This window comes from Mycobacterium sp. P2_H7 (assembly GCF_056403275.1).
This window is the reverse complement of sequence record NZ_JBFUFU010000001.1, coordinates 55,691-282,366: the sequence shown is the minus strand read 5'-3', so window position 1 is coordinate 282,366 and position 226,676 is coordinate 55,691. Positions and strand designations below refer to the sequence as shown.

General features: G+C 67.9%; 216 protein-coding genes and 1 tRNA gene (2 of these 217 running past the window's edge). 88 read left to right on the top strand and 129 right to left on the bottom strand.

All coding sequences use genetic code 11. The annotated features are described in order from the left end of the window. Together AC1DY7_RS01390 and AC1DY7_RS01385 are read left to right on the top strand one after the other, a co-directional pair. On the top strand, positions 1–285 hold the final stretch of the coding sequence (locus tag AC1DY7_RS01390) for a hypothetical protein (RefSeq protein ID WP_477491853.1). Its footprint begins 558 nt before the window's first position; the window shows 285 of its 843 coding nt (coding positions 559–843); its start codon lies off the left edge, out of view; its stop codon occupies positions 283–285. A gap of 11 nt (positions 286–296) precedes the next feature. Then, a complete protein-coding gene (locus AC1DY7_RS01385) occupies positions 297–1,016 on the top strand; it encodes a crotonase/enoyl-CoA hydratase family protein (RefSeq protein ID WP_477491852.1) in 720 nt (239 codons plus the stop codon). An 84-nt stretch (positions 1,017–1,100) separates the two neighbouring features. On the opposite strand, the gene AC1DY7_RS01380 is transcribed toward AC1DY7_RS01385, so the two are convergent. Next, complete coding sequence (locus AC1DY7_RS01380) at positions 1,101–1,421, bottom strand: hypothetical protein (protein ID WP_477491851.1); 321 nt, start codon at positions 1,419–1,421, stop codon at positions 1,101–1,103. A gap of 117 nt (positions 1,422–1,538) precedes the next feature. On the opposite strand from AC1DY7_RS01380, the gene recC reads away from it, so the two are divergent. From recC to recD, 3 genes are read left to right on the top strand one after another with little or no spacing between them, the layout of a single operon-like run. After that, a complete protein-coding gene (gene recC, locus AC1DY7_RS01375; RefSeq protein ID WP_477491850.1) occupies positions 1,539–4,706 on the top strand; it encodes an exodeoxyribonuclease V subunit gamma in 3,168 nt (1,055 codons plus the stop codon). Beyond that, entirely contained in the window at positions 4,703–7,945 is a 3,243-nt protein-coding gene (recB, locus tag AC1DY7_RS01370; RefSeq protein ID WP_477491849.1) for an exodeoxyribonuclease V subunit beta, read from the top strand. Before recC ends, recB begins: the two co-directional genes overlap by 4 nt. Continuing rightward, complete coding sequence (gene recD / locus AC1DY7_RS01365) at positions 7,942–9,552, top strand: exodeoxyribonuclease V subunit alpha (protein WP_477491848.1); 1,611 nt, start codon at positions 7,942–7,944, stop codon at positions 9,550–9,552. The genes recB and recD overlap by 4 nt, the downstream gene beginning before the upstream one ends. A 1-nt stretch (position 9,553) precedes the next feature. On the opposite strand, the gene AC1DY7_RS01360 is transcribed toward recD, so the two are convergent. The 6 genes from AC1DY7_RS01360 to AC1DY7_RS01335 form a co-directional block, all read right to left on the bottom strand. Next, positions 9,554–9,703, bottom strand: coding sequence for a hypothetical protein (locus tag AC1DY7_RS01360; RefSeq protein WP_477491847.1), 150 nt, complete (start codon positions 9,701–9,703; stop codon positions 9,554–9,556). A 170-nt stretch (positions 9,704–9,873) separates the two neighbouring features. Next, positions 9,874–11,355, bottom strand: a complete 1,482-nt coding sequence (locus AC1DY7_RS01355; RefSeq protein ID WP_477491846.1) for a glycoside hydrolase family 130 protein — start codon at positions 11,353–11,355, stop codon at positions 9,874–9,876. Then, positions 11,352–12,368, bottom strand: coding sequence for a glycosyltransferase (locus AC1DY7_RS01350; protein WP_477491845.1), 1,017 nt, complete (start codon positions 12,366–12,368; stop codon positions 11,352–11,354). The genes AC1DY7_RS01355 and AC1DY7_RS01350 overlap by 4 nt, the downstream gene beginning before the upstream one ends. Further along, positions 12,356–13,543, bottom strand: a complete 1,188-nt coding sequence (locus AC1DY7_RS01345; protein WP_477491844.1) for a glycosyltransferase — start codon at positions 13,541–13,543, stop codon at positions 12,356–12,358. The genes AC1DY7_RS01350 and AC1DY7_RS01345 overlap by 13 nt, the downstream gene beginning before the upstream one ends. Positions 13,544–13,685: 142 nt before the next feature. Further along, complete coding sequence (locus AC1DY7_RS01340; RefSeq protein ID WP_477491843.1) at positions 13,686–14,450, bottom strand: ANTAR domain-containing protein; 765 nt, start codon at positions 14,448–14,450, stop codon at positions 13,686–13,688. Between the two features lie 12 nt (positions 14,451–14,462). After that, positions 14,463–15,596, bottom strand: a complete 1,134-nt coding sequence (locus AC1DY7_RS01335) for a fatty acid desaturase family protein (RefSeq protein ID WP_477491842.1) — start codon at positions 15,594–15,596, stop codon at positions 14,463–14,465. A 118-nt stretch (positions 15,597–15,714) separates the two neighbouring features. On the opposite strand from AC1DY7_RS01335, the gene AC1DY7_RS01330 reads away from it, so the two are divergent. Together AC1DY7_RS01330 and AC1DY7_RS01325 are read left to right on the top strand one after the other, a co-directional pair. After that, entirely contained in the window at positions 15,715–16,602 is an 888-nt protein-coding gene (locus AC1DY7_RS01330) for an NYN domain-containing protein (RefSeq protein WP_477491841.1), read from the top strand. A 143-nt stretch (positions 16,603–16,745) separates the two neighbouring features. Then, a complete protein-coding gene (locus tag AC1DY7_RS01325) occupies positions 16,746–16,877 on the top strand; it encodes a hypothetical protein (protein WP_477491840.1) in 132 nt (43 codons plus the stop codon). A gap of 3 nt (positions 16,878–16,880) precedes the next feature. Here the strand turns inward: AC1DY7_RS01325 and AC1DY7_RS01320 are convergent, their stop codons facing one another. The 3 genes from AC1DY7_RS01320 to AC1DY7_RS01310 form a co-directional block, all read right to left on the bottom strand. Then, a complete protein-coding gene (locus AC1DY7_RS01320; protein ID WP_477491839.1) occupies positions 16,881–17,087 on the bottom strand; it encodes a hypothetical protein in 207 nt (68 codons plus the stop codon). Between the two features lie 221 nt (positions 17,088–17,308). Then, positions 17,309–19,084: a serine/threonine protein kinase StpK7 gene (gene stpK7 / locus AC1DY7_RS01315; protein WP_477491838.1), complete on the bottom strand. Its 1,776-nt coding sequence runs from the start codon at positions 19,082–19,084 to the stop codon at positions 17,309–17,311. A 100-nt stretch (positions 19,085–19,184) separates the two neighbouring features. Further along, positions 19,185–20,693, bottom strand: coding sequence for a DUF4407 domain-containing protein (locus tag AC1DY7_RS01310; RefSeq protein WP_477491837.1), 1,509 nt, complete (start codon positions 20,691–20,693; stop codon positions 19,185–19,187). Between the two features lie 131 nt (positions 20,694–20,824). Here AC1DY7_RS01310 and AC1DY7_RS01305 point away from each other — a divergent pair, with 131 nt between their 5' ends. Then, positions 20,825–23,188 (top strand): flippase-like domain-containing protein, encoded by a 2,364-nt coding sequence (locus AC1DY7_RS01305; protein WP_477491836.1) that lies wholly within the window; start codon positions 20,825–20,827, stop codon positions 23,186–23,188. A gap of 21 nt (positions 23,189–23,209) precedes the next feature. Next, on the top strand, positions 23,210–23,695 hold the full coding sequence (locus tag AC1DY7_RS01300; RefSeq protein ID WP_477491835.1) for a TspO/MBR family protein: 486 nt from the start codon (positions 23,210–23,212) through the stop codon (positions 23,693–23,695). Positions 23,696–23,732: 37 nt separating this feature from the next. On the opposite strand, the gene AC1DY7_RS01295 is transcribed toward AC1DY7_RS01300, so the two are convergent. Next, on the bottom strand, positions 23,733–25,388 hold the full coding sequence (locus tag AC1DY7_RS01295; RefSeq protein ID WP_477491834.1) for a TROVE domain-containing protein: 1,656 nt from the start codon (positions 25,386–25,388) through the stop codon (positions 23,733–23,735). A 321-nt stretch (positions 25,389–25,709) separates the two neighbouring features. Beyond that, the gene (locus AC1DY7_RS01290) at positions 25,710–27,215 is read right to left on the bottom strand and encodes a DUF7937 domain-containing protein (RefSeq protein ID WP_477491833.1); all 1,506 of its coding nucleotides are present in this window, start codon (positions 27,213–27,215) and stop codon (positions 25,710–25,712) included. Positions 27,216–27,342: 127 nt separating this feature from the next. On the opposite strand from AC1DY7_RS01290, the gene AC1DY7_RS01285 reads away from it, so the two are divergent. The 6 genes from AC1DY7_RS01285 to AC1DY7_RS01260 all read left to right on the top strand — a co-directional run bounded on the left by AC1DY7_RS01285 (position 27,343) and on the right by AC1DY7_RS01260 (position 33,159). After that, positions 27,343–29,109 carry a DUF7159 family protein gene (locus AC1DY7_RS01285; RefSeq protein ID WP_477491832.1) on the top strand — a complete coding sequence of 589 codons (1,767 nt, stop codon included), beginning with the start codon at positions 27,343–27,345 and terminating at the stop codon, positions 29,107–29,109. Between the two features lie 175 nt (positions 29,110–29,284). Then, complete coding sequence (locus tag AC1DY7_RS01280) at positions 29,285–30,052, top strand: cutinase family protein (RefSeq protein ID WP_477491831.1); 768 nt, start codon at positions 29,285–29,287, stop codon at positions 30,050–30,052. A 137-nt stretch (positions 30,053–30,189) separates the two neighbouring features. Beyond that, entirely contained in the window at positions 30,190–31,380 is a 1,191-nt protein-coding gene (gene lhgO / locus AC1DY7_RS01275; protein WP_477491830.1) for an L-2-hydroxyglutarate oxidase, read from the top strand. 349 nt (positions 31,381–31,729) lie between these two features. Continuing rightward, positions 31,730–32,329, top strand: coding sequence for a DUF5994 family protein (locus tag AC1DY7_RS01270; RefSeq protein WP_477491829.1), 600 nt, complete (start codon positions 31,730–31,732; stop codon positions 32,327–32,329). Between the two features lie 130 nt (positions 32,330–32,459). Then, positions 32,460–32,945, top strand: a complete 486-nt coding sequence (locus tag AC1DY7_RS01265; RefSeq protein WP_477491828.1) for a DUF5994 family protein — start codon at positions 32,460–32,462, stop codon at positions 32,943–32,945. Positions 32,946–33,000: 55 nt separating this feature from the next. After that, on the top strand, positions 33,001–33,159 hold the full coding sequence (locus AC1DY7_RS01260) for a DUF6307 family protein (protein WP_477491827.1): 159 nt from the start codon (positions 33,001–33,003) through the stop codon (positions 33,157–33,159). Between the two features lie 42 nt (positions 33,160–33,201). Here the strand turns inward: AC1DY7_RS01260 and AC1DY7_RS01255 are convergent, their stop codons facing one another. Together AC1DY7_RS01255 and AC1DY7_RS01250 are read right to left on the bottom strand one after the other, a co-directional pair. Then, positions 33,202–33,894, bottom strand: a complete 693-nt coding sequence (locus AC1DY7_RS01255; RefSeq protein WP_477491954.1) for a GAF and ANTAR domain-containing protein — start codon at positions 33,892–33,894, stop codon at positions 33,202–33,204. 132 nt (positions 33,895–34,026) lie between these two features. Next, positions 34,027–34,109: transfer RNA gene (locus AC1DY7_RS01250), tRNA-Tyr, on the bottom strand. Between the two features lie 97 nt (positions 34,110–34,206). Here AC1DY7_RS01250 and AC1DY7_RS01245 point away from each other — a divergent pair. Next, positions 34,207–34,698 (top strand): YajQ family cyclic di-GMP-binding protein, encoded by a 492-nt coding sequence (locus tag AC1DY7_RS01245; RefSeq protein WP_477491826.1) that lies wholly within the window; start codon positions 34,207–34,209, stop codon positions 34,696–34,698. Between the two features lie 66 nt (positions 34,699–34,764). Here the strand turns inward: AC1DY7_RS01245 and AC1DY7_RS01240 are convergent, their stop codons facing one another. The 4 genes from AC1DY7_RS01240 to AC1DY7_RS01225 all read right to left on the bottom strand — a co-directional run bounded on the left by AC1DY7_RS01240 (position 34,765) and on the right by AC1DY7_RS01225 (position 38,575). Further along, entirely contained in the window at positions 34,765–35,280 is a 516-nt protein-coding gene (locus AC1DY7_RS01240; protein ID WP_477491825.1) for a hypothetical protein, read from the bottom strand. A 348-nt stretch (positions 35,281–35,628) separates the two neighbouring features. Further along, positions 35,629–36,039 carry a hypothetical protein gene (locus tag AC1DY7_RS01235; protein WP_477491824.1) on the bottom strand — a complete coding sequence of 137 codons (411 nt, stop codon included), beginning with the start codon at positions 36,037–36,039 and terminating at the stop codon, positions 35,629–35,631. Positions 36,040–36,225: 186 nt separating this feature from the next. Continuing rightward, positions 36,226–36,693, bottom strand: a complete 468-nt coding sequence (locus tag AC1DY7_RS01230; protein ID WP_477491823.1) for a hypothetical protein — start codon at positions 36,691–36,693, stop codon at positions 36,226–36,228. Positions 36,694–36,739: 46 nt separating this feature from the next. After that, positions 36,740–38,575, bottom strand: coding sequence for an alpha/beta hydrolase (locus AC1DY7_RS01225; RefSeq protein WP_477491822.1), 1,836 nt, complete (start codon positions 38,573–38,575; stop codon positions 36,740–36,742). A 110-nt stretch (positions 38,576–38,685) separates the two neighbouring features. Between AC1DY7_RS01225 and AC1DY7_RS01220 the strand changes: the two genes are divergently transcribed. Continuing rightward, positions 38,686–39,711 (top strand): NAD(P)H-dependent glycerol-3-phosphate dehydrogenase, encoded by a 1,026-nt coding sequence (locus AC1DY7_RS01220; RefSeq protein ID WP_477491821.1) that lies wholly within the window; start codon positions 38,686–38,688, stop codon positions 39,709–39,711. Positions 39,712–39,761: 50 nt separating this feature from the next. Here AC1DY7_RS01220 and AC1DY7_RS01215 read toward each other — a convergent pair whose 3' ends face one another. The 5 genes from AC1DY7_RS01215 to AC1DY7_RS01195 all read right to left on the bottom strand — a co-directional run bounded on the left by AC1DY7_RS01215 (position 39,762) and on the right by AC1DY7_RS01195 (position 43,491). After that, positions 39,762–39,977 (bottom strand): hypothetical protein, encoded by a 216-nt coding sequence (locus AC1DY7_RS01215; protein WP_477491820.1) that lies wholly within the window; start codon positions 39,975–39,977, stop codon positions 39,762–39,764. 289 nt (positions 39,978–40,266) lie between these two features. Further along, positions 40,267–40,818 carry a hypothetical protein gene (locus tag AC1DY7_RS01210; RefSeq protein ID WP_477491819.1) on the bottom strand — a complete coding sequence of 184 codons (552 nt, stop codon included), beginning with the start codon at positions 40,816–40,818 and terminating at the stop codon, positions 40,267–40,269. Positions 40,819–40,836: 18 nt separating this feature from the next. Then, positions 40,837–41,136 carry a hypothetical protein gene (locus AC1DY7_RS01205; RefSeq protein WP_477491818.1) on the bottom strand — a complete coding sequence of 100 codons (300 nt, stop codon included), beginning with the start codon at positions 41,134–41,136 and terminating at the stop codon, positions 40,837–40,839. A gap of 106 nt (positions 41,137–41,242) precedes the next feature. After that, complete coding sequence (locus tag AC1DY7_RS01200; protein ID WP_477491817.1) at positions 41,243–42,712, bottom strand: sensor histidine kinase; 1,470 nt, start codon at positions 42,710–42,712, stop codon at positions 41,243–41,245. Then, positions 42,709–43,491: a response regulator transcription factor gene (locus AC1DY7_RS01195; protein ID WP_477491816.1), complete on the bottom strand. Its 783-nt coding sequence runs from the start codon at positions 43,489–43,491 to the stop codon at positions 42,709–42,711. The genes AC1DY7_RS01200 and AC1DY7_RS01195 overlap by 4 nt, the downstream gene beginning before the upstream one ends. Positions 43,492–43,838: 347 nt before the next feature. Between AC1DY7_RS01195 and AC1DY7_RS01190 the strand changes: the two genes are divergently transcribed. Next, positions 43,839–45,980, top strand: a complete 2,142-nt coding sequence (locus AC1DY7_RS01190; RefSeq protein WP_477491815.1) for a SulP family inorganic anion transporter — start codon at positions 43,839–43,841, stop codon at positions 45,978–45,980. 60 nt (positions 45,981–46,040) lie between these two features. Here the strand turns inward: AC1DY7_RS01190 and htpX are convergent, their stop codons facing one another. Together htpX and grcC1 are read right to left on the bottom strand one after the other, a co-directional pair. Beyond that, positions 46,041–46,913, bottom strand: coding sequence for a zinc metalloprotease HtpX (gene htpX / locus AC1DY7_RS01185; RefSeq protein WP_477491814.1), 873 nt, complete (start codon positions 46,911–46,913; stop codon positions 46,041–46,043). Between the two features lie 65 nt (positions 46,914–46,978). After that, positions 46,979–47,986, bottom strand: coding sequence for a nonaprenyl/(2E,6E)-farnesyl/geranylgeranyl diphosphat synthase (gene grcC1, locus AC1DY7_RS01180; protein WP_477491813.1), 1,008 nt, complete (start codon positions 47,984–47,986; stop codon positions 46,979–46,981). Between the two features lie 24 nt (positions 47,987–48,010). On the opposite strand from grcC1, the gene menJ reads away from it, so the two are divergent. Continuing rightward, positions 48,011–49,228, top strand: a complete 1,218-nt coding sequence (gene menJ, locus AC1DY7_RS01175) for a menaquinone reductase (protein WP_477491812.1) — start codon at positions 48,011–48,013, stop codon at positions 49,226–49,228. 3 nt (positions 49,229–49,231) lie between these two features. On the opposite strand, the gene ppnP is transcribed toward menJ, so the two are convergent. From ppnP to AC1DY7_RS01160, 3 genes are read right to left on the bottom strand one after another with little or no spacing between them, the layout of a single operon-like run. Continuing rightward, the gene (gene ppnP, locus AC1DY7_RS01170) at positions 49,232–49,516 is read right to left on the bottom strand and encodes a pyrimidine/purine nucleoside phosphorylase (protein WP_477491811.1); all 285 of its coding nucleotides are present in this window, start codon (positions 49,514–49,516) and stop codon (positions 49,232–49,234) included. A 33-nt stretch (positions 49,517–49,549) separates the two neighbouring features. After that, on the bottom strand, positions 49,550–50,485 hold the full coding sequence (locus AC1DY7_RS01165; RefSeq protein ID WP_477491810.1) for a CobW family GTP-binding protein: 936 nt from the start codon (positions 50,483–50,485) through the stop codon (positions 49,550–49,552). Next, on the bottom strand, positions 50,482–51,168 hold the full coding sequence (locus tag AC1DY7_RS01160) for a demethylmenaquinone methyltransferase (RefSeq protein ID WP_477491809.1): 687 nt from the start codon (positions 51,166–51,168) through the stop codon (positions 50,482–50,484). Before AC1DY7_RS01160 ends, AC1DY7_RS01165 begins: the two co-directional genes overlap by 4 nt. A gap of 95 nt (positions 51,169–51,263) precedes the next feature. Here AC1DY7_RS01160 and AC1DY7_RS01155 point away from each other — a divergent pair, with 95 nt between their 5' ends. Further along, on the top strand, positions 51,264–52,088 hold the full coding sequence (locus AC1DY7_RS01155) for an SDR family oxidoreductase (RefSeq protein WP_477491808.1): 825 nt from the start codon (positions 51,264–51,266) through the stop codon (positions 52,086–52,088). Between the two features lie 26 nt (positions 52,089–52,114). Then, the gene (locus AC1DY7_RS01150; protein WP_477491807.1) at positions 52,115–52,939 is read left to right on the top strand and encodes an alpha/beta fold hydrolase; all 825 of its coding nucleotides are present in this window, start codon (positions 52,115–52,117) and stop codon (positions 52,937–52,939) included. Positions 52,940–52,941: 2 nt separating this feature from the next. Here AC1DY7_RS01150 and AC1DY7_RS01145 read toward each other — a convergent pair whose 3' ends face one another. Continuing rightward, positions 52,942–54,069, bottom strand: a complete 1,128-nt coding sequence (locus AC1DY7_RS01145) for a glycosyltransferase family 4 protein (RefSeq protein WP_477491806.1) — start codon at positions 54,067–54,069, stop codon at positions 52,942–52,944. Positions 54,070–54,156: 87 nt separating this feature from the next. On the opposite strand from AC1DY7_RS01145, the gene AC1DY7_RS01140 reads away from it, so the two are divergent. Further along, positions 54,157–54,828 (top strand): DsbA family protein, encoded by a 672-nt coding sequence (locus AC1DY7_RS01140; protein WP_477491805.1) that lies wholly within the window; start codon positions 54,157–54,159, stop codon positions 54,826–54,828. On the opposite strand, the gene AC1DY7_RS01135 is transcribed toward AC1DY7_RS01140, so the two are convergent. From AC1DY7_RS01135 to AC1DY7_RS01115, 5 genes are read right to left on the bottom strand one after another with little or no spacing between them, the layout of a single operon-like run. After that, positions 54,803–55,318 (bottom strand): DUF3592 domain-containing protein, encoded by a 516-nt coding sequence (locus tag AC1DY7_RS01135; protein WP_477491804.1) that lies wholly within the window; start codon positions 55,316–55,318, stop codon positions 54,803–54,805. The two genes, AC1DY7_RS01140 and AC1DY7_RS01135, sit on opposite strands and share 26 nt — an antisense overlap. Next, complete coding sequence (gene menD / locus AC1DY7_RS01130; RefSeq protein WP_477491803.1) at positions 55,318–56,943, bottom strand: 2-succinyl-5-enolpyruvyl-6-hydroxy-3-cyclohexene-1-carboxylic-acid synthase; 1,626 nt, start codon at positions 56,941–56,943, stop codon at positions 55,318–55,320. Before menD ends, AC1DY7_RS01135 begins: the two co-directional genes overlap by 1 nt. Positions 56,944–56,947: 4 nt before the next feature. Next, positions 56,948–57,775, bottom strand: a complete 828-nt coding sequence (locus AC1DY7_RS01125) for an alpha/beta fold hydrolase (protein ID WP_477491802.1) — start codon at positions 57,773–57,775, stop codon at positions 56,948–56,950. A 10-nt stretch (positions 57,776–57,785) separates the two neighbouring features. After that, positions 57,786–58,496: a DJ-1/PfpI family protein gene (locus AC1DY7_RS01120; RefSeq protein WP_477491801.1), complete on the bottom strand. Its 711-nt coding sequence runs from the start codon at positions 58,494–58,496 to the stop codon at positions 57,786–57,788. Positions 58,497–58,506: 10 nt separating this feature from the next. Next, positions 58,507–59,472: a GlxA family transcriptional regulator gene (locus AC1DY7_RS01115; protein WP_477491800.1), complete on the bottom strand. Its 966-nt coding sequence runs from the start codon at positions 59,470–59,472 to the stop codon at positions 58,507–58,509. Between the two features lie 99 nt (positions 59,473–59,571). On the opposite strand from AC1DY7_RS01115, the gene AC1DY7_RS01110 reads away from it, so the two are divergent. Next, positions 59,572–59,916 carry a type II toxin-antitoxin system HicB family antitoxin gene (locus tag AC1DY7_RS01110; RefSeq protein WP_477491953.1) on the top strand — a complete coding sequence of 115 codons (345 nt, stop codon included), beginning with the start codon at positions 59,572–59,574 and terminating at the stop codon, positions 59,914–59,916. A gap of 86 nt (positions 59,917–60,002) precedes the next feature. Here the strand turns inward: AC1DY7_RS01110 and AC1DY7_RS01105 are convergent, their stop codons facing one another. The 6 genes from AC1DY7_RS01105 to AC1DY7_RS01080 all read right to left on the bottom strand — a co-directional run bounded on the left by AC1DY7_RS01105 (position 60,003) and on the right by AC1DY7_RS01080 (position 67,573). Beyond that, the gene (locus tag AC1DY7_RS01105; protein ID WP_477491799.1) at positions 60,003–61,103 is read right to left on the bottom strand and encodes an LLM class flavin-dependent oxidoreductase; all 1,101 of its coding nucleotides are present in this window, start codon (positions 61,101–61,103) and stop codon (positions 60,003–60,005) included. Then, the gene (locus AC1DY7_RS01100; protein ID WP_477491952.1) at positions 61,072–62,058 is read right to left on the bottom strand and encodes an IS481 family transposase; all 987 of its coding nucleotides are present in this window, start codon (positions 62,056–62,058) and stop codon (positions 61,072–61,074) included. The genes AC1DY7_RS01105 and AC1DY7_RS01100 overlap by 32 nt, the downstream gene beginning before the upstream one ends. Positions 62,059–62,247: 189 nt before the next feature. Further along, entirely contained in the window at positions 62,248–63,393 is a 1,146-nt protein-coding gene (locus AC1DY7_RS01095; RefSeq protein WP_477491798.1) for an LLM class flavin-dependent oxidoreductase, read from the bottom strand. Between the two features lie 46 nt (positions 63,394–63,439). Continuing rightward, positions 63,440–64,405 (bottom strand): o-succinylbenzoate synthase, encoded by a 966-nt coding sequence (locus AC1DY7_RS01090; RefSeq protein WP_477491951.1) that lies wholly within the window; start codon positions 64,403–64,405, stop codon positions 63,440–63,442. Then, the gene (locus AC1DY7_RS01085) at positions 64,389–65,948 is read right to left on the bottom strand and encodes a long-chain-fatty-acid--CoA ligase (RefSeq protein WP_477491797.1); all 1,560 of its coding nucleotides are present in this window, start codon (positions 65,946–65,948) and stop codon (positions 64,389–64,391) included. The genes AC1DY7_RS01090 and AC1DY7_RS01085 overlap by 17 nt, the downstream gene beginning before the upstream one ends. A gap of 29 nt (positions 65,949–65,977) precedes the next feature. Continuing rightward, positions 65,978–67,573: an amidohydrolase gene (locus AC1DY7_RS01080; RefSeq protein WP_477491796.1), complete on the bottom strand. Its 1,596-nt coding sequence runs from the start codon at positions 67,571–67,573 to the stop codon at positions 65,978–65,980. 113 nt (positions 67,574–67,686) lie between these two features. On the opposite strand from AC1DY7_RS01080, the gene AC1DY7_RS01075 reads away from it, so the two are divergent. The 5 genes from AC1DY7_RS01075 to AC1DY7_RS01055 all read left to right on the top strand — a co-directional run bounded on the left by AC1DY7_RS01075 (position 67,687) and on the right by AC1DY7_RS01055 (position 73,179). Further along, entirely contained in the window at positions 67,687–68,142 is a 456-nt protein-coding gene (locus AC1DY7_RS01075; RefSeq protein ID WP_477491795.1) for a YciI family protein, read from the top strand. 213 nt (positions 68,143–68,355) lie between these two features. Continuing rightward, positions 68,356–69,957, top strand: coding sequence for a fatty-acid--CoA ligase FadD8 (gene fadD8, locus AC1DY7_RS01070; protein WP_477491794.1), 1,602 nt, complete (start codon positions 68,356–68,358; stop codon positions 69,955–69,957). A gap of 23 nt (positions 69,958–69,980) precedes the next feature. Further along, the gene (locus tag AC1DY7_RS01065) at positions 69,981–71,216 is read left to right on the top strand and encodes an RNA polymerase sigma factor (protein WP_477491793.1); all 1,236 of its coding nucleotides are present in this window, start codon (positions 69,981–69,983) and stop codon (positions 71,214–71,216) included. 29 nt (positions 71,217–71,245) lie between these two features. Further along, entirely contained in the window at positions 71,246–72,484 is a 1,239-nt protein-coding gene (locus AC1DY7_RS01060) for a GNAT family N-acetyltransferase (protein ID WP_477491792.1), read from the top strand. A 14-nt stretch (positions 72,485–72,498) separates the two neighbouring features. Next, on the top strand, positions 72,499–73,179 hold the full coding sequence (locus tag AC1DY7_RS01055; protein ID WP_477491791.1) for an HAD family hydrolase: 681 nt from the start codon (positions 72,499–72,501) through the stop codon (positions 73,177–73,179). On the opposite strand, the gene AC1DY7_RS01050 is transcribed toward AC1DY7_RS01055, so the two are convergent. Further along, entirely contained in the window at positions 73,176–73,646 is a 471-nt protein-coding gene (locus tag AC1DY7_RS01050) for an amidohydrolase family protein (RefSeq protein ID WP_477491790.1), read from the bottom strand. The genes AC1DY7_RS01055 and AC1DY7_RS01050 overlap by 4 nt on opposite strands. Before the next feature lie 28 nt (positions 73,647–73,674). On the opposite strand from AC1DY7_RS01050, the gene AC1DY7_RS01045 reads away from it, so the two are divergent. Continuing rightward, entirely contained in the window at positions 73,675–73,857 is a 183-nt protein-coding gene (locus AC1DY7_RS01045) for a hypothetical protein (RefSeq protein ID WP_477491789.1), read from the top strand. 528 nt (positions 73,858–74,385) lie between these two features. Here AC1DY7_RS01045 and AC1DY7_RS01040 read toward each other — a convergent pair. The 4 genes from AC1DY7_RS01040 to AC1DY7_RS01025 are packed head-to-tail and all read right to left on the bottom strand — an operon-like array spanning position 74,386 to position 77,691. After that, positions 74,386–75,030 carry a GntR family transcriptional regulator gene (locus AC1DY7_RS01040; RefSeq protein WP_477491788.1) on the bottom strand — a complete coding sequence of 215 codons (645 nt, stop codon included), beginning with the start codon at positions 75,028–75,030 and terminating at the stop codon, positions 74,386–74,388. Next, positions 75,027–76,067: an isopenicillin N synthase family dioxygenase gene (locus tag AC1DY7_RS01035; protein WP_477491787.1), complete on the bottom strand. Its 1,041-nt coding sequence runs from the start codon at positions 76,065–76,067 to the stop codon at positions 75,027–75,029. The genes AC1DY7_RS01040 and AC1DY7_RS01035 overlap by 4 nt, the downstream gene beginning before the upstream one ends. 17 nt (positions 76,068–76,084) lie before the next feature. Next, on the bottom strand, positions 76,085–76,945 hold the full coding sequence (locus tag AC1DY7_RS01030) for an ABC transporter permease (RefSeq protein ID WP_477491786.1): 861 nt from the start codon (positions 76,943–76,945) through the stop codon (positions 76,085–76,087). Further along, entirely contained in the window at positions 76,942–77,691 is a 750-nt protein-coding gene (locus AC1DY7_RS01025; RefSeq protein WP_477491785.1) for an ABC transporter ATP-binding protein, read from the bottom strand. Before AC1DY7_RS01025 ends, AC1DY7_RS01030 begins: the two co-directional genes overlap by 4 nt. 279 nt (positions 77,692–77,970) lie before the next feature. Between AC1DY7_RS01025 and AC1DY7_RS01020 the strand changes: the two genes are divergently transcribed. Genes AC1DY7_RS01020 through AC1DY7_RS01010 form a run of 3 tightly spaced genes read left to right on the top strand, consistent with a single transcriptional unit; the run spans position 77,971 to position 80,569 of the window. Further along, positions 77,971–79,146 carry a nitrate ABC transporter substrate-binding protein gene (locus AC1DY7_RS01020; RefSeq protein ID WP_477491784.1) on the top strand — a complete coding sequence of 392 codons (1,176 nt, stop codon included), beginning with the start codon at positions 77,971–77,973 and terminating at the stop codon, positions 79,144–79,146. Next, positions 79,143–80,111 carry an isopenicillin N synthase family dioxygenase gene (locus AC1DY7_RS01015; RefSeq protein ID WP_477491783.1) on the top strand — a complete coding sequence of 323 codons (969 nt, stop codon included), beginning with the start codon at positions 79,143–79,145 and terminating at the stop codon, positions 80,109–80,111. Before AC1DY7_RS01020 ends, AC1DY7_RS01015 begins: the two co-directional genes overlap by 4 nt. Before the next feature lie 14 nt (positions 80,112–80,125). Beyond that, complete coding sequence (locus AC1DY7_RS01010) at positions 80,126–80,569, top strand: nitroreductase family deazaflavin-dependent oxidoreductase (protein ID WP_477491782.1); 444 nt, start codon at positions 80,126–80,128, stop codon at positions 80,567–80,569. Between the two features lie 6 nt (positions 80,570–80,575). Here the strand turns inward: AC1DY7_RS01010 and AC1DY7_RS01005 are convergent, their stop codons facing one another. Then, the gene (locus AC1DY7_RS01005) at positions 80,576–80,851 is read right to left on the bottom strand and encodes a hypothetical protein (RefSeq protein ID WP_477491781.1); all 276 of its coding nucleotides are present in this window, start codon (positions 80,849–80,851) and stop codon (positions 80,576–80,578) included. 95 nt (positions 80,852–80,946) lie between these two features. On the opposite strand from AC1DY7_RS01005, the gene AC1DY7_RS01000 reads away from it, so the two are divergent. From AC1DY7_RS01000 to AC1DY7_RS00970, 7 genes are read left to right on the top strand one after another with little or no spacing between them, the layout of a single operon-like run. Next, positions 80,947–81,849 (top strand): 1,4-dihydroxy-2-naphthoyl-CoA synthase, encoded by a 903-nt coding sequence (locus AC1DY7_RS01000; protein ID WP_477491780.1) that lies wholly within the window; start codon positions 80,947–80,949, stop codon positions 81,847–81,849. Positions 81,850–81,858: 9 nt separating this feature from the next. Continuing rightward, complete coding sequence (locus AC1DY7_RS00995; protein WP_477491779.1) at positions 81,859–82,728, top strand: SDR family oxidoreductase; 870 nt, start codon at positions 81,859–81,861, stop codon at positions 82,726–82,728. A gap of 30 nt (positions 82,729–82,758) precedes the next feature. Continuing rightward, entirely contained in the window at positions 82,759–83,706 is a 948-nt protein-coding gene (locus AC1DY7_RS00990; RefSeq protein ID WP_477491778.1) for an ATP-binding cassette domain-containing protein, read from the top strand. Next, the gene (locus tag AC1DY7_RS00985) at positions 83,703–84,440 is read left to right on the top strand and encodes an ABC transporter permease (protein WP_477491777.1); all 738 of its coding nucleotides are present in this window, start codon (positions 83,703–83,705) and stop codon (positions 84,438–84,440) included. Before AC1DY7_RS00990 ends, AC1DY7_RS00985 begins: the two co-directional genes overlap by 4 nt. A 29-nt stretch (positions 84,441–84,469) precedes the next feature. Beyond that, the gene (locus AC1DY7_RS00980; RefSeq protein ID WP_477491776.1) at positions 84,470–85,228 is read left to right on the top strand and encodes an ABC transporter permease; all 759 of its coding nucleotides are present in this window, start codon (positions 84,470–84,472) and stop codon (positions 85,226–85,228) included. Positions 85,229–85,256: 28 nt separating this feature from the next. Continuing rightward, positions 85,257–85,628 carry a VOC family protein gene (locus AC1DY7_RS00975; protein ID WP_477491775.1) on the top strand — a complete coding sequence of 124 codons (372 nt, stop codon included), beginning with the start codon at positions 85,257–85,259 and terminating at the stop codon, positions 85,626–85,628. 10 nt (positions 85,629–85,638) lie between these two features. Next, positions 85,639–85,959, top strand: a complete 321-nt coding sequence (locus AC1DY7_RS00970; RefSeq protein WP_477491774.1) for an EthD family reductase — start codon at positions 85,639–85,641, stop codon at positions 85,957–85,959. 52 nt (positions 85,960–86,011) lie between these two features. Here the strand turns inward: AC1DY7_RS00970 and AC1DY7_RS00965 are convergent, their stop codons facing one another. Genes AC1DY7_RS00965 through AC1DY7_RS00955 form a run of 3 tightly spaced genes read right to left on the bottom strand, consistent with a single transcriptional unit; the run spans position 86,012 to position 87,905 of the window. Beyond that, positions 86,012–86,320 carry a DUF3349 domain-containing protein gene (locus AC1DY7_RS00965; protein WP_477491773.1) on the bottom strand — a complete coding sequence of 103 codons (309 nt, stop codon included), beginning with the start codon at positions 86,318–86,320 and terminating at the stop codon, positions 86,012–86,014. 10 nt (positions 86,321–86,330) lie between these two features. After that, the gene (locus AC1DY7_RS00960) at positions 86,331–86,615 is read right to left on the bottom strand and encodes a hypothetical protein (protein WP_477491772.1); all 285 of its coding nucleotides are present in this window, start codon (positions 86,613–86,615) and stop codon (positions 86,331–86,333) included. A 39-nt stretch (positions 86,616–86,654) separates the two neighbouring features. Then, positions 86,655–87,905, bottom strand: coding sequence for an inorganic phosphate transporter (locus AC1DY7_RS00955; RefSeq protein WP_477491771.1), 1,251 nt, complete (start codon positions 87,903–87,905; stop codon positions 86,655–86,657). 234 nt (positions 87,906–88,139) lie between these two features. Here AC1DY7_RS00955 and AC1DY7_RS00950 point away from each other — a divergent pair, with 234 nt between their 5' ends. Genes AC1DY7_RS00950 through AC1DY7_RS00940 form a run of 3 tightly spaced genes read left to right on the top strand, consistent with a single transcriptional unit; the run spans position 88,140 to position 90,215 of the window. After that, positions 88,140–88,445 (top strand): DUF3349 domain-containing protein, encoded by a 306-nt coding sequence (locus AC1DY7_RS00950; RefSeq protein WP_477491770.1) that lies wholly within the window; start codon positions 88,140–88,142, stop codon positions 88,443–88,445. 50 nt (positions 88,446–88,495) lie between these two features. Next, a complete protein-coding gene (menE, locus tag AC1DY7_RS00945) occupies positions 88,496–89,593 on the top strand; it encodes an o-succinylbenzoate--CoA ligase (protein ID WP_477491950.1) in 1,098 nt (365 codons plus the stop codon). Between the two features lie 7 nt (positions 89,594–89,600). Further along, positions 89,601–90,215, top strand: a complete 615-nt coding sequence (locus tag AC1DY7_RS00940; protein ID WP_477491769.1) for a pyridoxamine 5'-phosphate oxidase family protein — start codon at positions 89,601–89,603, stop codon at positions 90,213–90,215. Here AC1DY7_RS00940 and AC1DY7_RS00935 read toward each other — a convergent pair. From AC1DY7_RS00935 to AC1DY7_RS00915, 5 genes are read right to left on the bottom strand one after another with little or no spacing between them, the layout of a single operon-like run. Further along, on the bottom strand, positions 90,209–90,997 hold the full coding sequence (locus AC1DY7_RS00935) for a GNAT family N-acetyltransferase (protein WP_477491768.1): 789 nt from the start codon (positions 90,995–90,997) through the stop codon (positions 90,209–90,211). The two genes, AC1DY7_RS00940 and AC1DY7_RS00935, sit on opposite strands and share 7 nt — an antisense overlap. Before the next feature lie 29 nt (positions 90,998–91,026). Then, on the bottom strand, positions 91,027–91,362 hold the full coding sequence (locus tag AC1DY7_RS00930; RefSeq protein ID WP_477491767.1) for a branched-chain amino acid transporter permease: 336 nt from the start codon (positions 91,360–91,362) through the stop codon (positions 91,027–91,029). Continuing rightward, on the bottom strand, positions 91,355–92,047 hold the full coding sequence (locus AC1DY7_RS00925; protein WP_477491766.1) for an AzlC family ABC transporter permease: 693 nt from the start codon (positions 92,045–92,047) through the stop codon (positions 91,355–91,357). The genes AC1DY7_RS00930 and AC1DY7_RS00925 overlap by 8 nt, the downstream gene beginning before the upstream one ends. A 35-nt stretch (positions 92,048–92,082) precedes the next feature. Next, entirely contained in the window at positions 92,083–92,292 is a 210-nt protein-coding gene (locus tag AC1DY7_RS00920) for a hypothetical protein (RefSeq protein WP_477491765.1), read from the bottom strand. A gap of 50 nt (positions 92,293–92,342) precedes the next feature. Next, the gene (locus AC1DY7_RS00915; protein WP_477491764.1) at positions 92,343–92,897 is read right to left on the bottom strand and encodes a Dps family protein; all 555 of its coding nucleotides are present in this window, start codon (positions 92,895–92,897) and stop codon (positions 92,343–92,345) included. 120 nt (positions 92,898–93,017) lie between these two features. On the opposite strand from AC1DY7_RS00915, the gene AC1DY7_RS00910 reads away from it, so the two are divergent. From AC1DY7_RS00910 to AC1DY7_RS00900, 3 genes are read left to right on the top strand one after another with little or no spacing between them, the layout of a single operon-like run. Then, positions 93,018–93,236 carry a hypothetical protein gene (locus AC1DY7_RS00910; RefSeq protein ID WP_477491763.1) on the top strand — a complete coding sequence of 73 codons (219 nt, stop codon included), beginning with the start codon at positions 93,018–93,020 and terminating at the stop codon, positions 93,234–93,236. A 27-nt stretch (positions 93,237–93,263) separates the two neighbouring features. After that, entirely contained in the window at positions 93,264–93,398 is a 135-nt protein-coding gene (locus AC1DY7_RS00905) for a hypothetical protein (protein WP_477491762.1), read from the top strand. 44 nt (positions 93,399–93,442) lie between these two features. Continuing rightward, on the top strand, positions 93,443–93,856 hold the full coding sequence (locus AC1DY7_RS00900; protein ID WP_477491761.1) for a nitroreductase/quinone reductase family protein: 414 nt from the start codon (positions 93,443–93,445) through the stop codon (positions 93,854–93,856). On the opposite strand, the gene AC1DY7_RS00895 is transcribed toward AC1DY7_RS00900, so the two are convergent. The 4 genes from AC1DY7_RS00895 to AC1DY7_RS00880 all read right to left on the bottom strand — a co-directional run bounded on the left by AC1DY7_RS00895 (position 93,843) and on the right by AC1DY7_RS00880 (position 97,586). Then, on the bottom strand, positions 93,843–95,291 hold the full coding sequence (locus AC1DY7_RS00895; protein ID WP_477491760.1) for an alpha/beta hydrolase: 1,449 nt from the start codon (positions 95,289–95,291) through the stop codon (positions 93,843–93,845). The genes AC1DY7_RS00900 and AC1DY7_RS00895 overlap by 14 nt on opposite strands. Positions 95,292–95,401: 110 nt before the next feature. Next, entirely contained in the window at positions 95,402–96,517 is a 1,116-nt protein-coding gene (locus AC1DY7_RS00890) for a nitronate monooxygenase (RefSeq protein ID WP_477491759.1), read from the bottom strand. A 43-nt stretch (positions 96,518–96,560) separates the two neighbouring features. Further along, positions 96,561–97,337: an S-methyl-5'-thioadenosine phosphorylase gene (locus AC1DY7_RS00885; RefSeq protein ID WP_477491758.1), complete on the bottom strand. Its 777-nt coding sequence runs from the start codon at positions 97,335–97,337 to the stop codon at positions 96,561–96,563. Positions 97,338–97,352: 15 nt separating this feature from the next. Then, the gene (locus tag AC1DY7_RS00880) at positions 97,353–97,586 is read right to left on the bottom strand and encodes a hypothetical protein (protein WP_477491757.1); all 234 of its coding nucleotides are present in this window, start codon (positions 97,584–97,586) and stop codon (positions 97,353–97,355) included. 83 nt (positions 97,587–97,669) lie between these two features. Here AC1DY7_RS00880 and AC1DY7_RS00875 point away from each other — a divergent pair, with 83 nt between their 5' ends. Continuing rightward, positions 97,670–98,539: a 1,4-dihydroxy-2-naphthoate polyprenyltransferase gene (locus tag AC1DY7_RS00875; protein WP_477491756.1), complete on the top strand. Its 870-nt coding sequence runs from the start codon at positions 97,670–97,672 to the stop codon at positions 98,537–98,539. Positions 98,540–98,568: 29 nt separating this feature from the next. Here AC1DY7_RS00875 and AC1DY7_RS00870 read toward each other — a convergent pair whose 3' ends face one another. After that, the gene (locus AC1DY7_RS00870; RefSeq protein ID WP_477491949.1) at positions 98,569–98,856 is read right to left on the bottom strand and encodes a DUF4229 domain-containing protein; all 288 of its coding nucleotides are present in this window, start codon (positions 98,854–98,856) and stop codon (positions 98,569–98,571) included. Positions 98,857–98,932: 76 nt separating this feature from the next. On the opposite strand from AC1DY7_RS00870, the gene AC1DY7_RS00865 reads away from it, so the two are divergent. Further along, a complete protein-coding gene (locus AC1DY7_RS00865) occupies positions 98,933–99,094 on the top strand; it encodes a hypothetical protein (RefSeq protein WP_477491755.1) in 162 nt (53 codons plus the stop codon). On the opposite strand, the gene AC1DY7_RS00860 is transcribed toward AC1DY7_RS00865, so the two are convergent. Genes AC1DY7_RS00860 through hemL form a run of 7 tightly spaced genes read right to left on the bottom strand, consistent with a single transcriptional unit; the run spans position 99,091 to position 105,986 of the window. Next, on the bottom strand, positions 99,091–100,185 hold the full coding sequence (locus tag AC1DY7_RS00860) for a MinD/ParA family ATP-binding protein (RefSeq protein ID WP_477491754.1): 1,095 nt from the start codon (positions 100,183–100,185) through the stop codon (positions 99,091–99,093). The genes AC1DY7_RS00865 and AC1DY7_RS00860 overlap by 4 nt on opposite strands. Positions 100,186–100,187: 2 nt before the next feature. Then, positions 100,188–101,177 carry a c-type cytochrome biogenesis protein CcsB gene (ccsB, locus tag AC1DY7_RS00855; RefSeq protein ID WP_477491753.1) on the bottom strand — a complete coding sequence of 330 codons (990 nt, stop codon included), beginning with the start codon at positions 101,175–101,177 and terminating at the stop codon, positions 100,188–100,190. A gap of 7 nt (positions 101,178–101,184) precedes the next feature. Next, positions 101,185–102,747, bottom strand: a complete 1,563-nt coding sequence (resB, locus tag AC1DY7_RS00850) for a cytochrome c biogenesis protein ResB (protein WP_477491752.1) — start codon at positions 102,745–102,747, stop codon at positions 101,185–101,187. Then, entirely contained in the window at positions 102,744–103,502 is a 759-nt protein-coding gene (locus AC1DY7_RS00845) for a cytochrome c biogenesis CcdA family protein (protein ID WP_477491751.1), read from the bottom strand. Before AC1DY7_RS00845 ends, resB begins: the two co-directional genes overlap by 4 nt. After that, positions 103,499–104,080 carry a TlpA disulfide reductase family protein gene (locus AC1DY7_RS00840; RefSeq protein WP_477491750.1) on the bottom strand — a complete coding sequence of 194 codons (582 nt, stop codon included), beginning with the start codon at positions 104,078–104,080 and terminating at the stop codon, positions 103,499–103,501. The genes AC1DY7_RS00845 and AC1DY7_RS00840 overlap by 4 nt, the downstream gene beginning before the upstream one ends. Further along, on the bottom strand, positions 104,080–104,691 hold the full coding sequence (locus AC1DY7_RS00835) for a histidine phosphatase family protein (protein WP_477491749.1): 612 nt from the start codon (positions 104,689–104,691) through the stop codon (positions 104,080–104,082). Before AC1DY7_RS00835 ends, AC1DY7_RS00840 begins: the two co-directional genes overlap by 1 nt. Then, positions 104,688–105,986, bottom strand: coding sequence for a glutamate-1-semialdehyde 2,1-aminomutase (hemL, locus tag AC1DY7_RS00830; RefSeq protein ID WP_477491748.1), 1,299 nt, complete (start codon positions 105,984–105,986; stop codon positions 104,688–104,690). The genes AC1DY7_RS00835 and hemL overlap by 4 nt, the downstream gene beginning before the upstream one ends. A gap of 142 nt (positions 105,987–106,128) precedes the next feature. Here hemL and AC1DY7_RS00825 point away from each other — a divergent pair, with 142 nt between their 5' ends. Beyond that, the gene (locus AC1DY7_RS00825; protein WP_477491747.1) at positions 106,129–107,019 is read left to right on the top strand and encodes a hypothetical protein; all 891 of its coding nucleotides are present in this window, start codon (positions 106,129–106,131) and stop codon (positions 107,017–107,019) included. Next, positions 107,016–114,602, top strand: coding sequence for an amino acid adenylation domain-containing protein (locus AC1DY7_RS00820; protein WP_477491746.1), 7,587 nt, complete (start codon positions 107,016–107,018; stop codon positions 114,600–114,602). Before AC1DY7_RS00825 ends, AC1DY7_RS00820 begins: the two co-directional genes overlap by 4 nt. Here the strand turns inward: AC1DY7_RS00820 and AC1DY7_RS00815 are convergent. Further along, positions 114,587–115,444, bottom strand: a complete 858-nt coding sequence (locus AC1DY7_RS00815; protein ID WP_477491745.1) for an NmrA/HSCARG family protein — start codon at positions 115,442–115,444, stop codon at positions 114,587–114,589. The two genes, AC1DY7_RS00820 and AC1DY7_RS00815, sit on opposite strands and share 16 nt — an antisense overlap. Before the next feature lie 72 nt (positions 115,445–115,516). On the opposite strand from AC1DY7_RS00815, the gene AC1DY7_RS00810 reads away from it, so the two are divergent. Beyond that, entirely contained in the window at positions 115,517–115,903 is a 387-nt protein-coding gene (locus tag AC1DY7_RS00810; protein WP_477491744.1) for a nitroreductase family deazaflavin-dependent oxidoreductase, read from the top strand. Next, entirely contained in the window at positions 115,900–116,286 is a 387-nt protein-coding gene (locus tag AC1DY7_RS00805; RefSeq protein ID WP_477491743.1) for a nitroreductase family deazaflavin-dependent oxidoreductase, read from the top strand. The genes AC1DY7_RS00810 and AC1DY7_RS00805 overlap by 4 nt, the downstream gene beginning before the upstream one ends. On the opposite strand, the gene AC1DY7_RS00800 is transcribed toward AC1DY7_RS00805, so the two are convergent. The 14 genes from AC1DY7_RS00800 to AC1DY7_RS00735 form a co-directional block, all read right to left on the bottom strand. After that, positions 116,270–116,746, bottom strand: a complete 477-nt coding sequence (locus AC1DY7_RS00800; RefSeq protein ID WP_477491742.1) for a pyridoxamine 5'-phosphate oxidase family protein — start codon at positions 116,744–116,746, stop codon at positions 116,270–116,272. The genes AC1DY7_RS00805 and AC1DY7_RS00800 overlap by 17 nt on opposite strands. 10 nt (positions 116,747–116,756) lie before the next feature. Next, positions 116,757–116,966, bottom strand: coding sequence for a hypothetical protein (locus AC1DY7_RS00795; RefSeq protein ID WP_477491741.1), 210 nt, complete (start codon positions 116,964–116,966; stop codon positions 116,757–116,759). Between the two features lie 42 nt (positions 116,967–117,008). After that, positions 117,009–117,599: a TetR/AcrR family transcriptional regulator gene (locus AC1DY7_RS00790; RefSeq protein ID WP_477491740.1), complete on the bottom strand. Its 591-nt coding sequence runs from the start codon at positions 117,597–117,599 to the stop codon at positions 117,009–117,011. Then, positions 117,586–118,440 carry an oxygenase MpaB family protein gene (locus AC1DY7_RS00785; protein ID WP_477491739.1) on the bottom strand — a complete coding sequence of 285 codons (855 nt, stop codon included), beginning with the start codon at positions 118,438–118,440 and terminating at the stop codon, positions 117,586–117,588. The genes AC1DY7_RS00790 and AC1DY7_RS00785 overlap by 14 nt, the downstream gene beginning before the upstream one ends. Positions 118,441–118,505: 65 nt before the next feature. Then, the gene (locus AC1DY7_RS00780; RefSeq protein WP_477491738.1) at positions 118,506–118,778 is read right to left on the bottom strand and encodes a hypothetical protein; all 273 of its coding nucleotides are present in this window, start codon (positions 118,776–118,778) and stop codon (positions 118,506–118,508) included. A gap of 22 nt (positions 118,779–118,800) precedes the next feature. Further along, complete coding sequence (locus AC1DY7_RS00775) at positions 118,801–119,034, bottom strand: hypothetical protein (protein WP_477491737.1); 234 nt, start codon at positions 119,032–119,034, stop codon at positions 118,801–118,803. Beyond that, positions 119,031–119,507 carry a DUF3093 domain-containing protein gene (locus AC1DY7_RS00770; protein WP_477491736.1) on the bottom strand — a complete coding sequence of 159 codons (477 nt, stop codon included), beginning with the start codon at positions 119,505–119,507 and terminating at the stop codon, positions 119,031–119,033. Before AC1DY7_RS00770 ends, AC1DY7_RS00775 begins: the two co-directional genes overlap by 4 nt. Beyond that, positions 119,504–119,935 (bottom strand): hypothetical protein, encoded by a 432-nt coding sequence (locus AC1DY7_RS00765; RefSeq protein ID WP_477491735.1) that lies wholly within the window; start codon positions 119,933–119,935, stop codon positions 119,504–119,506. Before AC1DY7_RS00765 ends, AC1DY7_RS00770 begins: the two co-directional genes overlap by 4 nt. 12 nt (positions 119,936–119,947) lie before the next feature. After that, complete coding sequence (locus AC1DY7_RS00760) at positions 119,948–120,376, bottom strand: hypothetical protein (protein WP_477491734.1); 429 nt, start codon at positions 120,374–120,376, stop codon at positions 119,948–119,950. After that, a complete protein-coding gene (gene hemB, locus AC1DY7_RS00755) occupies positions 120,373–121,353 on the bottom strand; it encodes a porphobilinogen synthase (protein ID WP_477491733.1) in 981 nt (326 codons plus the stop codon). Before hemB ends, AC1DY7_RS00760 begins: the two co-directional genes overlap by 4 nt. A gap of 14 nt (positions 121,354–121,367) precedes the next feature. Further along, a complete protein-coding gene (locus AC1DY7_RS00750) occupies positions 121,368–123,038 on the bottom strand; it encodes a bifunctional uroporphyrinogen-III C-methyltransferase/uroporphyrinogen-III synthase (RefSeq protein WP_477491732.1) in 1,671 nt (556 codons plus the stop codon). Further along, the gene (gene hemC, locus AC1DY7_RS00745; protein ID WP_477491731.1) at positions 123,035–123,970 is read right to left on the bottom strand and encodes a hydroxymethylbilane synthase; all 936 of its coding nucleotides are present in this window, start codon (positions 123,968–123,970) and stop codon (positions 123,035–123,037) included. The genes AC1DY7_RS00750 and hemC overlap by 4 nt, the downstream gene beginning before the upstream one ends. After that, positions 123,967–125,313, bottom strand: a complete 1,347-nt coding sequence (locus tag AC1DY7_RS00740) for a glutamyl-tRNA reductase (protein WP_477491730.1) — start codon at positions 125,311–125,313, stop codon at positions 123,967–123,969. The genes hemC and AC1DY7_RS00740 overlap by 4 nt, the downstream gene beginning before the upstream one ends. A 141-nt stretch (positions 125,314–125,454) precedes the next feature. Then, on the bottom strand, positions 125,455–125,742 hold the full coding sequence (locus tag AC1DY7_RS00735) for a glutaredoxin family protein (RefSeq protein ID WP_477491729.1): 288 nt from the start codon (positions 125,740–125,742) through the stop codon (positions 125,455–125,457). Positions 125,743–125,822: 80 nt separating this feature from the next. Between AC1DY7_RS00735 and AC1DY7_RS00730 the strand changes: the two genes are divergently transcribed. Together AC1DY7_RS00730 and AC1DY7_RS00725 are read left to right on the top strand one after the other, a co-directional pair. Beyond that, on the top strand, positions 125,823–126,644 hold the full coding sequence (locus tag AC1DY7_RS00730; RefSeq protein ID WP_477491948.1) for an HAD family hydrolase: 822 nt from the start codon (positions 125,823–125,825) through the stop codon (positions 126,642–126,644). Positions 126,645–126,658: 14 nt separating this feature from the next. Then, a complete protein-coding gene (locus AC1DY7_RS00725) occupies positions 126,659–127,186 on the top strand; it encodes an FAS1-like dehydratase domain-containing protein (RefSeq protein ID WP_477491728.1) in 528 nt (175 codons plus the stop codon). Between the two features lie 10 nt (positions 127,187–127,196). On the opposite strand, the gene AC1DY7_RS00720 is transcribed toward AC1DY7_RS00725, so the two are convergent. From AC1DY7_RS00720 to AC1DY7_RS00680, 9 genes are all read right to left on the bottom strand, one after another. Beyond that, positions 127,197–128,261, bottom strand: coding sequence for a lysophospholipid acyltransferase family protein (locus tag AC1DY7_RS00720; protein ID WP_477491727.1), 1,065 nt, complete (start codon positions 128,259–128,261; stop codon positions 127,197–127,199). A 48-nt stretch (positions 128,262–128,309) separates the two neighbouring features. Then, positions 128,310–129,398, bottom strand: a complete 1,089-nt coding sequence (locus tag AC1DY7_RS00715) for an SDR family oxidoreductase (RefSeq protein ID WP_477491726.1) — start codon at positions 129,396–129,398, stop codon at positions 128,310–128,312. Positions 129,399–129,425: 27 nt separating this feature from the next. Continuing rightward, positions 129,426–129,527: a 30S ribosomal protein bS22 gene (locus AC1DY7_RS00710; protein WP_003402602.1), complete on the bottom strand. Its 102-nt coding sequence runs from the start codon at positions 129,525–129,527 to the stop codon at positions 129,426–129,428. A 102-nt stretch (positions 129,528–129,629) separates the two neighbouring features. Continuing rightward, positions 129,630–129,860, bottom strand: a complete 231-nt coding sequence (locus AC1DY7_RS00705; protein ID WP_167156567.1) for a cell division/environmental response transcriptional regulator — start codon at positions 129,858–129,860, stop codon at positions 129,630–129,632. Positions 129,861–130,001: 141 nt separating this feature from the next. Then, on the bottom strand, positions 130,002–130,850 hold the full coding sequence (proC, locus tag AC1DY7_RS00700; protein ID WP_477491725.1) for a pyrroline-5-carboxylate reductase: 849 nt from the start codon (positions 130,848–130,850) through the stop codon (positions 130,002–130,004). Between the two features lie 84 nt (positions 130,851–130,934). Next, entirely contained in the window at positions 130,935–131,744 is an 810-nt protein-coding gene (locus AC1DY7_RS00695) for a thioesterase family protein (RefSeq protein WP_477491724.1), read from the bottom strand. Then, a complete protein-coding gene (locus tag AC1DY7_RS00690; protein WP_477491723.1) occupies positions 131,741–132,586 on the bottom strand; it encodes a sugar phosphate isomerase/epimerase family protein in 846 nt (281 codons plus the stop codon). The genes AC1DY7_RS00695 and AC1DY7_RS00690 overlap by 4 nt, the downstream gene beginning before the upstream one ends. Positions 132,587–132,590: 4 nt before the next feature. After that, positions 132,591–133,688: an FUSC family protein gene (locus tag AC1DY7_RS00685; RefSeq protein WP_477491722.1), complete on the bottom strand. Its 1,098-nt coding sequence runs from the start codon at positions 133,686–133,688 to the stop codon at positions 132,591–132,593. Then, positions 133,685–134,695, bottom strand: a complete 1,011-nt coding sequence (locus AC1DY7_RS00680; protein ID WP_477491721.1) for a Ppx/GppA family phosphatase — start codon at positions 134,693–134,695, stop codon at positions 133,685–133,687. Before AC1DY7_RS00680 ends, AC1DY7_RS00685 begins: the two co-directional genes overlap by 4 nt. A 34-nt stretch (positions 134,696–134,729) precedes the next feature. On the opposite strand from AC1DY7_RS00680, the gene AC1DY7_RS00675 reads away from it, so the two are divergent. Both AC1DY7_RS00675 and AC1DY7_RS00670 read left to right on the top strand, forming a co-directional pair. Further along, positions 134,730–135,518: a DUF3109 family protein gene (locus AC1DY7_RS00675; RefSeq protein ID WP_477491720.1), complete on the top strand. Its 789-nt coding sequence runs from the start codon at positions 134,730–134,732 to the stop codon at positions 135,516–135,518. 354 nt (positions 135,519–135,872) lie between these two features. Then, entirely contained in the window at positions 135,873–137,444 is a 1,572-nt protein-coding gene (locus AC1DY7_RS00670) for a sugar transferase (protein ID WP_477491719.1), read from the top strand. Here AC1DY7_RS00670 and AC1DY7_RS00665 read toward each other — a convergent pair. Then, on the bottom strand, positions 137,441–138,391 hold the full coding sequence (locus AC1DY7_RS00665) for an amino acid--[acyl-carrier-protein] ligase (protein WP_477491718.1): 951 nt from the start codon (positions 138,389–138,391) through the stop codon (positions 137,441–137,443). The genes AC1DY7_RS00670 and AC1DY7_RS00665 overlap by 4 nt on opposite strands. Positions 138,392–138,762: 371 nt before the next feature. Here AC1DY7_RS00665 and AC1DY7_RS00660 point away from each other — a divergent pair, with 371 nt between their 5' ends. Genes AC1DY7_RS00660 through AC1DY7_RS00630 form a run of 7 tightly spaced genes read left to right on the top strand, consistent with a single transcriptional unit; the run spans position 138,763 to position 146,687 of the window. After that, positions 138,763–139,008: an acyl carrier protein gene (locus AC1DY7_RS00660; protein ID WP_477491717.1), complete on the top strand. Its 246-nt coding sequence runs from the start codon at positions 138,763–138,765 to the stop codon at positions 139,006–139,008. 13 nt (positions 139,009–139,021) lie between these two features. Beyond that, a complete protein-coding gene (locus tag AC1DY7_RS00655; RefSeq protein ID WP_477491716.1) occupies positions 139,022–140,761 on the top strand; it encodes an alpha/beta hydrolase family protein in 1,740 nt (579 codons plus the stop codon). Further along, positions 140,758–142,116 carry a lipopolysaccharide biosynthesis protein gene (locus AC1DY7_RS00650; protein WP_477491715.1) on the top strand — a complete coding sequence of 453 codons (1,359 nt, stop codon included), beginning with the start codon at positions 140,758–140,760 and terminating at the stop codon, positions 142,114–142,116. The genes AC1DY7_RS00655 and AC1DY7_RS00650 overlap by 4 nt, the downstream gene beginning before the upstream one ends. Positions 142,117–142,120: 4 nt before the next feature. Beyond that, the gene (locus AC1DY7_RS00645; RefSeq protein WP_477491714.1) at positions 142,121–143,473 is read left to right on the top strand and encodes an O-antigen polymerase; all 1,353 of its coding nucleotides are present in this window, start codon (positions 142,121–142,123) and stop codon (positions 143,471–143,473) included. Continuing rightward, on the top strand, positions 143,466–144,560 hold the full coding sequence (locus tag AC1DY7_RS00640; RefSeq protein WP_477491713.1) for a right-handed parallel beta-helix repeat-containing protein: 1,095 nt from the start codon (positions 143,466–143,468) through the stop codon (positions 144,558–144,560). The genes AC1DY7_RS00645 and AC1DY7_RS00640 overlap by 8 nt, the downstream gene beginning before the upstream one ends. 1 nt (position 144,561) lies before the next feature. Further along, entirely contained in the window at positions 144,562–145,647 is a 1,086-nt protein-coding gene (locus tag AC1DY7_RS00635; protein WP_477491712.1) for a glycosyltransferase family 4 protein, read from the top strand. Then, positions 145,644–146,687, top strand: coding sequence for a glycosyltransferase family 4 protein (locus tag AC1DY7_RS00630; protein ID WP_477491711.1), 1,044 nt, complete (start codon positions 145,644–145,646; stop codon positions 146,685–146,687). The genes AC1DY7_RS00635 and AC1DY7_RS00630 overlap by 4 nt, the downstream gene beginning before the upstream one ends. A 4-nt stretch (positions 146,688–146,691) precedes the next feature. Here the strand turns inward: AC1DY7_RS00630 and AC1DY7_RS00625 are convergent, their stop codons facing one another. The 7 genes from AC1DY7_RS00625 to AC1DY7_RS00595 form a co-directional block, all read right to left on the bottom strand. Then, positions 146,692–147,951: a hypothetical protein gene (locus tag AC1DY7_RS00625; RefSeq protein WP_477491710.1), complete on the bottom strand. Its 1,260-nt coding sequence runs from the start codon at positions 147,949–147,951 to the stop codon at positions 146,692–146,694. Between the two features lie 226 nt (positions 147,952–148,177). Further along, positions 148,178–148,864: a two-component sensory transduction protein RegX gene (regX, locus tag AC1DY7_RS00620; RefSeq protein WP_477491709.1), complete on the bottom strand. Its 687-nt coding sequence runs from the start codon at positions 148,862–148,864 to the stop codon at positions 148,178–148,180. Further along, the gene (locus AC1DY7_RS00615) at positions 148,864–150,060 is read right to left on the bottom strand and encodes a sensor histidine kinase (protein WP_477491708.1); all 1,197 of its coding nucleotides are present in this window, start codon (positions 150,058–150,060) and stop codon (positions 148,864–148,866) included. The genes regX and AC1DY7_RS00615 overlap by 1 nt, the downstream gene beginning before the upstream one ends. 123 nt (positions 150,061–150,183) lie before the next feature. After that, positions 150,184–150,927, bottom strand: coding sequence for a phosphoglyceromutase (locus tag AC1DY7_RS00610; protein WP_477491707.1), 744 nt, complete (start codon positions 150,925–150,927; stop codon positions 150,184–150,186). A gap of 53 nt (positions 150,928–150,980) precedes the next feature. After that, on the bottom strand, positions 150,981–151,484 hold the full coding sequence (locus AC1DY7_RS00605) for a type III secretion system chaperone family protein (RefSeq protein ID WP_477491706.1): 504 nt from the start codon (positions 151,482–151,484) through the stop codon (positions 150,981–150,983). Next, complete coding sequence (gene mshA / locus AC1DY7_RS00600; protein WP_477491705.1) at positions 151,481–152,812, bottom strand: D-inositol-3-phosphate glycosyltransferase; 1,332 nt, start codon at positions 152,810–152,812, stop codon at positions 151,481–151,483. The genes AC1DY7_RS00605 and mshA overlap by 4 nt, the downstream gene beginning before the upstream one ends. A 27-nt stretch (positions 152,813–152,839) precedes the next feature. Further along, positions 152,840–154,084, bottom strand: a complete 1,245-nt coding sequence (locus AC1DY7_RS00595; RefSeq protein ID WP_477491947.1) for an ROK family protein — start codon at positions 154,082–154,084, stop codon at positions 152,840–152,842. Between the two features lie 253 nt (positions 154,085–154,337). Here AC1DY7_RS00595 and AC1DY7_RS00590 point away from each other — a divergent pair, with 253 nt between their 5' ends. Continuing rightward, on the top strand, positions 154,338–155,087 hold the full coding sequence (locus tag AC1DY7_RS00590) for an SDR family oxidoreductase (RefSeq protein ID WP_477491704.1): 750 nt from the start codon (positions 154,338–154,340) through the stop codon (positions 155,085–155,087). Here the strand turns inward: AC1DY7_RS00590 and AC1DY7_RS00585 are convergent. Then, positions 155,071–156,426 (bottom strand): L,D-transpeptidase, encoded by a 1,356-nt coding sequence (locus AC1DY7_RS00585; RefSeq protein ID WP_477491703.1) that lies wholly within the window; start codon positions 156,424–156,426, stop codon positions 155,071–155,073. The genes AC1DY7_RS00590 and AC1DY7_RS00585 overlap by 17 nt on opposite strands. Positions 156,427–156,432: 6 nt before the next feature. Next, positions 156,433–157,488: a UDP-N-acetylmuramate dehydrogenase gene (locus AC1DY7_RS00580; RefSeq protein ID WP_477491702.1), complete on the bottom strand. Its 1,056-nt coding sequence runs from the start codon at positions 157,486–157,488 to the stop codon at positions 156,433–156,435. 25 nt (positions 157,489–157,513) lie between these two features. On the opposite strand from AC1DY7_RS00580, the gene AC1DY7_RS00575 reads away from it, so the two are divergent. From AC1DY7_RS00575 to AC1DY7_RS00560, 4 genes are read left to right on the top strand one after another with little or no spacing between them, the layout of a single operon-like run. Beyond that, complete coding sequence (locus AC1DY7_RS00575; protein WP_477491701.1) at positions 157,514–158,020, top strand: DUF2505 domain-containing protein; 507 nt, start codon at positions 157,514–157,516, stop codon at positions 158,018–158,020. Continuing rightward, complete coding sequence (locus tag AC1DY7_RS00570; protein ID WP_477491946.1) at positions 158,017–158,796, top strand: class I SAM-dependent methyltransferase; 780 nt, start codon at positions 158,017–158,019, stop codon at positions 158,794–158,796. The genes AC1DY7_RS00575 and AC1DY7_RS00570 overlap by 4 nt, the downstream gene beginning before the upstream one ends. A gap of 9 nt (positions 158,797–158,805) precedes the next feature. Next, positions 158,806–159,612, top strand: a complete 807-nt coding sequence (locus AC1DY7_RS00565; protein WP_477491700.1) for a carbon-nitrogen hydrolase family protein — start codon at positions 158,806–158,808, stop codon at positions 159,610–159,612. Further along, entirely contained in the window at positions 159,609–160,478 is an 870-nt protein-coding gene (locus AC1DY7_RS00560; protein WP_477491699.1) for an LmeA family phospholipid-binding protein, read from the top strand. Before AC1DY7_RS00565 ends, AC1DY7_RS00560 begins: the two co-directional genes overlap by 4 nt. 3 nt (positions 160,479–160,481) lie before the next feature. Here the strand turns inward: AC1DY7_RS00560 and deoC are convergent, their stop codons facing one another. From deoC to AC1DY7_RS00530, 6 genes are all read right to left on the bottom strand, one after another. After that, positions 160,482–161,150 (bottom strand): deoxyribose-phosphate aldolase, encoded by a 669-nt coding sequence (gene deoC / locus AC1DY7_RS00555; protein WP_477491698.1) that lies wholly within the window; start codon positions 161,148–161,150, stop codon positions 160,482–160,484. Further along, complete coding sequence (locus tag AC1DY7_RS00550; RefSeq protein ID WP_477491697.1) at positions 161,150–161,545, bottom strand: DUF2599 domain-containing protein; 396 nt, start codon at positions 161,543–161,545, stop codon at positions 161,150–161,152. Before AC1DY7_RS00550 ends, deoC begins: the two co-directional genes overlap by 1 nt. Positions 161,546–161,549: 4 nt before the next feature. Then, complete coding sequence (locus tag AC1DY7_RS00545) at positions 161,550–161,831, bottom strand: DUF2516 family protein (protein WP_477491945.1); 282 nt, start codon at positions 161,829–161,831, stop codon at positions 161,550–161,552. A 41-nt stretch (positions 161,832–161,872) separates the two neighbouring features. Beyond that, positions 161,873–162,517: a heparin-binding hemagglutinin gene (locus tag AC1DY7_RS00540; protein WP_477491696.1), complete on the bottom strand. Its 645-nt coding sequence runs from the start codon at positions 162,515–162,517 to the stop codon at positions 161,873–161,875. A gap of 17 nt (positions 162,518–162,534) precedes the next feature. After that, positions 162,535–163,113 (bottom strand): helix-turn-helix domain-containing protein, encoded by a 579-nt coding sequence (locus AC1DY7_RS00535; protein WP_477491695.1) that lies wholly within the window; start codon positions 163,111–163,113, stop codon positions 162,535–162,537. Positions 163,114–163,197: 84 nt separating this feature from the next. Continuing rightward, complete coding sequence (locus tag AC1DY7_RS00530) at positions 163,198–164,517, bottom strand: DUF445 domain-containing protein (protein ID WP_477491694.1); 1,320 nt, start codon at positions 164,515–164,517, stop codon at positions 163,198–163,200. Between the two features lie 106 nt (positions 164,518–164,623). On the opposite strand from AC1DY7_RS00530, the gene AC1DY7_RS00525 reads away from it, so the two are divergent. Further along, positions 164,624–165,316, top strand: coding sequence for a TetR/AcrR family transcriptional regulator (locus tag AC1DY7_RS00525; RefSeq protein WP_477491693.1), 693 nt, complete (start codon positions 164,624–164,626; stop codon positions 165,314–165,316). 17 nt (positions 165,317–165,333) lie between these two features. Further along, on the top strand, positions 165,334–166,200 hold the full coding sequence (locus AC1DY7_RS00520; RefSeq protein WP_477491692.1) for a polyphosphate kinase 2 family protein: 867 nt from the start codon (positions 165,334–165,336) through the stop codon (positions 166,198–166,200). A gap of 99 nt (positions 166,201–166,299) precedes the next feature. Here the strand turns inward: AC1DY7_RS00520 and AC1DY7_RS00515 are convergent, their stop codons facing one another. The 4 genes from AC1DY7_RS00515 to AC1DY7_RS00500 form a co-directional block, all read right to left on the bottom strand. Next, the gene (locus AC1DY7_RS00515; protein ID WP_477491691.1) at positions 166,300–167,172 is read right to left on the bottom strand and encodes a cyclopropane mycolic acid synthase family methyltransferase; all 873 of its coding nucleotides are present in this window, start codon (positions 167,170–167,172) and stop codon (positions 166,300–166,302) included. Between the two features lie 118 nt (positions 167,173–167,290). Continuing rightward, positions 167,291–168,145 (bottom strand): 3-hydroxybutyryl-CoA dehydrogenase, encoded by an 855-nt coding sequence (locus AC1DY7_RS00510; RefSeq protein WP_477491690.1) that lies wholly within the window; start codon positions 168,143–168,145, stop codon positions 167,291–167,293. A gap of 151 nt (positions 168,146–168,296) precedes the next feature. Continuing rightward, positions 168,297–169,583, bottom strand: a complete 1,287-nt coding sequence (gene aceA / locus AC1DY7_RS00505) for an isocitrate lyase (protein WP_477491689.1) — start codon at positions 169,581–169,583, stop codon at positions 168,297–168,299. A 274-nt stretch (positions 169,584–169,857) separates the two neighbouring features. Beyond that, complete coding sequence (locus tag AC1DY7_RS00500; protein WP_477491688.1) at positions 169,858–170,655, bottom strand: acyl-ACP thioesterase domain-containing protein; 798 nt, start codon at positions 170,653–170,655, stop codon at positions 169,858–169,860. A 64-nt stretch (positions 170,656–170,719) separates the two neighbouring features. Between AC1DY7_RS00500 and ramB the strand changes: the two genes are divergently transcribed. After that, positions 170,720–172,165 carry an acetate metabolism transcriptional regulator RamB gene (gene ramB, locus AC1DY7_RS00495; RefSeq protein WP_477491687.1) on the top strand — a complete coding sequence of 482 codons (1,446 nt, stop codon included), beginning with the start codon at positions 170,720–170,722 and terminating at the stop codon, positions 172,163–172,165. Then, a complete protein-coding gene (locus tag AC1DY7_RS00490; RefSeq protein WP_477491686.1) occupies positions 172,162–172,704 on the top strand; it encodes a carboxymuconolactone decarboxylase family protein in 543 nt (180 codons plus the stop codon). The genes ramB and AC1DY7_RS00490 overlap by 4 nt, the downstream gene beginning before the upstream one ends. Here the strand turns inward: AC1DY7_RS00490 and AC1DY7_RS00485 are convergent, their stop codons facing one another. Together AC1DY7_RS00485 and lpdA are read right to left on the bottom strand one after the other, a co-directional pair. Then, the gene (locus AC1DY7_RS00485; protein WP_477491685.1) at positions 172,705–172,974 is read right to left on the bottom strand and encodes a hypothetical protein; all 270 of its coding nucleotides are present in this window, start codon (positions 172,972–172,974) and stop codon (positions 172,705–172,707) included. 6 nt (positions 172,975–172,980) lie between these two features. Next, the gene (gene lpdA, locus AC1DY7_RS00480) at positions 172,981–174,375 is read right to left on the bottom strand and encodes a dihydrolipoyl dehydrogenase (protein WP_477491684.1); all 1,395 of its coding nucleotides are present in this window, start codon (positions 174,373–174,375) and stop codon (positions 172,981–172,983) included. 194 nt (positions 174,376–174,569) lie between these two features. Between lpdA and AC1DY7_RS00475 the strand changes: the two genes are divergently transcribed. Continuing rightward, positions 174,570–175,433 carry a cyclopropane mycolic acid synthase family methyltransferase gene (locus AC1DY7_RS00475; RefSeq protein ID WP_477491683.1) on the top strand — a complete coding sequence of 288 codons (864 nt, stop codon included), beginning with the start codon at positions 174,570–174,572 and terminating at the stop codon, positions 175,431–175,433. Here AC1DY7_RS00475 and AC1DY7_RS00470 read toward each other — a convergent pair. Continuing rightward, positions 175,417–175,887: a DUF779 domain-containing protein gene (locus AC1DY7_RS00470; RefSeq protein WP_477491682.1), complete on the bottom strand. Its 471-nt coding sequence runs from the start codon at positions 175,885–175,887 to the stop codon at positions 175,417–175,419. The genes AC1DY7_RS00475 and AC1DY7_RS00470 overlap by 17 nt on opposite strands. 33 nt (positions 175,888–175,920) lie before the next feature. Between AC1DY7_RS00470 and AC1DY7_RS00465 the strand changes: the two genes are divergently transcribed. Beyond that, entirely contained in the window at positions 175,921–177,930 is a 2,010-nt protein-coding gene (locus AC1DY7_RS00465) for a prolyl oligopeptidase family serine peptidase (RefSeq protein ID WP_477491681.1), read from the top strand. On the opposite strand, the gene AC1DY7_RS00460 is transcribed toward AC1DY7_RS00465, so the two are convergent. From AC1DY7_RS00460 to AC1DY7_RS00450, 3 genes are all read right to left on the bottom strand, one after another. Further along, complete coding sequence (locus AC1DY7_RS00460; RefSeq protein ID WP_477491680.1) at positions 177,923–185,875, bottom strand: Ig-like domain-containing protein; 7,953 nt, start codon at positions 185,873–185,875, stop codon at positions 177,923–177,925. The genes AC1DY7_RS00465 and AC1DY7_RS00460 overlap by 8 nt on opposite strands. A gap of 249 nt (positions 185,876–186,124) precedes the next feature. Further along, positions 186,125–193,405, bottom strand: coding sequence for an Ig-like domain-containing protein (locus tag AC1DY7_RS00455; RefSeq protein WP_477491944.1), 7,281 nt, complete (start codon positions 193,403–193,405; stop codon positions 186,125–186,127). Positions 193,406–193,792: 387 nt separating this feature from the next. Continuing rightward, entirely contained in the window at positions 193,793–198,343 is a 4,551-nt protein-coding gene (locus AC1DY7_RS00450; RefSeq protein ID WP_477491679.1) for a beta strand repeat-containing protein, read from the bottom strand. 167 nt (positions 198,344–198,510) lie between these two features. Between AC1DY7_RS00450 and AC1DY7_RS00445 the strand changes: the two genes are divergently transcribed. Both AC1DY7_RS00445 and AC1DY7_RS00440 read left to right on the top strand, forming a co-directional pair. Then, entirely contained in the window at positions 198,511–198,750 is a 240-nt protein-coding gene (locus AC1DY7_RS00445) for a hypothetical protein (protein WP_477491678.1), read from the top strand. After that, the gene (locus AC1DY7_RS00440; protein ID WP_477491677.1) at positions 198,740–199,639 is read left to right on the top strand and encodes a crotonase/enoyl-CoA hydratase family protein; all 900 of its coding nucleotides are present in this window, start codon (positions 198,740–198,742) and stop codon (positions 199,637–199,639) included. Before AC1DY7_RS00445 ends, AC1DY7_RS00440 begins: the two co-directional genes overlap by 11 nt. Here AC1DY7_RS00440 and AC1DY7_RS00435 read toward each other — a convergent pair. The 7 genes from AC1DY7_RS00435 to AC1DY7_RS00405 all read right to left on the bottom strand — a co-directional run bounded on the left by AC1DY7_RS00435 (position 199,619) and on the right by AC1DY7_RS00405 (position 206,476). Beyond that, positions 199,619–200,470 carry a hypothetical protein gene (locus AC1DY7_RS00435; protein WP_477491676.1) on the bottom strand — a complete coding sequence of 284 codons (852 nt, stop codon included), beginning with the start codon at positions 200,468–200,470 and terminating at the stop codon, positions 199,619–199,621. The two genes, AC1DY7_RS00440 and AC1DY7_RS00435, sit on opposite strands and share 21 nt — an antisense overlap. A 32-nt stretch (positions 200,471–200,502) precedes the next feature. Beyond that, complete coding sequence (gene ppk2 / locus AC1DY7_RS00430) at positions 200,503–201,360, bottom strand: polyphosphate kinase 2 (RefSeq protein WP_477491675.1); 858 nt, start codon at positions 201,358–201,360, stop codon at positions 200,503–200,505. Positions 201,361–201,420: 60 nt separating this feature from the next. Further along, positions 201,421–202,932 carry an aldehyde dehydrogenase family protein gene (locus tag AC1DY7_RS00425; RefSeq protein ID WP_477491674.1) on the bottom strand — a complete coding sequence of 504 codons (1,512 nt, stop codon included), beginning with the start codon at positions 202,930–202,932 and terminating at the stop codon, positions 201,421–201,423. Between the two features lie 53 nt (positions 202,933–202,985). After that, entirely contained in the window at positions 202,986–203,510 is a 525-nt protein-coding gene (locus tag AC1DY7_RS00420) for a mycothiol transferase (protein WP_477491673.1), read from the bottom strand. 46 nt (positions 203,511–203,556) lie between these two features. Beyond that, the gene (locus AC1DY7_RS00415) at positions 203,557–204,957 is read right to left on the bottom strand and encodes a hypothetical protein (protein WP_477491672.1); all 1,401 of its coding nucleotides are present in this window, start codon (positions 204,955–204,957) and stop codon (positions 203,557–203,559) included. A 135-nt stretch (positions 204,958–205,092) separates the two neighbouring features. After that, complete coding sequence (locus AC1DY7_RS00410) at positions 205,093–206,049, bottom strand: SDR family NAD(P)-dependent oxidoreductase (RefSeq protein WP_477491671.1); 957 nt, start codon at positions 206,047–206,049, stop codon at positions 205,093–205,095. 37 nt (positions 206,050–206,086) lie between these two features. Continuing rightward, a complete protein-coding gene (locus AC1DY7_RS00405) occupies positions 206,087–206,476 on the bottom strand; it encodes a VOC family protein (protein WP_477491670.1) in 390 nt (129 codons plus the stop codon). Between the two features lie 22 nt (positions 206,477–206,498). On the opposite strand from AC1DY7_RS00405, the gene AC1DY7_RS00400 reads away from it, so the two are divergent. Both AC1DY7_RS00400 and AC1DY7_RS00395 read left to right on the top strand, forming a co-directional pair. Then, on the top strand, positions 206,499–208,232 hold the full coding sequence (locus AC1DY7_RS00400; protein ID WP_477491669.1) for an N-acyl-D-amino-acid deacylase family protein: 1,734 nt from the start codon (positions 206,499–206,501) through the stop codon (positions 208,230–208,232). Next, positions 208,229–208,786: a carboxymuconolactone decarboxylase family protein gene (locus AC1DY7_RS00395; protein WP_477491668.1), complete on the top strand. Its 558-nt coding sequence runs from the start codon at positions 208,229–208,231 to the stop codon at positions 208,784–208,786. The genes AC1DY7_RS00400 and AC1DY7_RS00395 overlap by 4 nt, the downstream gene beginning before the upstream one ends. On the opposite strand, the gene AC1DY7_RS00390 is transcribed toward AC1DY7_RS00395, so the two are convergent. Next, positions 208,775–209,581 carry an SDR family NAD(P)-dependent oxidoreductase gene (locus AC1DY7_RS00390; protein ID WP_477491667.1) on the bottom strand — a complete coding sequence of 269 codons (807 nt, stop codon included), beginning with the start codon at positions 209,579–209,581 and terminating at the stop codon, positions 208,775–208,777. The two genes, AC1DY7_RS00395 and AC1DY7_RS00390, sit on opposite strands and share 12 nt — an antisense overlap. Before the next feature lie 16 nt (positions 209,582–209,597). Beyond that, entirely contained in the window at positions 209,598–210,224 is a 627-nt protein-coding gene (locus AC1DY7_RS00385; protein WP_477491666.1) for a TetR/AcrR family transcriptional regulator, read from the bottom strand. A 55-nt stretch (positions 210,225–210,279) separates the two neighbouring features. Here AC1DY7_RS00385 and AC1DY7_RS00380 point away from each other — a divergent pair, with 55 nt between their 5' ends. From AC1DY7_RS00380 to AC1DY7_RS00370, 3 genes are all read left to right on the top strand, one after another. Continuing rightward, complete coding sequence (locus AC1DY7_RS00380; RefSeq protein WP_477491665.1) at positions 210,280–211,353, top strand: oxygenase MpaB family protein; 1,074 nt, start codon at positions 210,280–210,282, stop codon at positions 211,351–211,353. Between the two features lie 77 nt (positions 211,354–211,430). Further along, the gene (locus AC1DY7_RS00375; protein ID WP_477491664.1) at positions 211,431–212,750 is read left to right on the top strand and encodes an MFS transporter; all 1,320 of its coding nucleotides are present in this window, start codon (positions 211,431–211,433) and stop codon (positions 212,748–212,750) included. A gap of 62 nt (positions 212,751–212,812) precedes the next feature. Further along, complete coding sequence (locus AC1DY7_RS00370; RefSeq protein WP_477491663.1) at positions 212,813–213,622, top strand: endonuclease domain-containing protein; 810 nt, start codon at positions 212,813–212,815, stop codon at positions 213,620–213,622. A 99-nt stretch (positions 213,623–213,721) separates the two neighbouring features. On the opposite strand, the gene groL is transcribed toward AC1DY7_RS00370, so the two are convergent. Then, a complete protein-coding gene (gene groL / locus AC1DY7_RS00365) occupies positions 213,722–215,347 on the bottom strand; it encodes a chaperonin GroEL (RefSeq protein WP_477491662.1) in 1,626 nt (541 codons plus the stop codon). Between the two features lie 179 nt (positions 215,348–215,526). Beyond that, positions 215,527–216,069 (bottom strand): TetR/AcrR family transcriptional regulator, encoded by a 543-nt coding sequence (locus AC1DY7_RS00360; protein WP_477491661.1) that lies wholly within the window; start codon positions 216,067–216,069, stop codon positions 215,527–215,529. A gap of 98 nt (positions 216,070–216,167) precedes the next feature. Here AC1DY7_RS00360 and AC1DY7_RS00355 point away from each other — a divergent pair, with 98 nt between their 5' ends. Then, the gene (locus AC1DY7_RS00355; RefSeq protein ID WP_477491660.1) at positions 216,168–217,097 is read left to right on the top strand and encodes an SDR family NAD(P)-dependent oxidoreductase; all 930 of its coding nucleotides are present in this window, start codon (positions 216,168–216,170) and stop codon (positions 217,095–217,097) included. Here the strand turns inward: AC1DY7_RS00355 and AC1DY7_RS00350 are convergent. After that, positions 217,071–217,826, bottom strand: coding sequence for a polysaccharide deacetylase family protein (locus AC1DY7_RS00350; RefSeq protein WP_477491659.1), 756 nt, complete (start codon positions 217,824–217,826; stop codon positions 217,071–217,073). The genes AC1DY7_RS00355 and AC1DY7_RS00350 overlap by 27 nt on opposite strands. Positions 217,827–217,916: 90 nt before the next feature. On the opposite strand from AC1DY7_RS00350, the gene AC1DY7_RS00345 reads away from it, so the two are divergent. Together AC1DY7_RS00345 and AC1DY7_RS00340 are read left to right on the top strand one after the other, a co-directional pair. After that, positions 217,917–218,411: a cupin domain-containing protein gene (locus tag AC1DY7_RS00345; RefSeq protein ID WP_477491658.1), complete on the top strand. Its 495-nt coding sequence runs from the start codon at positions 217,917–217,919 to the stop codon at positions 218,409–218,411. Between the two features lie 88 nt (positions 218,412–218,499). Continuing rightward, positions 218,500–220,206: a DEAD/DEAH box helicase gene (locus AC1DY7_RS00340; RefSeq protein ID WP_477491657.1), complete on the top strand. Its 1,707-nt coding sequence runs from the start codon at positions 218,500–218,502 to the stop codon at positions 220,204–220,206. Here AC1DY7_RS00340 and AC1DY7_RS00335 read toward each other — a convergent pair. Continuing rightward, positions 220,203–221,018: an HAD-IIA family hydrolase gene (locus tag AC1DY7_RS00335; RefSeq protein ID WP_477491656.1), complete on the bottom strand. Its 816-nt coding sequence runs from the start codon at positions 221,016–221,018 to the stop codon at positions 220,203–220,205. The two genes, AC1DY7_RS00340 and AC1DY7_RS00335, sit on opposite strands and share 4 nt — an antisense overlap. A gap of 62 nt (positions 221,019–221,080) precedes the next feature. Here AC1DY7_RS00335 and AC1DY7_RS00330 point away from each other — a divergent pair, with 62 nt between their 5' ends. The 5 genes in view from AC1DY7_RS00330 to AC1DY7_RS00310 are tightly spaced (at most 24 nt apart) and all read left to right on the top strand, a layout consistent with a single transcriptional unit that may run on beyond the window. Then, entirely contained in the window at positions 221,081–221,992 is a 912-nt protein-coding gene (locus AC1DY7_RS00330; protein ID WP_477491655.1) for an SDR family NAD(P)-dependent oxidoreductase, read from the top strand. Next, positions 221,992–223,194 carry a molybdopterin molybdotransferase MoeA gene (moeA, locus tag AC1DY7_RS00325; protein ID WP_477491654.1) on the top strand — a complete coding sequence of 401 codons (1,203 nt, stop codon included), beginning with the start codon at positions 221,992–221,994 and terminating at the stop codon, positions 223,192–223,194. The genes AC1DY7_RS00330 and moeA overlap by 1 nt, the downstream gene beginning before the upstream one ends. Positions 223,195–223,218: 24 nt before the next feature. Continuing rightward, entirely contained in the window at positions 223,219–223,929 is a 711-nt protein-coding gene (locus tag AC1DY7_RS00320; protein WP_477491653.1) for a phosphatidylserine decarboxylase, read from the top strand. Next, complete coding sequence (locus tag AC1DY7_RS00315) at positions 223,929–224,792, top strand: CDP-alcohol phosphatidyltransferase family protein (protein WP_477491652.1); 864 nt, start codon at positions 223,929–223,931, stop codon at positions 224,790–224,792. Before AC1DY7_RS00320 ends, AC1DY7_RS00315 begins: the two co-directional genes overlap by 1 nt. Next, on the top strand, positions 224,789–226,676 hold the 5' portion of the coding sequence (locus AC1DY7_RS00310) for an AAA family ATPase (RefSeq protein WP_477491651.1). It continues 269 nt past the right edge of the window; the window shows 1,888 of its 2,157 coding nt (coding positions 1–1,888); it begins with the start codon at positions 224,789–224,791; its stop codon lies off the right edge, out of view. The genes AC1DY7_RS00315 and AC1DY7_RS00310 overlap by 4 nt, the downstream gene beginning before the upstream one ends.

Below are 226,676 nucleotides of genomic sequence, written 5' to 3'. Positions count from 1 at the left end.
GACCTGATGCTCACCCACGATCTGGCCAAGCGGGAGAAACAGAAGTTGGAGTTGCTGCGCAGCATGCTCACCTACTTCCACTACGCATCCAAGGAAACCCGGCCCGACGTGTTCCGCGCCGAGATCGACCGGATGAACCGTGCGGTGCGCGAGACGCAGGACCGCTGGCGCACGCGCCAGGTCGATGAGACGACCGAGCTGGACTTCCCGTGGATCGAGGAGAAGCGGCCGGCGGGCAGGCATCATTCGAGCCCCGCCATAAAAATTCGTAACCACGCTCCGTAACATCCGCAGCTATGACGAGCCCGGTGAGCTACTCGGTGAACGAATCCGTCGCGACGATCACGCTCGACGACGGCAAGGTCAATGCCCTGTCCCCCGCCATGCTGGCGGACATCAACGGGGCACTGGACCAGGCGGACGCCGACATCACTGCCGGCACCGTGAAAGCCGTGGTGCTGGCGGGTAATTCGCGGGTGCTCAGCGGCGGGTTCGAACTGAGCGTGTTCAGCTCGGGCGACGCCGCAGCCGGTCTGGGCATGCTGACCGCCGGGTTCGAACTGTCGGTGCGCGTGTTGAGTTTCCCGGCGCCGGTCGTGATCGCGGCCACCGGTCATGCCATCGCGATGGGATCGTTCCTGCTCCTCAGCGGCGACCACCGGGTGGGTTCGGACAAGACTCGCTGCCAGGCCAACGAGGTCGCCATCGGGATGACCCTGCCGATCGCCGCTATCGAGATCATGCGGATGCGGCTGACCCGGGCGGCGTTTTCCCGGGCCGTCTCCGTGGCGGCGACGTTCACCGGCGAGGCCGCGATCACGGGCGGCTGGCTGGACGAGACCGTCGAACGCGACGACGTGCTGGCCCGCGCCCAGGCGGTGGCGGCCGAATACGCCGGGACCCTGCACCTGAAGGCGCACCTGGCCAGCAAGCTCAAGGCGCGCGCGTCGGCCATCGACGCCATCCGTGCCGGAATCGACGGCCTGGCCGAAGAGTTCGCCCTCACCACGACGTAGGTCCGCGCACCAGGTTCGCCCACTGGGTCTGGCCGCCGGCCAGGCATCGGGCACAGACCGAAGTGCCCACCTCCGAGCGACTTTTCAGCGACTCGGTGGGCGCGCCCTTGCCAACGCATCGGCGCGCGCCCGCAGATTCCGTACGCGCAGCTCTATTCGATACTCGGTGGCCCGCGGCATCTCCCCTGAGCTGTAGCGGCCGCGGCCCCGCGGCCACACCCTGCCGTGGCCGATCTCCCAACGCAGCGCGTCGGACACCGTCTTCGACGGCCTGCCTCCGACGTCGAACCCGCAGACCGTCAACCGGTCGATCAGTTCGGCCACCGTCGCAGGCCCCTCGTGGGCGAGCAGCCAGGTCAACAGGTATCGCAACTCCACACCTCGGACCCGTAAACGAGCGGACATGCCACCACGCTCACACAGGGGTCTGACAACCCCCTTCCTGTCGCTGAAAAGTCGCTCGGAGGCGGGCACTCGCATACCTGCTCCGGCCCGCGCCGACGAGTGGCTATGGTGACTTCGATGGCCCTGCACCTGCACCGCGCCGAGCGCACGGATCTGCTCGCCGATGGTCTGGGCGCGCTGCTGGCCGAACCGCTGCCCGACCCGTTCGCCCGGGAACTGGTGCTGGTCCCCGCCAAAGGCGTCGAACGCTGGCTCAGTCAGCGGCTTTCGGACCGGCTCGGCGTCTGCGCGGGGGTCGAATTCGCCAGTCCACGTTCCCTGATCGCCGAACTCACCGGCACCACCCGGGACGACCCCTGGTCACCCGACGCCCTGGTGTGGCCGCTGCTGGCCACCATCGACGAGAATCTCGACCAGCCCTGGTGCGCCACCCTGGCCGCCCACCTGGGCCACACCGAAACCGGAGACGAGCGGGAACTGCGGCAGGGCCGCCGTTACGCGGTGGCCCGCAGGCTGGCCGGGCTCTTCGCGTCCTACGCGCGCCAACGCCCCGAACTGCTCGTCGACTGGGCGGCCGTCGATGCGGACCTGGCGTGGCAACAACCGCTGTGGCAGGCCCTGGTCGCCAGGATGGACACCGATCCGCCACACGTCCGGCACGCGAAAACCCTTGCGCGTCTGCGGGATGCACCGTCGGCCGGACTACCGCAGCGGCTGTCGCTGTTCGGGCACACCCGGCTGCCGATCACCGAGATCGAACTGCTCGACGCCCTGTCCACCCACCATGATCTGCACCTGTGGCTCCCCCACCCCAGCGACCACATGTGGCACGCGCTCGCCGATCACCGGGAGCGGATCCCGCGCCGCGCCGACACCGGCCACCGCGCCGTCGGGCATCCCCTGCTGGCTACCCTGGGCCGGGATCTCCGTGAACTCCAGCGGGCGCTGCCCACCGGTGCGACCGATGAATACCTGCCCGCCGCAACATATCCGGACACCTTGCTGGGCTGGCTGCAATCCGACATCGCCGCCGACCGGCTCCGCCCGGCCGGCCGCCGACACCAGCTCACCGACCGCTCCGTGCAGATGCACGCGTGCCACGGCCCGGCCCGCCAGGTGGACGTGCTGCGTGAGGTCCTGCTGGGCCTGCTCGCCGACGACGCCACCCTGGAACCCCGCGACATCCTGGTGATGTGCCCCGACATCGAGACCTTCGCGCCGCTGATCTCGGCCGGCTTCGGGCTGGGCGAGGTGGTGCACGGTGCTCATCCGGCGCATCGGCTGCGCGTGCGGTTGGCCGACCGCGCTCTGGTGCAGACCAATCCGCTGCTGGCGGTGGTGGCACAACTGCTGGCCTTGGCCGGCGGACGCGCCACCGCGAGCGACGTACTGAACCTGGCCGCGTCCGCACCGGTACGCGCCCGGTTCTCCTTCACCGACGACGACCTCGACGCCGTGACCTCCTGGGTCAGGGAAGCCAACATCCGCTGGGGCTTCGACAAGCAGCATCGCGCCCCGTACGGAGTCGACTTCTTGCACAACACCTGGCGTTTCGGCGTGGACCGCGTACTGGCGGGCGTTGCGCTGTCCGACGATTCGCGCACCTGGCTGGACACCACGCTGCCGCTCGACGATGTGAGCAGCAACCGTGTCGAACTGGCAGGCCGGTTCGCGGAATTCGTCGATCAACTGCACCGGACCATCGTCGCCCTCGGCGGCACCCGCCCGCTGGGTGAATGGCTGCAGGCGTTGACCACCGGTCTCGATGCGCTGGCCCACGACGACGAGGATTGGCCGCGAGCCCAGGTGCAGCAGGAGTTCGCCGCCATCCTCGATGGTCCGGCCACGACGCCGATATTGTTGCGGCTCAGTGATATTCGTGCGTTACTGGATCGGCGACTGGCGGGCCGGCCCACCCGCGCCAACTTCCGTTCGGGCACGCTGACGGTGTGCACCATGGTTCCGATGCGGTCGGTGCCGCACCGGGTGGTGTGTCTGGTGGGCCTCGACGACGGGGTCTTCCCCCGTCTCAGCGCCGTCGACGGCGACGACATCCTGGCCCGCGACCCGATGACGGGTGAGCGCGATATCCGCTCCGAGGACCGCCAACTACTCCTGGACGCCATCGGCGCGGCCACCGAGACGCTCGTCATCACCTACACCGGCGCCAACGAGTACACCGGGCAGAGCCGCCCGCCCGCGGTGCCGATCGCCGAACTGCTCGACACCCTGCACCTCACCAGCGCAGGCCCGGTCTCGGTGGTGACCAGACATCCGTTGCAGCCCTTCGATATCCGCAATGTCGAGCCGGACCCGACCGGACGCCCGTTCACCTTCGACCCGACGGCACTGACGGCGGCCCGGGCCATCTCCGGTCACCGCGAACCGCGGCCGGTCTTCGTCTCGGGCCCGCTTCCCGCACCGGCGGTCACCGACGTCGAACTGGCCGAGTTGGTGCGGTTCTTCAACGATCCGGTGAAGGGCTACTTCCGCGCCCTGGACTTCACGCTGCCATGGGATGTCGACGGGGTCTCCGACGAGATGCCGGTGGACATCGATGCGCTGCAGGAGTGGACCGTCGGGGATCGGATGCTGGCCGACATCCTCGCCGGCCTGACACCGCAGGATGCCCAACAGGCCGAATGGCGCCGCGGCACGCTGCCCCCGGGCCGGCTGGGCTGGCGACGGGCCATCGAGATCCGGGACCAGGCCGCGCTCCTGGCGGCCGAGGCACTACGCCACCGCGACGTCGAGGGCGCGGCATTCGACGTGGACATCGAACTGGAGCCGGGCCGGCATCTGACGGGAACGGTGACGCCGGTGTTCGGGAACCGGCTCTCGGCGGTGACGTACTCGAAACTCGACGGCAAACACCTGCTCAAGGCGTGGATCCCCTTGCTGGCGTTGAGCGCTCATGACCCCACCCGGTCGTGGGCGGCGACGTGCATCGGACGGCCCCGGCGCGGTAGCACCCCCCGGGTGCAGACATTGGCGGCCCCGGCGTCGGCGCTGCCGGTACTGCGCGAACTCGCCTCGCTCTACGACGAAGGCCGCCGCGTCCCGTTGCCCCTTCCGGTGAAGACCTCCTATGCCTGGGCTGCAGCGCGCGAAGCCGGCGACGACCCCGAACAGGCGGCCAACTATCGCTGGCGCAACGAATCCGAGGACAAGGCCATCGAACGGGTGTGGGGCCGCGGAGCCCGGCTCAGCGACCTGGCCGGCATCGACGACTTCGCCCAACGGCTGTGGGTACCGCTGCTGCGGGCCGAAAGTGGCATGCAGTGAAGACATTCGACCTCCTCGGTCCGCTGCCCGCACCGCTGTCGACGACGGTGCTGGAGGCCAGTGCCGGCACCGGCAAGACGTTCGCGCTGGCCGGTCTGGTCACCCGGATGGTGGCCGAAGGCGTGGCCAAGCTCGACCAGATGTTGCTGATCACCTTCAGCCGGTCGGCCAGCCAGGAACTGCGCGAACGGGTGCGCGCCCAGATCGTCAGCGCGCTGGCCGCCATCGACGACCCGGCACGGGCGGCCAACGAACTGGAGCGGCACGTGTGTGCCACCGACACCCAGGCCCGCCGGCTGCGCCTGCACGACGCCCTGGCCGGATTCGATTCCGCGACCATCGCCACCACCCATCAGTTCTGTCACATCGTGCTCAAATCCCTTGGCGTTGCGGGTGACAGCGACAGCGGCGTGACGCTGGTAGAGAGCCTCGACGCGGTGGTGGGCGAGATCGTCGACGACCTGTACCTGGCCCATTTCGGGATGCAGCGCGACGACCCGATCCTCGGGTACCGCGCGGCCCTGAAACTGGCCCGCGAGGTGGTCAACCACCCGGCTACCGAGCTGCGCCCGGTCGACCCGGAGCCCGACTCCTACGCGGCGGTGTGCCTGGCGTTCGCCCGGGACGTGCTCGCCGAACTGGAAATTCGCAAACGGCGCAGCGGGATCCTGGGTTATGACGATCTGCTGACCCGGCTGGCGGCCGCGCTCGAGCATCCCGATTCCGCCGCGCGGATCCGGATGCCGCAACGCTGGCCGATCGTCATGGTCGACGAATTCCAGGACACCGACCCGGTGCAATGGCAGGTGATCGAGCGGGCGTTCACCGGCCGGTCGACGCTGGTGCTGATCGGTGATCCCAAGCAGGCGATCTACGCATTCCGTGGCGGCGACATCGACACGTACTTGCGCGCGGCCGACACCGCCGGGGACAAGCAGACGCTGGGCACCAATTGGCGCAGCGATGCCGCACTCGTCGACCGGCTGCAGGTGGTGCTGGGCGGCGCTCAACTCGGTGGTCCCGGCATCGTCGTGCACGAGGTGACGGCGCATCACCAGGGACACCGGTTGGCCGGTGCGCCCCACAATGATCCGTTCCGGCTGCGGGTCGTCACCCGCGGCAACTCCCACACACGCACCATGCAGATCGACCGCTTGCGCACCCACATCGGCAAGGACCTGGCGGCCGATATCGGCGCCCTGTTGGCCGGCGGCGCCACGTTCGACGGCGACCCCGTCGAGGCCCGGCACGTCGCGGTGATCGTCGAGACGCACAAGGACGCCAGGGCCTGCTTCGACGCCCTGTCCGATGCAGGGATCCCCGCGGTGTACACCGGGGACACCAACGTGCTGGGTTCGGAGGCCGCCGCGGACTGGCTGTGCCTGCTGGAGGCCTTCGACCAGCCGCACCGCCCCGGCCTGGTGCGGGCCGCGGCGGCCACCGCATTCTTCGGGGAGACGGCGGAAACCCTTGCCGCAGGCGCTGACCGGCTGACCGATCGGGTGGCCGAGACGCTGCGGACGTGGGCCGGGCATGCGCGCGAGCGCGGGGTGGCGGCGGTGTTCGAGGCGGCGCAGCTGGACGGGATGGGCCGGCGGGTGCTGTCCCGCCAGGGTGGCGAACGGTTGATGACCGACCTGTCGCACATGACCCAGCTGCTGCAGGACACCGCGCACAACGAGGGATTCGGGTTGCCCGCGCTGCGGGATTGGTTGCGCACGCAGAGTGCCGACGGCGGTGCGGCGGCCGAACGGAATCGGCGGCTCGACAGTGATGCCGCGGCAGTGCAGATCATGACGGTGTGGGTGTCCAAGGGTCTGCAATACCCCATCGTGTACCTGCCGTTCGCCTTCAATCGGTACACACCCGACCCCGACCCTGTGCTCTACCACGAGGATTCGGCCCGCTGTCTGTACGTCGGCGGAGCCGTGCCCGCGGTGCTGCGGGCGGGCAAGGCCGAGGCTGCAGCCAATGACAGCCGGCTGACCTACGTGGCGCTGACGCGGGCACAGTCGCAGGTGGTGGCGTGGTGGGCGCCGTCGTATTACGAGCCCAACGGTGGCCTCTCGCGGCTGTTACGCGGGCGGGCGCCGGGGACGGCCGAGGTACCGGAAGTCTGTGCGCCGGCGAAGATCTCCGACGCCGATGCGCTGGCCCGGCTGCGGGCGTGGGCGGATGCGGGCGGGCCGGTGCTGGAGGAATCGGTGATCGTGCCGTTCACCGCGGCCCGGGCGGCCGCGCCCACCGCCGATCTGTCGGTGCGCCGGTTCCAGCGGTCCATCGACACGGCGTGGCGGCGCACGTCGTATTCCGGGTTGTTGCGGGCCGCCGAGGAAGGCGAGACCGCAGGTGTGTCCAGCGAGCCCGAGGTGGCCGAGCTGGACGACGAGATCGCCGACATCGCACTGGTATCCCCCGCGTCGGGTGCCGACACACCGTCGCCGATGGCCGACCTTCCCACGGGAGCCGCCTTCGGCTCGCTGGTGCACGCGGTGCTGGAGACGGCGGACCCGTCGGCCGCAGACCTCGCAGCGGAGCTGCGGAACCAGGTGCAGGCGCACGCGGCCCGCTGGCCCGTCGAGGTGCCCGCGGCCGACCTGGCCGCCGCCCTGGTCCCGATGCACGACACCCCGTTGGGACCGCTGGCCCCCGGAATCACGCTGCGACAGATCGGACCGGCGGATCGACTGTGCGAGTTGGATTTCGAGTTCCCACTGGCCGGCGATGACCGGACCCTGGCCGGCCTCGGAGCCCTGGTGGGCCGCCATCTGCCTGCCGATGACCCACTGGCCTGCTACGCCGAACGGTTGTCGACGGGCGCCTTGGGCCGGCAGTCGTTGCGCGGCTATCTGTCCGGCTCGATCGACGTGGTGCTGCGGGTGCCGGACGGTTCGGTCGCCCGATACGTGGTGGTCGACTACAAGACCAACTGGCTGGGCACCTCGGATGCACCGCTGACCGCGGCCGACTACGGCCGGGACCGCATGGTCGAGGCGATGCTGCATTCCGACTACCCCTTGCAGGCACTGCTCTACAGCGTCGTCCTGCACCGGTATCTGACCTGGCGACTTCCCGGGTATGCGCCCGAGGCCCATCTGGGTGGGGTGATGTATCTGTTCGTACGCGGCATGTGCGGCCCCGAAACCCCTGTGGTGGATGGTCATCCGGCCGGCGTGTTCAGCTGGGCGCCGCCTGCGGCACTGGTGACGGAGCTGTCGGCGTTCCTGGAGGGTGCATGATCACCGATTTCGAGCCCGCCGATACCCATGTGGCACAACGGTTGACGGCGCTGACGGGTGAGACCGACGAGTCCGTGGTTCTGGCCGTCGCGCTGGCTGTGCGCGCGTTGCGCGGCGGATCCGTGTGCGTGGACCTGCGGGCCGCGGCCGCGGAGTTGGACCGGGACGCCGATGCGTGGCTGGCCGCGGTGCGGGCCAGCCCGTTGGCGGGCACTCCGCCGGTGCTGCATCTGCTCGGCGATCTGCTCTACCTGGACCGGTACTGGCGGGAGGAGCAGCAGGTGTGCGACGACGCGCTGGCACTGCTGGCGGCCGTCCCGCCCGGTCCGTCGCCGGATGTGGCTCGGCTGTTCCCCGACGGCTTCGGCGAGCAACGCGCCGCCGCCGAACTTGCTCTGTTCCAAGGACTTACCGTCTTGACCGGCGGCCCGGGAACCGGCAAGACCACCACCGTGGCGCGGCTGCTGGCGCTGCTCGTCGAGCAGTCGGCCCTGGCAGGCACACCGCCGCCGCGGATCGCGCTGGCCGCACCGACAGGCAAGGCGGCCGCGCGGCTACAGGAGGCGGTCGCCGCCGAGGCGGCCCGGCTCGACCCCGCCGACCGTGCCGGCCTGATGGGGTTGCCGGCCACCACGCTGCACCGCTTGCTCGGCCCGCGACCGGACACGTCGTCGAGGTTCCGGCACCATCGCGGCAACCGGCTGCCGCACGATGTCATCGTGGTCGACGAGGCCTCGATGGTGTCGCTGACGATGATGGCCCGACTGCTCGAAGCCGTCCGCCCACAGACCCGGCTGCTGCTGGTCGGCGATCCCGATCAGCTGGCGTCGGTGGAAGCCGGCGCGGTGCTGGCCGATCTGGTGGACGGACTGGGCGCAGATCGTGTTGCCGCGCTGCGTACCTCGCACCGATTCGGTGAGTCGATCGGTGCGCTGGCCACCTCGATCCGCGACGGTGACGCCGACGGCGCTCTGGAAATCCTCGCCGCCGGTGGACCTCACATCACTTGGATTCCCACCAGCGAATCCCTGCGCGACATCCTGCTGCCGCACGCGCTGCGGCTGCGGGCGGCCGCGCTGCTCGGCGACGTCGGCACCGCCACCGCCGCCCTGAGCGAGCACCGGTTGCTGTGCGCACACCGGCACGGTCCGTTCGGCGTGACGCACTGGAACCGCCAGGTGCAGCGGTGGCTCACCGAGGCGACCGGCGAACCGATGTGGTCCACCTGGTATCCGGGCAGGCCGGTGCTGGTGACCGCCAACGACTATGGCCTCAAGCTGTACAACGGGGACACCGGGATCACCGTGACGACGCCGGACGGGCTGCGGGTGGCGTTCGGTGCCGCGTCGTTGTCGACCAGCCGGCTCGCCGAGGTCGACACCATGCATGCGATGACGATCCACAAGTCACAGGGCAGCCAGGCCGATGAGGTCACCGTGTTGCTGCCGTCGGAGGATTCGAGACTGCTGACGCGGGAGTTGTTCTACACCGCGGTGACGCGCGCCAAGAAGGCGGTGCGCGTGGTGGGCTCCGCAGCCGAGGTTCGCGCCGCTATCGACCGTCAGGCCGTGCGCGCGACAGGACTCGGCCTGCGGCTGCGCCGATAGGTCAGACGGTCCGTGCGGCGAATGCTGCGCTGGAGATGATGCCGATCGCCAGTGCCAGCGTGCCGTAACCGAGCACGGCCGCCGCGACCACTGCGGCGATCGAGCCGAGGCCCAGAACCACCAGCAGACCTGCTAACAATGCTCCGGTCATGTCCACCCTTTCGTATGACTGCCGTCACAATGTAGCGCATGTGGTGGGCTGAATCACACCAATGCCGGGACACGATTCGGTGGCGAACTACTTACGCGCATTTGCCCAGGTCAACGGGCTAAATTTGCTTGCCTTTCGGCCTATTTTGCCTTGCCGATCGGCCGACTAAGTTACGTGGCGTGCAATAACGCAAGGAGCGGCCCGAGAGGGGCGGTGGCGAAGCCGATGGCACAGTCGCCGACGCCATAGGGGATCAGCAGGTTCTCGGCATGCACCATGGCGCCACACGAATACACCACGTTGGGCACGTACCCGTCCCGCTCGTCGCGGGTGGGGTACAGCAGCGGATCGGACAACCGGCCGATCATGCGGGTCGGGTCATCGAGGTCGAGCAGGATGGCCCCGATCGCGTAGGTACGCATGGGGCCTACTCCGTGGGTGAGCACGAGCCACCCGGCATCGGTTTCGATCGGCGCGCCGCAATTGCCCAACTGCAACACCTCCCACGGCAGGGCAGGACGCTGACAGGGAGTCGTTCCCGCCCACACCGATGGATGGTCGGTGAACGCGACGGTGTTCGATTCCCGGTCCGAGCGCGACATCGCGGCGTAGCGCCCGTGCACGCGGCGGGGAAACAGCGCCAGGCCTTTGTTCGCCGCCGCGCGGCCGACCATCGGGACCGAGGTGAAGTACCGAAAGTCGTTGGTGGTCAACAACTGCTGGCTGATCTGCGATCCGCTGTAAGCCGTGTAGGTGGCGTAGTAGGTCACGCTCCCGTCGTCCTCGACAAAGCGCACGAAGCGCGCGTCCTCGACCCCCGCCGCCTCGGCTTCGTTGGCAGGCCACAGAATTCGCTCGGAAAGCGCTGTTTCCCGGGGAAATTCGACGCCATGGCTCCGAGAGGCGATCGATGTGATCACGGCGATGGTCTCGGCAGCATGTACGCGGGTGCGCCGGTTCTGGCGCAACTGTTCCAGCCGCTCGTCGAGATCGACCCGGGTGAACCGGGCACCCAGGCTGTCGAGCACGTAGCCGGCGTCCTCCCCCGCCCGACCCAGCCGTGCCAACTCGCTGCGCAACACCGCGGCATCGAGCAACGTCGGCACCAGGGTCCCCACGGCCGCGAATGGCACTGCCGGGTCGATGTCGACACGGCCTCGGTCATCGACGATGCCCGTCCGGAAACCGATCGAAGACAGATGCCCTTCGCCGATACCGCGCACGCTCATGACAAAACGCAGGCTGCCCGCCGGTACACCGGACTGATCGGGGTGAGCGACCATACTCGGGTTGCACAACGCGGCGCCTTCGACCGCGTACTCACTGGTGAAAGTGGCGCCCAGCAACAGTGTTCGCGCGTCCGACAGTTCGACCCCCGGCTTCAGACGGTCGGCGAGTTCCCGCGCATGCCGCCGGAATACGCCGACGAGATCGCGATGACGATCGTCGAACCTGTCGACGACATCGCTCAACGCCACGCGGACGGCATCCTCGTCCAGTGCCAGGATGCGGTCCAGCACCGCTCCGGCGCGCGACTCCTGGGCTTCGAAACCTTCTTGGCCCGGCACGAACAACCGGGTGATGACGCGCGACCGGTCGGCCTCCAGCCGTACCGGGGCACGCTTGACCAACCCCTGCACCACCGATGTCACAACGAGGCACCGGTGAAACGACGGGCCTGCTGGATGGTCGACAACACGGCCAGCGTCGACTCCGCGCCCTGATTGAGGTTCACCGCGTCGGCGTGCAACCCGTCGTACCCGCCACCTGTTTCGGGATCCCACATCGGCAGATTCGCGTCGTTGTCACCCTCGAACCACGCCACCGCAGCCCGCACGGTGTCGGGCCAGAGGGGGCGCGCGTCCATCGTCGCGGCCCGGGCGCAAGCGTCGGCGAGCGCGGAGATCTCGATCGGCTGCTGGTCGAACGCCGGGCGGGGTTCGCCGGCCGACCAGCCCGTCGTGGGAGTCGGCGAAAGATGGTCCCCATTCGTCTCGCGCTCGATCAGCCAACCCAGCAGCTCGATCCCACGCTCACCCAGTTGCGGGTCGTCGGTGGCGACTGCCGCCGCGATCATCGCCTCGGCAATCACGGCATTGGCATAGGTGAGGCGCGGTTCCGGCCAAGGCCATCCGACGTCACCATGCGGCGCGCTCAGGCCTGCGACATAGTCGGCGACGAGCTTGCGAGCCGCCACATTTCCCGGCTCGACGCTGAGCAGTTCGGCCGCACCGACAGTGGCGAACGCCATGGCCCGCGGCCACCTGGAACGACCATGCGCGGCGCGCTCGAACTGGACCACCGCCAGCTTGCGGATCAATCCGATGTCGCTGTGGGCGGCCGCGGTCCCCAGCCCCCACAGACACCGGCCCCAGCAGTCTTCGAAGGTATAGCTGTCGGTCCACCGGCCGGTGTGGTCCATCCTGTTCCGGCACCCGCCGGAGTAGGCCTGCGCCTCGTTCAGGAACCGCACCGCGACCCGCGCCAATCCATGGACGGCGTCACTGGCGCCGGATTCTCTGCTGACGACAACCAGCACCCTGGCCATGTCGTCGGTGCAGTAGCCGTGCTCGCGCCGGGGGATGGTGCCACAGGCGTGCTCGAACGTGCCGTGATGGTCCGACAATGCCAACAGATGATCGAACCTCGGTGCTAGCTCAGCCATGTCCGCCTGGACCGTGTCGCCATGAGCCGTTGCGCCAGTGCCTGGTAGCGACTGGCGATGACCGGCCAGGCCATCGCGGGTGCGATCCGGCGCGCCTCTGCCGCCATCGCACCGGCCAGCCGGGGCTTGGTCAGGACCGAGTGGATCGCGGTGGTCATCGCCTCCTGGTCGTCATGTGGCACAACGATGCCGGCTCCGCCGGCCAGCAGTTCGACGGCGTGCGGGAAGGCGGTGGCGATCACCGGACGGCCGGCGGCTATCGCGTCGACCAAGACACCGGAGGTGACCTGCTCGGTGGAGTCGTAGGGCAACACCACGACGGAAGCAGATTGCACGAGGGATGACAGCGACTGCACATCCCGGTAGCCGGCGTCGAAGTGCACATGGGCGGCCACACCGGTGCGCCGCGCCTGCTCGATGCGAGCGTCACGGTAGGTTTCCCCCTCGGCCGCAAGCACTTTCGGATGCGTGCGTCCGGCAACCAGATAACGCGGATTGCCACTGAGAGTGTGCAGCGTCCCCATCGAATCGATGACCCGCTCGATGCCTTTACCCGGTCCGAGCAAGCCCCAGGTCAACAACGTGGGGCGCCCGCTGCGATTGGTGTGGGTAGCAGGGGACACCGTTGCGCCGTGCGGAATGGTGGTCACTTTTCGGCGTTCCACACCCAATCCGGCGCACAGGCGAGTTCCCGCCGACTCGGACATCACCACGACGTGATCGGCCAGCGCTGTCACGGCCAGCAATACCGAAAGCTGGTGCGGGGTAGGGTCCTTCGGCACGGTGTGGACCACGACGATCGAAGGTACCTCCAATGCGCCAAGGATATCCACCACCTCATCGCCGTCGGTTCCGCCGTAGATACCGAATTCGTGCTGGATGACGGCGACATCGCTCGCGCCCAGCAGGTCCGAGCAGGCGGCAACCGATGCCGGCGACCCATTGATCAACTCGCCGACGACACGGGCGCTGCGGGTGGGTGCACCGTCGGCGATTCGCACCACGTTGACCTCGGCGCCGAAGCTGGACAGTCCGTCCGCGAGCGCCGCACTGAAGTTCGCCAGACCACATGGCGTGGGCGGATAGGTACTGAGAATTCCGAAGGTGGGGTGATCCGCCCGGCGACGGTCCAGTAGGGGCGTGTGTGAGAACTGATACGTGGACGAGGAATTCAAGGTGATCCAGACAGCAGGACGACACCGATATGTCCGGCACGAGCGATCGCTCTGTGAAGTCAACGGCGGACAGCTGACCCATCCCGGACCGGCTGGGGTCCCAACTCCTCGAACTCTACACTGCTGGACCCATCTCGGCTGGTCAGCTCCCGCGAGTACGAGCCCGCCGCACTGCTTCGTCGACGATCTGCTCGGCCATCTCGGTCAGCTTGCGTTGCTCCGTCTGACTCATCACCCGCAATTGGGCAAAGGCCTCCCCGGCGCTGCGTCCGGTGCGCGACCGGATGATGCCGATCGCCTGATCGATCACGGGTCGAGTTTCGAGCGCCGCCTGCAATTGAGCCGTCAGGGTGAGCGCGTCGGCCAGGATGCGGGCATTGTGCACGGCGACGGCAGCCGGCGTGGCGAAGAGTTCGCCGAAGTCCGCCGCGTGGTCATCGAAGGCGTCCTTGCTGCTGGCGTACACGCTGATTGCGCCGACAACCTGGTCCGCGAGCAACAACGGCACCGCCAAGGCGCTGTGCACTCCCATTCGGCCCACCCGCGGCCCGAATCGGGGCCACAACTTGTTGCCGCCCAACGACCCGGAACGCACCGTGCGTCGCTGTGCGACCGCGGTGATGCCGGGTCCCTCTTGCAGGGTCGAGTACTGGATGGCGTCGATCTCGGCGACGAAGGGCGCGCTGGCTGCCAACGCCAGCACGAGGTCGCCGTCGAGCTCGGGCCGAAGCAGGGTGACGCCGGCACCGTCGGCCCCCGGAATGGCACGCACGGCCGACGCGGCCACCTCGGCAAGCACCTGCGACAAGTTCAGGCTGCCGGCCACCAGTCCCGCGAGACTGCTCAGCCCGGCCTGCAGGTCGGCCACCGCAGCGGTGCCGTCGTCGTCTACGAGAAACTCAGCCATCGCCGGACTCGGCTACACCGGCGCCCCGGACGACGGCGTCGACCGGTTCGCCCGCAGCTCGCGCCACGCCGCCGCCCATCCGCCGTCGGGCAGGGCCAGCCGGAAGTTGGATCGCAGGGTCTGCAGATACTGCCGAGGCAACGAGCCCGTGGTGTAGGCGATGTCGTATTTGGCGCACAGTTCACGGACGCGCACGCTGATCTCGGGGTACCGGTTGCTCGGAAGGTCGGGGAAAAGGTGGTGCTCGATCTGGTAGCAGAGATTGCCGCTCGAAAGCCCAAGCAGCCGACCGGATTTGAAGTTGGCCGCGCCCAGCATCTGGCGCAGGTACCACTCCGCCCTGGTCTCTTCCTCCAGGATCTCCGGGGTGAACTGCTGGACGCCGTCCGGGAAGTGGCCACAGAAGATCACCACGTAGGCCCAGTAGTTGCGCAGCAGATTGGCGGTGGCGTTCGCGCCGAGCGTACGGCGCCACTTCCGCATGCTCAGAGCGGGAACCAGGACGTAGTCCTTGGCCACCTGACGCCAGATCTTGGCCATCATCGCATCCGTGACTGCCTGCTTACCTTCCTCCGTGGTGGCCCGCTCCCGGCCGGAATGCAGGCCGTGCCGCGCGATCCCCCACTCGAAAATGGTAGCCAGCAACAAGTTTCGCAACGGCTGCAGCAGGTGCTCGGGACGCCAGGGCTGATCTTCGGTCACCCGGAGCACCCCGAAGCCGAGGTCGTCGTCCACGCCGAGCACATTGCTGAACACGTGGTGGCGGTAGTTGTGCGAGTAGTTCCACTGCGCCGACGGACCCACCATGTCCCATTCCCAGGTGGTCGAGTGGATCTCCGGATCATTCATCCAGTCCCACTGGCCATGGCAGACGTTGTGCGCGATCTCCATGTTCTCGACGGATTTCGCGTAGGCCAGCGACGCGGTACCGACCAGCCAGCCGGTCCTGCTGCGGCTTCCCGCGATCAGCAGCCGTGCCGCCAGATCCAGGGTGCGCTGGAACACGATCACCCGGCGGATGTACGCGGCGTCGCGCGCACCGCGCGACTCCTCGACGTCGCTGCGGATGAGATCCAGCTCCGCACCGAATGCCTCGACGTCGGCCTTGCTCAACTTCGCGTAGGCCGCGATGTCCGTAATTGCCACCTGTGTATCCGCCCGTCTGCGCGGCGGCGGGTAGCGGGCCGCTCAAATGCGTCACCCCAGCTTAGGCGCCGGAAGCGATCGGCGCCAAGGCGGGACATCGATGGGCCAGACTGGACCGATGACGGACACCGCAGCCACCCGCGTGGCGGTCTACCTCGACTTCGACAACATCGTCATCTCCCGATACGACCAGGTCAATGGGCGCAATTCGTTCCAGCGCGACAAAGCCAAGGGGTTGGAGGCCGACCACCTGGAGCGCGCCACCGTCGACGTCGGCGCCGTCCTGGACTTCGCCTCGTCGTTCGGCACGCTGGTACTCACCAGGGCTTACGCCGACTGGTCGGCCGACGTCAACGCGGGATACCGCCAGCAATTGGTGGGCCGGGCCGTCGACCTGGTGCAACTGTTTCCCGCGGCGGCCTACGGCAAGAACGGCGCCGACATCCGGCTCGCCGTCGATGCCGTCGAGGACATGTTCCGGCTGCCCGACCTGACCCATGTGGTGATCGTCGCCGGTGACTCCGACTACATCCCGCTGGCTCAACGCTGCAAACGGCTCGGCCGCTATGTGGTGGGCATCGGTGTGGCCGGCTCGTCCAGTCGCGCGCTGGCCGCGGCCTGTGATGAGTTCGTCGTCTACGACGCCTTGCCCGGCGTGCCGGTGTTCGAACCCGGGCCCGCGCCGGAGCCCACCAAACCGGCTCGGCGCACCAAGAAGGCAGCATCCGAGGACAAGGCCGAGCCCGAAGAACCTGCCGCGCCCGACCCGCAGGCAGCGGCCACCGCCCTGCTGACCCGGGCCCTGCAGATCGGCCTGGAGAAGGACGACGTCGACTGGTTGCACAACTCCGCGGTGAAGGCGCAGATGAAGCGGATGGACCCGTCGTTCAGCGAGAGATCTCTGGGATTCCGGTCCTTCAGCGACTTCCTGCGGTCGCGGTCGGACACCGTCGAGCTGGACGAGAGTTCGACCACGCGCCTGGTGCGGCTGCGCGACGCCGCGTAGCCCGCGCCCCGGCATATCAGCCGTCCGAGCGAAATTCACTGATTTTCAAGGAATTTCACACTACAGCCCGGGCCGCCGGGATCGGGACCACGTGTAGGGTCAGACGGCAGGGACCACTGCGGCCCCAGATCAAGGGGGCCGACATGGCCGACAAATCACCACGCCAGAGCATGACCAAGAAATCCGGCCAGTCGATCAAAGAGAAGCGCGCGGCCAAGCGGGCTGATGGGGATGGCTCCGCGCCCATCGAGGTTCCGCGCCCCAAGAAGCGGTAACGCCTAGCGGTTCTTCTGGTGGTGATGGTGCACCGCGGTGCCCGGCTGCGGCGCGTTGTCCTGATGTGCGAACGCGGTGTGGCTGACCTGCGGGCCGTTGTTCGCGAGCGTGGTGCTCGCATCGGCGTTGCCTGCGACACCGAGGGCGATCATGGTGGGGGCTGCGGCCAGGATGATTCCGGCGGCGATCCGTCGGGCGATGGTGGTCATATCATTCTCCTTGTGCGGCTTGGCTTTTCGTTATCCTCGTCCGGTGTGTTCCGGCGTTGATACAAGAATGCCGCGCCCGCGCCCCGCAGTATGTCGGGTGACCGGCCCATCCGCCGGGGGAATCCGGCCTCCCCCGATCGGGGGACAACACGCGTCCGCGAACGTTGGTTACCGCTCGAAAAATGTGTCAGCTTTGGCTCGGTAATTCACGTTCGCGGGAACTAGTGCGACGCCCCATTGAGGACAGGTTCGGGCACCATGCCCTTCTCCACACCCCACATGGTGGCGATGGTCTTGTACTCGCCGGTGGAGATCAGGTGCGTCAACGCCTGCATCAGTGACTGCGACAGGCCCGAACCCTTGGCCACCGGCCATCCGTAGGGCGCCGCGTCGAACACCTCGCCCGCGGGAATCAGCGACCCACCGCTGAGCTTGATGGCGAACCCGGTCACCGGCGAATCCGCGGATATGGCCGCGACGTCACCGGCGATGAGGGCCGCCGTCGCATCGTCCTGCCGGTTGTAGACGACCTTCTCGATGGGTGCCAGACCTGCCGCGAGGCACTCGTCGCTCTTGGCGGGAATCTCCACCGTCTCCTGCAGGACGCTGTCGGACACCCCCACCCTCAGGCCACACGCCGCGTCGGGACGGACCGTCTGCCCGGCGCGTTGCGCCCACAACGTGCCGGCCTCGAAGTAGGTGACGAAATCCACCGACTTCTCGCGTTCCAACGTGTCGGTGACCGAGGACATCCCGACGTTGTAGGTGCCGCTCTGCACCGACGGGATGATCTGGTCGAATTCGGTTTCCCGGTACTCCGGGGTCAGGCCCAGGGTGCGCGCGACGGCGTTCATCAGGTCGACGTCGAAGCCGACGATCTCGCCCGCGGAGTTCTTGAACTCGTTGGGCGCGTAGGGGACGTTCACCCCGATCACCAACCTTCCGGTGTCCCGGATGTCCGCCGGCACCGTGGCCGCGATCGCCGGGACAGACCCGGGCAAGCCGACGACGGCGGCCTCGTGCGGGTCCCACCATTTCCACGCCGCCACCGCACTGGCTCCGACCAGGACGAGCACCCCGGCCACGACCAGCGCCCGCTGCGGCATCCGCCGGGCCCCGCCGGTGGACGCGCGCCGCGCGGAGTGCCGCCCGGAACCTGCACCCGCACCGGCGGCCCGAACGGGCGTACTCACCGCCGCTCGGGCAGCCGCGGCCAACTCGGCGCCGGTCTGATAGCGCTTGCCCGGCTTCTTCGCCATCCCTCGGGCGATCACCTCGTCGAAGGGCGCCAACCGGGGGTTGAGTGCCGACGGTTTCGGTGGCGGGGTCACCATGTGCCCGGCGATCTGCTGTTCGAGGCTCTCGGCCGGGTACGGCCGCGTGCCGGTGAGACATTCGTAGAGCACGCACGTCAGGGCATAGATGTCGGCACGCGGATCGGCCTGGCCGCCGTCGAAGCGTTCGGGGGCCATGTAGGCCAGCGTGCCCAGCGTGCTGCCCGCCGTCGTCATCCCGACCTCGCCTGCCACCCGCGCCAGCCCGAAGTCGATCAGGTACGCAAAGTCCTGCTTGGTGATCAAGATGTTGGACGGTTTGACGTCGCGGTGAATGAGGTCCTGCCGGTGCGCGGCGTCCAGGGCGGAGGCCACCTGTTCGACGACCTTGACCGCGAACTCGGGCTCCAACGGCTTGTCGGCGTCGGCCAGGAGCGCGCCGAGGGTCTGCCCCTCGATCAGTCGCATGTCCAGGTAGAGCCGGCCGTCGATCTCGCCGAAGCCGTGGATCGGCACCACGTGCGGGTCGTTGACACCCGCCGCCGCCTGCGATTCCTGCCGGAAGCGGGCCTGGAACATGGCGTCCAGCGCGAGGTTGGGCGGCAACACCTTGAGGGCGACGACGCGCTTGGTCCGGGTGTCGTAGGCCTGGTAGACCTCGCCCATCCCACCCCGGCCGATCAGCTCCTGCAGCTGATAGTGCCCGAAAGGTGTCGCGTCCACCGTGTTCCCTCTCGGCGCCGGCCTCTGTATCGCGTGCGTCGCAGTGTCGATCGAAGCTACATCACGGTGACAAAATTGTCGTCACATGCGCAGACAGGCGCTAACGCGACGGCGGTAGCTGACGACGCCCCGGCAATTCGGGGAAACCGTCGGCGCCCGACAACTCCGGGCCCCGTTGCGCGTTGACGCGGCCGACCCGGGGCACGTCCATCCACTCCGGTTCGGCGGGCGCGGCAGGTTGGGCCGGTCCGTCGGTCTCGACCGTCACCTTATGCGTGCGCCGCAGCGTGAAGTGGATTTCCTCGGTCTCCTCGAACACCTGCCGTAGCGGCTTGGTGGCGTTGTCGATGGCACCGGCGACGATCGGCGGCACGAACGGCCTGATCCAGCGCACCGCGGCCTTGGTCACCTCGGGAATGACGGGGATGGACGGCAGCCCGCCGGAGCGCTGGGGCTCGGCGACGGCCGGCAGGTTCGCGGATGCCGGCTCGTCCACGGCGCGGATGCTCGCGGCTTCGGCCTCCGCGGCGATCGGCAGGTACAGGTCGGCCGGCGCCTCGATCTCGCGGTACACCGGCTCCGGGCGCACCACCCGCACCGGTTCCCGAGCCTGCAGCGCCTGCTCGACGCGGCGACGCTGCTGCTGACGATCGATCTCGTGCTGCGCGGCGATGGCCAGCCGGGCGCTCTCCACCTCCTGCTCGGCCCACAGTTCGTCGATCGTCGCCCGCACCTCGGCGCGCTTGACCGCGATCGCGGTGTCGGCGTCGAGCTCGGCGCGGTGCTGTTCTGCCACGGCTTCCTCTCCACGTTCGGTCGCGGTGGTGCCCCGCCACCGCCGCAGGATCAACGGCAACAGAGTCAACAGCACGAACAGCAGGTCCACCAGAATCCGCAGCACCAGTGGTCCCGGATGGGCCAATGTGTACGCGTTCATCGCCGCCCAGCGGGCACCGATACCGCTGACCTCGCCACCGCGGCGGGCGTCCTGCACCGCCTGTTCCCGGTTGGCGACGGCGGCGTCCAGGCCGGCCGCGCGCCCGGTCCGGTCGGCGACAGCCGCGTCGACCTGGCGTTGCGCGTCGGCGAGGAAGTCGTTCGCGGTCCGGGTCTCGGGTCCGGCACCGGGCACGCCCGTGATCCGGACCTGCGGGCACTGCGGGGACGGATTGAACTCGCAGCGGGCCACCACAAGGGCCTCGTCCCGACGTGTGTTGGCCGCGTCGACGGCGCCGTCGAGATCGGCGCGGGCCTGCCGGGCCTGGTCCAGCTCGGTCGAGGCGGCCAGGACCGCGGGCGCCGAATCGGCCTGCGCCGCGAGTGCCCGGTCGACCGGCCCGCCGAACACAACGACCGCGGCCAGTTCACCGACGAGGACGCCGAGGACCGCGGCGACCGCCACCCGGCCCGCCGTCGCCGAGCGTCCCCCGGCACACGCCCAACTCACCGCGCCGAACAGGACACCGAACACGGCGCCGGCGGCCACCGAGGCCACGATCGGCCACTGCGTCGCGCCCGTCAGTGCCAGTGTGGCCACCAGCGCCGCGAGCACGGTGACAGGCAACAGCACCGCCATCGACAGCGGTTCCGGTAGTCGCATCGCACGCATGAAGGCTCCAAACTCGATCGCCCGGGTATATGTGTGCCGAACGGAATCCCTCACGCCGGCCGCGAATACTCTGCATTCTCCCACAGCGCCGGTACCCGTGCTTCGCGCGACGAGCGGTTACGTTTGTCCCCGTGCGCGTCGACGGCCGGGACATCAGCGTCACCGGGAGCTTGCTGCAACCGTTGCCCCGCCGCACCAACGACATCCTGCGGGTGCTGCTCGCCGCGCTGTTGTTGGCCGCCGTCATCACCAGTTCCCTGATCACCCGCAACGACTGGGTGGCGCTGGAACGGTCCGTCTCGGAGATCATCGGGGTCCTCACCCCGACCCAGTCCAATCTGGTCTACCTCGCCTACGGCGTCGCGATCCTGGCGCTGCCCTTCGTCATCCTGGTCAGCCTGGTGCTCTCACGGCAGTGGAAACTGCTCGGCGCGTACGGCGCGGCCGGCATCCTGGCCGTACTTTCACTGTCCATCTCCGGCAACGGCATCGCCGCCCCGCAATGGCATTTCGACCTGTCCGACCGCCTCGACACCCAGCTGTCCCAGTTCCTCGACGACCCGCGCTGGATTGCGCTGCTGGCTGCGGTGCTGACGGTGTCGGGACCGTGGGTGTCCCGGCGGCTGCGGCGGTGGTGGTGGACCCTGCTGCTGGCGTTCGTCCCCATCCATCTGGTGGTCAGCGCGGTGGTACCGGCCCGCACCCTGCTCGGACTCGCGGTCGGCTGGTTCGTCGGCGCCCTGGTGGTCTGGGTGGTGGGCACCCCAGCCCTCGAAGTTCCGCTCGACGGCGCGATCCGGGCCCTGGACCGCCGCGGATTCGTCGCCACCACCTTGGCCGTCATCCGCCCACCCGGCCCCGGGCCGCTGGTGCTGGCGGCCACCAGCGCCGACGCCACCGCGGTGGTCGAACTGTACGGACCAAATCAGCGCAGCGGCGGCGCCATGCGTCAGCTGTGGGGCAAGTTCCGGCTGCGCGATGACGAGACCGGACCCCTGCAGACCTCGATGCGCCGGGCCGTCGAGCACCGGGCGCTGATGACCATCGCCATCGGCGACCTGGAACTGGCGAACACGTCTACGGTGGCCATGGCCGCGCTGGATCGTGGGTGGACGCTGTACGGGCGCAAACCGGCACGGGGCGTAGCGCTGACGGCCAACGTCGCGTCCGCCGGCGAGGTGTGGTCGGCGCTACGCGCACTGCATGAGCACGGCATCGCCCATGGCGATCTGCGCGCCAGAGAGATCACCGTCGATGACCACACCGTGCGGTTCGGCGGCTTCGCCTTTGCCGAGTACGGCGCCACCGAGCAGCAGCTGCAGGGCGATATCGCACAGCTGCTGGTGACCACCGCGTCGCTCTACGACGCACCGACGGCCGTCGCTGCGGCCATCGACGCCTTCGGCCGGGACACCGTGCTGACCGCATCCCGACGGCTCACCAAATCCGCGGTGCCGAAACGGATCCGGGAGAACATCCCGGAGGCCCCGGCCGTCATCAAGGCGGCGCGCGAAGAAGTCCAGACCCAGACCGGCGCCGGCCAGATCCGGACCGAGACCATCACCCGCTTCACCCGGGTCCAGGTGATCCAACTCGTGCTGCTGGTGGCCCTGGTCTACGTCGCGTACCCGTTCATCAGCACGGTGCCGACCTTCTTCTCCGAGCTGCGCTCGGCGAACTGGTGGTGGGCGCTGCTGGGACTCACGGTCTCCGCGTTGACCTATGTGGGCGCCGCGGCCGCCCTGTGGGCCTGCGCCGACGGACTGGTCAGCTTCCGCAATCTGTCGATCATGCAGGTGGCCAACACCTTTGCGGCCACCACCACCCCGGCCGGTGTCGGCGGCCTGGCACTGTCTGCACGCTTCCTGCAGAAGGCCGGCCTCGCCCCACTGCGGGCCACCGCCGCGGTCGCCCTGCAGCAGACCGTTCAGGTGATCGTGCACGTGCTGCTACTGATCATGTTCACCACCATCGCGGGCGCTTCGGCGAATCTGTCGCACTTCGTGCCGAGCGCGACGGTGCTCTATCTGGCCGCCGGTGTGGCGCTCGGACTGGTCGGGATCTTCTTGGCCGTGCCCAACTTGCGTCGCTGGCTGGCGTCGTCGCTGCGGCCGAAACTCAAAGAGGTCGCCGGAGATCTGGTCGAGCTGTCCCGGGAGCCCAAGCGTCTCGGGCTGATCGTGCTGGGCGCCGCGGGCACCACCCTGGGTGCCGCGCTGGCGCTGTGGGCCAGTGTCGAAGCGTTCGGCGGGGACACCTCGTTCATCACCGTCACGGTGGTGACAATGGTCGGCGGGACCCTCGCCTCGGCGGCGCCGACCCCCGGCGGCGTCGGTGCGGTCGAGGCGGCATTGATCGGTGGCCTGGCGGCCTTCGGTGTCCCGACGGCGATCGCGGTGCCGTCGGTGCTGCTGTATCGCGTCCTGACCTGTTGGCTGCCGGTGTTCATCGGCTGGCCGGTGATGCGATGGCTGACGCGCAGGGACATGATCTAGCGGTTCCGTATGTTGGTAAGTATGGCAATTCGCACCCTGCTCCCCGCCACCGCGGCAGTCGCGGTCACCGCCGTGGTCGGCGGCCTGGCCAGCCGCCCCGCCCAGTCGTCCTGGTACGAGAAACTGCGCAAGCCGCCGTATCAGCCTCCGCGCCAGGCCTTTCCGATTGTCTGGCCGGCGCTCTACGCGGATATCGCCGTCACGTCGGCAGCCACGCTGGACGAGTTGGAGGCCCGCGGCGAGACCGGGCAGCGCAACGCCTATGTGGCCGCGCTGGCGACCAACCTGACGCTCAACGCCGCCTGGTCGTGGATCTTCTTCAGCAGACGAAAGCTGGGCACGGCGGCCATTGCCGCCGCGGCACTGACGGTCAGTAGTGCGGACCTGACCCGCCGTTCAGTGCGGGTGAAGGGCGCCAAGGCGGCGCCCCTGGGCCTGTACCCGGCGTGGTGCGCCTTCGCGACGGCGTTGTCGACGCACATCTGGGCGCTGAACCGGCGCAACTAGCAGTCAGGCCCACTCCTGCGAGTGGGCCTGACCGTTTCTAGATGTCGCCGCGCGAGAAATCGGCGAGCAGCGTCGGCACCGTGGAATCGAACCCGGAGATGTCGAGCTGCTTCGGGTCGGCCGGATCCGCGATCGAGTTACGGGTCGCGGTCATCGCCACCACCACCAGACGGGCGTCGATCCCCATCCGCTGTCGGTACTGCTGCAGCGCCTGGTGCGGATGAACATCGCCGTACCACGTCTCGTTGTCGGTGTAGATGTGGAACGTATCCACCTTCACCCGATGCTTGCGGGCCCAGATCATCGGCAGCGCACAGTCCGTGCGACCCATCTCCAAGCGGGCGGTGTACCGGCACACATCGTCCAGACGACGACGCGGTCCGATGTCCAGACCCCGCACTGCGGTGTCCTCGAATCCGCCCCTGCCGGCGGTGAAGCCGACGATCCGGTGAGCCGGCTCCGTCGCCGCCGTCACCAACGCCAGCGCCACCGCCGCCTCCCGGCACGTCACCGGCAGACCGGACACCCGCGAGGCCATCGACCCCGAGATGTCCAGTGCCAGCAGCGTCCGCTTGCCCGACGGCCGCACCGCGCCGTACGCCGCGTAGAACGCGGCGTCCAGCGCATCGGCGATCCGGGGCACCGGCCGCCACTCACCTTGGCCGCGCACACCCTGCCCGGACGCGTAGGTGCGCTGTGCCACGAGGACATTGATCGGATGTACCCGCGCCTTGGCCAGCCGTGCCGCATCGGCGAGCTGTGCCGCGACCACCGCACCGGTGTCACCGGCGAGCAGCCCCAGCTGGGTCAGCCGCGGCAGCTGGCGCATCAACGCCGTCTGCGGCATCCCGCGGGCGATCAGCGCCTCCCACACCGCCGGCTGCGCCAGCGCCGCGTCGGGCAACATCTCCCATGACAGGCCATGGCCACGGCCGATGATCTGCACCCACTGGGCCGCGGTGGTCGCGGCCTGGGCGTCCTCGAAGTCGGCGATGACCGCCAGCTCGTCGGGCACCACCTGGACGCGCACCGCCGGCCGGGCCGCCGAGGAACGCTGCTCGGTATCACCCAGGCCCTTGCCCACCGCCCAGTTCAGGGCGATGCGCCGGACCGGGTCGACGACCCCGGACGGGCTGGCCAGCCGCAGCAGATCGCGGTGGCTCCAGCCACCTCGCTGCCGGTACTTCACCAGCTGGTAGGCCAGTCGGTCCACGGGCGGCTCGGTGTACCACTGCGCGACGGCGCGCTTCAGCGTCGGACCCCACCCGCGGAACTGCTCGACGTAGCCGGCGAACAGGAACAGCTGGGTTCCGGTGCGCGCCACCCGCGGCAGCGCCGCCATCGCCGCGCGGCGGCCGTCGACATCGTCGGCCGCGGCCGCAATGGCCAGCGCGAACAGCGCCGGGTTCGGCTTCGGTGCGCGACCGGCCTCCGACACCTCGACGATGCGGTGCACCAACCCGACCGCATCGACGGCAGCGAGGCGCAGCACCACCTCGGCGGTCTCCCGGGTCAGGGTGCTGTCGGTCGTGTAGAACGTGCCGCCGTCCGTCCCGAGTGTGAGGAATCGGTGCAGCCGCGCCCAGTCGTCAACCGCGTAGGTGTAACCACCTGCGGCATTGAGGATTTGGCGCGGCGTCGCGGCCTGGGCTTGCGGGGTCTTCCGCAAGCTGAAAGTGCTGAGAATGTCCATGGGGCTACTCCTCTCGGTTGTCGATATCGGTGGTGTGCGCGCTGCGGGCGTGTGGGTACCGACCGGAGTCAGGACTCGAACCTGTTTATGCCGAATAACCGATCGATGTCTGGCTCGCAGCAATGCACTTGCGCGCCAAGCGATGTGAGCGTGTGAGGTATCGACCGGGTCAGCGCTCTTCCACTGAGCTACAGTCGGCGCGCCGACAGGCGGGAGTCGAACCCGCGACCTCTCCATCCTGATTGGTAACCGATCGATGTCCGGCTCACATCACCGGGCCCGCAGAACGATACGGGCACCTCAGCGGCCCGCGCCATCGAATTATTGCAGCGTCGACGGCCTGCGCTGGATCCGCAGCGCCTGCGTCGGTGTATCCAGCACTGCCGTCGGCGGCGCTTCCAGCACCGTCGTCGGATCCTCCCGGCGCCGAACGATTCTGGGCACCGTCGCCTGCTGTTCGCGCCGAATGACGGTCGCAGGCGCGGGATCCGGTGCCACCACCGGCGCAGGGGTGCGCCGAACCAGGTAACCCGCCAGCGGTCCGGTGAACATCATGACCGCCAGGACGACCAGGCTCAGCACGCTGATGGTGACGTCGAACGTGCTGGTGATCTGCTGGGCCAGATTGTTGCCGTAGATCGCGTCGGGCGCGGCCGTGGCGTAGCGCGGCGCGAGCGCCACCCCGATCGCCACATCCGCGACGGCGAAGACGAACAGCACCCCACTGAACGCGGCGGCGATCACCCCGTTGGCCAGGTTGCGGTGCAGCCACAGCGCGATGACGGCGGTGACGAGGCTGAAGGCTGTCATCGCGACGCTGTCGTAGAGCGCGCGCGGCAGGTCCAGCGACAGCGCCACCGCGAAGTCGACGACCCGCAACGCGGCCGACGCGAACGCCCAGAAAGCGATGAGCGTCAGGCATTTCTGCGCGGCGCCCCGGTAGGCGCCGATCGTCGGCGGCTTGATCTGCAAGACGGCGTACAGCGTCGTCGGCGCGACGATTGCCGCCACTGCCGCCCACGCCAGATACCCCTCGTAGCCGATCGCGGCGGTCGAGGTGTTCTGCGCGATGCCGTGGAACGCGTCGATATCGCGCCCGACGCCGAAGACCCAGACGAACGTGGCGGCCACCGCACCCGCGCCGCCGATGGCCGTCGTGGCCAACCGCGCGGCCGCGGATTTCTCCGTCAACCATCGCGAAGCCAGGATCAGTGCGATCAAGGCCTCGGCGCCGTAGAGCAAGGTGGTGACCACGACACCCACGTCTTGGCCACCGAACGCGCCCTCGGTGACGAACAGGTACCGCAGTCGCCAGTACAGGTTGAACGCCACCGACAGCGTCGCCAGGGCGATCGACAGAAATCCGATGACGGGCGCCACCGCATACCAGCGCCGAAAACCGTTGTCCTCGATGGTCACCGAGGTGATCGGGGGCTGCGCGGCCAGCAGTGCACCGGCCACGCCGAGCAGCATTCCGGGCCCGACACCCGGCGCCACGGCGCCGGTGCCGCCGTGCTGGACCGTCTGCACCAGGTGGTAGCCGACGAACGCGATGACGATGAGTAAGTAGCCGCTGGAGAGCACGAGCCGGATCCGCGCGGCACGCCGGATGTCGGTGAGTCCGCGGACATGCGGGAGGGTGGCAGCGCCGACCGCCAGCAGGGTCGCCGCGGTCAGTACCGCGAATACCCACCCGTCGCTGCCCGGGACGCCGAGCCCGAAGCGCAGGTTCCACGGGAGCAGCAGGGCGAGGATCAGCAGCACCACTGCGAGTCCGTCGCGCACCCGGTTGGCGCGGATGGGGACGTAGCCGACGCGGTCGCTCACAGGTCCGATCCTTGCATGGGTGTGACGCCCACGGTATCGACTTCTGCTCCGTGTCCCGGGCTGTGCGGTAGCTTGGAACGGTCGAAGCGTCGGGGGTGACAAAGTACGCGAGGCAAGGAGTGGATCCGTGGACGTAGTCCTCGGGGTGGCGGTCACCGGTCGAGTGGCGCGGCTGGCGATGATCGATTCGCCGGGCACCCAGGTTTTCGACCAGTATGCGTTCGACCTGCCTGATGACGCCCTGACCGAACTCGCCGAGACCATCATCGGCACCTACCGCGAGGTCACCGACTCGGGTAACCGGCTTGCCGCGACCCGGCTGTGCCTGCCCGACGCCGCCGAGGCCGAGACCCTGCGCCAGACCGTGCAGAGGGCTGGCGTACTCAACGTCGAGGTGGTGACCGAGGCAGAGGCCGCCGCCGCGCTGGCCCGCAGCCAGGGCGCCGACGCATCGCTTCTGTTGGCCGACGACGACACGGTGTCGCTGACGGTGGTCGGCGAGAATCCGTCGCTGGCCTCGACGCTGGCAGCGGTCCCCATCGGCGCCGCGGGGGCGGCCGTCGCATGCGCCGCAGTCTTGCAGCAGGCGCCGGCTCAGGTCCGGGTGATGTTGACCGGGCAGCGCCTCGACCTGGATTCCATTGCCGCAGAGCTCCGTTCGACGACACCCGTCGAGGTGCCCGCCGATGCCGGCTACGCGATCGCCCGCGGCGCCGCGCAAACCGCGGACCCGTCCGGTGCCGTACCCGCAGGCGCTGCAACACAACTCGCACCCGCGGTGGATCCCACCCAGGCGGCACCGGTCGTGGACGCCACCCAGGCCGCGCCGGTCGTTGATGCGACCCGCGCGGCACCCGTCAACTCGGCGAACACCGAAATGGCGCCGCAGTTGGCGTATTCGCAGGCGTCAGACGAAACCTGGCCGGAGTATGACGAGATACCGGAGGAAGCGCTCGCCGAGTTCGTGCCCGAGCAGGAGGACGAAGCGGAGTACACGGAAGCCATCCCGGCACCGCCCCCGCGGCTGATCCTGATGGGTAGCGCGGTGGGTTTTCTGGTGGTCAGCCTCGCCACGCTGGCCGTCACGGTCGCGGTGAACATCCGGCCGGCGGCCGTCGTGAGCGCGCAGCCGCCACCGGCGCAGTCCGACACCGTGCCGGGGCGCTACCTCCCGCCGGTGCCCCACGAGCCGGATCCGGTCGCGTTGCCGGTCGCGGTCCTCACTCCCCCGCCGGCAGCACCCGCCGCCCCGATGCGATCCCGGAGTGTCAGCCCGCCCGCCCAGGCCCCGGTCCAGCCGGCCCCTGCGCCCATCGCCGTGCCGCCTGCGCCGCCGGTCGGTGTGCCGGCCGTCCCGATCCCCATTCCTCCGATCGTCGTGTTCCCGCCGTTCAACCCGTGGAATCCGCCGACGGTCACCACGACCGTCACCACCACGCCCACCACGACACCCACCACGACGACGACACCTACGACGACGTCGACGACACCCACCACTACGTCGACAACGACCTCGACGACGGCAACCACCTCGACACCCACGACGACGTCCAGCGCCGCGCCGCCGACGTCATCCGAAACGCCGATCGAGCCGGTGACACCGGTTCAGCCCGTCACGCCGGTCCAACCCGTCACCCCGGTGCAGCCCGTCACACCCGTGCAACCGGTGACGCCCGTCGCGCCGGCCGAGCCCGCCTACACGGCACCCGCCCAGGCCCCCGAACCCGCGCCGGCACCCGTCACGACCGTTGAGGCGCCACCCGTCACCAAAGCGCCGTCCGGCGGCGGCGAGTCCTCGAGTGGCTCTGAAAGGTCCAGCGGTTCCAGCGGAAGGTCCAGTGGCAGCGGGCATTCCGGGCAGGCGCCGGTCACCACGGTGTCCGAGAGCCCGTAGCGGGCCGCAGCAAACGCTTGCCGGGCCGCTTACCATCCCGGCGGCCGACCTTTTCGCGGGTGAGATAGATCACTTGACATCGGCGGAATCGCAGCTCAGGGGTCTCGACTTATACCAGGCAGTTGCCACCTCTACACAGAAGCGATGGCAAAGAAGATCTGGAACGGGGACCACCATGACCACTTCTCTGCCGGCCCGCATAGCGAAATCGACGTTGTTCACCGTCCTGGCTTCTGCCGCGATCACGGTGGGCCTGTTCGCCGGTCCCGCCGCGACCGCCAGCGCCGCCGACGACTCCTGCGCGGCCGTCGAGGTGGTGTTCGCCCGCGGCACCTTCGAGGGAGCCGGCGTCGGCGCCACCGGGCAGGCGTTCGTCGATGCCCTGAACGCTCGACTGCCCGGAAAGACGGTCGACGTGTACGGCGTCAACTACCCGGCCTCGCTGGACTTCGGACAGGCGATCGACGGAGTGGCCGACGCCGCCAATCGGATTCAGGCCATCGCCAACCAGTGCCCGTCGACCAAGATCGTGCTGGGCGGATACTCCCAGGGCGCCGCGGTGGCCGGCTACACCACCAGCGCCACGGTGCCTGCCGGGGTCGCCCTGCCCGCCGGCCTGAACGGTCCCCTGCCCGCCTCGGTCGCGTCGCACGTCGCCGCCGTCGCATTGTTCGGCACCCCGGACAACTGGTTCCTCAGCCTGGCCGACCGCAGCGCGCCCCCGATCGTCATCGGCGACCAGTACGCAGGCAAGACCGTGCAGCTGTGCGCCACGGGTGACCCGATCTGCTTCCCCGGCGGCCTGGACCGCTCGGCCCACAGCTCGTACAAGTCCAACGGGATGGCCGACCAGGCAGCCGATTTCGTGGTGGGCCGGCTGGGGATCCCCGCCCTGGCCGCCACCGTGGTGCAGGCCGCGGCTGAGGTGCAGCCCGGCAACTGATCACCACCGCCGACAATCGGGTCCCCTGATGAGGGGGCCCGATTGTCGTTTCCGGCGACCTCGGTGGTTCTGACTTAGAATTCGGCTCTGCTGTCCGCATGCGGAACCCTAGGGCTCCGCGGGAGGGGTCGTTGCGCATGAGCAGTCGAGTCATCGTCGCCGGGGGCGGCATCATCGGGCTGTCGACGGCATATGAACTGGCCCGCCGCGGGCGTGACGTCGTGGTGCTGGAAAAGGAATCGGGCGTCGCGAATCACCAGACCGGCAACAACTCCGGAGTCATCCATTCGGGCCTCTACTACGCGCCCGGCAGCCTCAAGGCACAGCTCGGCACCGCCGGGGCCAAGTCGATGAAGGAATTCGCCGAGGCCCACGGCATCACCGTGGACATCTGCGGCAAATTGGTGGTCGCCACCACCGATGCCCAGCTGCCCGCCCTGCACGAGTTGCACCGCCGCGGTCAACTCAACGGGGTGCCGTGCCGATTGGTCTCACCGGCCGAGGCGCGCGAATACGAGCCGCACGTCACTGCGGTCGGGGCACTGCGGGTGGAGTCGACGGGCATCGTCGACTATCGCGGGGTTTGCTCGACTCTGCTGCGCCTCATCGAACAGGCCGGCGGACAGGTGCTGCTCGGCCAGGAAGTCGTCGGCATCCGCGACCAGGGCGCCAAGGTGCAGGTGACCACCGGCACCTCGGAGTTCACCGGCGACCTGTTCGCCAACTGCGCCGGCCTGCAGAGCGACCGCATCGCCAAGCTGGCCGGACTGGACCCGCAGGTGCGGATCATCCCCTTCCGTGGCGAGTACTACCAATTGACTTCTGCCGCTGATCATTTGGTCCGTGGCTTGATCTATCCGGTTCCCGACCCGACGCTGCCGTTCCTCGGGGTGCATTTCACCCGGATGTACGACGGGACCGTTCATGCCGGCCCCAACGCGGTGCTCGCACTGGCTCGCGAGGGGTATACGTGGGGGCAGGTGAACGGACGCGACGTCCGGGATTCGGTCACCTGGCCCGGGCTCTGGAGGCTCGGAAGACGGTTCTGGCGCACCGGAATAGACGAGGTGCTCCGGTCGGTGTCCAGCCGGCGATTTTTGGCCAGCCTCAACGAGCTGATCCCCGACCTCACCTCCGACGACATCACCCCTACCCACGCGGGAGTCCGGGCCCAGGCCATGCGTCGCGACGGCACCCTGGTCGAAGACTTCTATTTCGAACGCGCGGCCCGACAGGTCCACGTGCTCAACGCTCCGTCGCCCGCGGCCACCGCGGCGCTGGAGATCGGCAAGCGCATCGCCGATGAGTTGGTTGAGATTCCCGTGTGACGACAAGGCTGCGATCCACCGCATGAGATCGCGCCGACTTCGACTGCCCTGCAATACATTTGAATGTCGTCGGCCAGACTGAAGCCGGCTACGGGCGTTCCTCCGAGTCGCCGATTCCGCACCGGGCCGTGACAACATGCTGAAAGTTGGCCGCACTCTTACGTACAGAAGGCGTGTCGGCTGACCACCTGCGTTCACAGATGAACAGCAGGACACATGTTGCTATTGCTACCGTTGCGAGTAGTCTTTGACTATCAGCGATACTTCGCACACATAGCTTTTCAGCCCTTGTGTCATCGCAGATCTGGAATTATCTGGCTTATTCCGAGCCAACGACAGGAGCGTCCTCGTGACGCAGCAGGATGTCCTTCTCGACGTGCGCACGTCGCCGACGGCAGGCCCATCACGGCTCCAACTCAAGCCGAAGTCTCCTACATCTGGTTACGTCGGCGGTGCTTGGTGGCCGCGCGGCACCGACCTGGCGGCCGAACTGCCAGATTTGTTGACGGAGCTTGCAATTCAGTTGGGTCCCGTCAACCGAGTCCTCTACCGTCTCGGTGAATGGACGGTCGACGACAGGAAAGTGGTGATCAACGATCACGTCGTCCGTCTCGACGGATACCGATTGCAGCCGCCGGCAACGATCGAAGTGCAAGGGGCCGACCTCGGACGGATCGTCCTTCTGGTCATCCCGCCCTCGACGGACCCCGACGATGCACACCGCATCATGGAGACCGCCTCCACTCCGGGAAACAGCGACACCGTTTCCCCGCGCCTCCTGACAACCGGCGTCCAATCCCGATTGGCGTGCACGAGCATGGGCAGCGTCCTGCGCTATACCCGGGCGGCGGGGACGGAGTGGCCCGCACACAGCCGGTACCCCGAGGTACGGTCCATTCGCGCCGTGCGCCCCTCGTCCCCTCAGGTGCGAGAACTCGCATGCGTATGAGCCACAGCCCCTTGTTCTCCCATCCGATCTCGCCGGTTTCGCCGTGTCAGACCGATTGCTATGACGTGGCGCCGATCGTGTTCTCGGACAGATCCGGGGCTGCTGTCGACGGTCGCGGGGCGAGTTCTCGATGAACCGGATCTTGCACCGATCCGCGCGGTCGGCGCGGGTGTCGCTGGCGACCGAACTCGGAACCGGAGTCGACGGGGCGTGGTGGCCATGCGGTGCTTCCGTAGCTGCCGAACTGCCGGAGCTGGTCGCTGCCCTGCAGCCGCAATTGGGCGTCATCGATGACATCTGCGTCAACTGGTCGGTCGCGGAAGGCCCGTCAGAGCTTCGGGTGACCGCTGTGCCGGTAACCGCGGTCACGGATGCGGGCCGCCCTCCGATGATGCGCATCTGCGGAAAACGCGCCAGCGCCATGCTGCTGGTGGTGCCGAGCACAACGTCTCTGGGTCTGGCCACTCTCGTGCTCAGGCGCGCCGCCGGGCTCGACACCCGCAGTTTTGAATCACTCACAGAATTGGGGCAGTGCGCTCACCGGGCCATCTCGGCAGCCCACGAGGAGAGTTATCAGTGGGCGCCACCACGGCGCCGACAGCGCCAGGCTGTATGACCGCCGGCCTACCCATCGCAACTCCGACAGCTCGATTTCAACCAAAGGAAAACGCATGACTTCACCCACCGCATTTCGCTCGCCCTACGAGAAGCGTGTCGACCTCGTCAAACAAACGCTGATGTCGGCGTCCTCGCTTGACGACGATCTCGCCGCCAAGCTCGCAGTACGAGTGCTGCACACACTCGATTCCATGCCGGAGAAGAGTCGGTAAGACGCGTCCGCCGGCACAGCTCGATCTCGCCGTTGTGTGGCGTTACTCCCCCCGTGTGTCGATCACGCGCTGCGCAACGTCGATGAGCTTGGTATTGGTGTCCTGCGACAGTCGGCGAAGCATCGCGAACGCGCGGACATCGTCGATCTTGAAGCGCTCCATGATGACGCCCTTGGCCTGGCCGATGCGGTCGCGCGTCGACAGCGCAGACTGCAGCTGATCGCCTTCGCGGCTCGCCAAGATCGCTGCCGCAGCATGCGCAGCAAGGACGCTGCCCACCGTTTCTGCTTCGCTGTCCCACAGGTTGGGCTCGCGACCGAACAAGTTGAGCGCCCCCGCAGTACGGTCGGCGGTGTAGAGCTTGAAAGACAACGCACTGAGCAGCCCCAATTCGGCGACCTGTGGCGCGTACCGCGGGAAGCGCGGCTCATCGCGGAAATCGTCTGTGCGAACGATGATTTCGTCGAGTGCGGCATGCAGGCAAGGCCCTTCCCCGGTGGCCAGTTGCAGATCGTCGAGTTTGAACATGAGGTCCGAGGTGGGTGCAAGAGTTTTGTGACTTCCGCCCGGGCCGATGAGCAGCACGCCGGCGATGTCGACACCGGGAATCAGTTCCTTCGCGGCGGCGGTGACATCGACGAGTACATCATCGACCGAGCGCAGCGTTATGTTCCTCGCCAACTCCGCCATGCGAAGGGCGAGTTCGTGGTTCTGCGACGTCATCAGGCTCATCATGCCCCAGCCACAGGCGGCACCCATCGACATCACCACACCAATCGCGCGGAGTTCGGCGCCTTGGCGACAATCCGGGGCAGTTCGGCCCCACAAATGCCTCAGGCCCCCTCCGAAGAGGGGGCCTTTCCAGCGTGGCAGGTACAGGATTCGAACCTGTGTAGGCGTTAGCCGACGGATTTACAGTCCGCTCCCATTGGCCGCTCGGGCAACCTGCCGGGTGTCGCACCGCCGGAGTCCGGTTTGGTGCGAGGAGAAGACTACAACGAGGATGTACCTAAGACGAAAACGGCCTATCCGGAGAGGGAGGATCCAATGGCGGATTCCAGCTTTGACATCGTGAGCAAGTTCGATCGCCAAGAGGTGGACAACGCGCTCAACCAGGCAGCCAAGGAACTGGCGACCCGTTTCGACTTCCGGGGCACCGACACCACCATCGAGTGGAAAGGTGACGAAGCCATCGAGATCGTCAGCTCCACCGAGGACCGAGTCAAGGCCGCCATCGACGTGTTCATCGAGAAGCTCGTTCGCCGTGACATCTCGATGAAGGCGTTCGAGGCAGGCGAGCCGCAGGCCTCCGGCAAGACCTACAAGGTGACCGGCACGCTCAAACAGGGCATCGACAGCGAGCAGGCCAAGAAGATCACCAAGCTCATCCGCGACGAGGGCCCCAAGGGCGTCAAGGCGCAGATTCAGGGCGAAGAGGTCCGGGTCAGCTCCAAGAAGCGCGACGACCTCCAGGCCGTCATCTCGCTGCTCAAGGGCGCCGATCTGGACGTGGCGCTGCAGTTCGTCAACTACCGCTGAGTTCCACATACGCAAAGAGCCCGGAGACCATGGTCTCCGGGCTCTTTCCGTTGGTATGAAAGCCAATCAGTCGTTGGGGTTCGGGTCCGTCCCACCGTGCGTGATGGCGTCGGCGAACTGCTTGGGCGCGCGCAGCAGACCGCCGGCGAGCTCGGCGGGAGCCTGGCCGAGGCGGACTGCGGTGACGACCGGTGCGGTAGCGATTACCTGCGCGCCAGTCATCGCCTGACTCGGTAGTGCGGGAATGCCACACGGATCGGTCTGGTTGCCGTCACCATCCGGCGGGCAACCCACGTTGGCCAGGTTCGCGATGGACGGGAGGCCACAAGTGCTGTTGTATTGCTTGCCGCCGACCGGCTTCGGCTGCGCGCATCCCACTCCGGCGAGATTGCCCGGGGCCACCGCAAGGCCGCCTGCTATGTCCTGCGGTGCTTGCACCACCTGTTCGGCAATGGTGCATGGGATCGAGGTGAATCCCGGAGCACAGCTCGCCTGCGCGGGTGCTGCGGCCGTCAAGCCACCAAGGCCGGCGATACCGACGGCGCCGAGTACGGCGGCGACGAAGATGAGAATTCTCTTCACTGCTACTCCTATGTGAGGAAAGACACGCGCAAACGAATTGCGATCAGATTAGCTCAAGATTGCCCGTTTGGCTCCGCCATTGGGGTCGCTGCAGCAACGTCTCACACGGCGCCAGAAATGCGCTGAACAGTCGTTATGCCGCTGATCTGACGTAACTGCAAGTTTGCGCAGCCAGTGGCCTCAAAGAATTTTCGTTATCAAATAAATGATCTTGAAATTGATTGAAAATGCAATCAAATGCGATCGCAAGCATTTGCGAAATCAAATAAAACGGGCCGACCCGCGAACGCACCGGCAACGCAAAGTGCCCGGAGGCACCACCGCCTCCGGGCTCCTTACGGTCAGGTACTACTCCGACTCGGGGTCCGTACCGCCGTGGGTGATGGCGCGGACGAACTGGCCGGGCGCGGCCGCGAGGCCACCGGCCAGCTGACCCGGCGCGGACGCAAGGCCGCCCGCGATCTGACCCGGCGCGTTCGCAAAGGCGTTGGCCACGGTCTGCGGCCCGTTGACGATCGTTTGGGCGCCGGCCGCGGCCTGCGCCGGCAGGGTCACCACGCCATAGGCGAGCTGGAGGGGCGCCGCGGCGAGACCACCCGCGAGTTGCCCGGGCGCCTCGGCCACGTTGGTCACGATCGTGCAGGGGATCGACGTGAACGACGGGGCGCAGGCGGCCTGCGCGGGCGCCGCGGAGGCGAAGGCAAAACCGCCGAGGCTGGCAGCGCCGATCATGCCGGCGACGATGAGGGTGCTCTTCACTGACTTCTCCCAGGGAATCGAAATATAGTTGCAGACGCAAAATTTGACTAGGCACAGAGTAACGCGCCCGGAAGGAATTTGTCGGTCAGTCAATTGACAGAGGTTGTACGCCGTTCGACTGACAGTGAGGGGACGCCGAAACCGCGCCGGCCGCCGGCCGCACGCGTGGTTCAGATCAGTCCCGGGTCAGTTGTCTTTCAGCAGGTCTTCGGTGATGGGGTGGCCGATCGTCGCCCCGTCGTTCCGATGATCGGTGGCATCCCGGCATTCGCCGAACACGGTGTAGGAGATCCGGCCGTCCACATGAGCCCGCCCCATCACCACCATCACGCCGTCCTTGTTGATGACGGTTCCGTAGGGCTTCTTGCCCGGCGGCGGCCCGTCGGTCCACCCCGCGGCCACCATCGCCGCCGCAACCTGGCGCGCGTAGACGTCCGCCACCACGCCCGCGGGCAGCACCGAGCTCATCTCCACCTTGCCGCGATACGGCGGCTCCCCCTGGTCATTGCACGACTCGAACGAGAAGCCACCCGAAACACCTTGCAGGCCAGCCACTTTGCGCAGTTGCCTGCCCACGTCGACAACCTGCTCGGTCGCCTGGCCTGCAGTCAGCGGGTTGGCCGGCTGATCGGGATCGAGGTGTCCGGAATTCATCCCACACCCTCCTAACGTCAACATGGCAGCGACGGTCGCCGCGACCCTATTTGTATTCATGGTCTGTCGTCACCGAACTTCCTGACCGGTCTGCTTCGGGGTCGATGAACGCCGGTGAGCCGGGGATGTCGGAATCGATGTGCGGCAACGGCACGTCGATCCCGAACGGCAGATCGACGTGGTCGGGGGTGGTGATGTGCGGCTGGCGCCGCCCCTCGGCCAGCAGGCCGTCCCCCTCCAGTCGGTCTGCGTTCCCGCTGGCGATATCGGTCATCGCGCGCAACGATTCACTCCCCATGTCGTAGTAATGCGAATGGTCGTGGGTGCTCACGCCACCATGCCCCGCCACCTCCGCGTCGAACCGCACCGAGCCGAATGCATCCCCGGCCGGGTCCGTCCCCAGACCGGCCTGCAGCCCCGCCGGGTACCCCACCTGCTGATTGAGCACGTTGGCCGGTATCGCGCCGGGGGTGCCGACCCAGCTGACCGGGTCGGTGGACGCCGAACCGACGTAGACCTGCCCCCCGTCCAGGTGGAAGTCCGCCGCGCTCTTGGCCAGATCGGTTCCGGGACAACCGATCAGCACGGCATCGTTGGCCCGCATGCCGCTGCCCGCGAAGGCGTCGGCCACTGTGGTGGAGCCGTACGAGTGACCGATCACCGTCACACGAGAGGACCCGTCGTGGGTGGCCGACAGACCGTTGACGTCGGCAGCCAGCAGGCTCCCGCCTTGGCGCGCGAGATCTGGGTTGGCGATCCGGAGGTCGCTGAAGCCGTCCGGCGCGTCGTAGCCCATCCACATGATGACCGCGGTCGGGTCATCGGGATCGGCGAGCGCGGACTGGTCGTAGAGGTTGATGGCGTCGTTGTGGCCGTCGGCCAGCCACCCGTCACGCACGCTGCTGCCGGTGCCGGGCACGATGACGGCGGTGTTGCGGGCCTTGTCAGGGTTTCCGATCGCGATGGCGGCGCGGCCCTGCCCGCCGTCGGCGAGTGGCTGGTAGCCCCACAGCATCACCGGCCGCGGGTTCGCGGGGTCCGAACCGCGCTGGTGCGCCAGCCCTTCGCTGGTGCGGCGGGCGTTGTAGAAGCGGGTGGCGTCATCCTGCGTCAGCCCGAATTTGGCCGGGTCCTTGATGACCTCGTCCTCGGACACGCCGTGCTGGCCGGCCACCTCCCGCACCCGGTTCAGGTCGCCGTTCATCACGGCATGATTCACCTTGTCGCGAATCTCGGCGGGGATGCCGTTGAGGTTGCCCAGCTCCGCGGGATGCTCGGCGACGTAGCGGTCCCGTTGTTCCTGCGGCAGCGCATCCCACCACTTCTTGACGTCTTCCGGCGTGGAGCCGGCCGCCGGAATCTGCGGCAGCGCCGGCGCACCGGGCGGCGGCTGCGGGGACGCCGGCCCGGTAACAGCGGCGCGGACGGCCTGCGCGGTGTCGCGGTCGATCTCGTCGTAGAGCGCCAGCAGTTTCTTGATGATCGCGCTCCACGCCAGCGCCAGCCCGGTGAACACCGGCGGCAGGAACGGCGGCGCCGTGCACGTTCCGTCGTCGGCGACCTGCCACCCCAGCGCACGCAGTCCCGCCACGAGCGACAACAGACCGGTGCGCGTCGCTGATAGTTGGGCGCCACCGCGCTGCATGGCCGCCTGGCAGGCGAGCAACCCCCCGCGCAGGCGTTGCATCTTCGCGATGTGGGATTCGGCCCGGGCGATGGCGGCGTCCGCGGCCGTACCCGACCACGACCCGCGCAGTGCGGCGATGACCTGCCGCTCGCCGGCGATGGCGGAATCGAGTTGGGCGATCTTGGCGCCGAGCTGGGAAGCGGCGGCCAACAAGGTCTCCGGATGCGACGCCGCAACCTGCGAGATCGAAGCCAATGAAACCCCACCCCCAACCGACCCCTTCGATCGTCGCACAGCGCGGGAGGGTTTCCGCGCAACAAACGAATCGGCCACGAACGCGGGGACGGCAAAACTAATCTGGCCGAATGGCAGCTGCGCAACGCGAACCGAACGTCGTCGTCCTGGGTGGTGGATCGTGGGGCACCACCGTGGCGTCGATCTGCGCCCGGCGCGGACCGACCCTGCAGTGGGTGCGATCCGAGGAGACCGCCAAGGACATCAACGAGAATCACCGCAACTCCCGGTATCTCGGCGACGAGGTGGCGCTGCCCGACGGACTGCGGGCCACCACCGACTTCTCCGAGGCCGCCAACTGCGCCGACGTGATCGTCATGGGCGTGCCCTCGCACGGCTTCCGCGGCGTGCTGCAGGAGCTGGCGAAGGAGCTGCGCCCGTGGGTCCCCGTCGTGTCGTTGGTGAAGGGCCTGGAACAGGGCACCAACATGCGGATGAGCCAGATCGTCGACGAGGTGCTGCCCGGGCACCCGGCCGGCATCTTGGCCGGACCCAACATCGCACGCGAGGTCGCCGAAGGCTATGCCGCCGCAGCCGTCCTGGCGATGCCGGACCAGCACCTCGCCGCTAACCTGGGACAGTTGTTCCGCACCAGGCGATTTCGTACATACACCACCGATGACGTGGTGGGTGTCGAGATGGCCGGCGCGCTGAAGAACGTCTACGCGATCGCGGTGGGCATGGGCTATTCACTGGGCATCGGTGAGAACACCCGGGCCATGGTGATGGCTCGTGCGGTGGCCGAGATGTCCAAGCTGGGCGTGGCCATGGGCGGTCATCGTGACACCTTCGCCGGCTTGGCCGGAATGGGCGACCTGATCGTCACGTGTACCTCGCAGCGCAGCCGCAACCGGCACGTCGGCGAACAGCTCGGGCAGGGCAAGACGGTCGAGGAGATCATCGCCTCGATGAACCAGGTGGCCGAAGGCGTGAAGGCCGCCTCGGTGATCATGGAATTCGCCAAGGAGTGCGGGATCACCATGCCGATCGCGCGGGAGGTCGACGGGGTGATCAACCACGGCGCCACGGTCAAGGACGCCTACAACGGATTGATGGTCGAGAAGCCCGGCCACGAGGTGCACGGCTCCGGCTTCTGAAATGCATTGACTCCCTCCCCCTTTCGGGGAGGGAGTCGCGCAATGCAGGTCTAGCGGCCTTCGAGGGCGGCGATGCGGGCCGGGCCGTGGTGGCCGTGCCAGCCGGGCTGGGCGGACGGCGCCGGGTGCGCCTTGACCTCGGGGCTGTAGGAGTAGCCCGGGCCGACGGGGGTCTGAGTGGCCGCGGCGGCGGTGCCGGCCAGGCCGAGTGCTCCGGCGCCGATGATGCCGGCGGTGCAGATTCCGAGTGCGAGGTTCTTCATCATTTCTGGTAATCCTTTGTGTGAGTGGCTTTCTCCGTTGAGATAAGAATGCCCGGATTCACGCGGGCGATCTGTCGGGTGACCGGTGGATGCACCGGGTGAAGTCGTTGTCCCCTGATCAGGGGAAGCGGAGGAAGCCGCGCGAGTGTGCACGCAGAGTGCGATGGGGCGCGAAACGACGATCTGAGAGCACGCTCGGCGCCCCGACTCGTTGACTTGTCGGCTATGGCGCAGAAGTGCGGGTAACTACCGCCCTGACGGACGAGTCAACGCGCGAGCGCGCAAGGGGCGATCAGTTGAAGAACGGGTTCCGATCGGAGCCCTCGGGCCGGTCCACCAGAGGGTTCGTCTGGTTCAGGATGAAGCTGCCCGTCGGGCTGAGCACGAACCCGGACTGGTCGAACGAGTTCTGGCAGGTGGTCATCACGCCGTCGGTGCCGCAGGTGATGTTCTTGTAGCTGATCTTCTGATTCGGCAGCAGCGGGTTGATGCGCCCGACGAGCGACGCGTAGATCGGCGCGCCGCTCTGCGCAAACGCGGGCGGTCCGACCTGTCCGCCGGTGACGACGTTCGCAGCTTGCGGCGGGGCCGGGATCTGACCACCGCAGCCGTAGTCACCGGTGGTGCGCATCATGATGCAGCTGAGTCCGCCCGGGACGACGAAGGCGTACGCCGAGCCGTCCATCACCGTGAACTCCGAGGGCTTCGCCATCGCGAAGCCACCGATGTTGGGTGGTGGAGGCGGCGCGGGGGCGGGCGCCGGGTCGGCTGTGGCCATGCCGGGCAGCCCGAACGCCGCGGCGCTCGCGGCGCTCACCACTGCGATCAGCATCTTGCTCAACATGGCCACACCCTAACCTGGTCACCTCGCGCAGGCCAGATCGACGTAAACAGTCGTGTACCGCACGACCTCCTGCGTATTGCCGCGCGGGAACGCCTTCAGTTCGGTGATATCCCGGCCGGGACGCACCCCGCTGACGCTGCACTGATCGAGCGTGCCGGCCCCCACCTTGGTGGTGATGACCTTGTAGCCCTCGGACTCCAACTGGTTGATGGTCTGCTGCGCGGTCGACGGGCCGGTCGGCGCGGCGCCGGCCGGAGCGGCCAGGGCCAGTCCGGCGGCGGCCAGTCCGACGGGGATGAGTGCGAGCGATCTGAACATGCGATTCACCTTTCGGGTATTTCTGAATACCCTTCCAGGATATTGGCTTTCGGCGCGAAAACCACCAATGCATATCAAATGCAAACAATGGCAATTCAGGGCAAATTCATACCAATTGCGCAGCGTGCACCAGCGGCAAGACGACCGTGAAAGTCGTTCTTTCAGAAGAGGACTGGACGGTCACCGAGCCCTTGTGCGCCTCGACGATGGACGCAACAATGGCCAGCCCCAAACCGGTGCTGCCCAAATCCCGAGACCGGGACTTGTCGGCCCGGACAAATCTCCCGAACAGGTTCGGCACCAATTCCGCATCAATTCCCGGACCGTCGTCGGTGACCGTCAGGAGAGCCTTATCACCGTCGGTGTCCAGCCCGATCGCCACGGTCACGCCGGGCGGCGTGTGCATCCGGGCGTTCGTCAGCAGATTGCCGAGCACCTGGTGCAGCCGCGCGCGGTCGCCGCGCACCCAGACCTGTTCCTCGGGCAGCCGCGACACCCAGTGATGTTCGGGTGCCGACACCGCGATGTCATTGACCGCGTCGACCACCAGATCGGCCAGATCGACGTCGTCGGTTTCCAGGTCCTGGCCTTCGCCGAGCCGGGTCAGCAGCAGCAGATCGCCCACCAGCCCGGTCATCCGCCGGGCCTCGGCCTCGATGCGGGCCAGGGCGTACTCCGTGGTCGGCGGCAGGTCGGCGCTGTCCTGGCGGGTCAGCTCCGCATATCCCTGAATCGCGGCCAGCGGCGTGCGCAGCTCATGGCTGGCGTCCATCAGGAACTGCCGGGTCCGCCGATCGGAAGCGGCCAGTTCGGCCAGCGCGCTGTCCACGTTCGCCAGCAGCTGGTTCAGCGCCTCCCCCACCACACCGACCTCGCTGTCCGGGTCGGTGTAGCGCTCCTGCACGCGGGCGTGGATGCGCGGATCGTCGGCATCCAGGCGCAGGGTGGCCACCTTGGCCGCAGTGGACGCGACCCGGCGCAGCGGCCGCAGCGCATACCGCACCACGATGACCGTGCCCAGCGCCGTCACCACCAATGCGACGACGATGATCGCGGCGAGGGTCATCGTCTTGCGGGCGATCACGTGGTTCGCGCTGTCCAGCGACACCCCGCACAGCAAAACGTCACCGTCCGTGGACATTTCGCTGGCCAAGCGATACGCCCCCAGCTCCGGCAGCTTCACCGTCCGGGGGCCGGCCGCCGACCAGTCCAGCCCGTCGAGCGCGTCCACGACGGCACGCGGCGCCGCGCGTGGTTCCCCGTCGGAGAACACCGCCGACTGCACCACCTCCCCGTCGTGCAGTACCGCAATGAGGTTGCCGGGGGCCTGTCCCACGAACGCCGACAGCTCGTCGCCGTCGATCACATGCTCGGCGTCATCCTGCTTGAGCTGGAATTTGTGGAAGGAATGGCTGAACGCCGCCAACGACCGGGACAGTTCGGTGTCGCCCATGGTGCCGACGTAGGTGCGCAGGCTGTACACCGACAGCACGCCGACCGCGAGCAGCACGACGGTCACGATCGCTGTCACGCCGAGCACCAACTGCCGGCGCAGCGACCGCGGCCACCAGATCACGCCGGCTCGTTGGACGGTCGCAGCATGTAGCCCACGCCGCGCACGGTCTGGATCATCGGCGCCTGGTCGGCATCGACCTTCTTGCGCAGATACGAGATGTACAGATCAACGATGCTGGATTTGCCGCCGAACCCGTAGTTCCACACCCGGTCCAGGATCTCGGCCCGGCTGATCGCCCGGCCCGGATTGCGCATCAGGTACCGCAGCAGTTCGAACTCCGTGCCGGTCAGCGCGAGCGGCGCGCCCGCCCGGGTGACGTCGCGGCTGGCGCCGTCGAGGGTGAGATCGCCGACGGTCAGCACCTCGTCGGCGGGCGGCGTGGTGTGGCTGGACCGGCGCAGCAGCCCGCGCAGGCGGGCCACCAGCTCCTCGAGGCTGAACGGCTTGGTCATGTAGTCATCGGCACCGGCGGTCAGCCCGGACACCCGGTCCAGCACGGAGTCCCTGGCGGTGAGGAACAGGGTCGGGGTGTACCCCTGCGCTTCCCGGACCCGCGCCAGTATCTGCATGCCGTCGATGTCGGGCAGCATGATGTCGAGCACCACCACGTCGGGCTCGGTCTCGTCGAATTTGGCGACGCCGTCGTGACCGCTGTGGGCGACGTCGACCACCCAGCCCTCGTAGTGCAAAGCCATCTTGACCAGGTTGGTCAGGGCAGGCTCGTCGTCCACCAGCAACACCCGGATGGGCGATCCGTCGGCGCGGTGGATCTTGGGCAGTTGACCGAGAATCGCCTGGCGAGGTTGGTGGGTCCGAGGAGGTAGCGACATCGTGGCCATACAACCATTCTGCGGATTTCGCAGCGTACTGTCACGAAGTTCATAGCGAGTTCTTAGACGGTACAACGATATGACCCAGGTCACCTTTCCTGTTGTCAAGTGACGCGTAACGAAACAATCTGCGGTACATCACTTTTCACAGCACAATGAAAGACAGCACACAGCAGAACATTTGGGTTCGGTATGCAAGACCGGATCTTCCTTGACCGTCCGTCGAACCGATAAATACGCTGGCTCATAGCAATTGCCCCGCAGAATCTCGTAACTGCCTGCACTGCACAGTATTTCGATTCCAACGACGACAATGACGTCGTTTGCACCCTCAATCCCGTGATGGGAGTTTTCACATGCGGCAAACAATTCTGCGGTACGACTTACCGGCTTCGCTGGTGGTGTTCCTGGTCGCGCTGCCCCTGTCCCTCGGCATCGCCGTCGCCTCCGGGGCACCCGTGCTGGCCGGCCTCATCGCGGCCGCCGTCGGCGGCATCATCGCCGGCGCGATCGGCGGCTCACCGCTGCAGGTGAGCGGACCGGCCGCCGGCCTGACCGTCATCGTGGCAGGCCTGGTGGCCGAGTTCGGCTGGAAGGTCACCTGCGCCATCACCGTGTGCGCCGGCATCCTGCAGGTGCTGTTCGGGCTCAGCCGGATCGCCAGGGCTGCCCTGGCCATCTCACCGGTGGTTGTGCACGCGATGCTCGCCGGCATCGGCATCACCATCGCCCTGCAGCAGGTGCACGTCCTGCTCGGCGGCAGCTCGCACAGCTCGGCGTGGGCCAACGTCACCGAACTGCCCGGCCAGCTGGTCGCCGCGCACGGGCCCGGCCTGTTCCTCGGCGCACTGGTCATCGCCATCTTGGTGGGTTGGCGCTGGGTGCCGGCCCGGCTGCGCAAGGTGCCAGGACCGCTGGTCGCCATCGTCGGCGTCACCGCGTTGAGCGTCGTGGCGGCCTTCGACGTGCCCCGCGTCCAGCTCGACGGCTCACTGCTGGATGCGTTCGCCCTGCCGGGCCTGCCCGAGGGCAACTGGGGAGCCTTCGCCACCGGCGTGCTCACCGTCGCCCTGATCGCCAGCGTGGAGAGCCTGCTGTCGGCGGTGTCGGTGGACCGGATGCACACCGGGCCGCGCACCGACTTCGACCGCGAGCTGATCGGGCAGGGCGCTGCGAACATCGCCTCCGGCGCCGTCGGCGGCCTCCCGGTCACGGGCGTCATCGTGCGCAGCTCCACCAACGTCACCGCGGGCGCGAAGACCAGGGCCTYGGCCATCCTGCACGGCGTCTGGATCCTCGTGTTCGCGGTGCCGTTCGCCGGGCTGGCCCAGCTGATCCCGTCGGCGGCGCTGGCCGGTCTGCTCATCGTCATCGGTATTCAGCTGGTCAAGGTCGCGCACATCCAAACCGCGCGTCTCACCGGCGATCTCGCGGTCTACGTCGTCACGGTCCTGTGCGTCGTGTTCCTCAACCTGCTGGAGGGTGTGCTCATCGGACTCGCCCTGGCCGTCGCGCTGACGGTGTGGCGCGTGGTGCGCGTCAAGATTCAGGCCGAGGAGGTCGCGGAGAACCAGTGGCGGGTCGACATCGAGGGGTCCTGCACCTTCCTCTCACTCCCGCGGCTCACCAGCGCGCTGGCCACGGTGCCGGCCGGCGCCGACGTGACGGTCGAGTTGTCGGTCGACTTCCTGGACCACGCCGCACATGAGGCCATCGAGGAATGGCGCCGCCAGCACGAGACGACCGGCGGAACGGTGCATCTGCACGACCTCGGCGCCGTCGAGATGGGCAGCGCCGTGGACGGTCCGCCCGAGCGTGGGTTCACCCCGTTCGACAAGCGGTCCGGCGTGGCGCCGTGGAGTTCGTGGCAGCAGAAGCACGTGCCGTCCATGCTGCACGGCCTGGCGAACTACCACCGCAGGACCGCGCCGGCACTGCGCCCGCACCTCAAGGAGCTGGCGGACGTGCAGCAGCCCGAGACGCTGTTCCTCACCTGCGCCGACTCCCGGGTGGTGCCCAACGTGATCACCAGCAGCGGCCCCGGCGATCTGTTCACCGTCCGCAATGTCGGAAACATGATCCCCGCCGGCCAGCAGGACGCCTCGGTCGAAGCGGCCATCGCCTTCGCGGTGGATCAGCTGGGCGTGTCCTCGATCGTGGTGTGCGGGCACTCCAGCTGCGGCGCGATGAAGGCGCTGCTGCACGGAGCTCCGGACGACAAGCACCTGAAATCATGGCTGGCGCACGGCAACCCGACGTTGGAGGCGTTCCGGCGCGGAAACCACCCGGTGGCACGGTCTGCGGCGGCGGCCGGGTTCGGGGAAGCGGATCAGCTGTCGATGGTGAACATCGCCGTGCAGGTGCAGACCCTGGCCCAGCATCCGTTGCTCACGGCGCATCCGGAGATCGAGGTGATCGGGTTGTTCTACGACATCGCCAGCGCCGACGTCCTGCGGGTCACCCCGACCATCGTCGAGACCCTCGTCGACGCGGCCTGACCCCACTGTGATTTGTGCACGTTTCGTAACGCCTGGCGTTACGAAACGTGCACAAGTCGCTCAGAGGCGGCGGCCGGCCATGTCCTCGAGGCGACGGATGCGATCCTCCATCGGCGGATGGGTGGAGAACAGCTTGCCGATCTTCTCCCCCGCCCGGAACGGGTTGGCGATCATCAGATGCGCCTGGTCGGCCAGCTGCGGCTCGGGCGGCAGCGGCGCGGCCTGCACACCGTAGGAGATCTTGCGCAACGCGCTCGCCAGGCCCAGCGGGTCACCGGTCAATTCGGCGCCGGACTGGTCGGCCTGGTACTCACGGGACCGGGACACGGCCATCTTCACCACCGTCGCGGCGATCGGACCCAGCAGCGAAACCAACAGCATCGCAAAGGGATTGGTGCCGCCCTCGCGGTTCCCGCCGAACATGCCCGCGAACATCGCGATGTTGGCAAGTGCGGTGATCACCGAGGCCAGCGCACCCGCGACGCACGAGATCAGGATGTCGCGGTTGTACACATGCGACAGCTCGTGGCCCAGCACGGCGCGCAGTTCGCGCTCGTCGAGGATGCGCAGGATGCCGGTGGTGCAACAGACCGCGGCGTTGCGCGGATTGCGGCCGGTGGCGAACGCATTGGGTGCGTCGGTGTCACTGATGTAGAGCCGGGGCATGGGCTGGCGCGCAGTGGTCGCGAGTTCGCGGACGATGCGGTACATCGCCGGCGCCTGCATCTCGGTGACCGGCTGCGCGTGCATGGCCCGCAGCGCCATCTTGTCGCTGTTGAAGTAGACATAGGCGTTCATGCCCACCGCGAACAGCACCGACAGCCACAGAATGGACGGGTTGCGGAACAGCGCTCCGATGAACACGATCAGCGCGGACATGCCGACCAACAGCATGAACGTCTTCAACCGATTGGCATGTGGATGCCAGGTCATCTGCTTCCCTTCCTACGAAAGTCCCCGCTCATGTAACGCCGAGCCACCCCCGCAGGTTCCTGCACCTAGCCGTGCCGGTTGGCGGTGTAGTCCGCCAGCGTTGCCAGTGCGGCCCGCCCGGGGCAGTCGGGCAACAGATCCAACTCGGCACGGGCCTGGCGGGCGTAATCGGCCACCGCCTCCTTGGCCCGTGTCATACCCGGGGACCGGCGCAACAAATCCAGCGCCTCCGCGACCTTGTCGTCGTCCTCGACCGGACCGGCCAACAGCTCCCGAAGCCGGTCGGCGTCGGCACCCTGTTCACGCAGGGCGTACAGCACCGGCAGGGTGTGCACCCCCTCGCGCAGGTCGGTGCCCGGCAGCTTGCCCGACTCGTCGGGGTCGCTGTCGATGTCGATGATGTCGTCGGAGATCTGGAAGGCGGTGCCGACGATGCCGCCCAGCCGGGCCAGCCGCTCGATCTGCTCCTCGTCGGCGCCGGAGAACGTGGCACCGAACCGGCCGGACGCCACGATCAGGCAGGCCGTCTTCTCGTAGACCACCTTCAGGTAGTGCTCCACCTCGTCGGCACCGGTCACCGCGCCGCGGGTCTCGCGCATCTGCCCGGTGACCAGTTGGGCGAAGGTGTCGGCGATCACCCGCACCGCCTCCGGGCCCAGCCGGGACACCAACCGCGAAGCGGTCGCGAACAAGTAGTCACCGGCCAGGATGGCGATGTTGTTGCCCCAGCGGGCGTTGGCGCTGTCGGCCCCGCGGCGCACCTGGGCCTCGTCCATGACGTCGTCGTGATACAGCGTCGCCAGGTGCACCAGCTCGATCACCGCGCCGGCGATGGCGACGTCGGGGTGATCGGGCTGCGGCCCCAGCGACGCCGCCAGCACGGTGAACAGCGGCCGGAAGCGCTTGCCACCGGCCTGGAACAGGTGCTGCACGGCCTCGGCCATCAGCTCATCGGCTTTGCCCAGCTCGGTGGACATCAGATCTTCGACGCGCGCGACCCCCTCGCGCACCCGTGCGGCAAACTCCGGGTCCCCGAAGTCCACCCCCGCCACCACACTCGCCGGTGTCCTCATTCGTCCAACATACTGTGAGGCGTTATGAGGCGAGCAGATGTGGTTGTCGTCGGGGCCGGACCCGCCGGTTCGTCGGCTGCTGCGTGGGCGGCTCGCGCCGGGCGTGACGTGCTGGTGATCGACTCGGCGCAGTTCCCCCGCGACAAGGCGTGCGGTGACGGGCTGACCCCGCGCGCGGTCGCCGAGCTGGAACGCCTCGGTCTGGGAACGTGGTTGGACGGGCGGATCCGGCACCACGGTCTGCGGATGTCCGGGTTCGGCGCAGACGTCGAGATCCGCTGGCCGGGGCCGTCGTTCCCGTCGACCAGCAGCGCCGTGCCGCGCACCGAACTCGACGACCGGATCCGGATGGTCGCCGCCGACGACGGCGCGAAGATGCTCCTCGGGGCCAAAGCGGTGGGTGTGAAACATGATGCGCGAGGCGCGGTGTCGACGCTGACCCTCGACGATGGCACCGAGATCGGCGTGGGCACACTGATCGTCGCCGACGGTGCCCGCTCGACGCTGGGCCGGGCCCTGGGCCGCACCTGGCATCAGGAGACCGTGTACGCGGTGGCGATCCGGGGGTACATCGCCAGCCCGCGCGCCGCCGAACCGTGGCTGACCTCACACCTCGAATTACGTTCCCCCGAAGGCGAAATCTTGCCCGGCTACGGCTGGATCTTCCCGCTCGGCAACGGGGAGGTGAACATCGGGGTGGGCGCGCTGGCCACCGCGAAGCGGCCCGCCGACGTCCGGCTGCCGCGGCTGATGTCCTACTACGCCGGGCTGCGCCGCGAGGAATGGGATTTCACCGGCGAACCCCGGGCCGGCCTGTCGGCTCTGCTCCCGATGGGCGGCGCGGTCAGCGGGGTGGCCGGGCCGAACTGGATGTTGATCGGCGACGCGGCGGCCTGCGTCAACCCACTCAACGGGGAGGGCATCGACTACGGGTTGGAGACCGGGCGGCTGGCCGTCGAACTCCTGGACTCCGGCGATCTCACCGAAGCGTGGCCCGCGGTGCTGACCGAGCATTACGCCCGCGGATTCTCGGCAGCCCGCCGGCTGGCGCTGCTGCTCACCTACCCGCGGTTCCTGCCGACGACGGGGCCGGTGGCGATGCGGTCGGACTTCCTGATGAAGGTCGCGGTGCGGATGATGGGCAATCTGGTCACCGACGAGGACGAAGACCTGGTCGCCCGGGTGTGGCGGACGGCAGGCCGGGCATCACGCCGCCTCGACCAGCGCAAGCCGTTTCGCTGAGCGTCAGCGGTACTCGCACAGGTAGGCCGTCTCGACCTCGGTACGCACCCCGAATTTGCTGTCCGCGGGCACGGTGAACTGCGTTCCGACAGTAAAGGTTTCCCAGTCGTCACGGCCGGGCAGCTTGACCGTCAGCGCCCCCGAGACGACGTGCATGATCTCCAGCGTCGAGGTCCCGAACTCGTATTCGCCAACAGCCATGACGCCGACGGTCGCGGGTCCCGCCGACGTCGCGAACGCGATCGAGGCGACATCACCGTCGAAATACTCATTGACCTTGAACAACACTGCTCCTCGAACTCGGGTGAGCGGTCAGCATACCTAGACCACGTACTTGAGCACTCCGAGGATGGCCGCCTCATCCGCGGGCTCGGTGGTGCAATCCTGCAGCGCCGCGTGCAGGGCGGCGGTGTCCACGTCGGTGCCGATGAACACCAACTCGGTGCCGGCGCGCCGCTGCTTCTCGAACCGCACCGAGCCGCCCACCAGTTGCAGCAGATAACGGTGTTTCGGCCCGAAGTCCACGAAACCCTTTGCCCGGTAAAGGCCTTGGGGCCGGTCACGCAGCAGGGCCATGAACGGGCGCGGGTTCAGGGGCGTGTCGGCGCGGAACTCGATGCTCTGGTACGTCGGGTGGGCGTGGTGGTGATCGTCGTGCGCCAGCTCGTCGAACGACATCTGCGCGCGTAGCGGGCGCGGCGCCGGGTCGATGAGCAGCTGCGGATCGACCCGGGCGAATTCGGTGGGCACCAAAGGCACTCCTGGGTTCAGCGCGCGCACGGCGTCGCAGATCGCATCGAGATCTGTTGCCGCAGAAGCCTTGTTCAGCACCACCAGATCGGCCACCCGCACTCCGTGGCCCAGTTCGGCCGGTGCCGTGGCGTCGACCACCAGGACCAGGCCGGCGTAGTGAAAGCGCTTGTCGTCCACCGCCATGATGGTGCGCGCCAACGCGGGTGGCTCCGCGACGCCGCTGGCCTCCACCACGATGAGGTCCAGCCGCGGCTTGACGGCGGCCAGCTTGCCGAGCATCTCGGCGACCTCACCGTCCTCGGTGACGCAGCAGATGCAGCCGTTGGACAGCGCTGCCATCGCGTCGACCTGACCGGCGACCAGCATCGCATCGATGTTGACTGCCCCGAAATCGTTGACCAGCGCGCCTATTCGGGTGCCGGAGCTGTTGCGCAGCAGGTGGTTGAGCAGCGTGGTCTTACCGGCGCCGAGGTGCCCGGCGACCGCCAGAACGGGAACACTCAAGGCTTGACTGCGGCATGCAGCGCCACGATGCCACCCGTGAGGTTGCGCCAGCGCACCGAACCCCAGCCCGCGTCGGCGATCCGGGCGGCCAGCTCGGCCTGGTCCGGCCACGCGCGGATCGACTCCGCAAGGTAGACATAGGCATCCGGATTGCTGGACACGGCCGACGCCATGGCCGGCAACGCCTTCATCAGGTATTCCTTGTACACGGTCGCGAACGGCCCGTTGGTCGGTGTGGAGAACTCACACACCACCAGCCGCCCGCCCGGACGGGTCACCCGGGCCATCTCGCGCAGGCCTTCGGCGTGGTCGACCACGTTGCGGAGCCCGAAGCTAATGGTCACCGCGTCGAACACCCCGTCGGCGAACGGCAGCTTGGTCGCATCCGCTCCCACCTTGGGCACCGCCCGCGTCGCGCCGGCACGCAGCATGCCCACCGAGAAGTCGGCCGCCACACACCAGGCTCCGGAGGCCGAGAGTTCGACCGTCGAGACCGCCGTCCCGGCCGCCAGATCGAGCACCTTGTCCCCTGGGCCGATCTGCAGCGCGGCGCGCGTCTGACGGCGCCAGAACCGGTCCTGGCCCAGCGACATCACCGTATTGGTGATGTCGTAGCGCCGGGCCACGGCGTCGAACATCGACGCCACCTCATGGGGGTCTTTCTCCAACGTCGCGCGGCTCACCGGACTAAAACTACCTGTGAGTCTCGTACTTCCGGGAATGACCAGGGCGTGGTGCTGTTGCTACCGCACAGGTGCCGACAGGAAAGAGGCAGGACATGGCGGAGAAGGTGTGGTTCATCACGGGGGCATCGCGGGGCTTCGGCCGGGAATGGGCCATCGCGGCGCTGGAGCGTGGCGACAAGGTGGCCGCCACGGCACGCGACACCACCACACTGGACGACCTGGCGCAGAAGTATGGCGACGCGCTGCTGCCGCTGCGCCTGGACGTCAACGATCGCGACGCCGACTTCGCGGCCGTCGCACGGGCCCATGACCATTTCGGCCGGCTCGACATCGTCGTGAACAACGCCGGCTACGGCCAGTTCGGGTTCATCGAGGAGCTCTCCGAAGCCGAGGCCCGGGATCAGATCGAGACGAACGTGTTCGGCGCACTGTGGGTCACCCAGGCCGCGCTGCCGTATCTGCGCGCGCAGCGCAGCGGACACTTCCTGCAGGTGTCCTCGATCGGTGGCATCACCGCGTTCCAGAACGTCGGTATCTACCACGCGTCCAAGTGGGCGCTCGAGGGCTTCTCGCAGTCCCTGGCCCAGGAGGTCGCGTCGTTCGGCATCCACGTCACGCTGATCGAGCCGGGCGGGTTCTCCACCGACTGGGCCGGCTCGTCTGCCAAGCGTGCGACGCCGCTGCCCGACTACGCCGACGCGCACGCCGAGGCCGACCGGGCCCGCAGCCAACGGACCGCCAAGTCCGGCGACCCGCAGGCATCAGCCGCGGCGGTGCTCAAGATCGTCGACGCCGAGCAGCCTCCGCTGCGGGTGTTCTTCGGCGAGCTGCCGCTGCAGCTGGCCAAAGCCGACTACGAGAGCCGGCTGGCCACATGGGAAGCGTGGCAACCGGTTTCGGTCGAAGCGCAGGGCTGACCAACCGATCCGCGTACGGTTGTCCCATGCCCACCATCACCACCGCCGACGGCGTCGAGATCTTCTACAAGGACTGGGGGTCGGGGCAGCCCATCGTGTTCAGTCATGGCTGGCCACTGTCCGCGGACGACTGGGATACCCAGATGCTGTTCTTCCTGCAGCACGGCTACCGCGTCATCGCCCATGACCGGCGCGGGCACGGCCGCTCGGCGCAGGTGGGCGACGGCCACGACATGGACCACTACGCCGACGACCTGGCCGCGGTGGTCAACCATCTGGACCTGCGTGACGCCGTGCACGTCGGTCATTCCACCGGCGGTGGCGAGGTGGCGCGCTACCTGGCCCGGCACGGTCAGGACCGGGCCGCCAAGGCCGTGCTGATCAGTTCGGTGCCGCCGCTGATGGTGCAGACCGAAGCCAATCCGGGCGGGCTGCCCAAGGCGGTGTTCGACGACCTGCAGGCGCAGTTGGCCGCGAACCGCTCCGAGTTCTACCGGGCGCTGCCGTCGGGCCCGTTCTACGGCTTCAACCGCGACGGTGTCGAGCCGTCGGAAGCTGTCATCGAAAACTGGTGGCGCCAGGGCATGATGGGCGGCGCCAAAGCACATTACGACGGCATCGTGGCGTTCTCGCAGACCGATTTCACCGAGGACCTCAAGAAGATCACCTTGCCGGCCTTGGTGATGCACGGCGACGACGACCAGATCGTGCCCTACGAGGACGCCGGTGTGCTGTCGGCCAAGCTGCTGCCCAACGCCACCTTGAAGATCTATCCGGGCTTCCCGCACGGGATGCCGACCACACAGGCCGCCGTGATCAACGCGGACCTGCTGGAGTTCATCCGGTCCTGAGGTCAGGCGGCCTTACGGCGGTGCAGGCCGATGACGGCCTCGTAGTGGCCCAGCAGTTCGTCGCAGACGGCGGGCCAGGTGCGGGCCAGCACGCTACGCCGGGCCGCCGCCGAGTAGCGGGCCCGCTCGGAGATCAGGTGGTCGACGGCGCCGGGCAGCCGGTCCTCGAATTCATCGACGCCGAGCAGCAGACCGGTGTGCATCGGGGCGACCAGATCGCGAGGGCCGCCGGCGTTGGGCGCGACCACCGGCAGGCCGGAGGCCATCGCCTCTTGCACGGCCTGACAGAAGGTTTCGTGTTCACCGGGGTGCACGAACACGTCCATGCTCGCGTAGGCGGCGGCCAGTTCGGCGCCGTAGAGCGCACCGGTGAACACCGCATTCGGCATGAGCGTCTTCAGCTTCGGCTGGTCCACTCCGTCACCGACGACGACCAACTGCAGATCGTCGCGCCCTGCCAGCACGGCCAGGCGCTCCACGTGCTTCTCCGGGGCCAGCCGGCCGACGAACCCGACGATCGGCTTGCCCGCGGGCGAGAGCCTTCGGCGCAGCGCCTCGTCGCGCGCCGACGGCACGAAACCGGTGATGTCGACGCCGCGGCCCCATTTCTGCACCCGCGGAATGCGATGTGCCTCAAGGTCTTCCATGGCAGCGGTGGACGGCGCCAGGGTGCGGTCGGCCTTGCTGTGCAGCCGGCGCGTCCACGCCCACGACACCCGGGACAGCATGCCCATCCCGTAGCTCTCGGCGAACCCGGCGACGTCGGTCTGGAACACGGCCACGGTCGGCACGCCGAGGTGGCGGGCGGCGTGCACGCCACCCCACCCGAGCAGCGCGGGCGAGGCCAGGTGCACCACGTCGGGGTTGAAACCACGCAGCACGTTCACCATTCGCGGCCGCGGCACGCCCAGCGGCAGCGAGGTGACCTTGGGGAACATCTTGGACGGCACCCGGTGAACGCGGACACCGTCGTGCACCCGGTCCGCGGGCGGCTGGCCGCGCGGGGTGTCGGGGGCGATGACGATGACCTCGTGACCGGTGCGTCGGAGATGCTCGATCACCCGAAGCACCGAGTTGGTGACGCCGTTGACGTTCGGGAGGAACGATTCGGCAACGATTGCAACGCGCACGCCCTCACTGTCGCAGCGGTTGTTGACAACGCGGTTGCGTGAGGGCATATGGCGTGCGAACACCACGACAGCGGTACGGTTGCCCCTGTGCGTCGATGGTTGGTGGTGCTGGCCGCGTTAACGCTGCTGAGCGGGGTCGGGTGCGCTCGCCAGGTTACCGGCAACGCTCAGCCCGATCCGGTGAAACCGATGACCGAGGTGAGCAAGGACGGTTTCGGCATCGTGGCGGGATTCCCCGACGCACCCGCCCGCATCGAGATCTACACCGAACCGCAGTGCACCCACTGCGCGGATCTGCAGCATGATTTCGGCGATGCCATCCGCTACTACATCGGGATCGGCGCCCTGCAGGTCACCTACCGGCCGATGACCTTCCTCGACGAGGGCGGCAATCATCATTCCGAGCGCGTCGCCAACGCGTTGTTCGTCTCGGCCCAGGCCAAGCAGACCCCGGCAACCGCCTTCCAGTCCTTCGTCGAGGAACTGTGGGCCAACCAGGATCCCGGCGGTAAGGGACCCACCGACGACGAAATGGCCGACATGGCCCGCACTTCCGGAGTGCCCGACGCGCAGGCGCAACTCATCGCCGACGGCGAGTCGTCCGTGGACGTCGCGGGCATGGAGGACATGAACTTCGGGTTCCTCTACGACATCGACCCAACCGTGACCGGCACGCCGACCATCTACGACCTGAACAAGGACCGCAAGGTCGACATCTACGACAACGACTGGCTCAAGAAACTGGTCGAGACGGCGTGAGACGCCGTTCCACCATTTCCACCACCACCAGCGCCGCGCCCGCGATCAGCCAGCCGAGCACCGCGATGGAGCCCGCCGGCACGATCGACAGCGAGGCGTTGCGGTGCTGCACGCGCACCAGATCCGGATTGGACTTGTCGTACTCGACATAGATGCGCATCCCGGCCTCGAGCTCGGACGGGTAGAGCACCCCGAGCTCGGGGCGGTAGGTGACGCGGTCGGGGGTCACGAACTCGATGGTGGAGCGGCGCGGGCCCGCGTCGAGCACCTCGGCTGCCGCCACCCCCATGTCGCGTTCGATCTGGCCGTCGTTCACCCATGCGCCGACGACCAGCAGCACGGACTGGAACGTCACCAGGCAGGCGGCGACCACGATGCCGACCCGGACCCGGCGCGCGATCCGCTGCGACCGGGTCTGCGGCCCGTCACCGAACACGTGCGGAATCACCCTGCGCCAGAACGCTTTCAGGCGTTCGACGACAGCAACCACTAGAGCGCCGCCCTGATCGACGCGTGCAGCGCACGCAACGACGACCGGTCGGCCTTCACCTCCAGCACCCGCATCCCGTCATACGGCACGTCGAGGACGCCCGCCAGATCCGACACATCGACCTGCGCGTTGTCCACGTGGTAGGCGCGGCACAGCGCGCCCACGTCGACATCGTGCGGTGTGCCGAAGATCCGCGAGGACACATCGGAGAAGCGTGGGTCGCCCTGCTCCAGCAGTTCGAAGATGCCGCCGCCGTTGTCGTTGGACACCACGATGGTCAGGTTCTTCGGGGTGGGCTCGGTGGGCCCGATCAGCAGACCCGAGCTGTCGTGCACGAAGGTCAGGTCGCCGATCAACGCCACCGTCTGCCCTCCCGCACGGTCATGCGCGAGTGCCGCACCGATGGCCGTGGACACCGTGCCGTCGATGCCCGCGACCCCACGATTGGAGCGCACCGACACCCCGGGCGCGGCCAGGCCGACCAGGGCTACGTCGCGCACCGGGTTGGACGCGCCGAGCACCAGCTGGTCGCCGTCGCGCAGCGCTGCGGCCACCGCCGCGGCGACGTGCAGGCCGGTTGTCAGCGGGTGCTGCGCCAGTTGGCTGTGCACCGCCGCGAGGGTGCGGCGGTGAAGATCGGCGCAGCGGTCGAGCCAGCCCTGGTCGGGTGTCCCGTGGGTGACCGCGCGGGTGCCGGTGGCCTGCGAGTTGCCGGACACGTCGGGCCAGCGCGGGCCGGTGGTCAGCGCGAAGACCGGCACCGCGGGGTCGGCCAGCAGCGCCGAGACGGGGCGGTGCAGGGTGGGCCGGCCCAACATGATGACCTGCTTCGGGCGCAGCAGCGGGAGTGCCAGCGGATGCAACGGATTGACCGGCGCCGGGGCGGTCGGCTCGGCGACGGTCGGCAGCGCGGCCAACGTGGGGTGGTGGCCCGCGCCGTGTCCGGCGATGACGACGGTGTCCGGGGTCAGATCGATGTCCAGCGGCTGGTCGAACGTGACCGGCGGGGTGTGCGTCCACGGCTTGCCGTCGGGGCGGCCCGCCGGGGTCTCGTCGTGGTCGTCACGGTCGGGGACCAGCGGCTCGCGCAGCGGGATGTCGAACTGCACCGGTCCGGCGTTGGCGCTGCGTGACCCGGTGGCGGCGACCAGCACCCGGCAGGTGGCCGACCGCCATTGGGCGTTCAGCGCCGCCAGATCGTCGTGTTCGGCCAGCCCGAGGCTGATGTTCTCGCGCACCTGGGTGCCGAAGTAGCCCAGCTGCTCCATCGTCTGGTTGGCGCCGGTGCCCAGCAGTTCATAGGGCCGGTTGGCGCTCAGCACGATCAGCGGCACCCGGGCGTAGTTGGCCTCGACCACCGCGGGCCCGAGGTTGGCCACCGCGGTACCCGAGGTCATCGCGATGCACACCGGAGCCTGGCCGCCGAGCGCCAGCCCGATCGCCAGGTAGCCGGCGGTGCGTTCGTCGATGCGCACGTGCAGGCGGATCCGACCCGACTTGTCCGCGTCATGCAGGGCGAAGGCCAGAGGCGCGTTGCGTGAACCGGGGCACAGCACCACGTCGCGGACGCCGCCGCGAACGAGTTCGTCGACGACGACACGTGCCTGGGTCGTCGAGGGGTTCACCACGTCAGCCTATGCCGGGCCGAACCGGGGCGGCCTCGATGGGCAATGAGGTGCGCTGCTCGCCGAAGAACTGCAGGATGGCGTCGTTGACGGTGTCGGGCTGCTCGATGAAGCCCAGATGCCCGGCGTCGCCGATCTCCAGGAACCGGCCGCGCGGGATGGCGTCGGCCACCTCGCGGCTGAGGTGCGGGGGCATCACGATGTCGTCAGTGAACCCGATGACCAGCACCGACGCGCTGATGCTCTGATACGCGGGCAGCCGGTTGCTCTGCGGTGACACGTCCAGTTGGGTGCGCAGCCCCGGGGTGTATTTGGTGGGCCACATGGAGAACATCTCCGCCCAGTCCATCACTGCGCGATCGTCGTTCAGGGTCTTGGGCGAGAAGCTCTCCAGCAACCGGACCTTCGCGTCGTAGGCCGGCGGCAGGACGATGCCCGCGGCGGCGAGCTCGCGTTCGGCCTTGCTGAAGAAGTCGCGGGCCTTGTCGTGCCTGCCGCGGGTGGCCATCAGGACGGCCTGGGTGACCAGGTCCGGCCGGGCCAGCATCAGTTCCTGCGCAATGAACGAGCCCATCGACACGCCCACGACCCGCACCGGGCCGCCGACCAGTTCGTCGATCAGCGCGGCGGTGTCGGCGACCACCTGTTCGGTGGTGAAGCCGCTGGCGTTCTCGGTGGCGCCGATACCGCGGTTGTCGAACGTGATGACGCGGTAGCCCGCGCGCCGGAAGGCCGGGGTCTGATGCAGGTGCCAGGTACGACCGGCACCGCCGCGGCCGGCGATGAAGAGGACAGGATCACCGGTACCGCGGTCGTCGAAAGCCAGGTTCACCCGGCCGACCCTACTTGCGGTTGCGGACCTTCTTGATCGCCTGGTCCCACAGCAGCAGTGTGCTGGCCTTGAGCGCGGCGGGTTTCAACAGCTCGCGGGACATCAGCGCGGTGGCCGACGCCTTGGTCGCCGTGGACGCCTTCGAGAAGTGCCCCGAGTCGAACGGGGGCTGCGGGTCGTACTCCATGGACAGCTGGATGGCCTTGGCGCGGTCCTCCCCCGCGATCTGCGCGGCCAGCCACAGTCCGAGGTCGATACCGGCGGAGACGCCCGCGGCCGTCACCACGTCACCTTGGTGCACCACGCGCTCGTCACCGACGGGCGTCACCCCGAACGTCTTGAGGATGGGCAGCGCCGCCCAGTGCGAGGTGGCCCGCTTCCCGTCCAGGACGCCGGCGGCCGCCAGGATGAGCGAGCCCGAGCACACCGACGTCGTCCACGTCGCGGTCCGGTGGGCACGGCGCACCCAGTCGAGCAGCCGCTCGTCGCGGGCGTGCTCCACGGTGCTGAAGCCACCGGGGATCAGGATCACGTCGGGCGAGGGCGTCTCGTCGAAGGAGTGGGTGGCGCCGACGACGAGCACCCCGGAGTCCGCGGCGATTGGTCCGGGTTCGTGCCAGAGGAAGCGCACCTCGGTGTCGGGCAGCCAACGCAGCGATTCGTACGGCCCGATGAAGTCCAGCGCGGTGAAGCCGGGATACAACACGATGGCGGTCTGCATGATTTCTCCTTTATGCGAACGATTTTCGGTATTGATCCGGCGAGATACCCACGCGCCGAACGAAGTTGCGGCGCATGGTTTCCGCGCTGCCGAATCCGCAGCGGGTGGCGATGACGGTGACGGTGTCGTCGGTCTCCTCCAGCTGACGACGGGCGGCGTCGGTGCGGATGCGTTCGACGTAGGCGCCGGGCGCCTCGCCGACCTCCTCGGTGAACAGCCTGGTGAAGTGGCGCGGACTCATGGCGGCCCGTTCGGCCAGGGCCGAAATGCTGTGTGTACCGCCGGGTTCCGAGTCGATGGCCTCCTGCACATCGCGGATGGGCGCGCGTTTGGCGCGCGGCATCCACACCGGGGCCGCGAACTGGGTCTGCCCGCCCGGGCGGCGCAGGTAGAGCACCAGCCAGCGCGCCACGGTCTGCGCGATCTCGGTGCCGTGGTCCTCCTCGACCAGGTGCAGCGCCAGGTCGATCCCGGCGGTGACACCGGCCGCGGTCCACACCTGATCGGAACTGCGCACGAAGATCGGTTCCGGGTCGACGGTGATGTCGGGGAACTCGCAGGCGAGGTGGCCGGCGGCCGCCCAGTGCGTGGTGGCGGTGCAGCCGTCGAGCAGCCCGGCTTCGGCAGCCAGGAATGCGCCCGAGCAGACGGTCACGATGCGGCGGGCACCCGTGGCGGCCGTGCGGATCCAGTCGACGATCGCGGGATTGCGCCGCGCTTCTTCGACGCCGAAGCCGCCGGGGATGACGATGGTGTCGATGGGCTCGTGCGGATCGGGCGGGGCGGCGGCGACGAACTCCAGTCCGGTCATCGTCGTGACCGGTCGACCGTCCATCGAGACCAGTTGCACGGCGTAGCCGCCCGGACTGTGTTGGGCGGCCAGGTGCATGGTGGCGCCGGTGAACACGTCGAAGGGGCCGGCGACGTCGAGTGATTGCACGCCGCCGTAACCGAGGATCACCACCGATCGCGTCACGATCTCATCGTGACGCTCACCGGCCATGGCGTCCAGGACACGGTCCCCACAGATCAGGACAGGCCGCTTCGTGTCGGACCCGGGGGCAATGATCTGGCCATGCCGCGCTACACCTACCGCGCCGAATGGTCTCCCGACGCCGGGAGATACCTGGGCCTGTGCCTGGAATTCCCCACCCAGTTCGCCTACGGCGCCACCGCCGCAGAAGCGACCGCCGCGATCGAGAAGGAGGTGTGCACCTATGCCGCCGAGATGGCCGAGGAGGGTTTCGACCCGCCGGCATCCGTGACAGACCGCCGCTACAGCGGACGGTTCGTGGTGCGCACCTCGCCGATACTGCACGGCAAGCTCATGGTCGAGGCCGCCGAGCAGCGGGTGTCGCTGAACCAATGGGTGGTCCAGAAGTTGTGCGGGCGCCCGCCGTCGCTGGAAGACCTGTTCTGAGCCGGGAACCCTCCGTCCACTCGAGTCCAGAAAGCGATATCGCATGCGATATCACTCTCGGCGACCGACCCCCGGCCGCCCCGCGGTCACAGCTTGCGCAGCCGGCGCAGCACCGAGTAGAACGACGGCATCGCCGCGACGCCGTTACGGAGACTGCGCTGCATGAAGCTGCCGTTGATCGTCACCAGATGACGGACCCCGCTGTCGCGCCACTGCGCGGCCTGCTCAAGCACCTCGTCCGGAGTGCCGATCAGGCCCATGTCGCGGACCAACCCGGGCGGTACACCCTTGATGTGCGCCAAGGCCGTCTGCTCATCCCAGTCCTGGGGCAGCAGATCCTGGCCACCGGTGAATCCCACCCCGAGCGGATGCTGCGCCCCGTGCCGGGCGAAGATCTCGTCGGACGCGGCCAGGCAGCCCGCCCGCATCACCTCCGATTCGAGGGCTTCGTCGACCTCGGCCCGGGTGCGCGCGGTGACCACGATGGCCAGCAGCGCCGGGGTGATCGCCATCGGGTCGCGCCCGGCATCCGAGGCGGCCGAGCGGACCACGTCGAGGCGCTGCGCGTAGTCCTGAGGTGAATGCGGGAACGCGGGGAAGAATCCGTCGCCGTAGCGCCCCGCGATGCGCAACATCCGCGGCCCGTGCGCACCGATCCAGATCTCGGGCCACTTGCCCCGATAGGGCGGCAGGTCGAAGAGTGCATTGCGCAGCGGGAAGAACGGCGAGTCCCGGTTCACCAGCTCGCCACCGGAATTCCACAACGCCCGAATCGTCGCCATCGCTTCTTCGAACCGCCCGACGGGCTTGGACCACTCCACCCCGTAAGGCTCATTGCCTTCCCGCTCACCGGGCCCGATACCAAAGATGAAGCGGCCCTTGGTCAGCAGGTTCATCGTGGCCGCGGCTTGCGCGCTGACCGCGGGATTGCGGCGGCCGGAATCGGTGACACACAGTCCGAGCGGCATGCGGGCGACGCGGTGGCGCGCGGCGAGGCTGCCGAGCATCGTCCACGGTTCCATACAGGCGTCCACCGTGGGCGCCAACCGCGCCGCGCCACAGTATTTGGGTTGCCACAGGGCGCGGGGAAACATCGCGTTGAGGTGGTCGGGCACCCAGAACGAATCCAGCCGGGCGACGACCGCGGACAGATGGCTAGCTGTACTGACCTGAGAGGTTAGGTACACGGCTGGCTGGTGGTTGACCGCCGAGGGCGGTGTGGCCGCGATGGTAATTGTAGGTGTGCAGCCAGCGCGGGTACTCCGCGCAGCGTTCGGCATCGTTGGTGTAGAGCCGGGCGTAGGCCCATTCATCGGCCAGCGTGCGGTGAAAGCGTTCGACCTTGCCATTGGTCTGCGGCCGATAGGGGCGGGTTCGCCGGTGCTCGATACCAACCAGTGCGTCCCGGAATACGTGTGATCGGTAGCAAGAACCGTTGTCGGTCAACACTTTCCGTACGGCGATCCCGCACTCGTTGAACCAAGCGTTGGCGCGTGTCCAGAACGCGGCAGCGGTCTCTTTGCGTTCATCTGCCAACAGTTCGCTGTAGACCAGCCGGGAGTGCGCGTCGATGGCCGTGTGGAGGAAGTGGTAACCGCGCACCAAGTGTCGGTTCCGGCGCTGCCCTGGCTGTTTATCGGCATGAGCGTTGCGGTTACCGATCGTGCGGCCCCGCATCCGCCAGCCCCCACCTTCGGGGATCTTGCCGACTTTCTTGACGTCCATGTGGACCAGTTCGCCTATGGCAGCCGTCTGGATGCGGCGCACGGTCCTGCCGGTCGGGCGGTCCAGCCAGCGCAGTCGGGCGACCCCGTAGCGGGTCAGCACTCGGTGCACGGTCGAGGGATGAATGCCCAGCAGATAACCGATCCGGGCTGGTCCCCACCGGCGCAACACCCGGACCTTGATGATGCGGCGCTCGGTACGGGTGGGCGTTTGGTGGGGGCGTCGGTGCGGTCGTGAACTTCGATCGGCCATGCCGGCCTGGCCAAGCTCTCGGTATCGCGAGGCCCAGCGCTGGGCCGTGGTGACCGCGACCTGGAAGCGTTCGGCCGCTCGTCGCAGCGTCCAGCCGTCCTCGACGACGCAGCGAGCCAGACGCAGTCGTCCGGTTTCTGACAACGGGGCATTACGGTGGGACACGAAGACCTCCGAGGTGGTTGGTGCGTTCCTAGACAGCTCGCACTTCACTCGGAGGTCTTCTTCATGTCACCACGCCACGCCGTACCTAACGTCCGTGGTCAGTACAGCTAGCTCTGGTGGAGGAGTCGGCGCGGGGCCGAGTCACCGTGTTCATGTCCAGCAGACCGACCTGCATCGCGTTCACAGCCTTCAGAGCTTCTTGAGACCTCGGATGACCTTGAGGAAGTGCAGATTCGACGCCAGTCCCTTGCGCAGGTCCCGCTGAAGAATCGATGCGTTGATGACGACGATGTGTTGGACGCCGTGGTCACGCCATTCGGCGGCCTGAGCGACCACCTGATCCGGCGTGCCACACAACAGCCCCTTGTACATCAATTCCTTGGGCACACCTTTGATGTAGGACAACGCGGTCTGCTCATCCCAGTCCTGTGGCAGCACGTCCTGCGCCCCAGTGAAGCCTTCCCCGAGCGGATGCTGTGCGCCGTGCTGTGCGTAGAAAGCATCCGAGGCCAACAGTCCGCCGGATCGCAGGACCTCTGAATCCAGCGCCTCGTCCACGTCTTCGGCGCTACCCCCGGTGACCACCATCATCCAGATGGCGGGGGTGATGGCCATGGGGTCACGGCCGGCGTCCGAAGCCGCAGACCGGACGATGTCGAGTCGCTGGGCGTACTCCTGCGGCGAGTGCGGGAAACCCGGGAAGAACCCGTCCGCATAGCGCCCGGTGGCCCGCAACATGCGCGGCCCGTGCGCGGCGATCCAGATCGGCGGCCACTTTCCGCGATACGGCGGTAGGTCGAACAGCGCGTTGCGCAGCGGGAAGAACGGCGAGTCCCGGTTCACCAATTCGCCACGCGAATCCCACAGCGCCCGGATGGTGGCCATCGCCTCCTCGAAACGGGCCACCGGCTTGGACCAGTCCACCCCGTACGGTTCGTTGCCTTCCCGTTCGCCGGTACCGATACCCAGGATGGCGCGGCCTTTGGTCAGCAGATGCAGTGTCGCCGCCGCCTGCGCGGTGACCGCGGGGTTGCGCCGGCCGGTGTCGGTCACACCGACGCCGAGTTGCATGCGGCCGATCCTGTTGCGAGCCGCGATGTGCCCCAACATGGTCCACGGCTCCAGGAATGCGTCAGCGGACGGCACGAGTTTGGCCGCGCCGCAGTACTTCGGCTGCCATAACGATCGAGGAAACAGCGCGTTCAGATGGTCTGGTACCCAGAACGAGTCGACCCGGCAGGCGGCCGCGCTGAGATACCCCGCCCGGGTGAAGGAATCGGCTGCCGGGCGTGACGCCAGGATCATGTCCATCATCCCTACGCGCAGTCTGCTCATGGGTTTCAGTCTGAAACGGTCAGTCCGGGTTGAACAGCGTAGCGACCTACTTACATACGAACGGATGACATTCGCGCACCCGGTCGATCCACCACTGCCGCCGCGCCGGTGCCACCGCCAGTCCGGCCAGCCTGGCGGGGTCCGGTGTCACCGGACCGACGCGCAGGTAGCCATCGACGGGTGGCACCGGGTCCACGACGTCTTCGACGAAAAGTCCACCCGTGCCCAATCCGCAGGCGTGCGGCAGGTCGGGCAGGCAGGCCGCGGCCAGCAGGCCGCGGGACATGCCGACCGCGGAGTCCAGCGCACTCGATACGACCAGCGGAATGCCGATCGCGGCGGCGATGTCCAGCAGCCGGCGCACCCCGCCGAGCGGGGCCACCTTCACCACCGCGATGTCGGCGGCCGCCAGGTCCACCACCCGGAACGGATCCTCGGCCTTGCGAATCGACTCGTCGGCGGCCACCGGCACGTCGATCAACCGGCGCACCTCGGCCAGCTCTTCGACTGTGGCACAGGGCTGTTCGAGATACTCCAGCGGACCCAGGGCACGAGCGGCCTCGACGGCCTGGGTGACGGTCCAGCCGCCGTTCGCATCGACGCGGACCACGGGCACCAGCGCGCGGACCGCCGCCACACGGGCGACGTCGTCGGCAAGGGTCTGACCCGGCTCGGCGACCTTCACCTTCGCGGTCCCGGCACCGGGGAACCGGGCCAGCACGTCGGGCACCTCGGCGGCGGACACGGCCGGCACGGTCGCGTTGATCGGGATCAGCACACGCCGCGGCGTGGGTGAAACCCCATAGGCCGCCTCGATTCCCGAGGCCAGCCAGTGCGCGGCCTCGGGTGGCTGGTATTCCAGGAACGCCCCGAACTCGCCCCAGCCCGCGGGTCCGTCGAACAGCGCCACCTCACGCACGGTGATCCCCCGGAACCGGACGCGCATCGGCAGCGCCACCACGTGCAGCCGCTCCAACAGGTCGGCCAGCGGTACGTCAAACGGTGGCGCGATCGCGGCCCTCCCAGTGTGGTTTGCGCAGATCCTTCTTCATGATCTTGCCAGTCGGGTTGCGCGGCAGCGCTTCGAGGAAGTCGACGGTCTTGGGACATTTGAAGGCCGCGAGGTGCCGGCGCGCCCAGGCGATCAGATCTTCCGCCGAGGCCTCCCCCTCCAGCGCGACGACGGCCTTGACGGCCTCGCCCCACTTCTCGTCGGGCACACCGAAGACCGCGACCTCGGCCACCGCGGGGTGCTCGGCGAGGATGCGCTCCACCTCGATGGAGTACACATTCTCGCCGCCGGTGATGATCATGTCCTTGAGCCGGTCCTCGATGAAGATGTAGCCGTCGGCGTCGATCCGCCCGATGTCACCGGTGCGGAACCACCCGTCAGCGGTGATGGCCTCGGCCGTGGCCTCCGGCTTGTTCAGGTAACCCTTCATCAGCTGCGGTGTGCGGAACCACAATTCGCCCTGCGAGCCGTCCGGCATGTCCTCGCCGGTGTTGGGGTCCACGACGCGCAGTTCTGCGCCTGGCACCAATGTGCCCGCGCTGATCATCCGGTCCTCGTCGCCGCTGCGGTGGTCCTCGGGCATCAGCCGGGTGATCGCCCCACAGATCTCGGTCAGCCCGTACACCTGGATGAACTCGGTCTCGGGCCACGCCTCCAGCGCCTGGCGCAGCAGCGGTAGCGGCATGGGCGACGCGCCGTAGGCGTAGGTCTTCAACGCACCGAACAACTTCACCGCGTCCGGACCGCTGTCGAGCACCTTCGAGAGCACCGCGGGCACCAGGAACGTCCGGTTCGCGCCGGCCAGGATGCCGCCGGCCAGCGCCGCGCCGTCGACGTCGCGTGTCATGTAACTGGCTACCCCGTGGTGCAGGCCGTACTGCATGTAGGAGGTACCGCCCACGTGGAACAGGGGCATGGCCACCAGGTTCTTGTCCCCCGGGTCGGCCGTCCAGCCCTCGAACGCATTGATGGTGTGGGCGATGACGTTGGCCTGGGACAGGGCCACACCTTTGGGTCGGCCGGTGGTGCCCGAGGAGTACATGATGATGCAGACGTCGTCAGGGCTCACCTCCGCCGAGCGGCCGGTCGGGGTGGCAGCGTCCAGCATGGCCTCGTACTCGTCGTCGCCGTCGGGTTTGACCTCGATGATCTCGGTGACCGCGGGCAGCTTGTCGCGGATGGCCTCGACGCCCGCCTTGAGGTCGGCACCGGCGAACAGCAGTTTGGCGCCGGAATCGTTGACCACGTAGTCCAATTCGTCGGCGGCGAGCCGAAAATTGATGATGGCGTTGGCTGCACCGAGCGACGCGGCGGCCAGCGTCACCTCCACACACGCGGGGTGGTTCTTGTCCAGGAAGGCGACGACGTCGCCGTGGCCGATGCCGCCGGCGGCCAGGGCTCCGGCCACCCGCCGGATCCTGTCGTCCCACTGCGACCAGGTCCAGGTGCGGTCGCGGTAGGTCACCGCTTCCTCATCGGGTTTGGTGGCCGCCCAGTGTGCGACGCGTTCGTCCAGAAACCGGGGCTCGGGCAAAGCTGACATGACCACAGCCTGCCACGACAGCAACCCCGTCACGCCGGTTTGGGATAAACCTGTCGGCCCGCCAGATAGGTGGCCCGGACGGTCAATCCGGCGACGTCTTCGGGGTCCACCGCGCATGGATCCGCCGACAGCACAACGAGATCGGCGTACTTGCCGACCTCGATGGACCCGAGCACGTCGTCGGCGAACAGCTGGTAGGCGGCATCGAGGGTCTGCGCCCGCAGGCCCTGCGCCACGGTCAGCCGTTCCTGCGGCGCCAGCACCCGCCCGCTCGGCGCGGTGCGGGTCGCCGCGACGCTGATGTTGCGCAGCGGCTCCTCGGGGGTGACCGGTGGATCGTTGTGCAGCGAAATCCGCATGCCGGTGGCCAGCGCCGACCCGCACGGCATCCACCGCTCCCCGTGCTCGGGACCGAACAACCCGTCGACGATCACGTCGCCCCAGTAGTGCAGCTGGTCGACGAACAGGCTGCAGGTGACCCCCAGCTCGTGGGCCCGCTGCAGTTGAGCGTCGGTGATGGCACCGACGTGCTCCAACCGCAGGCGGTGATCCTCGCGCGGATTGGCTTGCAGCGCTTGCTCATACACGTCCAGGATGGTGTCGACACCGCGATCGCCCTGCACGTGGCAGGCCATCTGCCAGCCCAACGGGTAGAAGGTGCCGACGATCTCGGCGAGCTGCTCACGGGTGTAGTTGGCGTGTCCGCATGACCCGGGCGCGACGCCGATGGCGCGGGTGTCCTCGGTGTCCAGGTAAGGGAACGTCAGATCGATGTTGCCGATCCACGGCGAGCCGTCCACCCAGATCTTGATACCGACCTGCCGCACCAGGTCGTCCCCGTCGCCGGGTTCGGCATCGGTGTGCAGGTCGGCGGTGGACATCTCGTAGGTGCGCAGCCGCACTGTGATCTGGTCGTGCAGGGCGGCCAGCATCGGCCGGAACATCGGGTCGAACGCCATCTCCGAGCAGGTGGTCAGCCCGGCCCGGTTCAGCCGGTCGCATTCGGCCATCAGCATCGCCGGGTAGTCACCGACCTTGATCGCGCCGTTCAGCAAGGGGAACACCGCGGCGGATTCCTCGGCGGTGCCGTCCAGTTCGCCGGCGGTGTCCCGGCCGTAGCGCGCGCCCTTGGGGTCCGGGGTGTCGCGATCCAGGCCGGCCGCCCGCGCCGCCGCGGAGTTGAAGAACGCCTTGTGGCCCGAGTTGTGGATGATCACCAGCGGTGTCGTCGCGATCCCGTTGAGCCAGGGCAGCGTCGGCTCCGGCAGGCCGCGCTGCAGCAGCGGATCCCACCCGTTGAGGTAGGCACCGTCGGCGCCGCGGCGGGCGACCTCGGCGTGCACGGCGGCCACCACGTCGTCGGCCGAGGGCAGCGTCACCGGCCGGATGTCGACCATCCGGTCCGACAGGGCAATGGCCTCCATCAACGGATGGCCGTGCGCCTCGACGAACCCGGGCAACACGCAGCCGTCACCGACATCGACCACGGCGGTGTCCGGGCCTACCCACCCGTCGGTGTCGTCTATCGCGACGATGCGCCCGTCGGCCACCGCCAGCGATCGGGCGGTGGGGCGGCTGTCGTCGACGGTGCGGATGTTTCCGGTGATGACCAGATCGGCGGGCATGCCCACGATTCTTCAAACTTTTTTCCGGAGGTGTGTCGATTTGGCCGGGGTGTCGTTCGACGTGTCTGCGAGGGCACGATAAAGACGGCCCCGAAACCACAGGAGAGAACACCATGCCGCGCTACATGCTGATCATGCGATCCACCCCGGCCGCCGAGGAGTTCGTGGCCGCGAATATCGACTTCGAGGAGATCATCGCGGCGATGGGTCGCTACAACGAGGAACTGATCAAGGCCGGTGTGATGCTGGCCGGTGAGGGGCTGACCCCGCCCGAGGAGGGCTTCGTCGTCGACTTCGACGCCGACCCGCCGGTGGTGACCGATGGTCCCTACGCGGAGACGAAGGAGTTGTTCAACGGCTTCTGGATCCTGGACGTCTCGTCCAAGGAGGAGGCCACGCAGTGGGCGCGCAAGTGCCCGTTGGGGCCGGGCGTGAAGCTCGAGGTGCGCCGGGTCAGCGAGAGCGACGAGTTCCCGCAGGACAACGAGTGGATTCAGAAGGAGATCCAGTGGAAGGCCGACATGGCCGAGAAGCTGGCTGCCGACGCCCGGCGGGCCGCTGGTCGCTGACCGTGACCTCCCCGGCGTGAACGTAGTCCCCGGCGATGCTGCCGCACCGCCGGGGACTACGCCGGCCCTCCCCCGATGGCCGCGCCGGCAAACCCCTTTGCGCTGGTGAGGCCAGTCTTCACGAGGCCGCGCGCGGGGCACACGCGTAGTGGACTACCTGCATTTGGGGCATACCCTCGCAGCATTTCTGAAACACGTTCTAGTCTGTCTTCCATGAGTGACGAGATGCTGCGCCACCCCATCCATTCCGGACACCTCACCGTCGGCGCCCTCAAGCGCAACAAGAACAAGCCGGTGCTCTTCCTCGGTGACACCACCCTGACCGGCGGCCAGCTCGCCGAACGCATCAGCCAGTACATTCAGGCGTTCGAGGCCCTCGGCGCCGGCACCGGAGCGGCCGTCGGGCTGCTCTCCCTGAACCGCCCCGAGGTGCTGATGATCATCGGCGCCGGGCAGACCCAGGGCTACCGCCGCACGGCACTACACCCTCTAGGTTCGCTGGACGACCACGCCTACGTGCTGTCCGACGCCGAGGTCAGCACGCTGGTCATCGATCCCACCCCGGCCTTCGTCGAGCGGGCCCTGGGCCTGCTCGCGAAGGTGCCGTCGCTGACGCAGATCCTGACCATCGGTCCCGTGCCGGCCGAACTCGACGGGAAGGCCACCGACCTGGCCGCCGAGGCCGCGAAGTACGAGCCGCGGCCGCTGGTGGCCGCGAACCTGGCCCCCGATCACGTCGGCGGGCTGACCTACACCGGCGGCACCACCGGCAAGCCCAAGGGCGTCATCGGCACCGTGCAGTCGATCACCACGATGACGACCATCCAGCTCGCCGAATGGGAATGGCCCGAGCATCCGAAGTTCCTCATGTGCACCCCGCTGTCGCATGCGGGCGCGGCATTCTTCGTGCCGACCATCATCAAGGGCGGCGAACTGGTGGTGCTGACCAAGTTCGACCCGGCCGAGGTGCTGCGGGTGATCGAAGAGCAGAAGATCACCGCCACCATGCTGGTCCCGTCGATGATCTACGCGCTGATGGATCATCCGGATTCGCACACCCGGGACCTGTCCTCGCTGGAGACCGTCTACTACGGCGCCTCGGCGATGAACCCGGTGCGGCTCAAGGAAGGCATCGACCGGTTCGGCCCGATCTTCGCGCAGTACTACGGCCAGTCCGAGGCCCCGATGGTGATCACCTACCTGGCCAAGGACGACCACGACGAGAAGCGGCTCACCTCGTGCGGCAAACCGACGCTGTTCGCCCGGGTGGCACTGCTGGGCGACGACGGCAACCCCGTCCCGCAGGGCGAGGTCGGCGAGATCTGCGTGTCCGGTCCACTGCTGTCCGGCGGGTACTGGAACCTGCCCGAGGCCACCGCCGACACCTTCAAGAACGGCTGGATGCACACCGGCGACCTGGCCCGTGAGGACGAGGACGGCTACTACTTCATCGTCGACCGCACCAAGGACATGATCGTCACCGGCGGATTCAACGTGTTCCCCCGCGAGGTGGAGGACGTCATCGCCGAACACCCGGCGATCGCCCAGGTCTGCGTCATCGGCACCCCCGACGAGAAGTGGGGCGAGGCGGTGACGGCGGTGGTCGTGCTGCGTCCCGGCGCCGATTCCTCCGACGATGCGGTCGCGGCGATGACCGCCGAGATCCAGTCCGCGGTCAAGGACCGTAAAGGCTCGGTGCAGTCGCCCAAGCAGATCATCGTCGTCGACACGGTGCCGGTGACCGCGCTGGGCAAGCCGGACAAGAAGGCGGTGCGCGCCCAGTTCTGGGCAGGCGCAGCACGTTCGGTGGGCTGAGCCGCCCGGGCACAATAGGCGGCATGCAGGAGGACATGCGCCGGACCGTCGACGCGGTCTGGCGCATGGAGGCCGCCCGGATCGTCGCCACCCTGACCCGCTGGGTCGGCGACCTGGGGGTGGCCGAGGACCTGGCGGCCGACGCCCTCGTCGACGCGTTGACGCAGTGGCCGCAGACCGGGGTGCCGCGCAACGCCGGCGCCTGGCTGACGACGGTCGCCAAGCGCAAGGCCGTCGACCGGTGGCGCCGCCAGGACAACCTGGACGCCAAATACGCGGTGCTGGCGCGCGAACTGACCGATCACGAAGACCAGCCGTGGGACCCCGACCACATCGACGACGACGTGCTGCGGCTCATCTTCACCGCTGCCCACCCCATGCTGACCCCCGAAGCCCAGATCACGCTGACCCTGCGGGTGGTCGGCGGGCTGAGCACCGACGAGATCGCGCAGGCGTTTCTCATCCCCAAAGCGACTGTGGCGGCGCGGATCACCCGCGCCAAGAAGTCCCTTGCCGGCCTACCCTTCGAGGTGCCCGAGCGCGGCGAGTTCGGGTCGCGACTGTCCGCGGTGCTCGGCGTCATCTACCTGATCTACAACGAGGGCTACTCCGCATCCTCCGGCGAGCACTGGATACGTGACGAATTGTGCAGTGAGGCACTACGACTCACCCGTGTACTGGTGGCGCTGGTCCCCGACGAGCCGGAGCCGCTCGGGTTGCTGGCCCTGATGGAGTTCCAGTCTTCGCGCTTCGCCGCGCGCACCGACACCGACGGGCGCGCCATCCTGCTGGAGGACCAGGACCGTACCCGCTGGGACCGGGCGCAGATCCGGCGCGGCGCCCAGGCCCTGCAGCGCGCCGCGACCGCGCGGGGCACGCGCGGCTGGGGCCCGTACGGGTTGCAGGCCGCACTGGCCGAATGCCACGCGGCCGCGCCGACGGCCGCCGCCACCGACTGGCCGCGCATCGTGTCGATCTACGATGCGCTGCTGCAGATCTCACCCTCGCCGGTGATCGAACTGAACCGGGCCGTCGCGGTGGCGATGGCCGACGGGCCCGCCGCGGGCCTGCGGATCGTCGACGGCATCACCGGCCTGTCCGACTCCTATCTGTTGCCCAGCGTGCGCGGCGAACTGCTGGCCCGGCTGGGCCGGTCCGCCGAGGCCGCGGCGGCTTTTCGCGCCGCGGCAGCGCTGGCAGGAAACGACCGCGAGCGCGACGTGTTGCTGCACAAGGCCACCCGATATTCACGTGACTGACGCCTGCGCCATGCGGTACGCATGACCATATGGCTGAACTGATCCTGCAATCCGTCGGGGACGACGCCGACTTCCACGATTTCATGTCGGCGATGGCATCGGGATTCCTGGAGGACCTGCAGGAGGACGAATACGCGCTCGGCCGCGCGTTCACCGAACTTGATCGCATGTTCGGGTTCCGCGACGGGGCCCGCTGGGCCGCCACCGCCGGCGACTACCGCAAGAATGTGGCGCTGCCCGGCGGCGCGCTGATCCCCGTCGCGGCTGTCACCGGCGTGACGGTGTCGCCGAGCCACCGACGTAAGGGCCTGCTGACGGCGATGATGCGCCACCAGCTCGACGAGGTCCGGTCCCGCGGCACCGAGACGGTGGCCATGCTGTTCGCCTCGGAGACCATGATCTACGGCCGGTTCGGGTATGGGTTGTCCAGCTTCAACGCCGTCCTGTCCGGGCAGGTACGCGACCTCGGGTTCCGCCCGGAGGTCGACCTCGGCGCCGGCACCGTGTCCGAGACCGACGCCGAGACCCTGCTGCGGGATGCACCGGCGATCTATGACCAGGTGCTGCGCACCCTGCCGGGCCGAATGGACCGGACCCGCCCCTGGTGGGATTACCAGATCCACGACAGCGAGGAGCGCCGCAAGGGTTCCGGACCCATCCGGTTCGCACTGCATCACGAACCCGACGGCACGCCCAGTGCGTTCGCGATCTACCGCCCGAAAAAGGAGTGGGCGGCCGCCGGACCCAACGGTGAACTACACATCCAGGAGGTGCGGGCCACCAATCCCCGTGCCTACGCGCGCATGTGGCGGTACCTGCTCGACATCGACCTGATCAGGACCATGCAGTACGACGGTGCCGCGGTGGACGAGCGGCTGCGCTACCTCGTCGCCGACCAGCGCGCGCTGCAATGCACCGTGAACGACGGCATCTTCACCCGGCTGGTCGACGTGGCCCGCGCCCTCACCGTGCGCCGGTACGCCGCGGACATCGACATCGTGCTGGAGGTCACCGACGATTTCTGCCCGTGGAACACCGGGCGGTTCCGGCTGCGCGGCGGCCCCGATGGCGCCGACTGCGAAAACACATCGGCGGCAGCCGATATCGCCATCTCGGCACGCGATCTGGGCGCCATCTACCTGGGCGGGGTGAGCCTGCAGTCGCTGACCGGGGCCGGGCTGGTCGGTGAACTGACAGACGGATCGGCGCGCCGGGCCGCGACCGCCTTCGGCTGGCCGGTGGCCCCGAACATGCCCGACCACTTCTGACGCAAGATGTAACCGTGACTCATCTACGCGCTGTTCTCTTCGACTACTCCGGCACGCTGTTCCGACTCCAGGAGGACGACAGCTGGTTCGCCGGCATCACCGTCGACGAGAAAGCGGTCGAGGGCCACGTGCAGGCCGAGTTGATGCGGCGGGTCACCGCACCCACCGGCAGTGCGGTGCCGATGTCGCAAGAGCAGCAGCACAACTGGGCCAACCGTGACCTGGAACCGCACCTGCACCGCGAGGCCTATCTGCACGTGCTGCGCGAGTCGGGGCTCACCGGAGATGACGCCGCGGCCCTGTATCCGAAGCTCGTCGATCCCGCGTCCTGGACGCCGTACCCGGACACCACAGCCGCGCTGAACGGGCTGCGCGCCGCGGGTCTCAAGACGGCGGTGGTGTCCAATATCGCGTTCGACCTGCGGCCGGCGTTCGCGGCCGCGGGCACCGCTGCCGACGAGTACGTGCTGAGCTTCGAGGTGGGCGCCATCAAACCGGACCCCGCGATCTTCCAGATCGCACTGACGCGCCTGGGCGTCGATCCGGCCGACGCGCTGATGGTCGGTGACAGCGAGGAGGCCGACGGCGGCGCGCGCGCACTGGGCTGCGCCTTCGCCCTGGTCGATCCGCTGCCCACCGGTCAGCGCCCGGACGGGCTCATCAAGGCGCTGCGGGAACACGATCTGGTCGTCTAAACCGCCATCCAGGTGTGCGTCTCGCTGCGGGACACCACGACGCCGTTGTGGATCACGATCCGGTCGGCCGGCGCGTTGGCGATCACATCGGACACTCCGGTGCCCCGTACCGCGAGCAGATCGGCGCGGGCACCGACGCGGGGCCCGGCGGCCGGCAGCCCGAGTACCGCACGCGCCTCATCGGTCACCATCGTCAGCGCGGTGGCGGGGTGCACGTGGCCGGCTATCACGGTGAGCATCGCGGTTTCCAGGGCGTCGCTGCGCCCCAGCGGATTGAACGGGTCGCGCACGTTGTCGGCGCCCGCTGCCACGTTCACCCCCGCCGCCCGCAGCGGCTCGATCGCGGTGATGCCGCGCGGCGCAGCCACTTCGCCGCGGCCCTGAAGGTAGAGGTTGGTGATCGGGTTGGTGACGACACCGAGTCCCGCCGACGCGATCCGGGGTACCAACCAACCTGTCGAGCTCACCGGCGGGCATCGTGCCCAGTCGCGTGCAATGACTCGCGGTACGGATCCGCCCGACCGGCCACGTCCGCGCCCGCTCCGCGTACTCGGCGATCGTGTGGTGATCGCCGAACAGGAATTCGTCGGTGTGCAGATCCGTCCCGACACCGCGCTCCTCGGCGGCACTCAGCAGCCGGTCCAGCTCCGTGAGGGGTTCGGGCGCGCTGTGCGGTGAGCCCCCGACCAGGTCCGCACCCGCGTCCAACGCCGCGTGCAGGAGCTCCTCATCCGAGTACGCCTTGATCAGGGCCACGATCTCGATGTCCATCACATCGCGCAGCTCACGACGCACCGCGTCGACCGCCCGGATTCCGCGCAGTGGATCGTCTCCGGTCAGGATGTCGACATGGGTGCGCACGGCCGTCGTGCCGTTGCGCAACAGTGCCAGCGCCGCTGCCCGCGCCCGCGTCCGGAACGACTCCTCGTCGAACAGCAGCGAGCCTCGTTTCCACGTGGCGATCGCGTCATGCAGGTCGCCGAGTTCAGGCTGCAACGCGTCCCACGACAGCGCCTTGTCCAGGTGAGCGTGCGGTTCGGCCGGCGCGGTGATCAACAGATAGCCACGAAGGTCGAAGTGTGTGTCGGGGGCGCCGGAGTCGGCCGTGCTTGCTCCGGCTGCGGAAACGGCGGTGACGACGTCGTGCTCGATCCGGACATCCACCACGGAGCCGTCGGCCAGGGTGGCCTCAGTCAGCAGCACGTCTCACACCCGCCGTGTCCGGACGTACAGACCGGCGACGTGGGCGCAGGCGGCCGAGCGGGCACCGTCGGCGTCCCCCGCCTCGATGGCGGCGACGATCCGGTCGTGCTCGCCGACGGCCAGCCGGCGATTGAGCCCGGCGGTCCACATGTCGGACCGATACAGGTGCGACTGACCGTCGAGGCGAGCCAGCGCATCACACAGCGGACGGTTGCCGGAGGTGTCCCTGATGAGGGTGTGGAACTGCAGGTCCAGCCGGGCGTCGCGGTGCCGGTCCGGAGCGTCGTCCAGCAACTCACGCTGTACCTGCACCATCTTGCGGAGTTGTTCGACGGTGGCATGCGTGGCGATCAGCGTCGCGTTGTGCGCGGCCAGCCCGTCGAGCACCTCTCGGACTTCGAAGACCGCCCTGACGGCGTCGTCATCCAGCAGTGTCACGCGGGCCCCGGCGTTGCGGGTATGCGTCGCCAGTCCCTCGTAGATGAGCTGCTGTACCGCTTCCCGCACCGGGGTGCGGGACACGTTGAGTCGCGCTGCGAGCGCAGGTACGGACAGCGGGCTGCCCGGCGCCAGCTCACCGCTGAAGATCAGCTCCTGCAACGAATCGTGTACGGATTCGGTGAGCAGCGTGCCGTCCGACACCGTCACAGGCTGGCCTCCTTCACCCGCGCGGCCTCGCGCAGGTCCGTCTTCGGCGCGACCCCGGTGCGCAGTCCCGCCACCTTCATCGCGATGTTCTCGGCAACGGTAATCGGCGGGTAGCCGATCTCGCCGTCGGCGAGCGTGCCCGGCAGAGCTTCGAGCACCGCGTCGTGGTTGCCGTCGTAGAAGAACGCCGCGGACCGTCGCCGCCGGATCCGGCCGTCGATCACCGGAGGGTCCACGCGGTGCACGGTGGACATCCAGCGATCGTTGGTCCAGCGCGCCATCGCGTCACCGAGGTTGATCAGCAATGCCCCGTCCGCCGGTTGGACGTCATGCCAGGCGCCGTCACGATCGAGCACCTGCAGGCCCGGTACCTGATCGGCCCACAGGATTGTGAGGATGCCGAAGTCTGTGTGTGCACCCATCCCCTGCAGGTTGCCGGCTATCTCCGAATCTCCCTGTGGGAGAGCGAAGTTGTTCATCTTGAGCACTTCGATGGAATGGTCGATCATCGCGTCGAAGTGGTTCGCGGGCAGCCCGAGCGCATCGGTGACCGCCACCATCAGGGTGCGGGCCAGTGTCTGCGCGCGGGCGAAGTACGCCTCGACTCGGGGACGGAAGGCCGGAGCTGCATCGGGCCAGTTGTTCGGGGCGTACCCGGTGTCCGGCAGCTCCACACCCGGGAATGACGCAGCTTCGGTGCCGACGGTGTAGGCCTCGTAGTAGTCGTTCATCTGGTTGGTGGTCACACCCAGGCTCATGCTCAACGATTCGCTCTTCGGCGGCGAATACCCCCTATTGGCAGACGAGTCGCGCCGGTATGGCATTTTGGCCGGCAACGGCAGACCGAAGAAATCGTCGAGTGCGTCGCCGAGGTCGGCGATCACGGCGGTTTCGATACCGTGTCCGACGATCTGGATGAAACCGACCTCCTGGCAGGCCATGTCGAGATCTGCTGCCACTCGGGCGCATTCCGGATCGGTGGCCGCGGTGCCGCCTGCCACATATCGGCTCACGTCGAGAACGGGTACATCGAACATTTTCTCTCCTTCGGGTTTCACAGGTGGCGCCCGGATTCGTGCCAGCGGCCCACGACCAGCCGGGTCAGCAGGCCCATCGCGCCGAAAACCAGCACCCCGAACAGGGAGGCGAGCACGATCGCCGCGATCAGGTCATCGGACTGCAACCGGCCGCGGTACACGTCGAGCAGCGTGCCGATCCCGGGTTGCCCCTTGGCGAAGAACATGTCACCGATGATCGCGCCCACCACGACGAGCCCCGCGGCGGTCCGCACGCCGGTCAGAATCGCGGGGAGCGCCGCGGGCAGCTCGAGCTTGCGCAACCGATCCCAACGCGTCGCCCCGGAAACGGTGAACAGTTCATGCATGCCACGGTCCACCGACCGGATCCCGAAATGGGTGTTGGTGATGATCGGAAACACCGCGATGAGCACGCACACCAGAGTGCGGGCGGCCATCCCGTAGCCGAGCCACAGACCTATCAGCGGAACGATCGCGAGAATCGGAATTACCTGTACGACAACGGCATACGGGTAGATCACCTTTTCCAGCCAGTGCGCTTGGCACATCAGCACCCCCGTGCCGATACCGACGACGACGGCAACCAGGAAGCCCGCCAGCGTCACCTGCGCGGTGACCGACAACGCGGCCACCATCGGTTCCAGATGCGTCCAGTTCAGCAGCGAGTTGCGTAGCACGTCGACCGGTGGTGGCAGCATGAACCGCCGCTGGGGGTCCAGTACCAGGTAACTGACCCCCGACCACGCCAGCAGTCCCACCGCCAGAGACAACAGCGGATATCCCACGGCCGCACCGAATCTCCTGCCGCGCTTGTGGTCTCCCGCCACAGGCGGTGTCGCGGTCGCAGCGACCTGCCTACGAATCGCGATGACAGTCATGCGGACCTCCCGTGCAGCAGCGCCGAGACCTCGGCCACGTAGTCGGTGAATCGGGCATCGAAACGCAGCTCGGCCGGCCGCGGCGAGGGGAAGTCGATCTCGACGATGCCGGCGATCCGGCCCGGCCGCGGCGTCATGACCACCACCCGATCGGCCAGATAAACGGCCTCCGACACCGAGTGCGTCACGAACAACGCCGTGAAGCCGCGCTGGGTGTACAGCCGCTGCAACTCCACCTGCATCTCCAGTCTTGTCATCTCGTCCAGAGCGCCGAACGGTTCGTCGAGCAGCAGCACCTCGGGCGCCAACGTGAGAGCCCGGGCCATCGACGCCCGCATCCTCATGCCACCGGACAACGTCTTGGGCAACTGATCGGCGAACCCATCGAGGCCGACTGCCGAAATGGTCTCCGCAGCAAGTTTTTTCATACGCACTCGGTCGGTATTTGCGAGCTCGGCGCAGAGTTCGACATTGGCCCGCACGCTACGCCAGGGCAGCAGGGTGGGTTCTTGGAAGATGAACCCGACCGACGCGCTGCCTAGGCGCACGACGCCCGAACTCGGCTGCTCCAAGCCCGCCGCCATCCGCAACAGCGTCGATTTTCCGCAGCCGGACGGTCCGACGATCGCAATGAACTCACCGCGCCCGATTCGGAGGTCGGCGTGTTCGATCGCCACTGTGCCGGTGTCGAAACGCTTTGCGATGTCAGCGAATACGATCTGCGATCGATCATCGGCCGGTTCCACATGAACTCCTGACGGCTCGTTGAGCGAGCATTACATGCAACATAGTTCTTGGCTGGTAGTAACAGCGTTGATTACATGTATTACGTCCACGTTTCAAGATGTGAACCCGGCGTAAGAACCTTGGGCATATTCGATCAAGTTGCCTGCATAGGCGAATATCAACGTCGTTGGGCGGCACGTTAACACCGACGCAATACAGATCATGATTGCATGTAATTACCGACCGGCCGATGTCTCGCCGCGCCGGCTGGCCCGTTCCCCACCCTATTCAGGAGCACCATGAACCGAGCACACCTGCAGAAGGTCGCCGCCGCAGCCGCCGTGGCCGGCGTCGCGGTCTCGCTGACCGCTTGCGCCTACGGCGAGGACCAGCCCGCGGAAAGGCCATCGCTGCAACCAGCGGCCACGGCACAGCAGCTGGCCGACGTCTGTCCCGCCGACGTAGGCATACAGCTGCAATGGCAGCCGCAGTCGGACATGGGTGCGGTGTTCGGGATGCTGGGCCCGGGTTACCAGGTGAACACCCAAGAAAAGTCGGTCACCGGACCGTTGGTGGCCGCGGGCAAGGACACCGGGGTCTCGCTGACCCTGAAATCCGGTGGGCCTGCCATCGGTTTCCAATCCGTCCCGTCACAGCTCTATGTCGACGACTCGGTGATGATGGGCATCGTGCACGGCGACCAACTGGTGGCCGCGGCCTCCGACCAGCCCGTCATCGGAGTGACGCCGCTGCTGAAGTACAGCCCGGCAATCCTGATGTGGGACCAGGCGTCCCACCCGACGTGGTCGAGCGTCGCCGACATCGGCAAGTCCGACGCCACCGTCGTGGTGTCGAAGGATCAGATCTTCCCGCAGTGGATGGTTCAGAAAGGCATGCTCAAACAGTCCCAGATCGACACCGGCTACGACGGCGCCCCCGCACGTTTCGTGGGCGATCCCGCACTGGCCCAGCAGGGCTTCGCCAACTCGGAGCCCTACACCTATGAGCACGACACCCCGGCCTGGAACAAGCCGGTTTCCTACGGCCTGATCAAGGACGTCGGCTACGACATCTATGCGTCCAACATCTCCGTGCGGTCCGATCGAATCACCGAACTATCACCGTGCCTGCACAAGCTGGTACCCATCATCCAGCAGTCCGGCATGGACTATGCGGCGGCGCCGGCGGCCGTGAACAAGATGATCGTCGATATCGTCTCTCAGGACAGCACCTACTCCCCCTACACCGAGGGTGAAGCCGCCTTCAGCGCTGACCTGTTGGCAGCAAAGGGTTTACTCGCGCCGGAGGACAACGGTTCGTTCGGTGTGTACGACCCGGCCCGTACCGCTCGCAACGTCGCGGACCTGCGCGCGGTGCTGGCCGCCACCGGCAACGTCGTGCCCGCCGACATGACCGCTGACCGCCTGTTCACCAATGAGTTCATCGATCCCTCGATCCGGAAGGCCACCGCATGACCGCCGATATGACCGAACTGCAACGCGAACGGGCCATGGGGGCGCTCGGCACCGAAAGCGCGCGCGAGGTGCGACGCATCTCCCTGGCGGGCCTACCTGACCGGCGCGAAGAAGTCGCCGACGAATTATGGTCGGCTGCAACGGATATCGGTTTCTTTCAAGTAGTCGACCATGGTATCGACCTCGACGCTGTGCGCACCGCGTTCGGCGCCGCCGAGAAGTTCTTCGCGCTCCCCGAGGACGTCAAGGCGCGCAGGCCCAAGCGCTTCAATTCGGGCTGGGAGCAACTGACCCAGATCCGGCCGTCGGTCGGTGTGCCCGATCAAAAGGAGTCTTACCAGGTCACGTTGTCGAACATGGCGGGACTGTGGCCCGATGAAGGCGAGCTTCCCGGCTTTCGCGCGACGCTGCTGGACTTCGAACACAAGTGTTGGCAGCTGGCAATGGAACTGCTGTCCCTGTTCGCCGACAAGCTCGCCTTCGACCGCGACTTCTTCACCCGCGCCCACGACCCGGCCTCGGCCACCTACCAAAGCACCCTGCGACTTCTGCACTACTTCGCGTTGCCTGCCGACGCAGATCTGTCCGGAGTCTGGCGGGCGGGTGCACACACCGACTTCGATTGTCTGACGCTGCTGTTCCAGCGTGCCGGGCAAGGCGGGCTACAGGTCTGTCCCGGTAAGGAGATGGCAGCTCAGGAATGGACCTCGGTACAGCCGTCGGAAGACGCGATCACCTGCAATATCGGCGACATGTTGATGCGTTGGAGCGACGATCTGCTGCCGTCCAACTTTCACAGGGTCAGGAGCCCGAGTCAGGACGAGCACCGTGGTGCGCGCTACAGCATCGCCTTCTTCGCGCAGGCCAACAGTGAGGTCTTGATTTCGGGTCCGACCGAGAAGTACCCACCCATCAGTGCGAAGGACTATCTGCAGCAGCGCATCAGCGCGAACTTTGCCGGCTAGCTACTGTCGAACCCATGGAACGGGTACGACCGCCCTGGTGGCTCAAGTACGTCAACAGGGTATTCATCGCACTGTCGAAGCTGGGCGTCGGTGGCGCCAAGGGTCCGCTGGTGCTGACGGTGCCCGGACGAAAATCGGGTAAGCCGCGCTCGACGCCCGTCACCCCGATGACGGTGGACGGTCACCGCTACATCGTGGGCGGACTGCCCGGCGCGGACTGGGTGGCCAACGTGCGGGCCGCCGGCGAGGCCACCCTGCATCAGGGACGCCGCGCCACCCGGGTGCATGTCGTGGAGATGCCTGACGACGAGGCCCGGCCCCTGCTGCGGCAGTTCCCGGTGCTCGTGCCGACCGGGGTGGGCTTCATCCGCAACGCGGGCCTGGTCACCGGCCCGAACCCCGACGAGTTCGAGGCTCTCGCGGGCCGGATCCCAGTGTTCCGCCTGGATCAGATCTAGCCCTCGCTACAGGTGCGGGGCTTCCTTGATCTTGCTGTCCTGCTTACCGGCCGTCTGACAGAACGTCGACACCGACAGCCGGGTGCCGGTGATCTCCAGTTGCGCTGCGTCCTGACCCTTTTCGTCCTTGAGCATCTTGGCAACCGCGTCGGTCTGAGTCTTCTCGTCGGCCTCCAGGAAGCTCTTGCACGAGGTGTCACCGCCGGTGATCGAGGGAGCGGAGCATCCCACCAGCAATCCGGCGGCCCCGACCATCGTCAACAAACCCGTAGATAACTTCATCGTCACCCTCCTGTGTTCTGCGCAGTAGGCGCGCGTTGGCGGCTCATTCATACCCAACTGCCAGCCGGGCGAAACCCGCTGCATACAGTCGGGGCATGACCTTTGACCCGGCCCTCTGGCAGCCCGTCCCCGGTTTCGAGCTGACGGATATCACCTATCACCGGCACGTCGTGGACGGCGTGGCGAAGCCGACGGTCCGGGTGGCCTTCGACCGGCCGGAGGTGCGTAACGCCTTCCGGCCGCACACCGTCGACGAGTTGTACCGGGTGCTCGACCATGCCCGGATGTCGCCCGATGTCGGGGTGATCCTGTTGACCGGCAACGGCCCGTCGGAAAAGGACGGCGGCTGGGCGTTCTGCTCCGGCGGCGATCAGCGCATCCGTGGCCGCAGCGGCTATCAGTACGCCGAGGGCGAGACCGCGGAGACCGTCGACCCGGCAAGGGCCGGGAGGCTGCACATCCTGGAGGTCCAGCGGCTCATCCGGTTCATGCCGAAGGTGGTCATCTGCCTGGTCAACGGGTGGGCGGCCGGCGGCGGCCACAGCCTGCACGTGACCTGCGACCTGACCCTGGCCAGCCGCGAGCACGCGCGCTTCAAGCAGACCGACGCCGACGTCGGCAGTTTCGACGGCGGGTTCGGCAGCGCCTACCTGGCGCGCCAGACGGGCCAGAAGTTCGCCAGGGAGATCTTCTTCCTGGGCCGCGCCTACGACGCCCAGACGATGTACCAGATGGGGGCGGTGAACGACGTCGTCGACCATGCCGACCTGGAGACCACGGGCCTGCAGTGGGCCGCCGAGATCAACGGCAAGTCCCCCCAGGCCATCCGGATGCTCAAGTTCGGTTTCAACCTGATCGACGACGGCCTGGTGGGACAGCAGGTATTCGCCGGTGAGGCAACGCGTTTGGCGTACATGACCGACGAGGCGGTGGAGGGCCGTGACGCCTTCCTGGAGAAGCGCGACCCGGACTGGAGCGGGTTCCCCCGCTACTTCTAGGTTGTGTCCATGAGCAAGAACCCGCTGCGCCGACTGTCCGAAGCCGTGCTGCTGACCAGCATGCGGCCCCCGCTCACCGAGTACCTCAGCCGCGGACCCGAGGTCGAGTTGCGCGGCAAGCGCATCCTGATCACCGGGGCCTCGTCGGGCATCGGGGAGGCCTCGGCCCGCAAGCTGGCCGCGTGTGGCGCCAGCGTCGTGGTGGTGGCCCGCCGGGCCGACCTGTTGGACGGCCTCGCCGAGAGCATCCGTGACCGCGGTGGCCTCGCCGAGGCGATCGCCACCGACCTGTCCGATCTGGACGCGGTCGACGCCCTCACCGCGCAGGTGCTCGAGAGTCACGGCGGCATCGACATCCTGATCAACAACGCGGGCCGGTCCATCCGGCGCCCGCTGATCGAATCGCTGGACCGCTGGCATGACCTGGAGCGGACCATGGCGCTGAACTACTACTCGCCGTTGCGGCTGATGCGGGCGCTGGTGCCCGGCATGATCGATCGCGGCGACGGGCACGTGATCAACGTCTCGACGTGGGGCGTGATGAACGAATCGTCGCCGTTGTTCGGGGCGTATCAGGCGTCCAAAGCGGCGCTGACGGCTGTCAGCCGGGTGGCCGAGACCGAGTGGTCGGGCAAGGGCGTGCATTCGACGACGCTGTTCTATCCGTTGGTCAAGACGCCGATGATCGAGCCGACCAAGGCCTTCGTCGGCATGCCGGGCCTGTCCGCCGAGGAGGCCGCCGACTGGATGCTGACGGCCGCGCGGACCCGGCCGGTGCGCATCGCGCCCCGGATGGCGGTCACGGCGAAGGCGTTGGACAGTGTGGCCCCGAGCCTGCTGGGCGCGATCATGAAACGCGGCGCGGCCGCACAGGATTGACGTTAGGTTAGCCATGCCATACTCGACCGCGTGTCCGAGTATGCGATCCAGGTCGAAGACGTCACCAAACAGTTCGGGGACAAGCGGGCCCTGAACGGCGTGACGTTCAGCATGGCCGCGGGCACCGTGCTCGGAGTGCTCGGGCCCAACGGCGCCGGCAAGACCACCACCATCAACGTGCTGTCCACGCTGGTCCGGCCCACCTCGGGCCACGCCACGGTGGCCGGATTCGACGTGGTCACCCACGCCGCCGACGTCCGCAGGAGCATCGGGCTGACGGGCCAGTACGCCGCCATCGACGAGATGCTCACCGGCCGCGAGAACCTCATCCTGTTCGGCGAACTCAACGGTCTGTCCCGTGCCAGGGCGCACGCCCGCGCCGACGAACTCCTGACCGCCTTCAGCCTCACCGATGCCGCGGGGCGGCGGGTGTCCACCTACTCCGGCGGGATGCGCAGGCGCGCCGACATCGCCTGCGGGCTGGTCGCCGCGCCCGCCGTGGTCTTCCTCGACGAGCCGACCACCGGCCTGGATCCGCGCAGCCGGCGCGAGGTGTGGGAACTGGTCGGCGCACTGACCGGTCAGGGCACCAGCGTGCTGCTGACCACCCAGTACCTGGACGAGGCCGACGCCCTGTCGGATTCGATCGTCGTGATCGACCACGGCCGGGTGATCGCCGAGGGCACCGCCGACGAACTCAAGCAGCGCGTCGGCGGCAGCTTCTGCCAGGTCACCCCCGCGCATGCGGCCGACGGACCCCGGATCGCGGCGGCGCTCGCCGATATCGCAGCGGGTCCGGCCGAGCTGTCGGCCGACCCGGACACCGGGACGCTGTCGGTGCCCGCCCCCAACGGTCTGGCCACCCTGAGCGAGGTGTTCCGCCGTGTCGAGACACTCGATATCGAGATCGCCGACATCGCGTTGCGCAAGCCGTCCCTGGACGAGGTGTTCTTCGAACTGACCGGCTCGCCGACATGACCGCACTGGGCAGCCTGACCCGCCGCTCGGTGCTCGGCACCCTGCGCGACGGGGACCTGATCTTCGCGATCGGCGGGCCCGTCGCATTCTTCGTGTGCTTCAACATCACCCTGCGCAACGTCATCGACACCGGCGGGATGAGCTACCCGCAGTACATCCTGCCCGTCATCGTGGTGCAGGCGATGATCTTCACCGCGATGACGACGGCCGACCGCGCGGCCCGGGATCACTTGAGCGGCATGGGAATCCGGATGCGGTCCCTGCCCATCTCCGCACTCGCACCGGTGACCGCGCGGATGCTGTCCGCGTCGGTGCGCGCCGTCGCGGCCCTGGCGGGTGCGCTGGCGGTGGGGTACGGATTCGGGTTCCGGCTACAGGCCGGGTTCATCGACCTGGTCGCCTTCGTCGGCATCGCGCTGGTGCTGTCGCTGGCGCTGTCGCTGGGCGCCGACGCCATGGGCTCGGTGGCGGACAGCACCGAGGCGGCCGGGCAGGTGCTGCTCATCCCGCAACTGCTGCTGGTCATGCTGTCCACCGGAATCGCACCGGCACAATCGTTTCCGTCCTGGCTGGGACCTTTCGTACGCAACCAGCCGGTGTCGGTCATCGCCGAGACCCTGCGCGGGCTGGCCGTGGGCGACCACGTCCGGATCGGCGCCAGCCTGGCCTGGTGTGCCGGGCTGTTGGTGGTGTTCGGCGCGATCGCGGTCAAGGCGCAGCGGCGGCCGCGATGAGCGTCTTCGCGAAGAGCAGAGGGCACAGCATGATTCGGCAATCCCGCTTACACGCCCGGCGGCTGCTGCTGGGCTGGCAGCGCGCCCCGGTGGTGCTGATCCAGTCGCTGATCTTCCCGACGTTCCTGCTGATCGTCTACTCCCTGGTGGTCGGCAGGTCGGTGCTGCACCTGACCGGATCGAGCAGCCTGTACGGCCTGGTGCCGATGTGTGCGGTGGCGGGGGCCCTGTTCGGCGCCATGGGCACCGGCGCGGCGATACCCGACGAGCGCGAAGCCGGTCTGCTGAGCCGGCTGTGGGCCCTGCCCGTGCACCGGGCCAGCGCGCTGGCCGGGCGGCTGCTCGCCGAGAGTGCCCGGGCTCTCATCGGCGCCGTGGTGATCACCGTGGTGGGCGTGGCGATGGGCCTGCGATTCGTCGCGGGCTGGCCGGGGGCGATCGGGTTCGTCCTCGTCCCGGTGTTGATGGTGGTCGGGTTCGCCACGGTCATCGTCGCGGTCGCAGTGCAGTCCGGCGGCAAGAACATCATCACCGGCTTGTCGACGGTGTGCTTCCTGCTGTTGTTCTTCAACTCCGGCATGGTGCCGGTCGACGTGTTCCCCGGCTGGTTGCAGCCGATCGTGCGGGCGCAGCCGATGTCCCCGGCCATCGAGGCCATGCGTGGGCTGGCCGGCGGCGGACCGGTGGTGTGGCCGGCGCTGCAGTCGGCCGCCTGGGTCGTCGGGCTCATCGCGGTGTTCGGGCCGATCGCCGTGCGTGGCTACCGGATCGCCGCCGAGAACCCCTAGCCGCCGCGCGCCGTGATAGACACGGAGCATGGAAATCCTGGCCAGCCGGATGCTCATCAGGCCGGTGGACTATCCGAAATCCGTGGCGTTCTACCGCGACGCGATAGGTCTGGCCATTGCCCGCGAATACGGCGCGGGCACGGTGTTCTACGCCGGGCAGTCGTTGATCGAGTTGGCGGGGCACGGTGAGCCGTCTGCGGCCGGAATCCTGTGGCTGCAGGTGCGCGATGTCTATTCCGCCGAAACGGAATTGGCTTCTCGTGGCGTACCGATCACCCGGGCCGCCCGGGAGGAGCCGTGGGGCCTGCACGAAATGCACGTCACCGATCCGGACGGCATACTGCTGATCTTCGTCGAGGTACCCGCCACCCATCCCCTGCGCCGCGACGTCCGCAACTGAAAGGCAACCCATGGCCGAGACCAAGATCACCGTCATCTACGACAACCCGACAGATCCGGCGGCATTCGAGAATGCTTACCCCACAGAGCAGTTGGAGGCCGCCCGGCGCATCCCGGGGTATGTGCGGTTCGAGGCGTCCAAGGTGTGGCCCAAGGAAGACGGCAGCCCGACCCCCGCGTGGCGGTCGATCGACCTCTATTACCCGGACTACGACGCCGCCAGCGTCGCCGTGACCACCCCGGAGGCGGGCGAATTCTTCGCGGCGATGGCGCGGCTGTCCACCGGTGGCGTGCGAGTGCTGTTCTCCGAGATAGAAATACCGCAGGACTGAACATAGAGAACACCCCCGGTCCAAAGGACCGGGGGTGTTCTCTATGAGCGGTTCAGCGTGCCGGTGCCGCGAGGGGCCAGCCGACCGAGGCCAGCCGCGAGGCGACCTGGTGGATCTCCTCGGGGTTGGGCTCCTTCTCGATGATCTGTTGCACGGCGGCGTGGATCTCCGCCTCGGTCACCGGGTCGTCGCCGTCGCTGGAGCGCAGGATCGACTGCGCGGCCTTGACGACCTCGTCCTCGGTGAGCGAACGCTTCAGCAGGGCCAGCAGGGCGAAGTAGTCCTTGGGCGGGACACCTTCGGGATAGCCCTCGTGCAGCCAGCCGAGCACATTGTCGATGACGCTGCTGTTCTCGGTCATGTGGTCAGCCTTACTTGCTCGGCAGGAAGGGGACGGGGTTGAAACCGAAGTGGTGGATGATGGTGGCCTTGGTGATCCACAGGATCGCGATCAGGATCACCACCGACACCAACGCGAACAGCACCAGACCGAGCGCCTTGACGGCCGGGTTGGGCGCCTGCACGGTGCCGTCGTTGTTGGTGCCACCGGAGCCGCTGGAGAAGGCCACCAGTCCTGTCGCGAACACCGCGGGCAGACCGGCGCCGAGGATCAGCCCGATGACGAGCACCTTGAGGATGGATTCCAGGTAAGTCATTGCGTCACATTCCCTATCGTTGCAGTCTCAGTCGCGATCTCAGACAGCCGCTTTGTCGGCGCTGCCCGAGGTGCTGGAGTCGCGGACATCGGCAGGCACCACCGAGTTGGTCGTGTCGTCCCAGTCGGCGTTGACGTTGCTCGAGTCGACCTTCTGCTGCTGTGCACGCCACCACATGTAGCCCGACAGCGCGACCAGGATGACGAAGATGACGCCGTCGCCGACCAGCTGCGAACCGGTGGCGGACTTCAGGCCGTGGGACAGCCAGTAGGACAGGGCGCCCACCAGAGCGGCGGCCGGCAGGGTGATCAGCCAGGCCATGGCCATGCGGCCCGCGACGGCCCAGCGCACCTCGGCGCCCGGCTTGCCGACACCGCTACCGAGGATGGAGCCGGTGGCGACGTGGGTGGTGGACAGCGCCATACCGGCGGCGCTGGAGCTCAGGATGATGGCGGCCGACGAAGCCTCGGCGGCCAGGCCCTGCGGGGACTCGATCTCGACGAGGCCCTTACCCAGGGTGCGGATGACGCGCCAGCCACCGATGTAGGTGCCCAGGCCGATGGCCAGGGCGCAGGAGGCGATGATCCAGAACGGCAGGCCATCTTCCTTCACGTTGCCGGTCAGGTGGCCGGTGGTGATGAGCGCGAGGGCGATGACGCCCATGGTCTTCTGTGCGTCGTTGGTGCCGTGCGACAGCGCGACCAGTGATGCAGTGGCGATCTGGCCCCAGCGGAAGCCGTCCTCGCGACGCTTCTTCTGGACGTTGCGGGTGATCCGGTAGACCAACCAGGTGCCGACGGCGGCGACCAGGCCTGCGATGAACGGGGCGGCCAGCGCGGGGATGAGCACCTTCTGGAACACGCCGGGCCAGTTGACGCCCGCCATGCCGAGTGCGGCGAGGCCGGCGCCGATCAGGCCACCGAAGAGCGCATGCGACGAGCTGGACGGGATGCCGAACAGCCAGGTCAGCAGGTTCCACAGGATGCCGCCGATGAGGCCGGCGAAGATGATGGTCAGGCCCATCGACGCGTCGATGCCCGAGAGCAGGTGTCCGGTCTTACCGTCCTGCACCTTGAGCACCGAGGTGGTGACCGTGACGGCCACCTCGACCGAGAGGAAGGCGCCGACCAGGTTCAGGATGCCGGCCAGGATCACCGCCGTCTTGGGCTTGAGGGCACCGGTGGCGATCGACGTCGCCATCGCATTTCCGGTGTCGTGAAATCCGTTGGTGAAGTCGAATGCCAGTGCTGTGCCTATCAGCAGCACCAGGATGATCATCTCTGCGCTCATGGGGGTAATTCTGGGGTAACGCCGAGTCGTTTGACCAGCGGGTAGGGTGCCTATCAATAGGGCCTGACCAGGCATTTTCCCGCCGCCCGTTAGGTGTTCACCCAGTGTTCATCCAGGCGCTCCGAGCCGTTAGCCTGGCGCCGAACAAAGCTGTCCATTTGTCAGTTCATTCACAGAGGCGGCCCATGACCGCGGGCACTACGATCGATGCATCTGCAAGGAGGACGACGAGCCGTGAATGCATTTCTCGCAAAGATCGTGGCGTGGCTGAATGCCGGCTACCCGGAGGGAATTCCGGGTCCGGACCGCGTTCCGCTGATGGCGCTACTCACCCGGCGGCTCAGCAATGACGAGGTGAAGGCCGTCGCCCAGGATCTGATCGACCGCGGCGAATTCGACCACATCGACATCGGTGTGCTGATCACCCAGCTGACCGACGAGTTACCCCGCGAAGAAGACGTCGAACGGGTGCGGACACGGCTGGCGGCCGCGGGCTGGCCGCTGGACGACCCACGCGAAGACAGCCAGGACACCCCATAGTCGTTCTGCGCCCGCTCCCCATCGGCCCCGGCGCGGCGGCCCTGGCCGCGCTGCCGGCGATCGAGGGTGCGCTCGCCGCGCGCGCCCCGGCACTGCTTCCCGTCCCCAGCGATGATCCCCGCCAGACCGAGCTGCTGATCGACGCACTGCGGGCCGGCGAACCCGTCGGCGACCGCATCGCGGTGGTGGTGCCCACGTCGGGCACCACCGGAATCCCGAAGGGCGCCATGCTGTCGGCGGCCGCACTGACCGCCGGCGCGGTGGCCACCCACGCACGTCTCGGCGGCCCGGGCCGCTGGCTGTTGGCCCTGCCCGCCCATCACATCGCCGGACTGCAGGTGCTGGTGCGCAGCGCCCTGGCCGGCACCACCCCAGTGGCGATCCCGGCGAGTTTCGGCGCGACCGAGTTCGTCACGGCGGTCGCCGCGATGGGATCCGGGCCGCGCTACGCCTCTCTGGTGGCCGCACAACTGACCAGGGCGCTGGACGACCCGGCGGCCGCGGCCGCGCTGGCCGACCTGGACGCGGTGCTGATCGGCGGCGGCCCGATGCCCGCGGGCGTCGCCGCGCGGGCAGCCGGCGCCGGGGTGCGGGTGGTGCGTACCTACGGGATGAGCGAAACCGCGGGCGGCTGCGTGTACGACGGGCGGGCGCTCGACGGCGTGACGGTGCGCATCGACGACGGGCGCGTGGTGCTGGGCGGTGCGATGGTCGCCGACGGCTACCGCAATCCGGTGGTACCCGACCCGTTCGCCGAACCCGGCTGGTTCCGCACCGATGATCTCGGCGTGCTCGACGGATCGGGTGTGTTGACGATCCTCGGACGGGTGGACGACGCCATCAGCACCGGCGGCCTGACGGTGCTGCCCCAGTTGGTGGAGAACGCGCTGGCCGACCATCCGGCGGTGGCCGAGTGCGCCGTGTTCGCGGTTCCCGACGAACGGCTGGGCCAGCGGGTGGTCGCGGCCATCGTGGCGGCACCCGGCGGCGCGGCACTCGACCTGGCCGAGGTTCGCGCCCACATCGAGAAGACGCTGGAGCGCACCGCCGCGCCGCGGGAGATCCACTTCGTGGACGCACTGCCCCGGCGGGGCATCGGCAAGCTGGACCGAAAAGCACTTTCGCAACGGTTCGGTACCGGCGGATGATGGACCCATGCGCACTGAGGTCACCACGGTCGAGGAACTACGGGCCATCGTCGGGCAACCCACCGCCGCCGTCGCCAACAAGGTGACCGATCGGCTGTCCGACATCCACCGGGACTGGATCTCGCACTCGCCGTTGTGCTTTGTCGCCACCACCGACGCCGAGGGCCGGGTCGACGTCTCCCCCAAAGGTGATCCGCCCGGTTTCGTGCACGTGCTCGACGCGCGCACCATCGCCATCCCGGAACGGCCGGGCAACAAGCGCGTCGACGGCTACCTGAACGTGCTGGCGCGCCCACACGTCGGCACCCTCTTCGTCATCCCCGGCCGCGGGGACACCGTGCGGGTCAACGGGCGGGCCCGAATACTCGCCGACGCACCCTATTTCGATGCGATGGCCGTCGGCGGCAAGCGGCCCATCCTGGCCCTGGAGATCGCCGTCGAGGAAGTGTTCTTCCACTGCGCCAAGGCTTTTCTGCGGTCCGATGCATGGAAGCCGGAGACCTGGAACCCCGAGGCGATGCCCAGCACGGCGCAACTGGCCCGGTCGTTCAAGCCCGACGAGAGCCTGGAACAGCTGCAGAAGTACTACAGCGAAGACCACCTGCGCACGCTGCTCTACTGACGCACCAGGATCGCCCGCGTGTAGAGCAACTGAAACCCTTTGCGCTGCACGTTCTGCTGCGACTTCGAGCCCGGTGACGTGGTGACGACAGCGATGTCGGCGCCCGCCGTGTGCGCGTGGGACAGCCGCACCGCCAGCAGCGCGCTCTGCACGCCCCGACGCCGGAACTCCAGTGCGGTGGCCGCCCCGGTGAGCTGGGCCACACCGTCGGTCAGTCGCATGCTCGCGCCGCCGGCGATCACACCGTCGCAACTGGCCAGATACGTCACCGCACCGGCGGCGACCATATCGGTGATGGCACCGGCGATCACCTCACGCGGGAAGTCCTCATGGCTGGGTATCCCCTCGACGTCGGGATGCGCGAAACCGTCCACCACCACGTCGATCCACGTCGCGAGCTCATCGGCACCGGCAATGCGGACATCGACGCCCGCCGGGGCGGATCCGGCAGCCGGACGCGCGCCGAGCACGTTCTCGAAGGACACCAATCGGTATCCGCGGCCGGTCAGCAGCGCACCGATCTGCGGGTCGGCCAGATTCGACAATTCGACCTGTACCGGTGCGCCAAGGCGCGCGTACTCCTCTTCGATCGCGTCGAGTTGTACCTCGGTGGGTATGCCGGCGAAGCCGAGGCCGACCACCTTGCTCAGCGGGGAATTCGCCTCGGCGAAACATGCCGCACCGCCGGCGACCGGCCAGAACTCTGTCGCGCCCGCGGTGATGAGCGCCGTCTCGGCGGCCTCGATCCGGGCGGCCAGCTCGGTGCCGGCGAAGATGTCCATGCCGCTCACTGTGTCACAGCGTCGCCGCGTCACCACGCCGTCATCAGCGCGACGTACACCACCGTGCCGGCCAGGATGGACAGCAGCGCATGCCGGCGCCACAGCTGCAGACCGGCCGTGACGAGGACCGCGATGACCATCCAGACCTGTTGTCGCGCAGCGGCTTCGGCGACGTCACGGACGGTGTACAGCGCCAGCATCACCATCACCCCCAGCGGCATGTGCAGGCTGAGGTACCTGACGATCACGCTGTGACGCATCGGAGCCAGCACCGCGAACGGCAGCGCGCGCAACGCCCACGTCACGCCCGCGCTGACGGCGACCAGGGCGGCGATGTGACCGGGCCCAGTGATCGATTCAGTCATCGGCCCGCGACCGGCCCACGGCCAACCGGACCAGCAATACCGCGGTGAACGCCGCGAAGGCACACACCAGCAGTTGTCCGGGGACCACGAGCCAGGCCACCACCGCGCACGCCGCCGCGATGGTCGCGGTCAGCCGGTCCGGGCGCTGACGATAGGCGTCGATGGCGAGCACGATGAACAACGCGGTCAGCGCGAACTCCAGGCCCTGCAGGCGTTCGACCGGCAGGGCCGTGCCCAACAGTCCGCCCAGCCCGGCCGAACCCGCCCAGGTCAGGTGAAATGCCAACTGCATCAACACGATCTGGCGACTGGTCCAGCTGGCGGCCGCCGGACTGACACCTACCGCGAACGCCTCATCGGACAGCACGTAGGTGCTGTAGAGCTTGCCCGCGACACCACGCACCCGGTGCAGCGGGAACGACAACGCATAGAACACGTGTCGAGAGTTGACGACGAGGGTGGTCAGCGCTACGGCTGCGATCGGCGCACCGGCGGCGGCCAGGCCGACCATCAGGAATTCCAGCGACCCCGCGTAGATGACCGCCGCAAATACCGGCGCCCACCACCACGCCAGCCCGGCGTGCACCACCAGAAAGCCCAGCGCCATCCCCAGTGGGATGAATGCGAGGCCGATCGGCGCCGCCAGCCGGATGACCTCCCGCCCGGGGTGTTCGCTTTCGCCCATCCGGACAGTCTGACCGACGCGCGTCCCCGTCCGGCTCAGCCCCCGAACCCGATGCCCACACCGAACTCGAAATCCACGTTGACACCTGGAACGCCGACCGGGTTGTGCACGCCGGGGTTACCGACACAGACGTCGACCTCGACGCCGTCGATGACGTCGCTACTGCACGTCGCCAGCGGCTCGGCCGCCGCGACGGGCGCGCCGGCGACGGCGAGGACGACCACCGCCGCCGCAAGTCTTGTCACGATGGCCCGAACCTACTCCGCAGGTCAGGCGACGTGGCGGGAACGGAGGATCAGCGCGCCTTGGTTGCCTTCGCCGCCTTGGCAGCACCCTTTTCGGTGGTCTTGCCCTTGTTGGCCAGTTCGCCGCCCGCGCTCTCCAGATGCGCCCGGACGAACCACTGGAACTTCTCCAGCGCGCCGGCCTGCCCGATCAGCAGGTCCTGTGAGACCAGGTCCAGATCATCGAGGGTGTCGATGGCCTTGCGGATATCGCTGACCACGCCGTCGTACACCAGATCCAGTGCGGCCAAATGCGCCAGGACGGTGTCACGCCCCACCGAATAGTCATCCCACACCCGGTCCTTGAGGATCGCGCCCGGTGTGCCCTGCGGCGAGGCACCGAGGGCGGCGATGCGCTCTGCGACGTCGTCGGCGAAGCCACGCACCAGTTCGACCTGCGGATCGATCATCTCGTGCACGCCGATGAAGTTCGGGCCCACCACATTCCAGTGCACGTGCTTCAGGGTGAGGTGCAGGTCGTTGTAGGTGCTCAGCTGCTTCTGCAGCAGATCGGCGATCTTGCGGCCGTCCTTCTCGGACAGCCCGGGAATGGTGAATTCAGACATCAATTCGCTCCTTACGCATGTGGTTACCGCCAGCGAGTACCCAGCACCCCGGCGCACCAATCAAGCCCAAATGCGCGTAGGCGAACGGTTTCGCACTCGCCCCGCGGGGTACTCGCCGATATGCGTACTCGGGATTCGAGAAAGCGATTCGTCGTCATCGCGGCTGCGGCCGTCGCGCTCGCAGCGTGCGGAGCGCAGGACAAGCCCACGGTGAGCACGCCGGTCAACACCCAGCCGTCGTCGAGTTCGATCAGCACGGAGACGCCGTCGACGGTCGCCCCCGGCGCCACCCTCACCCAGACGCCCACCGAACGAACCGACACGGGCGCACCCTCGTGATGTCGCCCGACTGAGCAAGGAGTAGTCATGCCACGCGGCGCAGGCATCTATCAGGACGATCCGGCGGAGCAGCCGGCACCGACCACTACAGAAGACGGGGACCTGGAGAAGGACACCCCGGATGTCGACACCGAGACACCTCAGCAGGAGCCACCCGACTGACCGGCTCTTGTTATTGAGAGATCATTCAATTAACGTCGTGGCTCATGAGCGACGGATTGCGCAAGTTCAAGTTCGAACGCGGACTCGGCCGGCTGGTGATGAACCCCGTCGTGGCGACCCTGGATCGGCTCGGGGTGCGCTCCCGGCTGATTGTCGAATTGGAGACCACCGGAGCCAAATCCGGTTTACCCCGCCGGGTACCGCTCGCCGGGCGCGCCGACGAGACCGGCGTCTGGGTCATCTCCCAACACGGCAGGCGAGCGGGCTGGGCGCACAACATCGCCGCAAATCCCGCCGTACGGGTCCGCGTCAACGATCAATGGCGAAGCGGCACAGCGTCATTCGAAACGGCCGACGACGTCCGGGACCGGGCGCGCACCTTCGGCGGCGCGGCCACCGCGCTGACCATGAAAGCCATGGAGAGCGACCCGATCTCCGTCCGCATCACTTTCCGCTAGCCGGCTCCGCGACGCTCGTCGGTGCCACGGCACCGGCCGCCGGGAAGCCGACCGGCGCCACCCCCGGGGTGCCCAGCTTCGCTGCCAGCCACGGCAACGAAGCCGTGAACGCGGCCTTCGCGAACGGCCAGTCGTGCTTACCGGGCGAGGCGATCACCGCGCAGTCCATGCCCTTCGACGCGCCGAGTTGGCACAGCGCGTGCGCGGCGGCCGTCTGGTCGCCCGGGTTGCCACCCGCGTCGCGGCCGCCGAGTCCCACGGCGTCCTCCGCAGCGGCCTGATTGCCTTTGTGTTGGGTCGGGGCGTCGCTGGAGATCTGGAACCAGCCCGACACGCCGCGGTAGCTCGGGTGCGCATTCATCACCGTGGTGGGGTCGAACTGCGACCACGCGGCCGCACTGCCACCGAACAGCCGAGCGACGGTCTGATCCTTGGTGCCGGCGACGGGACCGAGGTCGCCGGCGATGTCGACGAACGCGCTGAACAGATCCGGGTGCATGACAGTCAGGTCGACGGCGCAGGTGCCACCCATCGACCAGCCCACGATGCCCCAACCGGCCGCGGCCGGATTCACCCCGAAGGTGGAGTTCATGTAGGGCACAACATCTTTGGTCAGGTGGTCGGCGACATTGCCGCGCGGGCCGTTGACGCATTCGGTGTCGTTGTTGAACGATCCGCCGCTGTCGACGAAGACGAACACCGGGGCATTGCCGCCGTGGCCGGCCGCGAACCCGTCCATGGCCGCCGCGGCGTCGCCGGTGCGCAGCCAGTCCGCGGGGGTGTTGAACTCCCCGCCGATCATCATCACGGTCGGCAGCTTGGTGTCTCCCGCGAACCACGCGGGCGGCAGGTACACCAGTTCCTCGCGGTGCTTGAATCCGGAGGCGTCCGCCGGGATGGCCACCGGGACGACGGCACCGTGCGCGGGCACGGTGTGGCTCGCCTTCTGCGCCTGCACGGACGCCAGGTCCGTCTCGTCGGGCAGCGGGCCTGCGGTCAACTGGTTCCAGGCGGTCTGCACCGTCGGGAAATACCCGACCCAGAGATTGACCGCCAAGGCCGCGCTGAGCAGGCAGGTCGCCACCGCCAGGACCGACACCCCGCGGCGCCACCACGCGGCCGAGGTGAACCCGAACACGGCGACGCCGACGGCCAGACCGCTCAGTCCGATCCACACCCACAACTCGTCGGGCGCCGGGTCGTCGGCCATCCCCTGGGAGTCGATGAACCAGTTCGCCCACGCGGCCGCGGCGACCCCGACCAGTACGGCCAGCGGTAGCCACAGCAGCCGCCAGCGCCGGGTGCGCCACCCGGTGGCGGCGATCAGGATCGCGGCGGTCACCAGCTGGATCACGATCGGCAGCCAGCCCCGCAACAGCGAGAGGCCGTGGTGGTACGGATCCGCCGCGGCGGCATCAGCGAGCAGCGTCGTCACACGGACATCATGGCGACGTAATCTTTACGCTCGCTGTGAGACAAGGGGTTTGACGCACAGCCGGCACATATCTACGCAGGACGGAGGCCGGATGTCGGCGCCGGAGCGCCTCAGTCGGGCAGCGAGCCGCTCAGCCGCTCCGTCGCGGCGACGTAGTCCTCGATGAATTCCAGCACCACGTCACGCGCGGGCTTGACCTTGTTCATCAGCCCGACACCCTGCCCCACGAAGTACGTCGCCAGCGCCTGCGCGCCTTCGTGTCCCTGGGCGGCCAGCGCGTCGATGCGGCGCAGCACCGGCTCGCTGAGCATGTTCTGCAGCGGCAACGGCAACGGTTGCTGCCCACCCTTGGGCGCCCACGCGTCGGTCCAGTCCGACACCAGCTGCCGCGACGGCTTGCCGGTGCGCCCGGCCGAGCGCACGGTGTCACGCGAGGTGGCGGCGAGCATCTTGGCCACGGTGTGGGGTTCGGTCTCGGCTTCCTCGGTGGTCAGCCACACCGACCCGGTCCAGGCGCCGACCGCGCCGAGGGCGACCGACGCCGCCATCTGCTTGCCGGTGACGATGCCGCCCGCGGCCAGCACCGGCACGGCGTCGTCGATCGCATCGATGACCTCGGGGACCACCACCAGGGTCGAGACCTCCCCGCAGTGCCCGCCGGCCTCGGTGCCCTGCGCGACGATCAGGTCCACCCCGGCGGCGACCTGCTTGACCGCGTGTTCCTTGGCGCCGACCAGGGCGGCCACCGGGATCCCGTGCTCGCGACCGGCTTCGATCATGTAGTCCGGCGGCACCCCGAGGGCGTTGGCCATCAGCTTGATCGGATGGCTCAGCGACACTTCCAGCAGATCGGAACCGGTGCCGCCGGCCAGCACGGGCGCGCCGGTGCGGGGTTTGGGGTCGGGCTCGATACCGTGCTCGCGCAGCAGGGTGTCGATGAACTCACGGTGCCCCTGCGGGATCCGCGCGGCCAGATCGTCCTTGCTGAGCTTCTCGCCCTTGCCCTCGAATTTGGCGGGCACGATGATGTCGACGCCATAGGGCTTGCCGTGCACATGCTGGTCGATCCAGGTCAGCTCCTGCTCCAGCTGATCCGGGGTGAAGGCCGCACCGCCCAGCACGCCGAAGCCGCCCGCGTTGGTCACCGCGGCCACCACGTCGCGACAGTGACTGAAGGCGAAGAGCGGGAAATCGATTCCGTATTGCGCGCAGAAGGCCGATGTCATCCGCTCATTATCGACACCCGTCAAGTTTCGCGGCAGCCGCCCCCTACGGGAGGTCGAACGGCAGCGTCACGCCCGCATGGGCCAGGCAATGCGTGCAGTCGCGCTCGGCAGACACACCCGCGATGGCCTCGTGCACCAGTTGCTTGAACCCGACCATGTTGCGCTCGAACTCCGCGAAGACGTCCACCGCCCGCACGCCGGCGCCCTCTTCGACCCCGGCGTCCAGATCTGTCACCAAAGCAATTGCGGCATAACACATTTCCAGCTCACGAGCCAGCACCGCCTCCGGGTAACCGGTCATGTTGACCAGGGTGAACCCCTGGCCGGCGAACCACCGACTCTCGGCGCGGGTGGAAAATCGCGGGCCCTGGATCACCACCATGGTGCCGCCGTCGACGACGCCGGGCAGGTCCGCCGCCACCGATCGCAGCGTCGGGCAGTACGGGTCGGCGAACCCCACGTGGATCCCGCCCGCGTCGAAATAGGTGTCGGACCGCCCGCTGGTGCGGTCCACCAGCTGGTCGGGCACCACCATGGCGCCCGGTCCGAGCTTCGGCGTCAGGCTGCCCACGGCACACGGCGCGAAGATCCGCCGCACGCCCAATGCCCGCAGCGCCCACATGTTCGCCCGGTAGGGCACGGTGTGCGGCGAGAACTCGTGCGACACCCCGTGGCGCGGCAGGAACGCCACCTCGTGCGCCCCGACCGTGCCGACGGTGATGGGCGCACTGGGCTCCCCGAAGGGTGTGTCGAGATTGATGCTGCGCGCGTCAGGTCCGAAGAACGAATAGAAGCCGCTGCCGCCGATTACTCCGAGCATCCGACCATTATCGGGTCAGTCCTGCGCGGGCTCCGCGAAGGTGGCCTCCACGTCCGCTTTTTCGGCGGCCTGCTTGGCGGCATCCCGGATGGCGAAGGCATCGGTCGCCAGTCCGCCGATCGCGTTCGCCACGTCCTTGACCGCGGTGGTGATGATGGTGGCCACCTCCCCCACGGTCGACGCCACCGACTCGACGCCTTCCTGCAACGCATCTTTGGCGATTTCGGTCTTGCTCAGGCGGTCCGTCATGAGACAAGTGTCACTTGGCAGCCAACCCGTGACAAGGTGCCGCTCGTCACGCACGAATGACAGTGCATGGGACGATGACCCCCGTGGCTACCTTTGCGCAGTGGGTGGAAGGTGCGCGCCCGCGGACGCTGCCGAACGCCGTCGCCCCCGTCCTCGCGGGCACCGGTGCGGCGGCCTGGCTGGGCGGCGCGGTGTGGTGGAAGGCGCTGTTGGCGCTGCTCGTCTCGCTGGCCCTGATCATCGGGGTCAACTACGCCAACGACTATTCCGACGGGATCCGCGGCACCGACGACGTCCGGTCTGGCCCGCTGCGTTTGGTCGGCTCGAAAGTGGCCTCCCCGCGTGCGGTGCTGACCGCGGCGATCATCAGCCTGCTGGTCGGCGCCGGCGCCGGCCTGGCGCTGGCGATCGTGAGCCAGCCATGGCTGATCGCCGTCGGCGCCGCGTGCATCGCCGGGGCCTGGCTGTACACCGGCGGGTCCACGCCGTACGGCTACCGCGGGCTGGGTGAGGTCGCCGTGTTCGTCTTCTTCGGCCTGGTCGCGGTGCTCGGCACGCAGTACACGCAGGCCCTGCAGGTGGACTGGGTGGGCCTGGCCGCCGCGGTCGCCACCGGCAGCCTGTCCTCGGCGGTGTTGGTGGCCAACAACCTGCGCGATATCCCGACCGACGCCGAGACCGGCAAGATCACCCTGGCGGTGCGCCTCGGCGATGCCCGCACCCGGGTGCTCTACCAGGTGCTGGTGGTGACGGCCTTCGTCCTGACCCTGGTGCTCATGCTGGCGACGCCGTGGTGTGCCGCCGGACTGCTGGCAGCGCCACTGGCGCTGCGCGCGGCCTCGCCGGTGCGGCGCGGTCTCGGTGGGCGCGAACTGATCCCGGTGCTGCGCGACACCGGTCTGACCATGCTGGTGTGGTCGGTGGCCGTGGCGGCCGCGCTGACGTTCGGCTGACTCCGCCGATTGCCTTGCGGGACAACCGCTCAGCCGTTCGGTTCGGTCTCGCTGTCCCCACGCAGCCGCGCCTGCAACGATTCCCGGTCCTGCCTGCGGCGCTCGTCGAACTCCGCGATGCTGGCCGTCGCGCGCTTGCGCAGCGGCGCGAACACCCAGATCCCCAGTGGCAGCGCCAACACGATGGCGAACAGCACCGCGACGATCAACGGGAACTCACGGATCCCGAGCAGATGGCCCAATCCGACGATCACCACGGTGAGCACCGCGGCCAGAATGAGCCGGGCCACCAGATAGGCTCCGACGTCGCGCAACATCCGGGTACCCGGCCGACCTTCAGACACGGGCCCGAGCCTACTCACGGCGCGTATATTCAGAACAAGGAGGTTTTCGTTGCAGTACTTACTCCTGGTCCTGATCGTGGCCGGGCTTGCTTATGCGGTGTTGCGGGTGGTTCGAGCATCGGCAGATCGCCCACGTACCCGGGTGATCGGTCCCGACGACGACCCGGACTTCCTCCGGCGTCTCGGCCACGAAGACAATCCCCGTAACTAGCTCGAACCGGGGAATCCCGCCGCGACAACCGCCGCCAGTTTGATCAGAGCCTCGCGGGTCTGCGGCTTGAGCCGCTCGAGGCTGATCTCCGCGCCTTCCTCCAGATGCGGGTCGAACGGCACCTGCAGCACCGCCCGGCAACGCCGCGCGAAGTGATCGGTCACCTTCTGCAGGTCGACCTTGCCCGACCGCGGCCGCACCGCGTTCACCACAGCGATGGCATTGCGCACCATCTCCTGATGCCCGTGCGCGTCCAGCCAGTCCAGCGTGGCCGACGCGGAGCGCGCACCGTCCACCGAACCCGAGCTGACCACGATCAGCACATCGGCGTGCGACAGCACCGACGCCATCGCCGAATGCAGCATGCCGGTGCCACAGTCGGTGAGCACCAGGCTGTAGTACCGCTCCAGCACCTCGAGGGTCTTGGAGTAGTCGTCCGAACTGAACGCCTCCGACACCGCCGGATCGCTCTCGGACGCCAGCACTTCCAGCCGGCTGGGGCCCTGCGAGGTGTACCGCCGGACGTCGCTGTAGGCGTTGATGCCCTCGGCGTCACGCAACAGGTGCCGGACGGTGGCCGGGGTCTCCAGCGGGACCTTCTGGCTCAGCGTGCCGCGGTCCGGATTGGCGTCCACCGCGATGACACGATCACCGCGGCTGGAGGCAAAGGTGGCCCCGAGGGTGGCGGTGATCGTCGTCTTGCCGACGCCGCCCTTCAGCGACAGCAGCGCAATCCGGTAGCAACCGCGCAGCGGCGTGGCGACCTCGCCGAGCAGGTTGTTGTAGTCGGTGACCTTCGGGCTCTCACCCAGATTGACGGTCTTGAAGCTGGCCACATAGAGCCAGCGGCGCCACCCGTTGGACGGCGCTTGCTTCGGCTGCCCGAGCAGCGCCACCGTGGACAGGTCCAGGTAGGGCGCGGGCAGCGGGAACGGGCTGGTCTGGTCGGCGGGGGGCTGGGCAGGGACGCTCTGCACCGGTATCCCGTGCGGGGGCGTCGGCGCCGTCCACTCCGGCGGCACCTCTTGTGCGGGATCACTGAAACGATGCTGCCCACGGAAGTTCACGGGCTGATCCGGACCGAGCGGCACAGTCAGCCCACCCCTGCGTAGGAGTGCAACCCGACGGTCACCAGGTTGATGAAGAACAGGTTGAACACCATCGCCACGAAACCGATGACGTTGATCCAGGCGGCTTTACGGTCCCGCCAACCCGCGGTGGAACGCGCGTGCAGATAGGCCGCGTACACCACCCACGCGATGAACGACACCGTCTCCTTGGGGTCCCAGCCCCAGTACCGGCCCCACGCCTCCTCGGCCCAGATGGCGCCGAAGATGACGCCGAACCCGAACACCGGGAAGGCGAAAATCGTGGTGCGGTAAGCGATCCGGTCCAGGGTCTGGCCGTCGGGCAGCCTGCTGATCATCCGGCCCAGCCCGTTGTCGCGATCGGCCAGCGGGGACATCTTGAGCAGGAACAGGATGCTGGCCACACCGCCGACCAGGAACACCCCGGATCCGAGGCTGACCACCGAGACGTGGATGGGCAGCCAATAGGACTGCAGCGCAGGCATCACCGGGGCGGCGTTGGTGTAGAGCCAGCGACCGGAGACCGTCAGCAGGATCAGCACCGGCACCAGGACGAACACCCACAGCGCGCGGAACTGCGGTTTGCGCAGCACGATCACGCCCGCGATCAGGCCCGAGAAACAGGTCAGGTTGATGAACTCGTACATGTTGCCCCACGGCACCCGGGCCGTGGCCAGGCCGCGCAGCACGATGCACGTGGCGAGCAGGGCGATGCCGACGTACACCAACGCCAGGCCCGCGCGACCGATGCGTTCGTCGGCGGACCGGGACGGGACATCGGCGACGACGCCGGGGGTCAGGCTGTGCGCCCCGACTGCGGTTGGATGTGCCGGGCCGCCGGCGCCCACGAGTTCGCGGGCCTCGACCTTGCGGCCCCGCGAGTACGCCAACTCGACGGCCAGCAGGATCAACGCGACGACGAGCACGACCACGGACGAGGTGAAAGCCCAGTCCGAGTAGCGGGACAGCCCGATATCGATGTGCGTGGTGTTCATGCGCGCGTCACTCTTCTCCCAGCAGCTTCACGGTGAGTCGGTCGAACTCGTCACCCCACCCGGAATTGTCGGTCCGGGCCAGACCCCCTAGCTCGACGCTTACGGTACCTGCCGCTCCCTGGGTAAGCCGAACCCACACACGGCGCCGACGCACCACCAGCGACACCAGCAGGCCGCCCATCATCGACATCGCGAACACCAGCACCCAGACCTGCGCGGGGTCGTGGGAGACCTGCAGGTTGATGAACGGCACCGCGCCGTCGAAGCGGATGGTGGTGCCGTCATCCAGGCGGGTCTGCTCACCGGCCTTGAGGTTGACCCGAGCCTGCTTGGTCAGCCGGCCCTGCCCGATCAACCGCGGGTCGAGGGTGAACAGCGACTGCGGGCGTCCGGTGTCCAGGCCGGTGTCACCTCGGTAGATGTCGATGGCCACGGCGGGATCGTTGAGCGCCGGGAAGCTCGAGGAGAGCAGGGTCCCGTGCAGCTGTTCGGTCGGGGCGAGCAGACCCTGCACGGCGATCTGGTGTTTACGGCGCTCATCGGGGTCGGGATAGGTGCCGCCGGGCGGGTCCACCCGGATGACTCCGGAGGACAACAGCGTCAGCGGGTCGTCAGGGCGCCACTGCACCGTGGTGGTGCGCTTCTGCCCGTCCGGGAAGGTCACCGTGAACGTCGGCGCGTAGCCGTGGCCCTGCAGGTACACCCGGTCCCCGCCGACCCGCAGCGGGTGGTTGACCTCCAGGCGGTAGGGCCGCCAGGTGTCGGTGTTGAGGTCGTGGCCGTCCTGATACTCGATGTTGGCGGCGAAGCTGACGGCCTGCCCGCTGGGCAGGTACTCCGCGTCGAAGTCGTTGACCTTCATGCAGATCGGGTACAGCGAGGTGCCGTCGACGGTGTTGCCCGCGCGGAACGAGTCGAACGCGGCCGGCGACGCCGAGCAGAATCCGGGCCCGCCGTCGGCGACGACGATGACATTGCCCTCGTAGCCGAACAGCTTGCCCGCGGCGATCGCCACCAGCAGGCCCAGCAGCGAGAAGTGGAAGACGATGTTGCCGAACTCGCGCAGGTATCCCTTCTCGGCGGAGATCTCGACGGTCTCGCCGCCGTCGCTCGTTTCGGTCCGGGTGGTGCGCCGCCAGCCCTTCAGCCGGTCGGACATGGCGGCGGCCAGCTTCGCGGCGTCCCCGGCCACCTCGGCCTGGTGATGTTTGGGCAGTCGCGCCAGATTGCGCGGCGCAGCCACCGGCACCGCCCGCAGACTGCGGACATGCTCGGCCAGCCGCGGGGTCAGGCAGCCGACCAGCGAGACGAACAGCAGCACATAGATCGAGGTGAACCAGAAACTGGAGAACACGTCGAAGGCCTGGACCTTGTCCAGCCACGGCCCGATCGTCGAGTGCTGCGCCAGGTATTCGTCGACCTTGCCCGCATTGAGACTGCGCTGGGGCAGCAGCGCGCCCGGGATGGCGCCCAGCGCCAGCAGGAACAGCAGCACCAGCGCGGTGCCCATCGAGGTCAGGGTGCGCCAGGTGTTGCGGATCAGCGCCCACACCTTCTTCACGGCCCTCATATCGGCAGCCGCACGTCACTGACGAAGGCGTCGCGCACCCACGCCACGAACTCGCCCCACAGCCCGGTCACCAGGGCGATGCCGACGGCGATCATCAACACGCCGCCGAAGACCTGGATGCCACGGGTGTGCGCCCGCAGCCAGCCCAGCCCCCGCACCGCACGCGCGGAGCCGAACGCCAGCAGCACGAACGGCACACCGAGGCCAAGGCAGTAGGCGATCACCAGGGCGATGCCGCGCGCCACGGCCGAGCCCTCGGTGGCCGAGGCCACCGCGATGACCGCCGTCAGCGTCGGACCCAGGCACGGCGTCCAGCCGAGCGCGAACACCGCACCGAGCAGCGGCGCCCCACCGAGGGTCGAGAGCTGACGTGGCGCGAAGCGGGCCTCGCGTTGCAGCAGCGGGATGAAGCCGACGAAGATCAGGCCCATCACGATGGTCACCACACCGCCGATGCGTTGCAGCAGAGCCTCATTGGTGATCACCGCCGTGGTCATGCCGAGCACCGCGACGCTGCCGAGCAGGAACACCGTGGTGAAGCCGGCGACGAAGAGGGCGGCCGCGCCCACCACCCGCCACCTGCCCGACCGCGGTCCGTCGGACTCGGTCACTCCGACGACGCCGGCGAGATACGACAGATAGCCAGGCACCAGCGGCACCACGCACGGCGAGGCGAAGGACACCAGCCCGGCCAGCACGCTCACCCCGAGGGCCAGCAGCACCGGCCCGGTGGCCACGACGTCACCGGGGTTCACTTCTCGGCGGCCAAGCGCTCGACGACCGGCAACAGGTCCGCGGCCAGCAGTTCCCGCAGGAACACGGCCGCGACGCGATGCTGCCGGTCCAGCACCACCGTGGACGGGATGACGGTGGTGGGATATTTGCCGCCGAAGGCGATCATGGTGCGCATCGGCGGGTCGTAGATGGACGGGAAGCTGACCTTGCGGTCGATGACGAAATCCTTTGCGGCGTCCCGGTTGTAGTCCCGCACGTCGATACCGAGAAACTGAACGCGGTCTTCGCGTGTTTTTTCGGCGACCTCTTCGAGCTGCGGGATCTCCGAGCGGCACGGGCCGCACCACTGTCCCCAGACGTTGATGACGACGACCTTGCCCGCGAAGTCGTCGAGGGAGATCGTGCGGGTGGGGTCCATCAGGTCGGGGCCGGTCAGTTTGCCTGGCGTGCCGCGTTTTTCGGGCGGATCGTAGAAGATGTCGGTCTTGCCGCCCGGTGCCACGAACTCGAAGGTGCCACCTTGGGCGACGGCGTCGTCACCGGTGGAACAACCGGTGAGAACCACGAGCGCCGTCACCAGCGCAACCAACCACTTCACTACAGACCCCAGGGCTCCGTATACGCCCACCGGATCAGGCGGTCATCGTCGAACACGAAGGAGGTGATCGAGGACAGGTTGCACAGCCGGCTGTGCGGCAACGGCAGGTGGGCCAGCTTGCGTCCGGTCATCGCTCGGCGCAGCGTCTCGACGGGCAGCTGATGACTGACGCAGACCGCCTCGTGCCCTTCGGCTTTCGCCCGGGCCCGGTGCAGGGCGGCCATCATCCGGGGGGCGATCTCGTCATACGGTTCACCCCAGGACGGCTTCATCGGGTTGCGCAGCCGCGGCCAGTTGCGGGGGTCCCGCAGGGCGCCGTCGCCGGGGGCCACCCGCTCGCCCTCGAACTGGTTCCACGATTCGATGAGGTCGGCGTCCGTGTCGGTGGCCAGGCCGTGCTTCGCGGCGATCGGCGCGGCGGTCTCCTGCGCCCGCTCCAGCGGCGAGGCCACGATGTAGGTGACGTCGTGAGGTGCCAGCCAGTCGGCGGCCGCCTGGGCCTGGGCGCGGCCGCGGTCGGACAGGTGGTAGCCGGGTAGCCGCCCGTAGAGCACCTTCTCCGGGTTGAACACCTCGCCGTGGCGCATCACGTGCACCGTCGTTCGGGTCATTGCTTCGCCTCGGCGGCGGCGCGGGCCGCGTGCGGCAGCGCTTCGGCAATCCTGTCGAAGGCGTGGTCGTCCAGAGCCGTCGAGACAAACCAGGTTTCGAATGCGCTGCACGGCGGGTAGATGCCGGCGTCCAGGAGCGCGTGGAAGAAGGCCGGGTAGCGCCAGGTCTCGGTGGCCTTGGCGGTGGCGAAGTCGGTGGGCTCGGTCTCGCCGAAGAAGACGGTGAGGAAGTTCCCGGCCCGCGAAACATGGTGCGCCACCGAGGCTTCGGTCAGCGTATCGGTGAGCAGGCCGCCGAGGCGGTCGGCGTGGGCATCCAGGGTGGCGTACGCCGCGTCGTCGGCGGCGGCCAGGGTGGCCAGGCCCGCGGCCATCGCGACCGGGTTCCCGGACAGGGTGCCTGCCTGATACACCGGGCCCAGCGGGGCCAGCCGTTCCATCACCTCGGTGCGGCCGCCGAACGCCGCGGCGGGCAGGCCGCCGCTCATCACCTTGCCGAAGGTGAACAGGTCGGCGTCCACCGGGTCGACGCCGTACCAGCCGGAACGGCTGATCCGGAACCCCGTCATCACCTCGTCGACGATCAGGAGTGCGCCGTGCTCGGCGGTGACCCGCCGCAGGGCGGCGTTGAAGCCCGGCAGTGGGGCCACGGTGCCCATGTTTCCCGGGCTGGCCTCGGTGATCACGCAGGCGATGTGTTCACCGTGCTCGGCGAGGGTCTGCTCGACGGCGGCGACATCGTTGTAGGGCAGCACGATGGTGTCCGCGGCGGCGGCGCCGGTGACACCGGGCGAGGACGGCAGCCCGAGGGTCGCGACGCCCGAACCGGCGTCGGCCAGCAGTGCGTCGCTGTGGCCGTGGTAGCAGCCGGAGAATTTGATGATCTTGGGCCGGCCTGTGTACCCGCGGGCCAACCGGATGGCGCTCATGGTCGCCTCGGTGCCGGAGTTGACGAAGCGGATGCGCTGCACCGGCGCGACACGCTCGATGATGGCCCGGCCCAGCTCGGTCTCCGCCGGTGTCGGCGCGCCGAAGGACAGTCCGTCGGCCGCCACCCGCTGCACGGCTTCCACCACCGCCGGGTGCGCGTGGCCCAGGATCATCGGCCCCCACGAACACACCAGGTCGACGTATCGGTTGCCGTCGGCGTCGGTCAGCCAGTAGCCGTTGGCCGAGGTGATGAACCGCGGCGTGCCGCCGACCGCGCTGAATGCCCGGACCGGCGAGTTCACGCCACCGGGGATGACGGAAGAGGCATCGGCGAACAATGCCGCGGAGGCAGCCGTGCTTGTCATGGTGACCAGTGTTCCAGCTGGAACCCGAACTCCAACTACAGGGTGTAGTGGCAACGCTGCTCAACATTTCCAGCAACGTAGAGCAAACGTGAATAATGCCACTCAAGCTGGGAAATATCTCGCTCTCTGTTTTAATAGGAAAGTGACAACGGTCGCCCAGCCACAGCAGCTTCCCATCCGCTATCCCTTTGTTCTGCCCGCCAGCCCCTGGCGCCGGGCGATCAAGGTGGGACTGGGCCGGCTGGCGCTGGCCGCTCGCCCCGGCACCGCCGGGCGGCTGCTCGCCGCCGGCGATCCCAACGAGTTCTCCCTCGTCGACCGGCTGATCATGATCGGCTGGGTCAGCCGCGCCCAGCCCGAGGACTGGGCCGCGCTGAGCGCCATGCACCAGCGGTTCTGGGCGGGCCAGGGCGGCGCCCTGTTCAGCGCCTCGGCCGATATCGCCGAGCGCTTCGACGACTGGTTCCTGCGCGAGCACGCCCGCCCGGTCGAATTGCTGCGCCGCGAACTGTCCGACACCGGTGCGCCCGCGCTGTGCGAGATCGGCAGCGGCAACGGGCTGGCGCTGGCCTATCTGGGCGACCAGCTGCCCATGCTGCCCCGGCTCGTCGGCATCGACATCAACGCCGAGGCCACCCGCAACAACACCGAACGCTGGCGCACCGACACCCGGCTGGAATTCGTGCACGCCGACGCGGTCGACTGGATCGAGAGTCACGCGGGCCCCGGCTGGGTGTACTTCTCCAACGCCGGCGTCCTGGAGTACTTCCCGCAGGACAAGGTGACGCGGCTGTACCAGGCCACCGCCGGCTTCGGCGGCGAAGCGTGGTGGGTGCTGACCGAGCCCGTCTATAACGGCTTCGACCTGGATACCGAGAAGCAGTCACGACCCCATGGCAGCGAGTTCAGCTTTTGCCACAACCACCCGCACCTGCTCCGCCAGGCCGGCTGGGACATCGTCGAGCAGTACGAAACCGACGTCGAGGGAACCCGTTTCCTGACGGTATGCGCACGGAGATCTGATCAACCATGACGTTCATCGCCACCCGCGACGGCCGCGGCACCACCATCCAGGACCTGTTTGCCGAACAGGCCGCGCACACCCCGGACGCGCCGGCGATCGTGCACCCCGCCGGGACCCTGAGCTACGCCGAGCTCAATGCCTGCGCCAACGCCCTGGCGGCCCGCCTGATCCAGATGGGCCTGCCCGCGGGCGCCGGGGTGGCGTTCCTGTGCGACTGGACCCCGCTGCTGCCGATCGCCCTGCTCGGCATCCTCAAGGCGGGCGGGCACTACATTCCGCTGGACCCGGACTACCCGGCCACCCGGATGAACCACATCCTCGCCGATGCCGAGCCGTTCGCCCTGCTCACCGACCGTGACGCCGGCGCCATCGCGACCCACGGCATCCAGAACGCCGCCCCACTGGTGCACCTCACCGCCGCCGACGCGGCCGTCACCTCTCACCCCGATGCGCCGTACGTGGGCAGTGCCGACGATCTCGTCTACTCCATCTATACCTCCGGTTCGACCGGAAAGCCCAAGGGCACCTTGAACTTCCAGCGCGGTGTGGTGAATTTGAATCGCTGGATGGCCGACGAGGTCGGGGTGGGCCCCGGCACCAGGTTCATGGTGCTGACGTCCATCGGATTCGACCTCACCAGTAAAGGGGTGTGCGCACCGCTGATCAGCGGGGGCGCCGTGGTGCTCTACCAGTCCCCCGTCTACGACCCGGCCGACATCAGGCGCGCCATCGTCGATCTCGGCGTCAATGCCTTCGCGCACACCCCGACCGGGCTGTACGGCCTCATCGAGGACGGCCGCTACGACCAGCTCGCCGGCATCGAGCGCCTGGTGATCAGCGGTGAGGCGCTGCGCCTGGACCGCATCCGGGACTGGCTGACCCACCCGGACTGCCACGCCCGGTTCATCAGCGGTTACGGCCCGACGGAATGCTCGGATCTTGTTGCCGCACATGATGTCACCGCCGCCGATCTGGCCGCCGGTGGGGTCTGCTCGCTGGGCGGCCCGCTGCCGGGCATCGTGCTGACCGTCCGCGACGCCGAGCTCAATCCGGTCGCGCCCGGAACGAAGGGCGAGCTGTGCGTCCAGGGCATCGGCGTCGGGGGCGGCTACCGCAACCTGCCCGAGAAGACAGCGGTGACGTTCGTGGCGGATCCGCACGGCGGTGACATCGTCTACCGCACCGGGGATCTGGCCAGCCAGGGCACCGACGGCGCCTTCCTGTATCACGGCCGCCTGGACTACCAGGTGAAGATCCGTGGTTACCGGGTCGAGCTCGCAGAGATCGAGCAGGCCCTCAACCGCTGCCCCGGCGTGCTGGACAGTGTCGTCACCGCGCCGGAACACCAAGACGGTGAACGCTTTCCGGCGGCGTACCTTCGCACCGAAGACGGCCGCGCGCTGGACCGCACGCAGCTCAATGCGCTGCTGGCCGCCGAGCTGCCCGACTACATGCTGCCGGCCGCGTACACCTTCATGGCCGAGTTCCCGGTCAACGCCAGCTTCAAGGTGGACCGCGGCGCGCTGCCCGCCCCCGCGCTCGGACGACCGGCGCTGGCCGTCGCGTACCGGGCGCCGGGCGATGACACCGAGCGGACCGTCGCCGGAATCTGGGACCAGCTGGTCGGATTCACCGGCTCCGGGGTCGACGACCCGTTCTTCGAGGTGGGCGGCAATTCGCTGACCGCGACCCGGCTGGTCGCCAGGCTGAACGCCGAAACCGGTGCGGCGCTGACCATCACACAGTTCTTCGAGACACCGACCATCGCCGGTGTGGCCGCCGCCCTGCGGCCGGCGCAGCGGGACGTCGTTCGCGCGGTGGTGCGCAGCACCCCGCGCACAAGCGATCACATCGCCATCGTCGGGATGGCGGCGCGGGTGCCCGGGGCCGCCGACGTCGGCGCGTTCTGGCGCAACCTGCTCGACGGCGTGGACTCCCTGCGACTGCTGTCCGCCGAGGAACTCGAGGCCGCAGGCGTCACGCCCGGACCCGACCACGTCCCCGTTTCGGGCTGGGTCGAGGATTCAGATGCCTTCGACCACCAGTACTTCGGCTACACCCCGTACGAGGCCGAGCGCATCGATCCGCAGCAGCGACTGCTGCTGGAGATCGCCGCAGGCGCCTTCGAAGATGCCGGTATTGCGACCGGCGGGCAGGACCGAAGCGACCGGGGGATCGATCCCGGCGGGCAGGAGCGAAGCGACCGGGGGATCGATCCTGGCGGAGCCGCGCTGCGCGCAGGCATCTACGCCAGCGTCGCCGCCAACAGCTACGCCACCCGCAACGTGCTGCCGCACGACGGGCTGCGCGAATACGGGCTGGGCCACGCCCTGGTGGGCAACGACAAGGACTACGCCGCCACCCGCATCGCGTACAAGCTGGGGCTCACCGGGCCGGCGATGACGGTGCAGACCGCGTGCTCGTCCAGCGGAGCCGCGCTGCACCTGGCCTGCCAGGCGCTGCTGTCCGACGACTGCGACGTGGCACTGGCAGGCGGCGCGTCACTGCCGTGGCAGTACCAGCACGGTCACGACCACCTGCCCGGTGGCGCGCTGAGCGCCGACGGCCGCATCCGCGCCTTCGATGCCGCGGCCAGTGGGATGGCCCTGACGGGCGGTGGCGCGTGTGTCGTGTTGCGCCGCTTGGACGATGCGCTTGCCGAAGGGCACACCATCCACGCCGTCATCCGCGCCACCGCCCTGAACAACGACGGCAGGCAACGGGCCAGCTTCACCGCACCCAGCATCGCCGGGCAGCGGGCCGTGGTGCGCACCGCGCTGGATCGGTCCGGTGTCGACGCCCGCAGCATCGAGGTGCTGGAAGCGCACGGCACCGGTACCCCACTGGGCGACCCGATCGAGGTCACCGCGATCACCCAGGCGTGGCGGCAGGACACCGCCGATACCGGCTACTGCGCGATCGGCAGCGTCAAATCGAACATCGGTCATCTCGACGCCGCCGCGGCCACCGTCGGCGCCATCAAGCTGGCGTTGATGTTGCGCGAGGGCGAGCGCCCGGCCACCCTGCACGTCGAGGACCCCAACCCGGACTGCGCCTTCGAGACGTCCCCGTTCTACGTCAACGACCGCCGCACCAGCTGGGCCGGCGACGGCCCGCGCCGCGGCGCGCTGTCGTCATTCGGCTTCGGCGGCACCAACTTCCACGCCATCCTCGAACAGGGGCCGCAGCCGGTGTCCACGCCGGGCCGCCGCGGCTGGCAGGTGCTGCGGCTCTCGGCGAAGACCGAGGCTGCGCTGCAGCAGCAGATCGCCGACCTGACCCGCACCTTGGCCACCACCCCGGAGGCCCTGCCGGACATCGCCTACACCCTCGATGCCGGCCGCAACCGCCATCCGTACCGGGCGGCCGTGGTGGCGGGCAGCGTGGCGCAGGCCCGGGACCGGCTGACCGCTCCCGAGCACGTGCTGACCGGCAGCGACCCGGCGCCCCGGCCGCATCTGGTCTTCACCTTCCCCGGTCAGGGCGCCCAGCACGTCGGGATGGGCCGCCGGCTCTACGAGACCGAGAGTGTGTTCCGCAGCGCCGTCAACGAATGCTCGGACATCCTGCTGCCTGCCCTCGGCGTCGATTTGCGCGACATCATCTTCACCGACGACGAGCAGGCCGCGGAAGCGTTGCGCGCCACCCAACTTGCGCAGCCGGCCATCTTCACCATCAGTTACGCCACGGCCCGGCTCTGGCTGAGCTGGGGGCTGGCACCCGAGACGATGCTGGGCCACAGCGTGGGCGAGTTCGTCGCCGCGACGCTGGCCGGCGTGTTCGAACTGGAGCACGCGCTGCTGATCCTGGCCGAGCGTGCCCGGCTGATGCAGTCGATGCCCGCGGGCGGCATGCTCGCGGTGCGGTTGTCCGAGACCGAAGCGGCGCAGTATGTCGGCGGCGCCATCGCGATCGCGGGCGTGAATTCGCCGCAGCTGACGGTGCTGTCGGGTCCCCGGGGTGATCTCGAGGCGTTGAGCGTCCGGCTCGATGCCGACGGGGTGGCCACCACCGCGCTGCACACCAGCCACGCCTTCCACTCCCCGATGATGGACCCGATCGTCGGGGACTTCGCCCGGGTCGTGGGCCAGTATCCGCGCAGCGCACCACGGCTGCCGTTCTATTCGAGCCTGACCGGGCTGCCCATCACCGACGCACAGGCCCAGGATCCCCACTACTGGGCACAGCAGTTGCGCAACGCGGTGCGGTTCGCCCCGGCTCTGCAGCACCTCGCGCAGACACCGGGTTGCGTGCTGCTGGAATGTGGTCCGGGCCAGAACCTGACCACCAGCACCCGCCAGACGTTCGCTGCCCAGAAGATGGTCACCGCGATCGCGTCGCTGCCGCACGCCGGGGCGTCCGCGGCCGACGATGCCGAACATCTCGTGTTGGCGGTCGGGCGGCTGTTCGTAGCCGGTGTCGACACCGACCCGCGCCGGGTGCATGCCGGTGAGACCCGCCGCCGGGTCAGCCTGCCCACCTATCCCTTCGCCCGGACCCGGCACTGGCTGACACCCACCGCCGCCCTGCCGGTCGCGGCCGCCCCCGCACCGACCATCGCGACGGCAGAAGCTTTGGCCGAGAACGAGATCGAGGCCGATACCGGGCCGCTCGGTGCCATCCGCGCACTGTTCGCCGACGTCGCCGGGGTGGACATCGGGCCGGACGACGATCACCGGTCGTTCCTGGAATTGGGTTTCGACTCGCTGCTGCTGACGCAGGTCACGACCCAACTGAATCAGCGGATGAAAGTCTCGTTGCGGTTCCGCCAGCTACTGGAGGAATTCCCGACCCCGGCATCGCTGGCCGAGCACCTGCAGACACTCGGCGACCCGGATGCCCCGGCCGCCAAGGTGTTCGGTGCGGGCGCGAAGATCACCAAAGCCGCCGGCGAAGAGTTGACGGCGCGGCAGCGAGCCGCGCTGGACGACTTCGTCGCCCGCTACATCGCGCGGACCGCCAAGAGCCGCGCCTACGCCGACGAGCACCGGCCACACCTGGCCGATCCGCGCGCGGTGTCCGGATTCCGGCCGTTGTGGAAGGACATGGTCTACCCGCTCGTGTCGGCCGAGTCGAAGGGCCCGCGGTTCACCGACATCGACGGCAACACCTACGTCGACATCACCAACGGCTTCGGTTCCATCTTCTTCGGCCACCGCCCCGACTTCATGGTCCAGGCGGTGCACGAGCAGATCGACAGCGACATCATCATCGGCCCGCAGAATCCGCGCGCCGGCGAGACGGCCAGGCTGTTCGCCGAGATGACCGGTCATGAGCGGGTGGCGTTCTGCAACACCGGCTCTGAGGCCGTGCTCGCGGCCATCCGGCTGGCCCGCACCATCACCGGCCGCAACCTGATCGTCCAGCACGAGGGCGATTACCACGGCATCACCGACGAGGTGCTGGTCCGCGGCACCGCGTCGGGCCGCACCATCCCGGCCGCCCCCGGTATCCCGCCGGAGAGCGTGGCGAACACGCTGGTGCTCGAATACGGGACGGCCGCCTCCTTGGAGACGCTGCGGGCCCGGGCGCACGAACTGGCGGCGGTGGTCATCGAACCCGTGCAGTCGCGCAAACCCGACCTGCAGCCCGCCGACTATGTGCGCGAGGTCCGCCGGATCTGTGACGAGAGCGGCACCGCCCTCATCATGGACGAGGTGGTGTGCGGATTCCGGGTGCACTGGTCCGGCGCGCAGGGCATGTGGGGCGTGAAGGCCGATATCGCCTGCTACGGCAAGGTGTTCGGGGCCGGCATGCCCGTCGGTGCCATCGCGGGCACCCCGCGCTTTCTGGACGCCCTCGACGGCGGCGGCTGGCAGTTCGGTGACGATTCGATGCCCGAGGTGGGCGTCACCTACTTCGCCGGGACCTTCGTCCGGCACCCGCTGACGATGGCCGTCGTGGACGCCACGCTGCGGCATATGAAGGACAACCCGCACCTGCAGGATCAGGTGTCGGCGGTGGCGGAAGACCTTGTCCACCGGCTCAATACGCTGTTCAAGACCGAGGGTGTGCCGATGCACATCGGCCGGTTCGGCTCGTTGATGAAGCCGGAGTGGACGCAGGACCTCGCGTTCGGCGAACTCCTCTACTTCTTCCTGCGCGAGGCCGGCGTGAACGCCTGGGACGGCCGGCCGAACTACCTGACCACCACGCACGGTCCGGCCGAGATCGACTTCATCGTCGACGGTTTCGCCTACGCGATCGCCCAGATGAAGCAGGGCGGCTTCCTCGACGACGTGAAACCGTCGGCAGAACTGTTCGGCATCCCCGCCCACAGCGACGAGCCGATCACGCTGCCCAGCACCGAATCACAGCGCGAAGTGTGGCTGGCGGCCAAGTTCGTCGGCAACAACACCGTCGCCTACAACGAGGGCCTGGGGCTGACCCTCGACGGGGAACTGGACCAGCAGGCGCTGCGCCGGTCGCTGCAGATCCTGCTGGACCGGCACGAGTCGCTGCGCGCACACTTCTCCCGCGATGGCCGGTCCCTGATCATCGAACCGCACCTGGCACTGGACCTGCCCGTGCACGACGTGGCCCATCTGGACGAGTCGGGCCGTGCCAAGGCGCTGGAGCAGTGCTGTGACGAGGAGATGGCGGAGACCTTCGACCTGCGGCGTGGGCCGCTGGTGCGGTTCCGGTTGGTGCGGCTGAGCCCGACTCAGCACCGGCTGCTGTTCACGGCGCATCACGCCGTCTGCGACGGCTGGTCGGGCGCAGTGGTGCTCACCGAGTTGGCGGCACTGTATTCGGCGGACGTCGAGCGACGCGAGATCAGCCTGCCGGCCGCCCCGCGCTACGCCGACTACACCCTGATCGAGCGGCACTTCCTGCAGTCCTCGGAAGGCCAAGCGCATCAGCACTATTGGCTCGAACAGCTGCGCGACGCGCCTGCTCCGCCGCAGTTGCCGCCCGACCGTGTCGCCGAGACCGGCGATCTGCGGGCCGCCCGCGTCGATGTGCCGCTGGACGCCGAACTGGTGGGCAGGCTGCGCAGTGTCGGCAGTGCGCACGGGGCCAGCTTGGTGGCCACCATGCTCACCGCGTTCGCCGGGTTGTTCTATCGGCACACCGGTCAGGACGACATGGTGATCGGTCTGGCCGCGGCCGGGCAGTCGTTCCACGATCAGGGCAAGTTGGTGGGGCACTGCGTCAACCTGCTGCCGCTGCGGCTACGCCAGAGCGGTACGGAGAGTTTCGCGGCGGCGCTGGGCACCACCCGCGGTGCCATCCTGGACGCCTACGACCATCAGGGCGTCAGCTTCGGCACCCTGCTGCCGGAACTGCAGCTCACGCGCCAGGACGACCGGCCGCCCCTGGTGAGCGTGGTGTTCAACATCGACGTGCGCGATGACGACATCCACCACACCGGGTTGACCGTCGGATACGACACGTTGGTCCGGCAGGCCGAGACGTTCGAGTTGTTCATCAACATCGTCGACAACGGCAGCGCTCTGGTGCTGGAGGCGAGCTACCGGACCGGGCTGTACAGCGAGGACCAGATCCGCGGCTACCTGGCGTCCTATGAGGCCTTGTTGCGCAGCGCCTGCGAGGCCCCGGAGGGTTCGCTGGATCAGCTGACGATCTGAGTGTCGCCCAGCCAGTCGTCATACCGATGCCAGCCGACGCCGGAGAACTCGCGGTGCAACCAGGTGAGGTCCGCCGCGTAGCCGCGCTCGGTGAGGAACGTGTACATGGCACGCATGTCCGGCGACTCGATGTCGGCGGGGTCGAAGCTGACGGCCCGGACCGGGCGGCCGAGCGCGCGCTGTAGCGCCGCCGCCATCTGACGGGGCGTGATCGCGTCGGAGGCGATGTCGATGCGCTGTCGCACGAACCGCTCCGACTCGGCGAAGACCAGCGCCACGAATCTGCCCAAGTCGCGGCGATCCAGTTGTTGCAGCGGCAGATCGACAGGCAACGCCAACTCCAGTTCCCCGGAATCGAGTTCGCTGATGGCACCGAGCAGATTGTCGTAGAAGAACGTGGGTCCGACGATCGTGTGGGCCACGCTCGACGCGGCCAGCGCGGCTTCGATGACGGCTTTGCTCTCGAAATGCGGCACACCGGAGTCCCGGTCCGCGCTGCCCACCGACGAATACACCAGATGGCCCACCCCGGCCCGCTCCGCGGCGGCCACCACGTGCAGACCCTGTTCGACCTCGACGTGGGGCCCCTCCTCGAACGGGGTCGTCACGGCGAAGACACCGGCGGTCCCGGCGAACGCCGTGGCGAGCGCGTTCTCATCGGACAGATCGGCGACCACGATGTCGGCGCCGCCGGCCGCCAGGGCTTGTGCGCGCGCCGAACCCGGATTGCGTACCACCGCCCGTACCCGCAGGCCGGCTTCCTGCAGCGCACTCGCGACGGCGCCACCCTGTGCACCGGTGGCACCGAGGACCGCGATGGGAGCTTTTCTTTGTCCAGACATAACGAATGAGTCTGGCACATGACGAACCACGGGGGCTTGAGGTAGCCCACGAATCCGAGTTTGATCGACACCATGCAGCTACCGCAATGGCTCGCCCGGTTCAACCGCCACGTCACCAACCCGATCCAACGGCTGTGGGCGGGCTGGCTACCCACCATGGGCATCCTCGAACACGCCGGGCGCAAGTCCGGAAAGCCTTACCGCACACCGCTGTCGGTGTTCAGCACCGACGACGGCGTCGCGATCCTACTCAGCTACGGCCCGAACCGGGACTGGCTGAAGAACATCTCTGCCACGGGCGGCGGACTGATCAAGCGGGGTGGCCGGACCGCCGAGTACGCCGATCCTCGGGTGGTCACCAAAGCCGAGGCGGCGCGAACGGTCACGGGCCCGGCCCGGTTCGTCTTCCCGCGGATACCGTTCGAGCAGGCCGTGTTGCTGCGCCGGGTGACCCGGTGAGGGAGTCGGCGAAACGCAGAGCCATCTTCAATCGCAAGTACACCAACCGTGTGGTCGAGCCGTTGTCGGGATGGCTGCCGCTGTGGTCGGTGATCGAACACGTGGGCCGCAAGTCCGGGAAGTCCTACCGCACCCCGGTGACGGCCTTCTCCACCACCGATGGTGTGGCCGTGCTACTTCCTTACGGCACGGACACCGACTGGGTGCGCAACTTGACGGCCGCCGGCGGCGGCCGGGTTCAGATGCTCGGCCGGACCTTCGCCGTCACCGATCCGCGGGTGGTGCCCACCGACGAGGCGCTGACCGTGGCGAAGGCGCCGTGGGGCCGGTTGCTGAAAGCCACGGGTGTGGAGTCCGCCCTGCTGCTCACGCGCGCCAGGTGAGAATGCCGTCCCCGGTGAGCATCGCCGGGCCCGGCATCACCCGCAGGCGATAGGGCGTCAGCCGCAGCGCCGCGAACGACGGCGAGGTGGGGCCGTCCCAGCCCGGGATGATGCTCGGGTCATACCCGACCGGGGCAGGGCCGTTGGCGAACTTCTCCCACACCTGGGCACGTGTCTCGTCGTCGGTGTACCACTCGACCAGGGCTTCCGCGCTGCACGTGTCGTGACTGGGCGTCCAATAGCTCAGCGACACATACGGATGCACTGCCAAGTGCGACTTCTTGAGCGGGGTGGGCGCCGTGGCGATCCAGCCGAACAGATCGGTTCCGTCCCACTCCCATATCGGGTGCAGGATCCGGCTGCGGGGCTGCCCGTCGCCGTCGACGGTGGCCACCGAGGCCCACACGATCGCGTGGGCCATCTCGATGAAGGCAGGTGCAATTCGATCCAGCGAGGTCACACCAGCCAGGTTAGGTCTTGTCGGCCTCGCCGTAGCGGGGATTGCCGTCGTCGTCGAGCCAATCGTTGATGGCGGTACCCGTGACGGTGCCGTTGCTACCGGGCAACTCCACGGTCGGACGGGTGTCGTCGTAGGCCTTCATGACTTCTTCGGCCTTTTTGTGATGCTCCTCGGTGACAGTCGGTGCGTCCTGATTGGGTAAATGCCCTTCGTTGCTCATGCCTGAGGCTGCCCGAAAATGTGATCTACCAAACACCGCGCCTCAGGCCGGGATGGTCCGCACGGCGACCGGCAGGCTGGGCAGGAAGTGCTTGCTGGCGAACGCCCGGATGTCGTCGGCGCTCTGCAACGGCTCGACGCCGGGCAGCAGCAAGACCATTGCCGCGTAGCGCAGGATCGTGTCGGCGAGCTCGTTCACGGCAGGCTCACCGATCCTCTCGGCGAAGCCGGCGGGGAAGATCACCCGTAGCGCATCGGCCATCCGCTCGACCGCGGCGCCGTAGTGCTGATGCATCAACTCCATCACCAGCGCGGGCTCGTCGACCATCATCTGGTTGAGCACCCGGTGCTTGCGGAACCGCAGGATCGACAGGGTGAACGCCTCGACGTAGTAATTCGATTGCGGCCCTGAGGTTTTCAGCTCCTGAGCGATATCGGCGAACAGCGCCACGTTCTCCCGCTCGATCACCGCCCCCACCAGTTCGTCGCGGTTGGCGAAGCGGCGATAAATGGTGGTGCGGCTGACGCCCGCCCGTTTCGCGACGTCGTCGAGCGCGACCCGGCGAAACCCATGCCGCTCGAACTCAACGAGCGCCGCGTCGAGGATCAGTTGCGTGGCATCAGGTGTTGGCATAACCCCGCTGCGCGAACTTGTTGTAGCGCACCGACATAGGCAGCCGGTCCCACGCCCAATTGACCGGCTCGGACCGGCAGAACGCGGCGAATCGCTGGTAGTTGCGTTCCTGGCGCTCGGTCCACGGCAGATCCAGCAGAACACGGGCACGCGGCGGCAGTCCGCCGGTGGTGAGGAATGCCGCCATCGGATTGAACACGGGCGCAAGCACTTTCCACGCCAGGGGGTGCACACCCTTCGGCTTCGGGAAACCCTTGGTGACATAGCCGACGCCGTACCGGGCGGTCTTGTGGCCCACCACGATGTCGTCCATCATGCGGTCCCAGTACTGTGCGAACTCCGCGTACGTGGCGGGCATGGCGCGGTCGCTCACGCCATAGCGGCGGTACCAGGTCTTGGACTCCAAGTAGATCTGCTCTTTTTCGGCGTCACTCAGGCGCTTGACGAAAGTGTCGGCGAAGTAGAGCACCTGCTCGACGAAGGTGGCGTGCGCCCAGTAATAGGTCTCCGGGTCCAGCGCGTGATAGCGCGACCCATCGGGCATATCGCCCTTGATGTTCTTGTGGAAGTCGCGAACCTTCTGGCCGGGGTTGTCGTCACCGGAGCCGTACACCGTCATCATGATCGGCGGGATCGACCGCTTGACGCGTGCGGCGGTGTCGTCGAAGAACACCGAATGATCCAGCACGCCCTGGCCCAGTTCGGCGAGCATGTTCTGCAGGACGGCGGGGCGCGGCCCGATCAGGTACATCCGGTTCTCGCCGAAGTATTTCCACACCAGCGAGTCGGGGCCCAGGGGCAGGGAATCGGTCTGCTGCGGCTGCTCGGCCAGTTCAGTCATGGGTACAGTGTTACAACTTTTGAACTTTGTTCCAAGCCGGTGTGGCGGAGCTCACCCACGGTCTTCTAATACAGACTGTTCGGGCAGGTGACGTCCACGTAGACGGAGTCGCCGACCGCGGCGGTGTCCGAGGAGTTCGGGTTGTTGACGTTGATCACGGTGCAGTCCGCCAGCTGCTGGGTGTTGAATCCGCTGACCCAGTTGATGTGAACGATGTAGCCCTGCGCCTCTAGGTCGGCGACCACGGCATCTGCGCCGTCGGCGTGGGCAACGGGCGCGAGGGCACCGGCCAGCGCCGCGGCTACCGCGGCCACCGCACATCGGGCTGTCCAGGACACCCCTCGATCATCCCTCAGCCGGTCACCGGGAGCGGCGCAGTCGCGCGATGCCCAGCACCGCCAGCACGCCGGCCGTGGTCGCCAGCACCAGCGCCAGCACGATCAGCGGCGGGTAGTACACCACCGACGTCGACGACGGTTCGCCCTCCATGATGGGCGCCGCCTGCGCGGTTTCGCCGGCCGCCTGCCAGCTCAGCACGCAACCCACCAGCGCGACGACGGCCAACGTCAGTTCGAGGACGGCTCGGCGGTTCACAGCTCCGGCTCCCCGACGATAGCGTCCAGCGCGGCCCGAAGGGTGCGGTGGCGCCGCGCCCAGGCCTGTCCGGAGCGGCCGTCGGTCATCTTGAGCCCGATCCCGGTTCGGCCGCGGGGCACCCCGGTCAACTCACCGAGCGCGCGGTAGGACTGCCACTTCTCGGCTTCGGCCCCCTTCGCCTCGGGGAAGATCCGCACGATGTCCGCGGTGTCGATGAACTCGGTGCCCTGCCGCAGCGTGGTGGGGGTCAGTTCGACGGAGGTGTGGATGCGGGCGGCCTTGATCTGGATGCCCAGGAAGCCACTGACCAGCACCAGAAATATCGCGGGCACGCCGAACGCGATGCCGCCGCCACCGGTCACCTGGATCAGCACCATCGCCAGCGCCGACAACGGTCCCACCAACAGCCACCACCAGCTGGCACCCGGCTCAGAGAACAACACTTCCGGCCCGGGCTCTTCGCTGGTCACGACCCGTCCTCGAACCAGTCCGCCGCCGCGGGCCGGGTGAACAGCGTCGCTCCGACCGCCACCGGCACCACCCCGACGAGCGCGAGCAGTTCCAGGTTGTAGGGCGCGAACAGGGCGAGCAGGAACACGATGAAGACCACACCGCCGGCCAGCGCGGCCAGCGCACGGCGGAAACGCTTGTCGCCGTTACGGGTCCGCCCCGCCAGGAAGCTCAGGCCGAGGCCGGCGACCGCCAGGACGGCACCGACACCGCCGTGCATGAGCAGGATGCGATGGGCCTGACCCTCGCCCATCGACGGGAACGCACTCTCGGGTGTCGTCAGCGAGGTGGTGATGCCGAGGATTCCGCCGGCCAGCAACAGAACCGCACCCACCATCGTCAGCCAGAAAGCGATCGTGATGATCCGTGGACGTGGCGCGCTTGACATGGTCGGGACAGCCTAGCGGGTGAGGTATTCGTGGCTGTCCCGGCGGTGCAGCAAGAACACACCACCGGTGATCAGCACCGAACCGACGATGGCGCACACCGCGTACCCCACCGCCGCCGCCGAGCCCCGGTCCACGGTGAACAGACTGGTGATCGAATACATCACGGCGGTCAGGGCACCCGCGGTCAGCAGCGTGCGCGCCCACCGGTAGCCGGCGCGCATCAGCAGCGCGAAAGTCACCACCAGCGTGGTCATGATCACCAGCGACAACGCCGTGAACGCATAGGCCAGCCCCGCCGCCTTGGGTGCCGGTGCGGTGACGGTGTCGATGACGTTCGCGATCACCATCAACGGCAGCGCCGCCATCCAGAGCCAGAATCCCGTGTCGATGTCCTCGGGGCGCCCTTCCGGATGCTCGGTGGGCGTCTCAGGGGATGTCACGCCAGCCAACCGGCGACGTCGGCCGCCCAGTAGGTGAGCACGATGTCCGCCCCTGCCCGCCGGATACCGACCAGGGACTCCAGCGCCGAAGCCTGCAGATCGATCCAACCGTTGGCCGCCGCGGCGCAGATCATCGAGTACTCGCCGGAGATCTGATAGGCCGCCACCGGCACCGGGGAGATGTCCGCGGCTGCCCGCACCACATCGAGATAGCTCATCGCCGGTTTGACCATCACGATGTCGGCGCCTTCGTCGATATCGAGTTCGATCTCGTGCACGGCCTCGCGGGCATTGCCCGGATCCTGCTGATAGGTACGCCGGTCCCCCACCAGGCTGGAGGACACCGCCTCGCGGAAAGGGCCGTAGAACGCCGAGGCGAACTTCGCCGCGTAGGCCAGGATCGCGACGTCCTCGTGCCCGGCTTCGTCCAGGCCGTCCCGGATGGCCGCCACCTGACCGTCCATCATCCCGCTCGGACCGACCACGTGCGCACCCGAATGCGCTTGGGCCACAGCAAGCTTCACGTACTGGTCATTGGTGGCGTCGTTGTCGACGAGGCCGTGCGCATCGACGATGCCGCAGTGCCCGTGGTCGGTGAACTCGTCCAGGCAGGTATCGGCCATCAGCACGGTGGCATCACCGAGATCTGCGGCCAGATCCCGCAGCGCCACGTTGAGGATGCCGTCGGGGTCCACGCCCACCGAACCCGTCGGATCCTTGTCCTCGTCGCGGGGAACCCCGAACAGCATCAGCCCGCCGACCCCGGCGGCCACCGCGTCGGCGGCCGCGCGGCGCAGCGAATCACGGGTGTGCTGAACGACTCCCGGCATGGAAGCTATCGGGTGAGGCTCCGAGATGCCGTCGGCGACGAACATCGGCAGCACCAGATGCCTTGGCTCCAAGGTGGTTTGCGCCACCAGTCGACGGATGGCCGGGGTGGATCGCAGCCGACGCGGCCGATGCCGTGGAAAAGACACAGGACGGACTCCGCTTAGCGCCTGCGGCTCTTCTTGCGCGGCGGCGGCAGCGCACCTTCGGCACGCAACCGGGCGGCATGCTCGGCGAGCGCCTCCACCAGCGGGCCCACCGCGGCCGTCTCCGGCTGCACATCCACGCGCAGACCGAATTCCGCTGCGGTCTCGGCCGTCTTGGGACCGATACACGCCACGATGGTCCGGGCGTGCGGCTTGCCGGCGATACCGACCAGGTTACGGACGGTGGAGCTCGAGGTGAAGCAGACCGCGTCGAAACCACCGGTCTTGATCATCTCGCGGGTGTGCGCGGGCGGCGGGGCGGCACGCACCGTCCGGTAGGCCGTGACGTCCTCGATCTCCCAGCCACGTTCACGCAGACCCTCGGCCAGCGTCTCGGTGGCGATGTCGGCCCGCGGCAGCAGGACGCGGTTCACCGGGTCGAAGATATCGTCGTACTCCGGGAACTCGTCGAGCAGACCGAGCGACGACTGCTCGCCGACGGGCACCAGTTCGGGGTTGATCCCGAAGGCGCGCACCCGATCGGCGGTGGCCTGACCGACACATGCGATCTTCACACCGGAGAAGGCCCGGGCGTCCAGACCGAACTCGTTGAACTTGTCCCACACCGCACGCACGGCGTTGGTGGAGGTGAACACCACCCACTGGAACCGGCCGTCCACCAAACCCTTGACGGCCCTTTCCATCTGGGCCGGGCTGCGGGGCGGCTCGACGGCGATGGTGGGAACCTCGACCGGAAGTGCGCCGTGGCCGACCAGCTTGTCGCTCATCTCGCCGGCCTGATCCTTGGTGCGCGGGACCAGCACGGTCCAGCCGTACAGGGCCCGGCTCTCCCACCAGTTCAGCTTGGCGCGGTTGGCGACGGTCTTGCCGATGGTGACCACCAGCGGACCTGCCAGCGGGCCGGGAGTGCCACCGTTAACCTCGGCGGCCTGCTGAATTGCCTTGTCGCCCAGGCCCGAAAGCGTGGTCTCGACCGAATGCTGCTGGCAGGTGGTGCCGTTCGCGGTGACCACGGCGGGGGTGCCGTCGGACAGGCCGTACTCGATGAGCGTGCGCGCGGCGTCGGGCAGGTGCGATGCGGTGGCGTGCAGGATCAGCGGGCCGGGGGCCGCGGCCAGCGCCGCCCAGTCCACGTCACCGCGCACATCGGCGACGGTGTGTGACGAGCCCAGCGGCAGGCCCGCGTAGGTCGGCACCGCGGTGGTGTCCGGCAGGCCGGGCACGATCTCGAAGTTCAGGTGGGTGCGGGCCAGCGTGTTGACCTCGGTGATGACCGAATCGACCGACAGCGGATCACCGGCCACCAGGCGCACCACGTCGATGCCGTGCCGGGCCTCGTTGGCCAGTGTCTTGGCGACCTCGGCGGCATCGCCCAGCGCGGGCCGCACGTCGGGACCGCCGGGGATGATCGCGGGCACCGGCTCCGTGGTGCCGTCGGTGGTCACCGCTGCGGCCTCGGGCTGCGGGCCGGACGGCGGCGGCAGTTCGGCTCCGACCAGCGCCAGCACCGCGTCGGGTACGTCGGGGTCGGTGAACACCAGCGCGGCGTTTGTCAACACCGTCCGCGCCCGGCTGGTCAACAGACCGGGGTCACCCGGTCCGGAACCCACAAAGGTGATGCGGCCGGGCTTGGTCTTGCGGCCTCGGGTCGCTGCGTGCCCAGTCATCTGTCACTCCGCTCAATTGCCAACAGGTCTCGTGCACCCAGCTCGAACATCTCCGCGGCCACCGAGAGCCCCAGCTCCCGTGCCCGCTCGGGCGACCCGATGCCGGACGCACGGATCACGTCAGATCCGTCCAGCGCCGCCACGCAGCCGCGCAGCGACAGCTCTTCGAAGACCCGGCCTTCCTCGTCGATGGACTCGACCACTTCCGCGATCGCACCCACCGGCGCGGAACACCCCGCCTCCAGTTCGGCGAGCAGGGCTCGTTCGGCGGTGACCGCTGCGCGGGTGTCGGCGTCGTCCAACTCCGCCAGCACCGCGGCAAGGTCTGTGTCGCGTGCGCGGCATTCCACCGCGAGCGCGCCCTGAGCCGGTGCCGGCAACATCTGCACCGGCTCCAGGGACTCGGAGACATCGGCCAGCCGTCCGATGCGGGCGAGGCCCGCTCGGGCGACGACGACGCCGTCGAGATCACCGCTACTTACCCTGTTCAACCTGGTGTCTAGGTTGCCTCGTAGGGGGCGGATTTCCAAACCGAGACCCAGTGCTCTAAGCTGCGCCGCCCGGCGCGGGCTCGACGTGCCGATCACCGAGCCGGCCGGCAACTCACCCAGCACCAGTCCGTCGCGGGCCACCAGGGCATCCCGGGCGTCCTCGCGGCGCGGGATCGCGGCGATCACGAAGCGTTCATCTGGAGCGGTCGGCAAATCCTTGTAGGAATGAACGCAGACGTCGACCTTGTCGCTCGCCAAGGCCTCGCGCAGCGCGGCGGTGAACACCCCGACACCGATCTCGGCCACCGGGGCGTCCGACCGGTCGCCCTCGGTGCTGATGATCACCAGCTCGGCGGGATGTCCCAGCGCAATCAGGGCGTCGCGGATGGTGCCGGCCTGGGTGGTCGCCAGCAGGCTACCCCGGGTGCCGATCCGGATCACTGATTCTCGTTTTCGGTTGCGATCAAAGGCAATTCGCCGCCCGACACCGCGTCGACGGCTTGCGGGTCGAGCTCGAACAGTTCACGCAGGGCCTCGGCATAGCTGTCGCCACCGGGTGCCCCGGCCAGCTGCTTGACCCGCACCGTGGGGGCGTGCAGCAGCTTGTCGACGACGCGCCGCACCGTGCGGGCGACCTCGTCCCGATGGGCAGTGTCGAGCCCGGGCAGCCGGTTGTCCAGCCGCAGCAGTTCGGCCTCGACCACGTCGGCGGCACGCTGCCGCAGCGCCGTCACCGTCGGGGTGACCTCGGCCATCCGCTGGCTGGCCAGGTACTGGGCAACCTCGTTGGCGACGATGGCGCGGGCCGCTTCGGCGTCCGACGCGGCGCCGCGGGAGGCGGGCTCACGCTGGATCCGGTCCATGTCGATGACGTGCACACCGGGAAGTCCGGCGACGGCGAGATCGACGTCGCGGGGCATACCGAGGTCGCAGATCACCAGCGGCCGGTCCCCGGAACGCGCCGCGAGAGCGTGGTGCACGTCGGCCAGCGACACCACCGGGCGCACCGCGCCTGTGCTGCTCATCACCACGTCGGCGTCGACGAGAACCGTCGAGATGTCCTCGAGCACATGGGCATGGGCCTCGACACCGAGTTCGGCGATGTTGTCGGCCAGCCGGCGGGCCCGCGGTAGCGAGCGGTTGATCACGTCGATGCGTTCCACGCCGGCCCGCACCAGATGCTTGGCGGCCAGCGCGCCCATCGAGCCGGCCCCGATCACCGCGGCCGTCTTGCCGACCAATCCGTCCGGCAGCAGGCGCTTGGTGGCCATGTCCAGCGAGACCGAGACCACCGACGCGCCCGCGCTGTCGATTCCGGTTTCCGAGTGCACCCGCTTACCGACCGACAGCGCCCGCTGGGACAGTTCGTGCAAGGTGCGGCCGACGGTGTGGTTGGCCTCGGCGGAGGCGTAGGCGCGGCGGACCTGGCCCAGCACCTGCTGCTCGCCGATCACCAGCGAATCGAGGCCGCTGGTCACCGCGAACAGGTGCTCGACGGCGGCTTCCGCGTACCGGACGTAGGCATATTTGGTGAGGTCGTTGAGCCCCATCCCGCAGTGCTCGGAGAGCACCTGCCCGATCACCGACAGGCCACCGTGGAACGCCTCGACCACCGCGTAGACCTCGACCCGGTTGCACGTCGAGAGCACCATGGCCTCGGTCACCAGGGAGGACTGCAGGACCTGATCGATGATCTTGGCCTGATCGGACTCATCGGTGCTCAACTGCTCAAGCACGGATACCGGCGCGCTACGGTGCGAAACCCCGAATAGCAATACGCTCACGGCATCATCACCCTTGACACTTCCCGTCGCTTCGCTCGTCCAGGACGGTTCTACCCGTCGCTTCGCTCGCCCGGTACCGGGGTCCAAAGTATCCGTTTACCAGCCGTGCTACCAAATTCGCCGTAACGGTTCGGTGCATAGTCAGCGGACGGCGACGTCGGCGCGCAGTCGCTCCTCGTCCACCTCCCAGTAACTGTGCTCGACACCGTCGAGCAGCACCACCGGAACCCGGTCCCCGAACTCGGCGCGCAGCGTGGGGTCCCCGGCGGCCGCGGCGGCGTCGATGTCGGTCGCCTTCCACGTGAAGCCCAACTCGTCCGCCAGCTTGGCCAGGGTTCGCGCCGCACGTTCACAGATGCTGCACCCGGCGCGGGTGAGCAACACCACCTCATGGTCCACACCACCAGTATCGGCGGCGGGTCCCGACATCCGTGACTTAGGGTTGTCTGGTGTCCGAGTCCGGTGCCGACGATATCGACGGGGTCGACAGTGCCCTCGAGGACGCGGCGGTGCTGGCCGGGGAGGCCAGCGCCGAAATCGCCCTCACCCCGCCCCCACCGCCGCCGCCGGATCTGACCGCGGCCGCGTTCTTCGACGTCGACAACACCCTGGTGCACGGTTCGTCGCTGGTGCACTTCGCCCGCGGCCTGGCCGCGCGCAAGTACTTCACCTATCAGGACATCCTCGGAATCGTCTACGCGCAGGCCAAGTTCCAGTTCACCGGCAAGGAGAACAGCGACGACGTCGCGGCCGGGCGGCGCAAGGCGCTGGCCTTCATCGAGGGTCGTTCCACCGCCGAGTTGGCTGCCCTCGGCGAGCAGATCTACGACGAGATCATCGCCGACAAGATCTGGCCGGGGACCCGCGAGCTGGCCCAGATGCATCTGGATGCCGGCCAGCAGGTGTGGCTGGTCACCGCGACGCCCTACGAGCTGGCGGCCACCATCGCCACCCGGCTCGGCCTGACCGGCGCGCTGGGCACCGTCGCCGAATCCGTCGACGGGGTGTTCACCGGCCGGCTCGTCGGCGACATCCTGCACGGCCCGGGCAAAGCGCACGCGGTCCGCTCGCTGGCCATCCGGGAAGGCCTCAACCTGCGGCGCTGCACCGCATACTCGGACAGCTTCAACGACGTCCCGATGCTGTCGCTGGTCGGCACCGCGGTGGCGATCAACCCCGACGCCGCGCTGCGCGACGTTGCCCGGGAGCGCGGCTGGGAGATCCGCGACTTCCGCACCGCACGCAAGGCGGCCCGGATCGGCGTGCCATCCGCGCTGGCCCTGGGGGCGGTGGGCGGGGCGCTCGCGGCGGTCGCGTCCCGCCGCCGCTGATAAGCTCTGCCGCCATGGGCATTGCGGACAACATCGTCGGGACGCACTTCCGCTCCCCCGACTTTTTCGAGGTGGGCCGGGAGAAAGTCCGGGAATTCGCCAACGCCGTGCAGGATTTCCACCCGACGCACCACTCCGAGGACGCCGCGACCGAGGCCGGGCACGACGCCATCGTCGCCTCGCTGACCTTCCTCGCCGTGGCCGGCCGCCGGGTCCAGCTCGAGTTGTTCGACAACTTCGACATACCGGTCAATCTGGAGCGCGTGCTGCACCGGGACCAGAAGCTGATCTTCCACCGGCCCATCAAGGTCGGCGACAAACTGTGGTTCGACTCCTACCTGGACTCGGTGATCGAGTCCCACGGCACGGTGATCTGCGAGGTCCGGGCCGAGGTGACCGACGACGCCGGGGCGCCGGTGGCCACCAGCATCGTCACCATGCTGGGCGAGGCGGCGATCGACGAGGCCAACGAGATGAGCGCGCAGATCGCCGCCGCCCGCGACGCGGCGATCGCGAAGATGGTCGCCGGCCAGAAAGGCTGACGGCCGGTAACTAGCCGAGGAAGGTGTTCCGGCGGCCGGCCAGCAGCTGATAGAGGGTGTGCTGGATGGTCTCCCGCACATGGTCGGTCAGCTCGAAGGTCACCATCGGGTCCTCGGAGGCACCCTCGTCGTACCCCTCGGTGGAGATGGGTTCGCCGAACTGGATGTGCCATTTCGACGGCAACGGCACCACACCGAGCGGACCCGCCAGCGGGAACAGCGGCGTCACCGGGAAGTAGGGCAGCCCGAACAGTCGGGCCAGCAGCTTGATGTCGCCGATCTTGGGGTAGATCTCCTCGGACCCGACGATCGAGCACGGCACGATGGGCACCTGCGCCCGTATGGCCGCCGACACGAATCCGCCGCGACCGAAGCGCTGCAGTTTGTAGCGGTCCTTGAACGGTTTACCGAGACCCTTGAAGCCCTCCGGGAACACCGCGGTCAATTCACCCGCGGCCAGCAGCCGGTGCGCGTCGGAGGTGCACGCGACAGTGTGGCCCGCCTTGCGCGCGGCCTGCCCGACGACGGGCAGGTCGAAGACCAGGTCGGCGGCCAGCAGTCGCAGGTCGCGGTTGAGCGGGTGATGGTCGTGCACGGCCACCGAGGCCATCAGGCCGTCGAACGGCAGCACGCCCGCATGGTTGGCCACTATCAGGGCGGCGCCGTCGAGCGGAAGATTTTCGATCCCGCTGACCTCAACGCGGAACCACGACTTGAAAAACACTCGCAGTAAAGGCATTACGACCGAGTTGGTCAGATGCGGGTCGAAGCCGAACTCGTCGACGGTGTAGTCACCGGTCATCCGTTTGGTGACGAAATCGGCGATTGCCGTGATGGCCCTGGACAGTTCGTTGGGAGTGTCCTGCTCATCGCCTGTTACGGCGCCACGGTGCTGGTCGATCTCCCGGACGACCGCGGCGATCTGCTCGGCCGAGGCGCGGGTACCAGGATCCGTCAGCAGTGAGGGATGTCGGCGGGCGCTGTCCGCGCGCTGCGCGGCCCTGCGCTGCGCTGCTGCCGAACGACCCGAATTCGAGTGCAGCGGAATCACTTTGGCTTTTGATTCACCCGACACGTCGCTACCTTCTCCCCGCCCCGGTTGGAGTGTCCGACCCGACTGACGCTAACGTCCCCATCGCTGCGCAACAGAAGTGGCCCGGCTCTCCACTGAGCGTACCCACTTCGGGTCGATGATCGGCGTCAATCCACGGCCACGCACGTAGTCGTCGAATGCCTCCACAGTCGTCCACTTCGGGCTGTAGCCTAAGTCGTTGCGCATGCGCGCGGTGTCCATGACCCGGCCATAACTCAAGTAGTTCAACTGCTCGCGATCGAGCTCAGTGTAACTGGTTGCACGCCTCAGCGAATCGACGACTTGGAGCGCCGAACGCGGTACCGGCAGTGCCACCCGTCCGGACCGGCGGATGGCCTGGCTCATCATGATGATGCCCGAGCCGCCGACGTTGAAGGTGCCCGCACGGCCGGCCATGGTGGCGCGTTCCAGAATGCCGAGCGCATCCTGCTCGTGCAGGAGCTGCAGGCGTGCGTCGTGACCGAGCACCGAGGGCACCACCGGACCGGCCAGATACCGGGACAGGGCGGTATCCATCGCCGGGCCGATCATGTTGGCCAACCGCAGGATGGTCAGCGCGATGTCGGGCCGTCGCCTGGCCAGGCCACGCGCGTACCCCTCGATGTCGATGCTGTCGCGGGCGAAGCCCTCCCCGAGGGGCCGGCGTGCGCTGCCGTCCTCGGTGAACAGCACCGGATCCCGAGCGCTCGCCCCGTACACCTCCGAGGTGGACTTGAGCACCACCCGCCGCACGGTCGGAGCCTTCTGACATGCCGCGAACAACTGGATCGCGCCCATGACGTTGAGCTCTTTGAGCGTGGCCCTGCCACCGGCCCGTGGTGCATAGGACGCCGCCGCGGCATGCACGACGGTGTCGACGTTGCCGTTACGGATGACCTTGGCGATGAAGGGGTTGCGGATGTCGGCGCGGACGAACTCCGCGCGCCCCATCCGCCGCAACAGATCCTTGCTCGGAGCGATGGCGTCGACCGCGATGACGTGGTCGATCGCCGGATTCTGGGCAAGGCGCGCCGTCAGGTAACCACCGAGAAACCGGCACGCACCGGTGACCAGCACCACCTTGGGGTGGTGCGTGGCGTCCCTGGTGTCATTGCCGTCGCCGGATCCCTGCGTATCCATCGGGCGAGCCTACCGAGAAGCTAGAAGCTACTTACCGAGTTTTCTGCGCTGAACCCGCGTACGGCGAAGCAGCTTGCGGTGCTTCTTCTTCGACATGCGCTTACGCCGCTTCTTGATAACTGAACCCATGAACTCCGCTACCTACGAAAAATGAAGGAACTGACCGGCCTACTTTACCCAGGAGACCGGTGAATGAAGAAAACGCGTCCTGCCCGCGAAGGCGGGAAGACCTCAGCCTGCGCTGAAGTACGACGTCTCCAGGAGGTCGTGAACCGCCTTCGCGTGGACGCGGAACGACCGCCCGACCCGCACCGCCGGCAGTTCGCCGTTGTGCACCAGTCGGTAAACCGTCATCTTGCTGACCCGCATCAGGCTGGCCACTTCGGCAACGGTCAAAAATTGAGCTTTAGGCTGGCCATCGCCAGCCGAATCCCGCGCCGATGGCCCGTTCATTGACGTCATCGCAACCCAATCCTTAAGGCACGGCCAGTTCCAGCGGCTTCCCCACCGTTGGCACGAACGCGTGCATACACGAGGAGAATAGCGTGGCCATTGGGGTTATTGCGACGGGTGTGGGGTAATCCGTCCGAAATTCCTGAATTACTAAGATGTAATTCCTAGCTGCTCAGAGCGTGTTTTCGCAGCTGCCACCGCGTCTGCCACCGCAGACCGCAGCCCGCCACGCTCGAGTTCACGCAGCCCAGCCGCGGTGGTACCACCCGGTGAAGTCACGATAGCCCGCAACTGTGCCGCCGTGGTGTCCAATGCGGCATCTGGTGCGCTGTCCAGCCGGTCCAGCAGCATCGCCGCCGATCCGGCCATCGTCTGCGCCACCAGATCGGTGGCGACCCCGCGCGGCAGTCCCTGGGCGACGCCCGCATCGATCAGCGCCTCGACCATCAGGAAGAAATACGCCGGGCCGGACCCCGATACCGCCGTGACGGCATCGAGCTGGGTCTCCGGCACCGTGATGACCCCGCCGACGGTGTCGAAGATCGTGGCGACGTCCTTCAGTTGCGCCTCGGTGGCATAGCGGCCCCGCGACAGCGCACTGACGCCCCCACCGACCACCATGGGGGCGTTCGGCATCACCCGGATCACCGGGGCGCCCGCGGGCAGCTTGGACTCGTAGAACGACGTGCTGACGCCCGCCGCCACACTCACCACGACTTGTTCGGCACTGTTGTCCTCGGCCTTGCCCACCGCTTCCGCGATCTCGCCGATCGCCGCCTCCACGTCAGCGGGCTTGACCGCCACGATCACGTAGGTGGCGTTCTCGGCCGCGTCCGCCACCGAGGTGACCAGCACCGAGTAGGTGTCGGCGAGATACTGGGCACGTTCGGGAAACTTCTCCGCGACGGACAGGTCCTTGACCTGACGGCCGGCTCGCAGCAGACCCGAGAGCAGCGCTTCGCCGATACTGCCCCCGCCGATGATTGCAATCCTTGGCACGGGTCAAAGCATTGCACGGAGCCGGGTCAGGGCGCTGCATTGAAAGGCGCCCTCGTCAGGGCGCTTTATTGAACGGCGTCCTCGTCAGGGCGCTGTCGGCACGAGCGCGAGTTGCCGCGACTGCACCACGATGCGTCCCTCGCAGTCGACCACGATGTGGTCCTCGTCGAACCACTCCTGACCGATCTGGGTAGTCGTGCACAACACCCGCAGCCACCCGTCGGCCGGTAGCGCCCGCACAAAGGCCGTCAGCTGGACCGTGGGCGCCCAACCGAACCGGTTGACGCCGAAGGTGACCGGAGCCGACACGTCGCCGCACAGCAGGGCGAACAGCACGTCGGGCGCCGCTCCCCTGGGCCGGACCCAGTACTCGATCACCGGCGGCCCGCCGTCGGCGCGCGGCGCCATGGTGGTCAGCGACGGCCGGATGTCACAGCCGCGGGACAGGTGCACGATGTCGGCCATGGGATGCCCCGGCCCGATCGGCTCCAGTCCCGGCGGCGGCTCCGGCGTCATCAAAGGAACCACCGGATTGACCGAAAGAAGCGGTGGCACAGCATGTTCGGGCACACCGAGGGTGATGGTCGCCCGCACGGCAACCCGCTCCCCCTGGCGCAACTCGACGTCGATCAGGCTGATCCGGCGGCCGCGCTTGACGACGTTGGTGTGCACCTGCAGCGGGCCCGGATCGGGCGCCCACAGGAAATTGCCGGACACCGCAATGGGTTCGGTGCCCGGCACCGAGAGTTCGGCCCGTGCCGCGTTCGCACACAGCGCCAGCATCGCCCCACCGTGCACCTTGGGGCCGATGGTCCAGTTCTCGTCGAGCACCCCGTGATACACACCGGCACCCGCCGGCGTCAGTGCCATCGCTTCGCTGAACAGAACCGTCATCGCAGCAGGTGCTCCCTGGCGAAGGTGAGCGACTCGACCAGCAGGGCCTCACGGTCGGCGGCGGTGCGGGCCTGGGAGGTGGTGACCTCGAGGATGACGTGCCCGGTGAAATCACTGGCGGCCAGCATCCGGCAGACCTCGGCCGCGGGCTGGGTCCCGCGTCCGGGTACCAGGTGCTCGTCGGTCGAGGCGCCGCTGCCGTCGCACAGGTGCAGATGGGTCAAACCCGAGCCCATCCGCTGCGCCATCTCCAGGGCATCGGTACCCGCGGTCGCACTGTGCGACAGATCGAGGGTGTAGTGCGCGTGGCCGCCGTCGAGAGGGTCATAGGACGGCGCGAAGGCCGAGATGGCCGGGCCGGGATGGCCGCCGCGTTTGCGCATCCGCTCGATCGACGGCTGCCCGGTACCCCAGAACCGGTCGGCCCGGAACGGGAACATGTTCTCCACGGCGACCAGCACATCGCTGCTGCTCTCCAATTCGGCGACCTGCTCGGAGAACCCCTCGGCGTACCGGCGCTGCCAGCGGAACGGCGGATGAACGACGACGGTCTGGGCGCCCAGCTGCTCGGCGGCGCGCACACTGCGCTCCAGTTTGGAGATCGGATTGGCCCCCCACACCCGCTGCGAGATCAGCAGGCAGGGGGCGTGCACCGACAGCACAGGGATGCCGTACCGCTCGGACAGCTTCACGACGGCGTCGATGTCCTGGCTGAGCGGTTCGGCCCACACCATCAACTCGACCCCGTCGTAACCCAGGCGGGCGGCGTAGTCGAAGGCCGCCTCGGTCCGCAGCGGGTACACCGAGGCAGTCGAAAGACCGACCTTGATGGCAGGGCGCACCGGGTCAGGTGGACTGCAGCAGGGCCAGCGGCCCGAGCGTGACCAGCGCGCCGACCGCCACCGCGATCAGCGTGCTGGCGACGTCCTCGGTCCTGCGCACCACGCGGACCCCGACCACCAGTCCCAGGATGACCAAGACCGACAGCACCAGGGCGACGATGTTGTTCCATTTCCAGAGCTGGTCGAAGGCCACGAACAAGCCGGCGCCGAACGCGACGGCGAAGATGCTCTGCGCGACGATCCACACCCCGCGCAGGAACGGCGAACCCGTGGAGTCCCGGTCCTCGTCGAGGTCCTCGTCGGATTCCTCGGTGACGACGGCGGTGTCGGCCAGCGTGACCGCTGCATCCGCATCCGCGGGCCCGTCGAGGTCGATGTCCTCGGGCCCGGGGGTGCGGGGCCGCCGGGCCAGATCGTCGGCGACGGTGTCCCCGCCGAAGAGGGTGCCCGAGGACGAGCGCAGGTAGGACGGGAACGCGGCGGTCGCAGCGCCGGCCGCGGCGGCATCGGCCGCGACCTCGTCGTCATCGTCGTGCAGCGGATCCGGGCTCATCTCCTCGGCCCCGCCCGCCGGCAGCGCGGCCGAACGCCGCAGGCCGTGGTGGGTTCGACGGGCGCGCGGATCGAAGACCAGCGGCTCGAAGTCGGCGTCGCGCTGTTCGACGTGCGCCTGGTAGTCGGCCTCCGCTGCCGTGGCCGCCGGCTCGGGTTCGGCGCTGACATCCGCCGGTTCCTCGGTGATCGTCTCGGCCGTGTGGCCTGCCTCGACGGGTTCCGGCTCGACGGTTTCCGGCTCGGCCGTCTCCTGCTCACCGTCGCTGACGTGCGGCTGTTCCAGCACGGACTGCGCTTCGACATGCCCGTTGGGGGTGTCGGTGTCGGTGTCTGGTTCGGCGTCGGTGTCGATCGCCTGGTGCTCGTCGGTGTGGAAGTTGACGATCGGGATCTCACCGGTCAACTCGGCCACCGTCACGGCATCAGCGTTGCCACGCCTGCGACGGCGGCGGCCACCGGGCGCCGGAGCGCCGATGGATCCGTTCTTGGCCAGCAGCTCCGCCACCGAGATGGGGCGGGTGCTGGTGGTGTCGTTCGGTTCGGTCATCGTGTGTTGCCTTTGGGCCGGGCAGTGCGGGATACCGATGCTGACGCTGGTGACAATGCGGTCTCCACCAAGGCTGTGCCGTCGGCCTCACTGTCGAGTTTCCGCAGAATCAGCCCTTCTCGCAACGCCCAGGGACAGATCTCCACCGTCTCGATACCCAGCGCGCGCATGCTCGCTTCAGCTACCAGCGCACCGGCCACGATCTGTGGCGCCCGTTCGGCACTCACCCCCTCCAGCTCGGCTCGGTCGGCCGTTGTCATCCTAGAGATGAACGCTATGAGCTGCCGCAATCCCGCCGTGGTCAGCGTGCGTTTGGCCCGCGGACCCGCCGCAGACGGCGCCGCGCCGGTGAGCCGGGCCAGCGAACGGAACGTTTTCGAGGTGGCCACGGCCAGGTCGGGCCTGCCCGCGGCCTGGATGGTCGAACCGGCCTCCGACATCTCGGTGGCCAGCCAGTCCCGCAGCGCCGCGACCTTGCGCCGGCCCGGCGGGTCCTCGGCCAGCCACTCCCTGGTCAGGCGTCCCGCTCCCAGCGGCAGCGAGAGCGCGACGTCGGGCTCCTCGTCGACGCCGCTGGAAAGCTCCAGCGAGCCGCCACCGATGTCGATGTTGATGATCCGGCCCGCACTCCAGCCGTACCAGCGGCGCACCGCCAGGAAGGTCAGCCGGGATTCGTCGACCCCGCTGAGCACCCGAAGGGACACCCCGGCTTCGGTCTGCACCCGGGCCAGCACGTCCTCGGAGTTGGTGGCGTCGCGGACCGCGGAGGTGGCGAAGGCCATCAACTCCGCGCAGCCCGAACTGGTGGCGATACTCGCGAACTCGGTGACGGTGTCCACCAGCTTGTCTGCACCCTTGCGGGTCAACTTTCCGGACTGGTCGATCGACTCCGCCAGCCGCAGCGCAGCCTTGGTGGAGCTCATCGGGGTGGGGTGCCCGCCACGGCGCGCATCCACCACCAACAGGTGAACCGTATTGCTGCCTACGTCCAGCACGCCCAATCGCACGCGCACCACGTTAGTGGGTTTACCGTTTACTTCCGTGAGCACATCGCACGTCGGCGGTTTGGGGAACGAGGTCGAACTCGACTTTGCCCGCGAATGGGTGGAGTTCTTCGACCCCGAGAATCCCCAGCACGTCATCGCCGCGGACCTGACATGGCTGCTGTCGCGATGGACCTGTGTCTTCGGCACCCCGGCCTGCCAGGGCACGGTGGCAGGCCGGCCGGACGACGGTTGCTGCTCGCACGGGGCGTTCCTGTCCGACGACGATGACCGCGCCGCCCTGGACGACGCGGTCAAGGCATTGACCGCCGACGACTGGCAGTTCCTGGACAAAGGGTTGGGCCGCAAGGGATATCTCGAACTCGACGAGTACGACGGCAAACCAAATCTGCGCACCCGGAAGTACAAGGGCGCGTGCATCTTCCTGAATCGGCCCGGATTTGCCGGTGGCATCGGCTGCGCGTTGCATAGCAAGGCACTGAAATTGGGCGTAGAACCGCTGACGATGAAGCCCGAGGTCTGCTGGCAGCTGCCGATCAGGCGCACCCAGGAATGGGTGACCCGCCCGGACGGCACCGACATCCTCAAGACCACGATCACCGAGTACGACCGCCGCGGCTGGGGCGAAGGCGGAGCCGACCTGCACTGGTATTGCACCGGCGATCCGGCGGCCCACGTCGGCGCCCGGCCGGTGTGGGAGTCCTACGGACCCGAGCTCACCGAACTCCTGGGTGAGAAGGCCTACGCGGAGCTTGCCGCCATGTGCCGGCGTCGCGGCGGGCTCGGGCTCATCGCCGTACACCCGGCCACGCGCGCGGCCGAGTAGCTCGGCAGGCCGGTCGGGCTTCGCCACAGCGACCGTCTCCCAAGATCGGGACAGATCAGCCAGGCGATCCCGAGGCTTTAGCTCAGCAATTTATTGACGCGGCGCCAGGTCATTTGTCCACTTCCGCGATTGCGCAGGTCAGAGCCCCACGTGGCAACGCTTTGCTCACCTAACCAATACTTTCCGTACCGATTAGTAACTTTGCTACATCTGCACGAGTAAACATTTTGCAGTGGTTGGTGTCACACGCCGAGCGGTTGCCCAGGTTGCTTACCGCAGCTACTCTTCGTAGCTATTGCACGCCCGTGCGTGCACCGAGAAGCAGATGCTTCACGAACAGACAAGGTGCACGCCATGACCCAGATCGAGCTGGCCGGACCTGTGGGAACACCGTTACCGCAGTTCAAAGCCCTCCGTCAGATGTTCGTCCCGGACGCCGGCGAGAGCCGGCGCGCAGGCCGGGGCGGGCAGCGCAGCGCTGTCTCCCAGGCCGAGACCCGGCGCAAGAACTTCGCACGCAAGATCAAATTCGGCGATGCGCTCGTTATTTGCTGTGTTCTCGTCCTCAGTCACTTTTTCGTTCTCGGCGACGAACCGGCTCGACTCGGCCTCGGCCACCTCGGTTCCGGTGACGTGAGCTATCGCTGGGTGTCGCTGGGGCTGGCCGTCGTGTGGCTGGGCTTCCTGTCGCTCGGCAGCCGCTCACCCCGGGTCACCGGCCGCGGCACCGACGAGTACGTGATCCTCGGCTTCGCCACCTTCCAGGTGTTCGGCCTGCTGGCGATCTCGTCCCTGCTGCTCAAGATCGACGTCTCGGGCCGCTACCTGCTGGTGGCGCTGCCCCTAGGCCTGCTCGGCCTGATGCTCAACCGGTTCGTCTGGCGCCATGTCGGCGCGCGCCGCCGCCGGCGCGGACTGGACCAGGCCTCCCTGCTGATCGTCGGGTCCGAAGCCGCGGCCGGTGACATCGCCAAGGAGGTCGCCAAGGATCCCTGGGCCGCCTATCACGTCGCCGGAGTCTGCACCCCGGCCGGCCCGACCGGCACCAACGACGCCATCGTCGTCAACGGCGAGGCCGTCCCGATCGTCGGGGTCGACCAGGCCGTGCTGGATGCCGTGGCACGCACCGGTGCCGAGTCCGTCGCCCTGGCCGCGACCGATCACCTGCGTCCCATCGAGATCCGGCGCCTGATGTGGGAACTGGAAGCCGTCGGTGTCGACCTGATGATTGCGCCCGGCCTGATCGATGTGGCCAACCAGCGGCTGATGAGCCGTCCCGTCGCCGGCATGGCGATGCTGGAAGTGGCCAAGCCGCAGTACAGCCGCGCCAACTCACTGCTCAAGCGTGGCTTCGACATCGCCTTCTCGACGCTGGCGCTGCTCGCGGTGTCGCCGATGTTGATCGCCGCCGCGTTCGCGGTGAAGCTGACCAGCGCGGGCCCCGTCTTCTACCGGTCCGAACGGATCGGGCTGGACGGCAACGAATTCCAGATGACCAAGTTCCGCAGCATGGTCGTCGATGCGGACACGATGATGGCCGACCTGATCGCCAAGAACGGCGGCGGCGCCATGTTCTTCAAGCTCAAGGACGACCCCCGCATCACCCGTGTTGGAAAGTTCCTGCGCAAGTTCAGCATCGACGAACTGCCGCAGTTCTTCGACGTCCTTCGCGGCGACATGAGCGTGGTCGGCCCGCGTCCGCAGGTGCGCCGCGAAGTGGATACCTACGACGATCTGATGAGCCGTCGACTGGCGGTCAAGCCGGGACTGACCGGGCTGTGGCAGGTCAGCGGTCGCTCCGACCTCGAGGTCAGCGACGCGGTGCGCCTCGATCTGTCCTATGTCGAGAACTGGTCGATCATGCAGGACCTGATGATCATCGCCAAGACGGTCAGCACCGTCCTCAAGGGCGACGGCGCGTACTAGATCCCCAGCGCCCCAAGCACTTCGGGCTGCCAGGACGGAGGTTCGAAACCATGCTGCCTCATCATCGCCAGCGCGATTCGTTCCATACCGAATCCGACACACGCGCTGTGCGCGACCGCGCCGTCGGCCGTCCGCAGCCCGAAGGTCTCCCCGAAGTGGTCTCGGTGGCAGTTCGCCGAGACCACGGCGGTGCCGTCGTCCAGGTCACCGTAGAGCCGGACCACCAGTTCGGTCTTGAGCCCGTCGTCGCGCTGATTGGCCGCGAGCATCTTTCCGGCCCTGCCGAAGAACGGGTCGTTCGCCGCGACGGCGCCTGCCGTCAAACCGAGGCTGCCGAGCACCTCCAGACCGTGTCCCACCCACGAATCCCGGTGCTGTTCGGCCTGTTCGGGTGTGCCCACCGCCACGAATTCATGCATCCGGAAGGCCTGCATGCGGGCCGGGTCGACGGCGGGTTCGTGCCGGAAGCAGAAACCGTAGACGTCCAGCAGCACGCCGGAGTCCTCGATGACGCTGGGCAGGGTGGCGTAACTGGGGTGGCAGGCCGCCGACACCAGCATCGTCCCGGCGGGGTGCAGGTGGCCGTCCCACGGCCGTCCGGCGTCGCGGTCGGCGAGCAACGCCCGGTGCCCGGCGTTGTCGCCGGTGAAGGTGGACACCGCACCGGTGAGGTTCGGGAAGGACGCGATGTAGTCGGTCTTCTCGAACGCTTCCCGCGGGTAGATCGGGGGGTAGCGGCGCACGGCGGCGCGGTCGCCGTGCACCGAGTGGCCCTTGCCACGCACCACCGCGTCGATGCCTTCGATGACATCCTCGAAAACGCCGCTCCGGCCGTACAAGCCGTCGATGCCCAACGGGATGAGCAGTCCCGCCGCGACGAGATCGTCCCTGAACTGGCTGCGGGCGGATTCGAGCGCCTCGGCACGGGCACTGTCGGAGCCGGTCATCGGCTCATCTTGCCATCCAACCGGCGACTGCCGAAGGGCACCGAGCCATCGGCGCGTCCCGGTCGCAAAACGTCGATGCAAGCGGAATTTACTTTGCTAAAAACGCGCATTGGCGTCAATATTGCCACGCCAGGGCGATTGTGACACATCCCTCACCCCACCGCGCCGCGCCGGTGAACCCGGCTCAACTGCAGCCTATTTCAGCATGTCAGGGCGATTTCATCCCGGAGATCGGACCTGTCGCGATGGTCAGGCGGCCCGGTTCGAGGGCTCTCCACGCGATCTCCCGATGTTCAGATTTGATTGGCAAAGTAAGTAGCCATGATAGCGTCAGCAAACGAAATCGAAGCGCAGAATTGAGGATGGTCACCATGCATGATCGAATTCGTGCAGTACTGGCAACCTACGGACGGATGCCTGCCGACGCGCAGGGCATCGCGGCCGACGCCGACCTCTACGACCTCGGACTGTCCTCGCACGCATCGGTGAACGTGATGCTCGCGCTGGAGGACGAGTTCGACATCGAGTTTCCCGATGACGCGCTGAACAAGACGACGTTCGCGACGATCATCAGCATCGAGCGCGCGGTCTGCCAGCTGACCGCCGCCGCGGCCTGACAGCGGACGCCCCATGAGCGTCTCGAGCGAAACCCCCACCTTCTTCGGCCCCGCCGAATCCCCGCTGTTCGGTGTCGTGCACCTGCCCGCGGACAACCGCGTGCGCGGTGGTGTCGTGATCTGCGGATCGCTCGGCAAAGAAGGTATGGACAGCATCCGGTTCCAACGGATCCTCGCCGATGATCTGGCCCGGATCGGCTACGCCGTGCTGCGCTTCGACTACCTCGGCACCGGAGATTCGGCGTACGGGCACCACCGCGACGACGCCGTCTCGACGTGGTCGCTCAGCATCCGCCACGCCGCCGACTACCTTCTCGCCGCCGGCGCCCCGACGGTGTCTGCCGTCGCGCTGCGCGCCGGTGGACTGCTGGTCGACCACGCCATCGCCGCGGGGGCACCGATCGGCCGGGTCGCCTACCTGGACCCGCCGGCATCCGGGCGGCGCCACCTGCGCGAGCAGTCCACCTTGTTCCGGTTCACCGTCGGCTCCGACGCCGTCCAGGACGGCATGGTGTCGATCATCGGCGCGCGGCTGAGCGAACGCGCCGCACAGGCGTTCACCGCCCTGCGACTCACCGGGCCGGTCAGCGGAGCCGACCAACTCTTCGTCGTGCGCCCGGACGACACCACCCGGTTCGCCGCCGCCGACCCCACTCGAGTCATCACCGCCCCCGGACTACCCGAGTTCGCGCAGACCGCCGACGTCGTCGTCGCGATGCCGATGGCGGCCCTGAACACGATCGTCGCCTGGTTCGGCGCCGGCGCCGGCGCCCGCACGCTGGTACGCCCGCAGTACGTCACCGCCGCGAAGATGCCTGTCAGCAGCCCCGAAGGTCCCGTCCACGTGCTGGAGACCATCGAATCGGTCGGCCCCAAGGGACTGTTCGCCATCAGGACGCGCCCGGTGCGCAGCGCCCCCGGCGAAGGCCGGGTCGTGTTGTTCTTCGCGACCTCCAACGACTCACACATCGGGCCCGCGCGCGGCTGGGTCGAACTCGCCCGGCAGATCGCCGTCGGCGGCGCACAGGCTTTCCGGTGGGACGCCGCCGGTCTGGGCCAGTCACCGGACATCGTCCGGGGCCAGTGGCAGCCCATCTACTCGTCCCGTCGCATCGTCGACGGCAACGCCGCGGCCCGGCACGCGGCCCGCGATCCCCGCCAACTCTGCGTCGTCGGAATCTGCTCGGGCTCCTGGTACGCCGCCCACACGGCCCGCGAACTGGGTGTCGAGTCCGCGCTGCTGGTCAACGCAGGCAGCTGGGGCTGGCAGTCGGGCGCCTGGGCATGGCAGTGGAACGTCCGGCGCGACATCGTCACCGCCGCCGCGGATCGTGGCGCGGCGTCCCCCACCGCACCGACTCAAGGGCAGCCATGGCCGTTGCGCAAACGGCTCATCGAAATGCTCAAGCCCACCCGAGACCGGCTCAAGGTGCTCATCCGCACCCACCTGCCCCGCCCGCTGCTGAAACTGCTCGGCCGTGCCGGGGTGGCCCAGGTGCCGGAGGTGCTGCTGAACCCGCTGCTGCACAACGACACCCAGACCGTGCTGATGTTGTGCCCGTTCGACATCGACCAGTTCACCGAATTCGACGGATTCGCCACCGTGCGACGACTGCAGGAGGCGGGCCTTCCGGTGCGTACCGTGGAACTCGAGGGCGGCGACCACGCCGCGTACCACCAGGCTGTCCTGGACGGTATCCGCGACGAACTGCTCGGGCCGCCGTGCCGGCAGAACCTGGCGCTGGGCACATGAGCGCGGACCACAACGGCGCCAAATCCGAACTGCGCCGCAGCTTCTCCTCACGTGTCCTGGCGGCGGCCGTCGGCATGGTCGCGACGTTCCTGTTGACCGTCATCGTCGTCCGCTTCCTGAACACGCGCGACGCGGCCGCATTCTTCGGCGTGCTCGCTGCCCTGCCCATCGGCTCCATCGTCGGCCGGGTCGGCCTGGGCAACAACGTCGTCCGGCTGATCCCGTCCGAACCGGACCCGGAACGCAAGCGCATGATCGCCGGCACCCATCTGCGGGCCACCTTCCTGATGACCCTGCCGACCGCGCCGATCATCGCCCTGTGCGCGACGGCCGGACTGATCGGTCATTCGAATTTCGTGCCCGCGCTACTGCTCACCTCATTGATGGTGCTGATCGAATCCATCCGGATGATGTTGAGCGACATCTACTCTGCGGTAGGGCGGGTGTTCGCCTCGGTGGCCACCACCCACTATCTGCGCAGCATCGTCGTACTGCCGGTGGTCGCCGTCGTCGCGTTCTCCGTAGCCCAGCCCACGCTGGTCGAGATGCTGCTGGCCTACACCGCGGTGTCAGCCGGGCAGGTGCTCATCGCGCTGGTGGCGGGACGCTCCGACATCGCGCTGCGCCACACGCCCGGCCTGGCTTCGTTGCGCCGGACAATCGCTTCGGGCGCACGGCTGTTCACCCTCGAACTGACCGCCTTCCTCATCGTGTCGGGCACCATCTGGCTGTCCAACGCGGCACTGCCCCCGCACGACGCCAAGCTGTACGCCGTCGCCACCACCATCGCCATCCAGGTGACCATCCTGGAGAGCCTGGCCGCCACCGCGGTGCTGCCACCCGCGGCCCGGATGTGGGTGGCCGACCGTAAACCCGAAGTGCTGCGGATGCTGTCCAATCTGGCGACCGTGAACACCGTCATCACCACGACCGTCGTGCTGATGCTCGTGTTCTTCGGCGGGTTCTTCCTGGAACTGGCCTACGGGCCGGGACTGCGCGATGCGAACATCCTGCTGGTCATCCTGGCCGTCGGTGGTATTCCGCAGGCCGCCCTGAGCGTAAACACCTCGCTGTTGATCATCGCCGGACATCTCGACGCCGTCTGCCGCACGTCATTGATCGTGCTCGCGCTGGTCGTTCCCGGTGCCATCGCGGCGGCGCTGCTGGGTGGCGCGCTACCGCTGGCGATCGTGGCCGCAGCCGGCCTGTCCGCCCTGTACATCGGGCAATGGTTCACCGCCAGGCGCATTTTCGGTGACACCCCGAAACCGCGTTGGCACGTGGCCACCGCCGCACGCGAACTGGTCAGCGAACGTGGCGAGGCCGCCGAACCGGTCACGGCTCCGGTGGTGTGACGCCATGCCCACCCTGACCACCGTTGGCCCGACGGCACCGTCGCGTCCGGTGACCTCGGCCCGGCCCAGCCTGTGGTGGCTGTCCCCGGTAGCGATCGCGCTGGTCATCGGTGCCGCGTCGATCATCCCGACCGCCATGGTCGGGGACGAGAAGTTCCGCACCCTGTGGCGGACGCCCAAGGCCATCACATCCGAGACCCTGCTGCTGTTCGGTTGCGGCGCCATCGCACTGGCTTTCGGCGCAGTCGTCGCGTTCGCGTTCTACGCGGCACCCAAGCCGCAGGCCGCGCGGTGGCCGGCGCTGGATGACGGCACCCTGGCCCTGCTGAGTCGCGCCAGTACCGTGCTGACCTCACTGACGGTCACCGGCTACGTCGGCTTCTGCTTCCTGATCCTGCGCTCGGGCCTGTCGCCGGCCCAGCTGTTCGCCGGATCGGAGGACAACGGATACCTTCCCGCCAAGGATGCCATCGGCACGCTGCCCGGCGTGACCACCATGACGCAGCTCGGCATTGCCGCGGTTGTCGTCGCGACAACCGTTGTCGTGCAGAAGTTCTCGTGGTTCGAGCTGAGCAAGATCCTGATCGTCATCGGACTCGCGGTACCGCGCGCCTACATCTACGCCGAGCGGCTGGCGATCCTGGAACTCGTCATCCCGGTGAGTGTCATCGTCGCCGCGCACCTGTCGGTCGGCCGACGGGCCCAGCGTGCCACCGCCCGGTTGCTGCCGCTGGCGGGCCTGGTCCTGGTGGTCGTCGTCTTCAGCGTCTTCGAATACAACCGGTCGTGGACGTACTACCGTGCCCACGGCCAGTCCTCGTTCGTCGAGTTCGCGCTGAGCCGGCTGGCGGGTTACTACGTCACCGCGCTGAACAACGGGCAGTTGATCCTGTCGCACCTGAACTGGCCGGGGCGCTGGCCCTTCGACACCATGGACGGGTTCTGGAGCGCCCCCGGCATCGAACAGTTCGGGCTCTACGAAAAGCTCAGCGGCAACCCGTCGCCGTATCAGCGGGGCAACGTCTCGCCGTACTTCGACATGCTGGCCCAGTTCGGCAATCCCGAATTCAACAACCAGAGCGGCTACGTCGGGCCGTTCATCGACTACGGCTGGATCGGCGGGCTGATCTTCATGTTCGCCGCCGGTCTGATCGCCGGCCTGCTGTACCGCCAGTTCTGCCACGGCAAGCCGCTCGGCCTGCTGGTGTACCCCATCTTCTTCGTCGGCCTCGTGGAGATGCCGCGCTACGTGTACTGGGGTCAGGGCCGGGCCACCTACGCCTGGCTGGCGATCGTCATCATCCTGGTGATGCTGCATCGCCGCCGCAACAAGGTCCGGCTGGTACGCCATGCGTAAAACAGTTCAGGCACTGGTTGTTTCGGTGCTGACCGTGGCGATGGTCGCGTGCCAGACCTCGCGGTCGACCAGCGACCCGACGCAGGACGACACGGCCAGCCTGCAGGGCATGCTCAATGCCCTGCGACCCGGCGACACCCTGACCCTGGAACCCCGCGTGTACGAACACAGCGGAGTCCTGACAGTGCGGGTCCCCGGGGTGCACATCGACGGCAACGGCGCCACCCTTGCGGCCACCCACGACGAGACATCGGCCGTGCAGATCCTGGCTGACGGTGTGCAGTTCACCAACATCCGGCTCACCGCCCCCGCCGAGGGACCGCGGCTGACCGCCCTCGACGAGCACAAGCTGGTGATCGGCGCCGATGACGTCGCGGTGTCCCACATCAACATCGAGGGTTCAGCTGCCGCAGGCATTTTCGTCAACGGCGCGCAGCACTTCGCCATCCACGACGTCACGGTGCGCGGTACCCGCGCGGACGGCGTGCACATGACCAATGGTGCAGGCAACGGCGTCGTCGACGACGTGCGCACCGACCAGACCGGCGACGACGGCGTGGCAGTGGTGTCCTACGCCGCCGATCCGGCCAGCTGCCACGACATCACGGTCAGCAACGTGCACGTGGGCAGTACCCGGTGGGGACGCGGGATCACCGTGGTCGGCGGCGCCAACATCACCATGCGGGCGTTCACCGTCGCCAACACCGACTCCGCCGGGGTTTACGTTGCCACCGAAGGTGATCCGTACTTCACCCGGACCGTGGACAACGTCAGCATCTCGGGCGGCACCATCACCGGGGCCAACCGCAACCCCGACATCGTGCAGGGCGCCGTCCTGGTGGCGGCCGAGCACACCGGGACCGAGATCAACAACGTGTCGATCTCCGATATCAGCATCGCCGCCACCCCGTCGTCGGCCCAGCGCGACGTCGCTATCTACACCAAGGCCGGCACGCTGCGCGGCATCCGGATGCGCGACATCTCACTCGACGACACCGATCTGACCCCTTTCGTCTCCAACGCCGACGCCGGCTCCTTCGCCTTGCTGGGCTGGACGGCCGGCGGCAAACCCCTCGAGGTGAACTGACATGACCCAGACCGACGTCGCAACAACGAAGATCGTCCACGTCACCGAATCCTTCGCCAGCGGAACCGCCTCGGCCATCGGCGATTTCGTGCGCAACTACCCCGACGCCGAACACCACCTGGTGTACACCCTGCGCGAGGAGGCGCTGGTGGACCCCCGTGAACTGGAGCAGTTCGTCACCGCCACGCCGATGCCCGCGGGCACGCTGGCCCGGGTGCGCTTCGTCCGGCGTCGGCTGCGTGAGATCCGAAAAGGCTTCGACGGCACGGTGATCACCCACGCGCACTCCAGCAAGGCCGGGGCGTACGTGCGCGCCGCGGTGCGCAGGTCCGACCGGTTGCCGCTGGTCTACACCCCGCACTGCTATGCCTTCGAGCGGCTCGACATCGGCTGGAAGTCGCGCCAGGTCTACCGTGCGCTGGAATGGATCCTGTCCTTCAACACCTCGGCGTACGGGGCGTGCTCGCCCCGCGAGGCTGAGCTGTCCCGGTGGCCGGTCAGCGCACCCCGGGTGCACAGCGTGCCCAATGTCACCCCGCCGGAAGTGGCCCCAGAGGACCGCGCCCACGACGACCGCCCGCTGCGCATCGTGGGCAACGGCAGGCTCGGCCCGCAGAAGGACCCGGAGTTCTTCGCCGCAGCCTTCGCCGCCGCCGCGAAGGCCCACCCCGGCATCGAGGCCATCTGGGTCGGCGGTGGCGACGAGCAGTACATGAACACCCTGCGGAACTCCGGGGTCGAGGTCACCGGTTGGCTGCCCAGGACCGAGGCGCTGCGCGCGATGTCCTCGGCCGACCTATACCTGCACACCGCCCGCTGGGAGGGCTTCCCCATCTCGATCATGGAAGCCGCCAGCATGGGACTGCCGGTGGTCTCCCGGCGCCAGCCCTACATCCATGGCGTCGACCTGCCCGTGACGATCGATGATCCCGACGATTTCGTCTCGGCGGTAACGCAATTGCAGGGCAGCGACGCTCTGGACAAGCTGCGCAGGCGCACCCGTGAGGCACTGGCCGAGAACACCGACGCCGGCCAGCGGGTCGCGCTGCGCGCGCTGTACGGTCCGCTGCACGGGGCCCGGTCATGACGCAGCTCCATGTGAACGGCAAGTGGCTGGCGCAGCGACTCACCGGAACCCAGCGCTACGCCACCGAGATCGTGCGGGCGATCCTGGCCACCGACTCCGTGGATCTGGTGATCCATGTGCCGGCCGGGGTGGACATCCCCGGATATCTGGACCATCCCCGGGCCAGGATCCGCCAGGTCGGCGTCAAAGGCCAACTGTTCGAACAGGTTTACCTGCCCGCGGCCACCGCGGGGCGGCTGCTGCTCAACTTCGCGGGCCCGGCCCCACTGCTGAAGCGCCGCCAGCTGGTGACCATGCACGACGCCACCCCGTTCCGGTATCCGCAGACCTTCACCAAGACCTTCGTCCGGTCCTACCTGGTGGTGTACTACCTGCTGGGGCGGATCGCGCAGCGGCTGGTGACGGTATCGCATTTCAGCGCAGGCGAACTCGACGACGTACTGGGCATCCCGGAGGACCGCTTCGTGGTCGCCGGCTGTGCCGCCGACAGTCTCACCGGCGTCGAGCCCGTCCGGCCCGAGATCGAGGGTTCCGGCGGCTTGGATGGCGAGTTCTACCTCGTGGTGGGAACCCTTGCGGTGCACAAGAATCTGGTCGCACCGGTGCAGGCGGTGGCCGAGTCGGGCCGCAAGGTCATCGTGGTCGGGGCTTCGGGCAACCGGCAGGTGTTCTCCGCCGCCTCCGAGTTGACCGGAAACGCGGTCGTGGCCGGGCACCTGTCCGACGCCGAACTGGCGTGGCTGTACCGCAACGCCAACGCGCTGATCTTCCCGTCCAAGTACGAGGGTTTCGGTCTTCCGCCCCTGGAGGCCCAGTCACTCGGGTGCCCGGTGGTGACGTCGCGGGCGGCGTCGCTGCCCGAGATCGCCGGTGACGCAGCGCTTTTCTTCGACCCTGACGACCACGTGACGCTGCTGGCCGAACTGGACCGGCTGGAGTCCGATGCCGGCCTGTCCGAGAGCCTGCGGGCCCGCGGCCTGGTCAATGCGAAGCGTTACTCATGGGATGAGTCGGCGCGGACCATCCTGGCCGCGCTGTAGCGGCTCAGCGCAGCAGAGCGCCACGCGTGCAGGCCACCGCGACGGGTGCACCGCTCAGGTTCGTCGTGACGGCGACCTCATCGAGGGTGTCATGACCGATCCGGGTCACCACCAGGATCTGGTCGGCGAGTTCGGCGATGTCGACCACCTGCGACGACCCGGTCAGTGATCCGCCGTCGACGATGACGCTGCCCAGTTCACCCGAGCTGATCAACTCATCCACCGTCGCCTTGACCGCTGCCGAGTCCTTGCCGTTGAGCTCGGCCATGCCGAGCGACCCCGCGGACACGTGTTCGCCGGCGGCCGCGTGCAGCAGCCGGGCCACCTCGGTGGCTCCGGAGCCGTCGGTCGCACCGACCACCAGGATCACGCCGATGCGGGGCTGCGGCAGCTGGCTGTAGAGCGCGCGGGCCACCTCGAGCGACCGCCGCGACTTCCCGATCTCCACCACCGGGGCGATGACAGGCACCGGGTCGATCTCGCGCTGCAGCTGTCCCACGGAGGAGACGACATGGGACCGGCTGCGCCAGACCAGCGTCGCACCGAGGGCCACCAGACCGCCGAGCAGGGCCCCGCCGATACCGCCGAGCAGCTTGGTGCTCTGCCCCGCACTGGATTGCGCCACAGTGGTTTCCACGGGCTGGATGCCGGGGGCACGGTCGATCTGGGATTCCAGGGCCACCCGCTTGCCGTCGAGATCCTTGGTGCGCTCGTTGAAGACGGCCTCATCGAAGGGCTCACTCTGGGTGGCGGCATCCGCGACCGCCTGCTGACGCAGTCGCACGACGGCACCGTTGACGGCGTCGAGCGCGGACTGCACGCGCACCTTGTTCAGGTCGTAGACATGTCCGCCGTACACCTTCAATGCCACGTCCACCGTCCGCTTCGCGGCATCGGGTGTGGGTTCGGTGGCCGCGATGGCGATGATGGCGGCCTGGCCCTGCTGGGTGGCCGTCAGGGCGGGCGATGCGTCGCCGCCCAGTTCCTTGGCGACGGCGTCGTGGAAACCGCTCGACGTCAGGTAGGCGACCTCGCCCGCGAGATAGCCCTGCAGGGTGTCCGCGGGCATCGGGCTGTTGGTGAGGATCTGATTGGGGTCGACCGGCGGGTCGATACGGACCTGGGTGGTCGCCGTGGTGGCGTCGGCGGTGATCGACAACGCGACCAGTGTGCCGATGATCGCACCGAGTACGACGCCCACGAGGGTTGCCGGCCACATCGGCGTCAGCAATCCGTAGACGGTCGCCCGTAGCCGTTTCCGCATTTCGACTCCCCTGTCCTCCGATTCGACTTCATAGTACGGACGGAAGTCGTCAAAGCGAATTCAAGAATGTTTGCTTGAACTCACAGCGGAGCCTATCTGCGCTACTAAAAGGTCATAAAAGCCCAGCACCGAGGTAGCTCATAAGTTGCCGAGCGACCATGGTGCCGCTATGCGACTGTGACCGATTCAACGCCTCAAGCGCCCGTGGGCGCCACCCAGGGACGGCCTATCCCTCGAGTTTGTAACCCAATCCGCGCACCGTGACAAGGTGCACCGGGTTTGCCGGGTCGGCCTCGATCTTGCTGCGCAACCGCTTGACGTGCACGTCGAGGGTCTTGGTGTCGCCGACGTAGTCAGCACCCCAGACGCGATCGATGAGCTGCCCGCGGGTCAGCACGCGGCCGCTGTTGCGCATCAGGTACTCCAGCAGGTCGAACTCCTTGAGCGGGAGGGTGATGGCCTCGCCGTTCACGCTGACGACGTGCCGCTCGACGTCCATCCGCACCGGGCCGGCCTCCAGCACACCGTCCCCGGAGCCGGTCTCGTCGGTCTCCGCCCCGCGTCGCAGCACCGCGCGGATGCGGGCGATCAGCTCGCGCGCCGAGTACGGCTTGGTGACGTAGTCGTCGGCGCCCAGCTCCAGGCCGACCACCTTGTCGATCTCACTGTCGCGCGCGGTCACCATGATGACCGGCACGCTGGAGCGGGACCGCAGCTGCTTGCAGACGTCGGTGCCACTCATGCCGGGCAGCATCAAATCGAGCAGGACGATATCCGCACCCACCCGCTCGAACTCCGCGAGTGCCGACGGGCCGTCGGACACCACGGTGGCCTCGAAGCCTTCCTTGCGCAGCAGGAAGGCCAACGGATCGGCCAGGGACTCTTCATCCTCCACGATCAGCACACTGGTCATCAGTCTCGTTCGTCCTCTCGGTCGTCTCGTTCATACGAGTCGTCGTCGGTATCGGGGTATGCCGGAATCGACAGGGTGAACGTCGAGCCGGTGCCCGGCTGACTCCACAGCCGGATGGTGCCGTTGTGATTGGCTGCGACGTGTTTGACGATCGCCAGGCCCAGCCCGGTGCCGCCGGTGGCGCGCGACCGAGCCTTGTCCACCCGGAAGAACCGTTCGAAGACCCGCTCCTGGTCGGCGCGGGCGATGCCGATGCCGCGGTCGGTGACCGCGATCTCGATGTCGTTGCCGCGCCTGCGTCGGCTGATCGACACACTCGACCCGTGCGGCGAGTAGGCGATGGCGTTGGAGACCAGGTTCGCGATGGCGGTCACCAGCAGACCCTGGTCACCCAGCACCCGGTATCCGGTCGGCGCGTCGGTGGTCACGGAGATCTCGGCGCTGTCCGCGGGCACCTTGTGCCGCGACAACGCCTCCGAGACGACGGTGTCGACCTCCACCACGTCGAGGTCGGGCAGGGGTTCGGCGCCTTGGAGCCGGGACAGTTCGATCAGCTCGCCGACCATGCTGGCCAGCCGGTGGGATTCGACGAGCATCTTGTCGGCGAACCGGCGCACGGTCTCGGGGTCGTCGGCCGAAGCCTGCAACGCCTCGGCGAGCACCCCCATGGCCCCGACCGGGGTCTTGAGCTCGTGACTGACGTTGGCGACGAAATCCCGGCGGGTGGCCTCCATGCGGGCCTGCTCGGACTGGTCCCCGACGAACACCACCGCGAAGCGCCGGTCATCCTCGGTGAGCAGCCGCACGTGACCGCGCACCGACAGGCCGGAGCGGCCGGTGGCCTGGCGTTTGCGGGGCGACAGGTCGATGTCGACGTCGTCGCCGCCGGCCAGGCAACGCTGCACGGCCTGCCAGGCCCGCTCGTCGAGCAGCCGGTCCCGCACCAGGCCCAGTTCGGCCGCCTGATCATTCATGTAGACGACATCGCGGAACGCGTCGACGACGACGATGCCCATCGGCGAGAGCCCCACCACGTGGCTGAGCATCTGGGAAACGGTGATCCCGCCCTGCTCGGCTTCGCGACGTGCTCGTCGCTGCTGCCTGACGCGAGATACGGCGGCTCCCGCCGCCGCGCCGATGACGAGCGCGAACAGCGTCACGGCTGCTGTCAGCAGCAGCACGGATGCCACACTCACGCGGAAATCGTACGCATCCGGTGAACGCCATCCCAGCAGCGTGAGGCCAAATCGGGACAAGTCACACAAGCAAACACAGGAGTTCGGCCCGCGTTCACCTGAGTTAACCGGCTATTTGCCGGATTACTTCTTGGCACCTTGCGCGGCCACCGCGGCCGCACCCGCCGCCGCTGCTTCGGGATCGAGGTAGCGCCCACCGGGGACGGTGGGCTTGAGGTCGGCGTCCAGCTCGTAGAGCAGCGGGATGCCGGTCGGGATGTTCAGGCTGACGATGTCCGCGTCGGACATCCCGTCCAGGTACTTGACCAGGGCGCGAAGCGAATTGCCGTGCGCGGCGATCAGCACGGTCTTGCCGGCCTTGAGGTCGGGCACGATGTCCTGCTCGAAGTACGGGACGAACCGGGCCACCACGTCGGCCAGGCATTCGGTCAGGGGTCCGCCGCCGATATCGGCGTAGCGCGAGTCGCCGTCCTGGCTGAACTCGCTGCCCTTCTCGATGGGCGGGGGCGGCGTGTCATAGCTGCGCCGCCATGCCATGAACTGTTCTTCGCCGTACTTGGCCAGCGTCTCGGCCTTGTCCAGACCCTGTAGCGCGCCGTAGTGCCGCTCATTGAGGCGCCAGTCGCGGTGCACCGGGATCCACAGCCGGTCGGCGGCCTCCAGCGCGAGATCGGCGGTGATGATCGCCCGGCGCAACAGCGAGGTGTACAGCACGTCGGGCAGCACACCCTCTTCGGCGAGCAACTCGCCACCGCGCACCGCCTGGGCCCGGCCCTTGTCGGTGAGGTCGACGTCGACCCATCCGGTGAACAGGTTCTTCTCGTTCCACTGGCTCTCGCCGTGGCGCAGCAGGATCAGGTTCGCCATGGCACAGATCCTCTCATGAGCCGGAGCCGTCTTCCCGGTCGATCAGATTGTGCTTACTCATCTCCGATGAGATGTGCAAAAGCCTCGAGGTTCTTCAGCGACTCGCCGCGCGCCACCCGCCACTCCCATTCCTTCTCGATGGACGTGCGAAAACCCAACTCCAACAACGTGTTGAAGTCCGAGTCCACCGCTTCGAGGACTTGGCCCAGTACCCGGTCGAGCTCGTCGGCGCTGACCGATTCCAGCGCCATCCGGCCCACCAGATAGATGTCGCCCAGGTTGTCCAAGGTGTAGGCCACGCCGTACAGCCTGCGGTTGCGTTTGAGCAGGAACCGGTACACGGACTCGAAGTTCTCGTCCGGTCGGCGGCAGACGAACGCCTCGACCCGCACCGAATGCTCACCGATGCTCAGGATGGTGTTGGTCTTCAGCCGTCGCTCGCCCGGCAGCGCGACCACCAGGCCGGGCAGCCCGCCGTGCGCGCCCTTGTGATGGGCGTATTCCAGGTCGTGCTCCTGCAGCGTCGCCTCGATGAGGTCCTGAACGGGTGAGCTCACGCCCGCACCCCGCGGCGCATGGAGAACCGGCGCCCGCTGCGCCGCACCGTCGCGTCGCGGCGCGGATGCCGCACGCGGTAGTCACCGATGGCGCGTTCGTAACTGGCCAGCAGGCCGTCGACGGTGTGTGCCCAGGAGAAGGTCGCGGCGTGCGCGATGGCCGCCTCGCGCATCCGTTCCGGTCCACCCGCCAACAGTGCGTCGATGGCGGCCGCCCAGTCTTGCGGGTCGTGCCCCTCGACCAGGGTGCCGGTGATGCCGTCGCGAACCGCGACGGGCAGTCCGCCCACCGCGGCCGCCACCACCGGCGTCCCGCAGGCCTGCGCCTCGACCGCGACCAGCCCGAAAGACTCCGAGTAGCTGGGCACCGCGACCAGATCGGCCGCGCGATAGACGTTCACCAGCTGCTCCCGGGACTGGGGTGGCAGGAAGGTGACCCGCTCGGCGATACCCAGTTCATCGGCCAGCCGCATCAGACCGTCGGGCGCGGCCAGGCCGGACCCGGACGGGCCGCCGGCCACCACCACCCGCAATTGCGGAACTCTGGCCACCGCACGCAACAGCACGTCGGGCGCCTTCAGCGGCTGGATCCGGCCCACGAACGCCACGATCCGCTCGTCGGGATCCAGGCCCACCGCGGCCCGTGCGGCCCGTGCGGCCCGCTTGTCTCCCGGCGTGAAGACCCCGAGATCGACGCCGGGATGCACCACGTCTATCTGCGAGCGACTCGCGTGGTGCAGTGAAACCAGTTGCTGCGCTTCGATTTCGGTGTTGACGATGAGGCGGTCCGCCTCGTCGACCACCTGCTGCTCACCGATCGCGCGCATCGCGGGCTCCGGGGTGTCCCCCGCCGCGAGCGCCGCGTTCTTCACCGCGGCCAACGTGTGCGCAGTGTGTACCAGCGGTACGGCCCAGCGGTCCCTGGCCAGCCAGCCGACCTGCCCGGACAGCCAATAGTGCGAATGCACGATGTCGTAGTACCCGGGCTCGTGGTTGGCCTCGGCGCGGAGCACCCCGGCCGTGAACGCGCACAACTGCGTCGGCAGGTCGGTCTTGTCCAGGCCCTCGAACGGTCCGGCGACCACGTTGCGCACCAGCACTCCGGGCGCCACCCGAACGACGGGTTCGTCGGCCGATGAGGTGGCCCGGGTGAAAATCTCGACCTCGACGCCGCGCCGCGCCATCTCGCACGCGGTCTGCAGCACGTAGACGTTCATCCCGCCGGCATCTCCGGTGCCCGGCTGCGCCAGCGGTGAGGTGTGTACCGACAGCACCGCCACTCGCCTCGCCGACGCAGGTATGGCGCTCAGATCGCTGGAAAGACGCACACAGACATGTCTACACCCACGTCTTTGTCAGGCGCCCGCGACGTTCAGCTCACCGCGGCGCAACTGGGCGCGGCGCATCGCGGCGATCGGATCGGCGTAGAGCCCACCCAGGGAAACCACACCGGCACCGGCCTCCTGCACCCGGTTACCGAACGCGGTGACCCGGATGTCGCGGGCCGGCAGCACCGACCGTGCGACGAAGGCCCGCTCCAGCACCTCCATACCCTCCGGGTACTCGGTGAAGGCCTGTCCACCGACCACCAGGTCGTCGGGGTTGAGCATGTCGCGCAGAAGCGCCACGGCTTCACCGAGCACGCGGGCCCGCTCGGCGAGTAGCGCCTGGGCACCCTCGTGACCGCCGCGGGCGGCACGCAGCACCGCCGTCAGCGTCGACGCCGGCCCCTCGGCGGGGATGATGCGTTGCGCACGGGCCGCGGTCAGCACCGCTTCGTCGCTGACGGTGGACTCCAGTTGCCCTGTGCCACCCAGCAATTCGGAGTTCACCGGCAGGGCGGCGATGGTGCCGGGGCCACTGGCGGGCGAGTGCACCCGGCCGCCGATGGACAGCGCGTAGCCCACGGTTTCGCGGGCGTAGACGTAGAGGCTGGTGCCGGTCTGGGTGCCCGGCCTGCGCACCCCGAGCAGCAGTTCGGCGCCGGCCATCGCGTCGACGTGCGAGGCCACCGACACCGGCAGACCGAGCGTCTCGGCCAGCACGGGGCCGACGGGCGCCTCCGACCAGCCCAGCCGCGGGTGGTCCAGGTAGCCGGACACGCTGTCCACCACACCACCGGCGGCCACGCCGACCCACAGCGGGCGCCGGCGATGCCAGCGGCTCAGGTAGCGGCGGGCGCTGCCGGCCAACGAGGCCAGGGCCGCGTTCTGCGTGCCGCGCGGGGTCGGGGTTTCGACGACATCGAGGGTCCGGCCGAACAGGTCGGTCGCGACGATGCTGGTGGTGCGCGCACCGATGTGCAGGCCGAGGGTGAGGAATGGTTCGTGGTTGACCTCGACCGGCACGCGGGGCCGGCCGATGGCGCCGGAGACGGCGAGGTCGGCGCGCTCCCGCAGCACGCCTGCGTCGAGCAGGGCGGTGACCTGGCGGTTCACCGTCGCGATGCTCAGGCCGGTGACCCGGGCGACGGCGTCACGGGCGATCGGGCCGCGCTGGCGGGCGGCCCCGAACACGGCCGCCGCGGCAGCGTCGGCGACCTTCAACGACGGGGCGACGATGTGATGACGGGCCAGCAGGGCGCGCTTGGCGTGGGCCACCGAGGCCGCGGCGGCGGTGTTGGTGGCGATGGGAGCAGAGGCAGCGGTGGCGGTACGCACAGGGGTTGTCCTTTGGGAAGTTTCGACGATGGGGGCTTCTGCCACACCGTCGACTTCTGCAGGACGAAAGTCCGCTAGATCAGTCGGGCGCGGCGGGATGCGCAACAACAACACGCACGCCGCACGAAAACGCGGTTCATCGGACTGGTCTGCAACACACGGTGAACTTAGCACGCCAACTAAAGTTCGGGATATGACTTCGACATCAGCCACCCCCCGCGTCGCCGTGGTCACCGGCGCCAGTTCCGGTATCGGCGAGGCGACCGCCAAAACCCTTGCTGCGCTTGGTTTTCACGTGGTCTGCGTAGCCCGCAGGGCCGACCGTATCCAGGCACTGGCGGACCAGATCGGCGGCTCGGCGATTGTGGCGGACGTCACGTCCGACGCGGATGTGGCGCGCCTGGCCGAAGCTCTGGACGGGGTTTCGGTGCTGGTGAACAACGCCGGCGGGGCCATGGGCCTGGCACCGGTGGCCGACGCCGATCTGGAGCATTGGCGGTGGATGTGGGAGACCAACGTGCTGGGCACCCTGCGGGTCACCAGGGCGCTGCTGCCCAAACTCGTCGACTCCGGCGACGGGCTGATCGTCACCATCACCTCGATCGCGGCATTCGAGACCTATGACGGCGGCGCCGGTTACACCTCGGCCAAGCATGCCCAGGGCGCGCTGCACCGCACGCTGCGCGGTGAGCTGCTCGGAAAACCGGTGCGGCTCACCGAGATTGCGCCCGGCGCCGTCGAAACCGAGTTCTCCCTGGTGCGTTTCGAGGGGGATCAGGACCGCGCCGACAAGGTGTATGAAGGCATCACCCCACTGGTGGCCGACGACGTCGCCGAGGTGATCGGGTTCGTCGCCGCCCGCCCGTCGCACGTCAACCTGGATCAGATCGTCATCCGTCCGCGGGACCAGGCGCCGAACGGGCGGTTCAACCGCCGGGTGTAGCGGCCGGGCTCGTCGTCGTTGTCGGGGCCGTCGTCGTCGGAGTCGTGGTCGTCGGGGTGCCCGACAGGGTCGGCGCATCCGTCGGGGTGGCCGGCGCCGACGCCGGGATGCCCGACGGGGGCTTCTGATTCGTCAGGGCGGACATGGACTTCCACTCATCCCACGGCACGGCCCAGTCCCAGATGTCGCCGTCGGCGTAGGACAGATCGATCCGGGTGCCGGTGACCTCCACCGGGTCGCCGTAGATCGCGCTGTTGAAGTACTGCTGCGAGTTCTCCAGGTTCAGGTTGATGCAGCCGTTGGTGACGTTGGTGTTGCCCTGCGAGCCGACGCTGTTGGGATTGCAGTGGATGAACTCGCCGTTGTTGGAGATCCGCACCGCGAACCGCTCGTGCACGTTGGCATAACCGGCGGCCGGGTTCGTCATGTAGAAGTCCTCGTACTTCTCACTGACGACGTGGACGCCGCTGCGGGTGACGTTGCGATCCAGGTCGCCTTCGCCGTAGCTGCAGGGGAAGTCCATGATGACGCCCTCGTCGGTGATCACCTGGATGCGGTGGCTGGACGCCTCCGCCTTGACCACCTGGCGCCGGCCGATGCTGATGTCCAGCGTGGAATCCGTTGCGCCGAAAGCGTCTTCACCGAACGGCACGCCATACAGCGCGGCCCGCACGTTGATCGTGGCGCCTGCCGGGTAATACTCCCTGGTCCGGTAGTGCACGCGGGAGCCGCCGGCCTCGTCGGGCAGCCAGGCCCAGCCGCCCTCGACGGGCGGGGTGGTGGTGACCTTGAGCGCCTTCTCCACGTCGGCGCGGTACTTGTCGTCGATGGCCGCGTCGAACTGCAGGATGATCGGGGCCGCGACGCCCACCACCTGTCCGTCGGAGAGCTGGAACTGGCCGTTGACCATGGTCTGCGGGTTGATCGTGGTGAAACTGCCGGACAGCTTCACGGCCTGCCCGTCCTTGCCGACCACCGACCCCGCCCAGGTGTACTCGGCGTCGTATCCCAGCGGTTCGGTGACGGTGAAGCCCGTCCGGTCCTGGTTGAGCGCACCGCCGACGGCCTTGCCCGCCGCATTGGTCAGGCTGACGTGCTGGAACCAGCCGTCACTGACGGCGATGCCGATCGGCGAGGTCGGCACGACGTCGTCGGACTTGTCTTCGGGGGTGTAGGTGATGACCGGGGCCGGCGGCGGGGCCGCGGACGGCAGATCGGGCGTCAACGATTTGCCCGCACACGCGGCCAGCAGTCCGGCGCTTCCCGCGGCCAGCACCGTCAGCGCACGCCGACGATTCACTAGCGGGGACGTCTCACCTGCAGGGCTCACGTGGAACAACGGTACCTAGAGACGGCACCCAAGCAGAATCGGTTCGGGTGTGAGATCTATCCCGAATTGGTTGCGCACCCCGTCCCGAACCGTCCTGGCCAGGGCAATCACGTCCGCCGAGGTGGCCTCGCCGCGGTTGGTGAGGGCCAGCGCATGTTTGGTGGACAACGCCGCCGCGGCGCCGGGACCTGGGAATCCCTTGCCGAAGCCGGCCTGCTCGACCAGCCAGCCGGCGGCCAGTTTCACCCCGTCGGGCGCCGGATAGTTCGGCACCCGGCCCGCGAATCCAGCCTGGATGCGCTCGAAGACCTCCGTCGCGACCACGGGGTTGGTGAAGAACGACCCGGCGCTCCAGGTGTCGTGATCCTGCGCGTCGAGCACCATGCCCTTGGCCGCGCGCAGCGCCAGCACGGCCTCCCGGACCCGCAGCGGGTCGGTTCGCTCCCCCGGCGGCACCTCCAGCACCGTCGCGAGCTCGCCGTAGCGCAGGGGCGCGCTCCGCCCGGCGGCGTCCAGGGTGAACTCGACCTCCAGCACCACGGCGTCCGGCGAGTTCTTCAGCACGCTGTGCCGGTATCCGAAACCCAGCTCCGCCGGGGCCACCCAGCGGTCCGCCCCGGTGCGGCGGTCCAGCAGCCGGACCCGCGCGAGGGTGTCGGCCACCTCGGCGCCGTACGCGCCCACGTTCTGTACCGGCGTCGCCCCCGCCGACCCGGGAATACCGGACAGGCACTCCAGTCCGCCGAGGCCGTGCGCCAGGGAGGTCACCACCACGTCGTCCCACAGCGCGCCGGCTTCCGCCCGCACGGTCGCGTCGTGCACGGTGATCTCGGTGTTGGCCACGGCCACCACGGTCAGGCCGGTCAGATCGTCGGCCAGGACCACGTTCGAGCCGCCCGCGAGCACCAGGACATCCGGGGTGATCGGCAGTGCGCGCAGCACGTCGATCAGCTTGTCGGTGGTGTCGCAGGTGATCACGCGATCAGCGACGGGGCCAACCCGCAGCGTGGTCAGCGGCGCCAGCGGGACATCCCGGGCCACCGCCGCGCCCTCGAAAGACTCACTGACCACGGGTCATAACGGTAGCGTGGCTGCCATGCCACGTTCATTCGACATGGCAGCCACCTACGAATGCACCGCCGGCCAGGTCCTCGCGGCGTTCTCCGAGAAGCCGTACTGGCTGACTCGGTTGGAGAAGTCCGGCTGCGATGAGACATCACTGGATGCCCTGGAGACCGCTGCCGACGGCAGCATCGAGGTGGTCACCACCCAGACGGTCCGGCCCGCCAAGCTGCCCGCCGTCGTCACCCAGTTCCACCGGGGTGACCTCACCCTGCGCCGCGTGGAGTGCTGGACCGCGCCGGTGGCCGGCCGTTCCGCCGGGACCATCGAGGGTGACCTGTTGGGCACCCCGGCGCGCGTCACCGCCACCGTGGCGCTGGCCGACACCGCGACCGGCGCCCGCGCCGACGTGCACGTCACCGTCGAGGTGAAGATCCCGCTGGTCGGCGGGAAATTGGAGAGCTTCCTCGGTGGCCAGCTGGTCGACTTGCTGCGCCTGGAGCAGGTCTTCACCAGCAACTGGATCAAGGACCACGGCTGAACAAGCCCATCGGCCACGCGACCCGGGGCACCACCGGATACAACCGGCTGCGCCGCAGCGACCGCTGGCTGGTGCACTCTCCTGCAGTGCGCGCCGCGTTGCTGACCGCCGCCGAACCGTTGGTCGTCGACCTGGGCTACGGTGCGCTCCCGGTCACGACGGTCGAACTGGCGGCGCGGCTGCGGACGGTGCGCGCCGATGTCCGCGTCGTCGGCCTGGAGATCGATCCGCAGCGGGTGGCCACCGCCCGGGCGGCGAACACCGATGTCGAATTCGCCCTCGGCGGGTTCGAGCTGGCGGGCCTGCGGCCGGTGCTGGTGCGGGCGTTCAACGTGCTGCGCCAGTACCCCGTCGACGAAGTGGACGCCTCGTGGGCGCAGTTGCGCGGGCGGCTGGCCCCGGGCGGGCTGATCATCGACGGCACCTGCGACGAGGTGGGCCGGCGCTGCTGCTGGGTGCTGCTCGACGCGGCGGGGCCGGTCAGCCTGACGCTGGCGTGCGACCCGTTCGCCATCGAGCGTCCCTCGGATCTGGCCGAGCGGCTACCGAAAGTGCTTATCCACCACAATGTTCCGGGTCAGCCGATCCATGAGTTGCTGAGCCTTGCCGACCGCGCCTGGGCCGGGGTGGCCGGCCACGGGGTGTTCGGCCCGCGGGTCCGCTGGCGCGCGATGCTCGACGAGTTGCGCGCCCAGGGGGTCAGCGTGCAGGCGCCGCGGCGGCGGATGCGCGACGGCGTGCTCACCGTCCCGTGGGAGACGGTCGCGCCGCATTAGTCTTGTCCCATGCGGATTGCCCTGGCACAGATCCGGTCGAGTACCTGTCCAGCCGAGAACCTGGACGTCGTCGCGCAGTACACCCGCGACGCCGCCGAGGCCGGGGCGGGCCTGGTGCTGTTCCCCGAGGCGACGATGTGCCGATTCGGTGTGCCGTTGGCGCCGGTGGCCGAACCGCTCGACGGCAGCTGGGCCGACGGTGTGCGCGCGATCGCGCAGAAGTCCGGGATCACCGTCGTCGCCGGGATGTTCTGCCCCTCCGGGGACGGCAGGGTGACCAACACGCTGCTGGCATCCGGGCCGGACGTCGACGCGCACTACGACAAGATCCACCTCTACGACGCGTTCGGGTTCGCCGAGTCCAAGACGGTCGCGCCGGGTCGTGAACCGGTGGTGATCGAGGTGAACGGTGTGAAGGTCGGCCTCACGCTCTGCTACGACGTCCGGTTCCCCGAGCTCTACCTCGACCTCGCCGACCGCGGTGCGCAGCTGATCACCGTGCACGCCTCCTGGGGCACCGGTCCGGGCAAGCTCGACCAGTGGACCCTGCTGGCCCGGGCCCGTGCCATCGACACCACCGCCATCGTGGCCGCCGTCGACCAGGCCTACCCGGGAGACGAGATCGCGGCGCTGGGCCCGACCGGGGTGGGCGGCAGCCTGGTCGCCTCCGCGCGGGGCGAGATTCTGCAGTCCGTCGGGGACGAACCGCAGCTGGTGGTGACCGATATCGACCTCGATGCGGCCGCCCGGGCCAAGGAGACGATCGCGGTGCTGCGTAATCGCACGCAGTTCGCTAAGGCACAATCGACTGCGTGACCGATCCCTGGGCTCAACCTTCCGAAGCAGCGGCCGCCGGGTCTCCTGCGTCCGCAGGCGCTCCCGTGCCCCCGCCTCCGGGGCCCCCGGAGGCGCCGAAATCGGTGGGCGCCAAGATCGCGCGCCTGTTCCGCGACCCGCTGTCCATCGTGCTCGTCGTGGTCATCGTGTTGGCGCTCGTCGTCGCGGGCGCGGTCGGCGCGGAGCTGGTGGCCCGCCACATCGCGGACAAGACGGTCACCCAGATCACCTCCTGCGTGGTGCAGGACGACGTGGACGTGTCGTTCGGCAAGACCCCATTCCTGCTGCAGCACCTGGCCAAGCACTACAACAACATCACGGTGACCACGGCGGGCAATCGCGTCCGCGAGGCCGACGGGATGAAGGCCGAGATCATCATCAACGACGTCCGGCTGACCGGGAACCAGAGCGCGCCCGGCACCATCGGCGCCCTGGACGCCAACATCACCTGGACCGCCGAGGGCATCAAGAACACCATCCAGAACCAGATCCCGCTGGTGGGCAGCTTCGTCAGCAGCGTGAGCACCCATCCCAGCGACGGCACCATCGAACTGCAGGCCGCCCTGGGCAGCATCGTCGTCAAGCCCGAGGTGCAGAACAACAACCTCACGCTGACAGTGCAGAGCCTGTCCGGTCTGGGCTTCATGCTGCCGCGCGAGACGGTGCAGCCCGCGCTCGACGCGTTCCTCGACCAGATCACCAAGAACATCCCGTTGGGCATCCACGCCGACAGCGTGCAGGTGACCGACAAAGGCGTGTCCGCCAAGTTCCTGACCCGCAACGCGACGATGCCTCCGGGCCGCAGCGGCAACGGCGGCGACCCCTGCTTCGCCGGACTCGACTAGAAGCTAGGTCAAGCCGTCCAGCACGGCCCGGGTGCCCGAAAGCCCGAGCCGGGTGGCGCCGGCGTCGAGCATGGCCAGCGCGGCCTCCGCGGTGCGGATCCCGCCACTGGCCTTGACCCCGAGGCCCGGCACGGCCGCGGCCATGATCTGCACTGCGCGCGCGGAGGCCCCGCCGCTGGGATGAAACCCGGTGGAGGTCTTCACGAAGTCGGCTCCCGCATCGAGCGCGACGCGGCACACGTCGGCCAGCAGTTCCTCACCCGAGAGTTCCAGCAGCGCAGCCGATTCCACGATCACCTTGAGCGTCGCCCCCAACGTCTGGGCACGCACCGCGGCGATGTCGTCGCGTACCGCGTGCAGGTCACCGGACAGTGCCGCGCCCACATCGATGACCATGTCGATCTCGGCGGCACCGGCGGCCAGCGCGTGCGCGGCCTCGGCGGCTTTGATGACCGACAGGTGCTTGCCGGACGGGAATCCCGCCACGGCGGCCACCAGCAGACCGGCCGGGCTCGCCTGCACGGCGACCGGCACCAGCGGCGGGGACACGCACACCGAGAACACCCCGAGGTCGGCCGCCTCGGCCACCAGTGCGAGGACGTCGGCCTCGGTGGCCTCGGGTTTGAGCAGGGTGTGGTCGACCAGCGCGGCGACCTCGTCGCTGGTCCGCATCAGAACGGCTCCTCCGTGCCGCCCGGGTTGCAGCCCGCGGCGAACATGGCACTCTCGCTGACCTCGGGCCGCCACGGCTCCAGATTCCAGCTGGACTTGCCGGGCTCGGCGATCTCGGCGTATTGCCAGTGGCAGAGGAACTGGGCGCGCATGCCGGGCAGGTCGGCGTCGGGCGCGTCGGCCAGTACCTCGGCCCACGCCTGATCGGCTTGGCCGAGGCTGTTCGGGCGGGCCGACGCGGCGCGGGCGGCTGCTGTCGGATAGACCCGCAGGCTGGACAGGTCGCCCCATTTGGCCCACGTCGTGTGGTCCACGTAGTGACTGTCGGCGTGCGCGATGGGCGCCGCACACACCAGGGCGCCCGCTGCACCCAGCGCGGCGATCAGGCTGCGCATCGCGTCAGCGCGACTTTCCCTGGATCTCAAGAATTTTCGGCCGGACGTCGACGAGGTAGACACCCGCCGCACACGCGCAGATCGCCGCACCGAACGCATCACGCATCAGCAGGCCGAGCAGGACGCCGCCGGCCAGGATGAGCAACCACACCGGCTTCGTGAGCTTTCCCGCGGCGGTGTACGCGTCGGTCCGTTGGATGGCGGCGTGCACAAATGAATAGACACCGACCAGGACGACGATCCCGACCAGCACAAACATAATGGCACCCGCCAGGTCTGCAAGCATCACACTTGCAGCCTAGGCGGGTGCCATCGGATGCGTCGAACTTACTTCTGGGTGACCTTCTTGGCCGGGGCCTTCTTGGCAGCCGGCGCGGCGGCCACGGGGGCGGCCTTCTTGGCCGGGGCGGCCTTCTTGGCGGGCACGGCCTTCTTGACCGGGGCGGTGGCCTTCTCGCCGGCCTTCTCGACCCGCTTCGGCAGCTCCACGCCGACCAGCTTGGCGGCACGCTCGCCCACGGCGCGGGTCTGCGACGCCACGGTGCCCAGCGCGTCCTGGGTCAGCTCGACGGCCTGATCGGTGACCTCTTCGAAGCGACCTGCGGCCTCTTCCAGAGCCGGCTGGTTGCGCAGGCGCTCCAGGGCGGCCTCGCCGCGCTCGACCAGCTTGTTGTACGTGGCCTGCGCCTCGTCGGTGTACTTCTCGGCGGCCTTGCGCAGTTCGTCCGAGGTGAGCTTGTCGCGCAGCTCCTCGAACTGGGTCGGCAGCTCTTCCTGAATCTTCGTCAGGCGGGCACGGCCCTCTTCGACGCGGCCCTGGGCGTCGGTGCGCGCATCCTCGGCACGCTCACGCAGGCTGGCGACGATCTCGTTGACGGTGGCCAGCGCCAGGTCGGCGGCGCCGACAGCGGCAAGCAGCGGGGCCTTGAGGTCCTCGATGGTCGGCTGGGCCTTTTCGGTCTTCTCGGTCATGGTTGTTCCTTTCAAGATCAGCTGAGTGATGTTGGTGATTCGGTGGTTGATTCTGTTGTCGTAGCTTGAGATTCAGACGTGGGCGGCACCCCTTCCGCTTTCCCCTCAGCGCCGGATTCGGCTTCTGCTTCGGCCTCGTTCTGCTGGCAGAACGACGTGTAGATGTCGAGCAGCACCTGTTTCTGCCGCTCGGTGATCGCGTTGTCTCCGATGATCGCGTCACGTACCTGACTACCCTCGGACGGCTCGAGAATCCCGGCCTGCACGTACAACACCTCGGCTGAGACGCGCAGTGCCTTGGCAATCTGGCTGAGCACATCGGCCGACGGTTTGCGCAGTCCCCGCTCGATCTGGCTGAGGTAGGGATTGCTGACGCCGGCCTTCTCCGCGAGTTGACGCACCGAAACCTGTGCCGCCTCACGCTGAGCACGGATGAAGCTGCCGATATCGGACGCGGCGTTGCTCACCACTTCGACGATCTTCTCGTTGGCTACGACGGCAACTATCTTGTCGCTTCCAGCGATCCCGTCGCTGCCGGCGGTGCCGGCGATCCTCTCGTTGCCCACAGCCGAAGCAGAATCTTCGTTCTGCGACATCTGAGCCTCGATCCGTCGGGTTCCTGCTGGCACAACCCACGGTACGACCGAGTGCTAGCTATTGCAAGCACTTGCTAGCAGGGCTCAGAAAAGTAGCTGGGCTACCGAATAGATGACCAGGCCCGCCAGCGAACCGACCACCGTGCCGTTGATCCGGATAAATTGCAGGTCACGGCCCACGTGCAGTTCGATCCGGCGACTGGCCTCGTCGGCGTCCCACCGCTCGATCGTCTCGGTGATGATCGCTGTGATCTCCGTCCCATACTGGGAAACCAGGTGCTGAGCAGCCCGGATGATCCAGCTGTCCACCTTGTCGCGCAGCTCGGCGTCGTCACGCAACGACTCCCCGATGCGCACCACCGAATCGGCGATCCGGGTGCGCAGCGCCGAGGACGGATCGTCCACCGACTCCAGGACGATGCGCTTGGCGGCGGTCCACGCCGTCTCGGCGGCCTTGGTCACTTCGTCACGCGCCATGACCTGCTCTTTGACCTTCTCGGCGCGCGCGATGGTGGCGTCGTCATGTTGCAGGTCGTCGGCGAACTCGAAGAGGAACTTCGTCGCCGACCGGCGCAATTCGTGATTGGGGTCGCGGCGCACCTTGTCGGTGAAATCCATCAGCTCGCGGTGGATGCGCTCGCCGACCAGGTGGTCCACCCAGCGCGGCGACCAGGTGGGCGAATCACGCTCGATGACCCGCTCGATCACCTCTCCCGAGTTCAGCGACCACTGGAACGCCCGGTCGGCCAGCAGCTGGAGCAGTGCCTCCTGCCGCTGCTCGGCCAGCAGGCCGGACAGCACCCGGCCCACCGGTGGCCCCCACTGCGGTTCGGCGATGCGTTTGACGATCATCCGGTCCAGGACGTGCTGGACGTCCTCGTCGCGCAGCATCTCGACCAGCACCCGCAGCACCGTGGACGCCTCGGCGGCCACCCGTTCGGCGTGGCTGTATTCGGAGAGCCACTTGCCCACCCGGCCCGCGACCTGGGCGTCGCCCAGCTTCGTCGCCACCACCTCGGCAGACATGAAGTTCTCCCGCACGAAGGTGCCCAGGCCCTCGCCGAGCTGGTCCTTCTTGCGCTTGATGATCGCGGTGTGCGGAATGGGTATACCCAGTGGGTGCTTGAACAGCGCCGTCACCGCGAACCAGTCGGCCAGCGCGCCGATCATCCCCGCCTCGGCGGCCGCCCGGACGTAACCGACCCACTCGCCTGCGCCGCGGGACTGAGCCCACGTGGAGACGAGGAAGATCACCGTCGCCCCGATCAGGAACCCGAGCGCGACTGCTTTCATCCGCCTCAGGCCACGGCGGCGTTCACGGTCTGCTTCGGAGTCCGAGCCCGCCAATGATGCGGCGAAACTTGCCGTCAACGAGGGCGGGCCGGGAGCTGGTCTGTGCGCCACCCCTCCATCATCCGCTACCGCGCCACCGGCGCGCGGCAGGCGATCGACCGCAGGGCCGGAACCACCGTATTATCAAGGCGACCTAGTGAACGGACCTTCACGGACAGTGGCACAGCAGAGCTCGGCGGCAGCGGTAAAAACCGATGGCCGTAAACGACGCTGGCATCAGCACAAGGTGGACCGTCGTAATGAGCTTGTAGACGGCACCCTCGGAGCGATTCGCCAGCGGGGCAGCAACGTCAGCATGGACGAGATCGCTGCCGAGATCGGCGTGTCCAAGACGGTGCTCTACCGCTACTTCGTCGACAAGAACGACCTCACCACCGCGGTGATGATGCGCTTCGCGCAGACCACCCTGATCCCGAACATGGCGGCGGCGCTGTCCTCGACCTCCGACGGGTACGCGCTGGTGCGCGAGATCATCCGGGTGTACGTCGACACCGTGGCCGCCGAACCCGAGACCTACCGGTTCGTGATGTCGAACAACTCGGCCAGCCGCACCAAGGCCATCGCCGACTCCGAACAGATCATCGCCCGCATGCTGGCCGTCATGCTGCGCCGCCGGATGCAGCTCAGCGGGATGGACACGCAGGGCGTGGAAGCGTGGGCGTTCATGATCGTCGGTGGCGTGCAGTTGGCCACCCACTCCTGGATGTCGAACCCGCGGATGACCACCGACGAGCTGATCGACTATCTGACGATGCTGTCCTGGAGCGCGCTGTGCGGGATCGTCGAAGTCGGCGGCTCGCTTGACACGTTCAACTCACTGCCGCATCCGTCACCCACATTGCCTGCATAACTGCTTGACTGGCGGCCATGAGTACCGACTCGGACCTGCCGGCACTGTGGACCCACGAGCCGCACACGCATCTGGAATTCAAGCCCGGTGACACCGTCGCCCGGATCGACCCCGATGCCACACCGGGTTTCGTCGGATCCAAGCGCGATGCGCCGGTGCTGCAGGCCGAACGCAACATCCGGTTCGCCGAACTGCAGGAGATGCTCTACGCCAACAGCCGCGCCGGCGACACCCGCTCCCTGCTGCTGGTGTTGCAGGGCATGGACACCGCGGGCAAGGGCGGCATCGTCAAACACGTTGTGGGAGCGGGCAATCCACAAGGTATCGACTACGCGAGCTTCGGCAAGCCGACCGAGGAGGAGCTGGCCCACCACTACCTGTGGCGGATCCGTAACGCGCTGCCTGCGCCCGGTCACGTCGGGGTGTTCGACCGCTCCCATTACGAGGACGTGCTGATCGTCCGCGTGCACGACCTGGTGCCGCCGGAGGTGTGGGGCGTCCGCTACAACGAGATCAACGCCTTCGAGAAGGAACTGGTCGAGGGCGGCACCAAGATCGTCAAGGTCGCGATGTTCGTCTCACTCGACGAGCAGAAGAAGCGTCTCGCCGAGCGCCTGGACCGGCCGGACAAGTTCTGGAAGTACAACCCCGCCGACATCGATGAGCGCCTGCTGTGGCCCAAGTACCAGGAGGCCTACCAGGCGATGCTCGACAAGACGTCGACCGACTACGCGCCCTGGCACGTCATCCCGTGCAACCGGAAGTGGTACAGCCGGCTGGCCATCCTGGAGCTGCTGATCGAGGCGCTCAAGGAGTTCAACCTCGCCTGGCCGCCCGCCGACTTCGACGTCAAGGCCGAGAAGAAGCGGCTCGCGAAGGCCTGACCCGTCCCTGGCGCCGCGCCGACACGTCGAGGGTGCACCCAGATCGCTCGCGAAGGCGAAATTGCGATCTGGATGCACCCTCGGCGCGTTGAGACAGCCCTACTTGGCCAGCGTGAACTGACCGATGTTGGTGATGCCGCGACGGAAGAAGTCCGCGCAGCCGGTGAGGTACTTCATGAACCGGTCGTAGACGACCTGGCCCTGCATCGCGATCGCCTCGTCCTTCTTGGCTTCGAGGTTGGCGGCCCACATGTCCAGCGTGCGCGCGTAATGCGGCTGCAGCAGGTGGGTGCGCTGGAGCTTGAAACCGGAGTCGGCGGCAAGCTTCTCGATGTCCTCGACGGCAGGCAGCTGTCCACCCGGGAAGATCTCCGCGGCGATGAAGCGCATGAACTTCAGGTCGCTGATGGTCAGCTTGATCTGGTTCTCGCGGAAGAACTGCTGCGTGTGGGCCAGGATCGTGTGCAGCAGCATGACGCCGTCGTCGGGCAGAATGCTGTAGGCCCGCTCGAAGAACACCGGGTAGCGCTCCTGCTTGAAGGCCTCGAACGCACCGATCGACACGATGCGGTCGACCTTCTCGTCGAATTCTTCCCAGCCCTGCAGCCGGATCTCAACGTTGCGCTTGGTCTCGATCTTGGCCAGCCGCTTGCGGGCGTAGTCGGACTGTTCCTTGCTCAGCGTGATACCGATGACGTTGACGTCGTAGTTGGTGAGCGCCCGCTCCAGCGCGCCGCCCCAGCCGCAGCCGACGTCGAGCAGGGTCATCCCGGGCTGCAGGCCCAGCTTGCCCAGCGCGAGGTCGAACTTCGCGTTCTGCGACTCCTCGAGGTTCATGTCCTCGCGCTCGTAGTAACCACAGGTGTAGCCCATGGTCGGGCCCAAGAACAGGGCGTAGAAATCATTCGAGATGTCGTAGATCGACTGCGACTCCTCGTAGTACGGCGCAAGATCGGACTCGACGTTTGACATGAGAAAAATAACCTCGTTTGTTGATTTGACGACCGCGGCTCGGGAACCCCACCAGGGCAATGTCGAACCGTATCCGACGATGCTACCCCATGTTAGCTAGGCTAACTACTTCCCCGCCCTAGTACGTGTAGAAGCCCTGGCCCGATTTCTTGCCCAACTGACCGGCCTCCACCATGCGGAGCAGCAGCGGCGGCGGCCCGTACAACGGCTCCTTGAATTCCTCGTACATCTTGTCCGCGATCAGCTTCAGCGTGTCGAGACCGACCAGGTCCGACAACCGCAGCGGGCCCATGGGGTGCGACAACCCCCCGACGACGGCCTTGTCGACGTCCTCGATCGTGGCGAAGCCCGCTTCCACCATGCGGATGGCGGCCAGCAGGTACGGCACCAGCAGCGCGTTGACGACGAATCCTGATCGGTCCGAGCAGCGCACGACCTGCTTACCCAGCACTTTGCCAGCGAATTCCTCGGTGCGCGTCAGCGCGTCGTCCGAGGTGACCAGCGTCGAGATCAGCTCGACCAGCGGCAGGACGGGCACCGGGTTGAAGAAGTGCAGACCCAGCACGCGCTGCGGGTTCTTGGTGGCCGCCGCGATCTTCATGATCGGGATGCTGGAGGTGTTCGACGCGAGCACGGCGTCCGGATCGGTGACGATCGCGTCGAGCTCGGCGAAGACCTTGGTCTTCACCTTGTCGTCCTCGATGATCGCCTCGATCACCAGCTGCCGGTCGGCGAGATCGGTCATCTCCGTGGTGAAGGACAGCCGGCCGAACGCTGCATCGCGATCTGCCTGGCTGAGCTTGCCCTTGGCGGCGGCGCGGTCCAGCGAGGCGATGATGCGGGCCTTGCCGGACTCCAGGAATTCGGCGGCCTGTTCGTAGACGACGACCTGTGCACCGGCCTTGGCGCACACCTCGGCGATACCGCCGCCCATCTGCCCGGCGCCGATGACGCCGACTCGCTCAATAGTCACTGCTCTCCTCAAACTCCCGTTACGGCGTCAGGCCCCGCCCGCATGACGCGGACGGGGCCTGACGTTATCAACACACGACTTAGTGGCTCCGGCTATCGGTTCCACTTCGCTTCGCTCAGTGGCTCCGGCTATCGGTTCCACTTCGCTTCGCTCAGTGGAACTGGCCCTCTTCGGTCGAACCCGCGAGCGCGGTGGTCGAGCTGGTCGGATCCACCGTGGTGGCGATCCGGTCGAAGTAGCCGGCGCCGACCTCACGCTGGTGCTTGGTGGCGGTGTAACCGCGCTCCTCGGCGGCGAACTCGCGCTCCTGCAGCTCCACGTAGGCGCTCATCTGGTTGCGGGCGTAGCCGTGGGCCAGATCGAACATCGAGTAGTTGAGGGCGTGGAAGCCGGCCAGGGTGATGAACTGGAACTTGAAGCCCATCGCGCCGAGCTCGTTCTGGAACTTGGCGATGGTCGCGTCGTCCAGGTGCTGCTTCCAGTTGAACGACGGCGAGCAGTTGTAGGCCAGCATCTGGTCGGGGAAGTCCGCCTTGACGGCCTCGGCGAACTTCTTGGCCAGCGCCAGGTCCGGGGTGCCGGTCTCCATCCAGATCAGATCGGAGTACGGGGCGTACGCCTTGGCGCGGGCGATGCAGGGCTCCACACCGTTGGTGACGTGGTAGAAGCCTTCCTTGGTCCGCTCACCGGTGACGAACGGGCGGTCGCGCTCGTCGACGTCGGAGGTCAGCAGCGTGGCGGCCTCGGCGTCGGTGCGGGCGATGACCAGGGTCGGGACGTCGGCGACGTCCGCGGCCAGACGGGCCGAGGTCAGCGTGCGGATGTGCTGCTGGGTCGGGATCAGCACCTTGCCACCGAGGTGGCCACACTTCTTCTCCGAGGCCAGCTGGTCTTCCCAGTGCGAACCGGCGACACCGGCGGCGATCATGGCCTTCTGCAGCTCGTAGACGTTGAGCGCGCCACCGAAGCCGGCCTCACCGTCGGCGACGATCGGGGCCAGCCAGTTCTCCACCGAGGTGTCACCCTCGACCTTGGCGATCTGGTCGGCGCGCAGCAGCGCGTTGTTGATGCGGCGGATGACCTGCGGCACCGAGTTGGCCGGGTAGAGGCTCTGGTCCGGGTAGGTGTGGCCGGAGAGGTTCGCGTCACCGGCGACCTGCCACCCGGACAGGTAGATGGCCTTCAGACCCGCGCGGACCTGCTGCACGGCCTGGTTGCCGGTCAGCGCGCCCAGCGAGTTGACGTAGTCCATGTTGTGCAGCTGATCCCACAGCACCTCGGCGCCGCGACGGGCCAGCGTGCTCTCCTCGACGACATGGCCCTGCAGGGCGACCACGTCCTCGGCGCTGTAGGTGCGCTCGATGCCCTTCCAGCGGGGGTTGGTGTTCCAGTCGTGCTGGATCTGCTCGGGGCTCTTCGGCGTGCCAACGGTGGACATGGCTCTCCTTAACGGGTTAACAGGGTGCGGGTGTCGCTGCGGCCCTATCAACCCTCAGGTTGTTAATGCCACCGCGGCTTCGCTGGTGTGCTAATCCGAGGATGCCCTACTGCATATGCGCAGGTCCACCCGTTTCAGTTGCCAATTTTGGCTAACGCTGAGCGCTAAGTTGCAAAGTTTGCGAAGTTCGCGAACGCCTTGACCGGTTCAGAATCTACTCATCGGTAGCCAATTGCCGCTGGTCAGTACGCCCGTACTGTTAAACCTTCGGACCTCACCGAGCGAACAAGCTGGCGACCGCTTTGGTCTCCTCGCCCACCGCGTATGTGAGCGTTGTAACAGTCCGATCTGTCAGCTCCGGACCGAACGTGTCGGTCGATCCGGCCGGATAGACGTGCACCCTGATGTCCAGATCGTCGCCCAGCGCCACCGCCGAGTCGTGCTCGATGGTCACCCGCAGCGGCTCCTTGAGGAGTTCGGGCACGGTCGACAGGTAGTCCTCGACGACGCTCCAGTAGACCGAGTTGTTCATGTGGTCGAAGAGGTCGATGTCGGTGACGCGGACCGGGTACTTGCGCACCGCGACGGCATCCTCGGGGTTGCCGGCCTTCAGATAGGCCTTCCACCGCAGCCGGTCGACGTCCGTCGTCCGGCGCAGCCCCGCCAGGAAGTCGTCGGAGATGCGTCCCGGGCTCTGCGTCTCGCGGCTGAAGCAGATCCAGAAGGCTTCCGATTCCACGAGACCGCCCTTGCGCCCATCGAGGCGCACCCGCATCTCGCACCACCGCGTCGAGGTCCCCGAACACCACCGCCGCAAGCGCAGCGTGTCGGGGAATTCGATGGGCTCGATGATGTCGATCATGGTGCGCCGGACGATCCACGCCGGGTGCACGTCCTCGTAACCCATCTGCCGCAGCTGGTCCTGACCGACGTCTTGGATGTGCCGGGTGGCACCGTCGAATCGCAGCCGGCCGTCCCGGTCCACGTCGGCCATGCGCAGCGGCCATTCGGTATCGAAAACGTCGGGGTGGCCGTCGGGCACGGGCATCATCATCTTCGCCAAACCGGTCATGAAGTACATAGTGGTCTGCGAACAATGCAAAGCCAATCTTTGCATTGCTCACTACCCTGGACGGGTGGCCAAGACGTTCGTCGGATCGCGGGTGCGACAACTGCGAAACGAACGCGGGTTCAGCCAGGCATCGCTGGCCCAGACGCTCGAGATCTCGCCGAGTTACCTCAATCAGATCGAACACGATGTGCGGCCCCTCACCGTCGCCGTACTGCTGCGCATCACCGAGGTGTTCGGGGTGGACGCCACGTTCTTCGCGTCGCAGGACGACACCCGACTGGTCGCCGAGCTGCGCGAGATGACCATGGACCGCGATGTCGACCTCGACGTCGACGCCACCGAGATCGCCGAGCTGGTGGCCGCACATCCGGCGATCGCCCGGGCGATGGTCAATCTGCATCAGCGCTACCGGTTGACGACGACGCAGCTGGCCGCCGCCACCGAGGACCGGTTCGGCGTGGCAGGCGCAGGCAGCGCCGCGGGCTCGGGGTCCGGCTCGATCACCATGCCCCACGAAGAGGTGCGCGACTACTTCTATCAGCGGCAGAACTATCTGCACGAGCTCGACACCGCCGCAGAGGATCTCACCATCCGGATGCGGATGAACCGGGCCGACCTGGCCGGTGAACTGTCCGCCCGGCTGACCGCCGTGCACGGGGTGCACATCGTCAAACGCCAGAACCTGGGCGACAACGTGCTGCACCGATTCGACCCGGCCACCCGCACGCTGGAGATCGGCAGCCACCTGGCCAGCGGGCAGTACGTGTTCAAACTCGCCGCCGAACTGGGCTATCTGGAATTCGGCGATCTCATCGACAAACTCGTCGATGAGGGCAAGTTCACCAGCGACGAATCCCGCACGCTGGCCCGGCTGGGTCTGGCCAACTACTTCGCGGCGGCCACCGTGCTGCCCTATCAGCAGTTCCACGCCGTGGCCGAGGAATTCCGGTACGACGTCGAGCGGCTGTCGGCGTACTACGCGGTGTCCTACGAGACCATCGCCCACCGGCTGTCCACCCTGCAGCGGCCGTCCATGCGCGGCGTCCCACTGTCCTTCGTCCGGGTGGATCGAGCCGGGAACATGTCGAAACGTCAGTCCGCCACCGGTTTTCACTTCTCGTCGTCCGGCGGCACCTGCCCACTGTGGAACGTCTATGAGACCTTCGCCAACCCGGGCAAGATCCTGGTGCAGATCGCCCAGATGCCCGACGGCCGGCAGTACATGTGGGTGGCGCGCACCGTCGAGCGCCGCGCGTCACGCTATGGTCAGCCGGGTAAGACGTTCGCGATCGGTTTGGGCTGTGAACTCCGTCATGCGCACCGGCTGGTCTACTCCGAAGGGCTGGAACTGACCGGTGACCCCAACGTCGCAGCGATACCGATCGGCGCCGGCTGCCGCGTCTGCGAACGCGACAACTGCCCACAGCGCGCCTTCCCCGCTCTCGGCCGCGCCCTCGACCTCGACGAGCACCGCAGCACGGTGTCTCCGTATCTGGTGAAGCAGTCATGACGACCCCTCCCCGCATCCCGCCCGGCGGCCTTCGCGAACTCGGCCCCGTCAACTGGGCCATCGCCAAGGCGGGCGCGCGCGGGATCCGGGCGCCGAAGTTCCACCTCATGAACGTGCTCGGCCAGCACCGGCTGATGTTCCTGGCCTGGCTGCCGTTCTCCGCGTACCTGCTCTATGCGGGCAAGCTGTCCCGCCAGGACGCCGAGGTGGTGATCCTGCGGGTCGGGCATCTGCGCGACAGCGAGTACGAATTGCAGCAGCACCGCCGGCTGGCGCGCAGCCGCGGACTGGACGCCGACACCCAGGCCGCCATCTTCGAGGGCCCGGACGCCGACGGGCTCACGCCCCGGCAGCGGGTGCTGGTCACCGCGACCGACGAGTTCGTCATCACCCGGTCGATGTCGGCCGAGACGTGGACCGCGCTGTCCAAGCTGTACACCCGCGCGCAGATCATCGAATTCTGCACGCTCGCAGGGCAATACGACGCACTGGCCGCGACCATGGCGACGTTGCAGATACCGCTGGATTACCCGGACTAGTCAGAGATACGTGACGCCCAGCACCGCCACGGTCATCAGCACCGGGGCGACGGGCAGCGCCCACAGGAACGCCGTCCACACCTGATCTTTGCGCCGGTATGCCCGCAGGCCCACCAACCCGATGCCGATGGCCAGAGCGATGATCACCGCCGAGACGATCAACACCCAGAAACTCACGTCACTGGTGTTGATCGCCACGGTGATGGCGAGCAGCCACAGGATGTGGCCGATCACCAGCCCGCCGACGGCGGCGACTACCTGCGCGCGCACCGGCGATCAGAAGTTGATCATGTGGCCGGTGAGGCCGTGGAAGCATTCCTGCAGCGCCTCCGACAGGGTCGGGTGGGTGTGCACGTTACGGGCCAGCTCGTGGGCGGTCAGGTCCCACTTCTGGGCGAGCGTCAGTTCGGGCAGCAGCTCCGAGACGTCGGGTCCGATGAGGTGGCCGCCGAGCAGTTCGAGGTGCTTCTTGTCGGCGATCAGCTTGACGAAGCCGGTCGGGTCGGCCAGGCCGTGCGCCTTACCGTTGGCGGTGAACGGGAACTTGGCGACGACGACGTCGTAGCCCTCGTCCTTGGCCTGCTGCTCGGTGAGCCCGAAGCTGGCGACCTGCGGCTGGCAGAACGTGGCGCGCGGCATCATCCGGTAGTCCCCCAGCGCCAGCGTCTCGGCGCCGGCGATGGTCTCGGCGGCCACTACGCCCTGCGCCTCGGCCACGTGCGCCAGTTGCAGCTTGGACGTCACGTCGCCGATGGCGTAGATGTGCGGCACGTTGGTGCGCATGTAGTCGTCGATGGCGATGGCCTTGCGCTCGGTCAGGGCGACGCCCGTCTTCTCCAGCCCGAAACCCTCGACGTTCGGGCCGAAACCGATGGCCTGCAACACTTTATCGGCCTTGAGCTTCTCGGTCTTACCGTCCTTGCTCACGGTGACCGTCACCGCGGAACCGTCGTCGTCGATCGACTCGACCTTGGTGCCGGTGAGGATCTTCACGCCCAGCTTCTTGTACTGCTTCTCGATCTCCTTGGACACCTCGGCGTCCTCGTTGGGCAGCGCCCGCGGCAGGAACTCGACGATGGTGACCTCCACGCCGTAGTTCTTCAGGACGTAGGCGAACTCCATGCCGATGGCCCCGGCGCCCGCGATGATGATCGAGCCGGGCAGCTCGCGGGAGAGGATCTGGTTCTCGTAGGTGACGACGTTCTCGCTCAACGACGTGCCCGGAACCAGCCGGGTGGACGATCCGGTGGCGATGATCGCGTTGTCGAACGTGACGTCCTCGGTGCCGCCGTCGTTGAGGTCGACGGTGAGCCCGTTGGGGCCGGTGAATTTGCCGTACCCGTTGATCTCGGTGATCTTGTTCTTCTTCATCAGGAAGTGCACTCCCGCGACGCGTCCGTCGGCGACCTTGCGGCTGCGATCGAAGGCGACGCCGTAATCGAAGGTCGCCTCCCCGCTGATGCCGAAGGTCTTGGCTTCCTTGTTGAAGATGTGGGCCAGCTCGGCGTTGCGCAGCAGCGCCTTGGAGGGAATGCAGCCCACGTTCAGGCACACCCCGCCCCAATATTTCGGTTCGACGATGGCGGTGGACAGGCCGAGTTGGGCAGCGCGAATGGCCGCGACGTATCCGCCGGGACCAGCTCCGAGTACGACGACGTCAAAATGGGTCACGGCACTACCCTATCGGGGTGGCCCGCCGGTCGGCCGGGGACCGACCGGTCGGTTCAAAGTGGTGCAATCCGGGCCTGCGTCAGCTACGAATACTGCGGGGGCTGCCTGAACCATTCAGGCACCAGTTTCGTGGTTTCAAGGGTGAACCGCGGGGTAAACCTAGCCCGTATGTCAATCGAGAGGCCAAGCTTTTAATGTCCAAGCAGTTGAAACCGCACTTCGAGGACGTACAGGCGCACTACGACCTGTCTGACGACTTCTTCCGGCTGTTCCAAGATCCCACCCAGACCTACAGCTGCGCGTACTTCGAGCGTGACGATATGACGCTTGAGGAAGCGCAGATCGCGAAGATCGATCTTTCCCTTGGCAAACTTGGGCTTGAGCCGGGCATGACGCTGTTGGATGTCGGCTGTGGATGGGGCGCCACGATGCGCCGCGCGATCGAGAAGTACGACGTGAACGTCGTCGGGCTGACGTTGTCGAAAAACCAGGCCGCACACGTCCAGGAAGAGTTCGACAAGCTGGACACCGCGCGCACCCGGCGGATCTTGCTGCAGGGCTGGGAACAGTTCGACGAACCGGTGGACCGCATCGTCTCGATCGGCGCGTTCGAGCATTTCGGGCACGACCGGTACACCGAGTTCTTCGAGAAGACCTACCGGATCCTGCCGTCGGACGGCGTGATGATGCTGCATTCCATCTGCGGGATCCATCCCGCCGAGGCGCGGGAACTCGGCATCTCGCTGACCTTCGAGCTGGCGCGCTTCATCAAGTTCATCTTGACCGAGATCTTCCCCGGCGGCCGCCTGCCGTCGGTGCCGATGGTCGAGGAGCACGCCACCGCGGCGGGCTACAAGGTCACCCGGGTGCAGTCCCTGCAGCCGCATTACGCCAAGACGCTCGACATCTGGGCGGCGAACCTGGAGGCCCACAAGGACGAGGCCATCGCCATCCAGTCCCAAGAGGTCTACGACCGCTACATGCGCTACCTGACCGGCTGCGCAGACCTGTTCCGCAACCGCCAGGTCGACGTCGACCAGTTCACCTTGGAGAAATAGCGCACGCATCGGCCGCTTCGGCCACGATCCGGGTCTGTACGTCGGCGGGGCGTTCCCCGTCGGCGTACCGAACCCCGGTGATCGGTGGCCGACCGCCGACCTCGGCGTTCTCCTCGTCGGTGAAGACCCGGCCGCGGGACAGGAATCGCATCCCTTCGGGGGATTCCAGGCTGAACCCGCCACCGCGGCCGGGCACCACGTCGATGATCAGCTGGGTGTGCTGCCAGGCCTCGAATTGCGGGCCCGAGATCCACACCGGCACGCCGTCTCCCACGTCCAGCACGCCCAGCAGGATGTCGCGGTCCCCCACGATGAAGTCGCCGTCGGGGTAACACATGGGCGACGAACCGTCGCAGCAGCCGCCGGACTGGTGAAACATCAACGCGCCGTGGCGCTTCTGCAGCATCGCGAGCAGGTCGGCGGCCTGGGCGGTGATCAAGGCTCGGCTGGTCATGAATTCACGGTACGCCCACGGTACAAAGGTCACATGAGTTCTGAACGTGACCCCGTCGCTTCGCTCGCCCCAGACCTCCACCTTTGGCTAGAAGACGTCACCGGCGACGACGCGCTCGCGTGGGTGCGCCGGCACAACGAACCGACGCTCACCGCGCTCGGCGGAGAGCAGTTCGACGCCATGCGCGCCGAGGCGCTGCAGGTGCTCGACACCGACGCCCGGATCCCGTACGTGCGCCGCCGCGGTGAGCACCTCTACAACTTCTGGCGCGACGAAGCCAACCCGCGCGGACTCTGGCGGCGTACCTCCCTGGAGTCCTACCGGACCGACGCCCCGGTGTGGGATGTCGTCATCGACGTCGATGCGCTCGCGGCCGCCGACGACGAGAACTGGGTGTGGGCGGGTGCCGATGTGATCGAACCCGATCACTCGCGCGCGCTCATCAGCTTGTCCCGCGGCGGTGCCGATGCCGTGGTGGTCCGCGAATTCGACATGTCCACAAAGGAATTCGTCGCCGGTGGATTCGAGCTGCCCGAGGCCAAGACCCAGATCACCTGGGCCGGACCGGATACCGTGCTGGTCGGTACCGATTTCGGCGAGGACGCGCTGACCGACTCCGGCTACGCGCGACTGGTGAAGCGGTGGCAGCGCGGCCAGGACCTCGCCGACATCCCCACGGTGTACGCCGGGGAGCGCACCGACGTGATCGTCGCCGCCTCGGTGGACCGCACGCCGGGGTTCGAGCGGACGCTGATCAGCCGGGCCGTGGACTTCTTCAACGACGAGATCTACGAGCTGCGCGGCGACGAGCTGATCCTGATCGACGCGCCGACCGATGCGTCGCTGTCGCTGCACCGGGACTGGCTGCTGATCGAACTGCGCACCGACTGGAGGGGCTACACCGCGGGCTCGCTACTGGCGGCCGATTATTCCGAATTTCTCACCGGCACAGCAGATATCGCCGTGGTTTTCAAGCCCGACGCGCACACCTGCCTGCACCAGTACTCGTGGACCCGCGACAAACTGGTCGTGGTGACCCTCGCCGACGTCGCCAGCCGGGTACAGATCCTCACCCCCGGTGACTGGGCAGCGGCCGACGTCCCCGGGCTTCCCGCCAACACCAACATCGTCATCGCGGGCGCCGATTCCGACGGCGATGAGATCTTCCTGGACTCAAGCGGATTCACCACGCCGTCGCGGCTGCTGCTCGGCTCCGACGGTGGCGGATTCAGCGAGATCAAACGCGCCCCGGCCTTTTTCGACGCCGAGGGCCTGGAGGTCGCGCAGCATTTCGCGGTGTCCGCCGACGGCACCCGGGTCCCGTATTTCGTGGTGGGGCGCCCGGGCGCCACGGGCCCGACCCTGCTGGGCGGCTACGGCGGCTTCGAGGTGTCACGCACCCCCGCGTACGACGGTGTGCTGGGCCGGTTGTGGCTGGCCCGCGGCGGTACCTATGTGCTGGCCAACATCCGCGGCGGCGGCGAGTACGGACCGGGCTGGCACACCCAGGCCATGCGGGCGGGCCGGCATCTGGTCGACGAAGACTTCGCGGCGGTGGCCCGTGATCTGGTGACCCGCGGCATCACGACGGTGCCGCAGCTTGGCGCCCAGGGCGGCAGCAACGGCGGACTGCTGATGGGCATCATGTTGACGCGCTACCCCGAACTGTTCGGCGCGCTCGTGTGCAGCGTGCCACTGCTGGACATGAAACGCTTTCACCTGCTGCTGGCCGGCGCGTCCTGGGTGGCCGAATACGGCAACCCGGATGACCCAGCGGACTGGGAGTTCATCGCCAAATACTCCCCGTACCAGAATATTTCGGCCGACGGGGCCTATCCCCCGATACTCATCACCACCTCGACCCGCGATGACAGGGTGCATCCGGGACACGCCAGGAAGATGACGGCGGCACTGGAGGACGCGGGTCATCAGGTGGACTACTACGAGAACATCGAGGGCGGACACGGCGGCGCCGCCGACAACTCGCAGGCGGCGTTCCGGGCCGCGCTGATCTACTCGTACCTGTGGCGCACGCTCAGCTGATCTGAAGGACCGTCACCTTGGTGGGCCCGGCGCTGGTGGAGGCCGAGGCGACGATGTAGTCGCCGTCGGCGCTGATCCGCGCGGGGTCGACCGCCGTACCCGCCAACACGGTGGTGGTGCCGATCTGCGCGCCCGTGGCTGTGTTGAGCAGCGCCACCTGGGTGGTGCCGCCGAGCACGGTGGTGACGACGACACGGGTACCGTCCGCGCTGAGCTGAGGCTGCCCCGTGGTGGCTCCGGTGAGAGTGAGGCTGTCGCCGACCTGCGCCCCGGTGAGCGCGTCGAGCACCGAGACCGTCGTGACGCCACCGGTCGCCGAGGTCACCACCACCCTGGTGCCGTCGGAGTTCAATTGCAGCCCGGCCAGCTGATCGCCGACGCCGGTGACCGCGGATACCTGTGCACCCGTGGCGGTGTCGACGGTGACGCCGTTCGTCGTGTACTGCCCGTCCCCGTCTGCGGTGGTAGCGACGATCAGCACGCGGCCGCCATCGGTACCGGACTGCGCCGTCGACGCCAGTCCGCTGCCCGCCACCCAGCCGCCGGCGAGACTGAGGGTGGCGCCCACCTGCGTCCCGGCGGTCAGGTCGATCAGCAACACGCAGGTCGCCGACTGGTCGGGTGACTGCACCACCAGCACCGCCCTGGTGCCACTGGGGTTCAGGATGAGCCGATCGTAGGAGCTCTTCGAATCCCCTGAGCCCGAGGGCCATCCGCTGGTCTGGATCACCGAGCCCACCTGTGCGCCGGTCGTCATGTTGACCACCACCACACCCGCCCGGAAGACATCGGTCTGCGAACTGCCGTCGATTCCCTGCAGCGTCAGCACGGCCCGACTTCCGTCGGCGCTGAATTGCGCGCGCGTCACCGCGGCATAGGACGACACCGTGAACCCGGTCCCGATCTGGGCGCCGCCGACGTTGTACACCGAAACCTTTGAGCTCAAGCCGGTCTCGCTGGTCTGCACGAAATCGGTGAGGACGAGCTTGGACCCGTCGGCGTTGAGAGCGGCCAGCGTCGAGCTGTTGTACGTCGTGGCCGAGACGGCGGCCCGGGTGATCGGCGCTCCGACGGGGATACCCGTCGCCGCGTTCACGACGGTGATCGTCGTGGCGGTGGTGACACCACCGATCTGCCCGCCGGTCACGACGGCGGCCCTCGATCCGTCGGCGCTGAACGACGCCGCCGCGGTGCCCACCACGGCTCCCGAGTCGTAGACCAGCCCACCCGTGGTGGTGTTGATCAGGACCAGCCGCCCGGACGGTTTGGCGTCGCTGGACAATCCGGTGGTCGCCACGGCGACGCGGCTGCCGTCGGCGTTCGTCTGCAACACCGGACCGACCGCCTTGTCCCCCAGGTAGTTCGACGACGTATAGGTGACACCCACCTGCGCGCCGGTGGTGGCGTCGATGACCGCGACCCGCACGGTGTTCGACGAGTCGGTGGTCGCCACGGCGACGCGGCTGCCGTCGGCGGTGAACTGGACGAGGCTCGGTGCCGAACCGTTGAGGGTGAAGAAGTTTCCGACCTTCGCGCCGGTGACGGTGTTGATGACCGAGAAGGCGACGACACCGCCGGCGGCAGCCTTGGTGACCACCACCGCACGGGTGCCGTCGCCGTTGAAGTACGCGTCGTGGGCGACGCCGTTGACCGTGATGGTGCCGACCGTCGCGGCGGTGCGCGTCACCGGGGCGATGTCGACGGTCACGCTGGCAGTCGCGGTGCCGCCGTGGGCATCCGTGACCGTGACGGTGACGGTGTCCTGCTTGTCGGCGGCGGTGGCGCCGCCTGCGGCCGCGAGAAGTCGTGCCGCCTCGGTCGGGGTGTAGGTGAACGCCCCTGTCGACGCGTTGACGGTGACGGTGCCCTTGGTGGAGGCGGGCGCGGTGTAGGTGAGGGTATCCCCGTCGAGGTCCGTGCCCGTCGCGGTACCGGTCACCGCCCCGGTCGACGTGTTCGGCGACCCGGTGGTCACCGTCAGCGTCGGGCCGCTGTTGGCGGGCTGGATGCTCACCGCCACCGAAGTCGTTGCGGTTCCGCCGAATCCGTCGGTCACCGTGATGGTGAAGGTGTCGGCCTTGTCGGCCGCGGTCGCCGTGGCGGCGGCCGACGCGTGGCGCGCCGCATCGGTCGGGGTGTAGGTGAACGATCCGGTCGCTGCGTCGATGACGACGGAACCCTTGGATGTGCTTGCCGGAGCGGCGTATTGGAGCACATCGCCGTTGCCGTCGGCACCCGTCGCCTTACCGGTCACGATGCCCGTCGAGGCGTCCGGGGAGCCCTTGGTGGCCGTCACGGTGGGCACGGTGTTGGCCGGCAGGATGTTCACCGTCACCGTCACCGGCACGCTGGCGCCATAACCGTCGGTGATGGTCACTGTGAAGGTGTCCGTCTTCTCGGTGGTCGCCGTCACCGATGCAGCGGCGTGGCGCGCTGCGGCGGTCGGGGTGAAGGTGAACGCACCCGTGGTGGAGCTGATGGTGACGGTGCCCTTGGAGGCCCCTGCGACAACGTATTTCAGCGTGTCGCCGTTGGCATCGGTGCCAGACACCGTTCCGGTCACCGCACCCGTGGTGGCATTGGGCGCATTCGTGGTCACCGTCGCCGTCGGGACGGTGTTGGCCGGCTGGATGCTGACCGACACCGTCGCGGTGACCGTGGACCCGAATCCGTCGGTGACGGTGACGGTGAAGCTGTCCGACCTGGCCGTGGTTGCGCTCGTCGCGGACGCCGCGTGCCGGGCCGCCGCCGTCGGCGTGTACGTGAACGCGCCCGTCACGGCGTCAATCATGATGGCGCCCTTGGTGGTTGTCGCGGGCGCCGCGTACTTGAGGGTGTCCCCGTCGGTGTCGGTGCCCGACACGGTCCCGGTAACCAGACCGGTGGACGGGTCGGGGGATCCCGTCGTGACCGAGAGGGTCGGCGCGGCATTGGCCGGCCGCACGGTCACATTGACGGTGATCGGCACGCTGGCTCCGTACCCGTCGGTGACGGTGACTGTGAAGCTGTCGGCCTTGTCGGCCGCGGTCGCCGTGGGCGAGGCCGCCGCGTGGCGGGCTTGCGCGGTCGGCGTGTAGGTGTAGGACCCCGTGGACGCATTGATGGTGATGGTGCCCTTGGCACTGGTGGCGGGCGCGGCGTAGGTCAGGACGTCGCTGTTGGCGTCGGTGCCCGTCACCTTGCCGGTCACCACGCCGGTCGTGGTGTTCGGTGTTCCCACTGTCGCGGTCAGGGTGGGTGCGGTGTTGGCCGGCGCGACGGTCACCGTCACCGTGGTCGGGACGCTCGCCCCGAACCCGTCGGTCACCGTCACGGTGAAGGTATCCGACTTGTCCGCGTCCGTCGCGGTGACCGAACTGGCCTTGTGCCTGGCCGCCGCGGTCGGCGCGTAGGTGAACGTACCGGTGGTGGCATTGATGGTGACGGTGCCCTTGGAGGCCCCTGCCGCAACGAATTTGAGGGCGTCACCCTCGGGGTCCGTGCCGGTGACGGTGCCCGTGACCACCCCCGTCGAGGCGTCGGCCGTCCCCGTGCTGACTCCCGGGGTCGGGGCCGTGTTGGCCGGCGCGATGCTGACCGTGACCGTGACCGGCACACTCGCGCCGTAACCGTCGGTGACCGTGACGGTGAAGGTGTCCGACTTGACGGCAGCGGTCGCGGTGGTCGACGACGCCGCGTGCCGTGCGGCCTCGGTCGGCGTGTAGATGTACGCGCCCGTCGATGCGTCGATCGTGATGGCGCCCTTGGCCGTCGTGGTGGGCGCGGAGTAGGCAAGCGCGTCACCGTTGGCATCGGTACCGGTGACCTTGCCGGTCACCACCCCCGTCGAGGTGTTCGGTGAGCCCGTGGTCACCGACGCCGTCGGCACGGTGTTGGTAGGCAGAATGTTCACCGTCACCGTGACGGGCACGCTGGCTCCGAAAGCGTCGGTCACTGTGACGGTGAAACTGTCGGTCTTGTCCGTCCCGGAGACCGACGCGGCCGCGTGCCGCGCCGCCGCCGACGGTGTGTAGGTGAAGGCACCTGTGGTGGTGTTGAAGGTGATGGCGCCCTTGGAAGTGCTTGTGGGAACGGCGTATTTGACCGCGTCGCCATCGGCGTCGGTAGCGGTCACGGTGCCCGTCACCGCACCCGTGGTGGCGTTCGGCGCGTTCGTGGTGACCACCGCCGTCGGGGCGGCGTTGGCCGGTGCGATGCTCACCGCGACCGTAGCGGTGACGGTCGCGCCGAAGCCGTCGGTCACCGTCACGGTGAAGCTGTCGGCCTTGTCCGCGGCGGTGGCGGTCGCTGCGGCCGCCGCGTGCCGGGCCGCCGCCGTCGGGGTGTAGGTGAAAGCGCCGGTGGTGGCGTTGATCGTGACGGCGCCCTTGGAAGTGCTTGTGGGAGAGCTGAATGTGAGAGCGTCCCCGTCGTGATCGGTACCCGTGACGGTGCCGGTGACCGCACCCGTCGACGGGTCGGCGGTGCCCGTCGTCACGCCCAGGGTCGGTGCGGCGTTGACTGCAGGCGCGATGGTCACCGTCACCGTCGTGGCGACACTGCCGCCGAACCCGTCCGCAACGGTCACCGTGAACGAGTCCGATGTGTCGGCGGCACTCGCCGTCACCGACGATGCCGCATGCCGCGCCGCTGCCGTCGGGGTGTAGGTCCATGCCCCCGTGCCGGCGTTGATCGTGACAGCGCCCTTGGCTGTACTTGCGGGAGCGGCGAAAGTGATTGTGTCACCGTCGGAGTCGGTTCCCGAGACCGTTCCCGTGACCACGCCGGTCGCGGCATTCGGCGAACCCGTCGTCACCGTCAGCGCCGGCGCGGCGTTGAACGGCAGGATGCTGACCGTCACTGTGGTCGACGCGGTGGCCCCGGCCGCGTCGGTCACCGTCACGGTGAACGTGTCCGCCTTGTCGGCCGCGGACGCCGTCGGCGCGGCCGCCGCGTGCCGCGCCGCGGCCGTCGGCGTGTAAGTGAAGGTGGTACCGGTGATGACCAGGGCACCCTTGGGGGTGGTGGCCGGGCCGCTGAACGTGAGGGTGTCGCCGTCGGCATCGGTCGCCGACAGTGTCCCGGTCACCACGCCGGAGGTGGAATTCGGTTCCGCCACAACGGCAGTGAGATTCTCCGGGGCCGAGTTGCCGGCGACGGCATCGATCGACACGGTGACGGCCACCGTGACGACATTTCCTTTTCCGTCACTCACGGTGACGTTGAAGGCGTCCGATTTGTCCGCGGCCGAGGCCCCGGCGGCGGCCGCCGCGTGCCGCGCCTCCTCGGTCGGGGTGTACGTGAAGGCCCCGGTGGTCCCGTTGACGGTGACGGTGCCCTTGGCGGGGGCCGCGGGCGAGCCGTAGCTCAGCACGTCGTTGTCGGGGTCCGAGCCGGTCACCTTGCCGTTGACCACCCCGGTGGCAGCATCCGGTTCACCTACCGACACCGAGACGGCGGGCGGCAGATTGCTCGGAAGAATCTTGACCTGAACGGTTTTCGTCGCCGTGCCACCGTGGCCGTCGACGACGGTCAGGGTGAGGGTATCGGTCACCGTCTTACCTATCGCGGCGCTGCGTGCGGCGGCGGTCGGCGTGTAGGTGTAGGCCCCGGTCGTGGCATTCACCACGACCTTGCCGCTGACGGTGGACGCGCCGCTGTAGGTGAACGTGTCCGCATCGGCGTCGGTGACCGAGATCTGGCCTGCCACCACGCCGGTCTTCGAATCCGGCTCTCCCGCAGTGATGGTGCCGATCACCGGAGCGGCGTTCGCCGGCGCGATCGCGACCTTCACACTCTTGGTCACCGTGCCGCCGTGGCCGTCGGTGACCGTCACCGTGAACGTCTCCGTCGTGACCGCGGACGTCGCACCCGGAACGGCCGCGGCGTGCCGCGCCGCATCCGAGGCGGTGTAGGTGAACGACCCGTCCTGGGCGAAGGCCACCGTGCCCTTCTTCGGGATCGCCTTGAACGTCAGCACATCCGCGTCGGCATCGGCCACACCGAGACTGCCGGTCACCACACCCGCACCATTGGGCGCGTTCACCGTCGGCGTGGCCGCCGCTGTGAGCACCGTGTTGATCGGCTTCACCGACACCGTCACCGTCTTGGTGGAGACGCCGCCGTGGCCGTCGGTGATGGTGACGAGGAACGAATCGGTCTTGTCCGCGGTGACGGTGCCGGCGGCGGCATGGCGCGCCACGTCGGTCGGCGTGTAGGTGAACGCTCCCGTGGCGGTGTCGAGGGTCACCGAGCCCTTGGAGGTGTTCGTCGGCGACGAATAGGTCAGCGTGTCCTTGTCTGTGTCGGCGCCCTTGACCTTGCCGGTGACGATCCCGGTCGTGGAGTTCGGTGTCCCGACGTACACCGTCGCCGTGGGGTTTGCATTGGCCGGAAGAATCTGCACCACAACAGATGTCGATGCCGTACCGCCGTGGCCGTCCTTGACGGACAACGTGATGGTCTCCGAGGTGGCTCCGCCGCTGGCCGCGGTGTGCCGCGCTGCCGAGGTCGGGGTGAAGGTGTACGCGCCCGTCGTGGCGTTCACCACCACCTTGCCGTTGACGGTGGACGTACCGCTGTAGGTGAACTTGTCCAGGTCCGCATCGGTGACCGAAATCTGGCCTGCGACGACGCCTTTGATGCTCGGAGCGCCCGCAGTCACCTCACCGATCACCGGGTCCACATTGGCCGGGGCGATCGCGACCTTCACACTCTTGGTCACCGTGCCGCCGCGACCGTCGGTGACCGTCACCGTGAATGTCTCCGTCGTCACCGACGAGGTCGCACCCGGAACCGCCGCGGCGTGCCGAGCCACTGCCGTCGGCGTATAGGTGAACGACCCGTCCTCGGCGAACGTCACCGTGCCCTTCTTCGGGGCGGCCTTGAAGGTCAGGTCGTCCGAATCACCATCGGAGGCAACGATATTGCCGCTCACCACGCCCGATCCGTCGGGCGTGTTCACCGTCGCCGTGCCGGCGGTCGGCGCCGTGTTGATCGACTTCACCGAGACCGTGACGAGTTTGTCTGCCGTGCCGCCGAACCCGTCGGACACCGTGATGGTGAACGTGTCGGTCTTGTCCGCGGTGGTCGCTCCTGTTACCGAGGCCGCGTGCCGGATGGCGAGGGTCGGGGTGTACTTGAAGGCACCCGTCGTGGCGTTGACCACCACGGCGCCACCCTTGGTGCTGGTGGCCGGGGCGGAGTAGGTCAGCGGGTCCTTGTCGGCATCGGCACCCTTGATCGAACCCATGACGATGCCCGTGGTGTTCGGCGCACCGACCGAGGGAGTGCCCAGTGTCGGGTTCTGGTTGTTCACCGCGGCGGTCGCCAGCGCCGTCGGCTTGGCATCGGCGTCGAATTCGCGCCGCGACGCCGCCGCAGCCACCCACAGCAGCGGCGAGTTCACCAGCGGACCGGTCGGGACGCCGCCCAGCAGGGAGGAATCGACCACGGCCGCCGACGCGACGGTCACCGAATCCGCGACCACGGGCGCGGCCGGTGCGACCTGCGCCACCGGCGGAGCGGCCTGCGCACTCACCGAGACCGGTGCCGACTCCACACTCTTCGTGGGCTCCGGGGTCTTGTCGTCGGCCTTCGCGTGACGCGCCGGCCGGGACGTCACCGAGGACTTCGGGGCCTCCGGCTTGGCCAGCTTGGCGGTACCCGGCTTGCGCTTGTGCGAGGTCTTGGCCCCGGACTCGGCCGGTTTGTCTGCGGCTGCGGGCTCTGCGGCGGGAGTGTCCGTGCTGGTCTCGGGGTTCTTGACTGGGGCGCCGGTCGATTCCGATGGCCCGGTGCTGCCGCTCGTCTCCGAGCCGCTCGTGGCCGTGTCGTCGGCCCACGCGGTTCCGTGGCCCAGGGATACCGCGGCGCCCACGCCGAGCGCCACAGCAAGACCGCCGACTCGGCCCACGAACCGACCAGCACCCACCACAACTCCCAACGTCACGACCGCAGCGGGCACCAGGCACAGCTATGTTCGAGCTACAGGGTAAAGCCTGGAAATATCCCTAGCGTCAAAATTGCTGGAATTGCACCCCACGGGCTCAGTTGTCAGGTGCGCGCACAGTGCGTTGCGTGCGCCATCACCAGGTGATTCGGCCATCCCGGCCGCAGCGGCAAAGCCGACCCACCGGCCGGCTTGTTGTCCGAGGTTTTGCCAAACGAGCGATGGGGACTGACGCCGTCAGCCCCCATCACTCCGCCCCCTGGCTCAGGTGATCTTCAGGACCGTCGCGCTGGTCGTGCTGGTGCCGCCCGCAGTCGTAGAGGTGGGCGCCAGGATGTACGTACCGTTGGCACTCAGTCGCGCACCCGGCGCCGGTCCGGAAGGCGACGCCCCCGGCAGCACGACGGTGGCACCGATCTGGGTGCCCGTGACGGTGTTGATCACCACCACTCTCGATGCGCCGCCCGATTGCGCCGACACCACGACTCGGGTGCTGTCCGCACTGAACTCAGCAGTCCCCGCAGGAACGCCGGCCAGTGTGATGGTGCTCCCGATCTGCGCGCCGGTGAGCACGTTGTGTACGGACATGGTGGTGTTGACCAAGTCAGTTCTGGCGACCAGGACCCGAGTGCCGTCCGGCGTGATTTGCAGTACGGCCGGATAGGTGGAGGTCTCGTTGATCTCGTAGAGCTTCGCCCCGGTTGTGGTGTCGATGACGACTGCGTTCGACGTGGCGGTGCCGATGTTGATGTTGTTTCTGACGCTGTTCACCAGGATCCGCGTCCCATCGGCGCTCAGCTGCACCACTTTCTCGGTCCCGCCGCCTGACGCCCCGACAGTCGTGATGGTGCTACCGACCTTGGCTCCGGTGAGGAGATTCACGACCGCGATCTGGCTCGAGTCTCCGTCGGTCGCCCGGCCGACCAGCACCGCGCGGGTACCGGCGGCATTCATGTAGGCCGAGGTCGGCCCGCTCGATGGGCTGACCAGCTGACTGGGCGCGCCGGTGACGGACACCGTCGTGCCGACCTGTGCCCCGGTCGCCCCATTGATCACCACCAGCGCGGTGCGGTAAGGCGCGGTGGGTGTACTTGCATCGATCCCCAGCACGGTCAGGACTGCCCGGCTGCCGTCCGCGGTGAACTGCGCCGGCAGGAACGCCGCGTAGGGCAGCGTCACGGTATTACCGATCTGAGAGCCGCCGAAGTTGAACAACGCGAAATTGCTCGTAAAGGTCCCGTCGGAGGAGTTCTGCGTGAAGTCGGCGAGGATCGCTTTGCTCCCGTCGGCATTGAGCGCGACGGAGCTGGCACCGGTGCGGGTCAGCGTCGACCCGACCTGGGTTCCCGCAACCGCATTCACGAACCGAACCTGTGTCGTCCCGCCGCTCGGTGCGTTCGGATCTTGGAAGGTGACGATGGCCCGGCCGCCGTTGCCGCTGAAGGAGATCTGGGCGATGCCGTCAACGTCGCCGGAGTCGTACACCGTGGCACCGTTCGCGGTGTTGAGCAGGACCACCCGCCCCGTGGCGTCACCGAAACCAGCGGTGCTGGCAATGGACGCTCGGGTTCCGTCGCTATTCAGTCGTGCCGCGAAACCGCCGACCGAGTTCGACGAGGTGTACCCGTTCGACGCGGTGTAGGTGGTGCCGACCTGTTGTCCCGACGCCGTATTGATGATCGCGACGTGGATCGTCTGATCGAAGTCGTCATCGTTGGTAGACACCACGGCTCGGCTGCCGTCCGCGCTGAACTCCACCGCCGTCACCACCGCACCCGTGACCGTCACCGCATTGCCGATCTTGCCGCCCGACACGCCGTTGAGCACCGTGAACGCGATGCCGCCGGAGGTCTTGGTCGCCACGACCGCCCGACTGCCGTCCTTACTGAAGTACGCGTTCTGGACCGCTCCGTCGACGGTGACCGTGTTGACCGTGGTGACCGTGGTGGGTGCACCGGTGGCCGCCGGCTGGATCGCGACGGTGACGTTGATGGGCGCTGTCCCGCCATGGCTGTCGCTGACGGTGATCGTAAAGGTGTCTTGCACATCGGCTGCCGCGCCGCCCGCCGCCGCCTGCCGCGCCGCTGGGGACGGCGTGTAGGTGAAGGTGGTGCCCGTGATGCTCAGCGAGCCCTTCGTCGTGGTGGACGGACCCGTGTAGGTGAGGGCATCCCCGTCGGTGTCGGTGGCCGCGAGCGTTCCGGTCACCACACCCGTGGTGGTATTGGGAAGGCCGGGAATCGCTGTCGCATTGGTCGGAGCGGCATTGGCCCCGGGCTGGATCGCGACAGTGACAGGGACGGCGAGGGAGTTCCCCAGTGGGTCACTGGCGATGACGTTGAACGTGTCGGTCTGGGCTCCGTTGGCGGTCAAGGCCGCATGCCGCGCCGCGGCCGTCGGGGTGTAGGTGAAGGTGCCGTCGGTCGCAACGGTCACAGTTCCGCTTGTGGTGGTCGAAGTTCCGCTGTAGCTCAGCGGATCTCCCTGAGAGTCGGTCGCCGTGACGGTGCCGGTGACCACCCCGGTGCTGACGTTGGGGCTGCCCGCCGTGAACGCGCCGTTGATGGGCGCTCCGGTGGGGTCGCCGATCTGCAGGGTGGAGACCTTCGTGGTGATTTTGGTTCCGGTCCCGGTCACGCTGGCCACCACCACACGGGAGCTGTCATCGCTGCGGTACGTGGACCACGCCTCGCCCGTCAGGGTCACCGTGGAGCCGATCCGGTTGGCAGTCAGGAGATCGACCGCCGTGACCGTGCTGCTGGTTGCGGATGCGGTGTACACGATGGCCCGGGACGGATCGTCGTCGACGGTGGCCCCGGTCCAGTCGTCACCGGTGAAGGTCAGCGTGCTGCCCACCTGCGCACCGGTCGCCGCGTCGTACACCGAGAGCTCGGTGGTCGCCGGATCCGTGTCGGTGCTGGCCGTGTCGGTGCTGGCCGTGTCGGCGAGAACAGTGATGCGATTGCCTGCCGCATTGAACTGAACGAACGACGACCAGGAACCGGTGAACTCGCGTGTTGCCGCCAGCTGCGCACCGTTGTCGGTGTTGATGATCGCCAGCCGCGTGATGTAGCCCGTGGTGTCGTCGCCGGTGTAGGTGAGGTACACCGCCCGATTGCCGGAAGCCACGACATTCGCGTCATCCGCGTACACGCCGGGCGCGCCGGTCAGGGTGATGGTGCTGCCGACCTGGGCGCCGTTCGCCGTGTTCAGCAGAGCGACACGGGTGACGTAGCCGCTGGTCTCATCACCACTGACGGTGGTGATGAAGGCGCGGCTGTCGTCGTCGTTGTACAGCGGCGGCAGGAACGAGGTGCCGTCCTGCGCCTCGAAGGTGACGTCACCGAGCACCGTCAGCGTCGACCCGAGCTTGGCTCCGGTGAGGGTGTTGATCAGCGCCACGTTGGTGGAACCGCCGGCGGTCGTGGTGACCAGTGCCCGGGTGCCGTCGGTGTTCAGTTGCAGCGGTTGCAACGTTCGCGGATCGGTTCCGTCATAACCGAACGGAATACCTGCCACATCGACGGTGGCACCGACCTGCGCGCCGGTGGCGGTGTTGACGACCACCACGCGCACCCCGTTCGGCCCGGTGTCGTCCACCGAGTAGACGGTGACGACGGCGCGGGTGCCTGCGGCGTTGAACTGCGCGGGCAGGAGTGTCGCACCGGCGACGACGATGGGACTGCCGACCTGGGCGCCGGTGGCCGTGTCGAATACCGAGACAAAGGTGCTGCCGTCGCCATCCTCGTTGTAAACCGTTGTGTTGACCACGAACTGGCTGCCGTCATCGCTCAGGTGCGCGGCGCCCGCACCCACATGATCGACGGTGAAGCCGACCTGCGCTCCGGTGCTCACGTTCAACACGAGCACATGGGTGGTCGAGGTTGTGCCGTTGAGGTTCGTCACGTACGCGATGATCGCGCGGGTGGAGTCGGCGTTGTAGGACACCGGGTTGTACAGCACGCCGGTCACCGTCGTGGTGCCCACGTCGGTTCCTGTCACCGTGTTGATGATCGTCACCTGGGCGGTCTCGACATTGGAATCCGGGTCGATACCGGTCGTCGTGACGATCAGCCTGCTGCCGTCGACGTTGCTGTCGATGGTGACGGGATCGACGAAGTTGAAGTCGTCGTCGGATTGTGCGTTGGCGTATTCGCGTGTCGTGCCGACCCGCGCACCGGTAAGCGTGTTGACCAACGTCAAGCGGCGCACCGCATCTCCGGAAACGTCGGAGTAGCCGTCAAGGGTCAGGATGGCGCGACTTCCATCGGCGTTGAATTGCAACGCATCCGGGAGGTAGGCCGACCCTTGCAGGCTCAGCGCGCTACCGACCTGCTTGCCCGTGCTGGCGTTGATGACCGCCACCCGGACGGTGCCGCTGTCCGTGTCCCCCACGTACGTGGACACCAACGCCTTGGTTCCGTCGTCACTGAAGACCACACCATTGGACTGGCCGGCGAGTTTCACTGCGGTGCCGATCTTGGCGCCGGTCGCGACGTTGACGACAGTGACCGAGGTCGAGTAGCCCTTGGTGTCGTCTCCGGTGACGGTGGTGATGACCGCACGCGTGCCATTTCCGTTCATCACGGCGTCGTAGTTGTCGCCCGCCAGATCGACCGTGCCGACGACGCCCACTGCCGCCTTCGGCGCAATGGCGACGTTGACGACCTGGGTCTTCACGCCACCGGTGTGTCCATCGGTGATCGTCACCGTGAACGAATCGGTCTTGGCGGCGGCCGCAGTCCCGGCGGCCGCATCGCGCGCCGTCGGGGACGGGGTGTAGATGAATGCTCCGGTGGCGGCATTGACCGTCACCGTGCCCTTCGTCGTCGACGCCGGGGCCGAGTACGTCAGCACATCCTTGTCCGCGTCGGCGCCCTTGACCGTCCCGGTCACGATGCCCGTCGTGGTGTTCGGCTTGTTGACCGTAACCGTCGACGTCGGAACGGCATTGGCGGGCGTGATGGTAACCGGGACGACCTTGGTGGTCACCGCACCCTTGACGTCCGTGATCGAGACCGTGAAGGTGTCCGAAGTGACCGGGTTGACGGTCAGGCTCGCCGCATGGCGTGCCGCCGCCGACGGGGTGTAGGTGAACGCGCCCGTCGCCGCGTTGATGGTGACCTTGCCGGATGCCGGGGCGACCGCGGTGTACTTCGGGAGGACGCCGGGGGCCCCGTCGGGATCGATGGCGTTCACCGTGCCGGTGACCACGCCGCTGGTCGGGTTGGTGTTCTGATTCGAGATGACCGCATTGATCGGGGCCTTGTTCGGCGAGACCGCCACCGTCACATCCTGGGTGATCGAGGCACCCCGGGCGTCGGTGATGGTCACAGTGAACGAATCCGACTGTGCCGCATCGCCTGCGACCCCGTCGGCCGCGGCCTGACGGGCCGCTTGCGTCGGGGTGTAGCTGAACGCACCGGTCTTGGCGTTGATCGTGACGCCACCCCTACCGGTGGAGCCCGGGACGGTGTAGGTCAGCGCATCCTTGTCGACGAGGTCGACCGCTTTCACCGTGCCGGTCACCACGCCGGTGGTCGGGTTAGGGGCGTTGACGGTGGCGCTCGGGCTGGTGGGCGCCGTGTTCGGCGCGACCGGCACCGTAAGTATCTGGGTGATGGTGCCGTCGGTGTGGCCGTCGGAGATGGTGACCGAGATCGAATCCGATGTCGCCGGGTCGCCGACCGCCGCCGCGCCGGATGCCAGGCGTGCATCTTGGTTCGGCGTGTAGGTGTAGGCGCCGGTCGTCGGGTTGACGGTGAAGGTGCCCTTGGGCGTCGTCAGTGTCGACGCCGAGAAGTTCAGCTTGTCCTTGTCGGCGTCGGCGGTCTTGATCGTGCCGGTGACCACACCGCTGTTGATGGTGGTCTTGCCCGCGGGCACCGAGGAGGTCGGGGTGGCGTTGAACGGCGAAATCGGCACCGTGACAAGTTGTGTCGTTACCGCGCCCTTGGCGTCGGTCACCGACACTGTGAAGCTGTCGGAGGTGATGGCGCCAACGGTCAGGCTGGCGGCGTGCCGGGCCGCGGCGGTCGGGGTGTAGGTCAGCGCCCCGGTGTTCGCGTCGACGGTGATCTTGCTCTTGGTCGCGGTGGCGCCGACGGCGTACTTCAGCAGACCACCCTCAGGATCGGTCGCATTCACGGTGCCCGTGATGGCCCCGTTGGCCGGGGCCGGATCGTTGAGCGTGACGGGGGCAATGACCGGTGCCTGGTTCGGCGAGACGGCCACGTTCACCACGGTGGTGATCGACGCGCCCTGCGCGTCCTTGACCGTGACGGTGAACGAATCCTGTTTCGCTGCAACGTCAGAACCCGCGGCAGCCTGCCGCGCAGCTTGGGTCGGGGTGTAGGTGAACGCCCCCGTCGACGCGTTCAGGGTGATCTTGCCCTTGGCCGTCGTCGCCACGGTCGTGTAGGTCAGCTTGTCTTTGTCGAGATCGGTGACCTTGACTGCGCCGGTCACCACGCCGGTCGTGTCGTTGGGAGCGTTGACCACATGCACGCCCTCAACCGGCTTGTTGTTGGGATCGATGGCGACCTGGACGGTCACCGTGCCGGTAGCGCCTAGGGCGTCGGTCACGGTGACATCGAACGAATCCAGCTTGTCCGCAGGGTCGAGCGAGGTGGCTGCGGTCTGGCGGGCGTTCACCGACGGGGTGTAGGTGAACTTGCCGTTGGTGGCGCTGATGACCACCGTCCCCTTGGACGTGGCCGCCGGCGCCGAGTACATCAGCGCGTCCTTGTCGACATCGACACCCTTGACCGTCCCGGTCACCACACCGGTGGTGGTGCTCGGCTTGCCGGCCGTGTACGTCGCCGTCGGCGGGTTGTTGGGTACCGCGCCCGCCCCTGCTGCACCGGCCGCAGCCGCGGCCGCCAGGCTCGCGCCTTCCTCGGGCACGTCGCTGCCCCCACCGAAGCCACGACGCGAAGCCGCTGCAGCCACCCACAGGATGGGCGAGTTCACCAGCGGGTTGCCGGGAACACCACCGAGCAAAGAGCTTTCGGCCACCGCACCGGCGACCAATCCCGTCGCCTGTGCCACCACCGGAGCCGCCGGTTTCACCTGCGCAGCCGGCACGGCCGCCGATGCCACCGACGCGGCCACCGCAACCGGTGTCGCCTTCACCGCGCGCGACGCCGACACACCCGTGCCGTCGCCGTCATCATCGTTGCGCGCAGGCCGTGACGTCACCGAAGACTTCGGTGCCTCTGCAGCTTCCTTCTTCGCCGCCTTGGCAGCGGCCGGCTTGCGTTTGTGCGACGAACTCGACCCGTCCGTGCCGGTTGCCCCCGACCCACCGGTCTTGGCACCGGTGGGCGACTCGGCGGTCTCTTTCGTATCGTCGGTCGGAGTCGAGCCGGACTTCGGCGCCTTGACCGCGGCACCGGCGGAGGAACCACCACCGGACGTCGCACTGCCGGCGGTGGAGCCACCCGCGGCAACGCTGCCACCGGACTCCGAACCACCCCCGGTTCCGTCGTCCGCCCAGGCGATCCCCGATCCGAGTGACACCGCCGCGCCCACCCCCAGCGCCACAGCCAAACCGCCAACCCGACCGACAAACCGCCCAGCGCCCATTAAGACTCCTGTTTTCGTAGCTAACTCTCAGCGGACAGTAAGCCATAACTGGGCAATCTCATGTAGGCCGTTCGGGGGATACGCCTCAGATTGCTGTGATCGAGACAGCGACCCCACTTCTAGCAGCACATCAGCAAGACATCCCAGCGCAAATGGATATCCAAATAACGAACAGTCGGCCACCGCCAATCAAGACTGATTTGCTTAATCCACACGGGCGTTCGCTTCGATGCTCAGGCAACCTTGCTCCGACACACGCCAGCGAACCGAATCGGAAGTCGCGGCGAGGACCCCGAACACCACAAACGCCCCGACCCATCGGGGCCGGGGCGTCTGCAGCGGTGTTCAGGCCTTGATCTGCACCGAGATGACCTTCGTGACGAAGCCGGTCGTAGCGTCACCGGTCTGAACCGTCACCACGGCCCGGTCGTTGGCATCGTCTCGGTAGACGTAGTACAAGCCGCCGGCGAGGGTCAGAGTGGGGCCGATCGTGGTCGCGGTGGTCAGATCGATGGCGGTGACCTTGGTGGTGTTGCCGGACACCGTGAACGCGAGGGCCCGGTTCGGATCGGTGGTCAGCGTGACCCACGTCCAGGTGCTTCCGGTGTAGGTCAACGTCTTCCCGACCTGAGCGCCCGTCACGGCGTTGTAGATCGACAGCTTGGAGGTCGTGTCGGTGTCAGCGAGGACCGTGACCCTGTTGTCGTCGCTGATCTGAACGTAGGCCCCGTAGGTGCCGGTGAAACTGCGGGTGGCGCCGAGCTGGGCACCGTTGTCGGTGTTGACAATCGCGACCCGGGTGGTGTAATTGCCTTTGCTGTCAAGGACATTGGTGAAGTACGCGGCCCTGTTCCCGGCAGCGACCAGGTTGGAATCGCCGACATAGGTGGCTGGGTCTCCCGTCAGAACGATCTCGTTGCCGACCTTGTTACCCGTCGACGTGTCGAGAAGCGTGACGTGTGTGGTATATCCACTCGCCGCACTTCCGGTGACGGTGGTCAGAAACGCACGGCTGTCGTCATCGTTGAACAGCGGAGTCAGGTAGGTATCGGTGTCCTCGACGTTGAAGGTGACCGTGCCGGTCACGGTCTGCGTCGACCCGATCTGCGTACCGGTGGTGGTGTTGATCACCGCGAAATTGCTCGTCGTGCCTGTGGGCGCTGTGGTCACCACGGCCCGAGTCCCGTTGGCCACCAACTGGATCGGTAGTGGCAGGCTGCCGCCAGCCGGGTCGAGGCCGACGGGAGCGCCCACGACGGTAACCGTGCCGCCGACCTGTTCGCCGGTGGCCGTGTCCATCACGATGACACGAACCTTGGAGAAGTCCACGGAATATCCGGTAACGATGGCACGCGTGCCGGCATCGTTGAACTGTGCGGGCAGGATGGTGGTCGTGTCATTGGCTAGGGCGCCGATACCGATCTGGGCGCCGGTTGCGGCGTTGTACACCAAGACCAAAGTCGTGGTTTGTCCGCTCACGGAGTCATAGTCGCCGCTGCTGACCACCAGCTTGGTGCCGTCACCGCTCAGCTGCGCGGCGCCAAGTCCTGGCACCGACAAGGTGGCGCCGACCTGGGCGCCGGTGGTCAGGTTGAGCAGCACCACCTCGGTATTCAGATTGGCTGGACTGTAGGCCAACACGGCGCGGGTGCCAGAGTCACTGATCTGGACGGGGTTGAACACGGTGCCACTGACCGAGGTGGTGGCGCCGAGCTGACTGCCGCCCGCCGTCTCGATGATCGTGATTGTGGTGACGGAGCCATCGGATCCACCGCCGAAGGTGCTGACAACGATTCTGCTGCCGTCGGCATTGAGGTCGACGGACACAGGCGACAGGCCGCCGATGATGGTGGTGCTGTCCTGAGTTCCGACGAAGGTCCCTGTGACACCCGCCTGCGCGCCTGTCGTCAAGTTCACCACCGTCACCCGGGTCACGTCATCGCCGGAGGTGTTCTTACCGTCTATGGCCAGGATCGCCCGGGACTGATCGGCGTTGTACTGCAAGGCATCATCGACGTAGCTGTAGCCCGCCAGCGTCAGGGTGGTGCCCAATTGGACGCCCGTGCCGGCGTTGATGACGGCCAACCGGGTGGACTGACTGCCGTCGACTTCGTCGACGGATGTGGCAACCAGCGCACGGGAGGCGTTGTCGCTGAAGGTGATCCAGCCCTGCTGGCCGGTCACCTGCACCGCGGTGCCCACCTTGGCGCCCGTCGTGGTGTTGATCACCGTGAACGACGTGGTGTAGCCACTGGTGCTGTCGCCGGTGACGGTGGCGATGATCGCCCGCGTCCCGTCCTTGCTCATCACCGCGTCGACGTTCTCGCCGTTGACGGTGACCGTCCCCGTCACGCTCAGGCCCTTGGGAGCCACCGTCACGTTCACGGTGAATGTTGTTGTACCGGTGTGCCCGTCAGACGCTGTGACGGTGAAGGCGTCGGCCTTGTCCGCGGCCGTGGCATTGGTGGCGTTGGCCTTGATCCGGGCGGCGTCGGTGGGCGTGTAGGTGAAGGTGCTGCCCGTGATGGTGATCGTGCCCTTGGCCGTCTTCGCGGGGGCCGTATAGGTCAGCGGGTCGCCGTTGGCGTCGGTGGCCGACAGTGTCCCGGTGACCACACCGTTGGCGCCGACGATGATACCCGAGGCCGCGCCGCCGGTGGGGCCGGTGTTCGTCGGCGACACGGTGACACTGACGAGTTTGTCGAATGAACCGCCATGGGCGTCGGTGATCGTCACGGTGAACGCGTCGGTCTTGTCGGCGGCGACCGTGCCCGCAGCGTCGTGCCGCGCCGCGGGCGTCGGGGTATAGGTGAACGCGCCGGTGGTCGCGTCGATCGTGACGGTGCCCTTGCTGGTGGTCGTCGGCGCGCTGTAGGTCAGGGAGTCCTTGTCCTTGTCGGTGCCCTTGACCGTGCCGGTGACCAACCCACTGGTGGCCTCAGGTTTGCCGACGGTGACCGTGGCGGTGGGTGCCGTATTGGCAGGCACCACCGTGACGGCGACCGGCGTGGTGATCGAGGCGCCCTTCGCATCGGTGATCGTGACAGTGAAAGAGTCTGAGGTGATTGGGTTTACGGTCAAGCCGGCCGCATGCCGGGCCGCCGCGGTCGGGGTGTAGGTGAACACTCCGGTCTTGGCGTTGATCTTCACCTTGCCGCCGGACGCCGACGCGGCCGCGCTGTAGGTGAGTGCGTCGATGTCCGGATCCTCCGCGGTCACCTTGCCGGTCACCACCCCGGATGAGGTGGAATTGGTGATCGTGAAGGCGGGATTGATCGGCGCGTTGTTCGGCGTGATGGTGACGGCGAACGACTGCGTGATCGGCGCACCTTTGGAGTCGGTAACGATCACGTTGACCACATCGAAATCCGCGCCGGCCACACCGTCGGCAACGGCCTGCCGGGCCGCCTGATTCGGCGTATAGGTGAATGCCCCCGTCTTCGGGTTGAGCGTGACGGTGCCCTTGGTCGTGGACTCGGCGCTGTAGCTGATGGTGTTGCCCTTGTCCGGGTCGGTGGCCTTGATGGTGCCGGTCACCGCGCCGGTCGTCGGGTTGGTCTTCAGGATCGGGGGTGCGCCGTTGACCGGTGCCTGGTTCTGCGCGATCGGCACCGTCACCGTGTCGGCGAACGAACCGCCGTGGCCATCGGACACGGTGAACGTGAAGGAGTCCGTTGTGTTCGGACCGGCCAGCAACTGCACCACCGCATACGGGGTATAGACGAACTTGCCCGTCGCGTCCGCCGTCACCGTGCCGCTGCCCGCCGGGGCGGACACGGTGTAGGTCAGCTTGTCCTTGTCCTTGTCTGTGCTCTTGACGGTCACCGTCACCGAACCGGTGGCCGGGTTCGGCTTGCCCACCGTGTAAGTGGCCGTCGGAGCAGTATTGGCCGGCACGATGTCTACGGTCAGCGTCTTGGTGTCGACGCCGCCCTTGCCGTCGGTCACCGTGAAGTTGATCGTGTCCGACGTGACCGGGTTTGTCGTCGCGGTGGCGGCATGCCGCGCCGCCGCCGTCGGGGTGTACTTGAAGGTGAACCCGCCCGTGGTGGCGGTGACGGTCACCTTGCCCTTGCTCGCGGTTGCCGAGTATTTGAGCGTGTTGCCGTCGGCGTCAGTCGCGGTGCCGAAGCCGCTGACCACCCCCGTGGATGAATCGGTGATGCTCGGTATCGGCGTCTGGATCACCGGATTGGCATTCGCCGTCTGCGCAGGGGCCGCAGCCGCCAACGCGGTCGCCGGCTCACCCGTGGACACCACCGCCGCCGCCTTCGCCGAAGCGTTACCGCCCCCGGCAAATTCACGCCGCGAGGCCGCGGCCACCGCCCACAACACCGGTGAGTTCACCAACGGCCCCGCCGGGACACCACCGACCAGCGACGCATCCACCACCACGCCGGAAACCGCACGTACCGATCCGGTCACCACCGCAGCCGCCGGCGCCGCCTCGGGCGCCTCGGAGACCGGTGCCGGGGCACTCGCCGCGACCGCGGCCGCCTTCACGCTCTTGGGTGCCGGCGGCGCCGTGTCATCGTCCTTGTCCTCGCGCACCGGCCGCGCCGTCACCGACGACTTCGGTGCCTCGGTGGCAGCCTTCTTGGCTGCCTTCGAACCGGCCGACTTACGCTTGTGCGACGAGCCCGCCGACGTAGTCTTCACCTCACTCTTGGACTCACCGCCGGTCTCCGCAGACGACGGCGAGGTCGGCTCTGGGGCAGTCGATCCCGACTCGGACGCACCCGGCGCCGAGGAGCCCGATGACGCACCGCCGCCGCCGGCTGACCCACCACTTGTCGAGCTGGTGCCACCGGACTCCGAGCCACCGGTTCCGTCTTCCGCCCAAGCGGTTCCCGAGCCGAGTGACACCGCCGCGCCCACCCCCAGCGCTACAGCCAAACCGCCTACCCGACCGATAAACCGCCCAGCGCCCATGGTGTCTCCTGACTACGACGTCAATTCACAGCGGATCCTAGGCGACGCCCGCCGCACCGCGCAGTCGACTGTTCAGATGACCCCGACATCGCGCAGTTGATCGGAGCCGTTCCCCCGTTATGCTTTCGCCGATGACGCCCTGGACCGTGTTACGCCGCTACCTGGTGTTCCAGGGCATGATGTTCGTCTTCGGCATCGTCGGGCCGATCTTCCTGGCCGTCTTCTTCGCCGTCCCCCGTGATCCGGACATGAAGTGGATGTACTACGCAGGCCTGCTGATCACGACCGCCGACATTCTCATTGCGCTCGGCCTCACCCAAAACTGGGTCAATCAAGAAAGATTGGCGCAGGATCGACGGCATGACCGATGAGTTCGAGACCTTGCTCTACGTCGCCACACCGCCCGTCGCGACCATCACGCTGAACCGCCCCGAACATCTGAACACCATCGTCCCGCCGATGCCCGACGAGATCGAACGGGCGATCGGGCGGGCCGAGCGCGACCCCGCCGTCAAGGTGATCGTGCTGCGCGGTGCGGGCCGGGCCTTCTCCGGCGGCTACGACTTCGGTGGCGGATTCGAGCAGTGGGGCGAGGCGATGAACACCGACGGCCGTTGGGATCCGGGCAAGGATTTCGCGATGGTCACCGCCCGCGAGACGGCCCCGACGAGCAAGTTCATGGCGATCTGGCGGGCCTCCAAGCCGGTGATCGCGCAGGTGCACGGCTGGTGCGTCGGCGGAGCCAGCGACTACGCACTGTGCGCGGACCTGGTGATCGCCAGCGACGACGCCGTCATCGGCACCCCGTACGCCCGGATGTGGGGCGCCTATCTGTCCGGAATGTGGCTCTACCGGCTGAGTTTGGCCAAGGTGAAATGGCATTCGCTGACCGGCGAGCCGCTCACCGGCAAGGAAGCCGCCGCGGTCGAACTCATCAACGAGTCGGTGCCGTTCGCGCAACTGGAAGCCCGGGTCGCCGAAGTGGCAGCCAAACTTGCACGAATCCCGTTGTCGCAGTTGCAAGCTCAGAAGCTGATAGTCAACCAGGCCTACGAGAACATGGGACTGGCATCAACCCAGACCCTCGGCGGCGTCCTCGACGGGTTGATGCGCAACACCCCCGACGCCCTGCGCTTCATCGACACCGCCGCCACCGACGGGGTCCGCGCCGCGGTCGAAATGCGCGACGGACCGTGGGGCGACTACGGCCAGGCCCCGCCGGACCGCCGGCCCGATCCCTCACACATCATCACGCCCTGAACCCAGCCCGCTCAGCAGTGCCACGATGACGCCGATGATCACCAGGCCGCCGCCCACGGTCAGCGTGAGGTTGAGCCACATGTGCATGCTGCCCACCGCATGATCGACCATCACGTCGGCGATCGCGTGCACATCCCCGGGCGTGCGATTCAGCGCATCGTCGACGTAGCGCCGCCCGATCTCGATGCCGGCCCAACCGGCCGCGCCCACCAACAGTGCCGAAATTCCCAGTGCGGCAAAGGCTTTACCGCGCGCCCGAGACGCCATCAAGGTCAGTAGCGCGAACACGCCGGTCAACACCGCAGCCCCGATGCTCGCCCACGGGCCCCACACCCCCACCAGCCGCAACTGACCGGGCCGCAGATGCTCGGACACCTGTTCGGTGAGCGGCACCTCCAGAGTCGACGGCACCTGCACGCCGAATCCGGCCAAAGTCTGCTGGATCGAACTGTCGGCCAGCATCGGCGCCAGGTCCACCACCCACCGACCGGACGAGTCCGAACGTGACACCTGATCGGTGAACAGCCACCGATGGGCGACGCGGTTGACCGTGGCGAACTGCCCGGGGAAGACGCTGCTGGCGGTGTAGGCACTCACCGTCGCACCGAGCACCGTGCCCTGCACTCCGGAAGCACCGGTTGCGGAGACTAGCTGTGCCCCCAACTCGGAGGCCATCGCCTGCTGCAGGGCAGGGTCCGTGGCGGCCGACGCGGACAACGCCGCGTACCCGTCCTCGGAGACCAGCGTGTGCTGGGCCCACAACGCCGGCACCGTGACCACCAGCAGCGCCGTGGTGATCAACCACAGCAGCGCCGCCAGCAGAAAGCGCACGGGCGTCCCTCCCTCACAGCAGGGACGCGGCGTCAGTCGCCCAGCGCGCGTCCCACGATCGCCGGGTCGGCCTGGCCGACCACCTCATGGTCTTTGTTGTCGTAGTTGAACTTACCCAGGACGTAGCGCATCGCGTTGATCCTGGCGCGTTTCTTGTCGTTGCTTTTCACGACGGTCCAGGGCGCGATCTCGGTATCGGTCCAGGCGAACATGTCCTCTTTGGCCGCCGTGTAACCGTCCCACTTGTCCAGCGAGGCCAGGTCCGTCGGTGAGAGCTTCCACTGCCGCACGGGGTCGACCTGGCGGATGGTGAACCGGGTGCGCTGCTCGTTCTGGGTGACCGAGAACCACAGCTTGGTCAGGCTGATGCCGTCGTTGACCAGCATCTGCTCGAACAGCGGTGCCTGCCTGATGAATTCGGCGTGCTGCTTGGGCGAGCAGTAGCCCATGACACGCTCGACGCCGGCCCGGTTGTACCAGGACCGGTCGAACAGCACGATCTCACCGGCGGCGGGCAGGTGGTTGACGTAGCGCTGGAAGTACCACTGGGTGCGTTCCTTCTCGGTCGGCTTCTCCAGGGCGACGACGCGGGCTCCGCGCGGGTTGAGGTGCTCCATGAACCGTTTGATGGTGCCGCCCTTGCCCGCGGCGTCCCGTCCCTCGAAGACGATGACGTGGCGCAGGCCGTTGGACTGGCTCCACTTCTGCAGCTTGAGCAGCTCGATCTGCAGCAGCCGCTTCTGCTCCTCGTACTCCGAGCGCTTCATCCGCTCGTCGTACGGATAGCCCTCACGCCAGGTGTCGACCACCTCGCCGCCGGGCATCAACAGCAATTCGGGATCGTCGTCGTCATCGTCGCGGACGGCGTAGCCGGAAAGGTCCAGAGTCACCGCACGAAGCTATCCACCCGGGCGTACCAGACGGTGTCGTCCGGGTGAACAGCAGGTGAGCTACTTGGCCTCGCGCTTGGGCCGGGACAGCGCCATCTTGGTCATCATCTTGTTCATCCGGGCCAGCGCCTTGAGCGAGTTGTTGTAGTAGTTGCCGCCTGCGCCCACGCTCAACCGCGGCAGCACGACCGTCTCCTGCCGGCAGAACTTGCGCACGCCGTCGACGCCGCCGAACCGCGCGCCGATGCCCGAGGTCTTCCAGCCGCCCATCGGGGCCGTCGTGCACATCAGGTTGGAGATGACGTCGTTGATGTTCACCGCACCGCAGTCCAGCTGCAGCGCAACATCCTTGGCACGGTCGAGATCCTTGGAGAAGACCGCCGCGCTGAGCCCGTACGGGCTGTCGTTGGCCAGGCGCACCGCCTCGCCCACCGAGGACACCTTCATGATGGGCAGCGTCGGGCCGAACGTCTCTTCGGTCATACATGCCATCGAGTGGTCGACGTCGACCAGCACCGTCGGCGGGTAAAAGCTGCCCGGGCCCTCGGGGCGCTTGCCGCCGGTCAGTGCCTTGGCACCTCTGGCCAGCGCGTCATCGACGTGGCGCGCCGTCACCGCCACCTGGGACTCGTCGATGAGGGCACCGAAGTCATAGCCCTCCCCGGCACCGACCTTCAGGTTCTGCACGGCCTTGACCACCGCCGCGACGAACTGGTCGTACACCGGCTCCAGGACATAGACCCGCTCCACCGACACACACGTCTGACCGGCGTTGAACATGCCGCCCCACACCGCGGCGTTGGCCGCCAGTTCGACATCGGCGTCGTCGAGGACGATCAGCGGATCCTTTCCGCCGAGTTCCAGGCTGACCGGGGTGAGGCGGCGGGCGGCCCGTTCCATCACCTTGACACCGGTGGTGCTGGAACCGGTGAACTGGATGTAGTCGGAGTTGTCGATGACGGCCTCGGACACCTCACGCGCACCCTGGGCCAGGGCCAGCACCTCGGGCGCGCCGGAGTCGATCCAGCCGCGCAGCAGCACCTCGGCGGTCAGTGGGGTGCGCTCGGACGGCTTGAGCAGGACCGAGGCGCCGGCTGCGAGCGCGCCGATGGCGTCCATCAACGCGTTGGCCACGGGGTAGTTCCACGGCGCGATGATCCCGACCACCGCGCGGGGCCGGTAGTGCACGGCGATCTTCTTGATCGACAGGAACGGCAGCGGGGCGGGCCGGGACTCCGGCGCCATCGCCTTCTCCACCGCCTTGATGTAGTAGGACAGGATCATGATCAGCAGCGGCACCTCTTGCGCCGCGTCCGTTGCCGACTTGCCCGTCTCGGCAATCAGCAGCTTCTCGATCTCGTCGCGGTGTTCCCCCAGCCAGACCGCGTAGCGGGCCAGCACCTTGGCGCGGCCCTTCGCACCGCGGGCCTCCCATTCCCGCTGCGCTTCGCGCAGGCCGGCGACGATGCGCGGCACGTCTGCGGGCGCGGTCCAGCGCACCTCACCCGCCACGGCACCCGTGGCGGGGTTGAGGATGGTCGCGATATCAGAGCGGTCTGCAGTGGCAGTCATAGGGCCATGCTAAACCGCGCGTGTGACGCAGCTCGCACCGGGGTTGACACCTGTCAACTTTGTGGCGCGATGCCCCGCACGTACGCCGCCTGACCGAGGTGCTGCGCGCCGTCGTCGATGATGCTGACCAGCCGCACGCTGGCGGTGACCGGTGGATTCCAGCGCTCGTCGACGATGCGCTCGAGCTCTTGCCCGTCCACCGACGCGATGTACTCCAAGGTGACCTTGTGCACCGCGCGGTAGTAACCCGACAGCAGGTCCGCCGGGGCGCGCACCTTGCCCACCTCGTCGGGCGTGTGCCCGTAACCCATGTCGTTACCGGGAAGGTCCAGGCCGAAGCGTTCCCGCCAGCCGTCCTTGATCCAGACCTGCTCCGCCCCGGCGATGTCGGCGAGCTGCACGTCGTGCTGGCGGGCGCTGTGCCAGATGAGCCAGGCAATGCTGTTGGCGTCCGGCGTGGGCCGCCACGAGGACAGCTCTTCGGTGAGGCCTTCGGTCAGTTCGTCGGCGTGCTCGATGAGCCGCGCGAAGGAGTCACGGAGCAATTCCCGGGCGGCGGCGTCGGCGTCACTGGTCATGATCGCCAACGTACTCGGGACGCCGACAAGTGAATCGTGGCCGGAATCAGGCGGCCGCGGCCTCGGCCTTGTCTCCCGCACCGGCCGGATCGGCCGCACCCGCGGAGGGCGCGTCCTTCTTCGCATCGGCACGATGGCGCCCGCCGGCCTCCCCTGATTCGGCACCGCGGTGCGACCCGCGCACAGCGGTCTTGTTCTCATCGGCGCCCTGGGACACCTTGTTGTCCCTGCGGTGGTGCCGGCCGGTTGCCCCGTCGTTGTCGTCGCCCTTTTTGACGTCGCTGTCCTTGACGTCGCTGTCCTTGGCGTCGGGTTCCGCCGCGCCGCCGTCGTTGAGCTCGGCGGCCGGCTGCTTGTCGACAACTGGGGCCGGGTCGGCGGGTTCGGTAACAGGTTCGGCCACAACGACTTCCGGCGCCTTGGCCTTAACATCTTGTACAGCATCGGGTTTCGAGTCCAGATCCGCGGCGGGTGTCACGTCTTCCGCCGTCTTGGGCACGTCGAGCGTTACCGCTTTCGCGGCCGCGAGCGGGGTTGCCGAAACCAGCGCGGTCGACGCCGCCGCTGCCGATGACGTGGCCAGGAACGGGGTGGGCGCGATGGGCGCAGGCAGGAGATCGAGTAGCTTTTCGACACCGTTGGCGATCGCCGTGTAGACGGCCTCGATCGGCGCACCGACGAAGGGCAGATACGTCAGAGGAGCGACGAAACTGTCCACGATCTGCCCGAGTAGGCCGTTGTACGGCTCGACCAGTCCACGCACCAGATTGCTGAGCAGGCCAGGGATTTCGGATGGATATCGCAATGCCGCCTCGAGAGTGGCCTCCAGGTCGTACGGCAGATAACCGAGGTAGCGCACCGTGGCCGTGATGGAATACAGCGGGGCCAACGCCAGCCAGTTGATGTCGTCCACGATATTGCCGACGAAGTTGTTGTTCACGAAGTCGTAGAAGGCATCCGAACCGGCGGTCGGGTCGGGTAGCGCATCCAAGAGTGAACCGATGCGGCCGGCCGTACCATTGACCGCCCCGGTAAGCCAGGTTCCGATCGGCGGCGGGAGCACCGAGGTGATATCCGTCAGCCCACCGACACCGTAACTGGCGAAGCCGCCGTACAACGGGTTCGTGTATTGCTGAGCGACGAAGCTGAGCAAGCTACCGATGATGGCGGGGTTACGGAGCGAGAGCACCACGGTGCTGAATGCGTAGTCGGGGCTCCACAGTGCCGCCTCGATGGGTGCTTCGACGATCGTCGTCGCGCCGCTCACCATCGTCCCGAAGTTGAACAACAGGTCAGTGACCACGGACGCCGACTGCACCGCTTGGCTACTCACGACGGGGGCGGCCTTCTCGGCCAGTGGCACCCATCCAGGCGACGCGGCGGCCACCACTCCCGCAGCCAAGAACGCCGCTGCCAACTTCGTGTGCGAACGAACCGTAACCGTCATGGCGTGCCCCCGAATCATTCACAGCCAGAGAACAGGACGGGCACAGAATACGACCGGAAATATCGGTCGGGTCAATAATTTTGGGCAACTCGGGTAGCGCAGTAGCCAGATTCACCCGTTCGGCTTACAGCACCTCTACAGCATCGCCAGCGACAGGTCCCACAGCCGCTCGGCGTTCTCCACATCCAGGGCGTAGGGCGCCACACCGCCGATCCCGCCGTCGCGACTGTCGACGACGACGGCCTCGTTGCAGTCCTCGAAATAGCGGCCGCCGACGCCGTCGACCAACGGCGAGGCTGCGAGCAGAACCGACGTCGCCGCGCCCTGCTCGACGCTCTTGAACCGGCTGCCGGCACGCCGGAACCGCTCCCGCGCTTCCTCGTTGTAGCCGAGCGGAAGGTGGCGTTGCAGTGCGGTCGCGATACCGCCGGGCATCAGGGCGTTGGCGGTGATCCCGTCCCCGGCCCAGCGCCGGCTCGCTTCGACGGCGAACAGGACGTTCGCCGTCTTGCTCTGCCCATACGCGCCGAACGGGTCGTACTCGCGGAACGCGTAGTCGATGTCGTCGAACACCACCGGCGAGCGCAGATGGCCACTGGAACTCACCGATACGATGCGCGCCCCGCCGGCCTGGCGCAGGGCGTCGTACAGGCCGATCGACAGCGCGAAATGCCCGAGGTGGTTCGTGGCGAACTGGAGTTCGTGACCATCCTCGGTCAGGGTCAGTTCCTGGACGGCCATGACGCCGGCGTTGTTGACCAGGATGTGCAGCGGTCCCGTCCACGAGCTTGCGAACGCGACGACGCTGTCGGGCCGGCTCAGATCCAGTGCCGAGACCGACACCGCGTCGTTGCCGGAGCCGGCGCGGATCTCCTCGGCGATGGGCAGCGCGGCATGGACGTCCCGCACCGCCAGGGTCACCGCGGCGCCGGCAGCGGCCAGCACCCGCGCCGTTTCCACCCCGATTCCCGACGAGGCGCCGGTGACGATCGCTGTCTTGCCGGTCAGGTCTACCCCGGCGATCACGTCTGCCGCGGTGGAGTCGAAACCGAACGGAGTCATGATGCGGTCGGCAACAGTCGGTGTACTCATAACGGGTACCAACCGCTGCCGGGCGGAATGATTCCCGTCAGGCTCCGGAATCAGCGCCGTGGAACACGGCCTCGATGTTGTTGCCGTCGGGGTCCCGGACGAACGCACCGAAGTAGCCCGGGTGGTATTCCGGCCACAACCTCGGGGCATGCAGCGATTCGGCCCCCAGGCCGACGGCCGCGTCATGAAACGCCTGCACCGCGGCGGTGTCGGCGGCCTGGAAAGCCACGTGCACCTCCCGGTTGGGCCCGCTGGCCTCTCCGGCGTTGACGTCGGCGATCCAGAAGTCGGGTTTGCCCTCGACGCCGTAGCCGATAGCCACACCGAAATCCATCTGCCGGGTGAAGCCGAGGACCCCCAACACGGTGTCGTAGAACTGCTGCGACTTGGCGAAGTCGGCACAGTTGATTCCCAGGTGATCGATCACAGATGCATCGTAGGTTCGAGGTATGACACATGAGCTAGTCATCCGAAACGGGACCATCGTCGACGGGACGGGCGGCGAACCGTACCCCGGCGACGTCGCCGTCACCGACGGTGTCATCACCGCCGTCGGATCCGTCCCCGGCGCCGGTGCCCGCGAGATCGACGCGACCGGCCTGCTGGTCACCCCCGGCTTCGTCGACCTGCACACCCATTACGACGGCCAGGCGATCTGGTCGGACCGGATGACCCCGTCCTCCGCGCACGGTGTGACGACGGCCGTGATGGGCAACTGCGGCGTCGGTTTCGCGCCGTGCCGGCCCGCCGACCACGAGACGCTGGTCGACGTGATGGCCGGCGTCGAGGACATCCCCGGCGTGGTGATGGTCGACGGCCTGCCCTGGACATGGGAGACCTTCCCGGAATTCCTCGACGCCGTCGAGTCCCGGCGCCGGGATATCGATGTCGCCGCCTTCCTGCCGCACTCACCGCTGCGCGTGTACGTGATGGGGCAGCGCGGTGTCGACCGGGAACCCGCGACAGCCGAGGATCTGTCGCAGATGCGCAAACTGGCCGCCGAAGCGGTGCACGCCGGCGCGCTGGGCTTCGCCTCGTCCCGGCTGACCATCCACAAAACCGAGAGCGGACAACCGATTCCGAGCTACGACGCCGGGCACGACGAGATCGAGGCGATCGCCCTCGGGATCAAGGACGCCGGGGGCGGACTCATCCAGTTCGTCCCCGATCTCTTGGCCGCGGACTACGAAGGCGCCCTGCAGGCGGTGTTCGACGTGGCCGCTGACGTCGAACTGCCGGTGACCTTCACCCTGGCCATCGGCAATGTCGGTCCCGCCCTGCACCTGGACGCGCTACGCATGGTCGAGAAGGCGAACAAAAACAGCGGCGCGAACGGCCCTTCAGTTACCGCGCAGATCTTCCCGCGCCCCATCGGCCTGGTGATCGGCCTCGAGCTGTCCGGCAACCCGTTCGTCATGTACCCCAGCTACCGCGCGATCGCGCATCTGCCGCTGGCCGAGCGGGTGGCCGAGATGCGCAAACCCGAAGTGCGCGAACGCATCCTCAATGACTCCCCCGCCAGCGACGGGCACCCGTTGATGTTCGCGGTGCAGGCATTCAACTGGATCTTCCCGCTGGGCGACCCACCGAACTACGAGCCCGACCGCGCCGACAGTATCGCCGCCAGCGCCGAGGCCCGCGGCGTCACCGCTCTCGAAGAAGCCTATGACCGGCTGCTCGACGACGACGGCCACGCCATGTTGCTGATCACGCTGGCCAATTTCCGGGACGGGTCGCTGGACACCGTCGCCGAGCTGGTGCGCCGTGACGACGTGGTGCTGGGTCTCGGTGACGGCGGTGCGCATTACGGGATGATCTGCGACGCAAGCTTTCCCACGTACATGCTGACGCATTGGGTGCGCGACCGGGCCACCGGCCGGCTCAGTCTGGCCGACGCGGTGCGGGAGTTGACGACGGCGCCGGCGCGGGTGGCCGGCCTGGCCGACCGCGGGCGCATCGCCGTCGGTTACAAGGCCGACCTCAACGTCATCGACCACGGTGCGTTGCGTTTGCACAAGCCGACGGTGGTCCACGACCTGCCCGCCGGTGGGCGCCGGCTGGACCAGACCGCCGACGGGTTCGTCGCGACCATCGTGTCGGGCGAGATCATCGCCGAGCATGGCGTACCCACCGACGCGTTGCCGGGCAAGCTCATTCGTGGCCGGCAGGCCGCACCCGCATGAGCCGCGTCGCGCCGCTGGCGCGCCCGTGGAGCGACGAGGACACCGCGGGCATCCAGGGCTGGGGCCACCCCGACCGTACCTATGAACCGCTGTTGCTGGTGCGCTGCCTGCAGCGTCATCCCACGTTGGCGGCCAAACTGCGCAAACTCGGCGAGGCGCTCTACGTCGACACCCGACTACCGCCGCGGGTGCGGACCATCGCGATCCTGCGGATCTGCGCACTGGTCGGCTGTGCCTACGAGTGGGGCGGCCAGGCGGCGTTCTGGGGACCGATCGCCGGGGTGTCCGAGGCCGAATGCGATGCGTTGGTCACCGGGGACCACCCGGGCTGGACGGAATCCGAAAGGGTGCTGATCGACGCCGTCGACGAGGTGGAGCGCACCGGGTCACTGTCCGCGGATACGTGGAATGCGTTGGGCGCCAGACTCGATGACGAGCAGCGGATGGAACTGCTGATCGCCGTCGGCTGGTACCGGACCATCTGCACGCTGTGCAACGGCCTGGACCTTCCGGTGGAGGGGTGGATGCGACCCTGGCCGGGCTCAGCCTCGTAGCGCGGGATGCTGTTTGGCCAGCAGTGGCAACAGCAGCCGCTTCGGGATGAGCTGAAGCACCCGAGTGCTGATCTGGCTGGGCAGCCCGGCGATCACGTCGCCCCGGTCGTGTTCGAGGGCATCGATGCCCACCCGTGCCACATCGCGCGAAGGCATCCACATGAATTTCGGGAACGCGTCGGCGAAGGTGCGCTCATCCATGCCGGCCGAGGACAGGAACTCGGTGCGCACCGGACCGGGGTTCAGAGTCGCGACGGTCACGCCGGTGCCCGCAAGTTCCGCACGCAGGCCCTCGGTGTAACTGCGGACGAAAGCCTTGGTTCCCGCATAGCCGGCCTGGCCGGGGAAGGGATGGAATCCCGCGGTGGAGCCGACGTTGAGGATGGCGCCCTCCCCGCGGGGCACCATCTGCCCGACGGCCCGGGTGGTCAGGTCGATGACAGCCTCGACATTGACACGCACCTGGGCGATCTCGGCTGCCGGGGTGGACTGCGCCACCGCACCCATGGTGCCGATCCCGGCGTTGTTGATCAGGATGTCCACAGCCAGCCCACGACGCTCGATCTCGTCGAAAAGTGTTGCGCGGGCTTCGGCGTCGGCGACATCGCACGGGATGACCTCGACCCTCGAGCCGGACAGTTCGGCCGCCAGCGCCTGTAGTTTGTCGGCGCGACGGGCCACCAGCGTGACTCCGTATCCACGCGAAGCGAGTTCACGGGCCAGGTCGGCGCCGATACCGGAGGAGGCGCCGGTGATGACGGCGGTGCTGGAGGGTGAGGGCGCGGGCAAGGACATGGCTCGAACCTACTCGTCAGGCCCCGCGGATCGCCCGGAACGCCGCCCGGCCGACCAGATCGCCCAGCTCCATGGCAGTGCACGGGTTGTCCTCGTCGAGCAGGCTGCGCACCGCACTCTCGGCCATCGAGACGAACATTTCGACCAGTACCGGCGCCTTGCGCTCGGCATCTGCGGTACCCCAGCGCTGCAGGTCGGGCCGCACCAGCTGCTCGAATTGCGCCGCGATGAGGCCCCGCCCCCGGGCGAATTTCTCCGCCACATCACGACCGGGATTGGAGCAGAACAACATTCGCCACGTATCGGGGTGCGCCGCGACGGTGCACAGCAGCGCCTGCATGCCGGCGACGTAGGCCGCTTCGGTTTTCGGGTGGCTGCCCGGAGCCGGGTAGGCGCTCAGCACACCTTCGGTGAGCGTGCGTTCTTCGCGCTCCAGGACCGCGGTCAGCACGTCGATCCGGTTGGCGTAGCACGCGTAGACCACCGGCCGGGTGACACCGAGCCGGCCGGCGATGGCCTCGATCGTGACGGCAGGAATGCCCTCGGCCAGCGCGATCTCCTTGGCGGCGTCCAGCACCTGCGGGCGCCTGCGCTCCGGCCCCAGGTGGGTTGCCCGCCTCTTGACGGCAGTTCCTACGGTCATGTAGGAAAATGCTACATCAGTGTAGGAAGTGCTGCGACGAAGGGGAGGATCGTTCATGGTGCTGCAACAACTCAGGACGCCGGTGCCGGCGGAGCCCGCCGAGGACTACGGCTTTTTCGGCCCCGATTCGGTGACGTGGAAGGTGTGGAGCTACCCCACGTCCCTGACCGTGGGATTCATCAGGGCCGTGGTGGTCGAGGAACTCGACCCGGCACTGGTCGCCGCGGTCGACAAGACCCATGACATCTACCGCCGGCCCCAGACCCGGTATGACCGCACATTGCACTACTTCGCGCTGGTCGCGTTCGGGGATACGCGGACCACCTCGAAGGCCGCCGACGTTCTGGTCAAGGTGCATTCCAAGGCAATCGGCAACGATCCGTACAGCGGAAAGCGTTACGACGCAAACGATCCCGAATCACAATTATGGATCCATCTGACGGCCTGGCATTCGATCCTGTTCGCCTATGAGACCTACGGGCCCGGCAAGCTGTCCGAGGAAGAGGAACGCCAGTATTGGGCGGAGTGCGCCGTCGCCGCCGAGTTGCAGACATGCGACCCGGCCGATGTCCCCCGCGACCGGGACGGGATCCGCGCCTACTTCGAGACCATGCGGCCACAGCTGGCCGGCTCGCCGATCGCCAGGGAGGCCATGGACCACCTGGCCGACGGGGCGACGCTGGTCTCCCCGCTGCGCGGCGTGTTCGCCCCGGCCACCTGGGTGATCAACCGGATCCTGCGCGCGGGCGTCATCGCGACCATGCCGCAGTGGATGCGCGAGATGGGCGGACTGCCGCAGTCCCGACGGATCGACGCGCTGGTGCGGCCGGTGTTGCGCGCGTCGTTCGCGGCGCTGCAGATCAGTCCGCCTGCCGTCCGCCTGCGGGTCATCCGGATCATCTCACCGGCGACGGTAGCCGTCGTCGCTCCCGTACTCAAAGGTGTTGTGCCACAACGGCGTGAGGTGCTCAGCCCCACCGAGGCCCGCGAACGGTACGGCTATGACAAGCCCGCCGACGCCCATCTGGAATGGCGGGCCCGCCAGCACCAGCGGGTCTTCACCGACGGCGCGGCCCCCAGTGACGACGGCCTCCTCGAATCGCAACCCATCCTGGGGCGGATCGGCTGACGGAGCGCATCGGCCTTTTGCTCATCACGCGCGTAACGCTGGTCAGCCCTGGCCTGCATATGAGCTGATTGACCGCTGTGACTGTGACCGATGCGCCGGCCCCCGGCAGCCAGGACCGGACCATCTCGCCGCAGGCGCGGACCGCCCTGTGGGCGAGCCTGGTCGGCACCACCATCGAGTGGTACGACTTCTTCCTCTACGCCACCGCAGCCAGCCTGGTGTTCAACCGCGCGTTCTTCCCCGACCAGACGACGTTCGTCGGCACCCTGCTGTCCTTCGCGACGTTCGCGGTCGGCTTCCTGGTGCGGCCCATCGGCGGGTTCGTCTTCGGTCACGTCGGGGACCGCATCGGCCGCAAGAAGACCCTGGCGCTGACGATGCTGCTGATGGGTGGGGCCACCGCGCTGATGGGTCTGCTGCCCACCGCCGCGCAGATCGGTGTGGCCGCGCCGATCCTGCTGCTGTTGCTGCGCATCGTGCAGGGGTTCGCGCTCGGCGGCGAATGGGCCGGCGCGGTGCTGCTGGCCGTCGAGCACAGCCCGACGCACAAGCGCGGACTGTTCGGCAGCGTCCCTCAGATCGGGTTGGCCCTCGGCCTGGCGTTGGGCACCGGGGTGTTCGCCGTCCTCCAGACCGCGCTGTCGGATGCGGCGTTCCTGGCCTACGGCTGGCGCATCGCGTTCCTGTTGAGCATCGCGCTGGTGGCGTTCGGTGTCGTGGTGCGGCTCAAAGCCAGCGAGACACCGGCATTCGAGAAGGTGCGCGACCGCGATGAGCGTGCGGCCGTGCCGTTGCGCGAGGTGTTCAAACCGCCGGTGCTGCGCTCCACGGTGCTGGGCATGCTGTCCCGGTGGGGCGAGGGCGCGGCCTTCAACACCTGGGGCGTGTTCGCCATCTCGTACGCCACCACCACCTTGAAGCTGGAGAAGGTACCGGTGCTGGTATCGGTCACGGCCGCCGCGCTACTGATGGCGATTCTGCTGCCGGTCTCGGGTCTGCTGACCGACAGGTACGGCGCCAAGCGGGTCTACGCCACCGGCATCGCGGCCTACGGGCTTGCCGTGTTCCCGGTGTTCGCGTTGTTCGGCACCAAGAACATCGCGCTGTATGCGGTGGCCATGCTCATGGTGTTCGGCGTCATCCACGCGCTGTTCTACGGGGCGCAGGGCACGCTGTATGCGTCATTGTTCCCGGCCCGAATCCGCTACACCGGCCTGTCCACGGTCTACCAACTCTCCGGGGTGTACGCCTCGGGGCTGACCCCGCTGATCCTCACGGCGCTCATCGGTGCCGCCGGGGGCGCACCCTGGATCGCGTGCGCGTACCTCGCCGCGACCGCCGTGATCAGTGTGGCGGCCACGCTGGCACTCAAGCCGACCCCGCTGGCCGACATCTGAGTTATCCACAGATCGGCGATCGGGGCTATCGGTCTCGGGCTCCCGTGCGCTGCCATTGAACGGTGATCGAGCACATTCTCGCCGCGAACGGTGGCGTGGTGTCCACCGCACAATTGCGCGCCGCCGGTATCAAGAAACACGGATGGCCGCAGGTGCGGCGTGGCTGGTATGCCAGTCCGTCGGCCGATCCGCTGGTCGTCCGCGCCGTCTCGGCCGGCGGTGTGCTGGGATGCACCTCGGCGTTGCGCCTCCGCCAGGTATGGGTCCCTGATTCCGCACTGCACATCCGGTATTCGTCGCGGGCCCGGCGGTCCCGTACGGGTGTCCGGTCCTGCCAGCCCTACCGTCTGGATCCGCCCATCATCGGAGCAGTGGACCCGATGGACATCGCGGTCGCGTCGGCGGCGAACTGTCTGGGCGCCGAAGGGCTTGTCGTCGTCCTGGATTCGATGCTGAACAAACGGATCATCGAGGTGGCCGATGCGCGGGCGGTCTTGTCGGCGTCACGCTTCGCAGGTCTGAATCTGGCCGAGCGGTGCGACGCGCGCAGCGAGTCCGGCACCGAGACCATCATCCGGTTGCGATTGCGAGCCAACGGGATACGCCTGCGGACCCAGGTGCACATCCCGGGGGTGGGCCGGGTGGACTTCCTCGTGGGCGATCGACTCATCATCGAAGCCGACAGCCGCGAGCACCATCTGCCCAGATACCAGGCCGACCGGACCCGGGACAGGGTCGCAATCGGCATGGGGTTCGTGGTGATTCGGCTGACGTATGAGGATGTTGTCTACCGCTGGGACGTGGTGCTTTCCGACGTCCTGTCGGTGATCCGCCGGCGCGCACATCGGGGACCGATTGCAATGTCACCCTGACAGCCTCACCGTGCCCATATATCCACGGCGACGCTGTCAGGGTGACATTGCGAAAGGCCCGGCCCCGCGAACGGGACCGGGCCTTCGGAAATACAGGACTTAGAAGTCCATACCGCCCATGCCACCGGTCGGGTCGCCCGCGGGCGCCCCGGCCTTCTCCGGCTTGTCGGCGACGACGGCCTCGGTGGTGAGGAACAGGGCCGCGATCGAGGCTGCGTTCTGCAGCGCCGAGCGGGTCACCTTCACCGGGTCGGCAACGCCGGCCTTGAGGAGGTCTTCGTAGACGTTGGTCGCGGCGTTCAGGCCGTGACCGTCGGGCAGGTTCGACACCTTCTCGGCGACGACACCCGGCTCCAGACCACCGTTGAAGGCGATCTGCTTGAGCGGAGCCGACAGCGCGACACGCACGATGTTGGCACCGGTCGCCTCGTCACCCTCGAGCTTCAGCTCGTCGAGCGCCGGAGACGACTGCAGCAGGGCCACGCCACCGCCGGCGACGATGCCCTCTTCGACGGCAGCCTTCGCGTTGCGGACGGCGTCCTCGATACGGTGCTTGCGCTCCTTGAGCTCCACCTCGGTGGCAGCTCCGGCCTTGATGACTGCAACGCCACCGGCCAGCTTGGCCAGGCGCTCCTGCAGCTTCTCGCGGTCGTAGTCGGAGTCGCTGTTCTCGATCTCGGCGCGGATCTGGGCCACCCGGCCGGCGATGGCGTCGGAGTCGCCCGAGCCCTCGACGATGGTGGTCTCGTCCTTGGTGATGACGACCTTCCGGGCGGTGCCCAGCAGAGCGACATCGGCGGTCTCCAGCGAGAGGCCGACCTCTTCGCTGATGACCTGACCACCGGTGAGGATGGCGATGTCCTGCAGCATGGCCTTGCGGCGGTCACCGAAGCCCGGGGCCTTGACGGCCACAGACTTGAAGGTGCCACGGATCTTGTTGACCACCAGGGTGGACAGGGCTTCGCCCTCGACGTCCTCGGCGATGATCAGCAACGGCTTGCCGGACTGGATGACCTTCTCCAGCAGGGGCAGCAGGTCCTTGACCGTCGAGATCTTGGACGACACCAGCAGGATGTACGGATCCTCGAGGACCGCTTCCTGACGCTCGGCGTCGGTCACGAAGTAACCCGAGATGTAGCCCTTGTCGAAGCGCATGCCTTCGGTGAGCTCCAGCTGCAGGCCGAAGGTGTTGGACTCTTCGACGGTGATGACACCCTCGTTGCCGACCTTGTCCAGAGCCTCGGCGATCAGGTCACCGATGGACTGGTCACCGGCGGAGATACCGGCGGTGGCAGCGATCTGCTCCTTGGTCTCCACCTCCTTGGCGGTGGCGAGCAGACGAGCCGTGACGGCCTCGACTGCCTTCTCGATGCCGCGCTTCAGGCCGAGCGGGTTGGCGCCGGCAGCGACGTTGCGCAGGCCTTCGCGAACCAGGGCCTGGGCCAGCACGGTGGCGGTGGTGGTGCCGTCGCCCGCGACGTCGTCGGTCTTCTTGGCGACCTCTTTGACCAGCTCAGCGCCGATCTTCTCGTACGGGTCCTCCAGCTCGATCTCCTTGGCGATGGAAACACCATCGTTGGTGATCGTGGGGGCGCCCCACTTCTTCTCCAGGACGACGTTGCGACCCTTGGGGCCGAGCGTCACCTTTACGGCGTCGGCGAGGGCATTGAGGCCCCGCTCAAGGCCGCGACGGGCCTCTTCGTCATACGCAATTGTCTTGGCCATTGCGAAGTGATTCCTCCGGATTGGGAACTGCACGTCTGTTGGTCGGGCGCAGTGCCCGCGACGGACGGCTGGGGTGTGCTCCCTAGCCTCACCGGTCCCGACCTAGCACTCACGTATCGAGAGTGCCAAGTACGTTCTTAGCACTCGACCAGGGCGAGTGCAAGGTAATCAGGTGCTGTTCACCGCGGGCGCAGCCCGTCGAACACGACATCGATGACGTGTTCGGCGACCGCTGGGTTGTACTGCTGGACGGCCTGGCACCCCACCAGGAGTGCCTTCACCTCCGGCACGGTGACGTCGGTGCGCGCGGTTCCGGCGCGCTGGGCGGCGGCCAACAGGTCACCGATCATCGCGAGGAAATCGACCTCCGCCTGCGGGACCACGCAGTTGATGTCGATCCCCAGGCCGGCCAGGGCGTCGACCAGGCCGCGGTCGGCCGCGCCCCACTGCAGCACCATCGACCGCATGAAGGTGAACAGGCCGTCGCCCTCATCCGAGGAACCCAACAACGCACGGCCCTGTTCGACGATGGTCCGGATCCGTTCGTCGACGACCGCCCGGTACAGATCCTCCTTGGCGGGGAAATGCCGGTAGACCGTGCCCGCCCCCACGCCCGCCCGGCGCGCGATCTCGTCGATCGGCACGCCCAGGCCGTCGGCGGCGAAGGTCTCGTAGGCGACCTCGAGCACCCGCGCGCGGTTACGGGCCGCATCAGCGCGCATCGGCAAGCACCTCCGGGAATAATCAAACGGGGCGTGCGTTCCGTATAGTCGGAACCAACCGGAGAATACTCTCCGCTTACCCTCAACAGGAGTTTCTCATGTCGCACTGGAACACCGCCAACATTCCCGATCAGACCGGTCGCACCGTCGTCATCACCGGCGCCAACACCGGCCTCGGCTATGAGACCGCCGGCGCCCTGGCCGGCAAGGGTGCCCACGTCATCCTGGCCGTGCGCAACCTCGACAAAGGCGCTGCCGCTGCCGAACTGATCGGCCGCCGCCACCCCGGCGCGCAGGTCAGCGTTCAGGAACTCGACCTGGGGTCCCTGGAGTCGGTCCGGGCCGCCGCCGACGCGCTGCGCGACGCACACGACCACATCGACCTGCTGATCAACAACGCCGGGGTGATGTACCCGCCGAAGGAGACCACCGCCGACGGGTTCGAGCTGCAATTCGGCACCAACCATCTCGGCCACTTCGCACTCACCGGCCTGTTGTTGGACCGGCTGCTGCCGGTGCCCGGATCCCGCATCGTGACAGTCAGCAGTATCGGGCACCGCATCAATGCGGCCATCCACTTCGACGATCTGCAGTGGGAGCGCAGCTACAACCGGGTCGGTGCCTACGGCCAGTCCAAGCTCGCCAACCTGCTCTTCACCTACGAACTGCAGCGGCGCCTCGTCGGCCAGCGGACCACGGCGCTGGCCGCGCATCCCGGGGGTTCAGACACGGAGCTGATGCGGCACCTGCCGCGCGCTTTGCAGTCCACCGTCCCGCTGCTCAAGCCGCTGTTCCAGGACGCGGCAGCCGGTGCGCTGCCGACACTGCGCGCGGCCGCGGATCCCGGAGCGATCGGCGGCCAGTACTTCGGCCCCGATGGCCTCGGCGGGACCAAGGGCCATCCGAAGGTCGTGCCATCCAGCGACCAGTCCCACGACGCCGGACTGGCGCGCCGGCTGTGGACGGTCTCCGAAGAGCTCACCGGCGTCACGTACCCCGCCTCATTGGACCGCTCTGTCCCGCAGTGACACGAACTCCCAGCCGGCCGCCCGCAGCTGCGGTATCGCCGCGGCGTAGCCGGCGCCGGTGCCCGCCTCCGGGTGGTTCATGTGGGAGATCACGATCGCCCCGGGGGCGGCACCGGTGACGTTGGCGCGCACCTTCGCCGCGGGCAAGGTCGCGCCGGCGTCGCCGTTGACCGCGAACCCCAGCGGCTGCTCGCCGAGCTGGTGCACGATCCCGACGGCGACGTCGTCGTAGTGCGCGGTGCCGGGCCGGAAGAAGCGTGGTGCGCGGCCGGTCAACGCGGTGAGCTTCTGGTGGTTGGCCCACACCTCGTCGGTCGCCTCGGCCACCGAGCGGGTGCCTGCGATCCCATAGGCCGAGCGCCCCGTCACCGACAGCGGGACATGGCGGGTCCCGTGGTTGCCGATTTCGAACAGCGGGTCGGCGGCCAGCTGGGCGGCCCGGTCGGGGTGCTGGTCCATCCACTTGGCATTGAGGAACAACACGGCGGGCACCTGGTTGCGACGCAGGGTGTCCAGTAGCGCGTCATCGCACCCGCCCCGGCAGGCGTCGAAGGTCAGCGCGAGCTGACGGCCATCGGGCACGAAGGACGTCGCGATTCCCGGCAGCGCCATCCCCCATTGCGTCGGCACCCGCGCCGCCGACGCCTGCGGGGCTTCGGCTCCCGCGGCTCCCGCGGCGCATGCGGCGACGGTGGCGGACCCGGCCGCCAGGAACATGCGCCTGGTCATCACCTGACCGGAGGCTAGGCACCCACTCTGAACGGACTGTGTAGCGCGACTGTGGGTTTGCTGGGGCGGGATCGACGTAGGGTGGACCCGATGTCACTCTTCGTGCCGCCGTACCCGCCGCCCCGGTATACGAAAGACGATCCGGAGGTCAGTGCGTGGGCACGCTCCGGCGATGAGGCGCCCGACTACGACTCCTTCGGTCTGGTGCAGTACCACTACCTGGCCAACCAGCAGCAGACCAACGGCGATTACGGGCTGTATCGCGTCGACCTCGCGGCACGCGCAGGCGGACCGGGACCGCACTATCACCGGGCCATGTCCGAAGCGTTCTTCGTGCTCAGCGGCTCGGTGGAGATCCACGACGGCACCGACTGGTCGACGGCCAAGGCCAACGACTTCCTCTACGTCCCGCCCGGCGGAATCCACGGCTTCCGCAACACCGCGGACGACCCCGCCTCGATGCTGATGCTCTTTGCTCCCGGCGCGCCGCGCGAGCACTACTTCGAAGGGCTGGCCCAGCTCGGTGAGATGACGGACGCCGAGCGCGCGGAGTGGTTCGTCAAAAACGACAACTTCTTGGTCTGACCGGCGCGCCGCGCGCGACACGTGCTGCGAGTGTGCGATCCCGGAACCCCTTGCCCTAGACTGCCCTTCGACCAGATAGGAGTCACGGGTGTCGGGTAGTGGAGCGCCCAGCACCCAGGCTTTGCGGGGCTGGCAGCGTCGGGCATTGGTGAAGTATCTGTCCGCCAAGCCCAAGGATTTCCTGGCGGTCGCGACGCCCGGCGCAGGCAAGACCACCTTTGCCCTGCGCATCGCCGCGGAGTTGCTGGCCGAGCGCAGTGTGGAACAGGTCGTCGTGGTGGTCCCCACTGAGCACCTCAAGACCCAGTGGGCACAGGCCGCGGCCCGGCTCGGCATCGCGATCGACCCGAAATTCAGCAACTCGGCCGGCCAGACCTCCAGCGACTATCACGGCATCGCCGTCACCTATGCGCAGGTCGCAAGCCATCCCACCCGGCACCGGGTGCGCACCGAGAACCACAAGACGCTGGTCATCTTCGATGAGATCCACCACGGCGGCGACGCGAAAACCTGGGGTGACGCCATCCGGGAGGCCTACGGGGACGCGGTGCGACGCCTCTGCCTCACCGGTACCCCGTTCCGCAGCGATGACAGCCCCATCCCGTTCGTCACCTACGAGGCCGACGGTGCCGGATACCAGCGCTCGCAGGCCGACCACACCTACGGCTACGCCGACGCACTCGCCGACGGGGTGGTCCGCCCGGTCGTGTTCATGGCCTACTCCGGCGAGGCCCGCTGGCGCGACAGCGCCGGGGAGGAACACGCCGCCCGCCTCGGCGAGCCGCTGACCGCCGAACAGAACGCGCGCGCCTGGCGCACCGCGCTCAACCCGGCGGGTGAGTGGATGCCCGCGGTGCTGGCGGCCGCCGACACCCGACTGCAGCAGAAACGCCAGCACGTCCCCGACGCCGGCGGCATGATCATCGCCTCCGACCAGACCGCGGCCCGGGCCTACGCCAAACTGCTCACCACCATCACCGGTGAAGAGCCGACCGTCGTGCTGTCCGACGACCCGACGGCCTCGAACAAGATCTCCGAGTTCTCCGACTCCAGCAGCCGCTGGATGGTCGCCGTCCGGATGGTGTCCGAAGGCGTCGACGTGCCGCGGCTGGCGGTCGGCGTGTACGCCACCAGCGCGTCGACCCCGCTGTTCTTCGCCCAGGCCATCGGCCGGTTCGTGCGCAGCCGCCGCGCCGGGGAGACGGCGAGCATCTTCCTGCCGTCGGTACCCAACCTGTTGCAGCTGGCCTCGGAGATGGAGGCGCAGCGCAACCACGTGCTGGGCAAGCCGCACCGCGAATCCGACGGACTCGACGACGAGTTGCTCGCCGACGCCGAGAAGCGCAAGGACGAGAAGTCCGACATGGACCGGGGTTTCGAATACCTCGGGGCCGAAGCCGAACTGGACCAGGTGATCTTCGAAGGGTCGTCCTTCGGTACCGCCACCCCGGCCGGCAGCGAGGAGGAGGCCGACTATCTCGGCATCCCGGGTCTGCTCGACACCACCCAGATGCGCGACCTGCTCAACCGTCGCCAGGACGCGCAGCTGCAGAAGCGCACCGCAGCGGCAGGCGCGTCCGGAGTCCCCGCACCCCGGACCACCCACGGCCAGCTGCAAGAACTCCGCCGCGAGCTGAACACCCTGGTGTCGATAGCGCATCACCGCACCGGTAAGACGCACGGACAGATCCACAACGAACTCCGTCAGATCTGCGGCGGCCCGGCCCTGGCCGCAGCCACCGGCGATCAGATCAAGGCCCGCATCGACGCCGTGCGCAGCGTCGCCAAGAGCTAAAGACCCAGCAGCTCCGGCAGATCCGCCACCGAATCGATGACGTGGTTCGGCTGCATCGCGAATTCGTCTGTGGCCCAACGATCCAACGTGGCCTGACGGAACTTCCCGGTACGCACCAGCACACCGGTCATGCCGACCACCTGGCCGGCGAGCACATCGTTGTTGAGGTCGTCGCCGACCATGTACATCTCGTCGGGGTCCACCCCGAGCCGGTTCGCGGCCGCCAGGAAACCCTGCGGCGCAGGCTTACCGACCGCGGTGGCCTTGCGCCCCGACGTCTCTTCCATCCCGATCAGGTACATGCCGGTGTCCACCCGCAGTCCGTCGCGGGTGGTCCACGCCGTGCTGCGGTGCATGGCCACCACCGGCACACCCTGGGCCATCCAGTCGTAGATCCAGCTCAGCGTCAGGTGCGTGTATTCCGGCCCGGCCCCGCCGAGCAGCACCACATCCGGGGTCTCCGGCGCGGTCGGCCCGGTGAACTGGTTGGAGTAGACGATGTCCACCCCCGCCATGTCCTCGGCGATGTCGCCGCTGTTGACCAGCAGACATCGCGCGCCGGGATAGCGGTCGCGCACGTAGTCGGCGGTGAGTAGCGCGGCGGTCACCACTTCGTCCGGGGAGACCGTCATTCCCGCGCCGGTCAGCAGGTCAGCGATCTGGGTGCGGGTACGCGTCGTGGTGTTGGTCAGGTAGCTGCGGGCGATCTGGTGGTCGGAGAGCGTGCGCAAGGCCTCAGCCGCACCCGGAATCGGTTGCCACGATGTCACCAGGACACCGTCGATATCGAACAGCACGCCACCGATCGCCATGTGCCGACAGTAAACGGCCAACCCTTCGGCGCAACTCGGGCCGCCCAGTAGTGTTGCGCATCATGGGGACCAAGTGGAGTGAGACCGACGTTCCGGACCAGACCGGCAAGATCGCGATCGTCACCGGCGCAAACACCGGCCTCGGTTTCGAGACCGCCCGGGTACTCGCCGACCGCGGCGCGCGAGTCGTCATCGCGGTGCGTGACACCGCGAAGGGCGAGGCCGCCGCGGCCAAGATCGCGGGTGACGTCACGGTGACGAAGCTCGATCTGGGCTCGCTGGCGTCGGTCCGGGAAACCGCCGAGAAGCTGCGCGGCGAATTGGACAAGATCGACCTGCTGATCAACAACGCCGGGGTGATGTACCCGCCGAAGCAGACCACCGAGGACGGGTTCGAGCTGCAGTTCGGCACCAACCACCTGGGCCACTTCGCCTTCACCGGGCTGCTGCTGGATCGTCTTCTGCCCGTGGCGGGTTCGCGCGTGGTGACGGTCGCCAGCATCGCCCACCGCAATCAGGGCGACATCCATTTCGACGATCTGCAATGGGAGCGCAGCTACAACCGCGTCGCTGCCTACGGTCAGTCCAAGCTGGCCAACCTGATGTTCACCTACGAGCTGCAGCGCCGGCTGGCCGCACACTCGAACCCGACCATCGCGGTGGCCGCCCATCCCGGCGTCTCGAACACCGAACTGATGCGGCACACACCGGGCACCGGGCTGCCCGGCTTCAACACGGTGGCCAACCTCGTCACCAACAGCCCGCTCGTCGGCGCGCTCGCCACCCTGCGTGCCGCCACCGATCCCGCGGTGCGCGGCGGCCAGTACTACGGCCCGGCGTTCCCGGTCGCCTCATTCGGCTTCATCGGGCATCCGCAGCTGGTCACGTCCAACGCGTTGTCGCACGACATCTCGGTGCAGCAGCGGCTGTGGAAGGTGTCCGAGGAACTCACCGGCGTGACGTTCCCGGTCTGATGCGGTCCGTCGAGGAGCATCAGCGCGTCGTCGCGCGGCTGTTCACGCCACGCGATCCGATCCAGGTCCCGCTGGCCGAGGCGCTCGGCCTGGTGCTTGCCGCCGACGTGGTGGCCCCGCTGTCCCTGCCGGGTTTCGACAACTCCGCGATGGACGGTTTCGCGGTGTACGCCGACGACATCGCCGCCGCCACCGCCGAAAGTCCCGTCACCCTGCCCGTCGCCGATGATATCCCGGCCGGCCGGACCGATACCGGCGCACTGAAAACCGCTACCGCACAACGGATCATGACCGGCGCACCGCTGCCCGCGGGAGCGACGGCGGTCGTTCCGGTGGAGGCCACCGACGCCGATTTCTCGACAACGTCACCGCAGGTGGCGATCCGGACCGCGGCCAGGGTCGGCCAGCACATCCGCCGCGCCGGCGAGGACGTGGCCGCCGGGACGACGGTGCTGCGCACCGGGCAGGTGCTCACCCCGGCGGCGCTGGGACTGGCCGCCGCGCTGGGCTTCGGTGAGCTGACGGTGCTGCCGCGCCAGCGCGTGCTCGTCATGTCGACGGGTTCGGAACTGGTGGCGCCGGGCACCCCCTTGCTGCCCGGACAGATCTACGAATCCAATGCGGTGATGCTGGCCGCCGCCGTCCGCGACGCGGGCGGTGAAGCCATCGTCGCCGGTGCGGTCGGCGACGACGTCGACGCGTTCCGCGCGGCGCTCGCCGCCCACGCGGGCAGCGCCGATCTGATCATCACCACCGGCGGCGTCAGCGCGGGCGCCTACGAAGTGGTCAAGGACGCGCTGACCGATGGTGTGGAGTTCGTGAAGGTGGCCATGCAGCCGGGGATGCCGCAGGGTTGCGGGACCGTGGGCGGAGCCTCGATCGTCACGCTGCCCGGAAACCCGGTCAGTTCGCTGGTCTCCTTCGAGGTGTTCGTGCGCGCCCCGCTGCGCGCCGCCATGGGACTGCCCGCCGACCGGCCCCGGGTGACCCTGGCCCTGACCGATGACCTGACCTCGCCGAAAGGCAAACGGCAGTTCCGCCGCGGCGTGCTGGCCGGCGCCACCGTCACCGGCTACGGCCCACCGGCCTCGCACCATCTGCGGTGGCTGGCCTCATCGAACTGTCTCCTCGACATCCCCGAGGACGTCGACCACCTGGCGGCCGGATCACCTGTGGTGGTCTGGGACCTGTCAGCCGGCTGAATCCACGTAGACTCGGGAGCCGCCATGGCCAGACCTGCCCGCCCCTCCGACGACAACGCGTCCGAAGCCCAGCGCTTCGCCGAACTCGTCCGTTCCACCGTCCCTCCGGTTCACCCGGCCGGCCTGCCCTTCATCGCTGGTGGGCTGGGTATTGCCGCCCTCGGCCGCAACCGGCGCTGGCTGCGTAACGCCGGACTGTCCGCCGCGAGCTTCTGCGCGCTGTTCTTCCGGCACCCGTCCCGGGTGCCCCCGAGCAGGCCCGGTGTCGTCGTCGCGCCCGCCGACGGCCGCGTCACGCTGATCGAGCAGGCGGTGCCGCCTGCCGAACTCGGTCTGCCCGCCATCCCGATGACGCGGATCAGCATTTTTCTGTCGTTGTTCGACGCCCACGTGCAGCGCGCCCCCGCGGCCGGTGAGGTGATGGCCGTGCAGCACAAGCCCGGCCAGTTCCAGTCCGCGGACAAGGACACCGCGAGCGAGGCCAACGAGCGCAACAGCCTGTGGATCCGCACCCCGGACGGTGTCGACGTGATCGCGGTGCAGATCGCCGGCCTGCTGGCGCGACGCATCGTGTGCAGCGCCCACGCCGGGGACAAACTCGCTCTCGGCGAAACCTACGGCCTGATCCGCTTCGGCTCGCGTCTGGACACCTATCTGCCCGAGGGGGCCAAGGTGGGTGTCGAAATCGGTCAGCGCGCCATCGGCGGCGAGACGATCCTGGCCGAGCTGCCCTGATGCAGAACCGGGACCGAGCCAAGCCGCGCCCGGCCGCTATGCGGATTCTGCCCAGTGCCACGACGGTGCTGGCGATCTGCTGCGGTCTGACCTCCATCAAATTCGCGCTCGACGACCGGCCCCACATCGCGCTGGCGCTGATCGGCGCCGCTGCGGTACTGGACGGCATCGACGGTGGCATCGCCCGCGCCCTGGACGCCCAGTCGCGGATGGGTGCCGAGATCGACTCGCTGGCCGACGCGGTGAACTTCGGGGTGGCGCCCGCGCTGGTGGTGTACGTGACGTTGTTGCCGACGTCGCCGGTGGGCTGGATCTTCGCGCTGCTCTACGCGGTGTGCATCGTGCTGCGGTTGGCGCGGTTCAATGCGCTGCTCGACGACGACACCAAACCCGCTTACACCCGGCAGTACTTCACCGGGATGCCGGCGCCCTGCGGCGCGGTCGGGGTGATCGGCCCGTTGGCGGCGATGCTGCAGTTCGGCCACGGCTGGTGGACCGCACCGTGGTTCGTCTGCCTGTGGTTCGCCGCGAACGCCGCCCTGCTGGTCAGCCGGGTGCCCACGCTGGCGCTCAAATCGGTGTCGATGCCGCCGAACGCCGCACCCATCCTGCTGATCGCGATCGCCGCGGCGGCCGCCGCGCTGCTGCTCTTCCCGTATGTGTTGGTGCTGTTGATCATCGCCGGCTACCTGCTGATCATCCCGTTCACCATCCGGAGCCAGCGCTGGGTGGCGGCCCGACCCGAGACCTGGAACGACAAACCGGGACAACGACGACAGGCCCGCCGCGAGATCCGCCGCACCCAGCAGCCGAACCGTCGTTCGGTGTCCCGCCTCGGCCTGCGCAAGCCGCCGCGCCGATGACCCTGTCGCTGACCGCACGCCTCAACACCTCCGCCCTGGATTCCCGCCGCGGCGTGGTGCGCCTGCACCCGGAGGCCATTGCGGCACTCGGTATCCGGGAGTGGGACGCGGTCTCCCTGCTGGGGTCGCGATCCACCGCTGCGGTGGTCGGCGTGGCCCCGCCCGGGACGCCCGCGGGGGCTGCCCTGCTCGACGATGTGACGCTGTCCAATGCCGGGCTGCGGGAGAACGCCGCCGTGGTCGTGGCGCCGGTGACGGTGTTCGGCGCGCGCTCGGTGACGCTGACCGGGTCGCGGCTGGCCACCCAGTCGGTCTCCCCCGCCACGTTGCGAATGGCGTTGCTGGGCAAGGTCCTGACGGTCGGCGACACCGTCTCGCTGCTGCCCCGCGATCTGGGCCCGGGCACCTCGACCTCGGATGCGACGACCGCCCTGACCACTTCGGTCGGCATCACCTGGACCTCCGAACTGCTGACCGTCACCGCCGTCGACCCGGACGGAACCGTGAGCGTGCAACCCAATTCGATGGTGTCCTGGGGTGACGGCGTGTCCGAGCCGCAGCCGCTGCGCAGCACCGGCGCGAACACCCCACCGGCCGCCACCGCGGTGCCGTTCGACGACCTCAAGGGCGCCCACATCCAGGGCGGCAAGCTCACCGAATGGCTCAAGCTGGCGCTCGACGAGCCTCAGCTATTGGAAACCCTCGGCGCCACAGCCAATCTGGGGGTGCTGGTGTCCGGTCCCGCCGGCGTCGGCAAGGCGACCCTGGTGCGGGCGGTGTGCGCGCAACGGAGCCTCGTCGAGCTCGACGGCCCCGAGATCGGCGCCCTGCGCGCCGAGGATCGGCTCGCCGCGGTGACCTCGGCCGTGGCGAAGGTGCGTGACGGCGGCGGGGTACTGCTCATCACCGATATCGACGCGCTGCTGCCGTCGACCGCCGAACCCGTCGCGACGCTGATCCTCACCGAGTTGCGCAATGCCGTCGCCACCAAGGGTGTCGCGTTCATCGCCACCTCGGCGGTGCCCGACAACATGGATGCCCGGCTGCGTGCACCCGACCTGTGCGACCGCGAGCTCGGGCTGAGCCTGCCCGACGGCGCCACCCGCAAGGCACTGTTGGAGGTGCTGCTACGTGATGTGCCGGCCACCGAGCTGAGCCTCGACGAGATCGGCGAGCGGACACCGGGTTTCGTCGTTGCCGACCTCGCGGCACTGGTGCGCGAAGCCGCGTTGCGGGCAGCCGCGCGGGCCAGCAGCGACGGACAATCGCCGGCATTGACACAGGACGATCTCACCGGGGCGCTGTCGGTGATCCGGCCGCTGTCGCGGTCGGCGACCGAGGAGGTGGCCGTCGGCTCGGTCACCCTCGACGACGTCGGCGACATGGTCGAGACCAAACAGGCCCTGACCGAAGCGGTGTTGTGGCCACTGCAGCACCCGGACACCTTCGCCCGCCTGGGCGTACAGCCGCCGCGCGGCGTGCTGTTGTACGGTCCGCCCGGCTGCGGCAAGACCTTTGTGGTGCGGGCACTGGCCAGTTCGGGCCGGCTGTCCGTGCACGCCGTCAAGGGTGCCGAGCTGATGGACAAATGGGTCGGCGCGTCGGAGAAGGCGGTGCGCGAATTGTTCCGCCGGGCCCGCGATTCGGCGCCGTCCCTGGTGTTCCTCGATGAGATCGACGCACTGGCGCCACGGCGCGGGCAGAGTCATGATTCCGGGGTCACCGACCGGGTGGTGGCAGCCCTGCTCACCGAGCTGGACGGCATCGATCCGTTGCGTGACGTGGTGGTGCTCGGTGCCACCAACCGCCCCGATCTGATCGACCCGGCGCTGCTGCGTCCCGGCCGGCTGGAGAAGCTGGTCTTCGTCGAGCCGCCGGATGCGC

What these genes read in the sequence shown, in the direction of transcription:
- AC1DY7_RS01215 (WP_477491820.1), bottom strand. Translation starts at nt 39,977, where the DNA reads ATGATGAAGAACCTCGCACTCGGAATCTGCACCGCCGGCATCATCGGC.
- AC1DY7_RS00750 (WP_477491732.1), bottom strand. Translation starts at nt 123,038, where the DNA reads ATGACTGGGCACGCAGCGACCCGAGGCCGCAAGACCAAGCCCGGCCGC.
- AC1DY7_RS00685 (WP_477491722.1), bottom strand. Translation starts at nt 133,688, where the DNA reads ATGACCGAACCGAACGACACCACCAGCACCCGCCCCATCTCGGTGGCG.
- AC1DY7_RS01020 (WP_477491784.1), top strand. Translation starts at nt 77,971, where the DNA reads ATGAACCGAGCACACCTGCAGAAGGTCGCCGCCGCAGCCGCCGTGGCC.
- AC1DY7_RS00425 (WP_477491674.1), bottom strand. Translation starts at nt 202,932, where the DNA reads ATGACTGCCACTGCAGACCGCTCTGATATCGCGACCATCCTCAACCCC.
- AC1DY7_RS00695 (WP_477491724.1), bottom strand. Translation starts at nt 131,744, where the DNA reads ATGACGGTTCTGTTCAGCGAAGCGATGGCACTGACGCCGGCGGGTGCC.
- moeA (WP_477491654.1), top strand. Translation starts at nt 221,992, where the DNA reads ATGCGGTCCGTCGAGGAGCATCAGCGCGTCGTCGCGCGGCTGTTCACG.
- menJ (WP_477491812.1), top strand. Translation starts at nt 48,011, where the DNA reads ATGAGGCGAGCAGATGTGGTTGTCGTCGGGGCCGGACCCGCCGGTTCG.
- AC1DY7_RS01340 (WP_477491843.1), bottom strand. Translation starts at nt 14,450, where the DNA reads ATGGCTGAGTTTCTCGTAGACGACGACGGCACCGCTGCGGTGGCCGAC.
- AC1DY7_RS01150 (WP_477491807.1), top strand. Translation starts at nt 52,115, where the DNA reads ATGCCCACCATCACCACCGCCGACGGCGTCGAGATCTTCTACAAGGAC.
- AC1DY7_RS00735 (WP_477491729.1), bottom strand. Translation starts at nt 125,742, where the DNA reads ATGTCGGGACCCGCCGCCGATACTGGTGGTGTGGACCATGAGGTGGTG.
- grcC1 (WP_477491813.1), bottom strand. Translation starts at nt 47,986, where the DNA reads ATGAGGACACCGGCGAGTGTGGTGGCGGGGGTGGACTTCGGGGACCCG.
- AC1DY7_RS01080 (WP_477491796.1), bottom strand. Translation starts at nt 67,573, where the DNA reads ATGCCCGCCGATCTGGTCATCACCGGAAACATCCGCACCGTCGACGAC.
- AC1DY7_RS01195 (WP_477491816.1), bottom strand. Translation starts at nt 43,491, where the DNA reads ATGGCCACGATGTCGCTACCTCCTCGGACCCACCAACCTCGCCAGGCG.
- AC1DY7_RS00640 (WP_477491713.1), top strand. Translation starts at nt 143,466, where the DNA reads ATGCGTAAAACAGTTCAGGCACTGGTTGTTTCGGTGCTGACCGTGGCG.
- AC1DY7_RS00465 (WP_477491681.1), top strand. Translation starts at nt 175,921, where the DNA reads ATGAGTTCTGAACGTGACCCCGTCGCTTCGCTCGCCCCAGACCTCCAC.
- AC1DY7_RS00330 (WP_477491655.1), top strand. Translation starts at nt 221,081, where the DNA reads ATGGGGACCAAGTGGAGTGAGACCGACGTTCCGGACCAGACCGGCAAG.
- AC1DY7_RS00910 (WP_477491763.1), top strand. Translation starts at nt 93,018, where the DNA reads ATGCGTACTCGGGATTCGAGAAAGCGATTCGTCGTCATCGCGGCTGCG.
- AC1DY7_RS00490 (WP_477491686.1), top strand. Translation starts at nt 172,162, where the DNA reads ATGACGACCCCTCCCCGCATCCCGCCCGGCGGCCTTCGCGAACTCGGC.
- ccsB (WP_477491753.1), bottom strand. Translation starts at nt 101,177, where the DNA reads ATGAACACCACGCACATCGATATCGGGCTGTCCCGCTACTCGGACTGG.
- AC1DY7_RS00655 (WP_477491716.1), top strand. Translation starts at nt 139,022, where the DNA reads ATGAGCGTCTCGAGCGAAACCCCCACCTTCTTCGGCCCCGCCGAATCC.
- regX (WP_477491709.1), bottom strand. Translation starts at nt 148,864, where the DNA reads ATGACCAGTGTGCTGATCGTGGAGGATGAAGAGTCCCTGGCCGATCCG.
- AC1DY7_RS00565 (WP_477491700.1), top strand. Translation starts at nt 158,806, where the DNA reads ATGCGGATTGCCCTGGCACAGATCCGGTCGAGTACCTGTCCAGCCGAG.
- AC1DY7_RS00940 (WP_477491769.1), top strand. Translation starts at nt 89,601, where the DNA reads ATGCGCACTGAGGTCACCACGGTCGAGGAACTACGGGCCATCGTCGGG.
- AC1DY7_RS01060 (WP_477491792.1), top strand. Translation starts at nt 71,246, where the DNA reads ATGGCTGAACTGATCCTGCAATCCGTCGGGGACGACGCCGACTTCCAC.
- AC1DY7_RS00410 (WP_477491671.1), bottom strand. Translation starts at nt 206,049, where the DNA reads ATGAGTACACCGACTGTTGCCGACCGCATCATGACTCCGTTCGGTTTC.
- AC1DY7_RS00440 (WP_477491677.1), top strand. Translation starts at nt 198,740, where the DNA reads ATGACCGATGAGTTCGAGACCTTGCTCTACGTCGCCACACCGCCCGTC.
- hemL (WP_477491748.1), bottom strand. Translation starts at nt 105,986, where the DNA reads ATGACAAGCACGGCTGCCTCCGCGGCATTGTTCGCCGATGCCTCTTCC.
- AC1DY7_RS00470 (WP_477491682.1), bottom strand. Translation starts at nt 175,887, where the DNA reads ATGACCAGCCGAGCCTTGATCACCGCCCAGGCCGCCGACCTGCTCGCG.
- AC1DY7_RS00815 (WP_477491745.1), bottom strand. Translation starts at nt 115,444, where the DNA reads ATGTCTGGACAAAGAAAAGCTCCCATCGCGGTCCTCGGTGCCACCGGT.
- AC1DY7_RS01265 (WP_477491828.1), top strand. Translation starts at nt 32,460, where the DNA reads ATGAACCGGATCTTGCACCGATCCGCGCGGTCGGCGCGGGTGTCGCTG.
- AC1DY7_RS00350 (WP_477491659.1), bottom strand. Translation starts at nt 217,826, where the DNA reads ATGACCAGGCGCATGTTCCTGGCGGCCGGGTCCGCCACCGTCGCCGCA.
- AC1DY7_RS00535 (WP_477491695.1), bottom strand. Translation starts at nt 163,113, where the DNA reads ATGTCGCAGAACGAAGATTCTGCTTCGGCTGTGGGCAACGAGAGGATC.
- AC1DY7_RS01045 (WP_477491789.1), top strand. Translation starts at nt 73,675, where the DNA reads ATGACTCGCGGTACGGATCCGCCCGACCGGCCACGTCCGCGCCCGCTC.
- AC1DY7_RS00710 (WP_003402602.1), bottom strand. Translation starts at nt 129,527, where the DNA reads ATGGGTTCAGTTATCAAGAAGCGGCGTAAGCGCATGTCGAAGAAGAAG.
- AC1DY7_RS00985 (WP_477491777.1), top strand. Translation starts at nt 83,703, where the DNA reads ATGACCGCACTGGGCAGCCTGACCCGCCGCTCGGTGCTCGGCACCCTG.
- AC1DY7_RS00445 (WP_477491678.1), top strand. Translation starts at nt 198,511, where the DNA reads ATGACGCCCTGGACCGTGTTACGCCGCTACCTGGTGTTCCAGGGCATG.
- AC1DY7_RS00650 (WP_477491715.1), top strand. Translation starts at nt 140,758, where the DNA reads ATGAGCGCGGACCACAACGGCGCCAAATCCGAACTGCGCCGCAGCTTC.
- AC1DY7_RS01005 (WP_477491781.1), bottom strand. Translation starts at nt 80,851, where the DNA reads ATGAAGTTATCTACGGGTTTGTTGACGATGGTCGGGGCCGCCGGATTG.
- AC1DY7_RS01300 (WP_477491835.1), top strand. Translation starts at nt 23,210, where the DNA reads ATGGCAATTCGCACCCTGCTCCCCGCCACCGCGGCAGTCGCGGTCACC.
- AC1DY7_RS00970 (WP_477491774.1), top strand. Translation starts at nt 85,639, where the DNA reads ATGGCCGAGACCAAGATCACCGTCATCTACGACAACCCGACAGATCCG.
- AC1DY7_RS00520 (WP_477491692.1), top strand. Translation starts at nt 165,334, where the DNA reads ATGAGTACCGACTCGGACCTGCCGGCACTGTGGACCCACGAGCCGCAC.
- AC1DY7_RS01295 (WP_477491834.1), bottom strand. Translation starts at nt 25,388, where the DNA reads ATGGACATTCTCAGCACTTTCAGCTTGCGGAAGACCCCGCAAGCCCAG.
- AC1DY7_RS00385 (WP_477491666.1), bottom strand. Translation starts at nt 210,224, where the DNA reads ATGACCGTAGGAACTGCCGTCAAGAGGCGGGCAACCCACCTGGGGCCG.
- AC1DY7_RS00890 (WP_477491759.1), bottom strand. Translation starts at nt 96,517, where the DNA reads ATGACATCGGCCTTCTGCGCGCAATACGGAATCGATTTCCCGCTCTTC.
- htpX (WP_477491814.1), bottom strand. Translation starts at nt 46,913, where the DNA reads ATGACCTGGCATCCACATGCCAATCGGTTGAAGACGTTCATGCTGTTG.
- AC1DY7_RS00390 (WP_477491667.1), bottom strand. Translation starts at nt 209,581, where the DNA reads ATGTCCTTGCCCGCGCCCTCACCCTCCAGCACCGCCGTCATCACCGGC.
- AC1DY7_RS00790 (WP_477491740.1), bottom strand. Translation starts at nt 117,599, where the DNA reads ATGCCAACACCTGATGCCACGCAACTGATCCTCGACGCGGCGCTCGTT.
- AC1DY7_RS00335 (WP_477491656.1), bottom strand. Translation starts at nt 221,018, where the DNA reads ATGGCGATCGGTGGCGTGCTGTTCGATATCGACGGTGTCCTGGTGACA.
- AC1DY7_RS00360 (WP_477491661.1), bottom strand. Translation starts at nt 216,069, where the DNA reads ATGCGCGCTGATGCGGCCCGTAACCGCGCGCGGGTGCTCGAGGTCGCC.
- AC1DY7_RS01280 (WP_477491831.1), top strand. Translation starts at nt 29,285, where the DNA reads ATGACCACTTCTCTGCCGGCCCGCATAGCGAAATCGACGTTGTTCACC.
- AC1DY7_RS00320 (WP_477491653.1), top strand. Translation starts at nt 223,219, where the DNA reads ATGGCCAGACCTGCCCGCCCCTCCGACGACAACGCGTCCGAAGCCCAG.
- resB (WP_477491752.1), bottom strand. Translation starts at nt 102,747, where the DNA reads ATGAGGGCCGTGAAGAAGGTGTGGGCGCTGATCCGCAACACCTGGCGC.
- AC1DY7_RS00725 (WP_477491728.1), top strand. Translation starts at nt 126,659, where the DNA reads ATGGGCATTGCGGACAACATCGTCGGGACGCACTTCCGCTCCCCCGAC.
- AC1DY7_RS01075 (WP_477491795.1), top strand. Translation starts at nt 67,687, where the DNA reads ATGCCGCGCTACATGCTGATCATGCGATCCACCCCGGCCGCCGAGGAG.
- AC1DY7_RS00660 (WP_477491717.1), top strand. Translation starts at nt 138,763, where the DNA reads ATGCATGATCGAATTCGTGCAGTACTGGCAACCTACGGACGGATGCCT.
- AC1DY7_RS00635 (WP_477491712.1), top strand. Translation starts at nt 144,562, where the DNA reads ATGACCCAGACCGACGTCGCAACAACGAAGATCGTCCACGTCACCGAA.
- AC1DY7_RS00575 (WP_477491701.1), top strand. Translation starts at nt 157,514, where the DNA reads ATGCCACGTTCATTCGACATGGCAGCCACCTACGAATGCACCGCCGGC.
- AC1DY7_RS01380 (WP_477491851.1), bottom strand. Translation starts at nt 1,421, where the DNA reads ATGTCCGCTCGTTTACGGGTCCGAGGTGTGGAGTTGCGATACCTGTTG.
- AC1DY7_RS00420 (WP_477491673.1), bottom strand. Translation starts at nt 203,510, where the DNA reads ATGACCAGTGACGCCGACGCCGCCGCCCGGGAATTGCTCCGTGACTCC.
- AC1DY7_RS01030 (WP_477491786.1), bottom strand. Translation starts at nt 76,945, where the DNA reads ATGACTGTCATCGCGATTCGTAGGCAGGTCGCTGCGACCGCGACACCG.
- AC1DY7_RS01245 (WP_477491826.1), top strand. Translation starts at nt 34,207, where the DNA reads ATGGCGGATTCCAGCTTTGACATCGTGAGCAAGTTCGATCGCCAAGAG.
- AC1DY7_RS01035 (WP_477491787.1), bottom strand. Translation starts at nt 76,067, where the DNA reads ATGTTCGATGTACCCGTTCTCGACGTGAGCCGATATGTGGCAGGCGGC.
- AC1DY7_RS01085 (WP_477491797.1), bottom strand. Translation starts at nt 65,948, where the DNA reads ATGTCAGCTTTGCCCGAGCCCCGGTTTCTGGACGAACGCGTCGCACAC.
- AC1DY7_RS00980 (WP_477491776.1), top strand. Translation starts at nt 84,470, where the DNA reads ATGATTCGGCAATCCCGCTTACACGCCCGGCGGCTGCTGCTGGGCTGG.
- AC1DY7_RS01000 (WP_477491780.1), top strand. Translation starts at nt 80,947, where the DNA reads ATGACCTTTGACCCGGCCCTCTGGCAGCCCGTCCCCGGTTTCGAGCTG.
- AC1DY7_RS00885 (WP_477491758.1), bottom strand. Translation starts at nt 97,337, where the DNA reads ATGCTCGGAGTAATCGGCGGCAGCGGCTTCTATTCGTTCTTCGGACCT.
- AC1DY7_RS00905 (WP_477491762.1), top strand. Translation starts at nt 93,264, where the DNA reads ATGCCACGCGGCGCAGGCATCTATCAGGACGATCCGGCGGAGCAGCCG.
- AC1DY7_RS00900 (WP_477491761.1), top strand. Translation starts at nt 93,443, where the DNA reads ATGAGCGACGGATTGCGCAAGTTCAAGTTCGAACGCGGACTCGGCCGG.
- AC1DY7_RS00835 (WP_477491749.1), bottom strand. Translation starts at nt 104,691, where the DNA reads ATGACCCGAACGACGGTGCACGTGATGCGCCACGGCGAGGTGTTCAAC.
- AC1DY7_RS00785 (WP_477491739.1), bottom strand. Translation starts at nt 118,440, where the DNA reads ATGACTGAACTGGCCGAGCAGCCGCAGCAGACCGATTCCCTGCCCCTG.
- AC1DY7_RS00960 (WP_477491772.1), bottom strand. Translation starts at nt 86,615, where the DNA reads ATGACTTACCTGGAATCCATCCTCAAGGTGCTCGTCATCGGGCTGATC.
- AC1DY7_RS00630 (WP_477491711.1), top strand. Translation starts at nt 145,644, where the DNA reads ATGACGCAGCTCCATGTGAACGGCAAGTGGCTGGCGCAGCGACTCACC.
- AC1DY7_RS00645 (WP_477491714.1), top strand. Translation starts at nt 142,121, where the DNA reads ATGCCCACCCTGACCACCGTTGGCCCGACGGCACCGTCGCGTCCGGTG.
- AC1DY7_RS00345 (WP_477491658.1), top strand. Translation starts at nt 217,917, where the DNA reads ATGTCACTCTTCGTGCCGCCGTACCCGCCGCCCCGGTATACGAAAGAC.
- AC1DY7_RS01385 (WP_477491852.1), top strand. Translation starts at nt 297, where the DNA reads ATGACGAGCCCGGTGAGCTACTCGGTGAACGAATCCGTCGCGACGATC.
- AC1DY7_RS01120 (WP_477491801.1), bottom strand. Translation starts at nt 58,496, where the DNA reads ATGCAGACCGCCATCGTGTTGTATCCCGGCTTCACCGCGCTGGACTTC.
- AC1DY7_RS01220 (WP_477491821.1), top strand. Translation starts at nt 38,686, where the DNA reads ATGGCAGCTGCGCAACGCGAACCGAACGTCGTCGTCCTGGGTGGTGGA.
- AC1DY7_RS01015 (WP_477491783.1), top strand. Translation starts at nt 79,143, where the DNA reads ATGACCGCCGATATGACCGAACTGCAACGCGAACGGGCCATGGGGGCG.
- AC1DY7_RS00820 (WP_477491746.1), top strand. Translation starts at nt 107,016, where the DNA reads ATGACGTTCATCGCCACCCGCGACGGCCGCGGCACCACCATCCAGGAC.
- AC1DY7_RS01210 (WP_477491819.1), bottom strand. Translation starts at nt 40,818, where the DNA reads ATGTTGAGCAAGATGCTGATCGCAGTGGTGAGCGCCGCGAGCGCCGCG.
- AC1DY7_RS00975 (WP_477491775.1), top strand. Translation starts at nt 85,257, where the DNA reads ATGGAAATCCTGGCCAGCCGGATGCTCATCAGGCCGGTGGACTATCCG.
- AC1DY7_RS01095 (WP_477491798.1), bottom strand. Translation starts at nt 63,393, where the DNA reads ATGAGCAGACTGCGCGTAGGGATGATGGACATGATCCTGGCGTCACGC.
- AC1DY7_RS00765 (WP_477491735.1), bottom strand. Translation starts at nt 119,935, where the DNA reads ATGTCAAGCGCGCCACGTCCACGGATCATCACGATCGCTTTCTGGCTG.
- AC1DY7_RS01310 (WP_477491837.1), bottom strand. Translation starts at nt 20,693, where the DNA reads ATGCGTGCGATGCGACTACCGGAACCGCTGTCGATGGCGGTGCTGTTG.
- AC1DY7_RS00925 (WP_477491766.1), bottom strand. Translation starts at nt 92,047, where the DNA reads ATGGGCGAAAGCGAACACCCCGGGCGGGAGGTCATCCGGCTGGCGGCG.
- AC1DY7_RS00590 (WP_477491704.1), top strand. Translation starts at nt 154,338, where the DNA reads ATGACTTCGACATCAGCCACCCCCCGCGTCGCCGTGGTCACCGGCGCC.
- AC1DY7_RS00810 (WP_477491744.1), top strand. Translation starts at nt 115,517, where the DNA reads ATGCAGCTACCGCAATGGCTCGCCCGGTTCAACCGCCACGTCACCAAC.
- AC1DY7_RS01320 (WP_477491839.1), bottom strand. Translation starts at nt 17,087, where the DNA reads ATGACCACCATCGCCCGACGGATCGCCGCCGGAATCATCCTGGCCGCA.
- AC1DY7_RS00550 (WP_477491697.1), bottom strand. Translation starts at nt 161,545, where the DNA reads ATGCGCAGCCTGATCGCCGCGCTGGGTGCAGCGGGCGCCCTGGTGTGT.
- AC1DY7_RS00610 (WP_477491707.1), bottom strand. Translation starts at nt 150,927, where the DNA reads ATGGCGAACCTGATCCTGCTGCGCCACGGCGAGAGCCAGTGGAACGAG.
- AC1DY7_RS00705 (WP_167156567.1), bottom strand. Translation starts at nt 129,860, where the DNA reads ATGACGTCAATGAACGGGCCATCGGCGCGGGATTCGGCTGGCGATGGC.
- AC1DY7_RS00870 (WP_477491949.1), bottom strand. Translation starts at nt 98,856, where the DNA reads ATGTTGCGCGACGTCGGAGCCTATCTGGTGGCCCGGCTCATTCTGGCC.
- AC1DY7_RS01155 (WP_477491808.1), top strand. Translation starts at nt 51,264, where the DNA reads ATGGCGGAGAAGGTGTGGTTCATCACGGGGGCATCGCGGGGCTTCGGC.
- AC1DY7_RS00625 (WP_477491710.1), bottom strand. Translation starts at nt 147,951, where the DNA reads ATGCGGAAACGGCTACGGGCGACCGTCTACGGATTGCTGACGCCGATG.
- AC1DY7_RS00965 (WP_477491773.1), bottom strand. Translation starts at nt 86,320, where the DNA reads ATGACCGAGAACAGCAGCGTCATCGACAATGTGCTCGGCTGGCTGCAC.
- recC (WP_477491850.1), top strand. Translation starts at nt 1,539, where the DNA reads ATGGCCCTGCACCTGCACCGCGCCGAGCGCACGGATCTGCTCGCCGAT.
- fadD8 (WP_477491794.1), top strand. Translation starts at nt 68,356, where the DNA reads ATGAGTGACGAGATGCTGCGCCACCCCATCCATTCCGGACACCTCACC.
- AC1DY7_RS01325 (WP_477491840.1), top strand. Translation starts at nt 16,746, where the DNA reads ATGGCCGACAAATCACCACGCCAGAGCATGACCAAGAAATCCGGCCAG.
- AC1DY7_RS00670 (WP_477491719.1), top strand. Translation starts at nt 135,873, where the DNA reads ATGACCCAGATCGAGCTGGCCGGACCTGTGGGAACACCGTTACCGCAG.
- deoC (WP_477491698.1), bottom strand. Translation starts at nt 161,150, where the DNA reads ATGCGGACCAGCGACGAGGTCGCCGCGCTGGTCGACCACACCCTGCTC.
- AC1DY7_RS01230 (WP_477491823.1), bottom strand. Translation starts at nt 36,693, where the DNA reads ATGAATTCCGGACACCTCGATCCCGATCAGCCGGCCAACCCGCTGACT.
- AC1DY7_RS00355 (WP_477491660.1), top strand. Translation starts at nt 216,168, where the DNA reads ATGTCGCACTGGAACACCGCCAACATTCCCGATCAGACCGGTCGCACC.
- AC1DY7_RS00995 (WP_477491779.1), top strand. Translation starts at nt 81,859, where the DNA reads ATGAGCAAGAACCCGCTGCGCCGACTGTCCGAAGCCGTGCTGCTGACC.
- AC1DY7_RS00880 (WP_477491757.1), bottom strand. Translation starts at nt 97,586, where the DNA reads ATGACGGACCGCCTGAGCAAGACCGAAATCGCCAAAGATGCGTTGCAG.
- AC1DY7_RS01065 (WP_477491793.1), top strand. Translation starts at nt 69,981, where the DNA reads ATGCAGGAGGACATGCGCCGGACCGTCGACGCGGTCTGGCGCATGGAG.
- AC1DY7_RS00395 (WP_477491668.1), top strand. Translation starts at nt 208,229, where the DNA reads ATGAGCCGCGTCGCGCCGCTGGCGCGCCCGTGGAGCGACGAGGACACC.
- AC1DY7_RS01260 (WP_477491827.1), top strand. Translation starts at nt 33,001, where the DNA reads ATGACTTCACCCACCGCATTTCGCTCGCCCTACGAGAAGCGTGTCGAC.
- AC1DY7_RS00955 (WP_477491771.1), bottom strand. Translation starts at nt 87,905, where the DNA reads ATGAGCGCAGAGATGATCATCCTGGTGCTGCTGATAGGCACAGCACTG.
- AC1DY7_RS00380 (WP_477491665.1), top strand. Translation starts at nt 210,280, where the DNA reads ATGGTGCTGCAACAACTCAGGACGCCGGTGCCGGCGGAGCCCGCCGAG.
- AC1DY7_RS01360 (WP_477491847.1), bottom strand. Translation starts at nt 9,703, where the DNA reads ATGACCGGAGCATTGTTAGCAGGTCTGCTGGTGGTTCTGGGCCTCGGC.
- AC1DY7_RS00930 (WP_477491767.1), bottom strand. Translation starts at nt 91,362, where the DNA reads ATGACTGAATCGATCACTGGGCCCGGTCACATCGCCGCCCTGGTCGCC.
- AC1DY7_RS01205 (WP_477491818.1), bottom strand. Translation starts at nt 41,136, where the DNA reads ATGTTCAGATCGCTCGCACTCATCCCCGTCGGACTGGCCGCCGCCGGA.
- AC1DY7_RS00315 (WP_477491652.1), top strand. Translation starts at nt 223,929, where the DNA reads ATGCAGAACCGGGACCGAGCCAAGCCGCGCCCGGCCGCTATGCGGATT.
- AC1DY7_RS01010 (WP_477491782.1), top strand. Translation starts at nt 80,126, where the DNA reads ATGGAACGGGTACGACCGCCCTGGTGGCTCAAGTACGTCAACAGGGTA.
- AC1DY7_RS00515 (WP_477491691.1), bottom strand. Translation starts at nt 167,172, where the DNA reads ATGTCAAACGTCGAGTCCGATCTTGCGCCGTACTACGAGGAGTCGCAG.
- lhgO (WP_477491830.1), top strand. Translation starts at nt 30,190, where the DNA reads ATGAGCAGTCGAGTCATCGTCGCCGGGGGCGGCATCATCGGGCTGTCG.
- groL (WP_477491662.1), bottom strand. Translation starts at nt 215,347, where the DNA reads ATGGCCAAGACAATTGCGTATGACGAAGAGGCCCGTCGCGGCCTTGAG.
- AC1DY7_RS01330 (WP_477491841.1), top strand. Translation starts at nt 15,715, where the DNA reads ATGACGGACACCGCAGCCACCCGCGTGGCGGTCTACCTCGACTTCGAC.
- AC1DY7_RS00935 (WP_477491768.1), bottom strand. Translation starts at nt 90,997, where the DNA reads ATGGACATCTTCGCCGGCACCGAGCTGGCCGCCCGGATCGAGGCCGCC.
- AC1DY7_RS00540 (WP_477491696.1), bottom strand. Translation starts at nt 162,517, where the DNA reads ATGACCGAGAAGACCGAAAAGGCCCAGCCGACCATCGAGGACCTCAAG.
- AC1DY7_RS00665 (WP_477491718.1), bottom strand. Translation starts at nt 138,391, where the DNA reads ATGACCGGCTCCGACAGTGCCCGTGCCGAGGCGCTCGAATCCGCCCGC.
- AC1DY7_RS00415 (WP_477491672.1), bottom strand. Translation starts at nt 204,957, where the DNA reads ATGACGGTTACGGTTCGTTCGCACACGAAGTTGGCAGCGGCGTTCTTG.
- recD (WP_477491848.1), top strand. Translation starts at nt 7,942, where the DNA reads ATGATCACCGATTTCGAGCCCGCCGATACCCATGTGGCACAACGGTTG.
- AC1DY7_RS00545 (WP_477491945.1), bottom strand. Translation starts at nt 161,831, where the DNA reads ATGCTTGCAGACCTGGCGGGTGCCATTATGTTTGTGCTGGTCGGGATC.
- aceA (WP_477491689.1), bottom strand. Translation starts at nt 169,583, where the DNA reads ATGTCCACCGTTGGCACGCCGAAGAGCCCCGAGCAGATCCAGCACGAC.
- AC1DY7_RS00795 (WP_477491741.1), bottom strand. Translation starts at nt 116,966, where the DNA reads ATGAGCAACGAAGGGCATTTACCCAATCAGGACGCACCGACTGTCACC.
- AC1DY7_RS00915 (WP_477491764.1), bottom strand. Translation starts at nt 92,897, where the DNA reads ATGTCTGAATTCACCATTCCCGGGCTGTCCGAGAAGGACGGCCGCAAG.
- AC1DY7_RS00475 (WP_477491683.1), top strand. Translation starts at nt 174,570, where the DNA reads ATGTCCAAGCAGTTGAAACCGCACTTCGAGGACGTACAGGCGCACTAC.
- AC1DY7_RS00715 (WP_477491726.1), bottom strand. Translation starts at nt 129,398, where the DNA reads ATGGATACGCAGGGATCCGGCGACGGCAATGACACCAGGGACGCCACG.
- AC1DY7_RS01350 (WP_477491845.1), bottom strand. Translation starts at nt 12,368, where the DNA reads ATGGCTGAGCTAGCACCGAGGTTCGATCATCTGTTGGCATTGTCGGAC.
- AC1DY7_RS01110 (WP_477491953.1), top strand. Translation starts at nt 59,572, where the DNA reads ATGCCGCGCTACACCTACCGCGCCGAATGGTCTCCCGACGCCGGGAGA.
- AC1DY7_RS00500 (WP_477491688.1), bottom strand. Translation starts at nt 170,655, where the DNA reads ATGACCGGTTTGGCGAAGATGATGATGCCCGTGCCCGACGGCCACCCC.
- AC1DY7_RS00400 (WP_477491669.1), top strand. Translation starts at nt 206,499, where the DNA reads ATGACACATGAGCTAGTCATCCGAAACGGGACCATCGTCGACGGGACG.
- AC1DY7_RS01255 (WP_477491954.1), bottom strand. Translation starts at nt 33,894, where the DNA reads ATGATGAGCCTGATGACGTCGCAGAACCACGAACTCGCCCTTCGCATG.